At 71.1% G+C, this 226,889-nt stretch carries 203 protein-coding genes, 4 tRNA genes, 3 pseudogenes and 1 riboswitch (2 of these 211 running past the window's edge); of the genes and pseudogenes, 102 read left to right on the top strand and 108 right to left on the bottom strand.

Translation table 11 applies throughout. The features are described from left to right. Positions 1-91, top strand: partial view of a GtrA family protein gene (locus tag DEJ48_RS23705; RefSeq protein WP_150218116.1) — the end only. It extends 419 nt beyond the left edge of the window; 91 of the gene's 510 nt are visible here — the last part of the coding sequence; its start codon lies off the left edge, out of view; it ends in the stop codon at positions 89-91. Here DEJ48_RS23705 and DEJ48_RS23700 read toward each other — a convergent pair. Together DEJ48_RS23700 and DEJ48_RS23695 are read right to left on the bottom strand one after the other, a co-directional pair. Next, complete coding sequence (locus DEJ48_RS23700) at positions 88-1,365, bottom strand: ATP-binding protein (protein WP_150218115.1); 1,278 nt, start codon at positions 1,363-1,365, stop codon at positions 88-90. The genes DEJ48_RS23705 and DEJ48_RS23700 overlap by 4 nt on opposite strands. A 182-nt stretch (positions 1,366-1,547) precedes the next feature. Continuing rightward, positions 1,548-2,225, bottom strand: a complete 678-nt coding sequence (locus tag DEJ48_RS23695; protein WP_150168682.1) for a response regulator transcription factor — start codon at positions 2,223-2,225, stop codon at positions 1,548-1,550. A gap of 471 nt (positions 2,226-2,696) precedes the next feature. Here DEJ48_RS23695 and DEJ48_RS23690 point away from each other — a divergent pair, with 471 nt between their 5' ends. Both DEJ48_RS23690 and DEJ48_RS23685 read left to right on the top strand, forming a co-directional pair. Beyond that, positions 2,697-4,193 (top strand): peptide MFS transporter, encoded by a 1,497-nt coding sequence (locus DEJ48_RS23690; protein ID WP_150184450.1) that lies wholly within the window; start codon positions 2,697-2,699, stop codon positions 4,191-4,193. Between the two features lie 153 nt (positions 4,194-4,346). After that, entirely contained in the window at positions 4,347-5,186 is an 840-nt protein-coding gene (locus DEJ48_RS23685) for an alpha/beta hydrolase family protein (RefSeq protein ID WP_150218114.1), read from the top strand. A gap of 42 nt (positions 5,187-5,228) precedes the next feature. Here DEJ48_RS23685 and DEJ48_RS23680 read toward each other — a convergent pair whose 3' ends face one another. The 7 genes from DEJ48_RS23680 to DEJ48_RS23650 form a co-directional block, all read right to left on the bottom strand. After that, entirely contained in the window at positions 5,229-6,614 is a 1,386-nt protein-coding gene (locus DEJ48_RS23680; RefSeq protein ID WP_150218113.1) for a condensation domain-containing protein, read from the bottom strand. A 644-nt stretch (positions 6,615-7,258) separates the two neighbouring features. Then, positions 7,259-8,605, bottom strand: coding sequence for a hypothetical protein (locus tag DEJ48_RS39815; protein WP_190538037.1), 1,347 nt, complete (start codon positions 8,603-8,605; stop codon positions 7,259-7,261). Next, positions 8,605-9,786, bottom strand: coding sequence for a DUF1573 domain-containing protein (locus tag DEJ48_RS23670; protein WP_223832179.1), 1,182 nt, complete (start codon positions 9,784-9,786; stop codon positions 8,605-8,607). The genes DEJ48_RS39815 and DEJ48_RS23670 overlap by 1 nt, the downstream gene beginning before the upstream one ends. A gap of 98 nt (positions 9,787-9,884) precedes the next feature. Beyond that, positions 9,885-10,877, bottom strand: a complete 993-nt coding sequence (locus DEJ48_RS23665; protein ID WP_190537548.1) for a hypothetical protein — start codon at positions 10,875-10,877, stop codon at positions 9,885-9,887. Between the two features lie 85 nt (positions 10,878-10,962). Beyond that, on the bottom strand, positions 10,963-11,715 hold the full coding sequence (locus DEJ48_RS23660) for an LPXTG cell wall anchor domain-containing protein (RefSeq protein ID WP_223832178.1): 753 nt from the start codon (positions 11,713-11,715) through the stop codon (positions 10,963-10,965). Positions 11,716-11,935: 220 nt separating this feature from the next. Next, positions 11,936-12,445: an ATP-binding protein gene (locus tag DEJ48_RS23655; protein ID WP_150184454.1), complete on the bottom strand. Its 510-nt coding sequence runs from the start codon at positions 12,443-12,445 to the stop codon at positions 11,936-11,938. Positions 12,446-12,685: 240 nt separating this feature from the next. Next, a complete protein-coding gene (locus DEJ48_RS23650) occupies positions 12,686-13,054 on the bottom strand; it encodes an STAS domain-containing protein (protein WP_150218110.1) in 369 nt (122 codons plus the stop codon). A 250-nt stretch (positions 13,055-13,304) separates the two neighbouring features. Between DEJ48_RS23650 and DEJ48_RS23645 the strand changes: the two genes are divergently transcribed. After that, the gene (locus tag DEJ48_RS23645) at positions 13,305-14,255 is read left to right on the top strand and encodes an RNA polymerase sigma factor SigF (protein ID WP_150218109.1); all 951 of its coding nucleotides are present in this window, start codon (positions 13,305-13,307) and stop codon (positions 14,253-14,255) included. An 81-nt stretch (positions 14,256-14,336) separates the two neighbouring features. Here the strand turns inward: DEJ48_RS23645 and DEJ48_RS23640 are convergent, their stop codons facing one another. From DEJ48_RS23640 to DEJ48_RS23630, 3 genes are all read right to left on the bottom strand, one after another. After that, complete coding sequence (locus DEJ48_RS23640) at positions 14,337-15,035, bottom strand: aspartate/glutamate racemase family protein (protein WP_150218108.1); 699 nt, start codon at positions 15,033-15,035, stop codon at positions 14,337-14,339. A gap of 32 nt (positions 15,036-15,067) precedes the next feature. Then, entirely contained in the window at positions 15,068-15,274 is a 207-nt protein-coding gene (locus DEJ48_RS23635) for a hypothetical protein (RefSeq protein WP_150218107.1), read from the bottom strand. Between the two features lie 127 nt (positions 15,275-15,401). Continuing rightward, the gene (locus tag DEJ48_RS23630) at positions 15,402-15,791 is read right to left on the bottom strand and encodes an ATP-binding protein (protein WP_150218106.1); all 390 of its coding nucleotides are present in this window, start codon (positions 15,789-15,791) and stop codon (positions 15,402-15,404) included. A gap of 115 nt (positions 15,792-15,906) precedes the next feature. Between DEJ48_RS23630 and DEJ48_RS23625 the strand changes: the two genes are divergently transcribed. From DEJ48_RS23625 to DEJ48_RS23615, 3 genes are read left to right on the top strand one after another with little or no spacing between them, the layout of a single operon-like run. Continuing rightward, positions 15,907-16,758 (top strand): helix-turn-helix domain-containing protein, encoded by an 852-nt coding sequence (locus DEJ48_RS23625; protein ID WP_150218105.1) that lies wholly within the window; start codon positions 15,907-15,909, stop codon positions 16,756-16,758. Next, complete coding sequence (locus tag DEJ48_RS23620) at positions 16,739-16,957, top strand: DUF397 domain-containing protein (RefSeq protein ID WP_150218104.1); 219 nt, start codon at positions 16,739-16,741, stop codon at positions 16,955-16,957. The genes DEJ48_RS23625 and DEJ48_RS23620 overlap by 20 nt, the downstream gene beginning before the upstream one ends. 39 nt (positions 16,958-16,996) lie before the next feature. Next, entirely contained in the window at positions 16,997-17,410 is a 414-nt protein-coding gene (locus tag DEJ48_RS23615; protein ID WP_150218103.1) for a VOC family protein, read from the top strand. Positions 17,411-17,417: 7 nt separating this feature from the next. On the opposite strand, the gene DEJ48_RS23610 is transcribed toward DEJ48_RS23615, so the two are convergent. Continuing rightward, the gene (locus tag DEJ48_RS23610) at positions 17,418-18,770 is read right to left on the bottom strand and encodes a hypothetical protein (protein WP_150218102.1); all 1,353 of its coding nucleotides are present in this window, start codon (positions 18,768-18,770) and stop codon (positions 17,418-17,420) included. 114 nt (positions 18,771-18,884) lie between these two features. Here DEJ48_RS23610 and DEJ48_RS23605 point away from each other — a divergent pair, with 114 nt between their 5' ends. The 4 genes from DEJ48_RS23605 to DEJ48_RS23590 all read left to right on the top strand — a co-directional run bounded on the left by DEJ48_RS23605 (position 18,885) and on the right by DEJ48_RS23590 (position 21,742). Then, positions 18,885-19,529 carry a DUF5753 domain-containing protein gene (locus tag DEJ48_RS23605; RefSeq protein WP_150218101.1) on the top strand — a complete coding sequence of 215 codons (645 nt, stop codon included), beginning with the start codon at positions 18,885-18,887 and terminating at the stop codon, positions 19,527-19,529. Between the two features lie 142 nt (positions 19,530-19,671). After that, a complete protein-coding gene (locus tag DEJ48_RS23600; RefSeq protein WP_150218100.1) occupies positions 19,672-20,844 on the top strand; it encodes a protein-L-isoaspartate O-methyltransferase family protein in 1,173 nt (390 codons plus the stop codon). 34 nt (positions 20,845-20,878) lie between these two features. Continuing rightward, complete coding sequence (locus DEJ48_RS23595; protein WP_150218099.1) at positions 20,879-21,088, top strand: DUF397 domain-containing protein; 210 nt, start codon at positions 20,879-20,881, stop codon at positions 21,086-21,088. Positions 21,089-21,142: 54 nt separating this feature from the next. After that, entirely contained in the window at positions 21,143-21,742 is a 600-nt protein-coding gene (locus tag DEJ48_RS23590; RefSeq protein ID WP_223832177.1) for a DUF6879 family protein, read from the top strand. Positions 21,743-21,748: 6 nt separating this feature from the next. Here DEJ48_RS23590 and DEJ48_RS23585 read toward each other — a convergent pair whose 3' ends face one another. After that, positions 21,749-22,630 (bottom strand): helix-turn-helix transcriptional regulator, encoded by an 882-nt coding sequence (locus DEJ48_RS23585; protein ID WP_150218098.1) that lies wholly within the window; start codon positions 22,628-22,630, stop codon positions 21,749-21,751. 87 nt (positions 22,631-22,717) lie between these two features. Here DEJ48_RS23585 and DEJ48_RS23580 point away from each other — a divergent pair, with 87 nt between their 5' ends. After that, positions 22,718-23,506, top strand: a complete 789-nt coding sequence (locus DEJ48_RS23580; protein ID WP_223832176.1) for an SDR family NAD(P)-dependent oxidoreductase — start codon at positions 22,718-22,720, stop codon at positions 23,504-23,506. A 37-nt stretch (positions 23,507-23,543) separates the two neighbouring features. Here DEJ48_RS23580 and hutI read toward each other — a convergent pair whose 3' ends face one another. The 4 genes from hutI to hutU all read right to left on the bottom strand — a co-directional run bounded on the left by hutI (position 23,544) and on the right by hutU (position 29,267). Beyond that, positions 23,544-24,716 carry an imidazolonepropionase gene (gene hutI, locus DEJ48_RS23575; RefSeq protein WP_150218097.1) on the bottom strand — a complete coding sequence of 391 codons (1,173 nt, stop codon included), beginning with the start codon at positions 24,714-24,716 and terminating at the stop codon, positions 23,544-23,546. A 218-nt stretch (positions 24,717-24,934) separates the two neighbouring features. Beyond that, positions 24,935-26,302, bottom strand: coding sequence for a formimidoylglutamate deiminase (locus DEJ48_RS23570; RefSeq protein WP_150221346.1), 1,368 nt, complete (start codon positions 26,300-26,302; stop codon positions 24,935-24,937). Next, positions 26,299-27,507, bottom strand: coding sequence for an allantoate amidohydrolase (locus DEJ48_RS23565; RefSeq protein ID WP_150221345.1), 1,209 nt, complete (start codon positions 27,505-27,507; stop codon positions 26,299-26,301). The genes DEJ48_RS23570 and DEJ48_RS23565 overlap by 4 nt, the downstream gene beginning before the upstream one ends. A 98-nt stretch (positions 27,508-27,605) precedes the next feature. Further along, positions 27,606-29,267 (bottom strand): urocanate hydratase, encoded by a 1,662-nt coding sequence (gene hutU, locus DEJ48_RS23560; protein WP_150218096.1) that lies wholly within the window; start codon positions 29,265-29,267, stop codon positions 27,606-27,608. A gap of 138 nt (positions 29,268-29,405) precedes the next feature. On the opposite strand from hutU, the gene DEJ48_RS23555 reads away from it, so the two are divergent. The 6 genes from DEJ48_RS23555 to DEJ48_RS23530 all read left to right on the top strand — a co-directional run bounded on the left by DEJ48_RS23555 (position 29,406) and on the right by DEJ48_RS23530 (position 34,699). Next, positions 29,406-30,818: a diaminopimelate decarboxylase gene (locus DEJ48_RS23555; protein WP_150218095.1), complete on the top strand. Its 1,413-nt coding sequence runs from the start codon at positions 29,406-29,408 to the stop codon at positions 30,816-30,818. Between the two features lie 115 nt (positions 30,819-30,933). Then, complete coding sequence (locus tag DEJ48_RS23550) at positions 30,934-32,298, top strand: APC family permease (protein ID WP_150218094.1); 1,365 nt, start codon at positions 30,934-30,936, stop codon at positions 32,296-32,298. 229 nt (positions 32,299-32,527) lie between these two features. Further along, a complete protein-coding gene (locus DEJ48_RS23545) occupies positions 32,528-32,965 on the top strand; it encodes a hypothetical protein (protein WP_150218093.1) in 438 nt (145 codons plus the stop codon). Next, complete coding sequence (locus tag DEJ48_RS23540) at positions 32,962-33,774, top strand: transcriptional regulator (RefSeq protein WP_150218092.1); 813 nt, start codon at positions 32,962-32,964, stop codon at positions 33,772-33,774. The genes DEJ48_RS23545 and DEJ48_RS23540 overlap by 4 nt, the downstream gene beginning before the upstream one ends. A gap of 37 nt (positions 33,775-33,811) precedes the next feature. Beyond that, complete coding sequence (locus DEJ48_RS23535) at positions 33,812-34,249, top strand: roadblock/LC7 domain-containing protein (protein WP_150218091.1); 438 nt, start codon at positions 33,812-33,814, stop codon at positions 34,247-34,249. Positions 34,250-34,324: 75 nt separating this feature from the next. Further along, positions 34,325-34,699 carry a hypothetical protein gene (locus DEJ48_RS23530; protein ID WP_055567693.1) on the top strand — a complete coding sequence of 125 codons (375 nt, stop codon included), beginning with the start codon at positions 34,325-34,327 and terminating at the stop codon, positions 34,697-34,699. A gap of 59 nt (positions 34,700-34,758) precedes the next feature. Here the strand turns inward: DEJ48_RS23530 and DEJ48_RS23525 are convergent, their stop codons facing one another. Together DEJ48_RS23525 and DEJ48_RS23520 are read right to left on the bottom strand one after the other, a co-directional pair. Continuing rightward, positions 34,759-35,592, bottom strand: coding sequence for a MurR/RpiR family transcriptional regulator (locus tag DEJ48_RS23525; protein WP_150218090.1), 834 nt, complete (start codon positions 35,590-35,592; stop codon positions 34,759-34,761). Beyond that, positions 35,589-37,205: an aromatic amino acid ammonia-lyase gene (locus tag DEJ48_RS23520; protein ID WP_150218088.1), complete on the bottom strand. Its 1,617-nt coding sequence runs from the start codon at positions 37,203-37,205 to the stop codon at positions 35,589-35,591. Before DEJ48_RS23520 ends, DEJ48_RS23525 begins: the two co-directional genes overlap by 4 nt. Before the next feature lie 109 nt (positions 37,206-37,314). On the opposite strand from DEJ48_RS23520, the gene DEJ48_RS23515 reads away from it, so the two are divergent. The 6 genes from DEJ48_RS23515 to DEJ48_RS23490 are packed head-to-tail and all read left to right on the top strand — an operon-like array spanning position 37,315 to position 42,705. After that, positions 37,315-38,532, top strand: a complete 1,218-nt coding sequence (locus DEJ48_RS23515; RefSeq protein WP_223832175.1) for an ABC transporter ATP-binding protein — start codon at positions 37,315-37,317, stop codon at positions 38,530-38,532. Then, the gene (locus DEJ48_RS23510) at positions 38,529-39,176 is read left to right on the top strand and encodes an ABC transporter permease (protein ID WP_150218086.1); all 648 of its coding nucleotides are present in this window, start codon (positions 38,529-38,531) and stop codon (positions 39,174-39,176) included. Before DEJ48_RS23515 ends, DEJ48_RS23510 begins: the two co-directional genes overlap by 4 nt. A 1-nt stretch (position 39,177) precedes the next feature. Further along, positions 39,178-39,849: an ABC transporter permease gene (locus tag DEJ48_RS23505; protein WP_150218084.1), complete on the top strand. Its 672-nt coding sequence runs from the start codon at positions 39,178-39,180 to the stop codon at positions 39,847-39,849. A gap of 13 nt (positions 39,850-39,862) precedes the next feature. Further along, positions 39,863-40,798, top strand: a complete 936-nt coding sequence (locus tag DEJ48_RS23500; protein WP_150218082.1) for an ABC transporter substrate-binding protein — start codon at positions 39,863-39,865, stop codon at positions 40,796-40,798. 48 nt (positions 40,799-40,846) lie between these two features. Further along, on the top strand, positions 40,847-42,274 hold the full coding sequence (locus tag DEJ48_RS23495) for a purine-cytosine permease family protein (RefSeq protein WP_150218080.1): 1,428 nt from the start codon (positions 40,847-40,849) through the stop codon (positions 42,272-42,274). Between the two features lie 11 nt (positions 42,275-42,285). After that, positions 42,286-42,705 carry a hypothetical protein gene (locus tag DEJ48_RS23490; RefSeq protein ID WP_150218079.1) on the top strand — a complete coding sequence of 140 codons (420 nt, stop codon included), beginning with the start codon at positions 42,286-42,288 and terminating at the stop codon, positions 42,703-42,705. A gap of 21 nt (positions 42,706-42,726) precedes the next feature. Here DEJ48_RS23490 and DEJ48_RS23485 read toward each other — a convergent pair whose 3' ends face one another. After that, positions 42,727-43,491, bottom strand: a complete 765-nt coding sequence (locus DEJ48_RS23485; RefSeq protein WP_150218077.1) for an SDR family oxidoreductase — start codon at positions 43,489-43,491, stop codon at positions 42,727-42,729. Between the two features lie 171 nt (positions 43,492-43,662). Here DEJ48_RS23485 and DEJ48_RS23480 point away from each other — a divergent pair, with 171 nt between their 5' ends. Beyond that, a complete protein-coding gene (locus DEJ48_RS23480) occupies positions 43,663-44,523 on the top strand; it encodes a helix-turn-helix transcriptional regulator (protein WP_150218075.1) in 861 nt (286 codons plus the stop codon). 555 nt (positions 44,524-45,078) lie between these two features. Here the strand turns inward: DEJ48_RS23480 and DEJ48_RS23475 are convergent. Further along, the gene (locus tag DEJ48_RS23475) at positions 45,079-46,470 is read right to left on the bottom strand and encodes a cystathionine beta-synthase (protein WP_150218073.1); all 1,392 of its coding nucleotides are present in this window, start codon (positions 46,468-46,470) and stop codon (positions 45,079-45,081) included. A 164-nt stretch (positions 46,471-46,634) separates the two neighbouring features. Between DEJ48_RS23475 and DEJ48_RS23470 the strand changes: the two genes are divergently transcribed. From DEJ48_RS23470 to DEJ48_RS23430, 8 genes are all read left to right on the top strand, one after another. Next, positions 46,635-47,657, top strand: a complete 1,023-nt coding sequence (locus DEJ48_RS23470; RefSeq protein WP_150218071.1) for an SGNH/GDSL hydrolase family protein — start codon at positions 46,635-46,637, stop codon at positions 47,655-47,657. A 373-nt stretch (positions 47,658-48,030) separates the two neighbouring features. Next, a complete protein-coding gene (locus DEJ48_RS23465) occupies positions 48,031-48,705 on the top strand; it encodes a hypothetical protein (protein WP_223832174.1) in 675 nt (224 codons plus the stop codon). Next, positions 48,702-49,751 (top strand): hypothetical protein, encoded by a 1,050-nt coding sequence (locus DEJ48_RS23460; RefSeq protein ID WP_223832173.1) that lies wholly within the window; start codon positions 48,702-48,704, stop codon positions 49,749-49,751. The genes DEJ48_RS23465 and DEJ48_RS23460 overlap by 4 nt, the downstream gene beginning before the upstream one ends. A 55-nt stretch (positions 49,752-49,806) precedes the next feature. Next, a complete protein-coding gene (locus DEJ48_RS23455; protein WP_150218069.1) occupies positions 49,807-50,136 on the top strand; it encodes a hypothetical protein in 330 nt (109 codons plus the stop codon). Position 50,137: 1 nt separating this feature from the next. Continuing rightward, entirely contained in the window at positions 50,138-51,394 is a 1,257-nt protein-coding gene (locus DEJ48_RS23450; protein ID WP_150218067.1) for an enoyl-CoA hydratase/isomerase family protein, read from the top strand. A 38-nt stretch (positions 51,395-51,432) separates the two neighbouring features. Further along, positions 51,433-52,350, top strand: a complete 918-nt coding sequence (locus DEJ48_RS39810; protein WP_190537543.1) for a hypothetical protein — start codon at positions 51,433-51,435, stop codon at positions 52,348-52,350. 46 nt (positions 52,351-52,396) lie between these two features. Next, a complete protein-coding gene (locus tag DEJ48_RS23435; protein ID WP_150218063.1) occupies positions 52,397-53,092 on the top strand; it encodes a hypothetical protein in 696 nt (231 codons plus the stop codon). Further along, complete coding sequence (locus tag DEJ48_RS23430; RefSeq protein WP_150218061.1) at positions 53,092-53,976, top strand: hypothetical protein; 885 nt, start codon at positions 53,092-53,094, stop codon at positions 53,974-53,976. Before DEJ48_RS23435 ends, DEJ48_RS23430 begins: the two co-directional genes overlap by 1 nt. A 12-nt stretch (positions 53,977-53,988) precedes the next feature. Here the strand turns inward: DEJ48_RS23430 and DEJ48_RS23425 are convergent, their stop codons facing one another. Next, entirely contained in the window at positions 53,989-54,432 is a 444-nt protein-coding gene (locus tag DEJ48_RS23425; protein WP_150218059.1) for an ATP-binding protein, read from the bottom strand. A gap of 279 nt (positions 54,433-54,711) precedes the next feature. On the opposite strand from DEJ48_RS23425, the gene DEJ48_RS23420 reads away from it, so the two are divergent. From DEJ48_RS23420 to DEJ48_RS23395, 6 genes and pseudogenes are all read left to right on the top strand, one after another. Next, a protein-coding gene (locus tag DEJ48_RS23420) for an IS5 family transposase (RefSeq protein ID WP_411757446.1) occupies positions 54,712-55,556 on the top strand; the annotation gives its coding sequence in 2 pieces (ribosomal slippage) (positions 54,712-55,051 and positions 55,051-55,556; 846 coding nt in all). 12 nt (positions 55,557-55,568) lie between these two features. Further along, positions 55,569-56,384 (top strand): annotated as a pseudogene (locus DEJ48_RS23415) (helix-turn-helix domain-containing protein); the annotation flags it as partial. A 10-nt stretch (positions 56,385-56,394) separates the two neighbouring features. Next, positions 56,395-56,598 (top strand): DUF397 domain-containing protein, encoded by a 204-nt coding sequence (locus DEJ48_RS23410; protein ID WP_150218049.1) that lies wholly within the window; start codon positions 56,395-56,397, stop codon positions 56,596-56,598. 142 nt (positions 56,599-56,740) lie between these two features. Then, complete coding sequence (locus DEJ48_RS23405; RefSeq protein ID WP_150218048.1) at positions 56,741-57,025, top strand: DUF397 domain-containing protein; 285 nt, start codon at positions 56,741-56,743, stop codon at positions 57,023-57,025. A gap of 224 nt (positions 57,026-57,249) precedes the next feature. Next, positions 57,250-58,470, top strand: a complete 1,221-nt coding sequence (locus tag DEJ48_RS23400; RefSeq protein WP_150218046.1) for an acetyl-CoA C-acetyltransferase — start codon at positions 57,250-57,252, stop codon at positions 58,468-58,470. A 264-nt stretch (positions 58,471-58,734) separates the two neighbouring features. Beyond that, positions 58,735-59,634, top strand: a complete 900-nt coding sequence (locus DEJ48_RS23395) for a hypothetical protein (RefSeq protein ID WP_190537541.1) — start codon at positions 58,735-58,737, stop codon at positions 59,632-59,634. 68 nt (positions 59,635-59,702) lie between these two features. Here DEJ48_RS23395 and DEJ48_RS23390 read toward each other — a convergent pair whose 3' ends face one another. Beyond that, positions 59,703-59,984, bottom strand: a complete 282-nt coding sequence (locus tag DEJ48_RS23390; protein ID WP_223832172.1) for a hypothetical protein — start codon at positions 59,982-59,984, stop codon at positions 59,703-59,705. A 132-nt stretch (positions 59,985-60,116) separates the two neighbouring features. On the opposite strand from DEJ48_RS23390, the gene DEJ48_RS23385 reads away from it, so the two are divergent. Continuing rightward, positions 60,117-60,347: a DUF4287 domain-containing protein gene (locus DEJ48_RS23385; RefSeq protein ID WP_150218042.1), complete on the top strand. Its 231-nt coding sequence runs from the start codon at positions 60,117-60,119 to the stop codon at positions 60,345-60,347. A gap of 85 nt (positions 60,348-60,432) precedes the next feature. Here DEJ48_RS23385 and DEJ48_RS23380 read toward each other — a convergent pair whose 3' ends face one another. Both DEJ48_RS23380 and DEJ48_RS23375 read right to left on the bottom strand, forming a co-directional pair. Beyond that, positions 60,433-61,365: a Bax inhibitor-1/YccA family membrane protein gene (locus DEJ48_RS23380; protein ID WP_150218040.1), complete on the bottom strand. Its 933-nt coding sequence runs from the start codon at positions 61,363-61,365 to the stop codon at positions 60,433-60,435. A gap of 214 nt (positions 61,366-61,579) precedes the next feature. Then, positions 61,580-61,662 (bottom strand) — tRNA-Leu (locus DEJ48_RS23375). A 434-nt stretch (positions 61,663-62,096) separates the two neighbouring features. On the opposite strand from DEJ48_RS23375, the gene DEJ48_RS23370 reads away from it, so the two are divergent. Next, positions 62,097-62,867 (top strand): ABC transporter ATP-binding protein, encoded by a 771-nt coding sequence (locus tag DEJ48_RS23370; protein WP_150218038.1) that lies wholly within the window; start codon positions 62,097-62,099, stop codon positions 62,865-62,867. A gap of 156 nt (positions 62,868-63,023) precedes the next feature. Beyond that, on the top strand, positions 63,024-65,540 hold the full coding sequence (locus tag DEJ48_RS23365) for an ABC transporter permease (RefSeq protein ID WP_150218036.1): 2,517 nt from the start codon (positions 63,024-63,026) through the stop codon (positions 65,538-65,540). A gap of 165 nt (positions 65,541-65,705) precedes the next feature. On the opposite strand, the gene DEJ48_RS23360 is transcribed toward DEJ48_RS23365, so the two are convergent. The 15 genes and pseudogenes from DEJ48_RS23360 to DEJ48_RS23295 all read right to left on the bottom strand — a co-directional run bounded on the left by DEJ48_RS23360 (position 65,706) and on the right by DEJ48_RS23295 (position 82,983). Next, positions 65,706-67,001 (bottom strand): SAM-dependent methyltransferase, encoded by a 1,296-nt coding sequence (locus tag DEJ48_RS23360; RefSeq protein ID WP_150218035.1) that lies wholly within the window; start codon positions 66,999-67,001, stop codon positions 65,706-65,708. A 196-nt stretch (positions 67,002-67,197) separates the two neighbouring features. Further along, positions 67,198-68,601, bottom strand: a complete 1,404-nt coding sequence (locus DEJ48_RS23355) for an NAD(P)/FAD-dependent oxidoreductase (protein ID WP_150218034.1) — start codon at positions 68,599-68,601, stop codon at positions 67,198-67,200. Positions 68,602-68,998: 397 nt separating this feature from the next. Continuing rightward, on the bottom strand, positions 68,999-69,940 hold the full coding sequence (locus tag DEJ48_RS23350; RefSeq protein WP_150218033.1) for a Ppx/GppA phosphatase family protein: 942 nt from the start codon (positions 69,938-69,940) through the stop codon (positions 68,999-69,001). Continuing rightward, positions 69,937-70,470 carry a DUF501 domain-containing protein gene (locus DEJ48_RS23345; RefSeq protein ID WP_150218032.1) on the bottom strand — a complete coding sequence of 178 codons (534 nt, stop codon included), beginning with the start codon at positions 70,468-70,470 and terminating at the stop codon, positions 69,937-69,939. The genes DEJ48_RS23350 and DEJ48_RS23345 overlap by 4 nt, the downstream gene beginning before the upstream one ends. A 57-nt stretch (positions 70,471-70,527) precedes the next feature. Then, a complete protein-coding gene (locus tag DEJ48_RS23340) occupies positions 70,528-71,007 on the bottom strand; it encodes an FtsB family cell division protein (RefSeq protein WP_150218031.1) in 480 nt (159 codons plus the stop codon). Between the two features lie 144 nt (positions 71,008-71,151). Further along, positions 71,152-72,432: a phosphopyruvate hydratase gene (gene eno / locus DEJ48_RS23335; RefSeq protein ID WP_150218029.1), complete on the bottom strand. Its 1,281-nt coding sequence runs from the start codon at positions 72,430-72,432 to the stop codon at positions 71,152-71,154. 324 nt (positions 72,433-72,756) lie between these two features. Next, a pseudogene (locus DEJ48_RS41095) lies at positions 72,757-72,960 on the bottom strand (LysM peptidoglycan-binding domain-containing protein); the annotation flags it as partial. Positions 72,961-73,070: 110 nt separating this feature from the next. Continuing rightward, positions 73,071-73,473: pseudogene (locus DEJ48_RS41090) on the bottom strand (transglycosylase family protein); the annotation flags it as partial. Between the two features lie 4 nt (positions 73,474-73,477). Continuing rightward, a riboswitch (cyclic di-AMP (ydaO/yuaA leader) is annotated at positions 73,478-73,628 on the bottom strand. Between the two features lie 194 nt (positions 73,629-73,822). Further along, a complete protein-coding gene (locus tag DEJ48_RS23325; RefSeq protein ID WP_150218027.1) occupies positions 73,823-74,884 on the bottom strand; it encodes a transglycosylase family protein in 1,062 nt (353 codons plus the stop codon). Positions 74,885-75,022: 138 nt separating this feature from the next. Then, positions 75,023-76,306 (bottom strand): cytochrome P450 family protein, encoded by a 1,284-nt coding sequence (locus DEJ48_RS23320; RefSeq protein ID WP_150218026.1) that lies wholly within the window; start codon positions 76,304-76,306, stop codon positions 75,023-75,025. Positions 76,307-76,721: 415 nt separating this feature from the next. Then, positions 76,722-77,750: a nucleoside triphosphate pyrophosphohydrolase gene (locus DEJ48_RS23315; RefSeq protein ID WP_150218025.1), complete on the bottom strand. Its 1,029-nt coding sequence runs from the start codon at positions 77,748-77,750 to the stop codon at positions 76,722-76,724. A gap of 33 nt (positions 77,751-77,783) precedes the next feature. Beyond that, a complete protein-coding gene (locus DEJ48_RS23310) occupies positions 77,784-78,452 on the bottom strand; it encodes a SurA N-terminal domain-containing protein (RefSeq protein WP_150218024.1) in 669 nt (222 codons plus the stop codon). 160 nt (positions 78,453-78,612) lie between these two features. After that, the gene (locus DEJ48_RS23305; protein ID WP_411757474.1) at positions 78,613-80,133 is read right to left on the bottom strand and encodes a protein kinase domain-containing protein; all 1,521 of its coding nucleotides are present in this window, start codon (positions 80,131-80,133) and stop codon (positions 78,613-78,615) included. Between the two features lie 2 nt (positions 80,134-80,135). Next, the gene (locus DEJ48_RS23300; protein WP_150218023.1) at positions 80,136-80,765 is read right to left on the bottom strand and encodes a hypothetical protein; all 630 of its coding nucleotides are present in this window, start codon (positions 80,763-80,765) and stop codon (positions 80,136-80,138) included. 121 nt (positions 80,766-80,886) lie between these two features. Further along, positions 80,887-82,983, bottom strand: coding sequence for an N-6 DNA methylase (locus DEJ48_RS23295; RefSeq protein WP_150218022.1), 2,097 nt, complete (start codon positions 82,981-82,983; stop codon positions 80,887-80,889). Positions 82,984-83,159: 176 nt separating this feature from the next. Between DEJ48_RS23295 and DEJ48_RS23290 the strand changes: the two genes are divergently transcribed. Then, entirely contained in the window at positions 83,160-83,990 is an 831-nt protein-coding gene (locus DEJ48_RS23290) for a hypothetical protein (protein ID WP_223832171.1), read from the top strand. Positions 83,991-84,005: 15 nt separating this feature from the next. On the opposite strand, the gene DEJ48_RS23285 is transcribed toward DEJ48_RS23290, so the two are convergent. Both DEJ48_RS23285 and DEJ48_RS23280 read right to left on the bottom strand, forming a co-directional pair. Next, entirely contained in the window at positions 84,006-84,755 is a 750-nt protein-coding gene (locus tag DEJ48_RS23285; protein ID WP_150218021.1) for an N-acetyltransferase, read from the bottom strand. Between the two features lie 53 nt (positions 84,756-84,808). Then, on the bottom strand, positions 84,809-85,540 hold the full coding sequence (locus DEJ48_RS23280) for an HNH endonuclease family protein (protein ID WP_223832170.1): 732 nt from the start codon (positions 85,538-85,540) through the stop codon (positions 84,809-84,811). 168 nt (positions 85,541-85,708) lie between these two features. Here DEJ48_RS23280 and DEJ48_RS23275 point away from each other — a divergent pair, with 168 nt between their 5' ends. Next, positions 85,709-86,113, top strand: coding sequence for a hypothetical protein (locus DEJ48_RS23275; RefSeq protein ID WP_150218020.1), 405 nt, complete (start codon positions 85,709-85,711; stop codon positions 86,111-86,113). 87 nt (positions 86,114-86,200) lie between these two features. After that, positions 86,201-86,623 (top strand): nuclear transport factor 2 family protein, encoded by a 423-nt coding sequence (locus tag DEJ48_RS23270; RefSeq protein ID WP_150218019.1) that lies wholly within the window; start codon positions 86,201-86,203, stop codon positions 86,621-86,623. Between the two features lie 12 nt (positions 86,624-86,635). On the opposite strand, the gene mfd is transcribed toward DEJ48_RS23270, so the two are convergent. Then, the gene (gene mfd / locus DEJ48_RS23265) at positions 86,636-90,166 is read right to left on the bottom strand and encodes a transcription-repair coupling factor (protein ID WP_150218018.1); all 3,531 of its coding nucleotides are present in this window, start codon (positions 90,164-90,166) and stop codon (positions 86,636-86,638) included. Between the two features lie 273 nt (positions 90,167-90,439). On the opposite strand from mfd, the gene DEJ48_RS23260 reads away from it, so the two are divergent. From DEJ48_RS23260 to DEJ48_RS23250, 3 genes are all read left to right on the top strand, one after another. Continuing rightward, positions 90,440-90,952 carry a SigE family RNA polymerase sigma factor gene (locus tag DEJ48_RS23260; protein ID WP_150218017.1) on the top strand — a complete coding sequence of 171 codons (513 nt, stop codon included), beginning with the start codon at positions 90,440-90,442 and terminating at the stop codon, positions 90,950-90,952. Further along, complete coding sequence (locus tag DEJ48_RS23255) at positions 90,949-91,368, top strand: hypothetical protein (RefSeq protein WP_150218016.1); 420 nt, start codon at positions 90,949-90,951, stop codon at positions 91,366-91,368. Before DEJ48_RS23260 ends, DEJ48_RS23255 begins: the two co-directional genes overlap by 4 nt. A 105-nt stretch (positions 91,369-91,473) precedes the next feature. Further along, positions 91,474-92,931 carry a DUF2079 domain-containing protein gene (locus DEJ48_RS23250; RefSeq protein WP_150218015.1) on the top strand — a complete coding sequence of 486 codons (1,458 nt, stop codon included), beginning with the start codon at positions 91,474-91,476 and terminating at the stop codon, positions 92,929-92,931. Between the two features lie 90 nt (positions 92,932-93,021). Here the strand turns inward: DEJ48_RS23250 and DEJ48_RS23245 are convergent, their stop codons facing one another. Both DEJ48_RS23245 and DEJ48_RS23240 read right to left on the bottom strand, forming a co-directional pair. Further along, the gene (locus DEJ48_RS23245; RefSeq protein ID WP_150218014.1) at positions 93,022-95,619 is read right to left on the bottom strand and encodes an ABC transporter permease; all 2,598 of its coding nucleotides are present in this window, start codon (positions 95,617-95,619) and stop codon (positions 93,022-93,024) included. Further along, complete coding sequence (locus DEJ48_RS23240) at positions 95,616-96,404, bottom strand: ABC transporter ATP-binding protein (protein WP_150218013.1); 789 nt, start codon at positions 96,402-96,404, stop codon at positions 95,616-95,618. The genes DEJ48_RS23245 and DEJ48_RS23240 overlap by 4 nt, the downstream gene beginning before the upstream one ends. 420 nt (positions 96,405-96,824) lie before the next feature. Between DEJ48_RS23240 and DEJ48_RS23235 the strand changes: the two genes are divergently transcribed. The 5 genes from DEJ48_RS23235 to DEJ48_RS23215 all read left to right on the top strand — a co-directional run bounded on the left by DEJ48_RS23235 (position 96,825) and on the right by DEJ48_RS23215 (position 102,943). Further along, positions 96,825-98,387, top strand: a complete 1,563-nt coding sequence (locus tag DEJ48_RS23235) for an MFS transporter (RefSeq protein WP_150221338.1) — start codon at positions 96,825-96,827, stop codon at positions 98,385-98,387. Between the two features lie 111 nt (positions 98,388-98,498). Next, complete coding sequence (locus DEJ48_RS23230; protein ID WP_150218012.1) at positions 98,499-98,939, top strand: DUF485 domain-containing protein; 441 nt, start codon at positions 98,499-98,501, stop codon at positions 98,937-98,939. Between the two features lie 17 nt (positions 98,940-98,956). Further along, positions 98,957-100,537, top strand: a complete 1,581-nt coding sequence (locus DEJ48_RS23225; RefSeq protein ID WP_150221337.1) for a cation acetate symporter — start codon at positions 98,957-98,959, stop codon at positions 100,535-100,537. A 146-nt stretch (positions 100,538-100,683) separates the two neighbouring features. After that, a complete protein-coding gene (locus tag DEJ48_RS23220; protein ID WP_150218011.1) occupies positions 100,684-102,618 on the top strand; it encodes a pre-toxin TG domain-containing protein in 1,935 nt (644 codons plus the stop codon). Next, a complete protein-coding gene (locus DEJ48_RS23215; protein ID WP_150218010.1) occupies positions 102,608-102,943 on the top strand; it encodes a hypothetical protein in 336 nt (111 codons plus the stop codon). Before DEJ48_RS23220 ends, DEJ48_RS23215 begins: the two co-directional genes overlap by 11 nt. Positions 102,944-103,064: 121 nt before the next feature. Here DEJ48_RS23215 and DEJ48_RS23210 read toward each other — a convergent pair whose 3' ends face one another. From DEJ48_RS23210 to DEJ48_RS23200, 3 genes are all read right to left on the bottom strand, one after another. Beyond that, the gene (locus tag DEJ48_RS23210) at positions 103,065-103,967 is read right to left on the bottom strand and encodes a cellulose-binding protein (RefSeq protein ID WP_150218009.1); all 903 of its coding nucleotides are present in this window, start codon (positions 103,965-103,967) and stop codon (positions 103,065-103,067) included. A 248-nt stretch (positions 103,968-104,215) separates the two neighbouring features. Then, on the bottom strand, positions 104,216-107,263 hold the full coding sequence (locus DEJ48_RS23205; RefSeq protein WP_150218008.1) for an SUKH-4 family immunity protein: 3,048 nt from the start codon (positions 107,261-107,263) through the stop codon (positions 104,216-104,218). A 7-nt stretch (positions 107,264-107,270) separates the two neighbouring features. Beyond that, a complete protein-coding gene (locus DEJ48_RS23200) occupies positions 107,271-108,266 on the bottom strand; it encodes an SMI1/KNR4 family protein (RefSeq protein WP_150218007.1) in 996 nt (331 codons plus the stop codon). A 308-nt stretch (positions 108,267-108,574) separates the two neighbouring features. Here DEJ48_RS23200 and DEJ48_RS23195 point away from each other — a divergent pair, with 308 nt between their 5' ends. Next, a complete protein-coding gene (locus tag DEJ48_RS23195) occupies positions 108,575-109,189 on the top strand; it encodes a YwqJ-related putative deaminase (RefSeq protein WP_223832169.1) in 615 nt (204 codons plus the stop codon). 50 nt (positions 109,190-109,239) lie between these two features. Continuing rightward, positions 109,240-109,770 (top strand): SUKH-3 domain-containing protein, encoded by a 531-nt coding sequence (locus DEJ48_RS23190; protein ID WP_150218006.1) that lies wholly within the window; start codon positions 109,240-109,242, stop codon positions 109,768-109,770. A 17-nt stretch (positions 109,771-109,787) separates the two neighbouring features. On the opposite strand, the gene DEJ48_RS23185 is transcribed toward DEJ48_RS23190, so the two are convergent. Continuing rightward, positions 109,788-111,101: a sensor histidine kinase gene (locus DEJ48_RS23185; protein WP_150218005.1), complete on the bottom strand. Its 1,314-nt coding sequence runs from the start codon at positions 111,099-111,101 to the stop codon at positions 109,788-109,790. Between the two features lie 279 nt (positions 111,102-111,380). On the opposite strand from DEJ48_RS23185, the gene DEJ48_RS23180 reads away from it, so the two are divergent. From DEJ48_RS23180 to pth, 5 genes are all read left to right on the top strand, one after another. Continuing rightward, a tRNA-Gln gene (locus DEJ48_RS23180) sits at positions 111,381-111,453 on the top strand. Positions 111,454-111,586: 133 nt separating this feature from the next. Further along, positions 111,587-113,035: a bifunctional UDP-N-acetylglucosamine diphosphorylase/glucosamine-1-phosphate N-acetyltransferase GlmU gene (glmU, locus tag DEJ48_RS23175; RefSeq protein ID WP_150218004.1), complete on the top strand. Its 1,449-nt coding sequence runs from the start codon at positions 111,587-111,589 to the stop codon at positions 113,033-113,035. A 113-nt stretch (positions 113,036-113,148) separates the two neighbouring features. Further along, complete coding sequence (locus DEJ48_RS23170; RefSeq protein WP_150168841.1) at positions 113,149-114,123, top strand: ribose-phosphate diphosphokinase; 975 nt, start codon at positions 113,149-113,151, stop codon at positions 114,121-114,123. Between the two features lie 179 nt (positions 114,124-114,302). Further along, complete coding sequence (locus tag DEJ48_RS23165; protein WP_150218003.1) at positions 114,303-114,893, top strand: 50S ribosomal protein L25/general stress protein Ctc; 591 nt, start codon at positions 114,303-114,305, stop codon at positions 114,891-114,893. Between the two features lie 109 nt (positions 114,894-115,002). Then, positions 115,003-115,605, top strand: coding sequence for an aminoacyl-tRNA hydrolase (gene pth / locus DEJ48_RS23160; RefSeq protein WP_150218002.1), 603 nt, complete (start codon positions 115,003-115,005; stop codon positions 115,603-115,605). Positions 115,606-115,666: 61 nt separating this feature from the next. Here pth and ppc read toward each other — a convergent pair whose 3' ends face one another. Then, entirely contained in the window at positions 115,667-118,411 is a 2,745-nt protein-coding gene (gene ppc / locus DEJ48_RS23155) for a phosphoenolpyruvate carboxylase (RefSeq protein WP_150218001.1), read from the bottom strand. Between the two features lie 281 nt (positions 118,412-118,692). Here ppc and DEJ48_RS23150 point away from each other — a divergent pair, with 281 nt between their 5' ends. Beyond that, on the top strand, positions 118,693-119,754 hold the full coding sequence (locus tag DEJ48_RS23150; protein ID WP_150218000.1) for an acyl-CoA desaturase: 1,062 nt from the start codon (positions 118,693-118,695) through the stop codon (positions 119,752-119,754). Then, a complete protein-coding gene (locus DEJ48_RS23145; protein WP_150217999.1) occupies positions 119,751-120,437 on the top strand; it encodes a TetR/AcrR family transcriptional regulator in 687 nt (228 codons plus the stop codon). Before DEJ48_RS23150 ends, DEJ48_RS23145 begins: the two co-directional genes overlap by 4 nt. Before the next feature lie 315 nt (positions 120,438-120,752). Here the strand turns inward: DEJ48_RS23145 and DEJ48_RS23140 are convergent, their stop codons facing one another. Beyond that, the gene (locus DEJ48_RS23140) at positions 120,753-121,580 is read right to left on the bottom strand and encodes a trans-aconitate 2-methyltransferase (protein WP_150217998.1); all 828 of its coding nucleotides are present in this window, start codon (positions 121,578-121,580) and stop codon (positions 120,753-120,755) included. A 140-nt stretch (positions 121,581-121,720) separates the two neighbouring features. Between DEJ48_RS23140 and tamR the strand changes: the two genes are divergently transcribed. Beyond that, on the top strand, positions 121,721-122,218 hold the full coding sequence (tamR, locus tag DEJ48_RS23135; RefSeq protein ID WP_150217997.1) for a MarR family transcriptional regulator TamR: 498 nt from the start codon (positions 121,721-121,723) through the stop codon (positions 122,216-122,218). Here tamR and DEJ48_RS23130 read toward each other — a convergent pair. Beyond that, positions 122,177-122,953: a LuxR C-terminal-related transcriptional regulator gene (locus DEJ48_RS23130; protein WP_150217996.1), complete on the bottom strand. Its 777-nt coding sequence runs from the start codon at positions 122,951-122,953 to the stop codon at positions 122,177-122,179. The genes tamR and DEJ48_RS23130 overlap by 42 nt on opposite strands. Before the next feature lie 264 nt (positions 122,954-123,217). On the opposite strand from DEJ48_RS23130, the gene DEJ48_RS23125 reads away from it, so the two are divergent. Then, on the top strand, positions 123,218-123,673 hold the full coding sequence (locus tag DEJ48_RS23125) for a GNAT family N-acetyltransferase (RefSeq protein WP_150221335.1): 456 nt from the start codon (positions 123,218-123,220) through the stop codon (positions 123,671-123,673). A gap of 20 nt (positions 123,674-123,693) precedes the next feature. Here DEJ48_RS23125 and DEJ48_RS23120 read toward each other — a convergent pair whose 3' ends face one another. The 4 genes from DEJ48_RS23120 to galT form a co-directional block, all read right to left on the bottom strand. Next, positions 123,694-124,035: a DoxX family protein gene (locus DEJ48_RS23120; protein WP_150217995.1), complete on the bottom strand. Its 342-nt coding sequence runs from the start codon at positions 124,033-124,035 to the stop codon at positions 123,694-123,696. Positions 124,036-124,181: 146 nt separating this feature from the next. Next, positions 124,182-125,336 carry a galactokinase gene (galK, locus tag DEJ48_RS23115; protein ID WP_150217994.1) on the bottom strand — a complete coding sequence of 385 codons (1,155 nt, stop codon included), beginning with the start codon at positions 125,334-125,336 and terminating at the stop codon, positions 124,182-124,184. Positions 125,337-125,364: 28 nt separating this feature from the next. Beyond that, the gene (galE, locus tag DEJ48_RS23110; RefSeq protein ID WP_150217993.1) at positions 125,365-126,318 is read right to left on the bottom strand and encodes a UDP-glucose 4-epimerase GalE; all 954 of its coding nucleotides are present in this window, start codon (positions 126,316-126,318) and stop codon (positions 125,365-125,367) included. Further along, a complete protein-coding gene (gene galT, locus DEJ48_RS23105; RefSeq protein ID WP_150217992.1) occupies positions 126,315-127,376 on the bottom strand; it encodes a galactose-1-phosphate uridylyltransferase in 1,062 nt (353 codons plus the stop codon). The genes galE and galT overlap by 4 nt, the downstream gene beginning before the upstream one ends. Positions 127,377-127,544: 168 nt before the next feature. Between galT and DEJ48_RS23100 the strand changes: the two genes are divergently transcribed. Continuing rightward, entirely contained in the window at positions 127,545-129,233 is a 1,689-nt protein-coding gene (locus DEJ48_RS23100; protein ID WP_150217991.1) for a sodium:solute symporter family protein, read from the top strand. A 21-nt stretch (positions 129,234-129,254) separates the two neighbouring features. Then, complete coding sequence (locus tag DEJ48_RS23095; protein WP_150217990.1) at positions 129,255-129,551, top strand: hypothetical protein; 297 nt, start codon at positions 129,255-129,257, stop codon at positions 129,549-129,551. Positions 129,552-129,584: 33 nt separating this feature from the next. On the opposite strand, the gene DEJ48_RS23090 is transcribed toward DEJ48_RS23095, so the two are convergent. From DEJ48_RS23090 to rsmI, 11 genes are all read right to left on the bottom strand, one after another. Further along, complete coding sequence (locus DEJ48_RS23090) at positions 129,585-130,325, bottom strand: helix-turn-helix transcriptional regulator (RefSeq protein ID WP_223832168.1); 741 nt, start codon at positions 130,323-130,325, stop codon at positions 129,585-129,587. Between the two features lie 224 nt (positions 130,326-130,549). Beyond that, positions 130,550-132,469 (bottom strand): PQQ-binding-like beta-propeller repeat protein, encoded by a 1,920-nt coding sequence (locus DEJ48_RS23085; RefSeq protein WP_150217989.1) that lies wholly within the window; start codon positions 132,467-132,469, stop codon positions 130,550-130,552. Between the two features lie 57 nt (positions 132,470-132,526). Further along, on the bottom strand, positions 132,527-134,290 hold the full coding sequence (locus DEJ48_RS23080; protein ID WP_150217988.1) for a PQQ-binding-like beta-propeller repeat protein: 1,764 nt from the start codon (positions 134,288-134,290) through the stop codon (positions 132,527-132,529). A gap of 157 nt (positions 134,291-134,447) precedes the next feature. Further along, on the bottom strand, positions 134,448-136,268 hold the full coding sequence (locus DEJ48_RS23075; RefSeq protein WP_150217987.1) for an ABC-F family ATP-binding cassette domain-containing protein: 1,821 nt from the start codon (positions 136,266-136,268) through the stop codon (positions 134,448-134,450). Between the two features lie 75 nt (positions 136,269-136,343). Further along, the gene (locus DEJ48_RS23070; RefSeq protein WP_190537539.1) at positions 136,344-137,162 is read right to left on the bottom strand and encodes a DUF4328 domain-containing protein; all 819 of its coding nucleotides are present in this window, start codon (positions 137,160-137,162) and stop codon (positions 136,344-136,346) included. Positions 137,163-137,380: 218 nt separating this feature from the next. Beyond that, the gene (locus tag DEJ48_RS23065) at positions 137,381-138,268 is read right to left on the bottom strand and encodes a 4-(cytidine 5'-diphospho)-2-C-methyl-D-erythritol kinase (RefSeq protein ID WP_150217985.1); all 888 of its coding nucleotides are present in this window, start codon (positions 138,266-138,268) and stop codon (positions 137,381-137,383) included. After that, a complete protein-coding gene (gene rsmA, locus DEJ48_RS23060) occupies positions 138,265-139,131 on the bottom strand; it encodes a 16S rRNA (adenine(1518)-N(6)/adenine(1519)-N(6))-dimethyltransferase RsmA (RefSeq protein WP_150217984.1) in 867 nt (288 codons plus the stop codon). The genes DEJ48_RS23065 and rsmA overlap by 4 nt, the downstream gene beginning before the upstream one ends. 56 nt (positions 139,132-139,187) lie before the next feature. Beyond that, entirely contained in the window at positions 139,188-140,582 is a 1,395-nt protein-coding gene (locus DEJ48_RS23055; RefSeq protein ID WP_150217983.1) for a resuscitation-promoting factor, read from the bottom strand. Between the two features lie 134 nt (positions 140,583-140,716). Then, positions 140,717-141,592 (bottom strand): TatD family hydrolase, encoded by an 876-nt coding sequence (locus DEJ48_RS23050; RefSeq protein WP_150217982.1) that lies wholly within the window; start codon positions 141,590-141,592, stop codon positions 140,717-140,719. A 52-nt stretch (positions 141,593-141,644) separates the two neighbouring features. After that, positions 141,645-142,082, bottom strand: a complete 438-nt coding sequence (locus DEJ48_RS23045) for a hypothetical protein (RefSeq protein ID WP_150217981.1) — start codon at positions 142,080-142,082, stop codon at positions 141,645-141,647. 207 nt (positions 142,083-142,289) lie between these two features. Next, a complete protein-coding gene (gene rsmI / locus DEJ48_RS23040) occupies positions 142,290-143,153 on the bottom strand; it encodes a 16S rRNA (cytidine(1402)-2'-O)-methyltransferase (protein WP_263399451.1) in 864 nt (287 codons plus the stop codon). Positions 143,154-143,248: 95 nt separating this feature from the next. On the opposite strand from rsmI, the gene DEJ48_RS23035 reads away from it, so the two are divergent. From DEJ48_RS23035 to DEJ48_RS23015, 5 genes are all read left to right on the top strand, one after another. Then, the gene (locus DEJ48_RS23035; RefSeq protein WP_150217979.1) at positions 143,249-144,988 is read left to right on the top strand and encodes a dolichyl-phosphate-mannose--protein mannosyltransferase; all 1,740 of its coding nucleotides are present in this window, start codon (positions 143,249-143,251) and stop codon (positions 144,986-144,988) included. Positions 144,989-145,144: 156 nt separating this feature from the next. After that, the gene (locus tag DEJ48_RS23030) at positions 145,145-146,773 is read left to right on the top strand and encodes a penicillin-binding transpeptidase domain-containing protein (protein ID WP_150217978.1); all 1,629 of its coding nucleotides are present in this window, start codon (positions 145,145-145,147) and stop codon (positions 146,771-146,773) included. A 129-nt stretch (positions 146,774-146,902) separates the two neighbouring features. Further along, positions 146,903-148,618 carry a penicillin-binding transpeptidase domain-containing protein gene (locus tag DEJ48_RS23025; protein ID WP_223832167.1) on the top strand — a complete coding sequence of 572 codons (1,716 nt, stop codon included), beginning with the start codon at positions 146,903-146,905 and terminating at the stop codon, positions 148,616-148,618. A 103-nt stretch (positions 148,619-148,721) separates the two neighbouring features. Further along, a complete protein-coding gene (locus DEJ48_RS23020) occupies positions 148,722-149,252 on the top strand; it encodes a YbaK/EbsC family protein (protein WP_150217977.1) in 531 nt (176 codons plus the stop codon). Further along, on the top strand, positions 149,249-150,100 hold the full coding sequence (locus DEJ48_RS23015; RefSeq protein WP_150217976.1) for a DMT family transporter: 852 nt from the start codon (positions 149,249-149,251) through the stop codon (positions 150,098-150,100). Before DEJ48_RS23020 ends, DEJ48_RS23015 begins: the two co-directional genes overlap by 4 nt. A 4-nt stretch (positions 150,101-150,104) precedes the next feature. On the opposite strand, the gene DEJ48_RS23010 is transcribed toward DEJ48_RS23015, so the two are convergent. Both DEJ48_RS23010 and DEJ48_RS23005 read right to left on the bottom strand, forming a co-directional pair. Next, on the bottom strand, positions 150,105-150,755 hold the full coding sequence (locus DEJ48_RS23010; protein ID WP_150217975.1) for a permease prefix domain 1-containing protein: 651 nt from the start codon (positions 150,753-150,755) through the stop codon (positions 150,105-150,107). Next, a complete protein-coding gene (locus DEJ48_RS23005; protein ID WP_150217974.1) occupies positions 150,752-151,111 on the bottom strand; it encodes a PadR family transcriptional regulator in 360 nt (119 codons plus the stop codon). Before DEJ48_RS23005 ends, DEJ48_RS23010 begins: the two co-directional genes overlap by 4 nt. A 92-nt stretch (positions 151,112-151,203) precedes the next feature. Between DEJ48_RS23005 and DEJ48_RS23000 the strand changes: the two genes are divergently transcribed. Then, entirely contained in the window at positions 151,204-151,716 is a 513-nt protein-coding gene (locus DEJ48_RS23000; protein WP_150217973.1) for a hypothetical protein, read from the top strand. Positions 151,717-151,721: 5 nt separating this feature from the next. Further along, on the top strand, positions 151,722-152,015 hold the full coding sequence (locus DEJ48_RS22995) for a hypothetical protein (RefSeq protein WP_150217972.1): 294 nt from the start codon (positions 151,722-151,724) through the stop codon (positions 152,013-152,015). Positions 152,016-152,513: 498 nt separating this feature from the next. On the opposite strand, the gene DEJ48_RS22990 is transcribed toward DEJ48_RS22995, so the two are convergent. The 4 genes from DEJ48_RS22990 to DEJ48_RS22975 are packed head-to-tail and all read right to left on the bottom strand — an operon-like array spanning position 152,514 to position 156,334. Beyond that, complete coding sequence (locus DEJ48_RS22990; RefSeq protein ID WP_150217971.1) at positions 152,514-153,719, bottom strand: serine hydrolase domain-containing protein; 1,206 nt, start codon at positions 153,717-153,719, stop codon at positions 152,514-152,516. Positions 153,720-153,754: 35 nt separating this feature from the next. Then, on the bottom strand, positions 153,755-154,519 hold the full coding sequence (locus tag DEJ48_RS22985; RefSeq protein WP_190537537.1) for an energy-coupling factor ABC transporter ATP-binding protein: 765 nt from the start codon (positions 154,517-154,519) through the stop codon (positions 153,755-153,757). Beyond that, the gene (gene cbiQ, locus DEJ48_RS22980; RefSeq protein ID WP_150217970.1) at positions 154,507-155,268 is read right to left on the bottom strand and encodes a cobalt ECF transporter T component CbiQ; all 762 of its coding nucleotides are present in this window, start codon (positions 155,266-155,268) and stop codon (positions 154,507-154,509) included. The genes DEJ48_RS22985 and cbiQ overlap by 13 nt, the downstream gene beginning before the upstream one ends. Position 155,269: 1 nt before the next feature. Next, entirely contained in the window at positions 155,270-156,334 is a 1,065-nt protein-coding gene (locus tag DEJ48_RS22975) for an energy-coupling factor ABC transporter permease (protein ID WP_150217969.1), read from the bottom strand. Positions 156,335-156,531: 197 nt separating this feature from the next. On the opposite strand from DEJ48_RS22975, the gene DEJ48_RS22970 reads away from it, so the two are divergent. Next, complete coding sequence (locus tag DEJ48_RS22970) at positions 156,532-156,876, top strand: SsgA family sporulation/cell division regulator (protein WP_150217968.1); 345 nt, start codon at positions 156,532-156,534, stop codon at positions 156,874-156,876. Positions 156,877-156,904: 28 nt separating this feature from the next. Here the strand turns inward: DEJ48_RS22970 and DEJ48_RS22965 are convergent, their stop codons facing one another. Together DEJ48_RS22965 and DEJ48_RS22960 are read right to left on the bottom strand one after the other, a co-directional pair. Beyond that, a complete protein-coding gene (locus tag DEJ48_RS22965) occupies positions 156,905-159,136 on the bottom strand; it encodes an MMPL family transporter (protein ID WP_150217967.1) in 2,232 nt (743 codons plus the stop codon). 99 nt (positions 159,137-159,235) lie between these two features. Continuing rightward, the gene (locus DEJ48_RS22960) at positions 159,236-159,829 is read right to left on the bottom strand and encodes a TetR/AcrR family transcriptional regulator (protein WP_150221332.1); all 594 of its coding nucleotides are present in this window, start codon (positions 159,827-159,829) and stop codon (positions 159,236-159,238) included. Between the two features lie 253 nt (positions 159,830-160,082). Here DEJ48_RS22960 and DEJ48_RS22955 point away from each other — a divergent pair, with 253 nt between their 5' ends. Together DEJ48_RS22955 and DEJ48_RS22950 are read left to right on the top strand one after the other, a co-directional pair. Beyond that, positions 160,083-163,370 carry a S41 family peptidase gene (locus DEJ48_RS22955; RefSeq protein ID WP_150217966.1) on the top strand — a complete coding sequence of 1,096 codons (3,288 nt, stop codon included), beginning with the start codon at positions 160,083-160,085 and terminating at the stop codon, positions 163,368-163,370. 113 nt (positions 163,371-163,483) lie between these two features. Continuing rightward, entirely contained in the window at positions 163,484-163,690 is a 207-nt protein-coding gene (locus DEJ48_RS22950) for a hypothetical protein (protein WP_150217965.1), read from the top strand. A gap of 67 nt (positions 163,691-163,757) precedes the next feature. Here DEJ48_RS22950 and DEJ48_RS22945 read toward each other — a convergent pair whose 3' ends face one another. Genes DEJ48_RS22945 through DEJ48_RS22935 form a run of 3 tightly spaced genes read right to left on the bottom strand, consistent with a single transcriptional unit; the run spans position 163,758 to position 167,085 of the window. Next, the gene (locus tag DEJ48_RS22945) at positions 163,758-164,636 is read right to left on the bottom strand and encodes an SDR family oxidoreductase (RefSeq protein ID WP_150217964.1); all 879 of its coding nucleotides are present in this window, start codon (positions 164,634-164,636) and stop codon (positions 163,758-163,760) included. Beyond that, the gene (locus DEJ48_RS22940; protein ID WP_150217963.1) at positions 164,633-165,562 is read right to left on the bottom strand and encodes an alpha/beta fold hydrolase; all 930 of its coding nucleotides are present in this window, start codon (positions 165,560-165,562) and stop codon (positions 164,633-164,635) included. The genes DEJ48_RS22945 and DEJ48_RS22940 overlap by 4 nt, the downstream gene beginning before the upstream one ends. Next, a complete protein-coding gene (locus tag DEJ48_RS22935; RefSeq protein WP_150217962.1) occupies positions 165,559-167,085 on the bottom strand; it encodes a flavin-containing monooxygenase in 1,527 nt (508 codons plus the stop codon). Before DEJ48_RS22935 ends, DEJ48_RS22940 begins: the two co-directional genes overlap by 4 nt. 247 nt (positions 167,086-167,332) lie before the next feature. Here DEJ48_RS22935 and DEJ48_RS22930 point away from each other — a divergent pair, with 247 nt between their 5' ends. Further along, positions 167,333-167,959, top strand: a complete 627-nt coding sequence (locus DEJ48_RS22930) for a MerR family transcriptional regulator (RefSeq protein ID WP_150221331.1) — start codon at positions 167,333-167,335, stop codon at positions 167,957-167,959. A 9-nt stretch (positions 167,960-167,968) separates the two neighbouring features. Here the strand turns inward: DEJ48_RS22930 and DEJ48_RS22925 are convergent, their stop codons facing one another. Both DEJ48_RS22925 and DEJ48_RS22920 read right to left on the bottom strand, forming a co-directional pair. Then, the gene (locus tag DEJ48_RS22925; RefSeq protein WP_223832166.1) at positions 167,969-168,988 is read right to left on the bottom strand and encodes a DUF6528 family protein; all 1,020 of its coding nucleotides are present in this window, start codon (positions 168,986-168,988) and stop codon (positions 167,969-167,971) included. A 146-nt stretch (positions 168,989-169,134) separates the two neighbouring features. After that, entirely contained in the window at positions 169,135-169,926 is a 792-nt protein-coding gene (locus DEJ48_RS22920; protein ID WP_190537535.1) for an exodeoxyribonuclease III, read from the bottom strand. A 92-nt stretch (positions 169,927-170,018) separates the two neighbouring features. Here DEJ48_RS22920 and DEJ48_RS22915 point away from each other — a divergent pair, with 92 nt between their 5' ends. After that, complete coding sequence (locus DEJ48_RS22915; protein WP_150217959.1) at positions 170,019-170,549, top strand: GNAT family N-acetyltransferase; 531 nt, start codon at positions 170,019-170,021, stop codon at positions 170,547-170,549. Positions 170,550-170,621: 72 nt separating this feature from the next. Here DEJ48_RS22915 and DEJ48_RS22910 read toward each other — a convergent pair whose 3' ends face one another. The 9 genes from DEJ48_RS22910 to galU form a co-directional block, all read right to left on the bottom strand. Further along, positions 170,622-171,836: a sensor histidine kinase gene (locus tag DEJ48_RS22910; protein ID WP_150217958.1), complete on the bottom strand. Its 1,215-nt coding sequence runs from the start codon at positions 171,834-171,836 to the stop codon at positions 170,622-170,624. A gap of 22 nt (positions 171,837-171,858) precedes the next feature. After that, entirely contained in the window at positions 171,859-172,281 is a 423-nt protein-coding gene (locus DEJ48_RS22905) for a hypothetical protein (RefSeq protein ID WP_150217957.1), read from the bottom strand. Positions 172,282-172,422: 141 nt separating this feature from the next. Continuing rightward, a tRNA-Ala gene (locus DEJ48_RS22900) sits at positions 172,423-172,496 on the bottom strand. A gap of 86 nt (positions 172,497-172,582) precedes the next feature. Continuing rightward, the gene (gene glpR / locus DEJ48_RS22895) at positions 172,583-173,842 is read right to left on the bottom strand and encodes a gephyrin-like molybdotransferase receptor GlpR (RefSeq protein WP_150217956.1); all 1,260 of its coding nucleotides are present in this window, start codon (positions 173,840-173,842) and stop codon (positions 172,583-172,585) included. A 272-nt stretch (positions 173,843-174,114) separates the two neighbouring features. Continuing rightward, positions 174,115-174,738 carry a GNAT family N-acetyltransferase gene (locus tag DEJ48_RS22890; RefSeq protein WP_263399485.1) on the bottom strand — a complete coding sequence of 208 codons (624 nt, stop codon included), beginning with the start codon at positions 174,736-174,738 and terminating at the stop codon, positions 174,115-174,117. Continuing rightward, positions 174,735-175,277, bottom strand: coding sequence for a molybdenum cofactor biosynthesis protein B (locus tag DEJ48_RS22885; RefSeq protein ID WP_150217954.1), 543 nt, complete (start codon positions 175,275-175,277; stop codon positions 174,735-174,737). Before DEJ48_RS22885 ends, DEJ48_RS22890 begins: the two co-directional genes overlap by 4 nt. Continuing rightward, a complete protein-coding gene (moaC, locus tag DEJ48_RS22880; RefSeq protein WP_150184578.1) occupies positions 175,274-175,810 on the bottom strand; it encodes a cyclic pyranopterin monophosphate synthase MoaC in 537 nt (178 codons plus the stop codon). Before moaC ends, DEJ48_RS22885 begins: the two co-directional genes overlap by 4 nt. An 84-nt stretch (positions 175,811-175,894) precedes the next feature. Further along, positions 175,895-177,241, bottom strand: coding sequence for a gephyrin-like molybdotransferase Glp (gene glp / locus DEJ48_RS22875; RefSeq protein ID WP_223832165.1), 1,347 nt, complete (start codon positions 177,239-177,241; stop codon positions 175,895-175,897). Between the two features lie 4 nt (positions 177,242-177,245). Next, a complete protein-coding gene (gene galU / locus DEJ48_RS22870) occupies positions 177,246-178,157 on the bottom strand; it encodes a UTP--glucose-1-phosphate uridylyltransferase GalU (RefSeq protein WP_150217952.1) in 912 nt (303 codons plus the stop codon). 93 nt (positions 178,158-178,250) lie between these two features. Between galU and DEJ48_RS22865 the strand changes: the two genes are divergently transcribed. Continuing rightward, positions 178,251-178,877, top strand: a complete 627-nt coding sequence (locus DEJ48_RS22865) for a 5-formyltetrahydrofolate cyclo-ligase (protein ID WP_150217951.1) — start codon at positions 178,251-178,253, stop codon at positions 178,875-178,877. Between the two features lie 60 nt (positions 178,878-178,937). On the opposite strand, the gene DEJ48_RS22860 is transcribed toward DEJ48_RS22865, so the two are convergent. After that, the gene (locus DEJ48_RS22860) at positions 178,938-181,790 is read right to left on the bottom strand and encodes a penicillin acylase family protein (protein WP_150217950.1); all 2,853 of its coding nucleotides are present in this window, start codon (positions 181,788-181,790) and stop codon (positions 178,938-178,940) included. 266 nt (positions 181,791-182,056) lie between these two features. Between DEJ48_RS22860 and DEJ48_RS22855 the strand changes: the two genes are divergently transcribed. From DEJ48_RS22855 to mscL, 6 genes are all read left to right on the top strand, one after another. Continuing rightward, entirely contained in the window at positions 182,057-183,556 is a 1,500-nt protein-coding gene (locus tag DEJ48_RS22855) for a potassium/proton antiporter (RefSeq protein WP_150217949.1), read from the top strand. A 230-nt stretch (positions 183,557-183,786) separates the two neighbouring features. Further along, positions 183,787-185,058 carry an MFS transporter gene (locus DEJ48_RS22845; protein ID WP_150217948.1) on the top strand — a complete coding sequence of 424 codons (1,272 nt, stop codon included), beginning with the start codon at positions 183,787-183,789 and terminating at the stop codon, positions 185,056-185,058. A 67-nt stretch (positions 185,059-185,125) separates the two neighbouring features. Beyond that, entirely contained in the window at positions 185,126-185,473 is a 348-nt protein-coding gene (locus DEJ48_RS22840; protein WP_150217947.1) for an FmdB family zinc ribbon protein, read from the top strand. Between the two features lie 96 nt (positions 185,474-185,569). Continuing rightward, on the top strand, positions 185,570-186,427 hold the full coding sequence (locus DEJ48_RS22835) for an S-methyl-5'-thioadenosine phosphorylase (RefSeq protein WP_150217946.1): 858 nt from the start codon (positions 185,570-185,572) through the stop codon (positions 186,425-186,427). A gap of 261 nt (positions 186,428-186,688) precedes the next feature. Further along, positions 186,689-187,150: a hypothetical protein gene (locus DEJ48_RS22830; protein WP_317850927.1), complete on the top strand. Its 462-nt coding sequence runs from the start codon at positions 186,689-186,691 to the stop codon at positions 187,148-187,150. A 135-nt stretch (positions 187,151-187,285) separates the two neighbouring features. Further along, complete coding sequence (gene mscL, locus DEJ48_RS22825; RefSeq protein ID WP_150217945.1) at positions 187,286-187,774, top strand: large conductance mechanosensitive channel protein MscL; 489 nt, start codon at positions 187,286-187,288, stop codon at positions 187,772-187,774. Positions 187,775-187,781: 7 nt separating this feature from the next. Here the strand turns inward: mscL and DEJ48_RS22820 are convergent, their stop codons facing one another. The 5 genes from DEJ48_RS22820 to nirB form a co-directional block, all read right to left on the bottom strand. After that, the gene (locus DEJ48_RS22820) at positions 187,782-187,997 is read right to left on the bottom strand and encodes a hypothetical protein (protein WP_150217944.1); all 216 of its coding nucleotides are present in this window, start codon (positions 187,995-187,997) and stop codon (positions 187,782-187,784) included. Between the two features lie 37 nt (positions 187,998-188,034). After that, a complete protein-coding gene (gene pflA / locus DEJ48_RS22815) occupies positions 188,035-188,856 on the bottom strand; it encodes a pyruvate formate-lyase-activating protein (RefSeq protein ID WP_150217943.1) in 822 nt (273 codons plus the stop codon). A gap of 114 nt (positions 188,857-188,970) precedes the next feature. Next, positions 188,971-191,241 carry a formate C-acetyltransferase gene (gene pflB / locus DEJ48_RS22810; RefSeq protein WP_150217942.1) on the bottom strand — a complete coding sequence of 757 codons (2,271 nt, stop codon included), beginning with the start codon at positions 191,239-191,241 and terminating at the stop codon, positions 188,971-188,973. A gap of 252 nt (positions 191,242-191,493) precedes the next feature. Further along, positions 191,494-192,927, bottom strand: coding sequence for a NarK family nitrate/nitrite MFS transporter (locus tag DEJ48_RS22805; protein ID WP_150217941.1), 1,434 nt, complete (start codon positions 192,925-192,927; stop codon positions 191,494-191,496). Between the two features lie 135 nt (positions 192,928-193,062). Then, positions 193,063-195,813 carry a nitrite reductase large subunit NirB gene (gene nirB, locus DEJ48_RS22800; RefSeq protein ID WP_150217940.1) on the bottom strand — a complete coding sequence of 917 codons (2,751 nt, stop codon included), beginning with the start codon at positions 195,811-195,813 and terminating at the stop codon, positions 193,063-193,065. Between the two features lie 326 nt (positions 195,814-196,139). Here nirB and DEJ48_RS22795 point away from each other — a divergent pair, with 326 nt between their 5' ends. From DEJ48_RS22795 to DEJ48_RS22775, 5 genes are all read left to right on the top strand, one after another. After that, a complete protein-coding gene (locus DEJ48_RS22795) occupies positions 196,140-196,865 on the top strand; it encodes a sirohydrochlorin chelatase (RefSeq protein WP_150217939.1) in 726 nt (241 codons plus the stop codon). A gap of 32 nt (positions 196,866-196,897) precedes the next feature. Continuing rightward, positions 196,898-198,118, top strand: a complete 1,221-nt coding sequence (locus DEJ48_RS22790) for a low temperature requirement protein A (protein ID WP_150217938.1) — start codon at positions 196,898-196,900, stop codon at positions 198,116-198,118. Positions 198,119-198,143: 25 nt separating this feature from the next. Then, entirely contained in the window at positions 198,144-199,244 is a 1,101-nt protein-coding gene (locus DEJ48_RS22785) for a P1 family peptidase (RefSeq protein ID WP_223832164.1), read from the top strand. Between the two features lie 174 nt (positions 199,245-199,418). Then, positions 199,419-200,597, top strand: coding sequence for an Ig-like domain-containing protein (locus tag DEJ48_RS22780; RefSeq protein WP_150221328.1), 1,179 nt, complete (start codon positions 199,419-199,421; stop codon positions 200,595-200,597). Positions 200,598-200,792: 195 nt separating this feature from the next. Next, the gene (locus DEJ48_RS22775) at positions 200,793-201,569 is read left to right on the top strand and encodes a DUF6227 family protein (RefSeq protein WP_150217937.1); all 777 of its coding nucleotides are present in this window, start codon (positions 200,793-200,795) and stop codon (positions 201,567-201,569) included. A gap of 35 nt (positions 201,570-201,604) precedes the next feature. On the opposite strand, the gene DEJ48_RS22770 is transcribed toward DEJ48_RS22775, so the two are convergent. The 5 genes from DEJ48_RS22770 to DEJ48_RS22750 form a co-directional block, all read right to left on the bottom strand. Further along, complete coding sequence (locus DEJ48_RS22770; protein WP_150217936.1) at positions 201,605-201,871, bottom strand: hypothetical protein; 267 nt, start codon at positions 201,869-201,871, stop codon at positions 201,605-201,607. A gap of 120 nt (positions 201,872-201,991) precedes the next feature. Then, on the bottom strand, positions 201,992-204,085 hold the full coding sequence (locus DEJ48_RS22765) for a fructose-specific PTS transporter subunit EIIC (protein ID WP_150217935.1): 2,094 nt from the start codon (positions 204,083-204,085) through the stop codon (positions 201,992-201,994). A 67-nt stretch (positions 204,086-204,152) separates the two neighbouring features. Then, positions 204,153-205,100: a 1-phosphofructokinase gene (gene pfkB, locus DEJ48_RS22760; RefSeq protein WP_150217934.1), complete on the bottom strand. Its 948-nt coding sequence runs from the start codon at positions 205,098-205,100 to the stop codon at positions 204,153-204,155. Further along, complete coding sequence (locus DEJ48_RS22755) at positions 205,097-205,858, bottom strand: DeoR/GlpR family DNA-binding transcription regulator (RefSeq protein WP_150217933.1); 762 nt, start codon at positions 205,856-205,858, stop codon at positions 205,097-205,099. Before DEJ48_RS22755 ends, pfkB begins: the two co-directional genes overlap by 4 nt. Positions 205,859-206,009: 151 nt before the next feature. Then, positions 206,010-206,684, bottom strand: a complete 675-nt coding sequence (locus DEJ48_RS22750; protein WP_190537533.1) for a TetR/AcrR family transcriptional regulator — start codon at positions 206,682-206,684, stop codon at positions 206,010-206,012. 133 nt (positions 206,685-206,817) lie between these two features. On the opposite strand from DEJ48_RS22750, the gene DEJ48_RS22745 reads away from it, so the two are divergent. Further along, positions 206,818-208,071, top strand: a complete 1,254-nt coding sequence (locus tag DEJ48_RS22745) for an extracellular solute-binding protein (RefSeq protein WP_223832163.1) — start codon at positions 206,818-206,820, stop codon at positions 208,069-208,071. 133 nt (positions 208,072-208,204) lie between these two features. Here DEJ48_RS22745 and DEJ48_RS22740 read toward each other — a convergent pair whose 3' ends face one another. Further along, a complete protein-coding gene (locus tag DEJ48_RS22740; protein ID WP_150217931.1) occupies positions 208,205-209,722 on the bottom strand; it encodes an MFS transporter in 1,518 nt (505 codons plus the stop codon). 62 nt (positions 209,723-209,784) lie between these two features. On the opposite strand from DEJ48_RS22740, the gene DEJ48_RS22735 reads away from it, so the two are divergent. Beyond that, positions 209,785-210,924 (top strand): helix-turn-helix transcriptional regulator, encoded by a 1,140-nt coding sequence (locus tag DEJ48_RS22735; RefSeq protein WP_223832162.1) that lies wholly within the window; start codon positions 209,785-209,787, stop codon positions 210,922-210,924. 137 nt (positions 210,925-211,061) lie between these two features. Here DEJ48_RS22735 and DEJ48_RS22730 read toward each other — a convergent pair whose 3' ends face one another. Continuing rightward, the gene (locus tag DEJ48_RS22730; protein ID WP_150217930.1) at positions 211,062-212,060 is read right to left on the bottom strand and encodes an RNA polymerase sigma factor RpoD/SigA; all 999 of its coding nucleotides are present in this window, start codon (positions 212,058-212,060) and stop codon (positions 211,062-211,064) included. A 494-nt stretch (positions 212,061-212,554) separates the two neighbouring features. On the opposite strand from DEJ48_RS22730, the gene DEJ48_RS22725 reads away from it, so the two are divergent. Next, entirely contained in the window at positions 212,555-213,583 is a 1,029-nt protein-coding gene (locus DEJ48_RS22725) for a questin oxidase family protein (RefSeq protein ID WP_150217929.1), read from the top strand. 161 nt (positions 213,584-213,744) lie between these two features. On the opposite strand, the gene DEJ48_RS22720 is transcribed toward DEJ48_RS22725, so the two are convergent. After that, positions 213,745-214,515, bottom strand: coding sequence for a dioxygenase (locus DEJ48_RS22720; RefSeq protein ID WP_190537531.1), 771 nt, complete (start codon positions 214,513-214,515; stop codon positions 213,745-213,747). Positions 214,516-214,627: 112 nt separating this feature from the next. Here DEJ48_RS22720 and DEJ48_RS22715 point away from each other — a divergent pair, with 112 nt between their 5' ends. Further along, complete coding sequence (locus DEJ48_RS22715; protein WP_150217928.1) at positions 214,628-215,143, top strand: MarR family winged helix-turn-helix transcriptional regulator; 516 nt, start codon at positions 214,628-214,630, stop codon at positions 215,141-215,143. 19 nt (positions 215,144-215,162) lie between these two features. Here the strand turns inward: DEJ48_RS22715 and DEJ48_RS22710 are convergent, their stop codons facing one another. Then, positions 215,163-216,689, bottom strand: coding sequence for an MFS transporter (locus DEJ48_RS22710; protein ID WP_150217927.1), 1,527 nt, complete (start codon positions 216,687-216,689; stop codon positions 215,163-215,165). Between the two features lie 82 nt (positions 216,690-216,771). Then, entirely contained in the window at positions 216,772-217,470 is a 699-nt protein-coding gene (locus DEJ48_RS22705; protein ID WP_150217926.1) for a TetR/AcrR family transcriptional regulator, read from the bottom strand. A gap of 234 nt (positions 217,471-217,704) precedes the next feature. On the opposite strand from DEJ48_RS22705, the gene DEJ48_RS22700 reads away from it, so the two are divergent. After that, positions 217,705-219,009 (top strand): M6 family metalloprotease domain-containing protein, encoded by a 1,305-nt coding sequence (locus DEJ48_RS22700; RefSeq protein WP_150217925.1) that lies wholly within the window; start codon positions 217,705-217,707, stop codon positions 219,007-219,009. Here DEJ48_RS22700 and rho read toward each other — a convergent pair. Beyond that, positions 218,996-220,192 carry a transcription termination factor Rho gene (rho, locus tag DEJ48_RS22695; RefSeq protein ID WP_150217924.1) on the bottom strand — a complete coding sequence of 399 codons (1,197 nt, stop codon included), beginning with the start codon at positions 220,190-220,192 and terminating at the stop codon, positions 218,996-218,998. The genes DEJ48_RS22700 and rho overlap by 14 nt on opposite strands. A 401-nt stretch (positions 220,193-220,593) precedes the next feature. Between rho and DEJ48_RS22690 the strand changes: the two genes are divergently transcribed. From DEJ48_RS22690 to DEJ48_RS22675, 4 genes are all read left to right on the top strand, one after another. Beyond that, entirely contained in the window at positions 220,594-221,412 is an 819-nt protein-coding gene (locus tag DEJ48_RS22690; protein WP_150217923.1) for a 2,3-dihydro-2,3-dihydroxybenzoate dehydrogenase, read from the top strand. A 93-nt stretch (positions 221,413-221,505) separates the two neighbouring features. Further along, complete coding sequence (gene dhbC / locus DEJ48_RS22685; RefSeq protein WP_150217922.1) at positions 221,506-222,765, top strand: isochorismate synthase DhbC; 1,260 nt, start codon at positions 221,506-221,508, stop codon at positions 222,763-222,765. After that, the gene (locus tag DEJ48_RS22680) at positions 222,762-224,414 is read left to right on the top strand and encodes a (2,3-dihydroxybenzoyl)adenylate synthase (protein ID WP_190537529.1); all 1,653 of its coding nucleotides are present in this window, start codon (positions 222,762-222,764) and stop codon (positions 224,412-224,414) included. Before dhbC ends, DEJ48_RS22680 begins: the two co-directional genes overlap by 4 nt. A 58-nt stretch (positions 224,415-224,472) precedes the next feature. Continuing rightward, on the top strand, positions 224,473-225,117 hold the full coding sequence (locus DEJ48_RS22675; RefSeq protein WP_150217921.1) for an isochorismatase family protein: 645 nt from the start codon (positions 224,473-224,475) through the stop codon (positions 225,115-225,117). Here the strand turns inward: DEJ48_RS22675 and DEJ48_RS22670 are convergent. Then, complete coding sequence (locus DEJ48_RS22670) at positions 225,104-225,556, bottom strand: MarR family winged helix-turn-helix transcriptional regulator (protein WP_150217920.1); 453 nt, start codon at positions 225,554-225,556, stop codon at positions 225,104-225,106. The genes DEJ48_RS22675 and DEJ48_RS22670 overlap by 14 nt on opposite strands. Before the next feature lie 131 nt (positions 225,557-225,687). Here DEJ48_RS22670 and DEJ48_RS22665 point away from each other — a divergent pair, with 131 nt between their 5' ends. From DEJ48_RS22665 to DEJ48_RS22655, 3 genes are all read left to right on the top strand, one after another. Continuing rightward, positions 225,688-226,104: an organic hydroperoxide resistance protein gene (locus tag DEJ48_RS22665; RefSeq protein ID WP_150217919.1), complete on the top strand. Its 417-nt coding sequence runs from the start codon at positions 225,688-225,690 to the stop codon at positions 226,102-226,104. 127 nt (positions 226,105-226,231) lie between these two features. Further along, complete coding sequence (locus tag DEJ48_RS22660) at positions 226,232-226,768, top strand: cupin domain-containing protein (RefSeq protein WP_150217918.1); 537 nt, start codon at positions 226,232-226,234, stop codon at positions 226,766-226,768. Positions 226,769-226,877: 109 nt separating this feature from the next. Then, positions 226,878-226,889, top strand: a tRNA-Arg gene (locus tag DEJ48_RS22655) (it continues 61 nt past the right edge of the window).

Below are 226,889 nucleotides of genomic sequence, written 5' to 3'. Positions count from 1 at the left end.
CAAGGCCCTGCCCGTGCGCGAGACGACGGTCGGGCATGCGGAATCGTTCCTGGAGGAGACCGAGGCGAAACCTGTGGTGCGCAAGCCCTAGCGGATCGTCTTGTCCTCCGCTTCGCCGTCCGTGCTCCTCGACAGCGGCGTACGGGACAGGAAGAGCCCGAAGACCGGCGGCTGCGTCTGGAGCATCTCCAGGCGGCCGCCGTCCGCCTCGGCCAGATCCCGGGCCACCGCGAGGCCGATTCCCGTCGAGTTGCGGCCACTGATCGTCCGCTCGAAAATGCGCGCCCCCAGGTCCGCGGGGACGCCGGGCCCCTCGTCCGTGACCTCGATGACCGCCTGGTTGCCGGTGACACGGGTACGCAGCGCGACCGTGCCGCCACCGTGCATCAGCGAGTTCTCGATCAGCGCGGCGAGCACCTGCGCCACCGCCCCCGGCGTGCCGACCGCCTCCAGGTGCCGCTTCCCCGAGCTGACGATGGCGCGGCCCGCACTGCGGTAGGCGGGGCGCCACTCCTCCAGCTGCTGCTTGACGACCTCGTCCAGGTCGAAGGCGACGGCGGAGCCCGTACGCGGGTCGCGGGAGTTGGTCAGGAGGCGCTCCACGACGTCGGTGAGCCGCTCGACCTGCGCCAGCGCGATCGTCGCCTCCTCCTTCACCGTGTCCAGCTCCTCGGTGACGGTGATCTCCTCCAGGCGCATGGAGAGCGCGGTCAGCGGGGTGCGCAGCTGATGCGACGCGTCGGCGGCGAGGCGCCGCTCGGCGGTCAGCATCCGCCCGATGCGCTCGGCGGAGGAGTCGAGGACGTCGGCGACACGGTCGAGCTCCGGCACGCCGTACCGCTTGTGGCGGGGGCGGGGGTCGCCCGAGCCGAGGCGCTCGGCGGTCTCGGCGAGGTCGGTGAGCGGGGAGGCGAGGCGGTTCGCCTGCCGGACCGCGAGGAGCACGGCGGCGACGATGGCGAGCAGCGCCACGGCGGCGATGATCAGCAGGGTCCTGCCGACCTCGCGGGTCACCGCGGCCTTCGGCTCCTGCACGGTGACCTTCTCGCCCTGCTCGCCGGGGCGGGTGGCGCTGATGACCTGGCCCCCGGGGCGCTCGCCGATCTGGATGGCCTTGCGGCCGGGGATCTCGATGCGGGCGTACCGGTCGGATGCGACCTGGTCGCGCAGGATGTCGCCGCTGATCTTCTCCTCGCTGATCAGGCGGCTGTCGACGATGCTGGCGAGCCGCAGCGCCTCGGAGTCGACGCGCTCCTGGGCGCTGCTGCTGATGGTCCTCGTCTCGACGATGACGAGGCTCACCCCGAACACGGCGATCACCACGAGGACGACGGCGAGGGTGCTGTTGATCAGTCTGCGGCGCATGGCCCCAGTGTCCCGCGTGCGGGGGGTCTTTCAGGGGCGCGGGGAACTGCGCGAGCAACCAGGTACAAGCCGCACCCGCCGTGAAAGCGCCGCAGGCAGACGCGTCTGCGGGTCCGTCGTGGCTGATCGCGCAGTTCCCCGCGCCCCTGGGGAGCCTGCGGTGCCGCCCCCGGGGAGTGAGGTCAGCTCTTCTCGAAGCGGAAACCGACGCCCCGTACCGTCGCGATGTACCGCGGATTCGCCGCGTCGTCCCCGAGCTTCTTGCGCAGCCAGGAGATGTGCATGTCGAGGGTCTTCGTGGAGGACCACCAGGTCGTGTCCCAGACCTCCCGCATCAGCTGATCGCGCGTGACGACCCGGCCCGCGTCCCGCACGAGCACCCGGAGCAGGTCGAACTCCTTCGCGGTGAGCTGGAGCTCCTCGTCGCCCATCCACGCGCGGTGCGACTCGACGTCGATCCGCACGCCGTGCGTGGCCGGCGCCTCCTTGGGCTCGCTCGCGCCGCGCCGCAGCAGCGCCCGGACCCGGGCGAGGAGCTCGGCGAGCCGGAAGGGCTTGGTCACGTAGTCGTCGGCGCCCGCGTCGAGACCGACGACCGTGTCCACCTCGTCGGCGCGCGCGGTCAGGATCAGGATCGGCACCGTGAGCCCGTCGGCCCGCAGTCGGCGGGCGACCTCAAGGCCATCCATGCCGGGCAGCCCCAGGTCGAGTACGACAAGGTCGACACCGCCCTGCAGACCTGCGTCGAGGGCGGTCGGGCCGTCCTCACGGACTTCGACCTCGTACCCCTCCCTCCGCAGGGCGCGGGCCAGCGGCTCCGAGATGGACGCGTCGTCCTCGGCGAGCAGTACACGGGTCATGGGGTGATGGTAGTCCGCGGTGGACAACGTCAGGGAGGTGATCGCACAGTGTGGGGGTGACCCTGCGGCTATGGGAAGCAATTCTGTGAAACACCTTTGAATGTGCGCTGTTGGTTGCAGCGACACCTGTGATCCATCTCTCAAGTCCTTCCATATGCATCCCTGACGTGTCGTATGGTGACCCAACGCCTGATGCACTACTCAAGGACCTTTGGCCCGCTGTGCGCGCCTTAGGTCTCTTTTATGTGCGGGCTGGCCTCGGCCAGCCTTGAAAGGAATGACCTGTGGTCGGGCCCTGCGCGCGAGGATGCGCCAGGGTGTGGATCCCGGAGTCACCGCCCCCCGTCTCTTGAGCGGGGTGAACTCCCCCTGGGCGTGGGGGTGGGCGGCCATGACGACGGTGCCGACCGCCCCCCACCGGGCGCGCTCACGCTCCTGCCGCGCGCGTCCCGAACCCACGAGGATCGACCCATGGCGTCCAGCCTGACGAAGGACTCCGCCAGCACCCCTGGCTCCGAGAAGACCTTCTTCGGCCACCCCCGCGGACTGGCCACTCTCTTCATGACCGAGATGTGGGAGCGCTACAGCTTCTACGGCATGAAGGCACTGCTCCCGCTGTACCTGATCGCCCCCGGCGGCATGAACATGAGTGCCACGACGGCGACGGCGATCTACTCCGTCTACATGTCGATGGTCTACCTCCTCGCCATGCCCGGCGGCTGGATGGCGGACCGCTTCTGGGGTCCGCGCAAGACGGTCGTCATCGGTGCGGCCGTCGTGATCCTCGGCCACATCACGCTCGCGCTGCCGAGCTCGGCCACCTTCTTCGCCGGCCTCGCGCTCGTCGCTCTCGGCTCCGGCCTCCTGAAGGCGAACATCTCCGTGATGGTCGGCCACCTCTACGACGGTCCGAAGGACCCGCGCCGTGACGGTGGCTTCACGCTCTTCTACATCGGCATCAACCTCGGCGCCTTCCTCGCCCCGCTGTCCATCGGCACGGTCGGCGAGAACGTCAACTGGCACCTCGGCTTCGCGCTCGCCGCGGTCGGCATGGCCCTGGGTCTCGCCCAGTTCATGATCGGCTCGCGCCACCTGAGCGCCCAGAGCAGCGTGGTCTCGCAGCCCGCGACGCCGCAGCAGCGCGCCTCGGCCCTGCGCAACGGCCTGATCTGGCTGATCGTCGCCGCCGCGCTCTACACGCTCATGGGCGTGACCGGCAACTTCGCCGACTGGGCCCTGATGCCGCTGATCATCGCCGGCCTGGTCATCCCGGTCACCGTCCTCGCCCGCATGAAGCGCGACAAGGAGCTCTCGCAGCTGGAGCAGTCCAAGCTGTCGGGCTACATCTGGTTCTTCGTGGTCGCCGCCGTCTTCTGGATGATCTACGACCAGAACGGCTCGACGCTGTCGATCTTCGGCAAGGGCTCGACGACCAACAACCTGCTCGGGTTCGACTTCCCGACCTCCTGGTACCAGTCGCTGAACCCGATCTTCATCATGGCGCTGGCCCCCGTGGTCGCCTCGGCGTGGCTGTGGCTGAACAAGCGGGGCAAGGAGCCGAGCACGGCCGTCAAGTTCGCCTCCAGCCTCACGCTGATCGGCATCTCCTTCGCCGTCTTCCTCATCCCGCTGATCGACACCGCCAACAACGGCGGCCGCGTCAGCCCGATGTGGCTGGTCTCGATCTACTTCATCCAGACCGTCGGCGAGCTCTGCCTCTCCCCGGTCGGCCTGTCGCTCACGACCAAGATGGCCCCGGAGAAGTACAGCGCCCAGATGATGGGTGTCTGGTTCCTCGCGGTCACCGCGGGCGACTCGGTGACGGGTCTGCTGACCTCGCCGCAGCTGGGCGTGGACCTGAACAATTCGGGGGCGGTCGCCGTCGAAGCGATCATCGCCGTCCTCGCGGGCTTCGGCATCTGGACGTCCCGCAAGAAGGTCAAGGAACTCATGGGTTCGGTCAACTGACCCCACGGTTTCATCGGAAAGGGCCGCTGCTCCTGGAGCAGCGGCCCTTTCCGCTGTCCGCAGCCCCTGGCGGCGTGCGAACAGAGGAACGTTCTGCCACCCGCACAGGTGGTGCGCGGGGGTTGTGCGGTCCGCGCGGTGCAGCATCTCGCCATGCCCGCCATGCGTCGTACGTTGCTCAGCCTGGCCCTCTGCGGGGCGCTGCTGTCGTCCAGTGCCGCCGCCCAGGCGGCCCCCGAGCCCCCGAACGGGCAGCTCTTCCGCTACGGGGGACACCCCCGCCAGAACATCACGGTGTACGGCGACGGCGGCACTCCGCTCGTCATCGTGCACGGCGGCTACTGGTCGAAGGACACGGACTGGAGCGGCTGGGCGCGGTGGTTCGCGGCGCGCGGATTCACGGTGTACGACACCGACTACCGCCTCACCTCGGACGCGGTCTGGCCCGCGCAGCGCGACGACGTCCTCGCGGCGCTGCACTGGGTGCAGTTGCGGGAGGGCGGGCGGCGGCCCCTCGTGCTCGGTTCCTCGGCGGGCGGGCACTTGGCGTTGCAGGCGGGGGCGTACGGGGCGGGGCGGGCGCGGGCGCTGGGTGTGGTCGCGCTGTCGCCGGTGGCGTCGCCGCGGCGGGCGTGGCGCGACGGGGCGAGACCGGGGGCGTCCGCGGAGCGGCGGGAGCTGCGGAGGGCGGCGGTGCGGCTCGCGGGGTGCGTGCCGGGGGACGGGGCGGGGCGGGCGTGCCGGGCGCGCTGGACGGACCTGTCGGTCGCGTCCCACGCGTCGGGCGCGGACGACGCGCCGCTCCTCCTGGTCCACTCGGCGGGGGACTTCGTTCCGCGCACGCACTCGTCGGAGGTGGCGAGCGCGGAGCGGGGCGCGGGCCTCGGCGACATCACCGTCCGCACGGTGTCGGGCTCCGCGCACGGGGGCCCGCTGCTCCGGAGCCCGGGGATGGCCCAGTCGGTCCTGCGCTGGCTGCGGGGCCGGGCGTGACGTGAACGCGGACGTGGATGTGGATGTGGACGTGGACCGAGGTCAGAAGACCCCGTCACCGGCCAGATTCCGCAACGTCCGCCGCAGCGTGCCTTCGAGGGCGTGCGCGGTCTCCTTCGCCCGGTCCGTCCCGGCGTAGATCGAGTTCATGTGGAGGCCGGTGTCGGTGCGGAAGAGCCAGAAGCTGTACCAGTACGAGCCTTCCATCCACACGTGCATCCTGGCGTCGCGTGCCAGATGGGACTCGGCTCCCGGGGAACGGCGGAAGTCGAGGTACGAGAACCAGTTCACGGAGTACGGCCAGTAGTGGTGGGCGCAGTACTCGTCGGGGGCCAGCAGTTCCCAGGCCCGCACGAACGGGACGTCGATGTGCTGCCGCATGTCGTCGAGGGCGGCGCGCACGTCGTCCATGACGGCGCCGAAGCTCCGCCCTTCGCCCACCCGGAACGCGATGGGCATGGTGTTCACGAACCAGCCCATCGAGTGGGCGTACGGGCCGCTGCCGCGGTCGCTGACCGGCATGAGGCTCCGGTGGACGTCGGGCCCGCCCTCCTTGCGCACAGCCACTCCCACGGCCGCGAGCAGCCCCATGTGGATCTTCCCGCCGACGTCCTGGCACGCGGTCTCCAGGCCCTTCATCTCCTCGGCGGTGAGGAGGGACGTGGTCTCGTTCACCGCCGGGTACATGCGGCCCGGCTCCACACCCATGTCCAGCGGAAAACGCGGAAAGAAACTGCCGGCCCCCGCCATGAACGCCTTCCAGCGGTCCAGGCGCGGGTCGTCGACGTGCAGGGCGGCGTTGCGGTCGCGCTGCTCGTGGCTGAAGGCGAGATAGCTGCCGGGCTCGGCGAGTTCGGGGTGGCGTCCGTCCGCGTACGCGAGGTAGGCCTCGGCGATGTCGTGCACGCCGATCGGCATGGCCAGGCCGTCGGCCACGGCGTGGTCGCAGGTGAACCACACGGTGGCGGAGTCGTCCCGGACGACGGCACCGAGCCGGATCATGGGCCAGACGAGGGGGTCGACGCCTTGAAAGGTCGCGTGCAGAAGGTCGCGCACCTCGTCGGACGAGTGCGCGTACCCGTGGTCGATCGTCCTCGACTCGACCTGGTCCGGGGCGAGGACGTCGCAGGACAGGGCGCCGACGAGCTGCTGGAACGTGCTGCGCAGCACGTCGTGGCGCCGTACGAAGTACAGCAGGGCGGCGCCGAGCGCTTCGCGGTCCACCGGGCCGGGGAGCTCGAAGGTCGCGGCGATGTACATGGCGAGGGGGTCGTCGGCGGCGCGGGCCTCCTGGGCGACGCTGAAGTGCTTCTCCTGGTTGAAGCTGGTGACCCCGCTCGGCGGTGCGTCGCCTTCCGCCACGGCCATCCGCCACTCGTACACGTGCCCCGGGGCGAACTCCACGTCTTCGACGTTTACCTGGATCACTGAGGCGGTTCCCTATCGCTGTCCGGGGTGCGCCTTCCGGGTCGGCCCCGGCCACGACCCTCGCTCGCGCACGCCCCGCCCAACGAACGGCGCCTCACGGGGCAACGGCACGACACGTATTCCCCACACCAACGAAACGCTCCCCGCACGCGGGTGCGTCTGCCTCCGGCGGTCCGTCGGCGACTGCGGCCCGCACCGGGTTGCTCGCGCAGTTCCCCGCGCCCCTAAAAGCCCCCACGCAACGCTCCGGGCGCCGAGGCGCCGCCAAGGGGCGCGGGGAACTGCGCGCCCAGCCCCCGACGCCCCGCAGACGCATCTGCCTCCAGCGCTCCAACGGCGGCCGCGGCCCGTCGCGCGTCGCTCGCGCAGTTCCCCGCGCCCCTACGGAGCCCCGCCCAGGCCACCCGTCATGCGAACACCACCGCGCCCCCTGGGGAGCCTGCGCACGGGGCACCCGTCGCACGAACGCTCCCCGCGCGGAGGCGCCGGTCAGGGGCGCGGGGAACTGCGCGGCCAGCCACCGGCGACCCGCAGACGCGTCTGCCTCCTGCGGCCCATCGGCGACCGCGGGCCGTCACGCGTCGCTCGCGCAGTTCCCCGCGCCCCTAGGGAGCCTCCGCACGGGTCACCCGTCGCGCGAGCGCTCAGCGCAGGCGGCGGCGGTGTCCGGGGAGGAATGTGAAGACCGCTCCGCCCAGGAGGATCACCGTGCCGGCGACCAACCCGAGCGCCCGCAACGTGCCGTTGTCGTCCGCCCCGGTCTCCGCGAGGCCACCGCCCGACGCGGAGCCGCCCGTCGCGGACGAGCCCCCGGCCGTTCCGGGAGAGCCGCCCGCCGCCCCGGAGGAGCCTCCCGCCGCCCCGCCCGGCTGCGCGGACGTGTCGAGTTCGAGGGAGACCTCCGCCTTCGCCGGCGTACACGTCGTCATCGTGCCCAGCGCCTTCACGGTGAGGACGCCCGGCGACAGCGTGGACTTGCCGTCCGCCCCGGGCTTGTACGTCCCGGTCAGGTCCGGAATCGTCATCGGGTCGCCCGACTTGATGGGCTCCTTGTTGGTCGGCCCCTCCACATGCACCGTGCCCTTGTCCGCGCCGCCCAGCGCGACCTCCATCGACGGCTTGACGGAGTCCGCGGGGATGTCCGCCGGGCTGTCCATCACCGCCTTCTTGAACTGCACGGTCAGGCCGTAACTCCCGCCGTCCTTCTTGGCGTTGATCTGGACCGGCGATGTCGCTTCCTTGTCGCCGATGGGCGTCTTGCACTTGTACGGGGTCTGGACCTCCTTGCCGGGGAAGTCGGTCTGCCCGCCGCCCCCGCCGGTCGATCCGCCCGTGGAGCCGCCGGAAGAGCCGGACGTCGTACCCCCCGAGGAACCGGACGTCGTGCCGCCCGAAGAGCCGGACGTCGTCCCGCCCGAACTGCCGCCCGCCGCCGTCACCTTGATCGTCGCGCCCACCCCCACCTGCTCCTTGGGCGTGCACTTCGTGTCCGTCGAGATCGGCTTGTTGACGTTGATGTTGTACGCGTCCGGCGTCAGCGTCACCTCGCCCGCCGCCGTCAGCTTCAGCTTGCCCTTCATGTCGGAGAGGATCATGGGGCTGTTCTTCTTGATGGGCGGGTTCTTGCGCTCGCCCTGCATCTTCAGGTCGCCCGTCTGACCGCCGCCCAGCTTGATCGTGCCGGTCGGCTGCACCGTGTTCTCGCCGAGGTCCAGGACGTCCGGGTTCTTGGACGCGGCCTGCGTCGTCTTCCACACGACGTCGACCTCGTCGCCCACCTTCGCCGTCGCGGGCGCGGTGATCTCGACCTGGGTCGTGCCCTGCACGGGCGGCAGATTGGAGATGGGCGGCGGAATGCACTCCGTCTTGTAGGCGACCGCGGCGGCCGCCGCGTTCACCGCGGCGTGCGCGGGGTCCTCGGTGAGCAGGATGCCCGCCCCGCCCAGCAGGAGCGCGACCGAGGCCGCGCCCGCTCTCCGTCGTTGCGTGATCACGTGGTTCCCTTCGTCGGACTGTCGTCGGACGGTGCGGAGAGCCGGCCTGCGGATGCGCCGGGGTCTGTGTCGGGGGCGAACCAGGGCAGAGCGGTGGTGGCGGGGGCGGCGGGACCGGTGGCCGTCGGCCCACCCGTGACGCCCGAACCGCCCGTGCCGCCCGAACCGCCCGCGCCCGCCGCCCCCGTGGAGTTCCTGCCGGGCGTACGCGCCGCGTGCGACGCCCGCCCCTTCCGGTCCGCGTCGACCGCCCCTTGCGGCATCCGCAACTGCGGTACGCGACGCGCGAGTTCGGCGAACCGGGCACCACGGCGGCGGCCCGACCGGGAGGCGCCGCGCCGGTTCGGCCGGAGCCGGTCGACGACCGCCATGCCGATGCGGAAGGCGGCCGCGGGCACGACGACGCAGAGCAGGATCCAGAAGAGCGTGACGCCCCATGGGCGCCCCACGCCCCACGGCTGCTCGGCGAGGACCTTCCCGCCGAACTTCAGCGAGACCAGGTAGTCCCCGTGCGCCCCCGCCGAGAGCTCCACCGGCAGCTTGATCTGCGCCTTCTTGCCGGGAGCGATCGTGCCGCGCCACTGCTGCTCCTCCCACTGCGGCGCGAACACGCCGTGGGACGTGCCGACCTGGAAGACGGGGTCCTTCACCGGCGCCGAGCCGACGTTGCCGACGGTGAATTCGAGCGTGCGCCGCGGCGGCGCGCCGAACCAGGTCAGCACCCCGCCGGACCCCTCCAGAGCGGTGTCCGTGAGGACGGACAGCTTGCCGCCCGTCGCCTGTGCGGGCAGCGGCTTCACGGGGTGGCCCGCGACCTTCAGTACCGCGTCGACCTGCTGTTTCTCACCGGTCACGGTGGCCACGTGGACGACGCAGGGGCAGGGCTCCGGCGGCTCGGCCACGGGGAGCTTCTTGCTGAAGGCGCCGTCGTCGTCCGTGGTGACGGCGCGGCCTTCCGAGTTGGCACAGGAGTTGGTGCCGCCGACGACGCCCTTGCCGGGGGCCGACTGGCCGCAGACGAGCATCATCAGGAGGGCGTCGGGCCGCCACCCCGTGCCCTTCACGGTGATGGACCCGCCCTTGCCCGCCTGCGACGCCGAGAGCTTCACACTGGGCTTGTCCGCGGCGGCGGCCGACGGTGCCTGCGGCAGCACCGCGACACCGAGCAGAACGAGCACGGCGAGAACGACCGCCGCCCTCCCCACCCCTGCCCACACCGGCCCCGATCCCCTTCCCGCTCCCGCTCCGGCCCCCGGGCGCGGCCTGTTCTCACCGTTCACCGTTCGTCTCCCGTCCCCGCTCGCGCCAACTCCCGCGTCGCACCTACCTGTTCGGCGCCGTCACCCGACCCGGGCTCTTCCTCCGTGCGCCGCCGCCCCCGTCTGCGTACGAGATGAACGGCCCCGCCCGCCGCCGCGAGCAGCAGCGCTCCGCCGCCCGCCACCGCGGCCCACGGCACGAAGCGGGCCGAGGCCGTGGCGGTGTCGCGGGCGCCGCCGGCCGCCGTGGCCGTCAGCTCGACGTCGACCGAGTCGAGCGCCGGGGCGTCCGCCCACGGCTCGGTCAGGGTCACCCTGCGGCCGGGCAGCAGCTCGACCGGCAGCGTGCGCGCGGGGCGGTCGAGCAGGGTGCCGAGGACACCGTCCGCGTGCACCGCGAGCTTCGGGGTCAGCACGGTGTTGCCGCGGTTGACCAGGTCGTACGAGATGCTCCCCGCCTCGGTGTCGACGTCGACGCGTTCGACGGTGAGCGCGGAGAGCGTCGGCCCGTCGACCCGCAGGTCCACGCGTACGCCCACCGTGCGGCCGCCGCCGCTCGCGACGATGGCCCCCGGGTGGTCGCCGGGCATCGCGTTCGTGGGGACGGTGAGGGTGAACGGCACCTCGGCCCGGGTCCGCGGCGGTACCTTCACCTGCCGTTTCGCGAAGCTGAGCCACGCCCCGGTGTCCTTCGGCGTGCCCTTGGCCGGGGTGACGGAGAACGCCCCGGAGCCGGTGTTGCCCGCGTCCGCGCCCCGCAGGGTGATCGTGCGGGGCTTCGGTCCGGGGTTGGTGACGGAGAGGGTGTCCCGGAGCACGGCTCCGGGGGTGCCCTCCGCGTAGAAGGAGGGCCGCCCGTCCTTCGCGGGCCCGGTGCCGCCGCCGGCCGAGGGCGCGGCGGACCACGGCGCCGGATCGCCGCCGTCCGCATGGGCGGGCCCGGCACCGGCGGCCGCCGCCACCAGCGCCAGGGCGGCCGCACACAGCGCACCTCGCGCGGAAAACGTCATCGGCGGCTCCTGATCTTCGTACGGGATCTCGCTCGCGCGGTCGTCCTACGGGCCTGCGGGACCACGGGCCGGGCCCCCGCGAGCCCTACCGCGACCGAGCCGCCTGGTTCCGGCGCGTCAGCCAGAGCGCCCCGGCCGCGCCCGCGAGCAGCACCGTGCCGCCGAGGGTGCCGAGCGCGAGGGCGGAGTCCGCGGGGCCGGTCTGCGGGAGCTCGCCGCCGCCGGAGGGCGCGCTGTCGGAGCCGCCCGTGGTGCCGGAGCCCCCCGACGTACCGCTGCCGCCCGAATCGGACCCCCCGGTACCGCCGGACCCGCCGGAGCCACCGGACCCCTTGACGTCCAGTTCGAGCGACGGCTTGGGGTTGTTGGACGGCGTGCACGTCGTGGTCGTACCGAGCGCCTTGATCGTGAGGACACCGGCGGTGAACGTGACCTTGCCGCTCTTCTTGGGCGTGTACGTCCCCGACAGGTCACTGATCTTGATGGGGGTGTTGGCGGGGATGGCCTCGGCGTTCGTCGCGCCGGACACCGGCACCGTGCCGCTCTCCGCGCCGCCCAGCTTGATCACCGCGCTTGGCTTCATCGCGCCCTTGCCGAGCTCGACGGGGCTGGAGGAGACGCCCTTCTGGAAGGACATCGTGAGCTTGTAGCCGCTGCCGCTCTTGACGCTCTTGATGTCGATCGGCGAGACGGCGCTCTTGTCCCCGATCGGCGTCTTGCACTGGTAGTTGACGTCCTGGACGGTGGCCTGCGCGGCGGGGGCGGCCATCAGCACCGCTGAGCCGCCGGCCAGGACGGTGGCGAGCGCGAGCGCGGCCGATTTTTTCGTGTGCGACACCTCGTTTGTCCCCTCATGCCGGTCGTGGCGTGCCGCGGTGCGGAGTGACTGGTGTTACTGACGGCACATCAGATTGGGCGCTCAAGGTACGCCCGGGACCTTGACGAGGGAAGACAAAAGACGCGCCGGATCCGTGATGATCCGGCGCGTACATGGAGACGCACTAACCGTGGGTAACACCGCTGGGCAGAGCTGGGGACGGCGCGCGAGCACCCGCGGACTACGCGGGCGCCCCCACCTCCGCCCATACCGTCTTGCCCGCGACCCCGGGGCTGCGGACGACGCCCCAGTCCAGGCAGAGCCGCTGGACGATGAACATGCCGTGCCCGCCGGGCCGCCCGGCGCGGTGCGGGGTGCGCGGCGCGGGCTGCCCCGTGCCCCGGTCGGAGACCTCGATGCGCAGCACCTTGCCGTCGGAGGACAGCCAGAGCTCGTCGGGGCCCTCGGCGTGCAGGCAGGCGTTGGTGACCAGCTCGGAGACGACGAGGAGGACGTCCTCGGCGGCCGCACGCCGGTCGGCACTCTCCGCGGGGAGCCAGCCCCAGGCGTGCAGCGCCTCGCGCGTGTAGTCGCGGGCGAGCGGGACGATGCCGCTCGCGCCGTTCAGGCTCAGTCTGCGGACCTGCCGGGCGGCGGGCGTGCCTGAGGCCCGCTCCGCGGGAGCGTCCGCGACTGCGGCCTCGGACTCCGGGCCGCGGTCGCCCGGCGAGTAAGGCCGGGTGGTGCTCATCAGCGCTTCACCTCACCGACAGGAGGACTGGGGACATCGGCTGCTGCTTGCCGTTCTGACTGTTGACTTTGTGGACCGCTGACTGCGGGATCCAGGTCTCTCCTGCCCGGACGAACCGTGAGAACACCCACTAGTTCGGCACGGTCCGTGTGACGCTGGTAACGCCATGATCACACAGAGGCAACTGACGCATAACTTTCGCGTGTGACCACGGCATTTTCTCGTACGCCCATGTCGGACTCACTCCCCGAGGGCCGCTTCGAGGTTGTCGTGGACGGTGAAGACCGCCTCCGCGCCGGTGATCTCGAAGACCCTGGCGACCACCGGAAGCATCCCGGCCAGATGGACGCCGCCACCCGCCGCCTCGGCCTTGAGCCGGGCGCCGAGGAGCACGTTGAGTCCCGTGGAATCACAGAATTCGAGGCGTGAGCAATCGACGACAAGCCGTGCGTAGCCGTCCGTCAGGCAATTTTCGAGTGGTTCGCGCAACACGTCGGCGGTGTGGTGATCCAACTCACCCGCCGGGGTCACGACGGCACTCGCGCCCACCTTCCGGACTTCGACCAGAAGCCGGCCCCTGTGTGCGCTGCCGACCGTCCCGCGGTCCATGCCGTCTCTCTCTTCCGACCGTCGTTGCTGTTGATGACGCCCCTGAACATTACGCCCTCCTGGCGCTCCGGGGTACCCGAACATCCCCCCGAATTCGGACATTTACCCTCAGAACGCACTTGCGACCGGAGCGCGGAAGCGGGTAGGGGTAGAAGAGACATCAATCGACACGGACGGCTTTGGAGGCGCCGCACACCGCAGTGCACGTATTGGCATCGGCAGCCATATGCCGAGAACGATGGAGGACACCATGTCACCCCGGCTCGACGAATCGCATACTGACCAGGCGACGTCGACACTCCCGCCGCACCGCTCCGCCACCGAGATCCCGGCCCCCGCCCACGAGCCCGTCCCGGCTCAGGGTGCCCACGAAATCGCCGAGGACACCTACGAAGGTCTCGACGGTCTCCCCGAGATCCCGCCGTACGACGAGGTGGCGCCGCTGGACGCGAGGGCCCTGTCCAAGACCCTCTTCGAGCGCCTCGAATCCCTCGAAGAAGGCACGCACGAATACGCGTACGTCCGCAACACCCTGGTCGAACTGAACCTCGCCCTGGTGAAGTTCGCCGCCTCCCGGTTCCGCTCCCGCAGCGAGCCGATGGAGGACATCATCCAGGTCGGCACGATCGGCCTCATCAAGGCGATCGACCGCTTCGAACTCAGCCGCGGCGTCGAGTTCCCCACCTTCGCGATGCCGACGATCGTCGGCGAGATCAAGCGCTTCTTCCGCGACACCAGCTGGTCGGTGCGCGTCCCGCGCCGCCTCCAGGAACTCCGACTGGACCTCGCCAAGGCGGGCGACGAACTCGCCCAGCAGTTCGATCGCGCCCCCACGGTGGGCGAGCTCGCCGAGCGCCTGGGCATCTCCAACGAAGAGGTCGTCGAGGGGATGGCCGCGTCCAACGCCTACACGGCGAGCTCCCTGGACGCGCAGCCCGAGGAGGACGACTCCGAAGGCGCGCTCGCCGACCGCATCGGGTACGAGGACCACGGCCTGGAGGGCATCGAGTACGTCGAGTCCCTCAAGCCCCTCATAGCCGAACTCCCCCCGCGGGACCGCAAGATCCTCTCCCTCCGCTTCGTCGCGAACATGACGCAGTCGGAGATCGGCGAGGAGCTCGGCATCTCGCAGATGCACGTTTCGCGACTGTTGTCGCGCACTCTCGTCAAGCTCCGCAAGGGACTGACGGTCGAGGAGTGAGGCGCCGCTGCGCTCGGCCTGAGCGCGCGAACGCCGAGGTGGGGCCCGTCCCGTGAGGGGGCGGGCCCCACTGACGTCACGTCACCCGCTGGTGACGAGCGCCGCGTCGACCGCGGCTTCGGCGTGGAGCCGGGTGGTGGGGAACACGGGCACGGGACTGTGCCCCTGCCCGATGAGCAGCTCGATCTCGGTGCACCCGAGGATGACGCCCTGCGCACCTCTGTCGATCAGGCTGTGGATGACCTCCTGGTACGCGGCACGCGACTCCTCCCGTACGACGCCGAGGCACAGCTCTTGGTAGATGACGCGGTGGACGAGGCCCCGGCCGGCCTCGTCAGGCACGAGGACGTCCAGCCCGTGCGCGGCAAGGCGATCCCGGTAGAAGTCCTGCTCCATGGTGAACGCGGTCCCGAGCAGCCCGACGCGGGTGATCCCCGCCCGGCGTACGGCCTCGGCGGTGGCGTCCCCGAGGTGCAGCAGCGGCACGGAGAGCGCGGCCTGCACCTGGTCGGCGACCTTGTGCATGGTGTTGGTGCAGATGAGCACGAGGTCGGCGCCCGCGGCCTCGACTCCCTTGCCGGCAGCGGCGAGCACGTCCCCGGCCCGCTCCCACTCCCCCGCGACTTGCAGCCGCTCGATCTCGGCGAAGTCGACGGAGTACAGCACGCAGCGTGCGGAGTGCAGCCCGCCGAGCCGCTCCCGTACGAGTGCGTCCAGGAGCCGGTAGTACTCGGCGCTGGACTCCCAGCTCATGCCGCCGATGAGGCCGATGGTCTTCATGGGGCCAGGATGCCGCACCTGGCGGGGCGCCTTCAGGCGGGCAACGGCACCCCGTGGACGACCGCGGGCCCGTAGTCCACGCCCTCCAGCGCGAGGGCGAGCGCGAGGCGCCGCTCGGCTTGGAGGAGGCGGTGTTCGGCGGCGCGGTAATAAGGCCGGGTGAGGGGGACGCCGGTGACGTCGACGGGGCGTCCCTCGGCGGCCTCCTTCGCGTACGGGCTGCGCGGGCGGCGGGGCATGCCGTGTGCGGGACGGGGTCGGGGGTGGGCCGCTGAGGACGGTGGCGGGGGCGCCCCCGTCGCTGCGGCGGCTCGCCTCGCACCCGTGCCGGGCAGCAGCCGGTTCAGGAACCTGCGCAGCACGCGTCTACCCCTCCCCCAGTTCGCACCAGACGGTCTTGCTGTCGGCTCCCTGTTCCACGCCCCACCGCAGCGAGACGGCGTCGAGGAGGGCAAGCCCTCTCCCCGTCTCGTCGTCGCGGCCCGCGCTGCGCAGGAGCGGCCAGGCGCGGGGGTCCGGGTCGGTGACGGCCACGCGGATGCGGTCGCGGGCGGTGGTGAGGCGGACGGTGACGGGCGTTCCCTCACCGAGGTGCCGGATCACGTTGCTGAGGAGCTCGCTGACGCAGAGTTGCACGTCGGGGTGGGGGCTGCCGCAGGGGTGCTCGCTCAGGGTGCGGCGGATCTCGGGGACGGCTTTGGGGACGGCCAGTAGGGAGAGTTCGAAGGCGGGGGTGGTGGGGGGTGGCTCTTGCATGGGGGTACGCCCTCCGTGCGCTCTGTGACGGTTCGGTCACACAGTGACGTGGCGCGGCGTAACGTGACAGGGGTTCGGGTTGCGCAGAGTAACTGGCAAATGGCGGTGGTGGGTTGTGCCTCCTCGTAAGGATCCCGACGCGTCGGCGAGCGTCCCGGCCTTCTACGGCGCGGAGTTGCGTTTCAAGAGGGAGGCGGCGGGCCTCACGTTGGAAGGCCTGGCCGAGGGCAGCTTCCGGGCAGTCTCCTTCCTCAGCCAGATCGAGCGCGGCGAGCGACGCATGCCGTGCGACCTGGCCCAGCACGTCGACGCCAAGCTCCGGACGGACGGCTTTTTCCAACGCCGTTGTGAAGACGCGCGCAAGGCCCGCCAGGGCGGGCACGCCGAGTACTTCGCGGATGTGGCGGAGATGGAGCGGTTCGCGGAGTCCATCGAGGACTGGGCGCCCATGCTGGTTCCAGGCTTGTTGCAGACACCTGCATACGCCCACACGATCGTGCGGGCGGCGATGCCCCGCGCCTCGAACCGTGAGGTCGCGGAAAAGGTGGACGCCAGGATGGAGCGAGCAGCCCTCTTCGGCCAGGAGAACGCGCCGGATTTCTGGGCGATCCTGGATGAGTCGGTGATCCGACGACGGGTCCTCGCGTCACATCTGATGGCCGAACTTCTCGAGCACATCGCCGAGGTGGTCAGGGCCACGCGGTCCATTGTGCAGATCGTTCCGGAAACCGCCGCCGCGCACCCGTTCATGATGGGCATGACTAGGACCATGACCTTCTCGGACGCACCCCCGGTCGTGTACACCGAGAGTCTGCACAGCGGCCAACTCATCGACTATCCACCGCTCGTGAACCAGTACCGGCGGTCGTACGATCTGCTCAGGGCCGTCGCACTGCCGCCTGAGGCGACCCTGGCCATGGTCGAGGATGCGGCTGAGGACTATCGGAATGGCAAGCCACGAGATTGACCTGAGCACGGCTGTCTGGCGAAGGAGCAGTTACAGCAACGGCACTGGCGGCGAGTGCGTCGAGGTCGCCCACGGCCTCGCCGGTCTCGTCCCCGTCCGCGACTCCAAGCTGACGGCCGGCCCCACCCTCGTGTTCCCGGCGACCGCGTGGGCCCCGTTCGTCACAGCGATCGCGCGGCACGAACCGGACCGCACCTAGGGCCTGCCTCAAAGCCCGCCCCCGTGGCAAGATCGCGGAATGCTACGACTCACTGACTTCATCATCGACTGCCCGGACGCGATGAAGCTGGCAGCGTTCTACTCCGAGGTGACGGGGGTGCCGGTCAAGGAGGACAGCAACGAGCACTGGGCCGGTATCGCGCTCGGCGACATCGAGCTGGCCTTCACCCCGGTGGAGGACTACCGCGCCCCGCGGTGGCCCGACAGCGCGCACCCGAAGCAGTTCCACCTCGACTTCGAAGTAGACGACATCGAGGCCGAACAGAGCCGTGTCCTGGCCCTCGGCGCGACCCTGAAGCAGGACATGGTCGGCACCAACGGCTACGGCTTCCGCGTCTACGCCGACCCCGTCGGCCACCCCTTCTGCCTCTGCCGCAACAAGGGTGTCGTCTGGACCGAGCAGGGCCGCCCCGTCTGGCCCAAGAGCGACTAGCCGCGACCTACGCCTTGAGCGTCGCGACCTCGCGCGCCCTCTCCGCCAGCGCCCGCACCCCGTTCGATGTCCGGTGCGGGCGCATGCTCTCCCGCATCGTGCGGAAATGATCGTCCCCGCGGGCCGATGACACCTTCTCGTACTCGTCGAGGAAGCGCCCCCACGACTGACAGGCCGCGTCGACGTGCCCGAGCCGCGTCTGGCGTTGGGCGAGCAGGGCGTAGGAATGCACGCGGCCCTGGCGCTCCTGCGCGGGCTGCACCTCGATGGATTCCTTCAGCGCCTTGATGGAGCCGGGCAGGTCGTTCTCCTCCGCCAGCACGTGCGATACGTGGAACAGCCACGCCGTCCGGTCGTAGCCACCGACCGCGTCTCGGCGGTTGTCGGCCTTGGAGAGGGCGTCCTCCGCCTCGCGCAGCCGCCCGTGGGCCTGTCGGCGGTCCTTGACCATGGAGGCGGCGTGCGCCTGTTGCCCACGGAGGAAGGCGACCAGGCGCGGGCCGGCCTTCGGGGCGGCCTCGGCGGCGGAGTCGGCGTACTCCAGCCCCTTCTGCCCGTACCGCAGGCTCGTCATCTGGAGCGACATGCCGCGCAGGGTGCGGCAGTACGTGACGTGGTCGTCGGCTTCGTCGGCCAGGTCGAGTGCCTTCAGGTACCAGCGCTGCGCGGCGACGTGGTCCTTCTCGTACATCGCCATCCAACCGGTGAGGTACGTCAGGTCGGACGCAGCGGCTTTCATGTCGTTCCCCACCTGCCCGGTGGCTTCCGAGCGGAGCCAGGGCGCGACGGTGTTCACGAGGTACGCGGCCGCTATGGGTCGCGCGTGGCCCGCGCCGTCCTCGTCGAGAATGTCGGCGATGCGCCCCGTGGTGCGACGTACGCTCGCGACCTGCGAGGCACCGATGCGCGTGGTGGCCTTGCCGGGCGCGACCGGCTCGCCGGCGTGAGCGTACGGGCCGCCGAAGACCGGGACGGCCAGCGCAGCCGAGAACACACCGGCCGCGAGCACGCCCCTTCGGGACGGGTCCATGTCTGCCCGGCCCAGGGCAAGCAACTGCTCAACGATGTCCAGGTGTTGATCGGACTCTGCGGACGCACTCTGCTCCAGCCCGGCTTCTTCATGACCGATCGGCCGGCCGCACTTCTCCGACAGCGCCGCCAGCAGCAGAGGCTTGACCTGGTCCTTGGGCTTGTTGGCACCGCTGATCCAGTTCGATACCGCCTGGCCGGTCAGATGCAGCGGGAAACCCGCGAGGGCACTCACCCGGTTGATGGCTCTGGCGAGTTCCTGCCGTTGGCAACCCGCCTGGTCGAGCAGCGCACTGAGCTTGCGGTTCGGCGTACGCGAAGTGGACGGCATGGCGAATCTCCCGACAGCTCAGAAGGCTCTTTCACGGCTTTCACGATGCCCGTCTCTCCACCGTACCCGCGGGCCGTCGGCCGGTGTTTACCTGAGTGTCAGAACCAGCCGTGAGTGATCGATCCAGCGGAGCAGGTACTCATGAGACCAACGCCGGAAGGCAGTGCGAAAACCTGGGATGAGCTTCATCAGGAAGGTATGGGGCCGACTCAGCAAGCGTTCTTGGACTTGGTCAGGGAGACCAAGGAAACCAAGCACTATTGCCCCGACGTGATCTGGGGAAACCTTCAAACCCCTGAGTACGTGAGAGCGATGTTGACCCTCGTCGTCGATTTCCTCGACACGCCGCGGGACATCGAGGCGGGCGTCGAGGCCCGCACGGCACGCGCCGAGCTGTTCGGCAAGGACGGGCGGACGTACAAGACACTGCTGGGCGAGCAGGCCCTTCGCTGCAACATCGGCGGCAGCAGTGTGATGCGCGGACAACTCAACCGACTTCTGGAGTCGTTCGCGCTTCCCGGCGTGACGCTCGGGATCATCCCCAGTCGCGCTCAGCTCCACGTGTTTCCCGGCAACAGCTTCGGGATCTTCGACGGGCAGCGCGTAGAGGTCGAACTGTTCGGGGAAGCCCCGACACTCACCGACGACGCCCAAGTCCGGATCTACGAGAAGGCCTTCGGTCTTCTGGAGCGATCGGCGGTCTATGGGGAGGACGCACAGGCGCTGGTGCGCACCGAACTGGCGGCGTTGGGCCCGTAGGCCTGACCTCTGATTTACAGAATCCGTCCACATCACCAGGAGGAGCCGTGGGGAAACACAAGGGCGAGCCGAGCGACAAGCCGTGGACGCCGCCGCCGGAGCCGCCGAGTCCCGATGGCAGTGGCCCGAGGAGGTAGGTGCGATGGACTACCGGGCAGTCGCTCGCCGGGAGCTCGACGTCATGGGGGCCTTCCGGTCCCCGTGGCTTCGGGCGGCCTTCGATGCCGTGGACCGCGAGGCCTTCGCCCCTGACGCGTTCTGGGGGTACGACACGGACGACCACGGCCGGCAGCTGGTGATCGACAGGGCGGTCGACGAGGACGCGTGGCGCCGGGCCGTGTGGAGTACCCATCGCTCACTCATCACGCAGATGGATGACGGTGTCACGGCGGAACAAGGGCCGTACAAGGGAGACTTCACGTCTTCGCTCTCCGCACTGGACATCGTCTTCGAGAAGCTGAACCAACTCGCGCTCGAGCCAGGCCACAACGTGCTGCACATCGGCACCGCATCAGGCTACGACTCCGCTCTGCTCAGCGAAGGCGTGGGGATCGGCTGCGGGAACCTGACCACGGTCGAGCTGGATCCCGTCTTGGCCGGGGGTGGCGCCAAGAACCTGCGAGGGGCCGGGTACACACCCACGACCGTCTGCGGCGACGGCCTGGAAGGGTGGGTGCCGACCGCGCCCTACGACCGGGTCGTCTCGACAGCGGCGGTACGGAGCATTCCCCGCCCATGGCGCGAGCAGTGCAACGACGGCGCGGTCATCCTGGCGCCCTTCAACACGCTCTACGCCCGTGGAGGGCTTCTGAGGTTGCGGGTTCATGGAAGCACCGCGTCGGGCCGGTTCGTCGGCGGGGCCTGGTACATGTGGGTACGCAGTCATCGCCCCGTCCATCGGCTCGCTCCGCCCATCGACAGCCGGAAGGAGGCCTCGCCCATCGACCCCGAGGAGATCCTGGGCCGGGGATGGGATCAGGACTTCGTGATGGGGCTGTACGTGCCGGATGTGTCCCTCTCCCACCGCGGGGAGGGAGAGGACAAGCAGGTGCAGCTCTGGGACGAGAAGGGGACATCGGTCGCGATCGTCGACTATGACGAGTGGTGGCGGACGGGTGCGGTGACCGTCTACGGGCACCGCAACCTCTGGCGCGAGCTGGTCAGCGCGTACAGCGCGTGGCGCATCGCCGGGCAGCCGCACTACACGCGCTTCGGGCTCACCTGCGATGAGGAGGGCAAGCACTTCTGGCTGGACCGATCGGCAGCACGACTGCATGTCGGCCACGGCGTTCCCACCCGGAGCAGCAGTTCCTGAGAAGGATCACGGAAAGCAGTGGAGGGTCGACCAAATGGCACGCAACACAGACGTTTTCGGCGCCGCCCAGTGGCGAAGCAGCAGCTACAGCAACGGATCCGGCGGCCTCTGTCTGGAGGTCGCCGACGGCTTCCCCGGCGTGGTCCCCGTCCGGGACTCCAAGCGGACGGAGGGCCCCACCCTCGTATTTCCGACGATGGTGTGGTCCCTCTTCGTCGCCGCCGTCGCGGACCGGCGGCACTGAAGCACCTGGGTGCGCGCGGCCCGGCCCACGCCGTGCCTTTCGGGAAGTACGTGAATGACCTGCCCCGCCGAGCTGGGGGCCCTGGACGAATCACGAAAGAGGAATTCCGTGCCCGTCGATCGCTCTGACCCCGTCCTGTTGGACGGCGATACGTGGCAGTCGTACTTCCGCGACTTCCAGCGTTCCGCCTTCCGGCTCGAAGTGCATCAGACGTACACCATGCCCGCCGAGGCCGAGACGGTCCGCGCGTTCCTCGCCGGGGCCGAGAAACCCCGCGACTTCAACGCGTCCTGGCACCGCACGATCAGTGATCACGCGGCGGCCGGGCGGGCCATGACGCGCGCGAAGGTCGTGCGCCGGCCCCTCACGCCGTACAGCCGGTATCTCTTCGAGTGGTGCGTTCCGGGAAATGTCGCGGCCGGGGAGGACTACCGGATCGTCGACGTGACGGACCGGCCGAACCCCGGACTCCCCGAACAGGACTTCTGGCTGTTCGACGAGGCGACGGTCGTGCATATGCATTACCGTCCCGACGGTACGCAGGCCGGTCGCGAGCTGATCCGGAATCCCGACCTGGCCAGGTATATCGCCTGGCGGGACCTCGCCTTGGCGCACGCCGTGCCTTTCGAGCGGTATACGCGTGACCTGAGCTGAGCGTCGTCAACCCGGCACGTCCATCCGCTGCGTGCCGATCACCGACAACAGCCGCATCGCCTCCTCCGAGCCCGGCGCCGCCGTGTAGATGAAGACCCGTTGGTCGCGGTCGGTGATGTCGAGGACGTCGCAGTGCACGGCGACGAAGCCGACCGTGGGGTGCTGGAAGGTCTTGCAGAGGGTGGGGCGGGTCGCCACCTCGTGGGTGGCCCAGAGGGCGGCGAACTCGCGGCTGGACGTGCGGAGTTCCTCCACGAGCGAGGTCACCTCCGGGTCGTCCGGGTAGCGTGCCGCCGTCGCGCGGAGATGTTGGGCCATCGTCCGGGAGAACTCGGCCGTGTCGGAGACCCCGTAGAGGGAGTGCTCCGGGTCGCACGGGCCCAGGAACGTGCGGCGGGCCAGGTTGCGGTCCCTGCGGGGCAGGAGGGAGAAGTCCTCCATCAGGGCTGCCGCCAGGTTGTTCCACGCTATGACCTCGTACGTCGCCGACAGCACCACCGCCGCCGCCTCCGGGAGTCGGTCCAGGAGCTGGACGATGCTCTGGCGTACCTCCCGCGACGGGCCCGAAGGCGGGGCGGGTGGGACGCCTGCCAAGTGGTGGAGGTGGTCGCGTTCCGGGTCCGACAGGCGCAGGGCGCGGGCCAGTTGGGTCAGGACTTCGCGGGACGGGTGCGGGGCTCGGGCCTGTTCCAGGCGCGTGTAGTACTCCGTCGAGATGTACGCCAGCTGCGCCACCTCCTCCCGGCGCAGGCCCGGCGTGCGGCGGCGCGGGCCCGCGGGCAGGCCCACGTCGGCGGGCGTGATGCGTTCGCGCCTGCCGCGCAGGAAGTCCGCCAGCTCCCGCTCGCGGGCGCGTTCCCGTTCTCGTACCCGTTCTTGTCGGTTCACCGGGTCAGTGTGCCGGGTGTCGTCGCAGCTCAGCCAGGTACTGGTGGGGCCTGGATGAGGGCGGGAGGGCGGCGCAGGCTCCTCCGTATGAACGACATGACGAATTTCAGCAGTGCCGGCCTGCTCGACGGCAAGGTCGCCCTCGTCACCGGCGCCGGGCGCGGCATCGGTGCCGCCGCCGCCCGGCTCTTCGCCCGGGAGGGCGCCCGGGTGCTCCTCGCCTCCCGTACCGAGGCGCAGTTGAAGGGCGTGGTCGAGGGGATACGGGACGTCGGGGGCGTCGCCGAGTACGTCGTGTGCGATCTCGGGGACGGCGACAGCGTGCGCCGTGCCGTCGAGCGGGCCGTCGAGGTGTACGGGCGGCTCGACGTCGCCTTCAACAACGGGGCGAGCGGGCAGCCGCCCGGGCCCATGGACGAGTTGTCGGAGGACGACTTCGATCGCGTGACCGGCGTCAACCTCAAGGGGACCTGGCTCGCCATGAACGCCGAGGTGGCCGCCATCCGCGCCACGTCGGGGCGCGGCGCCATCGTCAACACGTCCAGTGTCGGGAGCCTCATGGCCAACCCCGCGCTGCCCGCGTACGCGGCGACGAAGCGGGCGGTCAACAGCCTCACCGCGTCCGCCGCCGTCACGTACGGGCCCGAGAGCATCCGTGTCAACGCCATCGCGCCCGGCACCACGCTCACCGAGATGCTCCGTGAGTGGGACGACTCCTCCCCCGGCACCATCGACCACCTGAACTCCCAGACGCCGCTGGGGCGTGCCGCCGAGCCGGACGAGGTCGCTCAGGCCGCCGCCTGGCTGCTGAGCGACCGGGCCTCGTACGTCACCGGCACGGTGCTGCGGGTCGATGGGGGGATGTGGGCCGCCTGATCCCCCAGGCCGCCCGGCTTACGCCACCCGCACGCCCTTATGCCACCCGCACGCCCTTGCGCCACACCTCGCCGACCAGCGGGACTCCCGGACGGTACGCCAGGTGGACGTGGCTCGGGGCGTTCAGGAGGGCGAGGTCCGCTCGCGCTCCTGCCGTCACCCGGCCCACGTCCGTCCTGCGCAGGGCTGCCGCGCCGCCCGCCGTCGCCGACCAGATCGCCTCGTCCGGGGTCATGCCCATGTCCCGCACCGCCAGGGCGATGCAGAAGGGGACGGAGGACGTGAAGGACGAGCCGGGGTTGCAGTCCGTGGAGAGGGCCACGGTGGCGCCCGCGTCCAGGAGGCGGCGGGCGTCGGGCCATTCGGCTCGGGTCGAGAACTCGGCACCGGGGAGGAGGGTTGCCACCGTCGAGCTGTTCGCCAGCGCGTCGACGTCCGCGTCCGTCAGGTGCGTGCAGTGGTCCGCCGATGCCGCGTCCAGTTCCACGGCCAGCTGCACCCCGGGACCGTACGACAGCTGGTTCGCGTGGATGCGCGGGTGCAGGCCCTTCGCCTTGCCCGCCGTCAGGATCGCGCGGGCCTGGTCGCCGTCGAACGCGCCCTTCTCGCAGAAGACGTCGATCCAGCGGGCGTGGGGGGCGCAGGCGTCCAGCATCTCGCCGGTGACGAGGTCCACGTACGCCGCCGGGTCCTCCGCGTAGTCCGGGGAGACGATGTGCGCGCCGAGGAAGGTCACCTCGTCGGTGTGCTTCGCCGCGATGCGGAGGGCCCGGGACTCGTCCTCCGTGTTCAGGCCGTAGCCCGACTTCGTCTCGAACGTGGTCGTGCCCTGGCGGAGGGCCTCTTCCAGGTAGTGGGTGAGGTTCGCCTCCAGTGCGGCGTCCGTAGCCGCTCGCGTCGCCGCCACCGTCGTGCGGATGCCTCCCGCCTCGTACGCGCGGCCCGACATGCGGGCGTTGAACTCCTGGGTGCGGTCGCCCGCGAAGACGAGGTGGGAGTGGGAGTCGACGAAGCCGGGGATCGCGGCGCGGCCTGCGGCGTCGTACGACTCGTCTGCCGACGGGGCCTTGGAGGTCGGGCCCACCCAGGCGATCGTGTCGCCGTCGAGGACTACGGCCGCGTCCGTCAGGAGGCCCAGGGGGGTGCCGTCTCCCTGCGCGGGGTCGTTGGTGACCAGGGATGCGATGTTCGTGATGAGGGTGGTGGTCATGGTTGCTGCTCCAGGGGGGGTGGGGGTCCGGCGAGGTCCTTTCCCCGATCCCGCCCCTTCCCGAAACCAGGAGGCTTCGCCCCCTGGACCCCAGAATCGCCCTTCGGGCTCTGTCCTCAATCGCCGGACGGGCTAATTCTTAGCCCCTCCGGCGTTTGAGGAGCGGGGTCTGGGGCGGAGCCCCGGTTTCGGGAAGGGGCGGGGTCGGGGAAAACGCTTCAATCTCTCAGCGCCCCCACCGCCTCCGTCAGCGCCGACGGTACGTCCGGGACCAGCGCGTGTTCGCCGTCGCGTACGACGTGGGTGCCGCCCACCACCGTGTGGCGGACGTCCGCCGACGTCGCCGCGAAGACCGCTGTCTCCGCCGCCAGGCGTGGGACGGGGCCCGCCGTGCGGACCGAGTCCAGGGCGATCGTGGTGAGGTCCGCCAGAGCCCCCGGCTCGATGACGCCCGCGTCCGGCCAGCCCAGGGCCGCGTGGCCGTCCGCCGTCGCCGCGCGGAGCAGTGCCGCCGCCGTCCAGTGGCCGCGCGTGTGGGAGCGGAGGCGTTCGTTCAGCTCCATGGCGCGGGCCTCCTCCAGGATGTCGATCACCGCGTGGCTGTCGCTGCCCAGGGAGAGGGGGCTGCCCGCCCGCTGGAGGCGGAGCGCCGGGCCGATGCCGTCCGCGAGGTCGCGTTCCGTCGTCGGGCACATGCAGGTGCCGGTCGAGGAGCCGCCCAGCAGGGCGATGTCCTCTTCCGTGAGGTGGGTGTTGTGGATGCCCGTCGTGCGGGGGCCCAGGACTCCGTGGTCCGCGAGGAGTTGCGTGGGCGTGCAGCCGTGTGCCGACATGCACGCGTCGTTCTCCGCCGTCTGCTCGGAGAGGTGGACGTGCAGGGGGGCCGTACGGGCGGACGACCACTGCGCCACCGTGGCCAGCTGCCGCGCCGGGACCGCCCGCACGGAGTGGATCGCCGCACCGATCCGGGCGTGCGGGCGGTCCTTGAGGAGCGAGGCCCGCTCCGCCCACGCCTCCGTCGTACCGTCGGAGAAGCGCAGCTGGTGGCGGTCCGGCGCCTTGCCGCGGTCCGCGTCGAGGAGGCCCGACGCCACGTACGCCGTGTCCAGGAGCGTGATGCGTACGCCCGCGTCCGCCGCCGCCCGGATCAGCGCCTCGCCCATCGCGTTCGGGTCCGTGTAGGGCGTGCCGCCGGGTGCGTGGTGGAGGTAGTGGAACTCGCCCACCGTCGTGATGCCGGCCAGCGCCATCTCCGCGTACACCGCTCGCGCCAGCGCGTGGTACGTGTCGGGAGTGAGGCGGTCGGCCACCGAGTACATGACCTCGCGCCACGTCCAGAACGTGCCGGAACCGACCTGGACGGTGCCGCGCAGCGCGCGGTGGAAGGCGTGCGAGTGGGCGTTCGCGAGGCCCGGGAGCGTCAGGCCGCGCAGGACCGTCGCCCCGGGCGGGGGTGCCTCGACGCCCTTGCGGACGGCGGTGATCCGGTCGCCCTCCACGTCGACCGCGACGCCCGGCTCGACGTTCGTGCCGAGCCAGGCATGCTCCAGCCAGTAAGTGGTGCCCGTCGAGCTCTCCGTCGTCACCTGCACGCCAGCCCTTCCAGTACGTCGGCCAGTGCGGTCACCCCGGCCACGCAGTCGTCCTCGGCGGCGAACTCGGCCGGGGAGTGCGAGACACCCGTGGGGTTCCGTACGAACAGCATGGCGGTGGGGATCGACCCCGACAAAATGCCGGCGTCGTGGCCCGCGCCCGTGCCGAGGACGGGGAGCGGGCGCGGCTGCTCCGCGCGGGCGCCGAGGATCCTGCCCAGCTCGTCCCGCAGCGCGTCCTCGAACTCGACCACCGGTGTGAACGACTCGCGGACCACGTCCAGGTCGATGCCGTTCCGCTCCGCGTACTCGCGGGCCGCCTTCTCGATGCCCGTCACCACCGTGTCCAGCGTCGACTGGTCGGCCGCGCGCGAGTCCAGCCAGCCGCGTACGAGCGACGGGATCGCGTTGACGCCGTTCGGCTCGACCGAGATCTTGCCGAAGGTGGCGACCGCGCCCGCGAGTTCGGCCTCCCGGCGTGCGGCGAGGACCGTCTCCGCGTACGACAGCATCGGGTCGCGGCGGTCGACGAGCCGGGTCGTGCCCGCGTGGTTCGCCTCGCCCCGGAAGTCGAAGCGCCAGCGGCCGTGCGGCCAGATGGCGGACGCGATGCCCACCGGGTCGCCGGAGAGGTCGAGGGCGCGGCCCTGCTCCACGTGCAGCTCCACGAACGCGCCGATGCGGGCCAGGCGTTCGGGGTCGGGGCCGATGCCGTACGGGTCGTAGCCCGCCGCCTCCATCGCCCTCGGCAGCGTCACGCCGTCGCCGTCCGTCAGCCGGTGCGCGGCCTCGACCGTCAGCTGTCCCGCGGTGAGGCGGGAGCCCACGCAGGCCAGGCCGAAGCGGGCGCCCTCCTCGTCGCCGAAGTTGACGATCGCCAGGGGGCGGGTCAACTGCGCGCCGCGTGCCCGGAGTTCGTCCAGGGCCGCGAACGAGGACACCACGCCCAGCGGGCCGTCGAACGCGCCGCCGTCCGGGACGGAGTCCAGGTGGGAGCCCGTGACGACGGCGTCACCGGCCGCGGGATCGCCGAGCCACGCCCACTGGTTGCCGTTGCGGTCCAGTTCGTACGTCAGTCCGCGGGTGTCCGCCTGCGCCTTGAACCAGGCTCGGCAGTCCGCGTCCGCGCGGGTCCAGGCGTACCGCCTGTAGCCACCGGAGTCAGCGTCGCGGCCGATGGAAGCCAGGTCCCGCCACATCTCCTGGAAGGACGGGGCGGAGGACACGGGGCTCCGCCCCGGACCCCGCTCCTCGAACGCCGGAGGGGCTGAATCTGGCCCCGGAGACACCGAATTACTCACGCCTCGCCCTCTCGCATGGGAACCCGCACACCCTTCGCGTCCGCCACCGACTCCGCGATGTCGTATCCCGCGTCCACGTGCCGGATGACGCCCATGCCCGGGTCGTTCGTGAGAACGCGGCGGATCTTCTCGCCGGCGAGCTTCGTGCCGTCGGCGACCGAGACCTGGCCCGCGTGGATGGAGCGGCCCATGCCGACGCCGCCGCCGTGGTGGATGGAGACCCAGGAGGCGCCCGAGGCGACGTTCACCATCGCGTTGAGGAGCGGCCAGTCGGCGATCGCGTCGGAGCCGTCGAGCATGGCCTCCGTCTCGCGGTAGGGGGAGGCCACCGAACCGCAGTCCAGGTGGTCGCGGCCGATCGCGAGGGGCGCGGCGAGCGTGCCGTTGGCGACCATGTCGTTGAACATGTCGCCCGCCTTGTCGCGCTCGCCCTGGCCGAGCCAGCAGATGCGGGCGGGCAGGCCCTGGAAGTGGACGCGCTCGCCGGCCATCTTGATCCAGCGGTGGAGGGATTCGTTCTCCGGGAAGAGGTCGAGGAGCGCCTTGTCCGTCTTGTGGATGTCGGACGCCTCACCGGAGAGCGCCGCCCAGCGGAACGGGCCCTTGCCCTCGCAGAAGAGGGGGCGGATGTAGGCGGGGACGAAGCCGGGGAACGCGAACGCGCGGTCGAAGCCCGCGAGTTGTGCCTCGCCGCGGATCGAGTTGCCGTAGTCGAAGACCTCGGCGCCCGCGTCCATGAAGCCGACCATGGCCTCGACGTGCTTGGCCATCGACTCGCGCGCGCGGGTGGTGAAGCCCGCCGGGTCCTTCGTCGCGTACGTCTGCATGTCGTCGAAGTCGACGCCCGTCGGCAGGTACGACAGCGGGTCGTGGGCCGAGGTCTGGTCCGTGACGATGTCGATGGGGGCGCCCTCGGCGAGCATGCGCGGGAGCAGGTCGGCCGCGTTGCCGAGGAGGCCGATGGAGAGGGGGCGCCGGGCGTCGCGGGCCTCGACCGCCAGCTGGAGCGCGTGCTCCAGGGAGTCCGCCTGCACGTCCAGGTACTTGTGCTCGATGCGGCGCTCGATGGCGCGCGGGTCGACGTCGATACAGATCGCGACGCCGTCGTTCATCGTGACGGCGAGGGGCTGGGCGCCGCCCATGCCGCCGAGACCGGCGGTGAGGGTGATGGTTCCGGCGAGCGTGCCGTCGAACTTCTTCGCGGCGACCGCGGCGAACGTCTCGTACGTGCCCTGGAGGATGCCCTGCGTGCCGATGTAGATCCAGGAGCCGGCCGTCATCTGGCCGTACATGGTGAGGCCGAGCTGTTCCAGGCGGCGGAACTCCTCCCAGTTCGCCCAGTCGCCGACGAGGTTGGAGTTGGCGATGAGGACGCGCGGGGCCCATTCGTGGGTCTGCATGACGCCGACGGGGCGGCCGGACTGGACGAGCATCGTCTCGTCCTGCTTCAGGGTCTTGAGCGTGCGGACCATCGCGTCGAAGGAGCGCCAGTCGCGGGCCGCCTTGCCGGTGCCGCCGTAGACGACGAGCTTGTCGGGGTGCTCGGCGACCTCGGGGTCGAGGTTGTTCTGCAGCATGCGGAGGGCGGCTTCCTGCTGCCATCCCAGGGCGCTCAGTTCCGTACCGCGCGGCGCCCGTACGGGGCGGGGTCCTGACATGGCGATGCCTCCTCGAAGCTGTGACCTCTGCTGTGAGCTTGTTATTCACATCCTGGTGGGCTGAATAGAGCTAGTCAATAGCGAACGAATGCACGAGTACGCCAGCGGGGTTCCGTCGCGGGTGATTGGCTGGATCACATGGGCCACGACGAGGACAACGACCAGACCACGGTTCTCCGCGCGGACGCGGCACCCGGAAGCACCGCACCCTCCACTCTTGGGAGTGACGCCGCCGCCCGCCGCGACCGCGCCATCCGCGCGGCCGTCGAGCAGGGCGTCGTCGGCCCCGCCGCCCCCGTCGCGGGCCTCCTCGACGTCGCCGGCATCCGCGCGAGCGCCGCGGCCCTGCACGCCGCCTTCGAGGCCGTCGTCCCGCCCGGCACCCCCGTCCTGCACGCCTTCGCGGTGAAGGCGACCCCGCTCGTGCCGGTCCTGCGGCTGCTGCGCGCGGCGGGGATCGGCGCCGAGGTGGCGAGCCCCGGCGAGCTGGCCCTGGCGCGGGCCGCCGGGATGCCGCCCACCGCGACCGTCCTCGACTCGCCCGCCAAGACCCCCGCCGAACTCCGCGAGGCCCTCGCGCTCGGCATCGCCGTGAACGCGGACAACCCGCAGGAACTGGCCCGTCTGGACGCGATGACCCGGTCGGCACTGACCGGCTCCCCCATCGGCATCCGCGTCAACCCGCAGATCGGCGGCGGCGCGATCGACGCCCTCTCGACGGCGACGGCCACGTCGAAGTTCGGGGTGCCGCTGCGCGACGAGGACGCCAGGGAGTGGGTGATCCGCGCCTTCCTCGACCGGCCGTGGCTGACCCGCCTGCACGCGCACTCCGGGTCGCAGGGCATGCCCCTGGAGAAGATGGTGCGGGGCGTGGCGGCCGCGTACGAACTGGCGGAGGAGATCAACGAACGCGCCGGGCGGCACCAGGTGGACACCGTCGACATCGGCGGCGGCCTGCCGGTCAACTTCGGCTCGGACGACGAGACCCCGACCCACGCGCAGTACGCGCGCCGCCTCAAGTCCCGGGTGCCGGGGCTGCTCGACGGGCGGTACGGAATCGTCACCGAGTTCGGCCGCTCGCTGCTCGCCAAGCACGGCACGGTGCTGGCCCGCGTCGAGTACGCGAAGCGGGCGGGGGGCCGGCCCATCGCCGTGACGCACGCGGGCGTGCAGGTGGCGACGAGGACCGTGTACGCGCCCGCGTCGTGGCCGCTGCGGATCGCCGCGTTCGACGCGAAGGGGCTGCCCAAGAGCGGTCCCGCCGTCGGTCAGGACGTCGCGGGCCCGGCCTGCTTCGCGGGCGACCTGCTCGCCGAGAACCGCCCGCTGCCGCTGCTCGAACCCGGTGACTACGTGGCCGCGTTGGACACCGGCGCCTACTATTTCGCCCAGCACTACTCGTACAACAGCCTTGCCAGGCCCGGTGTGCACGGGTTCGCCGCCGACGCCGACGACGTGCGCTTCGCCGTGGTGCGCGAGCCGCAGACGCTGGACGAGATCGTGGCGGAGGCCGGCGGCGGAACGGAACGGGACGCGCTGCGGAACCTGTGAAGCCCCGTCGGCCGCCCCGGGGCCACACCCTCTGACCTTCCTCAACTCCCGCATAGTGACCTGCATCACGGGCAATAGCTCCCTCGACCCGCACTCGGTCTCGGGGGAGGCACCTGTGACGACATCCGACACGTCCACCACCGCATCACCGCCCGCCGAAGAGGGCGCGCTGCACCGGGCCATCGGCCCCAAGCTGCTGATCCTCTTCGTGGTCGGCGACATCCTCGGCACCGGCATCTACGCCACCACCGGCAAGGTCGCGGGGAAGGTCGGCGGCGCGCTCTGGCTGCCGTTCGCGATCGGCTTCGTCGTGGCGATCCTGACCGCGGCGTCGTACGTCGAACTGGTCGGCAAGTACCCGAAGGCGGCCGGTGCCGCGCTCTACACGCAGAAGGCGTTCAAAGCACCGTTCCTCACCTTCATCATCGCCTTCATGGTGATGTGCTCCGGGCTCGCCTCCGCGAGCGCCGCCGCCCGCGCCTTCAGCGGTGACTACCTCGCCGAACTCACCGGCGACGCGCTGCCGCCGACCCTGATCGCCATCACCTTCATCGTGCTGCTCGCGGCGCTCAACATGCGGGGCGTGTCGGAGTCGGTGAAGACCAACGTGGTGCTCACGCTCGTCGAGCTCACCGGTCTCGCGATCATCCTCGCGATCGGGGCGTACGCCGTCCTGAACGGGGACGGCGAGGCCTCGCGCCTCACCGAGTTCGAGTCCGACGGCAGCGGATACGCCCTGATGACCGGCGTGCTCGGCGCCACGGCCCTCGGCTTCTTCGCCTTCGTCGGCTTCGAGGACTCGGTGAACATGGCCGAGGAGACGAAGGACCCGGTGCGCACCTTCCCGCGCGCGATCTTCATCGGTGTCGCGGTCACCGGCACGATCTACGTCCTCGTCGCGCTGGTGTCGTCCCTCCTCGTCGACTCCGGGACACTGGAGGGGTCGAGCGGCCCGCTGCTCGAGGTCGTGAAGGCGGGCGGCGTCGACTTCCCGCACGAACTCTTCGCCCTGATCGCCCTGTTCGCGGTCACCAACTCGGCGCTGATCAACATCATGATGGCCTCGCGGCTCTGCTACGGCATGGCCAACGAACGCATCCTGCCGCGCGCGATGGGCCGCGTCCTGGCCGGGCGCCGCACCCCCGTCGTCGGCATCGTCTTCGTCTCCCTCCTGGCCATCGGGCTGGTCTCCACGGGCGAGATCGAGGGCCTCGGCGACACCACGGCGTTCCTGCTCCTGTGCGTGTTCGCGGTGGTCAACGTGGCGGTCCTGGTCCTGCGCCGCGACCCCGTCGAGCACAAGCACTTCCGCACCCCGACCGCCCTGCCGGTGCTCGGCGCCGTCACGGCCCTGATCCTCGCGAGCCCCCTCGCGGACCGCCCCGCGGAGGTCTACATCCGCGCCGGTGTCCTCATCGCGATCGGCGTCGCCCTGTGGGGCGTGAACAAGGTGGTACTCCGCGCGCGCGACGAGGACTGACACCGTCCCGGGGGACGCATCGATCAGGTGATCGGCGCATTCGGTCAGCGATGGGCCGTTCGGGGCCATCTCCGAACGCGTCCCGTCGGGCTCGGACGCATTCCCGCGGAATATGCCCTTTCACCGCGAACTCCGGTTCCCCTGCGTACTTTCCTCTCCACCGGGTGGCGTGAGCCGCCCGGTCGGGTGGTGGGGACCACCCGGTTCCACCTGGGGAAGGGGAGGCAGCGTGCCCGGAATCGACGAGTGTCTGTACGAAGCCATGACACTGCCCGGTGCCCGTGGAGCCGCCATCGTCGACTGGACCAGCGGCCTCGCGCTCGGTTCGGTCGGCGACTCCCCCAACGGTGACCACGAAGCGACCGCCGCCGAGACCGCCGAGGTGGCCCGCGCGGCCGCCGAGTACCAGGCGTTCGCGCCGGTCGACGACGCGGACGACGCCGGAAGCGGTCACGAGGCGGAAGGTGCGGACGGTGCGGACCGCAAGGGGCTCCCCGTCGAGGACCTCATGCTCACCACGCAGTCCGGCTTCCACCTGATCCGCTACGTGGAGACGACCTTCGACAGCAGCGTCTTCCTCTACCTCTGGCTCGACCGGCACATCGGCAACCTCGCCATGGCTCGGATACGGCTGCGGAGCCTGGCCGAACGGCTGGTGCTGGTATGAACGCCCTGCGGGCCGCCGAACCCGCCGCCGTCCCGCGGGCCGTCGGCGCGCCCGCCGTCTCGCCCCTCCTGACGCGGCTCGCCGCCGAGCGCGCCACCGGCGCCTTCCTGCGCGCCCAGGGCACCCTCTACCTCGTGGACGGGCGCGTCGTGCACGCCGAGAGCCCCGCGGCGCCCGGCATAGACGTCCTGCTCACGGCCGGCGGCGCACTCGCCGCGCAGGGCTGGCAGGAGGCCCTCTCCACGGCCGGCACCCGGCACGAGGTGGGCAGGGAACTCGTCGCCAGCGGCCGGGTCACCGCGGGCGAGCTGGAGATGTGCCACCTCGGCGCGCTCTTCGACGCCGCGTTCTTCGTGCTCGGCGCGGCGAGCGGACCCACCCGGTTCCGCTACGGCGTCGCGCACTGGCTCGGCCGGGTCCGCCCGGTGCCCGCCGCCGCCCTGGAACGCGAGACGCTGCGGCGCCGGACCCTCCTGGACAGCATCTGGCCGCGCCCCGAGGTCGACACCGCACCGGTCGTGCCGCGCAGGCCCGCGCCCGGCCAGACCGTCACCGTGCGCCAGCGTGCGCTGCTGCGGCTCGCGGACGGCGTCCGTACGCCGACGGCCATCGCCTGGGCCCTCGGCAGGCCCTCGTTCCACACCCTGATCGAGGTCAGGCGGCTGGCGGCCGCCGGACTCGTGGAGGTCCCGGGGCCACCGGCGCGGGAGCCGGTGGCCGTCGCCCTCCCCCTCCCGGCCGCGACGGAGTGCGCCGATCCCGACATCGCACTCCTGCGCCGGGTCCGTGACGCCCTGGAGGCGCTGTGAAACCCCCTGCCGCCCCCTGGGCCGGGACCTCGACCACATGAAGTTCTTCGCGTCCTGGCGGCGCGCAGGGAGGAGAGAGCTGGTGGCTGCCGAAGCCGACGTACTCGGCGAACTGAAACGGCTGCGGACCCGGATTCCCCAGCTGCGCGGCGCCCTGACGGCCAGCGTCGACGGGCTCCTGCTGGCGCAGGACGCCACCGACGTGGAGGCCGAGGGCGTCTGCGCGCTCACGGCGGCGGCGCTCGGCGTGGCGCTGCGGCTGTCCGACGCCACCCATCAGGGCGGCTTCCGCGAACTGATCATCCGTGGCGACCAGGGCTACGTGGCCACGTACGCGGCCGGTTCGTCGGCCGTGCTCACGCTGCTCGCGGAGCCCCGCATCAACGTGGGGCGGCTGCACCTGGAGGCCCGCCGTTCCAGCGCGCTCATCGGAGAGCTGGTCGACGCCGCCGTCGATCGAGCGGAGGAAACCTGACCCATGCCCCCCACCACATCCTCGTCGTCCCCCTCACCGCGGACGCCCGGCAGACGGAAAGGAAGCACCAAGAACATGACCGACACGGAGACCGCACTCAAGGAAGCGACCACCACGATCGAGGGCGTCATCGGCGCCGCTCTGGTCGACTACACGAGCGGAATGGCCCTCGGCACGATCGGGGGCGGAAAGGACCTGGACCTGTCGGTGGCGGCGGCCGGCAACACGGACGTCGTACGCGCCAAGCTGCGCACGATGGAGATGCTCGGGCTCAAGGACGAGATCGAGGACATCCTGATCTCGCTGGGCTCGCAGTACCACCTCATCCGGCTGATGAAGGGGCGCAACAACAACGGCCTCTTCCTCTACCTGGCCCTCGACAAGGACCGCGCCAACCTGGCGATGGCCCGCCATCAGCTCAAGCGCATCGAGACCGGCCTGGACGTCTGACGTCCGGGCCACCCGGCGGCGCCGCGCTCCCCCCGGGCGCGGCGCCGCCTTCGCGTGCATCACTCCACAAAGAGTCCCCGCGCCGCCGCCCGCACGTCGAACTCCTCCAGGCGGGCCTGCGCGTCCGGCAGGTTGTCGCACATGGCTTCCAGGAGGACGCGGCCGAGGAGCATCGGGGCGCAGGCCGTGTCGAAGGCGAGGCCCGTGCCGACGGCCGCCGGGAGGAGGAGGTCGGAGTGGGCGGCGACGGGGGCGAAGGCGGAGTCGGCGACGGTGACGACGGTCAGGCCCGCCGACTGGGCGTAGGCGAGGGCGTCGACGACCTCGCGGGGATGGCGGGGCAGGGCGAAGCAGAGGAGGGCCGAGGCACCGGCGCGGACCGCCGCGTCGATGCGGTCGGCGAGCATCGTGCCGCCCTCGTCGAGGAGGCGCACCTCGGGGTGGACCTTCGCGGCGAAGTACGAGAAGCCGTACGCCTGGGACGCGGCGGCCCGCAGGCCGAGGACGGGCAGGGGCCGGGACCCGGCGATGAGGCGTCCGGCGCGCTCGACCGGCTCCGGGTCGGCGAGGACCTCCGCCAGGTGCCTGAGGTTCTCGATCTCCGCGTCGACCGCCTGCTGGTACTCGTTGGCGGCCGTCGCGCCCGACTCCTCCGCGGGTGCCACGTCCCGCAGGTGTCTGCGCAGCGCCGGATAGCCGTCGAAGCCGAGGGCGACCGCGAAGCGGGTCACCGAGGGCTGGCTGACGCCGGCGAGTTCGGCGAGCTCCACGCTGGAGAGGAAGGGCGCGTCGGCGGCCCTGCGCACCATGCAGTGCGCGATGCGCCGCTGGGTGGGTGTGAGCCGGTGGCCCTCGAAGAGCACTTGCAGTCGCGCGGCAGGGCTGTCACTCATGCCGTCCCCCTCATGATGTCCGTACCCGCTGTCGTTCCGGCGGTCGTTCCCGCGTTCGTCGCCGCGCCGAGTTCCGACCAGACCGTGGTGAACCGGTCGAGCAGGCCCGCCGCCGCCGTCACATCATCCGTCAGCGGCCGGTCCGCGAACTCCGCTTCCAGGACGGAGTCGGCGAGTTCGAAGGCTCGCGCGAGCGGAGTGTCCGGATCGAGCCGCATGTCCCGCTGTCGCAACGCCCTGGTGGCGGCCACCAGTTCGCATCCCACGACCATGCGGAACGCCTCACAGGCGCGCAGGGTCTGCCGGGCGGCGAGCGAGGCGAAGCTCGCCTGTTCCTCGACGCCGCGGGAGAGCACGGCGTGGCCGAGGGAGGCGGGCGCGGAGAAGGCCCGCAGGTCGCCGAGGGCGGCCCCGGCGGCGTATTCGAGGATCATGACGCCGGACGAGGCCGGTTCGCCGTCCGCGAGGAAGGGGCGCAGGCGGGTGAAGGCCGGTTCGTTGAGGGTGGAGAGCCGGGAGGTGGAGAGGCGGGCCGCCTGGGTCACGGCGAGCCTGAAGTGGTCGAGCGCGAGGGCGAGTTGGGCCAGGTAGAAGCCGCCGTGGTGGTACGCGGCCAGGTCCTCCGGCGAGATCAGCGGGTTCTCCGCGGCCGCGTTGATCTCGACGGTCAGGACACCCTCGAGGGCGTCCGCCGCGTCGTGCGCGGGGCCGTGGATCTGCGGCACGCACCGGAAGCCGTAGGGGTCCTGGATGCGGCCGAGGGGCGGAGTGGGGCGGTCGGGGGCGCCCAGCAGGCGGCGCATGCGCTCGGCGACCGCGTACGACCCGGGGTGCCGCCGCGCCTCGTGCACGGGCAGCGCGTACGCCTCGTACGACCCGTCGACCGCCATCAGCGACAGCGCCGCGACCACCTGCGTGGCACCGATCAGGCCGCGCAGTTCGTGCAGGGCGAGCGCGGACTGGCCGAGGGTGAGGGCGTTGCTGCTGATCAGGGCGAGGGCGTCGTTGTTGTCGAGGGGCTGTGCCGCGGGAGCCCTGCCGGGGCCCTGCCACGGGTGTTCCCCGGCGAGCGCGAGGCCCATCTGGGAGAGGGCCGCGATGTCTCCGGTGCCGACGGAGCCGAACTCGTTGACGGTGGGGTGGGCGCCGGTCTCCAGGGCCTCGCAGAGCGCCGTGACGACACTCGGGCGCAGTCCGGCGCCGCCCGCGAGGAGTTGGTTGGCGCGGACGGCGAGCATCGCGCGGACCTGCCGGGCGGGCAGTTCGGCGCCGATGGCCCCCGCGTGCGAGCGGAGCAGTCTCAGGCCGTGGTCGGCGGCGGCCTCGGTGGGCACGTCCTCGTTCCGGTTGGCGCCGACGCCGGTGGAACGGCCGTAGACGCGGCCCCAGGCGGCGATCTCCCTGGCGGCGTTCCAGGAGTCCTCGGCGCGCTTCATCCCGTCGGTCGCGGGGACCGGGCGGGCATCGGATTCGGCCAGGCGTACGACGTCTGCGACCATCATTCCCCGGCCGTCGAGGACGACGACCGCTTTTCTGTCGTTGGCCGCGATGTCCGCGATACGAGACGACTTCACTCGTAAACCCTCCTCAACCGGACGTTCCGTCTTGCCCATCGGCCATTTTTCGCTCAGCGATTCATGTCGGAGCGTCGCGAACTATTGACAACCTATTCAGACAACGAGAACTCTGCATGACGATATACAGCCGGGCAAGGGACTCCACATGATCCAATTCGATACGGTCCACAAGCGCTTCCCGAACGGCACGACAGCGGTCCACGACCTCACCCTCGACATGCCCGAAGGCGGCGTGACCGTCCTCGTCGGATCTTCCGGTTGCGGCAAGACGACGACCCTCCGCATGATCAACCGGATGGTCGACCCGACCTCCGGGACCATCCGGGTCGGCGGCCGCGACGTCCTGGAGCAGGACGCGGCCGAACTGCGCCGCTCCATCGGCTACGTCATCCAGCAGGCCGGCCTCTTCCCGCACCGCACGGTCCTCGACAACGTCGCCACGGTGCCGCTGCTGCTCGGCTGGGGCCGCAGGAAGGCGCGGGCGCGGGCGGCGGAGCTCCTGGAGACGGTCGGGCTTGCGCCCGACGCCGGGCGCCGCTATCCGCACCAGCTGTCCGGTGGCCAGCAGCAGCGGGTGGGCGTGGCGCGTGCGCTGGCGGCGGATCCTCCTGTCCTCCTCATGGACGAGCCGTTCGGAGCGGTGGACCCGGTGGTCCGTACCCAGCTCCAGGACGAACTGCTGCGCCTTCAGCGGGAGTTGAGCAAGACGATCGTCTTCGTCACGCACGACATCGACGAGGCGGTGCGGCTCGGTGACCGCATAGCCGTGTTCCGCACGGGTGGGCATCTCGTGCAGTGCGCGGAGCCCGCGGAGCTCCTCGCCCGCCCCGCGGACGACTTCGTCGCGGACTTCCTGGGCGCGGAGCGCGGCCTGAAGCTGCTGTCCCTGTCCACGTTGTCGGGCGTTCCGCAGGGGCCGGCTCCGGAGGGCGGAGCGTGGACGCTCCGCTTGTCCGCGTCCGGGGCGCCTCTTTCCTGGCGCCACAAGGACGGAGAGTCCGCGGACGTCCCCGTACGGCCCCTCCGCGACACGGACTCCCTCCTCTCGGCGCTGGACGAGTCCCTGTCCGCCCCGACGGGGCTGGTGGCCCGCGTCGACGCGGGAGGCGTCCTGACGGGGGTGACGTCCCGGTCCGACATCCACGAGGGTGCGAGCGTCGCGCACGCGAGGGGTCGTTCCGTCCGCGGCCCGGCGGGGGCTGATCGCGCAGTTCCCCGCGCCCCTAAGTCGTCCACCCCAGCGCCACCGAACGAGCCGCCCCACCCAGAGGCGCCGGGCGAGGTGGACCAGTCAGGGGCGCGGGGAACTGCGCGACAAGCCCCCGCCGGCCCGCAGGCGAGTGAGACGGGGGCCACCCCATGACCGTCGACTGGTCGTGGATACGCGATCACACCGACGACCTCACCACCCTCACCCTCGCCCACCTCCAGGCCGCCCTCTCCGCAGTGGCACTGGGGCTGCTGATATCCCTCCCGCTGGCGGTGGTCGCCCACCGCATCCGCCCCCTCCGCGGACTCCTCCTCGGCCTCTCCAACGTCCTGTTCACCATCCCCTCCATCGCCGTCTTCGTCCTGCTCCTCCCCGTCAGCGGCCTCACCCGCACCACCACCGTCATCGGCCTGACGATCTACACCCTCGTCGTCCTCCTGAGGAACACCGTCGAGGGACTCGACTCCGTCCCGGCGAAGACGAAAGAGGCCGCCAAGGCCATGGGCACCCGGCCCCTCCGCACACTCCTCACCGTCGAACTCCCTCTCGCCCTCCCCGTGATCATGGCCGGAGTACGGATCGCGACGGTCATGTCGATCTCGCTCGTCTCCGTGGCGACGTACATCGGCGACGGCGGCCTCGGCCAGCTCTTCACCGACGGGTTCCAGCGCAACTTCCCCACCCCCGTGATCGTCGGCGTGGTCCTCACGCTGCTCCTCGCGCTCGTCGCGGACGCACTGCTCGTCACGCTCCAGTACGTCCTGACGCCCTGGACCCGCCGCCGGAGGAGCGCCTGACATGTACGAACTCTTCAAGGACCTCGGCGCCTGGCTGGTCAGCGGCGACCAGTGGACCGGCCCCGACGGCATCGGGCACCGGCTCGTCGAGCACCTCCAGTACTCGCTGCTGGCCACTCTCGTCGCCGCCGCCATCGCCCTGCCGGTCGGCCTGCTGATCGGGCACACGGGGCGTGGCGCCTTCGTCGCCATCAACCTGGCCTCCTTCGGCCGCGCGCTGCCGACCGTCGGACTCGTCGTGCTGGTGTTCCTGGCGAGCGGCCTCTCCATGTGGCCCGTCTACATCGCGCTCGTCGCGCTCGCCGTACCCTCCATCGTCACCAACACGTACGCGGGCATGACCGCCGTCGACCCCGAGGTGCGGGACGCGGCGCGCGGCCAGGGCATGCGGGCCCACCAGGTGCTGCTGCAAGTCGAGTTGCCGCTCGCGCTGCCGCTGATCATGACGGGTCTGCGGCTCGCCCTCATCCAGGTCGTCGCGACGGCCACCATCGCCGCGTACGTCTCCTTCGGCGGACTCGGCCGCTACGTCTTCGACGGCCTCGCCCAGCGCGACCTCGTCCAGGTGCTCGGCGGCGCCGTGCTCGTGGCCGTCGTCGCCGTCGTACTCGATCTCGCGCTGGCCGGCCTCCAGCGCGCCCTCTTCCGCCACCGCCCCTCCCCGCAGGCTTAGGAGCACCCAGGACATGAACCGCAGGACTCTCCTCGGCGGGCTGCTCGCCACCGCGTCCGTTCCCGCGCTCGCCGCCTGCAGCGGCGGCATCACCTCCCTCGACGGCGGGGGTTCAGGCGGCGGCGGGGGCGGCTCCAGCAAGAACGGCGTCACCATCGGCACCGCCAACTTCACCGAGAACCAGGTCCTCGGCCACCTGTACGCGGCGGCCCTGGAAGCGGCGGGCGTGAAGACGAACGTCCGCCCCAACCTCGGCACCCGCGAGATCCTCATCCCCGCGCTCAAGGGCGGCGACATCGACCTGCTCCCCGAGTACCAGGGAGCCCTCCTGCACTACCTCGACCCGAAGGCGGAGGCCACGGAGGAGGGCGAGATGCAGAACGCCCTCGCCATGCGCCTCCCGCGCGGCCTGCAGATCCTCCCGTACGGGCGGGCCGAGGACTCCGACGCGTTCGTCGTGACGCGCGAGACCGCGAAGGAGTACGGCCTCAAGTCCCTCGCCGACCTGGCGAAGCACAACGGCAAGCTGGTGATCGGCGCCGCCGCCGAGGTCAAGAAGCGCACGGTCGGCGCGGTCGGCCTGAAGGACGTCTACGGAGTCGAGTTCAAGGAGTTCAAGTCGCTCGACTCGTCCGGGCCCTTGGTGAAGGGCGCCCTGCGCAAGGGCGACGTCGACGTCGCGAACCTCTTCACCACCGACACCGACATCGCCGCCGAGCACTGGGTCGTCCTGACCGACCCCAAGAACCTCGTCCCCGGCCAGCACATCGTCCCGCTGATCGCCGACCGCAAGGCCGACTCGACGGTCCGCAGGGCCCTCGCCCGCCTCGGCGCCCTCCTGACGACGGCACAGCTCACCGAGCTCAACCGGCTCGTGGACAAGGACAAGAAGGACCCGGAGGACGTCGCCCAGGACTGGGCGGAGCAGCACGGCATCACGAAGAAGTAGGCGTAACCGACTCACTGACAGGCGTACCGACAGCGGGAGTTGACCGGCATGGCAGCTGAAGACCTGGTGGAGCGGCGCTCCATCGACGTCGTCCCGGACGACGAACGGCACGGCACGGCGTTCAGCCAGTTCACGCTCTGGCTCGGCGCCAATCTGCAGATCACCGCGGTCGTGACGGGCGCGCTCGCCGTCGTCTTCGGCGGCGACGTGGTGTGGTCGCTCGTCGGCCTCGTCCTCGGCAACCTGCTCGGCGGCGCGGTCATGGCGCTGCACTCGGCGCAGGGCCCGAAGCTGGGGCTGCCGCAGATGATCCAGTCGCGGGCCCAGTTCGGGGTGAAGGGCGCGGTCGTCCCGCTGCTCCTCGTCATCCTCATGTACGTCGGCTTCTTCGCGAGCGGCAGCGTCCTCGCGGGCCAGGCGACGGCGGAGCTGACGCACACGAACGACACCACGGGCATCGTCGTCTTCGCCGTCGTCACGGCGGTCATGGCGGCGGTCGGCTACCGCGTCATCCACGTGCTCGGCCGGGTGGCGAGCGTGATCTGCGCGCTCGCCTTCGTCTACCTCGGCATCCGGCTGTTCGACCGCGTGGACGTGGGGGCGCTGTTCGGCGACGCCCACTTCGACCTGCCGATGTTCCTGCTCGCCGTGTCGCTGTCGGCGTCCTGGCAGCTGGCGTTCGGCCCGTACGTGGCGGACTACTCGCGCTACCTGCCGCGCACCACCTCCGCCAAGGCCACGTTCTGGTGGACCCTGTCGGGCTCGGCGATCGGCTCGCAGTGGTCGATGACGTTCGGGGTGCTCGTCGCGGCGAGCGCGGGCGACGCGTTCCTCGCCAACCAGGTCGGGTACGTCGTCGGCCTCGGCGGCACCGGCCTGATCGCCTCCTTCCTGTACTTCGTGATCGCGCTCGGCAAGCTGACGATCAACGTCCTGAACACCTACGGCGGGTTCATGTCGATGGTCACGAGCATCAGCGGCTTCCGCGGCCAGAAGGTGCTCGGGGCGCGCGGACGGGCCGCGTACATCGCGGTGATCATGGTGGCGGGCACGGCGGTCGCGCTGCTGGGCAAGGACAGCTTCCTCTCCTCCTTCAAGGACTTCCTGCTGTTCCTGCTGACGTTCTTCACGCCGTGGTCGGCCATCAACCTGGTCGACTACTACCTGATCTCCCGCGAGCGGTACGACATCCCCGCCCTCTTCGACCCGCGGGGCCGCTACGGCGCCTGGCGCTGGGACGCCCTGACCGTCTACGGCATCGGCCTCCTCGCCCAGCTCCCCTTCCTCGTCACCCACTTCTACACGGGCCCGCTGGTCGACCCGCTGGGCGGCGCGGACATCTCATGGATCGTGGGGCTCGTGGTGCCCGCGGTGCTGTACTGGGCCCTGGCCAGGCGGAACCCGCCCGTTCCTGGGGCTGGGCCCCGTACGGAAAGGGGGGCTAGCACCAACGCCGAGAGCGCGCCCGCGCCGTAACGTAAACGCTTATGGAAGCCCGTGACGCCGAACTCAAGAAGGAACTCGACGCCACTCTGCACGCCCGCAGAGAGCTCGGCGAAGAGTACGACTCCGCCTTGGTCGACTCGTTCCTCGGGAAGATCGAGCAGCGCCTGGACGGCACGATCGACCGCCGCATGCGCCGCCACCTGGCGGAGCAGCAGATGGTGGTCGCCCGCGGCGCCCGCTCCCCCGCGAGCGGGGTCGACTCCTGGGGCGAGCGCTTCGGATTCGGCGTCGTCTCCCTCATCCTCGCGGTCCCGCTCTCCGCGATCGCCGTGGTCAACGCGGATCTGACCGGGCTCTTCGTGGCCTGGGCGGGCATCGTGGGCGTGAACGCGGTGCACGCGTTCCGCGGCCTGTCGTTCGGCCGCGGGCGCGAGGAACGCAAGTCGGAGTGGGACGACTGAACAGAAGCCTCTTACAGGTGCCTACGCCTGCCGCGTCGGAAGCACGATCATCTGCCGCAGGTTGACGTGGCGCGGGCGGCTGGTGGCGTACGCGATCAGATCGGCGATGTCCTCCGACTCCAGCGAGCCGACGGCCCCGAACATCCCTTCGAGCTCCCCGCTGAGCTCGGCATTCGCGATGTGCCCCCGCAGCTCGGTGTCCGTGAAGCCCGGCTCGACGTTGGTGACGCGCACGTCGCGCGGCCCGAGCTCGGTGCGCAGGCACTCCGACAGATACGTCAGCGCCGCCTTGGTCGCCCCGTACACCGCGTAGTTGGTGAACGCCATGTGCGCGCCGATCGAGGAGATGTTGACGAGGTCGGCGGCCCCGCCGTCCGCGGCCGCCGCGATCAGGTCCGGCGTGAAGGCGCCGATGACGCGCAGCGCGCCCGCGACGTTCGTGTCCAGCATCCGCTGCCACTCGTCGGTACGGGCCTCGGTGACGGGATTCGGCAGCATCACGCCCGCCGAGTTCACGACGAGGTCGACGCGGCCGTACGCGCCGTGGGCGCGCTCGGCGGCGGCGTCCACGGAGGCCTGGTCGGTGACGTCGGCGGTGACGGCGAGGGCACGGCCGCCGTCCGCCGTGATCTTCGCGGCCAGCTCCTCGATCCGCTCCGTGCGGCGGGCGAGCAGGACGACGCGGGCGCCGTGGGCGGCGAGCAGCCGGGCCGCGGCCTCGCCGATGCCGCTGGCGGCGCCGGTGATGAGGGCGGTGCGGTCCTGGAGGGTGGCGTACGAGGGCATGGCTGAACTCCTGCAAGAGAGCGGGCGAGTAGGGGTGCTCCACCACCGGGGTGTCCTCCACCGGGGCGTTCCACCACCCTCCACGGCCCGCTCCCCGCTACCCAGGGCTGCGCTTTTCCTGGGTCCGGCAGTACCAGGATGGAATGGTCCACGCGACCTAGGATCGAACGCATGGACGGCGACCTCGGAGACTTCCTACGCTCACGGCGTGCCCGCATACAGCCCGCCGACGTGGGCCTCACGGCGTACGGCAGGCGGCGCGTGCCCGGCCTGCGCCGGGAGGAGGTCGCGCAGCTGGCAGGCGTCAGCGTGGACTACTACATCCGCCTGGAGCAGGGCAGGGGCTCGGCTTCGGTGTCGGACGCGGTGCTCGACTCGGTGGCGCGGGCGCTGCGTCTGGACGAGACGGAACGGGCGTACCTGCGTACGGTGGCGCGTCCTCGGCAGGCGGCCCGCGCTCGCGCCGGCCATACCGTCCGCCCCGGCCTGCGCCTCCTCCTCGACAGCATCGACCGGGCGCCTGCGTTCATCTTCGGCCGCCGCATGGATGTCCTCGCGTGGAACGCGCTGGCCGACGCGCTCAACGGCTTCTCCGCCCTGGCCCCGGCGGACCGCAACATCCCCCGCCAGGTCTTCCTTTCCGCTCCCGAGCGGGACTGCTACCCGGAGTGGGAATCGGTGGCGGCGGAAACGGTCGCGTATCTGCGCCTCGACGCGGCACGGTTCCCCGCGGACGCGGAGCTCGCTTCGCTGGTGGGCGAGCTGAGCGTGAAGAGCGAACCCTTCCGTCGCTTGTGGGCGAACCACGAGGTGGCGGAGAAGACGCACGGCGTCAAACGCATCAACCACCCCCTGGTGGGCGAACTCGTCCTCCCCTACGAGACCCTGACCCTCCCAGCGGACCCCGACCACCTGATGGTCGTCTACACACCAACCCCCGGCTCCCCCTCCGCGGACCGCCTGTCCCTCCTGGCCAGCTGGTCGGCCCCCACGGGCAGGAACCCCCAGGCTCACCGCCACCCGCGCCCCTAAAGCCCCCACCGGCACCGGTGCAGGGCACCTTTAGTGGGGCGCCAGGGAGAACCACCCAGGGGCGCGGGGAACTGCGCGACAAGCCCCCACCGGCCCGCAGGCAAAGACGGCACGCACCACCCCAGGGGCGCGAGGAACTGCGCGACAAGCCCCCACCGGCCCGCAGGCAAAGACGGCACGCACCACCCCAGGGGCGCGGGGAACTGCGCGACAAGCCCCCACCGGCCCGCAGGGAAGGACCGCCCACCCGCAGAGGGATCGTCACCGCGAGGGACCACCGCACCCCCGGATGCCCAGGGGGCGGGACGACGGCAGTCCCCCGCGGAGGGACGTCGTGCCGGGTCAGAGCCGGCCACGCCCAGGCGTCCACGGACCCGGGAGCCGCTCCGGAGTTCCTGACGCCGACACGGACCACCATGCCCGCCCCGTGTTAAGCACGTGCTGCGCACACATGACGTCCTCGTGCCACCCGGTTACGGCACGGACACACGTGATCCGCTGTCACCACGACCGCCGCTGTCACCGCGACCGCTGCTGTCACCGCGACTGCTGCTGTCACTGCGACTGCAGCTCCGCGAGGAACGCGAGCAGGTCCTGGCGGCTCACCACGCCCGTCGGCTTCCCCTCGACCAGCACGATCGCCGCGTCGGCACGGCCGAGCACCGACATCAGGTCAGCCACCGGCTCGCCGGAGCCGACCTGCGGCAGCGGGTCCGACATGTGCTTCTCCAGCGGGTCGGAGAGCGACGCACGCTGCGCGAACAACGCGTCGAGCAGCTCACGCTCCACCACCGACCCGATGACCTCCGCCGCCATGACGTCAGGGTGCCCCGCGCCCGGCTTGACGATCGGCATCTGCGAGACCCCGTACTCGCGAAGGACCTCGATCGCCTCCCCCACCGTCTCCTCGGGGTGCATGTGGACGAGCGAGGGCAGCTCGCCGCCCTCCTTGCGGCTCAGCACGTCGCCGACGCGCGGCTGGTCGCCGGCCTCCTCCAGGAAGCCGTAGTCGTTCATCCACTCGTCGCTGAAGATCTTGCTCATGTAGCCGCGCCCGCTGTCCGGCAGCAGGACGACCACCACATCATCCGGACCGAGCCGCTCCGCGACCCGCAGCGCCGCCACGACGGCCATGCCGCAGGACCCGCCGACGAGGAGTCCCTCCTCCTTGGCGAGGCGCCGCGTCATCTGGAAGGAGTCCTTGTCGGACACGGCGATGATCTCGTCGGTGACGTTGCGGTCGTACGCCGTGGGCCAGAAGTCCTCACCGACGCCCTCGACGAGGTAGGGCCGCCCGGACCCGCCGGAGTACACGGACCCCTCGGGATCGGCGCCGACGACGGTCACGCCGCCCTCGGAGATCTCCTTCAGGTACCCACCGGTCCCGGAGATCGTGCCACCCGTCCCGATGCCCGCCACGAAATGGGTGATCTTCCCCTCCGTCTGCTCCCAGAGCTCGGGGCCGGTGGAGTGGTAGTGCGAAAGGGGGTTGTTCGGGTTGCTGTACTGGTCGGGCTTCCAGGCGCCCGGCGTCTCCCGTACGAGCCGGTCGGAGACGTTGTAGTACGAATCCGGGTGCTCGGGGTCGACGGCGGTCGGGCAGACCACCACATCGGCGCCGTACGCGCGCAGCACGTTGATCTTGTCGAGGGACACCTTGTCCGGGCAGACGAAGATGCACTTGTAGCCCTTCTGCTGGGCCACGATGGCGAGACCGACCCCGGTGTTGCCGGAGGTGGGCTCGACGATGGTGCCGCCGGGCTTCAGCTCCCCGCTCTGCTCGGCCGCCTCGATCATGCGCAGCGCGATGCGGTCCTTCACGGAACCGCCGGGGTTGAAGTACTCGACCTTGGCCAGGACGGTCGCCTGGATGCCCGCGGTCACGTTGTTGAGCCTCACCAGCGGGGTGTTGCCGACGAGACTGATCATCGAGTCGTGGAATTGCACCGTTGTCTCCGGGCTGCGATGTAGTGCGACGAATTGGTGCGGTCAGCCTAAGGGTCCACCTCATCCGTTCACCTCCGCTTGCGATTGGCCGACCGTGCTTACGGGGCAATGAGTGGATGTACGGCCGTACGAACCGGTACGGCACGAGGAGGTGGCTGCAGGGCATGTCGAGGGCGAGGGTGGCGCGGCGGATCGCCGCGGGCGCGGCGTACGGCGGCGGAGGCATCGGGCTGCTCGGGGCCGCCACGGTGGGCGTGGTGCTCGCCGAGGTGCAGCTGGCGAAGCGGACGGTGGGCAACGGGCACGTGGATCCGCCACGGGCCGACGGGCGCTACGGCGGGGCGTTCGCCGCGGAGGCCGCGCGGCCCACGCACGCCGAACCGGTGCGGTTCGCGATGCTCGGGGACTCCACGGCCGCGGGGCAGGGCGTGCACCGGGCCAGGCAGACCCCGGCGGCGCTGCTCGCCTCCGGGCTCGCGGCGGTCGCCGAGCGCCCGGTCGACCTGCGGAACGTGGCGCTGCCGGGCGCCCAGTCGGACGACCTGGACCGCCAGGTGACGCTGATCCTCTCGGACCCCTCCTGGGTGCCGGACGTCTGCGTCGTCATGATCGGCGCGAACGACGTGACGCACCGGATGCCGATGACACGGTCGGTACGCCACCTGTCCTCCGCGGTACGCAGGCTCCGTACGGCCGGTTCGGAGGTCGTGGTCGGCACGTGTCCCGACCTGGGCACGGTCGAGAACGTCTACCAGCCCCTGCGGTGGCTGGCCCGCCGTGTCTCGCGCCAGCTGGCCGCGGCGCAGACGATCGGGGTGGTCGAACAGGGCGGTCGTACGGTGTCCCTCGGCGACCTCCTGGGCCCGGAATTCGCGGCGCACCCGCGCGAACTCTTCGGCCCCGACCGCTACCACCCCTCCGCGGAGGGCTACGCGACGGCGGCCATGGCGGTACTCCCCACCCTCTGCGCGGCGTTCGGCCTGTGGCCGGAGGAGGACCGCCCGGACGTCTCGCGCCGCGAGGGCTTCCTGCCGGTGGCGAGGGCGGCGGCCCAGGCCGCCTCGGAGGGCGGCACGGAGGTCACGGCGGCAATGCCGACGGGCCCCCGTGGCCCGTGGGCACTCCTCAAACGCCGACGCCGCCGCCGCATCCACACCCCGACCCCGACGACCCCACTCCCCCACTGACCCACCCTCCGGCTCCTCGTCTGCGGGCGCGTGGGGGGGCGCTCGCGCAGTTCCCCGCGCCCCTGACAGGCACCCGACACCCGAAAATGGCGCGTCCCGCACGGCGGGCCGCCTTGCTCCCGGCGACACGAACACCCACGCCCCCCACAGCACCCCAGCCAAGCCCCGATTTGCTCTCCGGGACGGTCACGCACTTCTCTCCTCATAGCGGTGAGCGACGCATACGAGCCAAGAGTGAGCAAAAGCGGCCCCAACTCGGCCGGTATGAACCAATATCTGCCACCGCCCACCGACCCTGCCGCTGGTGCCCCCCACCCCTCCTGGATAGCTTGGTTCACTCCAGAGAACCCTCGCCCCCCTCCAGGAGCCGACCGTGAACCGCCGCCCCACCCTGCTCGCAGCGGCCGCCATGACTGCTGCCGCAGTCCTCTCGCTTTCGGCGTGCGGAGGGGGTGACGGCGACTCCAAGGACGAGGACAAGATCGCGGGTGCGGACTCGAACCCGGGTGGCCAGAAGGAGAAGTCGCCGTCTCCGAAGGCGTCGGAGGAGGACGGGGTCGACCGCCCGGAGATCAAGCTGCCGAAGGACGTGAAGAACGTCTTCGAGGGCGGGAAGACCGGGGATCCGAAGAAGGACGCGGTGTTGGCGGACAACGAGCGGTGGCTCGACGCCCTGATCGAGGCCACCGTTGTCGTCGATGCCAAGGATCATCCGGCTCTGAAGTTCTATGGATCGGGTGACGCCCTGTTGTCGGCGGCGGATTACATCCAAGGGTTCCGGAAGAAGGACAAGAGCTTCATCGGGACCATTCGGTACTACGACCGCCAGGTCACCTTCCTCAAGGACGGCGTCGCAGCGGTGTCGTACTGCAAGGACGGCACCAAGACGTATCCCAAGGACCTCAAGACCGGCAAGGTCGACCGATCCATCCCTGAATCAGCGGCCGATTACGGCTTCTACAACACCCGCGTGAAGAAGAACGCCAAGGGTGTCTGGCAGACGGAGTCCGTCACGTACGTGGAAGAGGCGACCAAGCGGTGCATGTGAGCACACCGAAGTCGGCCGCCCACTGGGCCGCTCCTGTTCTCGCCATGGTTATGGCGCTGCTCCCTGGTGCTGCCTACGCCGCTGGTGGCGACACCGAGGGAGGGGGAGACTTCGGGGGCGAGCAGCAGTCGAGGGGCACCATCCAGGACAAGAACCTCGGCGTCCAGACGAAGATCCAGACGACGGTCAAGGGCAGCCCGAAGTCCACGAAGACAGGAACGCTCACCCCCGCCAACTCCAACTGGGATCCGCCCGCCTGCTGGTACGAGCCCGCCTACACCCCGAAGCAGATCGAGGCCACGGTCAAGGCGATCCGGTCGTTCAAGGCCTTCAGCATCGGCGACCTCGTGGGCGGAGTCTTCGACTCGTACTTCAAGGAGGGCCACCCGTACAAGAACTACAACCTCGACAAGCAGGGCGAGGGTCAGTTCTGGGCGGCGGCGGTCGACGACGAGCGTAAGGACGAACCAGCAGCCAAGGCCTGCGACAAGCTGCCGTTCTGGGTGGCCAAGGGCGAGCCGCCCAAGGAGCGACTCGCGGTCTCCCCCAGGATCCTCGCGGAGTACGCCTACGGCCAGATCCCGGTCCCCGACACAGAGATCAAGATGGCGCCCGAGGGTGAGACGAAGGTCAACCTGCCGACGTGGGCGTGGCTGGACAAGTCCAAGTTCAAGAAGATCTCGGTGACCGCGAGCCTGCCGGGCACGGGCCTCTCCGCGACGACGACCGCCGAGCCCGTCTCCCTGAGGCTCGACCCGGGAACGTCGGACGCCGAGACGTACCCGTCGTCCGGCGAGTGTCCGATCGGGGATGACGGCCGGATCGGCAAGCCCCGCGCGAAGGGCACCCCGGGGGACACGGATCCGCCATGCGGCGTGCGCTACCTGCGCTCTTCCGGCGACCACGCCCCCTACGAACTCGGCGCCACCATCACATGGCGGGTCACCTGGAAGAGCACCACGGAACCGGGTGGCGAACTGCCCCCGGGTGAGTTCGGTGCGACGCAGGACGTAGTCGTACGCGAGATCCAGTCCGTCAACCGCTGACCGCTGACCGCTCCACAACCCCGACCACGACGACACAGGGAATTCGGACACCGACATGAGCGACCTCCGCCTCGACGGAACGGTTTTCGAGAACCTCAAGAAGACCTTCTCCTCGGTCAGCGACCGTATGGACGCCGCACGCAGAACCCTCAAGAACGCCGACGGCTCGGTCGTCGGAGCCGAGAAACTCATCGAGGACGTGCACGAGTTCGCCGACGAGTGGGGCTACGGCGTCAAGCAGCTCGGCAAGCACACCGAGGGCGCCGTCAAGATGATCAACAAGATCGACGAGGAGTTCAGCAAACTCGACCAAGCCCTCGCCGAATCCCTCAAGTCCACCAAGTCCACCAAGTCCACCAAGTCCGCCGAGAAGACAAGCAAGTAGCGTGAGCAGCACCAAGCGCCCCGCGCTCCCGAACATAGGCTGGGACCCCACCCCCGGCAACGTCGAGGACACGCGAGACCTGGCGAAGAAGCTCGGCGGACTCGCGGGCGAACTGGGCACCGCGGTCCGGGACCTGGAACGCATCGAGTGCGGCGCCTGGAAGGGCAAGGCGGCGCTCGCGTTCACGGAGTACATCGGCGAGGACGTCACCCCGCTCATCCGCAAGAGCCACGAATCCTTCGACAAGGCGTCGCGCGCGCTGTACCGGTGGGCCAGGGAACTCAAGGAATTCCAGGACGAGACCGACCGCCTGGAGAAGAAGGCCGGGGAAAAACTCGACGCCCGCTCGGAGGCGAAGCCCGACAGCAAGGAGAGCGGCAAGGCCTCGGGGGACGTGGACGAGGTCATCGCCCAGGTCCACGACCTGGAGGACCGCTTCGCCAAGGCGGCCGGGGCAATCAGCAAGGAACTCGACAAGGCGGGCGACATCGCCCCGGACGAGCCGGGCTTCTGGGACAAACTCACGAAGGGCGTCAAGGACGCCTGGGACGCGACCGGCAAGTGGCTCAAGGACCACGCCGACCTGATCAAACTCATCGGCGACCTCCTGAGCGACCTGACGGCGGTCCTGGCCCTCCTGGCCATCGTCACGCTCCCCTTCCCTCCGCTGTCGGCGGTCTTCGGCACGGCGGCGCTCATCACGAGCGGGCTCGCGCTGGGGGCCCACGGGCTCGCCAAGATGGGCGGGGCGGACGTGAGTTGGGTGCAGATGGGGCTGGATGCCGTGGGGTTGTTGCCTGGCATCGGGATGCTCGGCAAGGCGACCAAGGTGGCAGGCAGAACCAGGGGGGTGACCCTGGCGGCCAAACTCGGCGAAGGCTTCAAAGCGACCCGGGTCGGCAACGGGCGCATCCTGCTGGCGTTCGGAGAGCACTCGGCGGATCTCACCAAGGGCTTCGGCATCGGTGGTCTGGTGAAGCTGGGCGGCAAGTCCACCGATGTGTACGAGGTCGCTCACGCAGGCAGTGGTTTGATGAACCGCATGGGTGGCCTCGCGGCCGGTGGCTATCACGAAGGCCAGTGGCTCGGTTCCCGGGGGCTCAACCTGATTCCAGGAGTGAAGATCGACCCTGCAGGTGCGGGCATCGCGATGGACGCCGGAGCCAAGATCTTTCCCAAGATCACAAGCATTCACCAGCATGTGGGAGAAGCCCTGTTCCCAGGTGACCAGTTCGAGAAGTCGGCCTCGGGCGGCTGAGGGTTCCGGGGCTTTCGCCACGTAGGAGATGCACGAATATGGACATCTGGCTCACAGACCCGGACGAGAGGTTCCTCGCCCGTGGTCCTGTTTCGTTCGCCACCGGCGCCGCCATGCGGGTAAAAGGCAAACGCTGGTTCCGTGACACCGAGCGGAACGACATCCAGGGGGAGCTCCCGGGTTGGCCCGAGCGGCCGGTCGACACACCGAATTCCTTGAGTGGCTCGCTCGCACGAAAAGCGGGAATGGGTGCCGTTCTCGGGCTTGGTGCCGCCGTCATGGTTGTTCTCAGTGCGGCCGGTGGAAATATCAGCACCGGCTCCGGCCCCGGCTCCGGTTCCGACACCCCGGAAGACCCCGCCGACGAGGTCGACGACTTCCCCGTCATGTGGGCCGCTCCGGGCACGCTGGCTCGCACGTTGCCCTGGCAGCTGGACCCAGGGCGCTCGGACGACAAGCGGTACCGCACGCATGCGATCGTGACCGACCGCCGACTCGTCATCGTAGGATTCCCCTTCTCCAAGAAGGACGAGTCGCGGATCGAGGACGAAGTCCTCTGGCAGGTCCCCCGGTCCGCGATCGACAGGGTTGAGCGCCGCGACTTCAAATCCGGAAACGACATGCGGATCGTCTTCACGGACGGTTCTTGGTGCAGGCTCCGCTCCCTCTCCCGGCGCAGTCTCACCTGGCCTCTGATCGCGCCCCGCGACTACATTCCCCTGGATTCACTGACGTCGGCCCAGTGGGCCACCGTCGAAGCCTTCGCTGCCACCCAACACCCGGACGTCGAGCCACCACTGGTCATGCGAAACGCTTGCGGCTGCTATCGCGTTCTCGTGATGGACCAGCTCACGGTCGACGCGGACTTCGGCACCACCGAATGGGACATGACCATGGACGCCAACGGCGTGGAGGTCGAGCCGGTCGCGTTCCACCCAGAAGACTTCGCCGACTGAATCACCTGCTCCCGCACCCGAACTGAATGCAATCAGGACAGCCCTCATGACTTCCCCCACCGTCAGCCAAGAGCCCCCGCCCATATGGTTCCTCGTCCCAGAGGGCTTCTTCGCCCTCCCTGTGGCGGCCACCCCCGAAGAACGCGCCGAGCACTCCAAGTCCTTCGTACGACAGCTCTACTCCCGAGGCGACGACAGCGTCTGGGAGCCCGCCGCCCCCTACTACGCGGCGATGGCCGAGCTCATGGCGGACACGGGTGTCTCGTATTCGGCGATGGGCCTGTTCTCCACGGCGGACGAGGGAGAGAACGGGGACACTGCCCGGCATGACCCCGCTGGCGGAGTCGCCCAGTGCGCCCTGACCGTGGCGGCCGTCCCGACCGACCAGACCGACGTCGACACCGACGTCGTCGCCCAAGGCATCCTCGCTGCCCTGTCCAGCGACCCCTACAACGACGCCCGCTGGCTCGACCTGCCGTGCGGCCCCTCGGTGTCGTCGATCACGCTGAAGAAGTTCACGCTCACTCCGAGAGGGACAGCCGACGGCGAGCCGGCGGATCTCCTCACCGGACAGATCCAGGTCCACGTCCCTTTCCCCACAGGCCCGTTCACCGCGGTCTTCACGCTCCACACCGCGTCCACGGACTACTGGACCGAGTTCTGCAACATCATGTCGGCGATCCTCCAAACGGTCTCCTTCACCGAACCGGATGAAAGCCTTCATGAAGAGATGGCGCACTGATGAACTGGCTCACCGACCCCGAAGAAGACATCCTCATCCATTCCGCGGCCACCTTCGCCACCGGCATGGTCCCAGCCGTCTCCGGCCAACGTTGGTTTCGTGACACCGAACGCAACGACATTCAGGGAGAGCTAGTGGGTGCGGGCTGGCCGACCGGTCCCACCCACACTCCGCGCACCACCGGCCACAAGGCATCCCGTCGCGTCGGCAGCGCCCTGACCTCCGCCCTCTCCATGGTCACAAGCCTCCTCCTCAACGAGAACAACGTCGGCTCAGGCGACGGCCCACCCGATGACCCGGAGAACGAGGTCGACGACTTCCCCGTCATGTGGGCAGCTCCCGGCACCCTGGCCCGCACCCTGCCGTGGCAACTGGACCCCGCACGCCGACCCGAGGGCTACACCACGGACCTGGTCGTCACCAATCACCGCCTCCTCTTCGTCGGCTCGGAGCTCGGGCTGATGGAACACGGCGACGTGCTCGGCGAGCTCCCCCTCGACGCCATAGCCGAAGTCCGTCACATGGGGTTCAGCAATCTCGGAGCGGACATCCGGCTCACCTTCGCGGACCGGTCCTGGGTGCGGCTCTTCACGGGCGCCCGCAACAGCGCCGAACGCCTCGACCAGATGCACGCCGGCATCGTGCGCATGCTGCCGGCGAACGCACTCACCGCCGGTCAGCAGCGGGAAGCGGCACGCTTCTGTGCCGGGATGCCTGAGAGGCCGTACCCCCCGACGTACACCATGCTGCCGAGCGGCACCCTCCTGATGGAGGTCCGCTCGCCGTCCAAGTGCGCGGCGGGGTGCTTCGACGTGGCCGTCAACTTGATGGACGAGACGGGCGTACGAGTTGGGCCCCGGCCGGGGGATCCGTCCGTCCCGTAGCTCGCCGGTCCACTACCGTCCGGAACCCGGCCTGACCTCCGCCCACAGCAGCTTCCCCGCGTCCCCCGCCCCCATGGGGTAGGACCCCCACCTGTCCGCGCACGCCCGCACGATGTGCAGGCCCCGCCCGTTCTCTGCCGTCTCCGGCGGTCCACTGTCGACGCCGCCGTCGGCCTCCCCGAAACCGGGTGGGATCTGCGGGTTCGAGTCCCATACCGCCACACGGATCCCCTCCGGAGAGGAGGAGCGGAGGCGGAGGGCGTACGGGCCGTCGGTGTGGCAGTGCGCGTTGTTCAGGAGTTCCCCGGCCAGGAGCTCCGCGGTGGGGGCGAGGTCCCCCAGTCCGTACGTTTCGAGGACCGCACGGAGGGTGGCGCGGCCGATCCCCGGGGCGCGGGGGTCGTGCGGGAGTTGGAGGGTGTACGTCCAGGGCGGCGATACGGTTGCGGTGCGCATGGAAGTCTCCGTGGAGAGTGGGTAGTTGCCGGGCGGTCCGGATGACGCCCAGTGACGTTGCCGCTCCGTCGAGCGGGGTTCTTCTGGGCGGGACGTCCACACGAAAAGTAGCGCTACTGGATATATTCTTCACCTGTTTCCGGGTGAGACTAAAAGCAACCACTCGTGTGAGTGATGCGAGAGCACAGGAGCAGCAAGCATGGCCGTTCGGAACAACCCGACAGGTCGACAACTCCGGCTAGGCCGTTTCGTTTAGATCATCGGATCGTTGGTCCGGATGTGCCGTTAACTGACGTGCAGTGGGCGCGGATCGAGCCGTTGCTTCCGGACCGGACGCCGATGCGGGGTGGCCGCTGGCGGGATCACCGGGAGGTGATCGACGCGATCGCCTTCAAGTTCCAGACCGGAACCCAGTGGGTGCACCTGCCGGAGAAGTACGGCAACTGGCGAGGCGTCTACAACCGGCTGCGAATGTGGGCCATCGACGGCACCTGGGAGCGCGTCTTCACCGCGCTGATGGCCCAGGCTGACGCTGGCGAGGACCTCGACTGGGCAGTCTCAGTGGACTCCACGATCGTGCGGGCCCACCAGCACGCGGCTGGGGCCCGCAAAAAGGGGCCCCAGCCGGCGAACCCGACGACCACGCCATCGGCCGCTCCCGGGGCGGGCTGACCACCAAGATCCACCTCGCTGCCGATGCCCGCTGCCGACCCCTGGCGTTCGTCCTAACCGCCGGACAGGCGGGCGATGCACCGGCCTTCACCGATGTCATGGCCCGCCTGCGTGTTCCCCGACGACGCGGTCGGCCGCGCACCAGACCGGACGTGGTCCTGGCCGACAAGGCCTATTCCTCCCGGGCGATCCGCGAACACCTGCGCCGGCGCGGCATCCGTGCCGTGATCCCCGTCCCCGCCGACCAGCGCGGCCACCGACTACGGCGCGGCAGCCAAGGAGGCAGACCACCGGCCTTCGACCGCGAGGCCTACAAGCAGCGCAACACCGTCGAACGGTGCATCAACCGCCTCAAGCAATGGCGAGGCATCGCCACCCGCTACGAGAAGACAGCGACCATCTACCTGGCCGGACTCCACATCGCCGGCATCTTCCTCTGGTCCGCACGATGATCCAAACGAAACCGCCTAGGTGCCGAGCTACGCAAGCTGCGCGAACGTGCCGGCCTGACCTCGACAGCGGCAGCTCAGCTGCTCGGCATGAGGCAGGCGCAGGTGAGCAACATGGAGACCGGCAGGGTTGGCGTGAGCGCCGAGCGTGTGCGCACCCTGGCCTGCAACTATGCCTGCTCGGACAAGGCCCTCGTCGAGGCCATCGCCGACATGACGGGCGACCGTAAGCGCGGCTGGTGGGAGGAGTACCGCGAGATCCTGCCTGCCGGGCTGTTGGACCTCGCCGAGGTTGAGCACCACGCCACACGTCTGCGCACCGCCATCACCGTGCATATCCCGGGCCTGCTCCAGACCACGGACCACGCACGCGAACTGTTCCGCCAGGTCGTGCCCGAGTTCCCTCCCCCGGACGTGGAGCATCGGGTGTCGTTCCGCATCAAGCGGCAAGCGGTGCTCTTCCAGGAACCTCCGACCCCGTACCTGGCGATCATCCACGAGGCGGCCCTGCGGATGCAGTTCGGCGGGCCCCAAGTAGCCAAGGGACAGTTGCAACATCTGCTGGACATGAGCGAGCGTGAGCACGTCACGATCAAGGTGCTCCCGTTTGCCGCGGGCTCCTTCCCGGGGTCGGGGCAATCGCTCTTCTACTCCAGCGGCAAGGTCCCCCAGCTGGACACGGTCCACCTCGACCAGTCGCACGGCCCCAGATTCCTCGACGCCGAGGCCCAGTTGGAGATGTACCGCGTACTCCTCGACCGGATGGAATCCATCGCCCTCGACGTCACAAGGTCACGCGACCTCATCCACCACCTGATCCGCGACCTGTGAAGGGAACCCCATGCCTGCCCCCACATACGAGTGGCAGAAGTCGTCCTACTGCGGACAGGGCGACTCCTGCGTACACATAGCCACCGACCCCACCGGGACGGTCCACCTCACCGAAAGCAGCGACCCCACCGCCGCGATACTCCGCACCACCCCCACAGCCTTCGCCGCACTGCTCCGCACCACGCAGCGGCCCGCAGGCGCCGAGACGGCCTGAGGGGACGTGGAGGTATGTGCGCCCGGAGCACGGTGAGCCACGCTCCGGGAGGTTCGGACCGGGGCCCCGCCCCGGGATGGCGAGGACGTACATACCTCCGCGGCCCCGCCCCACAGACGAAGAGAAGGCTCAGACCCCAGCCATGACCGAGAAACAGACCAAGAAGCAGACCGCGACGCAGATCGAGACCCCCCGCGTTCCCACCGACCTCGACTGGACCCGTGCCGCCCCCGAGGACGAGCAGGGTCCAGGACCGTGGATCGAGATCGCCTTCGGCGAGGGCGACAACGACGACGCCGTCTATCTTCGCGAGACCAGCGATCCGGACAACGTCGTCACGACCACCCGCAAGAAGTGGGACGCGTTCGTACTCGGCGTACAAGCGGGCGAGTTCGACCACTTCGTGGAGGGTGTGGAGGGGGTTTAGTCACCGCTCGCCTGCCGCCCGGTGGGGGCTTGTCGCGCAGTTCCCCGCGCCCCTGGGTGGTCCGTCCGAAGGCCCGAGCAAGGGTGCCGACCCCCTCCACGGCCCCGCGGCCTGAGCGCCCGCTTAGAAATGCGGTCGGAGTCACACGCCCCACCCGATGACCGACAGCGATACGTGCAGGTAACTTCCCAGTGAGTCCATCCCCTTCGCCACTGGAGCCCCTGATGCCCGAAGCCGTGATCGTCTCCGCTGCCCGCACCCCGATCGGCCGCGCCTTCAAGGGCTCGTTGAAGGATCTGCGGCCGGACGACCTGACCGCCACCATCATCGAGGCCGCCCTCGCCAAGGTGCCGGAGCTGGACCCGAAGGACATCGACGATCTGATGCTGGGCTGTGGCCTGCCCGGCGGCGAGCAGGGGCACAACCTCGGCCGCATCGTCGCCGTGCAGATGGGCATGGACCACCTGCCGGGCTGCACCATCACCCGGTACTGCTCCTCGTCCCTCCAGACCTCCCGCATGGCCCTGCACGCCATCAAGGCCGGCGAGGGCGACGTCTTCATCTCCGCGGGTGTCGAGATGGTGTCCCGGAGCGTGAAGGGGACCAGCGACGGGCTCCCCGACACCCACAACCCGCTGTTCGCCGACGCCGAGGCCCGCACCGAGGCCGTGTCCAAGACCGAGGGCTCCACGTGGCACGACCCGCGTGAGGACGGGCTCGTCCCGGACGCGTACATCGCGATGGGGCAGACCGCCGAGAACCTCGCCCGCGTGAAGGGCGTCACCCGTCAGGACATGGACGAGTTCGGCGTCCGCTCGCAGAACCTCGCCGAGGAGGCCATCAAGAACGGGTTCTGGGAGCGGGAGATCACCCCGGTCACCACCCCCGACGGGACCGTCGTCAGCAAGGACGACGGGCCGCGCGCCGGGGTCACCCTGGAGGGCGTGCAGGGCCTCAAGCCCGTCTTCCGCCCCGACGGCCTCGTCACCGCCGGCAACTGCTGCCCCCTCAACGACGGCGCCGCCGCCCTCGTGATCATGAGCGACACGAAGGCCCGCGAGCTCGGTCTGACCCCGCTCGCCCGCATCGTCTCCACCGGCGTCACCGGCCTCTCCCCCGAGATCATGGGCCTCGGCCCGGTCGAGGCGAGCAAGCAGGCGCTCCGGCGCGCCGGGCTGACCATCGACGACATCGACCTGGTCGAGATCAACGAGGCGTTCGCCGCCCAGGTGATCCCCAGCTACCGCGACCTGGGCATCGACATCGACAAGCTGAACGTCAACGGCGGTGGCATCGCCGTCGGCCACCCCTTCGGCATGACGGGCGCCCGCATCACCGGCACGCTCATCAACTCCCTCCAGTTCCACGACAAGCAGTTCGGCCTGGAGACGATGTGCGTCGGCGGCGGCCAGGGCATGGCCATGGTTATCGAACGCCTCAGCTAATTACGGCTGGAAACAGCGAAAACTGCTGACACACAGTTCCCACCGCTGACCCTCCGTCCCTGCATCACTTCGTGACCCAATCTCCCCCAGGATGTGACCTATCTCCTGGGGGAGAGGGATATGACCAGCTCAGAGCACATCTGGGGTTAAACCTCAGGCCCTAAGTCCTGTCCTATTCGTGACGTAATGCACTGACAGGTGGATCGTGCAGGCTTCAAGCTGATGTAGGAAGTCGGGGGTCGACTTGAAACCGGGAGTACGTCAGTGAGCGCCTTGCCTCTTGCCCTGCTGCTCTCCACGGCCGCTGCCACGGCCGTGGGCGTCGCTGCCCTGCACGCCGTGCACGGCCTGCGCAAGCAGCTCGCCGAGATCACAGCCCTGCACACCGAGCTGGCCGCCAGAGCCGAAGCCGCCGAAGCCGACAGCCGCGCCACGAGCGGCCCGCACCCCACAGTGCCGGGCGCCCGCGCCACGGTCGACACCGACGAGATACGCGCGGCCGTGTCCGAGGCGCTCGCCGAGGAGCGTGAGCGCGAGCTCGCCGAGGCCCGTGCGTTCTGGGCCGCCCAGGAGGCCCGTGAGGGCGCCGACGGGCCCTCGATGCTCGGCGGGCTGCCCGGCCTGCACGACGGCATCGGCCTGCCCGACGGCATGGCCGACGAACTGTTCCTGCCCCGGCAGGCCGACTTCGCGGGTCTGGAGTCCGACAGCCTGGAGCCGGTGACGGAGCCGTTCGCCGAGTCGACGGGCACCGACGAGTTCGCCGGTGACTCCCCGGAGCTGGCCGCCGCGCGCCGCCGGCACCCCTCGCACCCGGACTTCGTGCCGGTGCAGACGCCGACGCCCGAGGGGCACGGCGACCACGGTGACCACGAGCGCACGGTGGCATGCCTGGAGGAGCTGGCCGACGCCCGCACCGCCCTCGCCGACGTCCGCCCCGGTCCGCTGGGCACGCTGGACGTGTACGTCTTCGCCGACGGCACGACGCTGTGCATGACGCCCGGACACCGCGAGACCGCGGAGCTCCTGGCGACCGCGCTGCGCGAGGGCCGCACCCCGTTCCTGCTCGGCGGCTCCGGCATCTCCGGCGCGTACGCCCTGACGTTCGAGTGCGGCACCGAGAACGTCTACATCCTGGCCGACCGCGTCATCGCCTCGGTCTGAGCCCGTACACGCGCAGGGCCGGGCCCCAGACCCCGGCCCTGAGCCCGTACACGCACAGGGCCGGGCCTCTAGACCCCGGCCCGCTTCTGCGCCTCCTCCACGAGCTCCAGCGCTTGCGCGAGCTCCTCGGGGTCCGTCAGGACGAGGGCGAGATCGCGCCCCGCGACGGTGATCTGGTCGGCCGCGGCGAACATCCCCGCGTCCGGCATCTCCCGCGGCTGCGCCTCCGGTTCCTCGATGCGCTGGGCGCGGGCGGCCAACTCCCTGGCCAGAGCGAGCGCTTCGGTCGCCGCCCCCCGCTGCAGGCGGCTCTGCGGGGCGGCCCGCAGACGGTCGGCGAATTGGTCCACTGCGGCTGTCAAAGGCGTCGTATCGAGCACGCAGCGACCTTATGCGCCCTACCGGGACTGTTGCCAACGCCCCAACGCTCAGGCACGGTGGCGTGAAGGCCGGAACACATCGCGACGCGTCCGGAGGCGCCGATGTCCCAAGTCTTCTCCGAGGAGACCCACCGCAACCTGCTCGCCCGAATCCCCCACTGCACCGGTCGTGAAGTCTCCGACTGGCTGCGCGCCGTGGACGAAGGACCCTCCCTCTTCCGCTTCGAGGAAAAAGTCAGCTGGCTCCGCTCCGAACACAATCTCGCGTACGGGCACGCTAAGGCGATCATCCACGAGTACGACCTCAGGCGGGCCGCCCGCAAGCTCGTCTGACCCCACCCACACGGCACACGGCAAAGGGCCCGCGGACCGTCCCCGGTCCGCGGGCCCTTCTGCGACTACTGCGCGACTACGCGACTCAGTCGTTGCCCGAGAAGATCGCGATCAGGCGCAGGAACTCCATGTAGATCCAGACGAGCGTCATCGTCAGACCGAACGCGGCGAGCCACGCCTCTTCCTTCGGCGCTCCGTACGCGATGCCGTCCTCGACCTGCTTGAAGTCCAGGGCCAGGAAGCACGCGCCGAGCAGGATGCCGACGATGCCGAAGACGATGCCGAGGCCACCGCTGCGGAAGCCGAGGCCGTCACCGCCGCCGAAGACCATGAACAGCAGGTTCACGGCGGTCAGCAGCAGGAAGCCCATCGCCGCGGCCATCACGAAGCCGTAGAAGCGACGGTTGACGCGGATCCAGCCCGCCTTGTACGCCACGAGGACGCCGATGAAGACGGCCATCGTGCCGAGCACGGCCTGCATGGCCGCGCCGCTGGCGATGCGGTTGTCGACCACGCTGGAGACGACGCCGAGGAAGACACCTTCCAGCGCGGCGTACGACAGGATCAGCGCGGGCGAGGCCTTGCGCTTGAAGGCCTGGACGAGGCCCAGGACCATCGCGATCAGACCGGCGCCGATCGCGATGCCGTACGACTTGCTGATGTTGGCGTCGTCGACCGGCAGCAGCGCCCAGGCGAGCGCGGCCGTCACCACGAGGGTGCCGAGCGTGGTCGCGGTACGCATGACGACGTCGTCCATCGTCATACGGCCCGCGGTGGTCACGGGCGCCTGGGGCGCTCCGTGCTGCAGGTCCTGCTGGGCGTACGGATTCGTGGCGTAGGGGTTGCCCGCGGGGGCCTGCTGGCCTCCGGCGTACGGATTGCCCTGCGCGTACGGGTTGCCCTGTTGGGTCTGGGTCGCGCCCGCGGGTCCCCCGGCCTGCGGCTGCTGGCCGAAGCCGGCGAAGCCGTTGTCGCGGCTGAACCCCCGTCGCGAGAAGACCGGGTTACTGCTCCTCATTTCACTCCTCCATGGCCACCGTGTGTGGCTTTGCCTCAAGAGTAATGCGTAGGCAAAGGGATGAGCCTAGTGCTTGGGGAGGATCTTTCCCTCACTGTGATGGAGAACGCGCACGAAGGGGCCACTGTTCCCGGATCCGCGCCGTTGCGCCGCCCGGGTGACCCCGGAGAGCGACGCACGATCGACGCTGAGGCACGACGGGTGCGGCGGGATGTGCCCGGAGCCGGACTTGAACCGGCACGCCCCCGAGGGGCAGCGAGGTTTAAGCTCGCCGTGTCTGCATTCCACCATCCGGGCAGGCCATGGGCTCCGCGTCGAGGCTTCGACCCTATCGGGAGGCATCCCCCGAACAGCGGAAGGGCAGCCCGATGTTGTCTTATTTTATTGACGTCTGAGGGTGCATCAGGCCCTGACACGGTCCGTTGGTACATGCCGGAGGCCTTGTCCCGGCTCCGGCCGGTCTCGTGGCTCTGTGCACGGAATGACGGAATTTAGCCGCCCGGACGTTCCCGGTCCCGCTTTCACCCCCCTTCTCCGCCTTCTCCGCCTTCTCCCTCCCCCGCGTCTCAAGCCGTACTCAGGGATAGGTGTCATCCCCAGGTATGACAGGCCGACCTCAAGTCCGACTGGAGAGGGCCCCGGGAACCGGAACAGCGGCTGACTACAGGACAGTGATCGGCCAGGACGATGGAGTACGTCCCCACTCGTCGTCCCGACAGGAGCACCGTCCCGTGACCACCACCCCCTTCGCCGCCCGCGCCACCACCGTGGCAGCGCGCGCCACGGACCTCTCCAAGGTGTATGGACAGGGCGAGACCCAGGTGGTCGCCCTGGACCACGTCTCCGTCGACTTCGGGCAGGGCGAGTTCACCGCGATCATGGGTCCCTCGGGATCCGGCAAGTCGACGCTGATGCACTGCGTGGCGGGCCTGGACAGCTTCAGCTCCGGCTCCGTGCGCATCGGCGAAACGGAACTGTCCACGCTCAAGGACAAGCAGCTCACCAAGCTCCGTCGGGACAAGATCGGCTTCATCTTCCAGGCGTTCAACCTGCTGCCGACGCTGACGGCGCTGGAGAACATCACGCTGCCGATGGACATCGCGGGCCGCAAGCCGGACAAGCGGTGGCTGGAGCAGGTCATCGAGATGGTCGGCCTCTCCGGGCGGCTCAGCCACCGGCCGACCGAGCTCTCCGGCGGCCAGCAGCAGCGTGTGGCCGTGGCCCGCGCGCTCGCCTCCCAGCCGGAGATCATCTTCGGTGACGAGCCGACCGGAAACCTCGACTCGCGCTCCGGCGCGGAGGTGCTCGGCTTCCTCCGCAACTCCGTGCGGGACCTCGGGCAGACCGTCGTGATGGTCACGCACGACCCGGTGGCCGCCTCGTACGCGGACCGCGTGATCTTCCTCGCGGACGGGCGGGTCGTCGACGAGATGCACCGGCCGACGGCGGACGGGGTCCTCGACCGGATGAAGCACTTCGACGCGAAGGGCCGCACGAGCTAGTGGCCGCTCGGCCTCGGGTGGTTCTTCCCTACCGCCGTCGGGGCCCGGCATGTCTCGGGGCTGCGGGCCGGTTGTGGCTTGTCGCGCAGTTCCCCGCGCCCCCGGGAGGCCCCTGCGGGGCTCCCCCCTCTCTCACCTGACCCAGGACTCACACCCATGTTCCGTACCGCCCTGCGCAACGTGCTGGCGCACAAAGCACGGCTGTTGATGACCGTGCTCGCCGTCATGCTCGGCGTCGCGTTCGTCTCCGGCACCCTGGTCTTCACCGACACCTTCGGCAACGCCTACAAGAACAAGTCGGCGAAGAGCTTCGACCACGTCTCCGTCGCCATCCAGCCGGACGGCGGCTCCTCCGAGGACGGCGAGTCCAAGGAGCCCGCGCGCCTCACCGACGGCCTCCTGAAGAAGGCCGCGGCCCTGCCCGGCGCCGAGTCCGCCATCGGCTCGGTCAACGGCTTCACCGCGCTCGCCGACAAGGACGGCAAGCTCGTCGGCGGCGAGTGGGGCACCACCGGCTCCAACTACTACCCGGGCAAGGACGGCAAGGACCCCCGGTACGCCTTCACGAAGGGCGCCGCGCCGAAGTCCGCCGCCGACATCGCCCTGGACTCCCGCACCGCCGAGCGCACCGGCTTCAAGGTGGGCGACACCGTTCGCTACTCCACCGACGGCCCCGTCCGCTCCGCCAAGGTCTCCGGCATCTTCGACACCGACGACGGCAGCGTCGTCGCGGGCGGCAGCCTCGTCGTCCTCGACAACACGACCGCGCTGAAGGCGCTGAACAAGACCGAGTACGACGAGATCGACGTCAAGGCCGCCGCGGGCACCTCAGAGTCGGCGCTGAAGAGCTCCGTCGAGAAGATCCTGCCGAAGGACACGGACGCCGTCACCGGCGGTCAGCTCTCGGACGACCAGGACCGGATGATCGAGCAGCAGACCAGCTCCATGAGCCAGGTCCTGCTGATCTTCGCCGGCATCGCGCTGTTCGTCGGCATCTTCATCATCGCCAACACCTTCACCATGCTGGTCGCCCAGCGCACCAAGGAGCTCGCGCTGATGCGCGCCGTCGGCGCCTCGCGCCGCCAGGTGACGCGCTCCGTGCTCATCGAGGCCTTCCTCGTCGGCCTGGTCGCCGCCGTGGCCGGGTTCGGGCTCGGCCTCGGTGTCTCCGTGGGCCTGGAGTCCCTGATGAACTCCGGCGGCGCCTCGCTGCCCGACGGGCCCCTCGTCATCGCCCCGACGACCATCGTGGTGGCGCTCCTGATCGGCGTGGTCGTGACCATGCTGGCCGCCTGGCTGCCGGGCCGACGCGCCGCGAAGATCCCGCCGGTCGCCGCGATGAACAGCGTCCACGCGACGCCCACCACGCGCGGCCTGGTCGTCCGCAACACCATCGGCTCGCTCATCGTGGCGTTCGGCACGGTCCTGCTGTTCATGGACGACAACTACGTGATGGCGGGCGGCGCCGGCATCATCCTCGTCGGCGTCATCGTCCTCACCCCGCTGCTGTCCCGGCCGTTCATCGCCGCCTCCGCGCCGCTCCTGAAGCCGTTCGGCGTCACCGGCAAGCTGTCGCGCCTCAACTCGGTGCGCAACCCGCGCCGTACGGCGTCCACCGCCTCGGCCCTGATGATCGGCCTCACCCTCATCACCGGGATGACGGTCATCGCGGTGTCCATGGGCAGCGCCATCAACAAGATGGCCGCGGGCTCCATGAAGGCCGACTACAGCGTCTCCATGGCGAACTTCCAGGAGCTGGCCCCCGAGGTCCGCGAGAAGATCGACAAGATCCCCGACGTCGAGGCGAGCTCCCCGCTGCGCCCCGCGTACGGCGAGGCGGACGGCAGCTACTCGGTCGTCAACGGCGTCGACCCGAAGTCGTTCGGCAAGCTGGTCGGCCTCGACTTCACCAGCGGATCGATCGACGACCTGAAGGCGGGCACCGCGCTGGTCGACACGGACACGGCGAAGGACAAGGGCCTGAAGGCCGGCGACACGTTCCCGCTGAAGTTCGAGGAGGACGGCAAGACGGTCCGGCTGAAGGTCGCGGGTGTCTACGAGGGCAACGAGATGCTCAACGGTCTCTTCGCCCCCACCTCCGTCGTCGACCCGCACCTCTCCAAGCCCGTCGACAAGCAGGTCCTGGTGAAGATGAAGGGCGGTGCGTCGGACCGTGCCGAGAACGCCATCGTCGACGCGCTGGGCGACAACCCGGCCATCACCGTCCAGGACAAGGACGACGTCAGCAACGCGGTCGCGGGCGGCATCAACCTGATCCTGAACATGCTGTACGGCCTCCTCGCGATGGCCATCCTGATCGCGGTGCTCGGCGTCATCAACACGCTGGCCATGTCGGTGTTCGAGCGCAAGCACGAGATCGGCATGCTGCGGGCGATCGGCCTTGACCGCGCGAAGGTCAAGCAGATGGTGCGCCTGGAGTCGGTCGTGATCTCGCTGTTCGGCGCGGTCCTCGGCATCGGCCTCGGCCTCTTCATGGGCTGGGCCGTGGGCGGCAGCATCGCCGAGAAGGTCACCACGTACTCGATGGAGATCCCGGTCGGCCGGATCGTGATCTTCCTGGCCATCGCCGCGGTGGTCGGTGTGATGGCGGCGGTGTGGCCGGCGCGCAGTGCGGCTCGGCTGAACCCGCTGATGGCCATCAAGAGCGAGTAGCTGCGCGGGCTTGAGCGGTTACGTGAGTGGGGCCCTGGACGTCGACGCGTCCAGGGCCCCACTCGCATGCCGTACCGGGGGCTCCGCCCCCCCCGTATCGCCGCTGCGTGGCTCGTCCTCAAACGCCGGACGGGCTGGATCCCACCGGACGGGCTGAATTTCGGCTCACCGCCAGTCCCTCGCCCTCAACGGCATCCCCGACGCCCCGTCCTCCGGTGTCTTCACCGCAAGGACCTGGTTGACGCCGATGCGGTTGCGTTCGAAGGCCAGCGCGGACGCGGCCATGTAGAGCCGCCAGATGCGGGCCCGGCCGGGCGAGGTGAGCCGCTGGCCCTCCGTCCAGTGCGCCTCCAGGTTGGCGACCCAGCGGCGCAGGGTGAGGGCGTAGTGCTCGCGGAGGGTCTCGACGTCGCGGACCTCGAACCCGGCCCGTTCCAGGAGGCCGACCGTGGTGCCCAGGGGCGCGAGCTCCCCGTCGGGGAAGACGTAGGCGTCGATGAACTCGTCGACGGAGTACGCCGACTCGTCGGCCTGCGGCCGCCGCGCGATCTGGTGGTTCAGAAGCCGTCCGCCGGGCCGCAGGAGGGCGTGGAGGTCGTGCGCGTACTCCAAGTAGCGTGTCGAGCCGACGTGTTCGGCCATGCCGATGGAGCTGATGGCGTCATACGGTCCGTCACGTACGTCGCGGTAGTCCTGGACGCGGATCTCGATCCGGTCCGTCAGACCCTCCTCGGCGATCCGCTTTCGGGCGTAGGCGGCCTGCTCCTGTGAGAGGGTGACGCCCACGACGCTCACGCCGTACTCGCGGGCCGCGTGGACCGCCATGGAGCCCCAGCCGCAGCCGACGTCGAGCAGGCGCATGCCGGGCTTCAGGGCGAGCTTTCGGGCGACGATGTCGAGCTTGTCGCGCTGGGCGTCCTCCAGGGTGCCGTCGGGCGACTCCCAGTAGGCGCAGGAGTAGACCATCGACGGGCCGAGCACCAGCGCGTAGAAGTCGTTGCCGACGTCGTAGTGGTGGCTGATGGCGCGGCGGTCGCTGCCCTTGGTGTGGAGGTGGAGGCGACCGGGTCTGCGCATCTCCTCCGGGGGCGGGGCGGGCGGCAGGAAGGGCGCGGAGAGGGCGAGCAGGGAGCGGGCCGCGGCGCGGAACTCCGGGTCGCGCAGGGACTGCCGCAGGCTCCTGGAGTCCTCACCGCGCTCCCAGATGAACTCCGCCATGACGTCCAGGGCTTTGTAGAGGTCACCGTCGACGTCCAGGTCACCGGCCACCCAGGCGCGCGCCAGGCCCAGCTCCCCCGGCTTCCACAGGAGGTGGCGCAGGGCGCGGCGGTTGCGCACGACGAGGGCGGGGGTGTTCGGCGGGCCGGATTCCGACCCGTCCCAGGCGCGGATACGCACCGGCAGCGGGGCTCCCATGAGCTGCTCGGCGAGGGTCTTGAGCCGCTGTGCGGCGTCCTGCATGGCGCACACCTCCGTGGATGGGTCCGACACCACGTAAACACCAAAGGACGGCGTGCGCAGTCCCGTTGCCGCGTCATGGAAAGGCAAAATAGATGTGGGGGGCACCTAGTTGAATCCGGAAAAGCCCGAAGGGGCCACTCGCACCACGGATGGCGAGCGACCCCTTCGGGTTGGTTCTGCTGACCTCAGGAGGCCCTCAGGAGGCCTTGGCCTTCTCCTCGGCCTTGACCGCCGGGGCGGGCTCGGCCGCGGCCGCGGGCTTCGGAGCCGGCTTGGCCGCCTCGTAGAACTCCTCACGCGGCGTCTCCATGGCGCCGAGCGAGACGACCTCGCGCTTGAGGAACATGCCGAGTGTCCAGTCCGCGAAGACGCGGATCTTGCGGTTGAACGTCGGCATCGCCATGCCGTGGTACGCGCGGTGCATGTACCAGGCGAGACGACCCTTGAGCTTGATCTTCATCTTGCCCATGACGATCATCGCGACGCCCTTGTGCAGGCCGAGACCGGCGACCGCACCCTTGTTGGCGTGGCTGTACTCCTTCTGCGGGAAGCCCCGCATGCCGGAGATCACGTTGTCGCCGAGGACCTTCGCCTGACGCAGCGCGTGCTGTGCGTTCGGCGGGCACCAGGCGTTCTCGTTGCCGGCCTTGCGGCCGACCATGTCCGGGACCTGGGCGTTGTCGCCCGCGGCCCAGATGTAGTCGGTGCCCTGGACCTGGAGGGTCGTCTGGGTGTCGACGTGGCCGCGGGGGCCGAGCGGCAGACCGAAGCGGGACAGCGCCGGGTTGGGCTTGACGCCCGCGGTCCACACGATCGTGTTGGAGTCGACCTCGAGGCCGTTGTTGAGGACCACGTGGCCGTCCACGCAGGAGTCCATGCCGGTCTTGAGGTAGACCTCGACGCCGCGGCCTTCCAGGTGCTCCTTGCCGTACTGGCCGAGCTTCGGGCCGACCTCGGGGAGGATCTTGTCCGCGACGTCGACCAGCACGAAGCGCATGTCCTCGCGCTTCACGTTGTTGTAGTACTTGGCCGCGTCGCGGGCCATGTCCTCGACCTCGCCGATGGTCTCCGCACCCGCGAAGCCACCGCCGACGAAGACGAAGGTCAGTGCCTTGCGACGGACGTCCTCGTCCGTCGTGGAGTCGGCCTTGTCGAGCTGCTCGAGGACGTGGTTGCGCAGGCCGATGGCCTCCTCGATGCCCTTCATGCCGATGCCCTGCTCGGCGAGACCGGGGATCGGGAAGGTGCGGGAGACCGCGCCCATCGCGATGACGAGGTAGTCGAAAGGCAGCTCGTAGGCCTCGCCGACGAGCGGCGCGATCGTGGCGACCTTGCGGTCCTGGTCGATGGTGGTGACCCGGCCGGTGAGGACTTCCGCCCTCGGCAGTACGCGTCGCAGCGGTACGACGACGTGCCGAGGCGAGATGCTGCCGGCGGCGGCTTCGGGGAGGAAGGGCTGGTAGGTCATGTACGACCGGGGGTCGACGACCGTGACGGTCGCCTCTCCGAAGCGCATCTTCTTGAGAATGCGCCGAGCTGCGTACAGGCCTACGTACCCACCGCCTACTACGAGGATCCTGGGACGCTCCGTGGTGCTCATGCCATCGAGTATCCACCTGCCCGCCGGGGGTCGCTCGTGCGCCCCTTCACAAGCATGCCAAGGGCCTCTGCTACACTTCGCCGCCCACGTGACCCAGGTCATGGTGTCCGTGGGGAACCACGGCGTCACGCGAGTCGTTGTGCACCCCTTGTGAGCTGCACTCCGAGGCTCCGGCCCGAAGGAACCAGGGCCCCGCGACACACTCCCGTCACCTGCGTGAAGCACACCGAGTGCGGGTCCGGGCCTTCGAAAAGCCCCCTATAGACGGTCCGAGACCGTCGAACCTCGTCCATCGGTGCCGTTTTCCTTGTGAAGAACTTCACGAAGTTTTCCGACGGAGTGTCGTCGGGGGGCCTTCCGACCCCCCTTCCGACCGCTCAGACGCTACAGGACGCGCTCAGGCGATGGACCAGCCGATGCCGTCGAGGATGTCGTGCTCGCTCACGACGACCTCGCGCGCGCCCACCCTGTCCATGATCGCCAGCAGGACCAGGGCGCCCGACGCGATGACGTCGGCGCGGCCCGGGTGCATCACCGGGATCGCGGCGCGCTCGTCGTGCGTGGCGCGGGTCAGGCGGTCCACGATGGCGCTCACCCGCTGGTACGGGATGCGGGCGTGGTGGATCGCCTGCGAGTCGTAGACGTCGAGGTCCAGGGCGATCGCGGCGACCGTGGTGACCGAGCCCGCCAGGCCCACCAGCGTGCGGGCCTCCTTGAGCGGAACCGTGCGCTCGGCGAGGTCCAGGGCGGACTCGATGTCCGCGCGGATCGCGTCGAGCTGCTCGGGCGCGGGCGGGTCGGTGACCACACCGTCGCGTACGAGGTGGCGCTCGGTCATGCGGACACAGCCGACGTCGACCGACCTGGCCGCCTCCACCCGGTCCGTGCCGACCACGAACTCCGTGGAGCCGCCGCCGATGTCCACCACCAGGTACGGCTTCGCGAGGTCGTCACGGCCCGTCAGTTCCTTGGTGGCGCCGGTGAAGGAGAACTCCGCCTCCTGGTCGCCGCTGATGACCTCCGGCTCGACGCCCAGGATGTCCAGGACACCGCGCACGAACTCGTCGCGGTTCTCCGCGTCGCGGGACGCGGACGTGGCGACGAAGCGGACGCGTTCGGCGCCGTGCTCCTTGATGACCGCGGCGTACTCCCGGCAGGCCGCGAAGGTGCGGTCCAGCGCCTCCTGCGCGAGGCGGCCCGTCCTGTCCACGCCCTGGCCGAGCCTGACGATCGTCATCCGCCGGTCGAGGTCGACCAGTTCACCGGTGGCCGGGTCGGCGTCCGCCACCAGCAGACGGATCGAGTTCGTGCCGCAGTCGATGGCGGCGACCCGGGTCACTCGGCACCCTCGGGGGCGCACGGCGTGACGCAGGGGCCCTTGGCCCACCACTCGGGCAGCATCGCGATGGCCTCGTCGCCCAGCGGGTTCACGCCGGGGCCCGCGGCCAGGGAGTGGCCGACCAGGACGTGCAGGCACTTCACGCGGTCCGGCATGCCGCCCGCGCTCGGGAAGCCCTCGAGGACCTCGATGGCGTCACGGCGCGCGATGTAGTCCTCGTGCGCGGCGCGGTACTGCTTCGCCAGCTCCTCGTCCGTCTTCAGCCGCTCCGACATCTCCTTCATGACGCCGTTGGCCTCAAGAGTGCCGATCGCAGAGGCGGCCCGGGGGCACGTCAGGTAGTACGTCGTGGGGAACGGCGTCCCGTCCGGGAGGCGCGGCGCCGTCTCGACGACGTCCGGCTGTCCGCAGGGGCAGCGGTGCGCGATGGCCCGCAGGCCGCGCGGCGGGCGGCCGAGCTGCTGCTTGAAGGCCTCGACGTCGGCGTCGGTGGGCTCGGTGCGCTCAGTGGTCGGCGGGGGCGTTTCCATGCCTGTCTTTCGTGTCAGTCGTCAGAAGCACGTCATCGGAAGTACGTCATCGGAAGGTCAGTCGTCGGGGCGGTCCGCCTTGTCGACGCCGTCCCAGACGTTCGAGTACCAGGGGCGCGTCGCCGCCCCCTGGTCCGTGCGGCGGCTCTTGCTCGCCGCGGGGTCGATCACCGTGAAGCCGGTCTCGCCGGGCATCACGTAGTGCAGGCGGTCCCGGACGCGCTGCTCCGCGTACGCGTCGTCCTGCCAGCGGGCCTTCTCGTCGCGCAGCTTCTCGACGTCCGCCCGGTGCTCGGCCTGCTGCCGGCGCAGGTCGTCGATCTCGGCGCGCTGCGACACGTACTGCCGCATCGGGTACGCCAGGGCGACGACCAGGGAGCAGAGCACGAGCGCGAGGAGCGCGGCGCGGCCGGTGAGCCGGGAGCGGCGCGCCTGGCGCTTGGTCTGGGAGCGGTAGACCCGCTCGGCGGTCTGCTCGCCGAGCAGCCGCAGGCGGGTCGCGGTGGAGAACCGGTCCTTGGTCCCGGCCTTGGCCATGGTTCCGCCTCCCCAGAGCTGAGCAGCGCTTACACGTACGTACGTCCCCGCACACGGTACGGGACCGCATGCGGGGACGTAGGTAACCACGTGCCTGGGAGAGCTGGCTGCTCAGCGAGCTGCCTGCTCACCAGCGCTCGAAGCTCAGCCCTTGAAGCGCGGGAAGGCCGAGCGACCGGCGTAGACCGCCGCGTCGTCGAGGATCTCCTCGATGCGCAGGAGCTGGTTGTACTTGGCGACGCGCTCGGAGCGGGCCGGGGCGCCGGTCTTGATCTGGCCGCAGTTGGTGGCGACGGCGAGGTCGGCGATGGTGACGTCCTCGGTCTCGCCGGAGCGGTGCGACATCATGCACTTGAAGCCGCTGCGCTGGGCCATCTCGACGGCGTCCAGGGTCTCGGTCAGCGAACCGATCTGGTTGACCTTGACGAGCAGGGCGTTGGCCGAGTTCTCCTCGATGCCACGGGCCAGGCGCTCGGGGTTGGTGACGAACAGGTCGTCGCCGACGAGCTGCACCTTGTCGCCGAGCTTCTCGGTGATGACGTTCCAGCCGGCCCAGTCGTCCTCGAACAGCGGGTCCTCGATGGAGACGAGCGGGTACGAGGCGACGAGCTCCTCGTAGTACTCGGTCATCTCGGCGGCCGAGCGGTCCTTGCCCTCGAAGGAGTACTTGCCGTCCTTGTAGAACTCGGACGCGGCGACGTCGAGGGCGAGCGCGATCTGCTCGCCGGGGACGTAACCGGCCTGCTTGATGGCCTCGAGGATGAGGTCGAGCGCGGCGCGGTTGGAGTCCAGGTTCGGGGCGAAGCCGCCCTCGTCGCCGAGGCCGGTCGACAGACCCTTGTCCTTCAGGACCTTCTTGAGGGTGTGGTAGACCTCGGTGCCCCAGCGCAGCGCCTCGGAGAAGGACTCCGCGCCGATCGGGGCGATCATGAATTCCTGGATGTCGACGTTCGAGTCGGCGTGCGACCCGCCGTTCAGGATGTTCATCATCGGGACGGGCAGCAGGTGCGCGTTCGGGCCGCCGAGGTAGCGGAACAGCGGCAGGTCGCTGGCCTCGGAGGCGGCGTGCGCGACGGCGAGCGAGACGCCGAGGATGGCGTTGGCGCCGAGCGAGCCCTTGTTGTCGGTGGCGTCCAGGTCGAACATGGCCTGGTCGATCAGGCGCTGCTCGGTGGCGTCGTAGCCGACGAGCTCCGGGCCGATCTGCTCGATGACGGCGAGGACGGCCTTCTCGACACCCTTGCCCTGGTAACGGTTGGGGTCACCGTCACGGAGTTCGATGGCCTCGAAGGCACCGGTGGAGGCACCCGACGGAACGGCGGCACGACCGGTGCTGCCGTCGTCGAGGCCGACCTCGACCTCGACCGTGGGGTTGCCTCGGGAGTCCAGGATTTCCCGGGCTACGACGACGTCGATGGACGGCACGAGCATCTCCTTCTGGGATGTGACGCGTTTACGCGAGCCGCTTCGGCCCTGCGTCTCCTGAGCCTAACCGGCTCCGGGCCTTCGGCCAGCCGACCGCCCGTCTCCTGGGACGGCACAAAGGCCATACGGCGCGGAAACAGGGCGAAAGACCATGTTCTCTACTCGCTAGTAGCGAACACGGGGGGCCCGGGGGGCGGCGTGGATACGGGTGCGGACATGGCCCCGCCCCGGTGCGTACGGGGGATACGCGCACCGGGGCGGGGAGCCCGTGGGGACGGGGGGTACGGCCGTGCGTCCGCCGAGGCACGGCCGCGACCGGGCGGGTCAGCTCAAGTGGAGCTGCTGGCCCGGGTAGATCATGTCGGCGTTGTCGATGATGTCGCCGTTGAGCTTGTAGACCTTGTGCCAGCCGCCCTTGACGTGCTCGGCCTGGGCGATCTTGGACAGGGTGTCGCCCGTCTTGACCTTGTACTCGCCGTCGCCCTTCTTGACCGTCTTGCCGGTCGGGGTCTCGACGGTCTTCTTGGACTCGGTCTGCGGCTGCGGCTTGGGCTGCGGCTTCGGCGCGGCCTGCTGCTGCGGGGCGGCCTGCTGCTGCGTCTGCTGCGGCTGGGGCTCGGCCTTCTGCTGCGGGGCCTGCTCCTGCGAGCCGCCGCCGGTGCTGGGCGAGGCGCCCGAGAGGCCGACGCCGCAGCTCGGCCAGGCACCCTTGCCCTGGCCCGCGAGGACCTTCTCGGCGATCTCGATCTGCTGGGCCTTGGAGGCCTTGTCGGCGGTCGGCGCGTACTTCGTGCCGCCGTACGCGGACCACGTGGAGGCGGAGAACTGCACGCCGCCGTAGTAGCCGTTGCCGGTGTTGATGGACCAGTTGCCGCCGGACTCGCACTGGGCGACGGCGTCCCACTCGGAGGTGGTGGCGGCCGAGGCGGAACCGGCGGCCATCAGCGGGGCGGCCACGGCGGCACCGGTGACACCGGCGAGCGTGACGACACGGGTGGCCTTGGACGGACGACGGTGCTTGCCCTTGCTGGAAAACAGCATGCGTTGATCCCCTCACCGACGCCTGCGAGGTGAGCTGTCGGGTTCGGGCCGATGTGGTTGCCCGGCCGCACTCTCCCGAGTGCGGCTTCACCCCTAGCCGCGTGTCGCGGCACTTACCTTGGGTCCCCCGCTCCTGCCTACGGCGCTCAAAGCGACGACTGTTCCCGTCCGGCCGTTGGCAGGATTCGGCGTACCGACCGGCGGGGCCCACCAGTGGCGAGCGGTGACGACGGTAATCACGCGATCGCCGGAATTTCAAAGACGATCAGGGCTTCTGAGACCCATCTCTCACTCGCGCCAAACCAGACATACGACGCGAAGCCCCCACCCGACACTTCGTCAACTACGGTTACTTTTCGCCCAGATCGAGGCTCTGACCGGGGAGAATGAGGTCCGGGTCCTTGCCGACGGTCTTCTTGTTGTCGGTGTAGAGCTCGTGCCATCCGCCGTCGACGCCGAGGTCGTCCGCGATGACCGACAGGTTGTCTCCGGAGCGCACCGTGTACGTCCCGTCGGCGACCGGACCGGAGCGCTTCTCGCCGCGCGACGCGTGCCGTCCGGACCGGCCGTCCGCGCTCTCGCTCTCGTCCGCGCGGTCGCCGCGGTGGCGGCCGGACGCGGAGTCGTCGGAGCCACCGGAACCGGCCGTGTCGTCGGCGGGGTCGGTCGAGTTCTCGGGCGTGGGCGAAGTGGCGTCCTCGTCGCCCGACTTGCCGGAGTCGCTCTCGTTCTCGCCGGTCTCGCCCTTTTCGCCGGACTCGCCGGTCTCGCCGGACTCGTCGTGATTCTTCTCTCGGGAGTCCTTGCCGGAGCCGGGCGTGTCGCTCGCGTCGCCGGAGGGCTTCTCCGGGTCGGAGGCGTTGTCGGACGGTTCGCCCTTGCCCTTGTCCTTGTCCTCGCCCGAGGGGTCCTTGGCGTCCTTGCCGCTCTTGCCGTCCTTGCCGTCCTCGCCGTCCTTGTCGGAGCCCTTGGAGTCCGAAGGATCGGTGGGCTTCGGCGTGATGGGGGCGCCCGGGTCCACGTCCGCCGCGGCGCCGTCCTGGGTGAGGCCGGCGATCGGGGCGCAGCTCGGCCAGGCGGCGGTGCCCTTGGCGTCGAGGACCTGCTCGGCGACGGCGATCTGCTGGGAGCGGCTCGCCTGGTCGGCGCTCGGCGCGTAGTCGAGACCGCCGTACGCCTCCCAGGTGTCCTGGGAGAGCTGGAGACCGCCGTAGTAGCCGTTGCCGGGGTTGGCGCTCCACTCGCCGCCGCTCTCGCACTCGGCGAGCTTCTCCCACGTCGTGGTCTCGGCGGCGTTCGCGCTCGTGGCGCCGAGGAGTGGAATGGCGATGGCTGATCCGGTGACTCCTGCCGCGACGATGAGGGCCGGGGCTTGGCGGGGGCGTCGGTGACGACCATGGCCGGAGAGCATGCGGGTGCCTTTCACGAGACTGCAGCGACGACTTGTGCGCGTGGGGCGCTCAAGTCGTCGTGAACGTAGCCGCAGTCGAACGCTTGTCACAAGTCGATGCAGCGGAGATCACGCGAACATCACAGTCATGACGGGGTGTCAGTCGGACACCGTTGTCTGTGCGGTCGTGAACTTCACGGGCAGGGTGCGCAGTCCCCGCATGATCAGTCCGCCACGCCACCGCAAATCATCCGGTTCCGCCGCGAGTTGCAGGTCGGGGAGGCGCCGGAGCAGCGTCGCGAGAGCGGTCTGACCCTCCAGACGGGCGAGCGGGGCGCCGAGGCAGTAGTGGATTCCGTGCCCGTATCCGAGGTGCTGGTTGTCGCGACGGGAAAGATCGAGCGTGTCGGGTTCCTCGAACCGGGCGGGGTCGCGGTCGGCGGCGGCGAGCACGACGAGGACGGGGTCGCCCGCGGCGATGTCCTGCCCGCCGATGGTGAGCGGCTCCGTCGCGAACCGCCAGGTGGCGAGCTCCACGGGCCCGTCGAAACGGAGGAGTTCCTCCACACCGGTCTCCAGGAGCCCCGTGTCGCCCTCCGCCAGCGCCTTCTGGAGCCTGGCGCGCTGCTCGGGGTGGGTGAGGAGCGCGTACATGCCGTTGCCGATGAGGTTCACCGTCGTCTCGAACCCGGCGAAGAGAAGGATGAACGCCATGGCGGCGGCCTCGTTCTCGGTGAGGTGCTCGCCGTGGTCGGACGCCTTGATGAGCCCGGAGATGAGGTCGTCGCCCGGTTCGAGTCGCTTGCGGTGGATGAGCTCGGCGAGATAGCCGCGCATCTTCTTCACCGACCGGGCGACGCCGCCGCGCGGGCCTCCGCCGTGCCGGATCATCATGCCCGCCCAGTCGCGGAAGTCGTCCTGGTCCTCGCGCGGGACGCCGAGCAGGTCGCAGATGGCGTAGATGGGGAGGGGGAAGGCGAACTCGTGGATGAGGTCGGCTGAGCCCTCCTCGATGAACCTGTCGATGAGCTGGTCCGTCAGCTCCTGCACGCGCGGGGCGAACTCGGCGACGCGGCGCGGGGTGAAGGCCTTGGAGACGAGGCGGCGCAGGCGGGTGTGGTCCGGCGGGTCGATGTTGAGCAGATGCGTCATGAGGTTGGCGCTGCGCTCGCCCGGGATCCCGGTCTTGCTCTTCGCGTGCGCGGGCTCGTCGTGGTGGGCCGGGTTCTTGCTGAGGCGGGGCTCTGCGAGGGCTTGGCGGGCGTCTGCGTAGCGGGTGACCAGCCACGCCTCTACTCCGCTCGGGAGCGGGGTCTTTCTTACGGGGGCGTTGTCCCGGAGCCAGGCGTAGGCGGGGTACGGGTTGGAGGCGAACTCCCACGTGAAGAGTTCGGGCTCCGGTTCCGGGGTGCCCCCGGGCGGGGCGGGCTGTTCGTCTTGCATGGGGTCGACGGTATCCGGGGGTGGGGGGCTTCGGTGCGGTGCCGGGTGCGGGGGTGTGGGGGCTGGTCGCGCAGTTCCCCGCGCCCCTGGATTGTGGGTCCCCCGGTCGTGTGCCAGGTGCCGATCCACCGTGGTTGCTCGCGCAGTTCCCCGCGCCCCTAGGGAGCCTTCGCCGCCGGAGCCAGTTCTCGGCGCCCCTGGGGAGCCTTCGCCGCCGGAGCCAGTTCTCGGCGCCCCTGGGGAGCCTTCGCCACCGGAGCTGGTTCCCCGCGGCCCTGGGTTGTGGGTCCCCCGGTCGTGTGCCGGGTGCCGGTTCGTGCCGGTGGCGGAGGTGTCCTAGGGGCGCGGGGAACTGCGCGAGCGGCCACGACGGGCCGGCAGACGAGACATGAACAGGCCACGGCAGGCCGTGCCCCTACCGTGCCTCCGCCGTCAGGATTGCGGCCCTGTATGCCCGTGCCGCTGCTCGCAGGGCTGCCTCTGGGTCGACCCCCTCCGACTCTGCGCGGAGGGCCAGGGTCAGGAGGTCGTAGCCGATGCCTTCTCCCGGAGGGAGGGGGACGTCGAGGGAGGCCGTTCGTGCGCGTGAGGCGAGCTTCGCCGCCAGGGCCAGCGCCGGCTGGCCCAGGGGGATGCCCTCCGTGAGCGAGGTGCGGCGCTTCTCCTCCGCCTTGGTGCGGAGCCAGTGCGCGCGGACGTCCTCGGGGGTCTGCGCCGAGTCGTCGCCGAAGACGTGCGGGTGGCGGTGGATCAGTTTCTCCACGATGCCGGCCGCCACGTCGTCGATGGAGAAGGGCGCCTCCTCATCGTCATCCGCATCGTCGTCCGAGTCGCCGCCCGTCGCCTCCTCGGCGATGCGTGCGTGGAAGACGACCTGGAGGAGGACGTCACCGAGCTCCTCGCGGAGTTCCTCCCTGTCGCCCTCCTCGATCGCCTCGACGAGTTCGTAGGCCTCCTCGATCACGTACTTGGCGAGACCCTTGTGGGTCTGCTGGGAGGACCACGGGCATTCCTCGCGGATGCGGTCCATGACCTGGACCAGGTCCAGCAGGCGCGCGCCCGGCAGGTCGTACGAGGCGGGGAGGAGCTCCAGGTCCGGCATGGCGACACGGCCCGTGCCCGCGAGCCGCGCCAGGCCGTCCGTCAGCGCACGGTCGCCCTCGGCAGTGGCGACGACCAGGACCGTGCGGCCGCCCGCGCACGCCTCGACCAGCTCCTGCGCGGCCGGCGCCGCCTGTTCCACCCGTACGCCCGCCTCCCGCAGGTACGGCAGCTGCGGATGCTCCGCGTCGGCGCACAGCACCTCGTCGGCGGCGTGCAGCGCCTGCCAGGCGGGCCAGGAGAGCAGGCCGGGCGCCACCCGGTGGCTCGTGGTGAGCAGGACGACGCGGCCGACCGGTTCGGTGGAGGGGTCGGCCGGGGGCTGGGGCTCGGTCTGGTTCACGCCTCGAACGTAACCCAGCCGGGCGCCCCCTTCTTACGCCGGCTGCTCAGCCGGACCCGCCTGCGCCTTCGTGACCTGCCGCACCCACGGCGTCTTCGCGTCCGCGCGCTTGTTCTTGTCCACGTCCCACGTGCCGTACCGCGGGTTCAGGTCGATGTCGAGCTTCTTCGACGCGGCCGACAGCGCCTTCCAGAAGACCGCCTGGCCCTCCGGCGAGTTCATGTCCGCGCCCAGCTTCGCCGAGAGCTTCTGCGCCTCGATCTCCGTGCGCAGGCTGTCGTCGAGGCGGGCCGGTGCGACGTTGTACTGCTGCAGCCAGCCCTCCTCCAGCGCCTTCCTGCCGCCGGACTGCTGCTCCATGCCCCGGCGCATGGTCTGGATGTCGCGGCGCGTGACGGTCACCCCGGCGTCGGTGGCCGCGCGGTGCAGGACCTTGTCCAGGACCATCGTGTGCAGCGTGGCGCGGGTGAGACCGCCGGACTTGGCGATGGCCTGCGCGTACTGCGCGTCGTCGGGGATGGCCGACCGCTGCGCGTCCCGCACCTCGTTCACCCGGCCCTCCAGCTGCGCGACCGTGATGCGGTCGCCGCCGACGACGGCCGCGGCACCTGGGTGCGCCTTGCTGCCGCAGGCGGTCAGCAGAGGAGCCGCGGCGATCGCGGCCGCGGAGAGGATGAGCGCTGTGCGACGACGGCGGTGCAAGGAAGCCTCCCGAGGAGATTGTGCGGCGGTGCACAAAGTCTTGCGATGATCGATGGTAGGGAGTGGCAGGCTTCTCGGCCAGCCATTCGACATCTATTCGACCAACGATTTCCCGGGAGTTGGGGCACCCTTCCACGCGCCCTGCCCAGCCGTACGGGCGTCAGCCGCGCACTTGTCCGAGCCACTGCAGGGTGCGCATGATCTCGGCGGGGAACGGGTGCCCGGGTCCGTGCAGCACTTCCGCGTCGTGCAGCAGCCGCGCCAACGTGTCGTGGGCGGCGGTCCGGTCGCCTAGGGCGAGCAGCAGGTGGCCGATGCGGCGGCGGATCTCCAGGGACTGACGGCGGTCGTCCGTCGCGTACTGGTTCTCGTAGTAGGGGAGCAGCGAGCGGTACTCGGCGAGCGCGGCCGCCGGTTCGCCGAGCTGCTCCAGGCACTGCGCCGCCTCGTACCGGAACTGGAGCGAGTGCGGGTCCGCCTGCCCCGATTCGGCGGCGCGCTCGTCGGCGAGGCGCCGCAGCTCGGGCAGGGCGCGGCGGTACTGGCCGTCGTCCATGAGCGTCGCCGCGTACTGCTTGCGCAGGGTGCGGACCACGGGTGAGTGCTCGCCGTGCTTGGCGGCGGCGGCCGGGAGGATCGCGCCGAGGATGTCGACGGCCTGGGTGATGCGGCCCTCGCCGAGGAGCCGCTTGACGTCGTCGACGGCACGGGCGACGTCCTGCTGAGGTGCGGTTCCGGGCGGCTGCGCGGGCATGTCGGGTGCGGGCGCGGGCGTCGCGGCCCGGTCCGGCCACGGCGCGTGCGGGCGCAGGAAGGGGCGGGTGGGGTCGAGCGGGCCGCCGGAGGGGACGCCGCGGGCGGGCAGCAGCGGCGCCAGTTCCCCGTAGACCTCCTGGGCGCTGCCGTGGCGGTGCTGGGGGTCCTTGGCGAGCAGTCGCAGGACGAGGGCCTCCAGGGCTTCGGGTACCTCGGGGCGCAGGCGGCGGACCGGGAGCGGCGGTTCGTACAGGTGGCGGTGGAGGACGCCGAGCGCGGTGGACCCGGAGAACGGGACGTCGCCGCTGAGGAGTTCGTGCATCAGCACGCCGAGCGCGTACAGGTCGGTGTACGGGCCGACGGCGCCGCCCATCGCCTGCTCCGGCGCCATGTAGGCGGGGCTGCCGATCGGGGAGCCGGTGTGGGTGAGGCGGGTGGTGTCCGTGTCCATCACGGAGGCGATGCCGAGGTCGAGGATGCTGATGGTGCCGTCCTGCTTGACCATGACGTTCCGCGGCTTGAGGTCGCGGTGCACGATCGGCACGGCGTGGACGGCGGAGAGCACGGCGCACAGCTGGGCGGCGATCGCGACGGCCCACTGCCAGGGGTAGGGGTCGTGCTCGGCGAGGTGGTCGCCGAGGTCCGCGCCGTCGACGTACTGCATGACGAGGTACAGGTCCTCGCCCTCGCTGCCCGCGTCGTGCACGGTGACCAGGCCCGGGTGGTCGACCTGCGCGGTGACGCGGCACTCGCGCACGAACCTGCGGCGCAGCTCCTCGGCCTCGGCGCCCGCGACGCGGTCGGGGCGGAGCAGCTTCACGGCGACGCGGCGGTCGAGGCGCTGGTCGTACGCCGTCCAGACCTGGCCCATGCCGCCCTGGCCGATGAGGGTGGAGAGTTCGTAGCGCCCCGCGACGACACGCACGGTCAGTTGCCGCCTTCCTGCTTGCGCAGGTAGTCGCTCAGCTCGTCGAGCTCGGCACGGACCTGGTCGATGCGGACGGGCGCGGGGCGCGCGGGCGCGGGCGCGGGCGGGTGCGGCGGCGGGGTGTGGCCGAGCTGGGTGGGCTGGAGGTGGACGGGGCCGGGCGGGCCGGGCGCAGGTGCGGGGTTCGGGGCGGGGGCGATCTGCTGCGGGTATCCGTACGAGGCCTGCGGCTGCTGCGGTACGTACCCCGTGTACTGCTGCGGCTGCTGGGGCTGGGGCTGCTGCCGGTACGGACTGAAGTGCCGGATGTCCCCGTACAGGTAGTAGGCGACGGCGGCGACCATCGTGCAGAGCATGACCACCATGCCCGCGCTGCCGGGGCCCTGGAACTCGTCCTCCCCCGGGTCGACGCCGACGAGGGCGAGGGCCAGCACGTCGAGCGCCGTCACGATGCCGAAGAGGACCCAGTTGTGGGCCTTGCGCGTCACGAGGGCGAGCCGCAGCATCGCGGCCCACGCCAGCAGGCCGCACGTGAGCACCGTGAGCACCACGAACAGCACGCGCAGCGTCACATGCGTCCCCCGGGAAGGGGGGTGCGGGTGCTGCGGCGCATAACCGTGGCCGTGCATGGCTGCTCCTGTTGCCTGTTGCCTGTTGCCTGTTGCCTGTTGAACGAACGGACGAGGGTTCGAGCGTATAGGCCGACCGCGACGACGGGTCCCGGGTTGTACCGAACCGTTGTCGTACTGGTCACGCGGCCCCGGGCGGAAGGGTTCCCTCCGTCAGTCCGTCGTGCATGCCGCGCACCAACCGGTCGCCGAGCAGGGCCGCGCGGCGCACCGCGTCCTCGAACTCCGCGAGACGCCGGAAGCGCTCGCCGTACGCGTGCTGCCCGGCGAGCGGAAGACGAGGCAGCTGGAGGCGGCGGACGTCGAGCCGGGCGGACGTCGACGCGTAGCTGCTGGCCTGCCGGTGGTTGGCGGTGCCGCGCAGGAACCCGGCGAGGAACCACGGGTCGAGCGCGGCGGGGTCCGGGCGCAGCAGGGCGAGGCCACGGCCGAGGGCGGCGCCCGCGGTGGCCTCGTCGATCACGCGGGCGGCCGTGCCGCCGCCGAACACGGGGACGACGACGTCGCCGGGGGCGGTGCGCACGGGCTCGACGTCGTCCGCGCCCGCCGCGCTCCCCGTGCTCTCGTGGGCGGTGCCCGAGGGCGCGGCGCCGGTCAGCACGTCGTGGTCGGTGAGCACGGGCGTGCCGCCGGGCCCTTCGCCGGTGCCGGTGTGCAGGGTGAGGGCGCCGGCGCGGGCCAGCTCACCGACGGTGGTGAGGGGCGGCCTGGGGATGTCTCCGATGTCGGCCGGGGCGAGGTCGGCCGGCGGGGGCGCGAGGTCGGCGGCCCGGCGCAGGGCCTCGCCCAGACCCTGCCGGACGGTCAGGAGCTCCGCGCCGCCCCCGGCCGCGGCGGGCGGCGGCAGATGGCGGGCGGGGGCCAGGTCGACCTCGTCGTCGAGGAGTTCGAGCACCGGCACGCTGCGGGCGGTGCCGGGCCGCTCGTCGAGCGTGCCGTGCCGCTCGACGTGCTCCCAGGCGTCGAGCACGGCGTCCTGCACGGCGGGCCACAGCTGTCTGTCGCGCCCGTCGGCGGCCAGGAGACCGGCCGTCTCCACGAGCAGCAGCTCGGGCGCGGGTTTCGCCGCCGGTCCCGGCTTGCGCAGGACCCAGATGTGCAGGGGCAGGTTGTACGGGGGCGCGGTGCCGGCGGGCAGGGCGATGACGGCGCGCAGCGCGCCGCGGCGCAGCAGGTCGGCGCGGATGCGGCGCCCGGAGCGGCGGGACGCGGCGGCGGGGGGCATGAGCAGGACGGCGGTGCCGCCGTCGGTGAGCCGGGCCAACGCGTGCTGCACCCAGGCGAGTTCGGACTCGGAGCGGGCCGGGAACCCGTACTCCCAGCGGGCGTCGTAGGCCAGTTCGTCGTGACCCCAGTTGCGTTCGTTGAACGGCGGGTGGCAGAGCACGGCCTCGGCCTTGCGGTCGTCGTAGGCGTCGGCGCGCAGGGTGTCGGCGGCCATGGTGCGCACGGTCGCGTCGGAGTGCAGGGCCAGACGCAGCGCGGTGAGGGCGGCGAGCTCCGGTGAGCTGTCCTGGCCGTACAGGTACTGGTCGGGGCGCGGCGGGACGGCGCGCAGCAGGGCGCCGGTGCCGCAGGCGGGGTCGAGGACGGTGCCCGGGGGTGCGGCGCTTCCGGCGATCCGCGCCATCAGCTCGGCGGGGCCCGTCGGGGTGAGCGTGTACTGGCGGGGGTTGGCGTCGGTCTGCCGGCCGAGCAGGAACTCGTACGTCTGCTTGGCGCCCAGTTCGGACGCCAGCTCGGCGGCGGCGCGCAGCAGCGGGACGGACGGCAGGAGTTCGGCGGCCGCCGGGATCCGTACGGCACGCCTGCGCCGTACGCCGAACCGCATCGTCACCGTCTCGTCGAGGACGTCCGGCAGCAGCTGTGCCATCCGCTCGTCGGACACGGCGCTCACCGCGAGCCAGTCGGTGGGCCTGTCGCGGAGCAGGAGCAGGCCGCATCCGGTGTGCAGCAGCGCGGTGACGGGGCCCGCGGGGTGGCCCGCGAGCTGCTGCCAGAGGCGTTCGCGGAGGGGGACCTCGACGAGTTTGCCCTGGGCGCGCAGCCAGTCCTCCACCTGCGCGAGCGCGAAGGAGGGGCTGGTCTCGGTGCCGCCGACCGGCTTGGGGAAGTCGCCGTGCCTGCGGCGCCAGTTGCTGACGGCCGCCCGGCCGACTCCCGCGAGGCGGGCGATCCCGGCGGCGGTGACCTCGGTCGTGTCGTTCCGCGGCGTCATCTGGTGGCTCCCCTCGAACGCGCGAGGTCAGTCGCGCGGCGTCGAGCATATCCGGCGAACGGCCGCACGGATCGTTTCACGGCCGTTAACTCGTGATCCACCAAAGCTCGTGTTGACTCGGTTCACACACACCTGGTCTGATGTTCACCACCGAACGAACTCCCTGGGGGATCTCCATGCGTCACCGCCGTCACCACCTGCGCCGTACCGCCGCCGTCGCGGCCGTCCTCGTCGCCGCGACCGTCGGCCTCACGGCCTGCGGCTCGGAATCGGGCAAGGCGTCCGATGCGGGCAAGGCGTCCGACTCCACCAAGACCAAGCAGGACAAGCCGAAGGAGCCCTTCGCGGGCATGAGCGGCACCGAGATCGTGAACAAGGCCGTCGAGGCGACAAAGGACGCCACGTCGCTCCGGCTCGCGGGCGACATCGACGACGACGAGACCGGCCGGATGAAGATGGACCTGGCCCTCGACACGTCGGGCAAGTGCGCGGGCACCATGTCGATGGCCGACGAGGGCTCGTTCGACCTGATCGTCCCGGGCAACGGCACGGTCTACATGAAGTACGACGAGAAGTTCCTGCGCTCGCAGAGCAAGGGCGAGCCCGAGGACCAGACGGCGGCCGCGGTCGAGATGCTCGCCGACCGCTGGTCGAAGACGAAGGCGTCGGGCCCCGACGCGAAGGACATCGCCGGCATGTGCGACCTGGACGACCTGCTCAAGGAGTTCGAGGGCGGGATCAACTCGAACGCCCGCAGGGGCGCGACGACGGAGCTCGACGGCATCCCCGCGATCAGGATCGACGCGCACGACGCCGAGGAGAAGTACACGATCTACGTCGCCGCCGAGGGCAAGCCGTACCTGCTGAAGATCATCGACGCGGAGCCGAAGAAGGGGGAGGCGAAGAAGGCCGAGCCCGAGCACATCACGTTCAGCGAGTACGACAAGCCGGTCAAGACGACGCCGCCCGCGGGCAAGGTCATCGACCTGGACAAGCTGGGCGCGTGACGGGCCCGTCGGGCCTCAGAGCGTGTGCCGCACCCACACGTTCGGCTCGACGTACACGCCGTACCCGCGCTCCGGTTCACAGTGCACGGGCACCAGCGCCCCCGGCACCTCGACCGGACCCTCCGTGTCGAACGGCAGCCCGGTCCACTCCCGCCACTGCGCGGTCGACCCCGACACGGTCATGGACGCGTGCGCGACCTTCTCCACGACGCCGCCCGCCCGCACGTGGACCCGCAGCCACGGGTCGTGCGGCAGACCGTCCTCGCGGGTGCGGTACGCGTACTCGTCGATCCGGGCCGCCGGTTCGAGGTGCTTGGCGTTGGGCCGCACGGGCGCGACGACCTCGGCGAAGCCGTGGGCACGGGCGTTCTCCCGCATGGCGTCGAGCATCCTCGCGGAGAGGCCCTTGCCCCGGGCCGTCTCGTCGACGGTTATCTCGATGGCGCTCACGGTGTCGGCCCGCTTGCCGTGGCGCAGGTCGGAGAAGGCCCACAGCAGGACCTGGTCCCAGCCGCCGTCGGGCAGTTCACCGGTGCCGCGGGCGCGGAGCGCGAACGGCACGCTGAAGGCCCGGGCGACGACCTTGCCGCCGTCGTCCTCGTCGGTGGCGACCAGGACGTACTCCGGAAGGTCCTTGACGATCCGTCCGATCAGCGACCAGCCCACCGGGTCGTGGAGGATGAACTCCGGCCAGTCCTCCGCCATGTTCCACAGCGGGTCCGTGAGCTCGGGGCGCTCGGCGAGCGTCGTGATCTTGAGGTTCATGGGTCGGGACGGTACGGGGTCCGCTCGGCGGGCGGTAGCGGTTTTCTCCCCGGTCAGCGGGCGTGGAAGCGGGGTGGGGCCTCCGTCGGAGCTGTGCCCGACGGAAGTTTTTCGTCCGGGCACGTCGTGAGGACCTTCTTCATCGCGGCGCGTTCCGCGCCGGTCACCCACACCCCGTACTTCTTCTTCACCGCGACCTGTCCGGCCACGTACGTGCAGCGGTAGCCCTTGTTCGGGGGCAGCCACGTCGCCGTGTCGCCGTCGCCCTTGCCGCGGTTGGGGCCCGCGTCGACGGCCAGGAGGTTCAGCGGGTCGTTGGCGAACGCTATGCGCTTGGCGGGCTGCCACTGGAACGCGCCCTTCTGCCAGGCGTCGGAGAGCGCCACGAGGTGGTCGATGTCGACCTGGCTGCGCCCGCGCCGGAACGTCACGTCCTTGCCGGTGTACGGGTCGGGCGCGAGCTTGCCGGACGTCACCCGGCAGTCGCCGCCCGCGTACGTCACATCCTTGAGGTCCCGCTTCAGGATGTCGTCCCGGGTCGGGCAGCGGTTGGAGTCGGTGTCGGCCCACGCGGTGCCGAACCGGCTCCGCTCGTAACCGGTCTTGGGGGCCCGCCCCTTGACGGTGAGCGTGTCGACGGCGGCGAGCGCCGACCCGGCCTTCGCGTCGGGTCCGGCGGCGCCGCCGTCCGCCTTGTCCTTGGTGCCGGTCTCGCAGCCGGTGAGGAGCGCGGGCACGGCGAGGAGGGCGAGCAGCGCCGAAGCGGTACGGGTACGCCGGTTCACCGGACGACCACCGTCGCGCCGGGCGCGGCACCGCTCCGCGACTTCACCGGAAACCGGTGCGGACCCACGACTTGGTACCTCACTGCGCTCTCCCCTCCCCTGGGCGGACCCTCGGACCATACGGACGATCATGAGAATATCTCCTGTTCCTTCCCTATCAGGAGATTCATGCACAAGCGTCTGCCGCGGCTCGCCCTGCCGCTGCTCACCGTCCTCGTCCTCGGTACCACGGGGTGCGGCGGGTCCGACACCAACGCGTCCGACACACCGCGCACTTCGTCACCCAGCGCGCACCCGACTCCCGCCGCTCCCCAGGGACGCGGACTGAAAGGGCCTGCGGCCGAGTTCTTCCTCAAGACCCTGCGGAAGAACTACCCGGACCTCGACCACATCGACGACGACGCGCTCGTCGCCGAAGGGGACGCCCTGTGCACGATCCGGGGCGCGGCCCTCGGCGAGCAGTTCAAGGAGTCGACGCGCCGGCTCGGCACGACCAAGGTGCAGACGTCCCGCATCATGGGCGCCGCCCACGCCCTGTGCCGCGACAAGGACGACCAGCTCTTTGACCGCTGACGATTACCTCAGCGGTAATCGACCGTCCCCTCTCTCCCCCGGCAGGATCGGTCACATCAGCCGAGAGCCGAACCGAGGAGAGCCCCCATGAGCGCCGCCGACACCGCCGACCGCACCCGCGCCGTCGTCCAGGAGTTCCTGCAGGCCCGGCTCGCCGTGGACAGGGGGCGGATGGAGGAGCTGTTCGCCGACGACGTGGACTGGCTGCTCGCCGAGAACCCCGCCGTCCCGTGGATCCGCCCGCGCTCCACGGGCGCCGAGTGCGCGGCCCAGTCCGAGGAACTGGCCGCGCACACCGTCCCCGAGGACGCCCGCGCCTCCCTCGACACCTTCCTCGTCGACGGAACGGATGCCGTCCTGTTCGGCCACCTCTCGGGCACCGTGCGCGCCACCGGCAAGTCCTTCGCCGGCCCCTTCGCCCTGCGCCTCACGGTGGAGGACGGCCGGATCACCCGGCACCACCTGTACGAGAACAGCCTCTCCATCGCGGCGGCCTGCACGACGGCCTAGGACCCCAGGCCTCTAGGACCCCAGGATCGACGTGAGGAACTCCCCGACCCAGCCGAGCAGTTCACGCCCGACCAACGGCTTGCCGCCCACCTTCGCCGTCTTGGGGCGCGGGACCAGGATCTGGTGCGCGGTCGGCTTGATGACCGTTCCGGGGTAGAGGCGCTTGAGGCGGAGTTCCTGGGATTCGCGGAGGTCCACCGGGGCGAAGCGGATGTTGTTGCCCTGGAGGACGATCTCGCCGACCTCGCAGGCGCGGGCCAGCATGCGCAGGCCTGCCACCAGGAGGAGGTTCTCCACCGGCTCCGGCAACTTGCCGTAGCGGTCGGTGAGTTCCTCGCGTACCGCCTTGATGTCCTCCTCCGTGTTCGCGGAGGCGATGGCACGGTAGGCCTGCAGGCGCAGGCGCTCGCCGGGGGCGTAGTCGTGGGGGACGTGCGCGTCGACCGGGAGCTCGATCTTGACCTCCAGGGGCGGCTCCTCCTCCACACCGCCCTCCAGGGACGCGCGGTAGTCGGCGACCGCCTCGCCGACCATGCGGACGTACAGGTCGAAGCCGACGCCCGCGATGTGACCCGACTGCTCGCCGCCCAGGAGGTTGCCCGCGCCGCGGATCTCCAGGTCCTTCATCGCCACGTACATGCCCGCGCCCATCTCCGTGTGCTGGGCGATCGTGGCGAGGCGTTCGTGGGCCGTCTCCGTCAACGGCTTCTCCGGGGGGTAGAGGAAGTACGCGTAACCCCGTTCGCGGCCTCGGCCCACTCGGCCGCGCAACTGGTGGAGCTGGGACAGGCCGAAGTTGTCGCCGCGCTCCACGATCAGCGTGTTGGCGTTGGAGATGTCGATGCCCGACTCGACGATCGTCGTCGAGACGAGCACGTCGAACTTCTTCTCCCAGAAGTCGACGACGACCTGCTCAAGGGCCTGTTCCGACATCTGGCCGTGGGCCGTCGCGATCCGCGCCTCGGGGACGATGTCCCGGAGCCTCGCCGCCGCGCGGTCGATCGACTCGACGCGGTTGTGGATGTAGAAGACCTGGCCCTCGCGGAGCAGCTCGCGGCGCACGGCCGCGCCGATCTGCTTCTCCTCGTACGGGCCGACGAAGGTCAGGACCGGGTGGCGCTCCTCGGGCGGCGTCGTGATCGTCGACATCTCGCGGATGCCGGTGACGGCCATTTCGAGCGTACGGGGAATGGGGGTGGCCGACATCGTCAGGACGTCGACGTTCGCGCGGAGCTTCTTCAGCTGCTCCTTGTGCTCGACGCCGAAGCGCTGCTCCTCGTCGACGATGACCAGGCCCAGGTCCTTGAACTTGGTCTCGGAGGAGAACAGGCGGTGCGTGCCGATGACGATGTCGACCGAGCCCTCGCGCAGGCCCTCCAGGGTCGCCTTCGACTCCGTCTCCGTCTGGAAGCGGCTCAGCGCCTTCACGCTGACCGGGAACTGCGAGTAGCGCTCGGAGAACGTGCCGAAGTGCTGCTGGACGAGGAGGGTCGTGGGGACAAGGACCGCCACCTGCTTGCCGTCCTGGACCGCCTTGAACGCCGCGCGGACCGCGATCTCCGTCTTGCCGTAACCGACGTCGCCGCAGATCAGGCGGTCCATCGGGACCGTCTTCTCCATGTCCTCCTTGACCTCGGCGATCGTGGTCAGCTGGTCGGGCGTCTCCGCGTAAGGGAAGGCGTCCTCCAGCTCGCGCTGCCAGGGCGTGTCGGGCGCGAAGGAGTGGCCGGGCGCCGCCATGCGCGCCGAGTACAGCTTGATGAGGTCGGCGGCGATCTCCTTGACCGCCTTCTTCGCCCGCGCCTTCGTCTTCGTCCAGTCGGCGCCGCCGAGGCGGTGGAGCGTCGGGGCCTCGCCGCCCACGTACTTGGTGATCTGCTCCAGCTGGTCGGTGGGGATGTAGAGCCGGTCGCCGGGCTGGCCGCGCTTGGCGGGCGCGTACTCCACGACGAGGTACTCGCGGGTCGCGCCCTGGACGGTGCGCTGCACCATCTCGATGTAGCGGCCCACGCCGTGCTGCTCGTGGACGATGTAGTCGCCGGACTCCAGCGTCAGCGGGTCGATCGTCTTGCGGCGGCGGGCCGGCATGCGCTGGCCGTCCTTGCCGGCCGCCTTCTGCCCGGAGAGGTCGGTCTCGGTGAGGACCGCGAGCCTGAGGGCCGGGTCCACGAAGCCGTAGTCGATCGAGCCGCACGACACGTGCACCAGCGACGGCGTGAGCTCCCCGAGGTCGCCGTCGAGGCGGGCCGCGATGCCCTCGCCGCCGAGCACCTCGACGGTGCGGGTCGCGGGGCCGTGGCCCTCGGTGACGTAGACGACGCGCCAGCCGTCCGCGAGCCAGCCCTTCGTGTCCGCGAGGGCCTTCGCGGTGTCGCCCCGGTACGTCTCCGGGGCGTGCATGCCCAGCTTCAGCGTGTCATCGTCCAACTCCTCGTCGGCGGCGAACGGGCTCACCGACCACCACATCATGTCGAGCTCGCGTGCGTGGTCCCGGACGTCCGCGATGCCCCACAGGGACGCCGCGCCCACGTCGATCGGGGCCTCGCCGCCGCCCGCCGTCGCCGCCCAGCTCGCCTGGAGGAACTCCTGCGAGGTCGCCACCAGGTCCGCCGCGCGCGTCCGCACCCGCTCCGGGTCGCAGACCACGGCCATCGAGCCCTTCGGCAGGACGTCGACGAGCAGCTCCATGTCGTCGACGAGGACCGGCGCGAGGGACTCCATGCCCTCCACCGCGATGCCCTCGGCGATCTTCCCGAGCAGTTCGCCGAGCTCGGGGTGCTCCTCGGCGAGGACGGCCGCCTTCTCCCGCACCTCGTCGGTGAGCAGCAGCTCACGGCAGGGCGGCGCCCACAGACCGTGCTCGGCGACTTCGAGGGAGCGCTGGTCGGCGACCTTGAAGTACCGGATCTCCTCGACGTCGTCGCCCCAGAACTCCACGCGCAGCGGATGCTCCTCGGTGGGCGGGAAGACGTCGAGGATGCCGCCTCGTACGGCGAACTCGCCGCGCTTCTCGACCAGCTCCACGCGCGAGTACGCGGCCGCCGCGAGGGCCTCCACCGTCTCGTTCAGGTCCGTCGTCTGCCCGCTGCGCAGCGCCACGGGCTCCAGGTCGCCGAGGCCCTTGACCTGCGGCTGCAGGACGGAGCGGACCGGCGCGACGACCACCGAGACCGGTCCTGTCTCCGGGTCGTCCGGGCTGGGGTGCGCGAGACGGCGCAGCACGGCGAGGCGGCGGCCGACGGTGTCGGAGCGCGGGGAGAGGCGCTCGTGCGGCAGCGTCTCCCACGACGGGTACTCCGCGACGCCGTCCGGCGGCAGGATCGTCCGCAGCGCGGCGGCCAGGTCCTCGGCCTCCCGGCCGGTGGCCGTCACGGCCAGGACGGTGCGGCCGGACTCGCGGGCCAGCGCCGCCACCGCGAAGGGCCGGGCCGCGGGCGGTCCGACCAGGTCGACGTGCATGCGGTGGCCGTCGGTCGCGGCCTTGGCCGCTTCGGCCAGTGCCGAGTCCTTGACGACAGCGTCGAGCAGACCGTGCAGGCTCATTGAAGGCTTTCCGTCCAGTCCAGCAGTCCAGGTAGCCGGAGTGAGTGGGCAACGCGAACCGCCCGGCACGTCGTACGGGCCGGGGGTCTCCAGCGTACGACTCCGCGCTGATCGGCGCGGCCCGGTCGGGCCGGGCCGGGGGGCGGGAGACCGGGTGCCCTCCCGCACACTGTCCGGAAACCTCCGTCCGAAAATATTTTCCCCTCGGGTGTAAACCGGCCGCGCCTCCCGGGCGTACTGCCATCGAGAACACCGCACGCACCAGGAGACCACTTGACCGACGAGGAGTTCGAGGCGTTCTACGCGCACTCCGTGAGAGCACTGGTCGGACAGGTCTATCTGATGACGGGGGACCTCCACGAGGCGCAGGACGTGGTCCAGGAGGCCTTCGTCCGCGCGTGGGCGCGCCGCTCGCGGCTGGAGCGGGACGCCGGTCCCGAGGCGTGGGTCAGGACCGTCGCCCGGCGGCTCGCCGTGAGCCGGTGGCGGCGGCGCGGGCGGGCCGCGGAGGCCTGGCGGCGCCACCACGGGGAACGGGCGGGCACCGCGCCCGCCCCGGACCCGGGGACCGTCGCGCTGGTCGCCGCGCTGCGGCAGCTGTCCGAGCGGCAGCGGCGGGTGGCCGTTCTGCACTACGTGTGCGACCTGTCCGTGCAGCAGGTCGCCGCGGAGACCGGGATCGCGGCCGGGACCGTGAAGTCCCACCTGTCCCGGGCCAGGGCGGCTCTCGCACCGCATCTCGACGACACGACCGCCTCGGACCTCGACCTCGGAGGAGCACCGTGACCGAGCCCACTCCCCCGGCGGACGGCGGCGACAGCCTCGCCGCCGCGCTGAAGCGGGCCGCCGCGTCGGGCGGCCTGGCCGCCTCGCCGGTCCCTGCGCACCAGGTCGCCGCGCGCGGGGCACGCCGTCGGCGGCGGACGTACGCGGCGGGGGCGGCGCTCGCCGTCTGCCTGGTCTCCGGCGGGGGCGCGCTCGCCGCGGTGCAGCTGGGGCGGGGCGGGGAGCCGGTGGGGCCGGCTGTGCCGCCCAGCCCGACGAAGTCGGCCTCCTTCCCGGAGTCGTCCCTCGCCGACCGGTCGCCGTCGTCCGGGGTGCCGTCTTCCCTGACGCCCTCGACCTCGCTGCCGCCGACCGCGACGCCGACATGGCCGACTCCGCCCACGGCGACGGCGACCGCGACTCCGTCGGGGGGCTGATTTCCTGTCGTGCGCGCCACCGATGCACGGGGCTCCGCCCCGGACCCCGCTCCTCACGCGCCGGAGGGGCTAGATTTTTCCGCTCTCCCACCAGAAAGCCACCCCATGCCCGCAGCCAAGACCGATCTCCCCGCCCAGGAGCGTGCCGACGAGCTCATACCCGGGCGGGACCGGAGTGTCTCCGTTCCCGTCGTCGACGGGAAGAGACGGCTCTGGGACCGCGCCCCGCATCTGCTCGCCGCCGGGCTCTTCGTCGCGTACGCCGTCGTGTCCGTGTGCCGGTACCGGCGGCTCGAAAGCTCCTCCTGGGACCTCGGGATCTTCGAGCAGGCCGTGCGCGCCTACGCGCACCTCCGCGTACCCGTGGCCGACCTCAAGGGGCCCGGCGCCAACATCCTCGGTGACCATTTCAGCCCCGTCACCGCCCTCCTCGCCCCCGCCTACCGGCTCTTCCCCTCGCCCGTGACGCTGCTCGTCGCGCAGGCGCTGCTGATCGCCGTCTCCGTCGTGCCCGTCACCCGGGCGGCGACCCGGATCCTGGGGCGCGCGTCGGGGCTCGCGATCGGGGTCGCGTACGGGCTGTCGTGGGGCATCCAGCGCGCCGTCGACTTCGACTTCCACGAGATCTGCTTCGCGGTGCCGCTGATCGCCTTCTCCCTCGAAGCGCTGCTGCGGCAGCGGTGGCGGGCCTCGCTGCTCTGGGCGCTGCCGCTGGTCCTCGTCAAGGAGGACCTGGGGGCGACCCTCGCGGCGCTCGCCGTGGTCGTGGCGATCCGGTGCCGGCGTACGGACCCGAAGGCGCTGCGCCACGCCCTCGGCGTCGCCGCGTTCGGCGCGGTCGCCACCGCCGTCACGCTCACGCTGGTCATTCCGGCCTTCAACTCGGTCGGCGGGTACGACTACTGGGACAAGGTCGGGGAGGCGGGCCCCACCGCCGGGGCCTTCGACGGGTTCGGTACGAAGCTGCGCACCCTCGCCTGGCTGCTGATCCCGACCTCCGGGCTCCTGGCCCTGCGCTCTCCGCTGCTCCTGGTCGCGCTGCCGACGCTCGGCTGGCGGTTCGTCTCGGCCGACGACCACTACTGGGGCACGGACTGGCACTACAGCGCCGTCCTGATGCCGGTCGTCCTGCTCGCCCTCGTCGACGCCGTCGACACCGCGCGCCGCAGCCCGAAGCCGTGGCTGCGCCGGTACGCGGACCTCCTTCCCGCGTGCGTCGCCGCGGCCGCGCTCGCCCTCACCACGTCCCTGCCGCTCGCGGGCCTCACCGAAGGGGCGACGTACCGGAAGAGCGAGCAGGTCGTCGCCATCGAGAAGATGCTGGACCGGATACCGGACGGCGCCACCGTCGAGGCGAACATCGGGCCGATCACCCGGCTGACCTCGCGCACCCGCGTCTTCTGGACCGGCGCGGCCGACCCCGTCGTGCCGCGGTACGTCGCTCTCGACGTGCGGTCCGGCTGGACGAAGGACCCGGTCGCGTACGCCAACGGGCTGCATCCGGGCACCCGTTACGTGGCCGAGGACACCGCGTACGGGTACGTGCTGCTGCGCCGGGAGTAGCGGCGGACGGCGGCCGGCCCCGGCGGGCGCGCATCACACGCGCCCGCCGGGGCCGGCTCCCCCGTTCCCCCGATTCCCCCGTCGGAGTGGCTATTCGGTGGCGATGGCGTTCAGGACGTTCATCCGGCCGGCCCGGAACGCCGGGACCAGTGCCGCGAAGAGGCCCACGAACGCCGACCCGATGAAGACCGCGATGATCGTCGGCCACGGGATCTCGAGGACCTTCAGGCCCTCCAGCGCCAGGAGCTTCTGGGCCGTCGCTCCCCAGCCCATGCCGAGGCCGAGGCCGAGCAGGGCGCCGAAGAGGGCGATGACCACGGACTCCATGCGGATCATGCGGCGCAGCTGGCGGCGCGAGAGGCCGATGGCCCGCATGAGGCCGATCTCGCGGGTGCGCTCCACCACCGAGAGGGCCAGGGTGTTCACGACGCCGAGGATCGCGACGATGATCGCGAGCCCGAGCAGGCCGTAGACCATGTTCAGGAGCTGGCCGACCTGGTCCTTCAGGGTCTGCTTGAAGTCGGTCTGGTCCATCACCTTGTACTGCGGGTAGGCGTCCAGGGACTTCTTCAGGGAGGCGTACGCGGCCTCTTCCTGGCCCTTGGTGGCCGAGGCGAACATCATGTCGTTCTGCGGGATGCGGTCCGCGGGGACGTACTTCTCCATCGTCGTGATGTTGAGGTACATCGAGCCCCGGTCGACGGAGGTGTCGTCATTGGTGATCGCCGCGAGCCTCAGCTTCGCCGTCCTGCCGTGCTCGAAGGCGATCTTCAGCTCGTCGCCGACCTTCAGGCCGTGCTTCTCGGCGAAGTCGTCACCGACCGACATGGCGTTCTTGCCGTAGGCGTCGGAGAGCTTGCCCGCGGTGGTCTCGCGCCGCAGGTCCGTGGCGTAGGAGGGGTCGGCGGCGCTCAGGCCGACGCCGTCCACGGTCTTGCCCGAAGGCGTGGTCATGTCCGCGTTGATCTGCTTGTAGCGGGTGATGTGGGCGATGTGGTCGGCCTTGCCGAGGGCATCGGCGGCCTTGTCCGTGATGTTCATGCCGGGCTGGGTGGGCTGGACGATGAAGTCCGCGCCGACCGACTTGTCGAGCTCGTCGGTGGCCGAGGCGACCATCGAGGAGCCGACGACGGAGAGGCAGGCGACCAGCGCGAGGCCGATCATCAGGGCCGCGCCGGTGGCGCCGGTGCGGCGCGGGTTGCGCAGCGCGTTGCGCTCGGCCATCCGGCCGACCGGGCCGAACATCCGCAGCAGGACCGCGCTGATGACGCGGACCACGCCGGAGGCGAGCACGGGGCCGATGACGACGAAGCCGATGAGGGAGAGGACGACGCCGCCGCCGAGGAGGAGCGAGCCGTCCTTGGCCTTGTCGGCCTGCGAGGCGGCCCACAGGGCGTAGCCGCCGGCGCCGGTGAGGACGAGTCCGATGACGGCGCGCAGCGCGCTCGCCCTGCCGTCGGCCGGGGTGCCCGCGTCGCGCAGTGCGGCCATCGGCGAGACCTTGCCGGCGCGTCGTGCGGGGAGGTAGGCGGCGAGGACGGTGACGACGATGCCGAGCACCAGGCCGACCACGGGCGTCGTCCAGTTGACGGTGAGGTCGCCGGTGGACAGTTCCATGCCCATGCCGGACATGAGCTTCATGAGGCCGACGGCGAGTCCGATGCCCGCGCCGACGCCGAGGACCGAGCCGAACACGCCGAGCATGAGGGCCTCGACGAGGACGGAGCGGTTGACCTGCTTGCGGCTGGAGCCGATGGCGCGCATCAGGCCGATCTCGCGGGTGCGCTGGGCGACCAGCATCGAGAAGGTGTTGATGATGAGGAAGATGCCGACGAGGAAGGCGATCCCGGCGAAACCGAGCATCGCGTACTTCATGACGTCGAGGAAGCTGCCGACGGACTCGCGGTTGTCGTCCGCGGCTTCCTTCTGGGTCTTGATGTCGTAGCCGTCGTGCGCGGCGGCCTTGCCGTCGAGGACCGCCGCGACGTTCTTCTTCAGCTGGGTGTCGCTGACGCCCGCGGCCGCGGTGAGGTTGACGTGCGTGAACCGGCCGGTGGCGCCGAGGAGTTGGCGCTGGGACGTCGCGGTGTCGAAGTAGACGATCGCGGCGCCGGGGTTGGTCACCTTGAAGGTGGCGATGCCGGAGATCTTCGCGGTGAGGTCGCCGGTGGCGGCGATGGTGCGCAGCTCGTCGCCGAGCTTGAGGTCGTGCTTGTCGGCGGTGTCGGCGTCGATCATCACCTCGGTGGGGCCGCGCGGGGCGTGGCCGGAGGTGATGTCCATGGAACGCAGGTCGTTGTGCGTCCAGTTGCCCGCGATGGTCGGGCCGCCGTTGGTGGGGCCCATGTTCTTGTTCTTCGCGTTGACGACCGTCACGCTCTGGCTGCTGACGGCGCCCTCGGCGGCCTTGACGCCCTTGGCCTTCTTCGCCTCCTGGACGACGGAGGCGGGCATCGACTCGGGCTTGCCGCTGCGCGGGGTGTCGCCCGCGTCCTCGGCGGACTTGGGGGTGACGGTGACGTCGGCGGAGGTCGCCGCGAAGAGCTTGTCGAAGGTGGTGCTCATGGTGTCGGAGAAGACGAGCGTGCCGCACACGAACGCCACCGACAGGATCACGGCCACGGCGGAGAGCGCCATGCGGCCCTTGTGCGCGAAGAAGTTGCGCATCGAGGTCTTGAGGACGGTCATGACGTACGTCCCCGGGCGTCGAAGGACTTCATGCGGTCGAGGACCTGGTCGGCGGTGGGGTGGTGCATCTCGTCGACGATCCGGCCGTCGGCGAGGTACAGCACGCGGTCCGCGTACGAGGCGGCCACCGGGTCGTGCGTGACCATCACGATGGTCTGGCCGAGGTCGGTCACCGAGCGGCGCAGGAAGCCCAACACCTCGGCCCCGGCGCGGGAGTCGAGGTTTCCGGTCGGCTCGTCGCCGAAGATGATCTCGGGGCGGGAGGCGAGCGCGCGAGCCACGGCGACGCGCTGCTGCTGGCCGCCGGAGAGCTCGGTCGGGCGGTGCTTGAGGCGCCCGGCGAGGCCCACGGTCTCCACGACCTGGTCGAGCCAGGCACGGTCGGGCTTGCGGCCCGCGATGTCCATGGGGAGCGTGATGTTCTCGATGGCGTTCAGGGTGGGGAGCAGGTTGAACGCCTGGAAGATGAAGCCGATCCGGTCCCGGCGCAGCTTGGTGAGCTTCTTGTCCTTGAGGCCGGTGATCTCGGTCTCGTCGAGGTGGATCTGCCCGCTGCTGACCGTGTCGAGGCCCGCGAGGCAGTGCATCAGGGTGGACTTGCCGGAGCCCGAGGGGCCCATGATCGCGGTGAACTGACCGCGGGCGATGTCGACGTCGATGTGGTCGAGCGCGACGACGCGGGTCTCCCCGGAGCCGTACGCCTTCACGACCTGGCGCGCCCGTGCCGCCACGGCCGTACGCCCTCCAGTGCCCCCGTGCCTGGGTGTCGTTATAGCCGTTGTCACGGTAAGTCTCCTATGTCGGTGCTGCGACGAGCCGGGCGGATACACGGCGCGCTCTCGCACTTCAGTCTGGTGTCACGACGGGCCCCGGCGCGCTGGTGCTCAGCGCAGTCTTCTCCGGGGGAAAACCCCACCCTCGCCGGTGCGGTTGGCCCTTCCGGCGGGACGGGCCGCCCCTTCCGGCGGGGTGGGTTCGTACGAGCCGGCCCCGTGCCCGGCTCGTAAAGCAAATCTAAGGACCGCCGGGGCCCGCCTCATCCTCCGGCGGGACGAACGCTCCCCAGTCCGTTGTACGGAGGTACCCCTAGGGGATCTCCACCCGCCGGTGGAGACCTTCTCAGGGTTGCCTCCACCCGGCCGTCCACCCTGCCGCCGCCCTGCCCCCGACCTCCCCCGGGTGAGAAGGTGGCCCGCAGCAACCGGATGCAGGGGGAAGGAAGTTCTGTGGGCACCCAGGACGCGGTACGCACCCAGGACGCGGTACGCGGCCGGGGCGCGGTCGTCGCCGCGCTCATGCTCGCCATGGCGCTGGCCGCCGTCGACTCCACCATCGTGTCGACCGCCGTTCCGCAGATCGTGGGCGCGCTCGGCGGCTTCTCGATCTTCTCGTGGCTCTTCTCCGGCTACCTCCTCGCCGCCACCGTCACCCTGCCCGTCTACGGCAAGCTCTCCGACACCTTCGGCCGCAAGCCCGTCCTCATCGCGGGCTGCGTGCTGTTCCTCCTCGGCTCCGGACTCTGCGCCCTCGCCTGGAACATGGAGTCGCTGATCGCCTTCCGCGTCGTCCAGGGGCTCGGCGGCGGCGCCGTCCAGGGCACCGTGCAGACCCTCGCCGCCGACCTCTACCCGCTCAAGGAACGCCCCAAGATCCAGGCGAAGTTGTCGACCGTGTGGGCCACTTCGGCCGTCGCGGGTCCCGCGCTCGGCGGACTCATCACCTCGTACGCGGACTGGCGCTGGATCTTCCTCATCAACCTGCCCATAGGGGCGGTCGCGCTCTGGCTGATCGTGCGCCACCTCCACGAACCCGCGCGCGAGGCCGTCCCGCGCGGCCGCGTCGACTGGCCGGGCGCCCTCGCCGTCTTCGCCTGCGGCGGCACCCTCCTGACCGCGCTCGTGCAGGGCGGGGTCGCCTGGGACTGGGTGTCGGTGCCGTCCTTCGCGTTCTTCGGCGCCGGGCTCGCCCTCATCGGGGTCGTCGTCATCGTCGAGCGCAGGGCGGAGGAGCCGATCATCCCCGGCTGGGTCTGGCGGCGGCGCACCATCGCCGCGGTGAACCTCGCCCTCGGCGCGCTCGGCCTCCTGATGGTGGCACCCACGGTCTTCCTGCCGACCTACGCCCAGTCCGTCCTCGGACTCGCCCCGGTCGCCGCCGGGTTCGTGCTCTCCGTGATGACGCTGAGCTGGCCGGTCTCCGCCGCCCTCAGCCAGCACGTGTACCGCAGGATCGGCTTCCGCAACACCGCGATCACCGGGATCTCCGGGGCCGCGCTGATCCTCTTCACGTTCCCGTTCCTGCCCTACCCCGGCACCGCCTGGCAGCCCGCGCTGCTCATGCTGCTGCTCGGCGCGGCCCTCGGGCTCTTCCAGCTGCCGCTCATCGTCGGCGTCCAGTCCAGTGTCGGCTGGGCCGAGCGCGGCACGGCCACCGCGTCGGTCCTGTTCTGCCGGCAGATCGGCCAGACGCTGGGCGCCGCCCTGTTCGGCGCGGTCGCCAACGGGGTGCTCGCCGCGCGGCTCGACGGGGCCGGGTCGCTCGACTCGGTGGCGCGCATCCTGGACGACCCCGGGTCCGTGGCCGACCCCGAGCCGCTGCGGCGGGCGGTCGACGCGGCCGTCGACTCGGTGTACCTCGGCGCGGGGTGCGCCGCCGTCGCCGCCCTGGCCGTCCTGGTCTTCCTGGCGCCCCGGCGCTTCCCCGTACTGGACGAGAGGCAACTGAGCTCCCAGAAGGACCAGTTGTCACCCACACAACAGAGCGACTGACCGGTTCCACGAAAACCCCGCACACCGGCCCTACTTACGAGTAACGTCTCGGCTCCCCTCGCTCCCTGCGGTCCGCACCACCGGACCGGAAGCCGCGCAAGGAGAACCGGGATGACCGACGTTCCGTACGACGCGTACGACCCCGCCCCCCTCCCGTACGAGCAACAGCCCCACCTCACCTACCCCTGGCAGCCCCCGCCCCCCGAAGCGCCCCCGGCCCCCCGCCTGCCCCGCCGCCCCGCTCCCGGCCGCCACAGCGACCTGCGCAAGCTGCGCGGCGCCTACCGGATCCAGCGCCGGGTCGCCACCCTCACCGCGCTCGGCTACTTCACGCTCTTCCTCGTCCTGTCCGCCCTCGCGCCCGCCTTCATGACCGGCACCGTCTCCGGCGGGCTGACCACGGGCCTGCTCCTCGGCCTCTGCCAGCTCCCCGTCACCCTGCTCGCCCTCGTCCTGTTCGAGCGCACGGCCCGCCGCCGCCTCGACCCGCTCTCCGAACTGCTGCGCAGACAGCGCGAGTCGGCGCTCCCCCGCGACGGGGAGGCCCCGTGAGCGAGGAAGCGCAGACCATGTCCCTGGTGGCCTTCACCGTCGTGGTCACCCTCACCCTGCTGTTGTGCGTCATGACCGGACCCGACCGGGACGACCTCGACGAGTTCTACACGGGCTACGGCGCGCTCTCCCCGCTCCGCAACGGCCTCGCCATCGCGGGCGACTACATCTCGGCGGCCACCGTCCTCGGCACCGGGGGCGTGATCGCCCTGCTCGGGTACGACGGGGTGGTGCTCGCCCTGAGCACGGCGCTCTCCCTGACGCTCCTGATGTTCCTGCTGGCCGAACCCCTGCGCAACGCGGGCCGGTTCACTATGGGCGACGTCGTGGCGCGCCGCATGCCGGGCCGCGCCGTCCGGATCGCCGCGTGCACGGCCACCATCGCCGCCCTGCTCCCGCTGATGGTGGTCCAGCTCGCGGGCGCGGGCGACCTGCTCGCCTTCATCCTCGGCTTCTCCAGCGACGGCCTGAAGACCGGCTGCGTCGTCGCGCTCGGCGCCCTGATGATCAGCTACGCGGCCATCGGCGGGATGAAGGGCACCGCCCTCATCCAGATCCTGAAGATCGTGATGCTGCTCGGCTCGGGCGCGGTGGTCGCCGCCCTGATACTGCACCGCTTCGACTGGAGCCCGGGCGCCCTGCTCGCCGCCGCACAGGACGGCAGCGGGGCGGGACCGGCGTACCTCCGCTCCGGGCTCCAGTTCGCGGACAGCCCGAGCCCGCGCCTGGACATGATCAGTTCGGAGCTGACCGTGGTCCTCGGCGGCGCGGCGCTCCCGCACGTCACGATGCGGATGTACACGGCCCGCGACGCCCGTGAGATACGGCGCTCCATGTCCTGGGCGGTCTCGTCGGTCGCCCTCTTCGTCCTCGTCATCACCGTCGTCGGGTTCGGCGCGACGGCGCTGCTCGGCCGCGCGACGATCGCGGAGGACGACCCGCAGGGCAACACCGCCTACCTCCTCGGCTCCCGCGCTGCGTTCGGCGCCCACACCTCGGCCGCCGAGACCCTGATCTTCACGACGGTCACCACCGCACTGTTCCTGACGCTGCTCGCCTCGGTCGCCGGCATGATCCTCGCCTGCGCCAACTCCCTGGCCCACGACGTCTTCGCGCAGGGCCGCCGCACCCCCTCACCCCGCCGCGAGATGACGCTGGCCCGCGCCTCCGCACTGGCCATAGGTGTCCCCGCGATCGCCCTGGCGATCCTGGTCAAGGACCACAATCTGCAACCCCTGGCCACCCTCTCCTTCTGCCTGGGCGCGTCCGCCCTGGCGCCCGCCCTGGTCTACAGCCTCTTCTGGCGCCGCTACACACGGACGGGCCTGCTCTGGACCCTCCTGGGCGGCACGCTCGGCTCACTGATCCTGATGACCGGCACGAACCTGGTCTCCGGGAGCCCCGGCGCCCTGTTCCCGCACCACGACTTCACGTGGTTCCCGTTCACGACGACAGGCATCGCCTCGATCCCCCTGGGCTTCCTCCTCGGCTGGCTCGGCACCCGCTTCTCCCCCCGCGCGGAGGCGGAGGAACACCGCAGGCGCTACGAGGCGGTGGAGGGCTGGATCCTGGCGGGGGCGTCGGGGCGGGGGAAGTAGGCATTTGATGATTGAAAGTCAGACATTCCGGGATATCGCGGTGTTACCGTACTCGCTGGTAACTATTTCTGGCGGGTACCCGTCAGAAATGCAGCTACGGGGGGTCACATCGTCATGGGCGTAGTGCCCCCATGACCTAGGAACGCATGCACCACAGAACCACCACCAGGCTCGTCACGACGGTGGCAGCCCTCTCCCTCTCCTTCACGTCGGCCGTCGCGGCGGGCAGCCCGGCGGCCGCCGCCGAGAAGAAGCCCGCGAGCCTCCTGGAGATCGCCGAACGCGTCTCCCACTACGCGCACTGCGACGACCTCGGACTCGTCGAGAAGGCGGGCTGCCTGAAAGAGTTCGGCCGCAAGGCGCTGATCGCGGGCGCCGGCACGGCTCTGTTCCTCTACGGAACGCAGTCGATCATGAAGGACCACGGGGCCCGCTTCAAGACGCTCGACACGGAGCTGGAGGCGCTGGGCAAGCTGAAGCTCGCCGAGCTCAAGGACCCCTCCTCGACGTCCGACCCGAAGGAACAGGAGAAGATCCTGACCCAGGCGGTCAAGACCGCCAAGGCCGCGGGGCCCCACCTGGCGAACCTCGCGAAGAACGTCGCCAAGGCCGACGAGATGATGGGCACGGCGAGCGACTCGCTCTACGCCCTCAGCATCCTCACCGTCGTCGTCGGCGACTACGGCTACCCGCCGTCGCGCAAGGTCGAGCCCATCAAGGACAAGGACCTGCCCGACTGGGGCAAGGAGCTCAGGGAGCTCAACGCGGCGTTCGACCAGATGAACAAGGGCTTCGCCCAGATGAACCGCGGCCTCAAGACGATGAACGAGGGCGTGGACGAGGTCAACAAGGGCCTCGCCAAGGCCAACAAGGGGATCTCCAAGGCCAACAAGGGCATGAAGGAGATGAACGACGGCATCGCCCAGGCCAACCGCGGCATGAAGACCGCGAACAAGAACGTCCCCGGCATCAAGAAGGGCGCCGAGCGGCTCAGCGAACTCCCCGACATCGACTTCGACTTCTCCCACGTCGGAGACTCCTGGGGATCGGGCTCCTCCGGCCTCGACGAGGCCACGCAGCAGCGCCGCATGTCCCTCTTCCTCGACCTGGTGCCGGGCATCGGCGACGGCAAGGGCATCGTCGAGGCGCTCACCGGCAAGGACCTGGCCACCGGCAAGGAGCTCAGCGGGGCGGAGCGGGCGGCAGGCTCCCTCGCCGTCCTGCGCTGGCTCAAGGTCGGCGCCAAGGTGGGCGCCAAGGCCCTGACCGCCGACGACGTCCGCAAGGCCCGCAAGGGCGGGACGGCCGCCGCCACGTGCGCGAGCAACAGCTTCCTGCCCGGCACCCGCGTGCTCATGGCCGACGGGTCCGCCGTCCCCATCGAGCAGGTGCGCGAGGGCGACCAGGTCCTGGCCACCGAGCCGGGCACCGGCACGACCCAGGGTCGGCCCGTCACGGACCTCATCGTCGGCGACGGCGAGAAGAACCTCGTCAAGGTCGACGTGGACGTCGACGGCGACCACGGGGACCGCACGGCCTCGGTCACCGCGACCGACCTGCACCCGTTCTGGACCGGCGACGACCAGTGGACCAACGCGGCCGACCTCGCGGCCGGGACGACGCTGCGGACCGACGCGGGCGCACCCGCCAGGATCGCCGCGGTCACCTCCTGGACCGCACCGGACCAGGAGGTCCGCAACCTCACCGTGGCCGGCGCGCACACGTACTACGTGCTCGTGGGCGACACCCCGGTCCTCGTGCACAACGCCGCCCCGTGCAAGATCATCACGTCGGCCGTCGGCAAGGACGCCCAGCTGTCGAAGGCCGCGCAGCAGGCGGGCAAGAACCAGGCCGTGCAGCGCGACCTCGACGGCCTCTTCGAGCAGCTCTCCCGTGGAAACATGAACCCCGGGCTCGGCAGCAAGGCGCTGGCGGGCACCGACGTCACGTACGCCCGCGGCCGGAACGGCGGACGCCTGTTCTTCCGGAACGTGGAGGGCGGCATCGAGATCGTCGGCAAGTCCGACAAGGGCAACGAGTCCAAGGTGATTGCGAGGCTGAAGCAGCTCTATGGAAAGTGACCCGCACCTGCTGGTCGAGGACGACCGGTTCACCGCCCTGTTCCTGCTGGGGGCGGACGACCGCGCCGAGGACGTCGAGAACGCCGACGCCGAACTCCGGCTGCCCGACGGCACGCGGTGGAGCGCCACCTTCATGACGCTCCGCGAGATCGCCGCCGTCATGGACCGCTGGAAGCGGACGGGCGAGGCCGCGGGCGGCGCGTTCTTCCAGTGCCCGGACCTGGTCGTGGTCCCGACGGGCGGGGTCGCCGCGATGACGACGGCGTTCCGCGCGATCGTGGACGAGGGCGGGCCCGAGGGGGTCCTGCCCCGACTGGAGGACTAGAGGACCCCGCGCCCCTGGGCGGCACCTTCCGTCGTGCGGCGAGGTGGACCGCCAAGGGGCGCGGGGAACTGCGCGACCAGCCACAGCGGGCCCGCAGACGAAGCGCAGCCGCGGAGGAGACTTACGGCGTCTCCTCCGCCGGCGCCCGGCCCGTCAACGTCGCCAGGCTGCTGCGTACGTGATCCATGTGGGCCCGTACCTCGTCCCAGCGCTCACCGTGTTCGCGCAGGATCCGTTCCGTCTCGCGGGTCACCCGCTCCTCGCAGAGGACCGCCTCCGCGACGATCTCCGCGCCCCGCGCCTCCGCGTCCTCCTGTCCGTGCCGCGCCGACTCCTCCGCCTCCGCGAAGGCCCGCTCGGCCTCGGAGAGCCGCGTCTCCGCCGCTGCCACCCGCTCCGCGTAGTGCGCGTCCGACGCCGCCTCGCGCTCCGCGGCCTCGCGCTCGGCCGCCTCCCACCGCTCGCCCTGCTCCTTCTCCTGCTCGGCGAGCAGCCCCTCGCACCGCTGCCGCATCTCGCGCAGCGCCGCGAGCGCCTCGCCCCGCCACGCCTTCACGTCCTGCCGGGCGGAGATCCTGATCTCGTCGGCCGTGGCCCGGTCCGCCTGGAGCCGGCGCCCGGCCCGGTCCTCCGCGTCGGCGCCGACCCGCTCGGCGTGGGCGCGCGCGGACTCCCGCAGCTCCCGCGCCCCCGCCTCCGCGTCCTCCGTCACCGCCTGCGCCTCGGCCGCCGCGCTCTCCCGTACCGCGGCGGCCTCCGCCTCGGCGAGGGCCAGGATCTGGCGGGCCCGCTCGCCGAGCGTCTCGTACGTCTGGGGCGCGAGCCGCGACACCACGTCCCGCAGGTGCTCCGCCTCCACCTCCATGTCCTTGGCGAGGACGGTGAGCCGGGCCGCGCGCTCCCACGCCCCGTCCCGGTCCTGGGAGAGGCCGGCGGCGTACGCCTCGACCTGCTCGGGACGGTAGCCGCGCCCCCGCACGGTGACGAAGCCGTAGGGCGACGACGATGCACCGCTGCTGCTCATCCTTGGATCCCCTCTCCGACGTACCGCACGCGTACAGCGCGATTGGCGCACATCTTGATGGATCAAGCGGAAGCGCTCATAACGCGACACTCCGCCCACTCCACCCGGTCAAGGATGCGTCAATTGGCGCCGGAAGTCGGAATCGGGGCGACATTCCCGCCGCTCGCGCCCCGAATGGGCGAGGCGCCCGCCCCGACCCCCGGGCACGGGGTGGGGCGGGCGCCTCGTCGTCACGTGCGCGCCGCGCGCTACAGCAGCCCGTCCCACATCTGCTCGAGAAGCACGGACCACCAGCTCTCCGGCGACGCGAGCGCCGCCGGGTCGAGCGCGGCCAGCTGGTTCTGGAAGTCGACGGTCCAGCGGCCGGCCTGCTCCTGGTTGAGCCCGAACCGCAGCCGCCACATCCGGCCCAGCAGCGCCATGCAGCGCGCGAACTCGGGCAGCCCCGTGTTCACGAACTGCGGCGGCACGGGGGCGCCGCCGGGACCGGCCTCCACCGGCACCGCCACGATGTTCGCCGTGCCGTACTGCACGCACAGCGCACGCCCGAAGTCGCTGCCCATCACCAGGTACGACCCGGCGTCCGACGCGGGCTGCACCCCCCGCTCCTGCGCCAGCTCGGCCAGCGTCGGCACGGGGCGGCCCGGCTGGGCCTGCGCCCAGAAGAACGGCCCGAAGTCGACGGGCAGGCCCGCCACGACGAGGGTGTGCGCCACGATGTCCGGCACGCCCTGCCGCGAGACGGCCCGCTGGTCGAACCGGAAGATGCCGGGTCCGAAGGCCGCGGCCAGCTCCTGTGCGACGCCCTCCGGCGGGATCGGCGGCGCGGGCGGCATCTGCTGCAACGGGGCACGCACCGGCGCGGGCCTCGCGGGACCGTCCGCGACCTGGTGCAGCTCCCCCTGGTGGGCGAGGAGCTGCTGCATGCCCTGCTGACGGGACGCGTGGTCCCTGCCGTACGGGGCGATCGACGTGATCCGCGCCTGCGGCCAGGTCTCCCTGATCATCCGCGCGCAGTACGCGCCGGGCAGCTCGCAGGACTCCAGCTCGGTGTGGAGCTCAAGCACCTGCTGCGGCGGCACGTTCATGCCGCGCAGCTCGTGCAGGATCTGCCACTCCGGGTGCGGCGTACCGGGCGCCGAGCGCCGGATGAGCTGCTGCTCGGACCCGTCGGCGGCGCGGTAGCGCAGCACGGCCTGGTAGCCGGGGCCGACGGTGGGCTGACCGGTGGGCGGCTGCGGATAGCCGTACGGCTGACCGCCGGGGGCACCGGGCATGCCGGGAGGTACGCCGGGTCCGGGTGCGTGCTGGCCCGGTGCGGGCGGCGGCGGCATCCCGGGCGCGCCGGGTCCGCCGACCGCGGGTCCGGCCAGCATGGTCGCGGCGTGGTGGACACCGCCACCGCCGGGGGGCGGGGGCGTGCCGGGGGCGCCGGGGGCACCGGGCGGGCCCGGAGGCTGGGGGGCGCCGGGAGCGCCGGGCGGACCGGGGGGCTGGGGTGCGCCCTGGGCGCCGGGCGGCTTCAGGCCGCCGCCCATGCTCGGGTCGGCCAGCATCGTCGCCGCGTGATGCACACCACCGGGAGGCGTACCCGGAGCACCGGGCGGACCGGGCGGCTGGGGTGCGCCGGGCGGGCCGGGCGGCTGGGGTGCGCCGGGCGGGCCGGGCGGCTGGGGCGCGCCGGGGGGCGTGCCCGGAGCGCCGGGAGCCCCTGGCGCGCCGGGTGCACCCGGCGGCTTCAAGCCGCCACCCATGCTCGGGTCGGCCAGCATCGTCGCCGCGTGATGCACACCACCCGGAGGCGTACCCGGAGCACCGGGCGGACCGGGCGGCGTCGGGGCGCCGGGGGCCGCGGGCGGCTTCGGTCCGTCCGGGCCCAGTGAGGAGACGAGCTGCGTCGGTACGTAGCCACCGGCGGGCGTGCCGGGGGCGCCGGGCCCGGAGGGCGGCGGCGTGCTCGGGCCCGCCTTGTGCGTGGCGGCGTCCGCGATGTCCCCGGCCGCCGGTGCGGCGGGCGGCTGCGGATATCCGTACGCGGAGGCGTCCGCAGCGCTCGGAGCGCCGGACGGCGGAGGCGTCGGCGAACCGGCGGGGGGCTGCGGCGAGTTCGGCGGCTGCGGGGCCGAGGCACTCGGAGCGCCGGACGGCGGGGGAAGAGGCGTCGACGGACCGGCCGGCGGCGGCTGCGGGGCGGAGGTGCCCTGAGCGCCGGGCGGCGGCGGGAGAGGCGCCGGTGCACCGGCCGGAGGCTGCGGCGCGTTCGGCGGCGGCCCCGCGGGGGCGGCCGGAGAGGCGGGGCCGCCCGGTGCCGGGTCGTCCAGCGCGGGCGCGATCGCCGTCGCCGGCAGCCCGCTGCCCCCGTGCATCAGCGCCGTCTTGGCCTCTGGCGTGGTGGCCGGCGGCGGCGTCTCGTCGTCGTCGAGGCCGGTGAGCGGCGGCGCGAACACCGTGGCGGGCAGCGGCACCGAATGGTCCTCGCCCGCATCGGCGTTGGTGTCGGTGCCGGCCCACGGGGTCGCGTCGGCCGGCACGCCCGCCGACGTCGCGGGCAGGCTGTCGTCGGACCCGGCGACGGGCTCCGGCATCCGCTCCGGCACGGAGTCCTCGGCCGAACCCCCGGCCGCGGGCCACGGCGTACCGCCACCGGGAGCGGCGGACGCGGCCTCGGCCGCGGCCGGCGCGAACGGCGCCGCCGGAGCCTCGGGCGCCGCAGGCGCGGCGAGAGGGTCCGGAGCCGCGGGTCCGGCGGGCGCGAAAGGCTCAGCAGGCGCGGCCGGAGCCTCAGGCGCGGCAGGCGGGCCCGAGGAAGCAGGCGGCTCGGGAGCTGCGGAGCCCGCGGCCCCCGAGGACCCCGCAGAGCCCGAGGACCCCGCCGACTCCTCGCCCCCCGAACCCCGCGCCTCCGCGCGCCGGTCCGGGATGCCCAGCTTGTCCGCCGCCTCCTGGAGCCACTCCGGAGGAGTCAGCAGGAACGACGTCTGGTTGAGGTCGACCCGCTCGGGCGGGGCAGGCACCGCGTCCTGCGGCGCCGTGTCCGGCAGGCCGTACTCCTCCTCGTACCGGCGGATCACCTCACCGACCGCGAGGCTCGGCCAGAGCGTCGCCTCGCCGCTGTCCCGCGCGATGACGAGCCGCTGCCCGCCACCGTCGGACACCGGACCGTTCTCCCGGTCCTCGGCCCACACCACGAACCCGAGGTCGAACTCCCGCACCCGCACCTCACGGTGCTGGTAGCCCGGCACGTCGCCGTTGATCCATTCCTCGGCGCGCTCCTGCGCCTGTGCGAAGGTCACCATCGTTACGTCACTCCCCACCCGAGGACACGGAGACGGCGTGCGCGAAGCCGCCGTCCACCATCAGGTTCGCCACGGTCTCCAGCTCCGGCGGATTGCCCGCGAGCCGGGACAGGAACGCGTCGAAGTCGTCGCCGCACGGCAGCAGCAGCTGCCGCACCCGCTCGGCAGGGGGCCACCCGGCCGCCTCCGAGACGTCACGCGCGTCGTCGTACGCGCAGAACCACACCGAGCCGATCCGGTCGCCCTTCACCTTCACGGCGAGCAGGCCGCCCTGCACGAAAGCGACACCCAGGTAGTCCTTGGTGAGGTGGTCGCGCAGGCACTTGTTCACGTACACCAGGTCGTTGACCGCGGCCTCGTCCCGCACCGTGAAGAACGGCTGGTCCACGAGGAGTCCGAGCTCCGCGTCGAGCGCGGCGCCGACCGGCGCGCAGCCGCCCGCGGCCTTCAGGAACGAGCGGTAGGCGCCGGGCAGCCGGTAGCCGAGGTCCTCCTCGACGCTCTGCACCTGCCCTTCCGTCACCGCGACCGCGGCCTTCGGCAGGCCGAAGTGGGCGGGGCGCGTCTCCTGCAGCGGACGCGTGCCCCTCTTGTTCTGGTCCACGGCCGTCGTCGCGATGCCGCCGTGGTGCCGCAGCAGCGCCTTCACCTCGACGGGGACGAGTTCGAGGCGGCGGCTGTTCGGCACGTGGTGCCAGGTCCAGCCGTGCGGGGTCGCCACCGCGGGGATCGTGTCCCACAGGTCGTGGTCCGCCGCCGCCATCGCCGCGTTCGCCGACACGTAGTCCGTCAGGCGCAGTTCGTCGACTCCGAAGCCCTCGGGGGGCTCGGCGATCTCGGCGGCCGCGCGGGCGTACGCCGAGAAGTCCGGGTAACCGCGCTCGTCCACCCGCACGCCTCTGGGATGGCGGGCGGCACGGACCGGGTCCGGGAAGTGCACGACCTGCCCGGCGTAGGCCGCGTTCGGCGGCGCTGACTGCTGCCCCAGCCGACCTGTCGTCATGGCGGTTGCCCCCTGCGGCACTGTGGAAGGTTCTGGTTCTTTTTCTGCGGTTTCCGGTCCCGCTTCCGCGGTTTCCGGTCCCGCGATGTCGACACAGCCTATGCGCAAGGGCGGCACCGGTCACCGGGCCTCCGGTTCCATGACCACCAGCCACCGGACCGTCACCGTGTGACGAATCCCGGCGGAAAGCCAGGCGTGTCGCAGTGCCCCAGCTTCCGCACCACCCGCCCCATTTGGCAGGCTGTCCCCGCGACGCGGGGGCGTTGTACACGCGGTGACGGCCGCGAGCAGGGGGAGGGAAGAGCACGATGCAGACGGCACAGAGCAGCATGTCCGGCCAGACACTGGCCACGACGGCGGGCGCCACGACCGGCGACGGCACGGCCCCGGCCACCGTCCCGACGGCCACGCAGGCGGCGCAGGCCGCGCAGGCCGCACACACGGCCGGAGACCCACGCGTCGGCTGGAGCGCGACCGCCGCCCACGCGCCCATCCTGCGTCAGCGCCGCGACGGCATCCTGCCCACCGTCGCCGCCGCCCTCTCCGTGCGCGGCCAGACCACCCTCACGTGCACCGCGGGCCGCGGCGAGGAGCCCCCGGCGCTCCATCCGCTCGTCCAGGACTTCCTCGACGCCCTCACCAGCGGGCAGCGTGAGCGCTTCACGGGCCGCTGTGCCGAGGCCATCCTCATCTCCCGCCACCTCACGGCGGCCGACGCGAGCCGATCCAAGCGCGCCTCGCGCAAGCCGATGACCAACGGCGAGGCCCGCAAGGCGCTCAAGCACGGGAAGCTCACCACCCGCCGCATCCGTGAGGACGGCGACCCCCTGCACGGGCACTTCGCCCAGCCCTGCCGTTCCTGCACCGCGCTCACCGCCCACTTCGGTGTCCGCGTCGTCGACCCCACGGCCACCGAAGCCTGATCCGCCGCCCGGCCGACCGGCCCCACCACCCGAACGAGGGTTACCACCCCATGCACCCCGACCACCCCGCCACCGCCGCCGCACCCGGCACCGGCGGCAGCACCCGCTTCCCCGTCCCCGTCGACGCCGCCCTGCGCGCCGCCGGCTGGCGCCCGGGCCACTGGGACATAAAGCAGGCCGAGATCTGGGCGGACGCCCTGCGCCGCCACACCTCGCCGGCCGGACACCGGCACACCGTCTTCCCCGCGGCCGTCGAGGCGTGGGCGGAGTTCGGCGGCCTGCACATCACCCCGCAGGGCCCCGGCCGCCAGATAGCGCCCGCCACAGTGCACCTCGACCCGATGTACGGCCTCCACCTCGCCCGTACCCTCGGCGACCTGGGCCGCGCGCTGGGCACCGAGCTCTGCCCGATCGGCGAGGAACCGGACAACCAGGCGCTGCTCGCCATCGACACCGAGGGCCGCGTCTACAGCCTCGACCACAGCGGCGACTGGTTCCTCGGCGCCCACATCGACCAGGCCCTGGCCACGCTCATCACCGGCGCCCAGCCCACCCGCCTGTCGGCGAGCTCGGGGATATAGGACAACCCGCCAACCCTCTACGCGGCCGCCGGAAGCACCGCCGACACCCGGAAGCCGCCCCCGTCCGTCGGCCCCGAGACGAACACCCCACCCAGGGCCATCACGCGCTCCCGCATGCCGACGAGGCCGTTGCCGCCGCTCGGCAGCCGGGCGTCGGACGAGGCGTCGGCCTCGGGCGGGGGCTCGTTCTCCACCTGCATCGCGATCTCCGCGCTGCGGTACGCGAGCCGTACGTGCGTCTTCGCGCCCGCCGCGTGCTTGTGGACGTTGGTCAGCGCCTCCTGCACCACCCGGTACGCCGTCTGCTCCACCTCCGCGGAGCAGTCACGCGCCTCGCCCTCCACCGACAGGTCCACCGCCATGCCCGCGGTCCGCGACTGGCCCACCAGTTCCTCCAGCTCCGCGAGGCACGGGCCGTCCTCGTCGACCGCGCGGGACGCCGCCGCGGCGGCCGCGAAGGCCACGGCGGCCAGCGGCGGCTCGGCGGGCTTCTCCGCCTTCGCCTTCGTGCCGTCGCCCGTGCGCAGCACCCCGAGCATCTCGCGGAGCTCGGTCAGCGCCTGACGTCCCATGTCGCCGACGAGCGCGGCGTTCCTGACCGCCTTCTCGGGGTCCTTGCGCGCCACCGCCTGCAGGGCCGCGGCGTGCACGACCATCAGGCTCACGCGGTGGGCGACCACGTCGTGCATCTCGCGGGCGATCCGCGTCCGCTCCTCGTTGCGCGCCCACTCCGCGCGTTCCTCGGCGCGCTCCGCGAGGAGCTGGAGCTCCCGCTCCAGGCTGTCGGCGCGCTCCCGCATGCCCTCGACGAGGCGGCGGCGCGCTCCCACGTACAGCCCGAGGAGGACGGGGGGCGCGGTCACGCCGATCGCGGCGGTCACCGCGAAGAAGGGGATGAACTCGCTGCCGATCGAGGGGCTGCCTTCGGCCATGTCCTGGTTGGCCCGCACCAGCGCGACGACGAGGGTGCCCGCCATCGACATGCCGGCCAGCGCGCCGATGATGCGGCGCGGCAGCTCGGAGGCGGCCAGCGTGTACAGGCCGACGACGGTCAGCAGGACGCCCATCTGGGCGGGCGTGATGGCGATCGATATCAGGACGACGGCGATCGGCCAGCGCCGCCGGATCAGCAGCGCGGCTCCCGCGAGCACGCCGAAGCCGACCCCCACCGGGACGGGCAGTCCCGCGTCGCGCGCGAAGGCCACTCCCTCCGCCCCGCACTCCGCCGCGGACAGCACGGCAAGCCCCGCATCCAGCGCGGCACCGCGCCACCGCTCCCACCACCACGGCCCGGTCATGGCCGTGGTGCGGTCGTCCCCCGTCGTGGTCATGTCTTCCAGCGTACGGGCGTCCCGCCCCGGTTTTCCGGTGCATTTCCGGCTCGGTGATCCAGCACACGCCCTGTTCGAGCGGAAGCGAAACCTTCCGATATCCCTCGAACTGCTGAACCCCTCATGATTTACGACCGGACGTCCACATTCCGCAACCCGGCCGCGACCCGCTGACGGCCGGATGGGGATCTCCACCGTCGCGTCGAAGGGGGTCGGTACGGCATAGTGTTGCGTGCTGATTCGGCGACCTGACGGAATGTCCGGTTCGGTCGAGTTTGATCCCCCATGGTGTAATCAGGCAGCACTGCGGTTTTTGGTACCGTCTGTTCAGGTTCGAATCCTGATGGGGGAGCTGCACGCTTTATCCGGGTCCTGACCGCCGAGGTCGGGACCCGCCCTCATTTCCACCGCACAACGCCCCGGTATCCTGCGGATGTCCTCCCACAGAGGAACCCCAACCCATCCGAAGCCGAAGGGCATCCCCCGTGAGCGCAACCTGCCCGGCAGCCGTCGTCGTCCTCGCAGCGGGTGAGGGCACCCGTATGAAGTCGGACCGGCCGAAGGTCCTGCACGACATCTGTGGACGTTCCCTCATCGGACACGTGCTCCACGCCGCCTCCGCGCTCTCGCCCGAGCAGCTCGTCACCGTCGTCGGTTTCCAGAGCGACCAGGTCCGCGAGCACCTGGGGGCCATCGCCCCGCAGGTCCGCACCGCCTACCAGGCCGAGCAGAACGGCACCGGGCACGCGGTCCGCATCGGCCTGGAGGAGCTCGGCGGCACGGTCGACGGCACCGTCGTGGTGGTCTGCGGCGACACCCCCCTCCTCACGGGCGCGACGCTCCAGAAGCTCGCCGCCGTGCACGACGACGACGGCAACGCCGTGACCGTGCTGACCGCCGAGGTGCCGGACGCGACCGGCTACGGCCGCATCGTGCGCGACGGCGCCGACGGCTCCGTCACCGCGATCGTCGAGCACAAGGACGCGACCGAGGCGCAGCACGCGATCCGCGAGATCAACTCCGGGGTCTTCGCCTTCGACGGCCGGCTCCTCACCGAGGCGCTCGGCAAGGTCCGCACGGACAACAGCCAGGGCGAGGAGTACCTGACCGACGTACTCGGCATCCTGCGCGAGGCCGGGCACCGCGTCGGCGCCGCCGTGGCGGACGACCACGAGGAGATCGCGGGCATCAACAACCGCGTCCAACTGGCACAGGCCCGGCGCACGTTGAACGACCGGCTGCTCACCGGCGCGATGCTGGCCGGCGTGACGGTCGTGGACCCGGCGTCGACGTGGGTGGACGCGACGGTGACGTTCGAGCGCGACGCGGTCATCCAGCCGGGCACGCAGCTGCACGGCGCCACGCACCTCGGCAAGGGCTGCGAGGTCGGCCCGAACACCCGCCTGAAGGACACCTCGGTGGGTGCGGGGGCGCGGGTGGACAACAGCGTCGCGGACACCGCGGAGATCGGGGAGCAGGCGCTCGTCGGCCCGTTCGCGTATCTGCGCCCCGGTACCCGGCTTGGAGTCAAGTCAAAGGCGGGTACGTATGTGGAGATGAAGAACGCGACGATCGGCGACGGCTCGAAGGTGCCGCACCTGTCGTACGTGGGCGACGCGACGATCGGCGAGCACTCCAACATCGGTGCCGCGAGCGTCTTCGTGAACTACGACGGCCAGGCCAAGCACCACACCACGGTCGGGTCCCACTGCCGGACCGGTTCGGACAACATGTTTGTGGCTCCTGTCACGGTCGGGGACGGTGCCTACACCGCCGCCGGGTCCGTGATCACGAAGGACGTGCCGGCGGGTTCGCTGGCCGTCGCGCGGGGCCAGCAGCGGAATATCGAGGGCTGGGTGGCCCGAAAGCGTCCGGGGAGCGCGGCCGCGAAGGCGGCCGAGGCGGCGTCCCGGGAGCCGGCCGGCGAAAGCTGACCGGAAACAGGTGCGCCGGACACGGCGTACCGTGATAGTGCACATTCGGCCGACTCGACGCACCGGGACGCGTGAGTACGGCAGCGGGAAGAACTCTCTGAGGAGACAGTGCTGTGACCGGGATCAAGACGACCGGCGAGAAGAAGCTGATGCTCTTCTCCGGCCGCGCCCACCCCGAGTTGGCCGAGGAGGTCGCACACAAGCTGGGTGTCGGCATCGTGCCGACGAAGGCCTTCGATTTCGCCAACGGCGAGATCTACGTCCGCTACCAGGAGTCGGCGCGCGGCGCCGACTGCTTCCTGATCCAGAGCCACACCGCTCCGATCAACAAGTGGATCATGGAGCAGCTGATCATGATCGACGCGCTGAAGCGCGCGTCGGCCCGCTCCATCACCGTCATCGTGCCGTTCTACGGTTACGCGCGCCAGGACAAGAAGCACCGCGGGCGTGAACCGATCTCGGCGCGTCTGATCGCGGACCTCATGAAGACCGCGGGTGCCGACCGCATCCTCACGGTCGACCTGCACACCGACCAGATCCAGGGCTTCTTCGACGGCCCGGTCGACCACCTCTTCGCGCTGCCGATCCTCGCGGACTACGTGGGCGCGAAGGTCGACCGCTCGAAGCTGACCGTGGTCTCCCCCGACGCCGGCCGCGTGCGCGTCGCCGACCGCTGGTGCGACCGTCTCGGCGCGCCGCTCGCGATCGTGCACAAGCGCCGCGACAAGGACGTCGCGAACCAGGTCACCGTGCACGAGGTCGTCGGTGAGGTGAAGGGCCGCGTCTGCGTCCTGGTCGACGACATGATCGACACGGGCGGCACGATCTGCGCCGCCGCCGACGCCCTGTTCGCGCACGGCGCGGAGGACGTCATCGTGACGGCCACGCACGGTGTCCTGTCGGGCCCCGCCGCGGACCGCCTGAAGAACTCGAAGGTCAGCGAGTTCGTCTTCACGGACACGCTGCCCACGCCGAGCGAGCTGGAGCTCGACAAGATCACGGTGCTCTCCATCGCGCCGACGATCGCGAACGCGGTGCGCGAGGTCTTCGAGGACGGTTCGGTGACGAGCCTCTTCGACGAGCAGTAGAACGACCGGTAGAAGATCCTTTTGGTGCGGCCTCCGTCGCCGAGTAGACTGCTGAAGTTGCTCGGCGAGGGAGGCCGCACTTTCTGTGTGGCTGTCCGTTATCGACGCGCTCTTCGTAGCAGGCCGTTCGTGGCCGGGTGACCGATTCTTTTCCGTCACTGCATATACGAGGAGTGCACATGTCCGAGGTGAAGATCACCGCCGAGACCCGTTCCGAGTTCGGCAAGGGTGCCGCCCGCCGTCTGCGTCGCGCCGACAAGCTGCCCGCCGTCGTCTACGGCCACGGCTCGGAGCCGGTCCACATCGCCCTTCCGCACCACGACACCCTCATGGCGCTGAAGACCCCGAACGTCCTGATCAACCTGGACATCGAGGGCAAGAGCGAGCTCGTCATCCCGAAGGCCGTCCAGCGCGACGCCCTCCGCATCGGCATCCTCGAGCACGTCGACCTGCTCATCGTGAAGCGCGGCGAGAAGGTCACCGTCGAGGTCCCCGTCCACACCGAGGGCGACCTGGCGCCGGGCAACAACCTGCTCGAGCACGTCCTGAACACCCTCCCGGTCGAGGCCGAGGCCACCCACATCCCGGAGTCGGTCACCGTCTCCGTGGCGGGCCTGGACGCCGGCGCGTCGGTCCTCGCCAAGGACATCCCGCTGCCCTCCGGCACCACGCTGGCCGTCGAGGACGACGCCGTCGTCCTGCAGGTCCTGGCCGCGCAGGCCGAGGAGGCCCCGGCCGAGGACGCCGAGGGCGAGGGCGACGAGGCCTGAGCCTCGGCGACACACGTCCACACGGCAGCCGCCGCTCCCCACGGGGGCGGCGGCTGCCGCGCGTGAGGCCTACGGGCCTTCGAGCCAGTGATGCGCGTATGAAGGAGACATGCACGTGACGACCGACGCCAGCGCCCCCTGGCTGATCGCGGGCCTCGGCAATCCGGGCCCTGAGTACGCCATGAACCGGCACAACGTGGGCTTCATGGTGGCCGACCTGCTCGCGCAGCGCATCGGCGGCAAGTTCAAACGGGCCGGCAAGGCGCAGGCACAGGTGGTCGAGGGCCGGATCGGCGCGCCGGGCCCCGCCAACCGCCGCGTCATCCTGGTCAAGCCCATGTCGTACATGAACGTCTCGGGCGGCCCCGTCACCGCGCTCCGCGACTTCTACAAGGTCCCCACGGCGAACATCGTCGCGGTCCACGACGAGCTGGACATCGACTACGGCACGCTGCGCCTGAAGCTGGGCGGCGGCGACAACGGCCACAACGGCCTCAAGTCGATGACCAAGGCGATGGGCCCCGACTACCACCGCATCCGCTTCGGCATCGGCCGCCCCCCGGGCCGCATGCAGGTGGCGGACTTCGTCCTCAAGGACTTCTCCTCGACGGAGCGCAAGGAACTCGACTACTTCGTGGACCGCGCGGCGGACTCGGTGGAGGCGCTGATCACCGAGGGCCTGGAGCGGGCGCAGAGCACGTACAACTCCTGAACGGACCGCAAACAGAAGGGCCCCCGCACCGCCTGAGCGGTGCGGGGGCCCTTTCCGTCGGTCAGCCCGTGTTGCGCAGACCCGCCGCGACACCGTTGACGGTGAGCAGCAGGGCCCGTCCGAGCAGCGGGTCCGGGTCGGTGCCCGCGGCTGCCGCGTCCCGCTGGCGCTTCAGGAGCGCGACCTGGAGGTACGAGATCGGGTCCAGGTAGGCGTCGCGGATCGCGAAGGTCTGCTGGAGCGCCGGGTGGGAGTCGAGGAGTTCGTCCCCGCCCGTGATGCGCAGGACCTCGCGGACGGTCAGTTCGTGCTCTTCCTCGATCATGGCGAAGACGTGCTTGAGCTCGTCGGGCACGAGGGTGTCCACGTAGTGCCTGGCGATGCGCAGGTCCGTCTTCGCGAGCGTCATCTCCACGTTGGAGACGAAGTTGCGGAAGAAGTGCCAGTGCTCGTGCATCTCGTCCAGGACCGTGTCCAGGCCCGCCTCGCGCAGCGCCTTGAGGCCCGAGCCCACGCCGAACCAGCCGGGGACGATCTGCCGGGACTGGGTCCAGCCGAAGACCCACGGAATGGCACGCAGGCCGTCGAGCGAGACGCCCGAGCCGGGGCGGCGCGAGGGCCGGGAGCCGAGGTGCAGGTCGGCGAGCTGGTCGACGGGGGTCGACGCGAGGAAGTAGTTCGGCAGGTCCGGGTCCTCGACCAGCTTGCGGTACGCGGAGTGCGCGGCGTCCGAGACGACGTCCATCGCGGCGTCCCAGCGGGCGAGAGCCTCGTCGGACTGGCGCGGGGCGGTGTGCAGGGCGGAGGCCTGCAGCGTGGCCGCGACGGTCAGTTCGAGGTTCTCGCGGGCCAGCGAGGGGACCAGGTACTTGTCGGAGATGACCTCGCCCTGCTCGGTCACCTTGATCTCGCCCTCCAGCGTGCCCCACGGCTGCGCGAGGATCGCGTCGTGCGAGGGGCCGCCGCCGCGGCCGACGGTGCCGCCGCGGCCGTGGAAGAGGCGCAGGCGCACGCCGTAGCGGTGCGCGACGTCGCGCAGGCGGCGCTGGGCGCGGTGGATCTCCCACTGGGACGTGGTGATGCCGCCGAACTTGGAGGAGTCCGAGTAGCCGAGCATGACCTCCTGGACGTCGCCGCGCAGGGCCACCAGGCGGCGGTACGACGGGTCGGCGAGCATCTCGTCGAGGATGACGTCGGCGGCGCGCAGCTCGTCGGTGGTCTCCAGGAGCGGCACGATGCCGATCTTCGCCCAGCCGGCGTGCAGGTCGATGAGGCCCGCCTCGCGCGCGAGGACCGCCGCGGCGAACACGTCGTCCGCGCCCTGGCACATTGAGATGATGTACGACTCGATGACCTCGGGACCGAAGACTTCGAGGGCCTTCTTGACGGTGAGGAAGACGCCGAGGGTCTTCTCGCCCGCGGCGTCGACCGGTGCCGGGGACGGGCCGAGCGGACGCCGGGACCTGAGCTCCTTGGCGAGCAGCTTCTGGCGGTACTCGCGCGGCATGTCCGCGTACCGCCAGGACTCCTCGCCGAGACGGTCGAAGAGCTGGCCGAGCGCGTGGTGGTGGGCGTCCGCGTGCTCGCGTACGTCCATCGTGGCCAGCTGGAGGCCGAACGCGGCGAGGGTGCGGATGGTGCGGTTCATCCGGCCGTCGGCGAAGAGGGCGCCCTTGTGCTCGCGCAGCGAGGTCTGGATGAGCGTGAGGTCGTGCAGGAGCTCGGCGGTGCCGAGGTAGTCGCGGCCGTCCTCGTGCGGGATGCCCTTGGCCAGGCGCTGCTTGGTGTTCTCCAGCTTCTGCCGGATGCAGGTGGCCTTGAGGCGGTAGGGCTCCTCGGAGTTGAGGCGCTTGTAGCGGGGGCTGATCTCGGGCAGCCGCTCCAGGTCGCACTGGAGGGAGGACTTCAGCTCCTCGGTCGCTCCCGTGTAGCGGATCGAGTTGGAGAGGAAGCCGCGCAGCTCGTCGATCATGTCGAGCGCGTCGTTGATCCCGTGCTCGTGCTGGAGGATCAGGACGTCCCAGGTGACGGCGGGCGTCACGTTCGGGTTGCCGTCGCGGTCGCCGCCGATCCAGGTGCCGAAGCTGAGGGGGCGGGTGCCCTCGGGCAGCTCGACGCCGACGCGCTCCAGCTCCGCGGTGAGGTCCTCGAGGACGTCGCCGACGGCGCCCGCGTGCAGCTCGTCGAGGTAGTAGATGGCGTTGCGGGCCTCGTCGGCGGGCTCGGGGCGCACCACGCGCAGCTCGTCGGTCTGCCACACCAGGTCGATGTTCTCGGCCAGGCGGATGTCGTGGCGGCGCCGGTCGGACTCGATGACCGGCGTCTCCAGGAGCTCGGCGACGCGGCGGAGCTTGTTGAGCACGGAGCGGCGGGCCGCCTCGGTGGGGTGCGCGGTGAAGACGGGGCGCACGTTGAGGTTCTGCACCGTCTGGCGCAGGTGCTCGGGGTCGGCGTCCTTGAGCCGGTCCGCGGTGCGCGCGAGCAGCCCGCCCTCGGCGGCGCGCTTGGCGCGCAGCTCGCGCCCGCGGTGGACCTGCTCCGTCACGTTCGCCAGGTGGAAGTACGTGGAGAAGGCGCGGACCAGCTTGGCCGCGGTCTCCAGTTCCGTACCGCCGAGGAGGGTGGCTGCGGCCTCGCCGTCCTCGCGCGTCAGGCGGCGGACCTTTTCGACCAGTTCGAGGAGCTCGGGGCCCTCCTGGCGTACGAGGGTCTCGCCGAGCAGGTCGCCGAGGCGGCGGATGTCGGCGCGCAGCTCGGTGCTGGCGGTGCTGGTGGCCTGCTGGCCCTGGTCGTCGGCACTGCTCACAGGTGCGGCTCCTTGCAGTGTTGAAGCGCTTCAAGACTGGGAGGGGTCCCCGATGGGGATACCGGGGGAGATACAGAGCGGACCGCGCTGTCCGACCGTCTCCAAGGATAGGTGTCACATCGGGCACAGAGCTCGCGGCCTCTTGCCGCGGGGCTCCGCACTGCCATACTTACGTCGCCGTAGGTTACGGAACCGTAGGAAACGCGGTATCGCAGCCGTTGCGGGAACCGTGCCCGTGCACCGCTCCCACCCCAACCCTCGACCCCACAGGGGACGTGCCCATGACGACAACTTCCGATGCGTACTCCGAGGCCGATGTGATCGACGACGCTCCACGGGCGGACGCGAGCTCCGCCACCGCCACTGCCACCCCCACCGCTACCGCGCCGCCGTCGGCGACGCTGGGCGGCGAGCAGAAACGCTCGCTCGAACAGATCGCCCTGCTCCTGTTCATCACCGTCCCCTTCCTCGCCCTGGTCGCGGCGGTGCCGCTGGCCTGGGGCTGGGGCGTGAGCTGGCTGGACCTCGGTCTGCTCGTCTTCATGTACTACCTGGGGTGCCACGGCATCACCATCGGCTTCCACCGCTACTTCACGCACGGCTCCTTCAAGGCGAAGCGACCGCTGCGCATCGCGCTGGCCGTCGCGGGCTCCATGGCGGTCGAGGGTCCCCTCGTCCGCTGGGTGGCCGACCACCGCAAGCACCACAAGTTCTCGGACGCGGAGGGCGACCCGCACTCCCCGTGGCGCTTCGGCGAGACGGTTCCCGCTCTGATGAAGGGCCTGTGGTGGGCGCACATCGGATGGATGTTCGACGAGGAGCAGACATCGCAGGAGAAGTACGCGCCTGACCTGATCAAGGACCCGGCGATCCGCCTGATCTCGCGCCAGTTCCTGTTCTGGACGATCGTTTCCCTCGCCATCCCGCCGGTGGTCGGCGGCCTGGTCACGATGTCGTGGTGGGGCGCGTTCACGGCGTTCTTCTGGGGCTCTCTGGTCCGCGTCGCACTGCTGCACCACGTCACGTGGTCCATCAACTCGATCTGCCACGCGGTGGGCAAGCGCCCCTTCAAGTCCCGTGACCGGTCGGGCAACGTGTGGTGGCTCGCGGTGCTGTCCTGCGGCGAGTCCTGGCACAACCTCCACCACGCCGACCCGACGTCGGCGCGGCACGGGGTGATGCGCGGGCAGGTCGACTCGTCGGCGCGGATCATCCGCTGGTGCGAGCAGCTCGGCTGGGCCTACGACGTGCGGTGGCCGTCGCAGTCGCGCATCGACTCGCGCCGCAAGCCGGAGGGCGCGGCCGACTCCCGGCGCGGGGCTGCCGCCTCCGACGCGGCATGATTGACGACGTGGCGACCGACTCCAGCGATTCCATCCCTGCCGGCAAAGAGAAGCAGCCCCGGCGTACCCGCCGGACCCGTATGACGGGTGCCGAGCGGCGGGAACAGCTGCTGGACATCGGCCGCACCCTGTTCGCCGCCAAGGGCTTCGAGGGCACGTCCGTGGAGGAGATCGCCGCGAAGGCGGGGGTCTCCAAGCCGGTCGTGTACGAGCACTTCGGCGGCAAGGAGGGGCTGTACGCGGTCGTGGTGGACCGCGAGATGCGGCAGCTCCTGGACATGGTGACGAGCGCGCTCACCGCGGGGCACCCTCGGGAACTCCTCGAACAGGCCGCGTTCGCCCTGCTCGACTACATCGAGACGTACACGGACGGCTTCCGCATCCTGGTCCGCGACTCGCCCGTGGCGCAGTCGACGGGCACGTTCGCCTCCCTCATCTCCGACATCGCGACGCAGGTCGAGGACATCCTCGGCCAGGAGTTCAAGGGCCGCGGCTTCGACCAGAAACTGGCTCCGCTGTACGCCCAGGCGCTGGTCGGCATGGTCGCCCTGACCGGGCAGTGGTGGCTGGACGCGCGCAAGCCGAAGAAGGCGGAGGTCGCCGCCCATCTGGTCAACCTGGCCTGGCACGGCCTGGACGGGCTGGAGCCCAAGCCCCGCCTGATAGGCCACCGCAAGAACTGACCCGCGGGGTCAGCCGCTCTCCTGCCTGCCGGGGTCCGGTCCCCCGTCTGGCCGGGGCCCCACACCACGCCCTGCCCCGCCGCTCCGCGGCGGCCTCTCCCACCCAACCACCCGTGCACCCCGCACCGTCTGGTGAACGAGGTCGGCCGGTCCGTCAAGGCCTCACCACGCCTCCCGCTCCGCCGCTCCGCGGCGGGTCCTCCCACCACCCACCCGTGCACCCCGCACCGCCCAGCACACGCCGAGTCACCCGTGTCGCCCCCGCCCCAGAAACTCCAGCCTGTTCCCCACCGCACCCTCGGAGGGGCGTGAGCACTACGCGTCCGTCCTGCGGGCCACCGCGAAGACCCTGCGGAACGGGAACACCGTGCCGTGCGGTGTGGGCGGGTAGGCCTCGCGGAGGAGGGTGCCGTACTCGTCCAGGAACGTCCGCGTCGCCGACGCGTCGTCCGACAGGGCCGTCAGGACCGGGCGCAGGCCCGTGCCCTTCACCCAGTCGAGGACGGGGTCCTCGCCCGCGAGGAGGTGCTGGTACGTCGTCTCCCACGCGTCGACCTCGCAGCCGAGATCCGCGAGCCGTTCCAGGTACGCCCCCGGCGAGAGCACCGCGTCCGCGTGGCGCAGGACGTCGCCGAGGCGGTCGCGCCAGCGAGGGGACGCGGCGAGGTCGCGCATCAGGACGTGGCTCGGGGCGTCGAAGTTGCCCGGCACCTGGAAGGCGAACGTGCCGCCGGGGGTCAGCGCCCCGGTCCATGCCGGGAAGGAGGCCGTGTGGCCCGGCACCCACTGCAGGGTGGCGTTGGAGAGGATGAGGTCGTATGTGCCGGGGGGCGGGGTCCAGGCCGTGGCGTCCGCCGGCGCGAAGTCCAGGCGGCCGCCGCCCTCCGTGGGGCCCGCCAGTTCGGCAGCCCTCGCGAGCATCGCCGGGGAGTTGTCGAAGCCGGTGACGTGCGCGGTGGGCCAGCGCTCCGTGAGGAGCCGGGTGACGTTGCCGGGGCCGCAGCCGAGGTCGGCGATGCGGGGCGGGTGCCCGGAGGCGGGCAGTTCGGGGACGCGGGCGAGCAGGTCGGCGAAGGGGCGGGAGCGGTGGTCGGCGTGGCGCAGGTACTGGTGGGGGTCCCAGGTGGCGGCGGCAGCAGGCATGGGGGCAGGCCTCCTCGGTTCGGATCCGGGTCGACCACCGTCGATCACCGGGCGGATTACGGGCAGCTGGCGCCAGCCTGAACCCCAGGTATCTTGATGTCAAGAGACTTCACGTCGACAGACCCCCTACACTGATCGTCATGGAGGACGAGGTCGATCGGCTGGTCGCTGCGTGGCGCCGGGAGCGCCCTGACCTCGACGTGGAACCACTCGAGGTGCTCAGCCGCGTGAGCAGGCTCGCGCGGCACCTGGACCGCGCCCGCAGACTCGCCTTCTCGGAGCACAACCTGGAGCCGTGGGAATTCGACGTCCTGACGTCGCTGCGGCGCGCGGGCGCGCCCTACCAGCTCTCCCCCGGGCAGCTGCTCACCCAGACCCTGGTGACCTCGGGCACCATGACGAACCGCATCGACCGCCTCGCGAAGAAGGGCCTCGTCGAGCGTCTGCCGGACCCCAGCGACCGGCGCGGCGTCCTCGTGCGCCTCACCGCCGAGGGCCGGGACCGCGCGGACCAGGCCCTCGCCGGACTGCTCGAACAGGAGCGGGCGATCCTCGTGGAGCTCTCCCGCGCCCAGCGCGCCGAACTGGCCGCGCTGCTACGCCAGTTGACCGCCCCGTTCGACAACATCCCCGGCTAGGTCGGCAGGTCCGACGCCCGCGCGCCGGGCGAGCGCCACGGCGGCGAGGGTGGAGTGGACGCCCAGCTTCCCCAGCACGTTCTGCATGTGCGTCCGCACCGTGTGCGGGGAGAGGAAGAGCCGCTCGGCGACCGCCTTGCGGCCGAGCCCCGCCACCATGCAGCGCAGCACCTCCCGCTCGCGCGGGGTCAGCGACTCCACGAGCCGCTCGGACTCGGTGCGGTGCTTGCGGGCCGCCGTCAGCTCGCGCAGGACGCCGGTGAGCAGGGCGGGCGGCAGGTGCGTCTCGTCCCGGAGCACGCCGCGTATCACCGTCAGGAGACGGGACAGCGAGCAGTCCTTGGCGACCCAGCCCGACGCGCCCGCCTGCAGAGCGAGGGCCGCGCGGCGCGGGTCGTCCTTCTCGGCGAGCACGACGGTGCGCACGGCGGGCTGACCCGAACGGACGCCCGCCACCAGTGAGATGCCGTCGACGAGCCCGTCGGCGTTGCCGTCCTGCACGGGCACGGCGGGCCTGGTGCCCTGCAGCGCGCTCGCCGTGCTGCCGAGGTCGGCGTCGACGAGCAGCACGTCGTATCTGCGGCCTTCGGTGACCGCCCGCTCCAGGCAGCGCAGCGCGGCGGGGCCGCTGCCGGCCGCGGACACGTCGACGTCCGGCTCGGCCGCCAGCGCGGCGGCCAGTGACTCGGCGAAGATGCGGTGGTCGTCGACGACCAGGACTCGAATGCGAACCACAGAAACCCCCTTCCCCACGCTCCCTGCCGGAAGCGGGGGATACCCCATCATCGGAGAACGCCTGGTGCGGGCACGGCGCACGGAGCGGAGGCCGACGCGGCCGCACGGCCGCCGCCGCGCTGTCACCGCCACCCCCACGCCGGGCGCCGCACCCGACTGTCTCGCCCCCTGATCAGTGCCGGCCCCCACCGGCACTGCCCTTCAGAGTAGGGCCGGACGCCCGGAGCGGAAGGTGATTTGCAGAACTGGTTGGCCAGCGCGTTTATGGTGAGCCTTATGTTTCGTATTGAGACGGGAGTCGACAAGGAGCGGCTCGGTCTGCTTCGCTCGCGGCTGAGCGAGACGAACACGGCGGCGTCACCTGAGCTCAGAGCCCTGCGCGGGACGCGCGAGGACCAGGAAGTCCCGCTTGCCGTATGGGCGCTGGACGGGCGGGGCGGCCTCGCGGCGGGCCTGGCGGCGCACACGTGGGCCCGCTGGCTGCACGTGAATCATCTCTGGGTCGACGACCTGCACCGCGGGGCGGGGCTCGGCTCGCGCCTGCTCGCCGAGGCGGAGCGGGTGGCCCGGGAGGAGCGGGGGTGCGTCAACTCCCGTGTGGAGACGTGGGACTTCCAGGCGCCTGGGTTCTACCGGAACCAGGGATACGAGCTGGTGAGCGTGATCCCCGACTACCCCGAGGGCGTCAAGGAGTTCACGCTCACCAAGCGGCTCGGCTGAGGAGGGCGGGGCGCCCCGCCTCAGGCGGCCAGGGCCAGGGCGCCGATCACCGGCGCCGCGTACATCAGCGGGAACGGGATGTGCGTGTACCAGCGCGCCCGCACCACGGCGACGACGGCCCCGGCGAAGTACAGCACCAGGGCGATGCCCGCCGCGGCCCCGACGACGGGCACGAACAGGCCCGCGACCAGACCCAGCGCGCCCGCGGCCTTGGCGGTGCCCAGCCACGGCAGCCATGCCATGGGGATGCCGTAGTCGGCGATGGGCTTCACGACCCACTCGGCGCGCAGGAAGACGGAGACGGCGGAGAAGGCCACCATGGCGGCGGCGATCAGCGTGACGACAACGAGGCTCGTGGACATGTCGGTGCTCCTCATCAGGCGGTGACCGTGCACTGCTTCGTAGCCGTGCACCGTGTTGCACTGCCATGACGGGACCGGCCCGGGGAGTGTGACCGGTCCGCGGCACCTTTTTCCGAGAAGTTTTTCCGGGCGGCTCCGCCGGGCGCTCAGGCCTCGCGCCGCGCCCCCGCCGCCGCCTGTGCGGGGAAGACGCGCGGCGCCGTGAAGCCCGCCGCGGAGAACGACTCGAGGACCGACTTCGTCACCGTGTCCTCGTCCGCCGACTCCACCAGGACGACCGCCGAGCCGCCGAAGCCGCCGCCGGTCATCCGGGCGCCGAGCGCGCCCGCCGCGTTCGCGGAGGTCACGACGAGGTCCAGCTCGGGGCAGGAGATGCGCAGGTCGTCGCGGAGCGAGGCGTGGCCCTCGGTGAGGACGGGGCCGGCCGCGCGGACGTCCCCGGAGTCGAGGAGGCTGATGACGCGCTCGACGCGGTGGTTGTCCGAGACGATGTGGCGGACGTAGCGGCGGATCTTTTCGTCCGTCAACTTCGCCAGCGCAGCGGGGAGTTCGTCGTACGCGACGTCCCGCAGGTGCGAGACGCCGAGGATGCGCGCGCCCTCCTCGCAGCCGGCCCGCCGTTCCGCGTACGCCCCGTCGCCCAGCTCGTGCTTGACGCGGGTGTCGACGACGAGCAGCCGCAGGCCGTGCGCGGCGAGGTCGAAGGGGACCTGCCGTATCGCCAGGTCGCGGCAGTCCAGGTGCAGGGCGTGGCCTTCGGTGGCGCACGCGGAGGCCATCTGGTCCATCACGCCGCACGGCACGCCGACGAAGGCGTTCTCGGCGCGCTGGGCGAGGACCGCGAGGCGCGGCCGGTCGAGGCCGAGTCCGTACAGGTCGTTCAGGGCGAGCGCCGTGACGACCTCCAGGGCGGCCGACGAGGACAGGCCCGCCCCGGTCGGCACGGTCGAGGAGAGATGGATGTCGGCGCCGCCGGAGACCTCGTGTCCCGCGTCCCGCAGCGCCCACACCACTCCGGCGGGGTAGGCGGCCCAGCCGCCCTGCCCGTACTTCGACAGGGGCTTCAGGTCGTCGACGCGGAGTTCGGCGACGGGGGCGTCGATGTCCGCGGAGTGCAGCCGCAGGACACCGTCGGTGCGGCGCGCCACCGCCGCCACCGCGGTGTGCGGCAGCGCGAGCGGCATCACGAAGCCCTCGTTGAAGTCCGTGTACTCGCCGATGAGGTTGACCCGGCCCGGTGCCGACCAGACGCCCTCCGGCTCGTACCCGTACAGCTCGGCGAACTTCCCCGCTACGTCCATCAGTTACCCCTCTACCCCTTGTTCCGGGTCAGCGCTGGGCGAAGGCCCATGCGTCGGCGACGATGCCCGCGAGGTCCGCGCGGGACGGATTCCAGCCGAGCCGCTCCCGCGCGGTGGCCGCGGACGCGACGAGGACCGCCGGGTCGCCGCCGCGGCGCGGGGCCATGACCTCGGGGATCGGGTGGCCGGTGACCTGGCGGACGGTCTCGATGACCTCGCGCACGGAGAAGCCGTTGCCGTTGCCGAGGTTGCAGATGAGGTGCTCGCCGGGGGTGGCGGCCTCGACGGCGAGGAGGTGGGCCTCGGCGAGGTCGGCGACGTGGATGTAGTCGCGGACGCAGGTCCCGTCGGGGGTCGGGTAGTCGTCGCCGAAGACGCTGATCGCCTCGCGCCTGCCCTGCGCGACCTGGAGGACGAGCGGGATGAGGTGCGACTCGGGGTCGTGGCGCTCGCCGCAGTCGCCGTACGCGCCCGCGACGTTGAAGTAGCGCAGGGAGACGGCGGCCAGGCCGTGCGCGGCCGCCTCGCCGGTGATCATGTGGTCGACGGCGAGCTTGGAGGCGCCGTAGGGCGAGGTGGGGGCGGTGGGGTCGGTCTCCGTGATGGGGGTGTTCACGGGCTCGCCGTACGTCGCGGCCGTCGAGGAGAAGACGAGCCTGCGCACGTCGGCGTCGCGCATCGCGGCGAGCAGCGCCATGGTGCCGCCGACGTTGTTGTCCCAGTACTTCTCGGGCTTGACCACGGACTCGCCGACCTGTGAGAAGGCGGCGAAGTGCAGCACGGCGTCGTAGGAGGAGTCCAGCCACTTGGCGGCATCGCGGATGTCGCCCTCGATGAACGAGGCGCCCGCGGGGACGCCTTCGCGGAAGCCGGTCGAGAGGTTGTCGAGGACGGTCACCTCGTGCCCGGCCTCGAGCAGATGCTGGGCCACCACACTTCCGACGTAGCCCGCACCACCGGTGACCAGGTACTTACCGCTCATGAACTCGCTACCTCTCGCAGTCGCTGGGCCGCGGCTTCCGGCGGCACGTCGTTGATGAACACGCTCATACCGGATTCGGAACCCGCGAGGAACTTCAGCTTGCCCGAAGTGCGGCGAATCGTGAAAAGTTCGAGATGGAGGGCGAAGTCGTCCCGGTTGATCCCGTCATGTCCCTCCAGCGGTCCGAAGGGTGCCTGGTGCCAGGCGGCGATGTAGGGGGTGGGGTTCTCCGCCGCGCCGAAGATCCGGTCGAAGCGCCTCAAGAGTTCCAGATAGATCTGTGGGAACTCTGTGCGTGCCGCGTCGTCGAGCGCGAGCAGGTCGGGCACCCGGCGCTTGGGGTAGAGGTGCACCTCGTAGGGCCAGTGTGCCGCGTACGGCACGAACGCGATCCAGTGCTCGCCCTCCAGGACGATCCGCTCCCCCGCGCTCTCCCTGGCGACGACGTCGTCGAAGAGGTTGCCGCCGCCGGACGACTCCTTGAACGCGGCGAGCGAGCGCAGCATCAGATTCGTGCGCGGGGTGACGAAGGGGTACGCGTAGATCTGCCCGTGCGGATGGCCGAGGGTCACACCGATCTCGGCGCCGCGGTTCTCGAAGCAGAAGACCTGCTCGACGGAGGGCAGGTGGGAGAGCTCGGCGGTCCGGTCGGTCCAGGCCTCCAGGACGAGCGCGGCCTGCCCGGGGGTGAGGTCCGCGAAGGACGAGGCGTGGTCGGAGGTGAAGCAGACGACCTCGCAGCGGCCGGCGTCGCCCGCGAGCGAGGGGAAGCGGTTCTCGAAGACCACGACGTCGTACGACGCATCGGGGATCTCGCTGAGCCGGTCCCCGGCGGACGGGCAGAGGGGGCACTCGTCGGCCGGCGGGTGGTAGGTGCGGCCCTGGCGGTGCGAGGCGATGGCCACGGAGTCACCCAGAAGGGGGTCCTCGCGGACCTCCGACGTGGTGGCGACGGGCGCGAGCGGGCGCCGGTCGACGGCATCGCGCACGGTGTCGTCGCGTACGTCGTAGTAGACGAGCTCACGACCGTCGGCGAGACGGGTCGAGGTCTTCTTCACGTCCGGGGCTCCTCATCACCCACCAACAGAACCGAACATAACAAACCACAAGCCAACAGCGACGTCAACGATCACAATCAAACAAAGAACACCAACAGAAGTGTTCAGTTATTGAAGTTCTAGGCGTAGGTTCCCGACTGATCCGTTCGCGCAACGAAGCGAGTTCACATGCAGTCCCCCACCACGACAACCCTGGCCGAGGGGCTTCGGCTGCCCACCAACGGCCTCGACTACGCGATCCTGGCGATCTACTTCGCCGTGGTCCTCGGCATCGGCTTCGCCGCCCGGCGCTCCGTGAAGACCAGTCTCGACTTCTTCCTCTCGGGCCGCTCACTGCCCGCGTGGGTCACCGGTCTCGCCTTCGTCGCCGCGAACCTGGGCGCCACCGAGATCCTGGGCATGGCCGCCACCGGCGCGCAGTACGGCGTCGCGGTCGTCCACTGGTACTGGATCGGCGCCATCCCCGCCATGGTCTTCCTCGGCCTGGTCATGATGCCGTTCTACTACCGCAGCAAGGTCCGGTCCGTCCCCGAGTTCCTGCTCCAGCGCTTCGACAAGTCGGCGCACCTGCTCAGCTCGGCGCTCTTCGCCTTCGCGGCGATCCTCATCGCGGGCGTGAACCTCTACGCCCTCTCGATCGTCGTCGAGGCGCTCCTCGGCTGGCCGCAGTGGGTGGCGATCGTCGTCGCGGGCCTCTTCGTCCTCGCGTACATCACGATCGGCGGTCTCTCCTCGGCGATCTACAACGAGGTCCTGCAGTTCTTCGTGATCCTCGCCGCGCTGATCCCGATCTGCGTCATCGGCCTGAAGAAGGTCGGCGGCTGGGACGGACTCACCGGATCCATCGAGAAGCAGCACGGCGAGAACTTCATGACCGCCTGGGGCGGCACCGGCATCGGTGACGCCAACCCGCTCGGCGCCAACTGGCTCACGATCATCCTCGGCCTCGGCTTCGTGCTCTCCTTCGGCTACTGGACGACCAACTTCGCCGAGGTCCAGCGCGCCCTCTCCGCGAAGAACCTCAGCGCCGCCCAGCGCACCCCGCTGATCGCCGCCTTCCCGAAGATATTCATCGTCTTCCTGGTGATGATCCCGGGCCTGGTCGCCGCCGTCCTCGTCCCGAAGATCGGCACGGCGGGCTCCGACCTGACGTACAACGACGCGATCCCGTATCTGATGCAGGAGCTGCTGCCCAACGGCGTCCTCGGCATCGCGGTCACCGGTCTGCTCGCCGCGTTCATGGCGGGCATGGCGGCGAACGTCTCGTCCTTCAACACCGTGTTCACGTACGACATCTGGGCGAAGTACGTGATCAAGGACCGGGAGGACGGCTACTACTTGAAGTTCGGCCGTCTGATCACCGCGATCGGCGTGCTCGCCTCGATCGGCACGGCGTTCATCGCATCGTCGTTCTCGAACATCATGGGGTACCTGCAGACCCTCTTCTCCTTCTTCAACGTCCCGATGTTCGTCGTCTTCATCATCGGCATGTTCTGGAAGCGGGCCTCGATGAAGTCCGGCGTGTGGGGCCTCGTCGCGGGCACCGGCGCCGCGATGGTCAACTACTTCTGGATCTACAAGCAGGGCGTCATCGACATCCCGACCGACCAGGGCGCGAACTTCGTCTCGGCGATCGTCGGCTTCGTCGCCGGTGCCGTCGTCATGGTCGTCGTCACGCTCTTCACCGCGCCCAAGCCGGAGGCCGAACTCGCGGGACTGGTCTACGGGACGGCCTCGCCCGGCCTGGAGGACGAGGGCGCGGAGGAGGGCGACGACGCGTGGTACCGCAGGCCGGCCCTGCTCGGCTGGGGCGCCATCGTGCTCGCCGCGGCCTGCTACCTGCCGTACTCGCTCTAGACCGATCGGAGGACCGAAGACATGTCCGACCAGCACAACTCCGACCTGCACAACGAAGTCTCCGAGCTGGAGCGCAAGTCCGCGACAGCCGCGCGCCTCTTCGACATCCGGCGCATCATCGGCGGCCTGTTCGTCGTCTACGGAATCATCGTGACGATCGCCGGGATCACCGCGTCCGACGCCGACCTGAAGAAGGCCGAGGACATCAACATCAACCTGTGGACGGGCCTCGGCATGCTCGCCCTCGGGCTCTTCTTCCTGGGCTGGCTCTGGCTGCGCCCGACGGCCGCACCCGCCGGGGAACCGGCGGACGACTGACCCCCCGCTCCCGCACGCCGACGGGGCCCGAGCTCACCGCGGTGGCTCGGGCCCCGTCGTCATGTCCGCGCCCTCCGCGGCGCCCGCATGGTGCGCGTACGCCGACGCGGGGCGCTCGGCGCGCTCCAGAAGACCCGTCCGCGCCGCGAGCGCGGCGGCCTCCAACCGTGATCCGACGCCCAGCTTCATCAGGACCCGCTGCACGTGCGTGCGCGCGGTGCTCGGGGCTATCCCCATGCCCGCGGCGATCAGCCGGGTGTCCTCGCCGTCGGCGACCCGCACCAGGACCTCGACCTCGCGGGGCGTGAGCATCTGCAGCAGCCGCTGCCCCTCGTCGTCGGGCTGCGCGGCCGGATTGAGCAGTTCGCTGAAGGCGCCCTGCAGCAACTGGGGTGCGACGGCGGCCTCCCCGGCGCGCGCCTTCATGATGGCGCGCTCCACTCCTTCGATGCGCTCGTCATGGCGTACGTAACCGGAGGCGCCGGAGGCGAAGGCTGCGGCGATCCCCCGCGGGCTCGGCACCGGGCCGAGCACCACGACCGCCACCTGCGGACGCTCCCGCTTGATCTTCACGACCGGGTCGAACATGCCCGGTTCGGCCGGTGTCGCCGTCCCCAGGAGGCAGACCTCCGGGGCCCTGCTGATGACCAGTTCCGCGGCGCCCGCCGCGGGCGCGGCGGCGGCGAGCACACGGTGCCCGCGCAGTTTCAGCGCCGAGGCGAGGGCCTCGGCGAGCAGTCGGTGATCGTCGACCACCATGAGCCGCACACCCATAGCAACCCCCCAGTTCCCCGCGGGCCCCCCGACCCTTCATCCCCCGGAAGCTACACGCTTGTTCGACGTTACGCGCCCCCTACCGGCCAGAAGCGGCCCGGAATGCCGAAATCCATGCCATTCGGGGGGCGTTGGGGAGACCCGGGTGGTACGGATACGGCGGCGGGCGCCCCCCGTGGTGCGTGGGGGCGCCCGCCGCCGTCCGTGACGCCGTGGCTGTTCGACTACTTCGCGACGAAGCCGAGCGCCACGTACTCCTTGTCGTCCTTCGAGTAGGGCTTGCTCAGCAGCTTCTTGCCGAGGAACAGGTGCCCGTCGGCATAGAGGAGTTCGTTGGACTTCGGGACCATGCCGCTGATCGCCTCGGTGACCGACTCGGAGCCCGGGGTCTCCAGGAGCTTGGTCTCCTTCATCGTCTTGCCGTCGAGCGAGACGACCTGCGCGCCCTGCTTGTAGCTGTGGGCCTTGTACGCGAGGACGTTGCCGCCGTCCATGCGGATCGGGAAGATCTCGCCGTTGTCGCCGGCGACCGCGCGGTCACTGGTCGGCTTGCCGGTGGCCAGCGAGAAGGACACGATCTCGTTGGTGCGGTTGTAGCTCTCGCCGCTGCCGTCGTGCTGGCGCGTCGGAACGTACAGCCGGTCGTTGCCGACCGCGATCGCCTTGCAGTCGTTGACCATGTTCACGCCGCAGTCGTGCTCGTACTTCCCGTCCGGCAGCGAGATCTTCGCGCGCAGCTTGCCGTTGCTGCCGAGCGAGAAGACGTCCGTGACGCCGGAGGCCGTGATCTTCGTGGTGTCCTGGCCGAAGACGACCGGGTTCGTGGAGATGATCTTGGCGTTGTCGATGCCGGGGGCGATCGGGTACGTCCACTTGTCGTCGCCGGTCTTCGGGTCGAGGAGCTGGACCTTCAGCGTCTCGTCGCCGTACGTGCCGCACTCGCGGATCGCGACGAGCTGGTCACCGCCCGCGTACCCGACGTCCTTGCACTTGCCGACCTTCGGCTTCCACAGGGACTCGCCCTTGACGTCCCAGGCGGCGCCGCCGCTGGAGGTGCCCGAGCCCGCGGCGATCGTGGTGCCCGAGATGGTGACTTCCTTGAACGTCGCCTTCACGCCGTTGGTCTCGGCGCTCTCGGTCCAGAGCTTCTTGCCGGACTTGAGGTCGACCGCCGAGACGTTGGTGCACTGCTCGTAGTCGCCCCCCTTGTTCCGCTTGGCCTCTTCGGTGACGACCGCGGCGATGCCGTCCTTGGTGACCTCGGGCGACATCGCGCACATCATGCCGGAGAGGGGAATCGACCACTTCTCCTTGCCGGTGTCCGGGTCGTAGCCGTTCAGCTCGTTGATGCCCGCCTTGACGTAGGTGTCGTCGGTCAGGACGGACCCGGTGGCGTTCCAGATCTGGTCCTTGGGGATCGCGGGCTGCGGCAGCTGCATGGCCACCTTGGCCGCGGGATCGCCCGGAGCCTTCTCCTTGGCCGGCCCCTGGTCGGGCAGCGCACCGCCGCCCTTCTCGCCGCCCTTCTCGCCCTTGCCGCCCTTGCCGTCCTTGCCGCCCGACTCCTGCGCGGTGTTCTTGGAGTCGTCGTCCTTCGTCGAGGCGTAGTAGACACCGCCGCCGACGATCAGCGCGATCGCGGCGACCGCCGCGATGATGATCGTCATCTGGCTGCTGATCTTCTTGCCGCCACCGCCGGAGCCGGAGTCGCCGGGCTGCGGCTGCATCGGCATGGTGGGCGGCTGCTGGTAGCCCTGCTGGTACTGCGGCTGCGCGGGCTGCGTCGGGTAGCCCTGCTGGTACTGGGGCTGCGCGGGCTGGGTCGGGTAACCGTAGCTCTGCGGGGCCTGCGGGGCCTGCGGGGCCTGCGGGGCCTGCGGGGCCTGCGGGGCCTGCGGGTAGCCGTAGTTGGGCTGGCCCGCCGGGGGTGCCGGAGGTGCTGCCGGGGGTGCCGCGGGCGGCGGGGCCTGCGGGGGCTGGCCGGGGGGCGCGGGCGGAGCCGGGGGCGGCGGCGTCTGCGGGTAGCCGTACGACGGCTCGGGGGCCTTGCCGAACCCTCCGGGCGGCGGGTCCTGCGGGGCGCCGAACCCGCCCTGCGGGGGCTGGTTCGGGGGCTGCTGGGGTGGCTGGGGCGGCTGGGTCATGACGGGTCTATTCCTTGGGGACGAGAGCGGTCGAGCGGATGACTGGGTGGGAGCGCGTCACTCGCCGTAGGCGAGCATCAGCTTCGCCTGGCCGGTCGTGCGCATGATGTTGGTCGTCGAGATGTAGAAGCGACCGTCCACGTAGTCGACGTCCTTCGAGTAGAAGCCGCTCTCGATCTGCGAGGTGCCCTTCGGGTGCTGCAGAAGGGTCTTGGGCGTGTGCGAGCCGGACGTCGCGATGGAGACGACACGGCCACCGGAGTCGTACGACGGCTTGACGTACGCGATCAGCGAGCCGCCCTCGACCTTCAGCGGCAGCATCGTTTCGTCCAGCGGCGACTTGACGCGCCAGGCCTCCTTGCCGGTGGCCAGACTGAACGCGACGACCTGGTTGGCGCCGCTCTTCTGGTCGGACGGCAGGTAGAGGTACTTGTCGTCCGTCGCCACGCCCAGGCAGCCGTCCAGCTTGCGGTTGAGGATCGCCGTGTCGCACTCGGGCGCGAAGTTGTCGTCGGTGACGACCTCGGAGCGCGTCTCGTCGCTGTTCTCCTTCAGCACCGAGACGTTCCACTTCTTCTTGTCCTCATTGGTGAGGTACACGACCGTGGGACTGGCCGAGTAGACCTTGCCGATCCGCCAGCCCTTGGGGAACTTCTTGGTCCACAGCACGCGCCCGGTCTTCGGGTCGAGCTGCTGGAGCTCGTCGTGCTCGGTGGGCGTGCTCGCGCCGCAGGACAGGGCCATCAGGAGCTTCTTGCCGCCCGCGAAGCCGTTGGGGAAGCAGGTGCCCTCGTCCTTCTTCTTCGCGACGTAGAGCTTCTTGCCGTCGCTCATCCGCAGCGCCGTGCCGGACTGGTCGCGGCCGACCATCAGGACGTCGCCGACGAGGACCAGGTTGCTGGAGAGGGACGAGTCGAACAGGCCCTCCTTCTTGACCGGGTGGCCCCAGCCCTTGTCACCGGTCTTCAGGTCGATGACCTGGATCTGGTTGCACTCGGCACCGCTCTGCGAGCCGTCCTTGTACGCGACGACGATCTTGCCGTCGTCGGTCGCCGTCTCGGTCGCGGCGCAGAGCTTCTCCGGGAAGGTGATGGCCTTCCAGGCGATCCTGCCGGTCTTCACGTTGTACGCGAGGAGCTGCTTGTACGCGGCCTTGACCACGATGTCGCCCTGGATCCACATGCCCGGGGCGTCGCCGCCGGAGCCGGGCACCTTGGGCGCCTCCTTGTACCAGAGGACCTTCGCCTCGCCCGCCTGGCGGCCCTCGTTGAGGTCTTCCTTGCCCTCGTGGCCGTCACCGCTGCCGTTGCCCGGGTTGACCGGGGCGGAGGCGGTCGGCTTTGGATCCTTGTTCTTCGCCTCGTCCTTCTTCTTGCCGCCGCCGTCGTCACCGCTCACGACGGCGTAGGTGACACCGCCCGCGACGAGCAGCGCGGCCACCGCGGCGGCGACGATCACGACGAGCTTGTTGCGCTTGCCCTTGCCGCCGTCGGGCGGGGTGCCGGGCGCGCCGGGTCCCGCGAACTGCGGCTGCGTCGGCAGCTGCGCCTGCGGGTACCCGTACTGTGGCTGATTTCCATACGGTCCCGGCTGCTGCGGCTGCCCGTAGGGACCGGGCTGCTGCGGCTGGCCGTACGGCCCCGGTTGCGGCGGCTGACCGTACGGACCGGGCTGCTGCGGGTAGCCGTAGCCCGGCTGCGGCGGCTGGCCAGGTGCCTGACCCGGTGCCTGCGGCGGCTGCCCGGGCGGCTGTTGCGGCTGGCCAGGTGGCTGCGGAGCTCCGAAACCGCCGGACGGCGGCTGGTTGGGCGGCTGAGTCATCAGCGCTCCCCCCTTCACTGATTTTTCGGCACGCCAAATGGTGCTGAGGGCAGCCTTTCTATCACCCTGCCCCAGTACCACACGGGTCCGGTCCTGTCCCTGTTCCCAAGGGAGGACCGGCCTGTAATGCGTCCGTTACGCGAGCTCCACGACAGCTCTACGCGTCCTCCGCAAGCTCCAACCAGCGCATTTCCAACTCGTCCCGCTCGCCGATCAGTTCACGGAGCTCGGCGTCCAGTTTGGCCACCTTTTCGAAGTCCGTGGCGTTATCGGCGATTTGGGTGTGGAGCTTGGCCTCCTTCTGGGAGACCTTGTCCAGCTGCCGCTCGATCTTCTGGAGCTCCTTCTTGGCGGCGCGGGCCTCCGCGGAGGAGACAGTCCTCGTCCCCGCGTCCTGCGCGGCGGCGGGCGCGGCCGCGGGAGCCGACGGGGTCGCGGCCGCCGCCATCCGCTGCCTGCGCTCCAGATACTCGTCGATGCCGCGCGGCAGCATCCGCATCGTGGCGTCACCCAGAAGCGCGAACACCTTGTCCGTCGTCCGCTCGACGAAGAACCGGTCGTGGGAGATCACGACCATGGAGCCGGGCCATCCGTCGAGCACGTCCTCCAGCTGCGTCAGTGTCTCGATGTCGAGGTCGTTGGTCGGCTCGTCGAGGAAGAGGACGTTCGGCTCGTCCATGAGCAGGCGCAGCAGCTGCAGCCTGCGCCGCTCGCCGCCGGAGAGGTCGCCGACCGGCGTCCACTGCTTCTCCTTGTTGAACCCGAACGTCTCGCAGAGCTGCCCCGCGGTCATCTCGCGGCCCTTGCCGAGGTCGACGCGCTCGCGCACCTGCTGCACGGCTTCGAGGACCCGCAGCGTCGGCTTCAGCTCGGCGACCTCCTGCGACAGGTACGCCAGCTTCACCGTCCTGCCGACGATGATCTTCCCGTCCGCGGGCTGCACGTCGCCGTCGCTGCGGGCGGCGTCGGCCATGGCGCGCAGCAGCGAGGTCTTGCCCGCGCCGTTCACCCCGACCAGGCCGATGCGGTCGCCGGGGCCGAGCTGCCAGGTCAGGTGCTTGAGGAGCAGCTTGGGCCCGGCCTGGACGGACACGTCCTCCAGGTCGAACACGGTCTTGCCGAGCCGCGTCGTCGCGAACTTCATCAGCTCGCTGGTGTCCCGCGGCGGCGGCACGTCCGCGATCAGTTCGTTCGCCGCCTCGATGCGGAACTTCGGCTTGCTGGTGCGGGCCGGGGCGCCGCGCCGCAGCCACGCCAGCTCCTTGCGCATCAGGTTCTGCCGCTTGGTCTCCTCGGTCGCGGCGATGCGCTCACGCTCCGCCCGCGCGAACACGTAGTCCGAGTAGCCGCCCTCGTACTCGAAGACGGAGCCCTTCTGCACGTCCCACATGCGGGTGCACACCTGGTCCAGGAACCAGCGGTCGTGCGTCACGCACACGAGCGCCGAGCGCCGCGTCCGCAGGTGCTGGGCCAGCCAGGAGATGCCCTCGACGTCGAGGTGGTTGGTCGGCTCGTCGAGCACGATCAGGTCCTGCTCGGCGATGAGCAGTTTCGCCAGCGCGATGCGTCGCCGCTCGCCGCCGGAGAGCGGGCCGATGACGGTGTCGAGCCCCTGCGGGAACCCGGGCAGGTCGAGCCCGCCGAACAGCCCGGTCAGCACGTCCCTGATCTTGGCGCTGCCCGCCCACTCGTGGTCGGCGAGGTCACCGATGACCTCGTGCCGGACGGTGGCGGCCGGGTCGAGGGAGTCGTGCTGCGTCAGGACGCCGAGCCGCAGCCCGCCGTTGTGCGTGACGCGGCCGGTGTCCGCCTCCTCCAGCTTGGCGAGCATCCGGATCAGGGTGGTCTTCCCGTCGCCGTTGCGTCCCACGACGCCGATCCTGTCCCCCTCGGACACGCCGAGTGAGACGCCGTCGAGCAGGGCACGGGTGCCGTACACCTTGCTGACTGCCTCGACATTGACCAGATTGACGGCCATTTCACTCCTGACAGGGGGGACGATCGACCTTCAAGCGTAGTCGCCCGCGCGGGCGGCCCTTCGACCGCGCACCGGTCACCAGTGCCGCGGGCCCGCGGGAGGCGGTGGCGGCATGTGCGTTCCGAGGCGGGTGAAGCCGAGCCGGAGGTCCTGCATGGTCGTGATCGTCCGGATCATCACGATGCCGCAGACGCCGGCGGCCATCAGCGCGGCGTCCGAGAGCATGAACATCAGCAGGGCCGCGCGACCGTCCCCCGGATCCCCCTCGTCCGCCGCGACGAGCATCAGCCAGCCGAGCGCGCTCAGCACGCTGGACGCGACCCAGGTCGCCCACCACGCGGTGACGGCGCCCTGCCCGGGCCTGGTGTACGGCGCGGGATGACCGTACGCCCAGGGGTGACCGTACGCGGTCGGCCGCGCGCCGCCCGACGGGTCGCTGACCGCGACGATGTCATCGGTGATCTGCTTCGGTATCCACCAGTTGGCGAACGGTATGAACCACGCGCCGATGGCCATCCCCGGCGACTGGCGGTGCCGTCCCGGGGCGAAGACCTCCGCGTTCGTCCGCACCCGGTTGAACCACGTCAAAAAGACGGGGATCGCCGCGAGGAATCCGATGCCGAGCAGCAGCACGGCGAAGGCCCAGAAGCCCCCGACGTCGTCGTCCCGGTGGAACGCGTACCAGGAGCGCCCCAAGGTGTCGTACAGATCGAAGTCCGCGATCAGGCGCAGCAACGCGAGCGCCGAGACGCCCCCGAACAGCACCATCGCCGCCGTCCCGAGTCCGGCGACCGGGGCGGGCCGGGGCGGGATCGGCACGTAGTACCGGGGATAGGGGGGTGGGGGCGGTCCGGGCGGGAAGGGCGGGGGCGCGGCGGGCTTCGTGAAGTTCACCGGAGGCGCGTCCGGCGGACTCACCGGAGGCCCGTCCGGTGAGTCAGGCGCGTCCGACGCACCCGGCGATGTGTACGACATGCGTGTCCCCCGATTCCTTCCGCCCCCGACGCAGCCGTACGACCCGCTGCGTTCCGTCCCCGGGGCCTCGAGAAATCAGGTTACGGCGATCACTCGTACCGCGCCCGACCCTGTGGACAACTCGGGAGAACCGAGTTCTACAGCAGCGTCGCGCCCGGCGCCGGCGACTGCGCGACCCTCGCCGTACGGCACGTACCGGACGCACGCAGCGCCTCCGCCACCCGCACCGCGGATTCGTGGTCCCGCGCGAGAAACGCCGTCGTCGGACCCGACCCGGAGACCAGCGCGGCGAGCGCGCCCGCCGTCGTGCCCGCCGCGAGAGTGTCGCGCAGCGAGGGGAAGAGGGAGAGCGCCGCGGGCTGCAGGTCGTTGGTGACCGTGGCGGCGAGGGCGTCGACGTCGCCGTCGCGCAGGGCGGCGATCAGGGCGGGCGAGGCCTCGGGGGCGGGCGCGTCCGGGGTGAGCCGGTCGAACTCGCGGTACACGGCGGGCGTGGAGAGTCCGCCGTCGGCGACGGCGAACACCCAGAAGAAGGCGCCCCCGACGTCCAGCAGATCCAGCTTCTCGCCGCGTCCGGTGCCGAGCGCGGCGCCTCCCACCAGGCTGAACGGCACGTCGCTGCCCAACTCGGCGCAGATGTCGTTCAGTTCGCCGTAGCTCGCCCCTGTCCCCCACAGTGCGTCGCACGCCACGAGCGCGCCCGCGGCGTCGGCGCTGCCGCCCGCCATGCCGCCGGCGACGGGGATGTCCTTGGCGATGTGCAGGTGCACGTCGGGGGCGATGCCATGGCGCGCGGCAAGGAGTTCCGCGGCGCGGGCGGCCAGGTTGGTCCGGTCCAGGGGGACTTGGTCCGCGCCGGGGCCCTCGCAGGTCACCCGCAGCTCGTCGGCGGCGGTGACGGTGACCTCGTCGTAGAGGCCGACGGCGAGGAAGACGTTGGCGAGGTCGTGGAAGCCGTCGGGGCGCGCGGGGCCCACCGCCAGCTGGACGTTGACCTTCGCGGGGACCCGTACCGTCACGCTCACGCGCCGGCCTCCTTGTGCTCGGCGATCCGCGCGAACTCCTCCACGGTGAGGGCCTCGCCGCGTGCCTGGGGCGAGACTCCGGCGGCGACCAGCGCGGCCTCCGCGGCTGCGGCGGACCCGGCCCATCCGGAGAGGGCGGCCCGCAGCGTCTTCCTGCGCTGCGCGAAGGCGGCGTCGACGACGGCGAAGACCTCACGCTTCGACGCGGTGGTCTTGATCGGCTCGGCTCGGCGCACCAGCGACACGAGTCCGGAGTCGACGTTGGGCGCGGGCCAGAAGACGTTGCGGCCGATGGATCCGGCGCGCTTCACCTCCGCGTACCAGTTGGCCTTCACGGACGGCACGCCGTAGACCCGCGAGCCCGGCCCGGCGGCGAGCCGGTCGGCGACCTCGGCCTGCACCATCACCAGGGTGCGCTCGATGGTCGGGAAGGTGTCGAGCATGTGGAGCAGGACGGGGACGGCCACGTTGTACGGGAGGTTCGCGACGAGGGCGGTGGGCGCGGGGCCCGGCAGCTCGCCCACGAGCATCGCGTCGCTGTGCACGAGCCCGAAGGAGGCGATCTTCTCCGGGAGGCGGGCCCGGACGGTGGCCGGCAGCGCCTCGGCGAGCACGTCGTCGATCTCCACGGCCGTGACGTGGGCGGCGGTCTCCAGGAGGGCCAGGGTCAGGGACCCGAGGCCCGGGCCGACCTCGACGACGACGTCGTCCGGGCGGACCTCCGCGGTGCGGACGATGCGCCGCACGGTGTTGGCGTCGATGACGAAGTTCTGGCCGCGCTGCTTGGTCGGGCGTACGCCCAGGGCAGCGGCCAGCTCGCGGATGTCGGCGGGGCCGAGGAGGGCGCCTTGCTCAGTGCTCACCGCACCAGGTTACGGGGCGCGGCCGCACTGCCCGCCCGGCGACCGCCACGCCCGCCCTACAGCCTGCTGCCGCAGTGGGGCCAGGGGGAGGCGCCTCGCTGTACGTAGAGCTTCTTCGCCCGGAACGTCTGTTCCCCCGCGGGGGCGTCCTGGGGGCGGCCCGAGCCGCCGAGCCCCTGCCAGGTCCGCGTGTCGAACTGGTACAGGCCGCCGTACGTGCCGGACGGGTCGACCGCCCCGGGCCGCCCGCCCGACTCGCAGTGCGCCAGGGAACTCCAGTTGAGGTCGTCCGCCCCGGCGACCGACATCGGCATCTGCTTCGTGCCGACCTTGATCACCCGCTGCTGCGGCTCCCGCACCACCTCGGACCCGACCCGCTTCGGCTTCTGCTTGACGCCGTTGACCGTGCGCACCGTGTACGTGACCCGTCTGAGTCCCGCCCGCCCCGCGTGCGCCACGACCTCCGTGCCGCGGAAGAGCGACGGGTCCTCGGTCCTCTCCACGTCGAACGGGATCTGCTCCTCCCGCACCTCCCGCGTGCCCGTGACGCGCATGACCGTCACCGTCTGCCCGTCGCGCGGGAAGCTGTCGGGAGCGACCGACGTCGTGTCCTGGCCCCGCAGCGTGACCCCGGACTCGGCGACCGCCTCCCGCACCGTCGCCGCGTTCGTGCGGATCGTCCGCTCCCGGCCGTCCGCCATGATCGTGACGGTGCGTTCCGTGCGGACGTCGAGGGCGAGTCCCGCCCGGCCGATGCGGCTGCTGCGCGACGCCGACAGGTGCGCGCCCTCCGCGCGCACCCCGAGCTGCCGCAGCGCCCCGTCCACCGTGCGCGCCGTGGTCCACACCCGGCGGCGCTCCCCGTCGAGGGTGAGGCGGACGGGCCGGCCGTAGCGGACGGCGATCTCGTCGCCGCTGGCCAGGGCCGTGGTGGACGCGGGCGCGACGATGTCGTGGTCGCCGACGTCCACGCCTTCGTCTGCGAGGAGTTCACCGACGTCGTCCGCGAAGGTGTGCAGGGTGCGCGGCTTGCCGTCGACGATGAGCTGCACGGCCTTGTCGTTGGCGACGAACGCGGACGTGCCGCCCGCGAGGAACGCGACGACGAGGGCCTGCGGCACCAGCCGCCGCATCGCGTCGGGTCCCCCGGCCCCGGTCCCGGCCCTGGCCCCGGTTTCGGCTCCGGACCGTTCGTGGCCCGCGCCCCGCGTGGACTTCCTGCCGCGCCCGCCCCGCCGCAGCTCGGCCCGCCCGGGAGCGGGCACCACGGGGCCGGGCTCGGGCGCGCGCTCCGGCTCGGGAGCCAGCGGCACGCTGTCCAGCGTCTCCTCGTACGCCACCTGGTAGCTGTACGACGTCTCCTGCCACACCGCGTAGGCAGGCTCGTACGACGGCGGGCCGTACTGCGGTTCGTACGTCGTCTCGTACGTCTCGTACTGCGAGTTGCTCACGATGACGCTCCAGGGTTCCGTACCGGGGCGGACAGAACCTAGCGGAGCTCTCGTCACTCTCCAAAGCAGCCCGGCTACGCTGTGTCGCCGCGTTGACCTGAGCCGGCCCCGTGAAGGGCTCGGGGCGTTATCGGTCAGTAAGCAAACGCGCGCGCCGTGTTCGCCGAGACCGCCGTGGCCATGGCGTCCTCGTCGATGCCGCGGATCTCGGCCATGGCGCGCACCGTGACCGGAATGAGATACGGGGCGTTGGGCCGTCCGCGGTACGGGGCGGGCGTCAGGAACGGCGCGTCGGTCTCCACGAGGACCAGATCGAGCGGGGCGACGGCCAGCGCGTCGCGCAGCCCCTGCGCGTTCTTGAAGGTGACGTTGCCCGCGAAGGACATGAAGTAGCCGTGCTCGGCGCAGATCCGGGCCATGTCGGCGTCGCCGGAGTAGCAGTGGAAGACGGTGCGCTCGGGGGCGCCCTCCTCCTTCAGGACGCGTAGCACGTCCTCGTGGGCCTCGCGATCGTGGATGACCAGCGCCTTGCCGTGCCGCTTGGCGATCTCGATGTGCGCGCGGAACGACCGCTCCTGGGCGGCCATGCCCTCGGGGCCCGTGCGGAAGTGGTCGAGGCCGGTCTCGCCGACGCCGAGCACGTGCGGCAGGGCGGCGAGGGCGTCGATCTCGCCGAGCGCCTCGTCGAGGGCGGCGTCGCCGCCGGGCTCCCTGGCGCCCTGCCGGGACCAGCCGTCGGGGTCGCCCAGGACGATCCGGGGCGCTTCGTTGGGGTGGAGGGCGACGGTGGCGTGCACGCTGTCGTGCGCGGCGGCGGTCTCGGCCGCCCACCGCGAACCGCGTACGTCGCACCCCACCTGGACCACCGTCGTGACGCCGACCGACGCGGCCTTGGCGAGGCCTTCCTCCACGGTGCCCGACTGCATGTCGAGGTGGGTGTGGGAGTCGGCGACCGCCACCCGCAGCGGTTCGGGCAGGGGCGGCGGTACGTCGGCGTTCTTCGAAGGCATGCCTCGATCCTACGGAGAAGCACGCCGACCCGGACGGGGCCCGCGGGCCCGGCTAGTGCGCCCGGCGGTGCTGGAACGGGTGCAGCAGGTCGGACAGGTGCCAGTGGTGACGTCCCGCGCCGTCACCCTCCCCGGCCCCGTCGGCGCCCGGCTCGACCGCGTCCACCGGCCCGGCCGGCTTCCCGACCCCCTTCGCCGCGCCAGCGTGCTGGCGCCGCATCATGTCGAGCACGGAGGACACCTGTCCGGCACGCATGATCCGCACGACGTGACCGCCGCAGTTCAGGCACGTGGGCCGGGTCAGCGGCGACGGCACGCGCGCGCCGTCCGCCAGATACGTCACGAACTCCTGACCCGTGGCGTCCACGTGGTGCTCTATCTCGTAGGACTGCTCCCAGCCGTGCCCGCACCGCATGCAGGCGAAGGCGTACGACTCGTGAACGACATTCAGCGCCGTGGTGGGGTGGCCGGTGTCTGCGATCTCACTCATGCCAGCTGCTCCTCTTGCCCGAGGGACAAGCGCTGCCGGTGTCCGGAACATCCCGGGCCGGAAGCGTGGGGACGGGTGCGTCCCTTCAACCAGTGGACGCCTTTCCGGGAGCGAGCGCATCAGACCTGTCGAGCATTGGAGCCGTTTTGGCCTTTCCTTAGGAAAGGGGCCCGAAAAGAGCCTGGTGCGCGGCCCGCGCTTTGCTTTTCACGATAGTCCTTTGCCAGCCGATGGGCCGCCCCGATCCGCATTCTTTGCCGCCACGACGGCATCGAACACCTCCCGTTTGGGAAGGCCCGCTTCAGCGGCCACCGCGGCGATCGCCTCCTTGCGTCGCTCGCCCGCCTCCTCGCGCACCCGCACCCTGCGCACCAGCTCGTCCGGGCCCAGTTCGGCCGCGCTCTTCTCGGGCGCGCCCTCGACGACGACCGTGATCTCGCCCCGTACGCCGTCGGCGGCCCACTCGGCGAGTTCCTTCAGCGAACCGCGCTTGACCTCTTCGTACGTCTTGGTCAGCTCGCGGCAGACCGCGGCCCTGCGCTCCTCGCCGAACGCCTCGGCCATCGCGGCGAGCGTGTCGTCGATGCGGTGCGGCGCCTCGAAGTAGACGAGCGTCCTGCGGTCCTCCGCGACCTCCTTGAGGCGCGAGAGCCGCTCGCCCGCCTTGCGCGGCAGGAAGCCCTCGAAGCAGAAACGGTCGACGGGCAGCCCGGAGAGGGCGAGCGCCGTGAGCACGGCCGAGGGGCCCGGCACGGCCGTCACCCGCACCTCCCGCTCCACGGCGGCCGCGACCAGCCGGTAGCCGGGGTCGGAGACGGACGGCATGCCCGCGTCCGTCACGAGCAGCACACGCGCGCCGCCCACCAGCGCCTCGACCAGCTCGGGCGTGCGCGCGGTCTCGTTGCCCTCGAAGTACGAGACGACCCGCCCGCCGACCTGGACGCCGAGCGCCTGGGTGAGCCGGCGCAGGCGCCGCGTGTCCTCGGCGGCGACGACATCGGCCGACTCCAGCTCGGCGGCGAGCCGCGGCGGCGCGTCGGCGACGTCGCCGATGGGCGTGCCTGCCAACACAAGGGTTCCGGGGGAATCAGCGCTTCCTGTCACTGTTCCATCCTCGCAGGGCCCACGGACGGGACTCGCACAGTCTGGTTCCCTACGATGGCGCGGTGACCAGTACCGCGTCTTCCCCGGACACCCGCGAGGGCCAGGCAGCCGAGGAGCAGCAGCCTCCGTGGCAGCGGCGGCTGCGCAGATTCGGCCATGTGGAGCGGCCGAGGGAGGACGTGCGGGCGCGCCTCGTGCCCGCGTACGCACAGCCGAGCCCCCGCCTGTGGATGACACTCGGCCTGTCGAAGAGGGCCGCGGACCAGGTGGCGCGGTGGTCCGGCTGGGCCGGACCGCTGCTGATCACGCTCGTCGCCGGGGTGACCCGCTTCTGGAACCTCGGCAATCCGAAGGCCGTGATATTCGACGAGACGTACTACGCGAAGGACGCCTGGGCGCTCATCCACCGCGGTTTCGAGGTCAACTGGCCCGAGAAGGTCAACGGCGACGTCCTGAAGCAGGGCAGCGACATCGCGATCCCGCACGACGCGGCCTACGTGGTGCATCCGCCCGTCGGCAAGTACGTGATCGGTGCCGGCGAGTGGCTGTTCGGCTTCGACCCGTTCGGCTGGCGTTTCATGACGGCGGTGCTCGGCACGCTGTCGGTGCTGATGCTGTGCCGGATCGGGCGGCGGCTCTTCCGGTCGACGTTCCTCGGCTGCCTGGCGGGCGCGCTGCTCGCGGTGGACGGCCTGCACTTCGTGATGAGCCGCACGGCCCTGCTCGACCAGGTCCTGATGTTCTTCGTGCTCGCCGCGTTCGGCTGCTTCCTGATCGACAGGGACAAGGCGCGGGCGCGGCTCGCGGCCGCCCTGCCGGCCGACGAGGACGGGCGGGTGCGCCCCGACGCGCACGTCGCGCGGACGCTGCGCCTGGGGTGGCGGCCGTGGCGGTGGGCGGCCGGGCTCTGCCTCGGCCTCGCCTTCGGCACGAAGTGGAACGGCCTGTACGTCATGGTCTTCCTCTGCCTGATGACCGTCCTGTGGGACGTGGGCGCGCGCCGGGTGGCCGGTGCGGTGCGCCCCTACCGCGCGGTGCTGCGGCGGGACGTGCTCCCGGCGTTCGTGTCGACGGTGCCGGTGGCGCTGGCCACGTACGTGGTCTCCTGGCTCGGCTGGATCCTGTCTCCGTCGGACGGCACCGGCGGCTACTACCGCAACTGGGCGGCGACGGCGGGCAAGGGCGGCGACTGGACGTGGCTGCCGGACTGGGTGCGCAGCCTGTGGCACTACGAGCACGCGGTGTACGAGTTCCACGTGGGCCTCTCCTCGCCGCACACCTATCAGTCCAACCCGTGGAGCTGGATCGTCGACGGCAGGCCCGTCTCGTACTTCTACGAGTCGCCGCTGCCCGGCAAGGACGGCTGCCCCTCGGACACCACGGAGAAGTGCGCCCGCGAGGTCCTCGCCCTCGGTACGCCGCTGCTGTGGTGGGCGGCGGCCTTCGCGCTGCTCTACGTCCTGTGGCGGTGGGCGTTCCGCCGCGACTGGCGGGCGGGCGCGATCCTGTGCGGCGTCCTTGCGGGCTATCTGCCCTGGTTCTTCTACCAGGAGCGGACGATCTTCTACTTCTACGCGGTCGTCTTCGTGCCGTTCCTGTGTCTCGCGGTGGCGATGACGATCGGCGCGATCCTCGGCCCGCCGGGCTCCACCGAGCGGCGCCGGGTCGTGGGCGCGGCGGCCTCCGGCGTCCTGGTCCTGCTCATCCTCTGGAACTTCATCTATTTCTGGCCGATCTACACGGGCACCGCGATTCCGATCGATTCGTGGCGGTCGCGGATGTGGCTGGACACGTGGGTGTAAAGCCCCCGATGCCAGGCATCCGTGTAGTACACACCTTGGACACCTTCGGATAACGACAGCCTCGTACCTCACCCCTGTTCCTCACGGCCCTTTAGTGTTCAGGGCGAATGACCTTCCCGGACATGTCCGGGAGGACTCCTGGGGAGGGGGCGCATCGTGCGCAGAGGAGCAAAGACCGCGTTGGTCGGTGGGGTCTTCGCCGTGATGGTGGGGGGCGCCGGGTACGGCGCGTACAACTTGGTGAGCGGCGTGAGCGGGGGCGACGATTCGCCGCGGTCGGAGGCGGCCGAGGTGAAGACGGGACCGCCGTCGGACGACGAGGTCCATGAGACGGCCCGCAAGTTCCTGGAGGCCTGGGCGAAGGGCGACGCCGGGCAGGCCGCGGCGTACACGAACAACTCCGCGGCGGCCGAGGGGGCACTGACCGGATTCCGCGAGGACGCGCACCTCACCAAGGCGAAGCTCGTCCCGAAGGAGGCGTCCGGCGCCCGCGTGCCGTTCTCCGTCTCGACAACGGTGTCGTACAAGGGGAAGAGCAAGCCCTTCACGTACGACTCCCAGCTCACCGTCGTCCGCGGCAAGACCACCGGGCGCGCGCTCGTCGACTGGTCGGAAGCCGTCATCCACCCTTCGCTGGAGAAGGGCGACACCCTCGTGACGGGCGAGTCGGCCACCCCGCCCATCCAGGCCGTGGACCGCGCGGGCACCGTCCTGCGCAAGAAGGACTACCCCTCGCTCGGCCCGATCCTGGACCAGCTGCGCGAGAAGTACGGCGAGAGCGCGGGCGGCAAGCCGGGCGTGGAGCTGTACGTCCAGCACGCGAACGAGGACGCGGGCACCCGCTCCCTGGTCAGCCTCGCGCCGGGCAAGCCGGGCAAGCTGCCCACGACGCTCAGCGCGAGCGTGCAGAAGGCGGCGGAGCAGGCGGTCCTGCGCAGCGACGAGTCGTCCGTGGTCGCCGTGAAGCCGAGCACCGGTGAGGTCCTCGCGGTCGCCAACAACCGCACGGACGGGTTCAACGCGGCGTTCCTCGGCAAGGTCCCGCCCGGCTCGACGATGAAGATCGTCTCGGCGGCGATGCTCATCGACAAGGGCGTGACCAAGGCGAACGGCACGGCGCCGTGCCCGCCCTCCGCGACCTGGCAGAGCCAGACGTTCAACAACCTCAAGGGCATGACGCCCAACGAGTCGGCGACGTTCTCGGAGGACTTCGCGCGCTCCTGCAACACGGCGTTCGTGAAGCTCATCGACGAGGACGGCATATCCGACGCGTCGCTCACCGAGGAGGCGCGGAACAACTTCGGCCTCGGCCAGGACTGGCAGGTCGGCATCCCGTCGTTCGACGGCTCCGTCCCCGAGTCCCCCGGACCCAACCGCGCGGCGAACGCCATCGGCCAGGGCGAGGTCACGATGAACCCGCTGAACATGGCGTCGGTCACGGCGACGGCGAAGACGGGCACCTTCCGGCAGCCCGTGATCGTGCCGGCCTCCCTCGACGACCGCCAACTGGCCACCGCCCAGGGCCTGCGCGCGTCCACCGCCCAGCAGCTGCGTCAGATGATGAACCGCACGGCCGTCAGCGGCACCGGCGCACGCGCCATGGCGGGACTCGGCAGCGACATCGGCGCGAAGACCGGTTCGGCCGAGATCGGCGGCCAGGAGGTGTCGGACAGCTGGTTCACGGGATACCGGGGCGATGTCGCGGCCGCAGCGCTGGCCCAGCGGGGCGGGCACGGCGGCGACGCGGCGGGCCCGATCGTGGCGGCGGTGCTGGGCGCAGGGTAATCGGTGCGCGGGTCCGTCGCCCGGCCGGGCGACGAACTGGTCAAGGGCTTTCCCGTACGCCTCTAAGGTGGCCTTCCGGTGAGGAGCCGGGAGTTGTGGCCGGGGGTTCTGGGGAACTGCGGAGGGTTTGTGGGCAAGCGGAGGCGCGCCGTCGAGCGCAAGAGCGTCGGCGTGGGCAACAGAAAAGTGCACCCGGGTGTGCTCGGCGGTGCGGCGGCGGTGGTCGTGTGCGGCGTGGGGGCCGCCGCGTTCGCGCTGTCGGGCGGCCAGGGTTCCGAGGACGGCGCCTCCGTCGACGAGAAGCCGGTGGCGTCGGGTCCGCCGAAGCCCGCCGAAGTCCGCTCCACCGCGCGGGCGTTCCTCGACGCGTGGGCCGGGGGCGACACGGCGCGGGCGGCCGCGCTGACGGACGACCCGGCGGCGGCGAAGAAGGCCCTGACCTCGTACCGCAAGGACGCCCACCTCACGAAGCCCCGGCTGACGCCCGGCAAGCGTGCGGGCGCCGACGTGCCGTTCAAGGCGGCGGCCACGGTCTCGTACGAGGGAAAGAGCAAGGCACTCTCGTACGAGTCCGAACTCACCGTCGTCCGCAGGAAGAGCGACGGGAAGACGCTGGTCGGCTGGGAGCCCTCGGTGGTCCACCCGGAGCTGAAGGACGGCGACCGGCTGGTCACGGGTGAGGCCGGCGACCCGCCGATCAAGGCGGTCGACCGGGACGGGGCGGAGCTGACGGCGGCGAAGTACCCGTCGCTGGGCACGGTCCTCGACGGGCTGCGCGAGAAGTACGGCAAGAAGGCGGGCGGCAAGGCCGGCGTCGAACTGCGGGTGATCCGCGCGGAGAGGCCGGAGACCGAGAAGGGCGGGGCGGGCAAGGGGGACGACGCGAAGTCGACACCCGACAAGACGCTCCTCACGCTCTCCCCCGGCACGCCGGGAACGCTGAAGACGACGTTCAGCGGCTCGCTGCAGTCGGCCGCCGAACGCGAGACCTCGAAGCGGAAGCGCGCGGCCGTTGTGGTCGTGAAACCCAGCACGGGTGAGATCCTCGCCGCGGCCAACTCCGAGCCCGCCGGCTTCAACACGGCGCTCCAGGGCTCGATCGCGCCCGGCTCCACGATGAAGGTCATCAGCTCGTCGCTGCTCCTGGAGAAGAAGCTCGCCGGGGTCGACAAGAAGCACCCCTGCCCCAAGTACGAGACGTACGGCGGCTGGAAGTTCCAGAACGACGACAAGTTCCAGATCAAGGGCGGCACGTTCCGGGCGAGCTTCGCGCGGTCCTGCAACACGGCCTTCATCAGCCAGGCCAAGAAGCTGGAGAACGACTCCCTGACCAGGCAGGCCCAGGAGGTCTTCGGGCTCGGCCGCGACAACTGGTCGATCGGCGTCCCGTCCTTCGACGGGGCGGTGCCGGTGCAGAGCGACGCCCAGATGGCGGCCTCGCTCATCGGCCAGGGCGGGGTGCGCATGAACCCGCTCAACATGGCATCGGTCTCGGCGACCGTGAAGTCGGGCACGTTCAGGCAGCCCTACCTGGTCTCGCCCGACATCGACGACCGCGAGCTGGCGACGGCGACGCGCAAGATGTCGGGTTCGACGGCCGCGGCGCTGCGTGACCTGATGCACTACACGGCGGTCGCGGGCACGGCGGTCAAGCCGATGTCGGGCCTCGGCTCCGACACGGGCGCGAAGACGGGTTCGGCGGAGGTCGACGGCCAGAAGAAGCCCAACGGCTGGTTCACGGCGTACCGGGGCGACCTGGCGTCGGCGGCGGTCGTCCAGGAGGGCGGGCACGGCGGGGACTCGGCGGGGCCGGTGGTTCGGGCGATGTTGCAGGCGGGGGGCTGAGGGGGGCTGCCGGACGGGTGCGGCGTACGCGTCTCGATACGCACTGTCCGCTATGCGGATACGTGGTCGCGTGTCCCGTACACGGACCGCTAGCGTGCCGGGCATGAGCGCAACAGCACCCGAACCATCCGTATCCGCTGCGTCCTCCTCATCCGCCGCCCACCCCCGTTTCGCCGAGGCCCTGCAAGAGTTGGGCCTCGGCGATCTGCTTCCCCGGGTCCGCCGCTTCCCGGACCAGACGCGCACCGCGCAGGAGGCGGCCGCAGCCATCGGCTGCGACCTGAGCCAGATCTGCAAGTCACTGATCTTCGCGGCGGACGGAGTGCCGGTCCTGGTCCTGATGGACGGCGCGTCGCGGGTGGACCTGGATCTCGTACGGCGGGAGCTGGGCGCGGAGAAGGTGACCCGGGCGAAGGCGGACGTGGTCCGCGAGACGACCGGGTACGCGATCGGTGGCGTGCCGCCCTTCGGCCACGCCACCCGGACCCGCGTCCTCGCCGACCGGTCCCTCCTCGCCCACGACGAGGTGTGGGCGGCGGCCGGCACGCCCTACGCGGTCTTCCCGATGGCACCGAAGACGCTGATCGCCCACGCGGGCGGCACGCTGGTGGACGTGCGCGAGACCGCCGCGTGACCCCGCTGGTCGCGGCGGCGGTCCTGCTCGCCGCCGTCACACACGCGTGCTGGAACGCGATAGCCCACCACATCACCGACAAGCTGGTCGGCTTCACGCTCATCTCCGGCGGCGGCACGCTGATCGGCCTGCTCCTGGCCCCCTTCGTCCCGCTCCCGGACGCCGGGGCGTGGCCGTATCTCGTTCTGTCCGCAGCCATCCACGTCGGCTACTACGCCCTGCTGATGAAATCGTTCAAGCTGGGCGACTTCGGCCAGGCGTATCCGATCGCGCGCGGCACGGCTCCGCTGGTCGTCACCGTCCTCGCGGCGGTCTTCGCGGGCGAGGTCCCGGACGGCTGGCAGGCGGCGGGCGTCGCGGTGTCGTGCGCGGGCCTGACGGGCCTCGCCCTGTGGGGCATCCGCGGCTCGGGCCGCCGCCCCGACTGGGCGGCGATCGGCGCGGCACTCGCGACGGGCGTCTCGATCGCGGCGTACACGGTGGTGGACGGCCTGGGCGTCCGCGCCTCCGGCTCCTCCATGTCCTACATCGCGTGGCTGATGATCCTGGAGGGCATCGCGGTCCCGCTCTACGCGGCGTACCGCTGGCGCGGCGAACTGATCCCCCGCCTCCGCCCGTTCGCCCTGGTGGGCCTCGCGGGCGCGGCGCTCTCGGTCGCCGCGTACGGCCTGGTCCTGTGGGCCCAGACGCGGGCGGACCTGGCCCCGATCTCCGCGCTGCGCGAATCCTCGATCATCGTGGGCGCGGCGATCGGCGCGATCTTCTTCAAGGAACGGTTCGGGGCGCCGCGGTTGGTGGCGGCGGGGTTGATGGTGGCGGGGATCGGGTTGATGCTGCACGCGGGGTAGGGGGTCAGCCCGTCGCCGGTTGTGCTTGGTGCAGACCCACACAGCGGCGGCACGCCCTCACCGATGTCGCCACCACCGCGTGGGACGCCGCCGCCAGGGCGCCTGCCGCTGCCAGCAGGGGCCAGTTCGTGGCGAGGGCCGCCGCCACGGCCAGGGAGAGGGCCGCCACCGCCATGGCCGCGCTGGCCGTCGTGCCGACCCAAGCGACCGCCTGCGGCAGACGGCGCGGGGTGGGCAGGCGGCGGGCCAGCGTGCCCGTGACCGCCGGCGTCGCCGCCGCCAGTAGGGCCGCCACCGTGGCGATCAGGGTCAGGTGCGCCGCCAGTTGCTGCCAGAGCAGGTCGCCCCGTGCCAGGTACCAGCAGGCCAGCAGGAACGGGGCCGTCAGCGTGATGGTCCGGGCCGTGTGTCGTGCCTGGGCGATGGTCAGTTCGTGCTGGCAGGCGGGGACGAGGTCCTGGATCGTGCCGAAGTCTCGTACCGCCAGGCGCGCCGCCTCCTCCTCGTCCGCTCCCGCGTCGGTGTACGCGGCCGCCGTGTCCATGAGCCCGTCGTGCATCTCCTCGATGAGGCGGGACTTGGCGCGCTCCGGGCCGCGCAGGGCCGCCGTCAGTGCGGCGACGTGGTCGTCGATGGGGCTCTCGATGAGGCTCATGTGGCGAGTCCCGGCCGTGCGCCGCCCGGCTGGGGGCCGGGGTTCAGGACCGCGCCGATCGCCGCGGTGAACTCGCTCCACGCGGCCCGCTCCCCGGCGAGCGTCGCGCGTCCCGCGTCCGTCAGCTCGTACGCCCTGCGGCGCCGCTCACCCGCCGCCGACTCCCAGCTGCTGCTCAGCAGGCCGAGGCGCTCCAGGCGGTTCAGCGCCGGGTAGATCGTGCCCGTCCGCAGCTCCAGCGCGCCACCGCTGCGGCGTTGCACCGCGGTGATGATCGCGTACCCGTGCAGCGGGCCCGGCTCCAGCACGGCCAGCAGCAGTCCGTCGAGGTGCCCTCGCACCGCATCCGCCTTCATGAGTAGGCAGCCTACACAAGGGACGTGTTGGCGGTGTATGTATTGGCAGCCAACGCATTTGCCACGCCATGTGGCGCCCTGGAGGTTCCGCCATGACCAAGTTCCTGCTGTCCGTGCACGTCCTCGCCGCGATCCTCGCGGTGGGGTCCATCACCGTCGCCGCGTCGATGTTTCCTCGCTACGCGTTGCGGGCCCTGGGCGGCGCGGGTGGCGGTGAGGGCGAGGGCGAGGGGGCCGGAGAGCCGAGCGGTGACCGTGCCGCCGGGATCGCCGCCCTGCTGCACCGCGTCTGCCGCGCCTACGCCGTCGCCGGCGTGGCCGTCCCCGCCTTCGGCATCGCCACGGCGGTGCAGCTCGGCGTTCTCACCGACGCCTGGCTGATCGCCTCGCTGATCCTGACGACGATCGCGGCGGGGCTGCTCGCGCTGGTGATCCTGCCGCGGCAGGAGGCTCTGCTGGACAGGGCGGCGGATCCGTCGGACCGGGCCGACGGGGCTCGGCGCGCGACGGCCCGCCTCGCCATGCTGACCGGCATCTTCAACGTCCTCTGGGCCACGGTCACCGTCCTGATGATCGTCCGCCCCGGCTCCACGACGGGGGCGTGATCGCCGTGTCCACGTTTCGCACGCTCCGCATCGCCGCGGTCGTCGAGGCGGCGTCCCTGGCGCTCCTCCTCGCCAACTTGCTCACGATCCACGCCCGTCCGCTCTCGGGCCTGCTCGGCCCACTGCACGGCACGGCGTACCTGGTCGTCATCGCGTCCACGTGGATGCTGCCGTCCACGCCGACGCGGGGGCGCCGGGTGTCTCGGTGGCGTGCGGTTGTTCCGGGGGTCGGGGGCCTGCTGGTCCTGCGCGGAGTCGAGGCGCGGGCCGAGTCCTCAGCACACGGCTGCGGCGGGTGATGGGGCTGAGGTCGGCCGGGCCGGTGACACGGCGACGTCGTCGGGACACCGGTGGCGAGGGTGACGGGCGGGGTGGGTCGGCTGCGCCTGCGTGCCGAGAGCGTGCGGCTGCGGCTGCGGCGGGGCCGTTCCGTGGGCAGTCGGCCGATGGGCCGGGAGGTCGGGGCGGTGGTCTGGTCGTGGGTTTACCTGGGCTGCTGTTGAGGGCGGGTGGGTGGGGAGCTGACGGGGAGGCGCCAAGGGGGGCGGGGCCGAAGGGGCGGGTTCGGCCCCTGCGCGCAGCGGGGCGTCAGGGCAGGCCGTTGCAGCCGCGCCGGGCGGAAGAGGGCGCCGGTTCTGGTGTCGGGGCGGGTGGGCGGGGAGCTGGCCGGGAGGCGCCAGGAGGGCGGGGCCGAAAGGGCGGGCTCGGCCCCTGCGCGCAGCGGGGCGTCAGGGCAGGCCGGGGCGTCAGCACCCGGCCGGGCGGAGGTGGCACCTGCGGGACGGTGGGGCAGGGCGTTACAGCGCCTCGCGCACCGCCCGGACCAGGGACTGCGCTCGCGGGTCCGCCGTGACGCCCTTGTTCATGCCGTTCGTGACGTAGCCGAGCGCCACGCCCGACTCCGGGTCGGCGAAGCCGAGGGCGCCGCCGCGGCCCGGGTGGCCGAAGGAGCCGGGGCCGAGGAGCGGGGACGCCGCGCCGTGGAGCATGTAGCCGAGGCCGAAGCGGGTGTTGACGACCAGGACCCGGTCGGGGCCAGCGGACGCCTCCGTCCGGGCGGCGGACACCGTTGCGGGGGTGAACAGGGGGGCACCCGCACCGTCCGCCACGCCGATCAGCCCCGCGTAGAAGCGGGCCAGCCCGTCCGCCGTCGCGACCCCGTTGGACGCGGGCAGCGCCGCCGCCCGGTACGCGGAGTCGTTCTCGTCCGGCGAGGGATCGATCGCCCCGAACGCACGACGGGTCAGCGACTCCGCGTCCCCATACGCCTCCGCCACGTTCCGCTTCGGCCGCATCCGGAGCCCGCCCGGCCCCGCCGGAGCCTCGATACGGCCCAGCCGGCCGGCCCGGCCCGCCTCCGCTTCGGAAGCCGGCAACCCGACCCACAAGTCCAGCCCCAGCGGCCCCGCGATCTCGTCCGCGATCCACTCCCCGACAGGGCGGCCCGTGACGCGCCGCACGAGTTCGCCGACGAGCCAGCTGTACGTCTGCGCGTGGTAGCCGTGGTCCTCGCCGGGCTCCCAGAAGGGGGCCTGTGCCGCGACCACCGCGGCGCCGAGGTCCGGGTCGAGCGCCTCGGCGGGGGTCAGCGGACGGTCCAGGGCGGGGACACCGGCGCGGTGCGCGAGGACGTGACGTACGAGAACACGCTCCTTGCCGCGCGCCTTGAACTCCGGCCAGTACGCGCCGACCGGCGCGTCCAGGTCCAGTTCCCCCCGCTGGTGCAGGAGCAGCGGCACGGCCGCCGCCACGCCCTTCGTCGCCGAGCGCACGATCTGAGCCGTACCCCGCTCCCAGGGCGGGCTCCCGGCCCCAGCGTCCCCGTCGACGTCCTTCAGGCCGCCCCACAGGTCCACCACCCGGCGCCCGTCCCGGTACACGGTCACCGCCGCGCCCCGCTCCCCGCGCTCGGCGAAGTTGCGTACGAACGCGTCCCGCACCGGCTCGTACCCGGCGGCCACGGTGCCGTGCACCCCGCCCATCACATCCACAACGCCGTCCATGACAAGGCCAACAGCAATCGATCGCCGTCGATTCCCTAGCCGCCGACCCTCACCGTCTTCGGATCGAAGCCGAACGGCAGCTCCAGGCGGTGTGCGCCCATCAGATCCGCGTCGGAGAGCAGCTCGCCCGTCGGGCCGTCCGCCGCGATGACGCCGTCGCTGAGGATCAGGGCGCGTGGGCAGAGCTCAAGCGCGTACGGCAGGTCGTGCGTGACCATCAGGACCGTCACGTCCAGCGAGCGCAGGATGTCGGCGAGTTCGCGGCGCGATGCCGGGTCGAGGTTGGAGGACGGCTCGTCGAGGACGAGGATCTCCGGCTCCATCGCGAGCACCGTCGCCACCGCCACCCTGCGCCGCTGCCCGAAGGAGAGGTGGTGCGGCGGGCGGTCGGCGAACTCCGCCATGCCCACCTGCCCCAGCGCCTTCATCACGCGCGCCTCCAGCTCCGGCCCGCGCATCCCCGCCGCGGCGGGACCGAACGCCACGTCCTCCCGCACGGTCGGCATGAACAGCTGGTCGTCGGGGTCCTGGAAGACGATGCCGACCCGGCGCCTGATCTCCGCCATGTGCTTCTTGTCGACGGGGAGCCCGGCCACGGTGACCGTGCCCGCGCCGCCGGTCAGGATGCCGTTCAGGTGCAGGACGAGCGTCGTCTTGCCCGCGCCGTTCGGCCCGAGCAGCGCGACGCGCTCGCCGCGCCCCACGGTGAAGTCGACGCCGAAGAGGGCCTGGTGCCCGTCGGGGTACGCGAAGGCCAGTCCGGCCACACTCAACGAAGGAGCAGAAGTCACAGAGTCCATCCCAACAGGCATACGACCAGAGCGGAGACCGGCAGCGTCAGCGCGTACGTCCACTGGGCGCGGGACGCCGTGATGTCGTCGATGACCGGCATCGACCCGGCGTAGCCACGGCTGACCATGGCCAGATGCACCCGCTCTCCCCTCTCGTACGAGCGGATGAAGAGCGCGCCCGCCGACTTGGCGAGGACACCCCACTGCCGCACGCCCCGCGCCGCGAAACCGCGCGACTCGCGGGCGATCTTCATGCGGCGCATCTCGTCGGTGATCACGTCGCCGTACCGGATCATGAACGAGGCGATCTGGACGAGCAGCGGCGGCAGCTTGAGCCGCTGGAGTCCGAGCAGGAGCTCGCGCAGCTCCGTCGTCGCGGCGAGCAGCACCGAAGCGGCGACGCCCAGCGTTCCCTTGGCCAGGACGTTCCAGGCGCCCCAGAGTCCGTTGACGCTCAGGGAGAGCCCGAGGACGTCGACGCGTTCGCCCTGGGCGACGAACGGCAGCAGCACGGCGAACGCCACGAAGGGGATCTCGATGAGGAGCCGCTTCAGCACGAACCCTGCTGGGACACGGGCGGCGTACGCGACCACGCCGAGCAGCACCGCGTACAGACCGAAGGCCCACATCGCCTCGCGCGGCGTGGAGACCACGACGATCACGAAGCAGAGGACCGCCGCGAGCTTGGTGTGCGGGGGCAGCGCGTGCACCGGCGAGTGGCCCTGCCGGTAGAGCCGGTGGGCATGGCCCGCACCCATGTCAGATCTTCTCGGAGGTGACGTCTTCCGGCACGGTGGCCGGTGACGTGTCGTTCGTACGGCGGCGGCGCAGGCCCCAGAAGACCGCCGTGCCCGCGACGACCGTGACACCGACGCCGATCACGCCCGCGAGGCCGCCGGAGAGGCGGGTGTCGGTGATGTCCTTGACGCCGTAGTCGGCGAGCGGGGAGTCCGCCGTGGCGTGGTCCTCCGCCTTCTTGTCGATGCCCTTGTCGTGGGCGACCTTCTCCAGGCCGTCGGGGTCGGCCGACGCGTAGAAGCTGACGAAGCCCGCGAGGACGAGGGAGGCGACGATGCCCGCGATCCAGACCGGGCGGGTGGAGCGCGCGGCGGCCGGGGCGGGCTCGGCGGCGGGCGCGTCCACCAGTTCCCCGGCGACGCGCAGTTTGAGCGGCTGGGTCAGGCCCCGCGCCCCGTACACCAGGTCGGGCCGCACGGCGATGACCGCGCCCACCGTCAGCGCGGTGATGGCGGCCTCGCCGATGCCGATGAGGACGTGGACGCCGACCATCGCGGTGGCGACCTTGCCGATGGAGACGTCGGTCGTGCCGCCGAGGGCGTAGAGGAACGTGAAGGCGACCGCGGTGGCGGGCACGGAGAGGAGGGCGGCGACGAAGGAGGCCACCGTGATCGAGCGGCGGCCCCTGGGCAGCACCTTCACCAGGCCGCGGAAGACGAGGTAGGCGACGACGGTCGTGACGATCGCCATGTCGGAGATGTTCACTCCGAGCGCGGTCAGGCCGCCGTCCGCGAAGAGCACACCCTGCATGAGCAGGACGACGGAGACGCAGAGGACCCCGGTGAAGGGCCCGACGAGTATCGCCGCGAGCGCGCCGCCGAGGAGGTGCCCGCTGGTGCCCGCCGCGACGGGGAAGTTCAGCATCTGCACGGCGAAGATGAAGGCGGCGACGAGACCGGCGAGCGGCGCGGTCCTCTCGTCGAGCTCGCGCCGGGCGCCCTTGAGGCTGACGGCGACGGCGCCGGCCGCGACGACCCCGGCGGCCGCCGATACCGGGACGTTGATGAACCCGTCGGGGACATGCATGCGCGCGCTCCTGGGCAGGGGCCCTGGGCAGGGCGGACGGCTCGTGAACCGTTCAATGATAGTGCCCTGTTGCAAACGGCTTGCAAGAGCGCGTCGGTCCCGATTCGACTACGCCGACCGCCGGTCCCCTCCGCAACGGATTGTCGTACATATGGGACATTGGTGAGGAAGTGTCCGTAAGGATGAGGAGTTCAGCGATGTCCGCAGTCGAGCAGTACGCACGCGCCCACCTCGTCACGGACTCCTCCGAGGGCCACCGCGCCGTCCCCGTCATCCTCCACTACGACGCGGAGGCCGACCCGCACGCTGTGCGGATCGGCCTCCCCGGCTCTCCCCATCGGGTCTTCTCCCGGCAGCTCCTGGAACGGGGCCTCCGGGCGCCCGCGACCTCCGGCAACGTCCACGTATGGCCGTGCGGGCGGGTCCAGACGGTCGTGGAGTTCCACGACCCGGACGGGGTGACGGTCGTGCAGTTCGACGCATCGGCGCTGATCCGCTTCCTGCGCCGCACACACACGGCCGCCACTCCCATCACCCACTGAGCCCTGCGCGGCCCAGCGGATCAGCGGATCAGACGCGAGCCAGCTCGCGCTCGGCGTCCGCGCCCTTCTCCGCCGCCGTGCGCAGGCCCTCTCCCTCGACGTCGACGTTCGGCAGCGCGCGGTCCAGCCACTTCGGCAGCCACCACGCCTTCTTGCCGAGCAGCGCGAGGACCGCGGGCACCAGCGCCATGCGGACCACGAAGGCGTCGAAGAAGACGGCGATGGCCAGGCCGAAGCCGATCATCTTCACCATCTGCTCGGACGAGCCGATGAAGCCGGCGAAGACCGCGATCATGATGACGGCCGCCGCCGAGACCACCCGGGCCCCGTGCCGGAACCCGGTCACGATCGCCTGTCCTGGCCGCTCCCCGTGGACGTACGCCTCCCGCATGCGGGTCACGAGGAAGACCTCGTAGTCCATCGCGAGGCCGAAGACGACGCCCACCATGAAGATCGGCATCATCGACATGATCGGTCCGGTCTGCTCGACGCCGAAGAGCGAGCCGAGCCAGCCCCACTGGAAGACCGCGACGACCGCGCCGAGGGCCGCGAGGACCGAGAGCAGGAAGCCGAGGGCCGCCTTGAGCGGGACCAGGATCGAGCGGAAGACGACGATCAGGAGCAGGAACGCGAGGCCCACGACCAGCGCCAGGTAGGGCAGCAGGGCGTCGTTGAGCTTCTGCGAGACGTCGATGTTCATGGCCGTGGTGCCGGTGACCATGATGTCGGCGCCCGAGTCGGACTTGATCTGCGCGCCGGTGTCCCGGATCGAGTGCACCAGGTCCTCGGTCTCCAGGCCGCTGGGCTTGGAGGACGGGACGACGCTGATGATCGCGGTGTCCTTGTCCTTGTTGAGCATCGGCGGCGCGACGGTCAGGACGTCGTCGAGCTTGGACATCGTCTTGGTGATCTCACCGGCCGCGGCCTTCGGGTCGTCGGCGCCCTTGAGGTCGCCCACGACCATCAGCGGGCCGTTGAAGCCGGGCCCGAAGCCCTCCGAGACCAGGTCGTACGCCTTGCGCTGCGTCGTGGACGTCGGCTGGGCGCCGTCGTCCGGCAGGCCGAGCTCCAGCTTCGAGACCGGGATGGCCGCGGCGCCGAGGCCCACGATGCCGACGAGCAGCACGGCGACGGGGCGGCGGACCACGAAGCGGGCCCAGCGGGTGCCCATGTTCTGCTTCGGCTCACCGGCGGCCCCGGCGTCGGCGGCCTTCTTCCTGCCCCCGCCGAACAGCTTGCTCTTCTCGCCCATGGGCAGCACCCGCTTGCCCGCGTACCCGAGCAGCGCCGGGATGAGGGTGAGCGCGATGAGGACGGCGATGACGACCGTGCCGGCCGCGGCGAAGCCCATCTTGGTGAGCATCGGGATGTTGACGACGGCGAGGCCGACCAGCGCGATGACCACGGTGAGTCCGGCGAAGACGACCGCGGAGCCCGCGGTGCCGACGGCCCGTCCCGCCGCCTCCTCGCGGTCGCGTCCGTCGGCGAGTTCGCCGCGGTAGCGCGAGACGATGAAGAGCGCGTAGTCGATGCCGACCGCGAGGCCGATCATCATGGCGAGCGTCGACGTGGTGGTGCCGAGGTCGAGGGCGTTGGCGAGCGCGGTGATCGACGAGACGCCGATGCCCACGCCGATCAGCGCGGTGATCAGCGGCAGTCCGGCCGCGATCAGCGAGCCGAAGGTGATGACGAGGACGACCGCCGCGACCGCGATGCCGATGATCTCGGTGGAGCCGGTCTCGGGCATGGCCTGCAGCGCGTCACCGCCGACCTCGACCGTGAGCCCCGAATCCCGCGCCTTGTCGGTTGTCTTCTCCAACGCATCACGGTCGTCGTCGGTCAGCTCCATGGAGGTGACCTTGTACGAGACGGAGGCGTACGCCGTGGAGCCGTCCTTGCTGACCGTCTTGGCCACGAAGGGGCTGTCGGCGCGGGCCACCTGGTCCGAGCCCGCCTTGACGGCGGCGACGGTCTTCTCGATCTCGGCCTTGTTGGCCTTGTCGGTGACCTTCTCGCCGTCCGGCGCCTTGAAGACGACGCGGGCGCTCGCCCCGTCGGCGCTGGCTTCGGGGGCCCGCTTCTCCAGCAGGTCGAAGGCCTTCTGGGCCTCCGTGCCGGGTATGGAGAAGCTGCTGGACGCGGCGGTGGGCGCGGACGCGGCGCCGACTCCGGCGAGCGTCAGGAGCGCCACCCATATGAGGGCGACGAAATGGCGTCGCCTGAAGGCGAGTTTGCCGAGTTTGTAGAGGAAAGTGGCCACGGGGGCGTACTCCCGGTCAGGTCGTGTGGTCCGGATTGGGCAGGGGAGATCAGCCCGACGACGTGAGCGGTGCGCGTCAGGAACAGGGGGGCAGGTCGGTCAGATGCCGAGGGCGGGGAGGATCACGGCATCGATGTACGAGGCGAGGAACTCGCGGTCCACCGGGCGGTCCTCGATGAGGTCCCGGGCGACGAAACCGCCGACCATCATGTGGACGACGTACTCCAGCGCCGGATTGTCCGCGGCGACCTCGCCGCGCTCCACGGCCCTGCGCAGCAGGTCGTTCAGGCCGGTGAGCTCCGGCTCAATGAGCAGGTTGCGCAACGCCTGGTGGAGTTCGGGGTTGTCGTGGATGGCATGGAAGAGGCCCCGCATCAGCGCGGCGTCCTTCTCCATCTGGCAGTCGTCCGAGCGGGAGACCATCTCGTTCAGGTCGCCGCGCAGCGACCCGGTGTCGATGTCCGCGAGGGACGCCGGCTTGTTGTGCCGCAGCGCCTTGGCGATCAGCTCGGGCTTGCTCCCCCACTGGCGGTAGAGGGTCGCCTTGCTGGACCGGGTGCGGGCGGCGACGGCGTCCATGGTGAGGGCGTCGTAACCGACCTCGCGGAGCAGGTCGAGCACGGCCTCGTACAGCTCGGCCTCGCGCTCGGGCGTGATCCTGGTGCGCCGCGTCGTTGTCGCGGTCTCCGCCACGATCGTCACCTCCTGCTCGCCACTCGAACTCGTCACGCGATCACGTCACGCGAACACGTCACGCGAACTCTTCACGCGAACTCTTCACGCGGAACGAAACGGTTTCGTACGCCATGACTGTACGCCCCCCATCGAGCGAAACGAAACCGTTTCGTACGTGTCCTGCGTCACCTCGCCGAGTACCCGTGCCCCGCACCGCCATTCACCCCCGGCACAAGTTGCCGCCGCCTCCCGAGCGGAAAAGCATGGTGAGGTGACCGACGAGCGCGAAGACCCCCAGGACGACCACGCCTACCTGCGTTTTCCGCACCTCAGCGGCGACCGCCTCTGTTTCGCGGCCGAGGACGACCTGTGGGTGGCGCCCCTCACCCCCGAGGGCTCCCCCGCCGACCGGGCCTGGCGGCTCACCGTCGACCGTACGAAGGTGAGCCACCCCCGCTTCTCGCCCGACGGGCGCCACATCGCGTACACGACCTGGCGCAGCCTCGACCCGGAGATCCACCTCGCACCCGTGGACGGCGGGCCCGCCCGCCGCCTGACGTACTGGGGCAGCACCGACACCCGGGTCTGCGGCTGGTCCCCCGACGGCGACATCCTCGCCGTCTCCTCGCACGGCCAGCCGTTCTCGTACTTCTGCTGGGCCTACAGCGTCCCCACCGACGGCTCCCCCGGCGGCAAGCTGCCCTGGGGCCCGGTCTGGGACATCGCGATCACCGACTCCCTCGCCGACGGCGACAGCGACCGCAAGACCCTGCTCCTGACGGGCAAGCCGCCGCACGAACCCGCCGCCTGGAAGCGGTACCGGGGCGGCGCGACCGGCCGCCTGTGGGTCCACGGCGAGCAGATCCTCGCCGATCTCGACGGACACCTCGACTCCCCCATGTTCGTCGCGGGACGCATCGCGTTCCTCTCCGACCACGAGGGCGTCGGCAACCTCTACTCCTGCCTGCCCGACGGCTCCGACCTGCGCCGCCACACCGACCACGACACGTTCTACGCCCGCCACGCGTCCAGCGACGGCACGCGCGTCGTCTACCAGTGCGCCGGCGACATCTGGCTGGTCGACGACCTCGCGGCGGACTCCGTGCCCCGCAGGCTCGACGTGCGGCTCGGCGGGCCGCGCGCCGGACGGCGGATCTACCAGGTGCCGGCCTCCCAGCACCTCGACGCGCTCTCCGTGGACACCACGGGCCGGGCCAGCGCCGTCGTCGTCCGCGGCTCCCTCTACTGGCTCACCCACCGCGACGGCCCCGCCCGCACCATCACCGACACCCCCGGCGTGCGCGTCCGGCTGCCCGAGATGCTCGGCAAGGGCGGACAGGTCGCCTACGTCACCGACGCCGACGGCGAGGACGCCGTCGAGATCGCCTACCTGCCCCGGGCCAGCGGCGCCCGCGACCCCCGCAGGCTGGCGAGCGGGCAGCTCGGCCGCGTGCAGGAACTGGTGGCCGACCGCGACGGCGAGCGCCTCGCCATCGCCTCCAACGACGGCCGCCTGCTCCTCCTCGACGTCACCGAGGAGTCCGACGGCGAGGTCACCGAGCTGATCCGCTCCATCAACGGGCCCGTCCGCGACCTGGCCTTCTCGCCCGACGGCTGCTGGCTCACCTGGTCGCACCCCGGCATCGGCCGCTCCCTGCGCCAGATCAAGCTGGCCCGGATCGCGGGCCCCGGCATGCGCGCGATCATCGACGTCACCAACGGCCGCTTCGAGGACGAGAACCCCGTCTTCACCCGCGACGGCCGCTATCTCGCCTTCCTCTCCTGGCGCGGCTTCGACCCGGTCTACGACGTGCACACCGGCGACCTGTCCTTCCCGCTCGGCTGCCGCCCCTACCTCGTACCGCTGTCGTCGGCGACCCCGTCCCCGTTCGCCCTGCTGCCCGACGGGCGGCCCGCAGCGGGCGGCCTCGACCCGGCCGAGGGCAGCGGGGGCGACGGCACCACCATGGTGGAGATCGAGGGCCTGGAGGCACGGGTCACGCCGTTCCCCGTCTCCGCGTCGAAGTACTCGGCGCTGCACCCCGTCAGCGGCGGCGGCCTGGTCTGGCTGCGCTGGCCGATCTCGGGCGCCCTCGGCGAGACCTTCGTGAACCCCGCCGACATGTCCGGCCGCCCCACTCTTGAGTACTTCAACATCACCAAGGCCAAGAAGTCCCAGCTCGTCGACCACCTCGACTGGTTCGCGCTCAGCGGCGACGGATCGCGGCTCGTGGTCGTCGACGAGGGCGACCTGACCGCCGTGCCCTCCACCGAGGTCGGCGACGGCGACACCACCGTCTGGATCGACCTGCGCCGCATCCTGCACGAGGTCGACCCGGCCGCCGAGTGGCGCCAGGCCTACGAGGAGGCGGGCCGGATCATCCGCGCCTACTTCTGGGACCCCGAGATGTCCGGCGTCGACTGGGACGGCGTGCTCGCGCAGTACCGGCCGCTGGTCGAACGGGTCGCCTCCCCGGACGAGTTCGCGGACCTGCTCCGCGAGGTCCTCGGCGAACTGGGCACCTCCCACGCGTACGTCTCCCCCGCCCGCCGCAACGAAGGCCCCCCGCACTACCAGCGCGCCATGGGCCTGCTCGGCGCCAACCTCGTGCGCAGGGACGACGGCTGGATGGTCAAGCGGATCCTGCCCGGCGACTCCTCCGACTCCAAGGCACGCTCGCCGCTGGCCGGCGCGGGCATCCGGGAGGGCGCGGTCCTCACGCACATCGACGGCCGCCCCGTCGACCCGGTCACCGGCCCCTACCCCCTGCTCTCGGCGGCGGGCGGCACCACGGTCGAGCTGACCTTCGAACCCGAGGGCGAGGGCCGGGCGCGCCGGGTCGCGATCGTCCCCCTCATCAACGAACGCCCCCTGCGCTACCAGGACTGGGTGGCCAAACGCCGGGACGTCGTCCGGGAGTTGAGCGGCGGCAAGTGCGGATATCTGCACATCCCCGACATGGGTGGCTCGGGGTGGGCCCAGTTCAACCGGGACCTGCGCCTTGAGGTGTCGCGGCCCGCGCTCATCGTGGACGTGCGCGGCAACGCGGGCGGTCACATCAGTGAGCTGGTCATCGAGAAGCTGACGCGCCGGATCCTCGGCTGGGACCTGACGCGCAACGCCCAGCCGGTGTCGTACGCCTCGAACTCGCCCCGGGGGCCCGTGGTCGCGCTCGCCGACGAGGCGACCTCCTCCGACGGCGACATGATCACGGCGGCCTTCAAGCTGCTCGGGCTCGGGCCCGTCGTGGGGCAGCGCACGTGGGGCGGCGTGGTCGGCATGACCGGGCGGCACTCGCTCGGCGACGGCACGGTGATCACGGTGCCGATGAACGCGGGGTGGTTCGACGCGTACGGCTGGGGCGTGGAGAACCACGGCGTCAGCCCCGACCTCGACATCCTGCGCACCCCGCTGGACTGGGCGGAGGGGCGGCACGCGCAGCTCGACGACGCGGTGCAGCTCGCCCTCGACCTCCTGGAGCGGAATCCGGCGGCCGCGCCCCCGGACCACTCGGACGTGCCGGACCGCAGGCGGCCGCCGCTTCCGCCCCGCCCGTGAAGGCCCGTACGCAGGGCCTCACATGCGCCTCACATGATCGAAATGCGCGAAATGTCCGCCCGTGTAAATCTGGTCGAGGCCCCATCCCCCTCACCCAGAAACGGGAGAACCGCATGGGCATCAAGGACCAGTTCCAGGACAAGGCTCAGGACCTCGCCGACAAGGCCAAGAGCTCCATGGGCGACAAGGGCGACCAGGCGCGCGACCGCGCCTCGCAGGCCCGTGACGAGGCCAGTGAGCGGTCCTCGCAGGCTCCGGACCAGGCGCAGGACGCCGCGCAGGAGCAGCGGGACAAGTTCGACCGGGACTACGACGCCTGACGTGTAGCTCGTGCGAGGAGGCCCCCGGGACGCCGGGGGCCTCTGCCGTTCCCGCGTGCGCGACGGCTCAACTCACCGCGCGCGCCTGCTCGTCCGCCGAGCCGCCCGCCCCGACGAGCCCCGTCGAGACGCTGCCGAGCCGCGGCTCGAACCGCTTCATCTCGCGCTGGCCGACCGACCCGATGACCGCGGGCAGGTAACCGCGGATGCCCTGCATGCCGCGCAGCCACCACTGCGCGTACACATGGCCGGAGCGGCGCTCGATGCCCGCCACGATCCGGTCCACGGCGGGGCCGAGCGGATACGTCTTGTTGGACGGCCACGGCAGCCGCTGCCGCAACTCCCGCATCACATCGTCCTGATCGGCGCCCCGCACCATGTCCGTGTCCGTCCAGGACAGATAGCCGACGCCAACCTTGACGCCCTTGTAGCCGACCTCGGCCCGCAGCGCGTGCGCGTACGCCTCCACACCCGACTTCGACGCGCAGTACGCCGTCATCATCGGCGCCGGAGTGATCGCGGCGAGCGACGCGATCTGCAGCAGATAGCCACGGCTCTCCATGAGGACGGGCAGGAAGGCCCGTCCGGTCACCGCGCTGCCTATGAGGTTGACCTCGATGACGCGGCGCCACGCGTCCGGGTCGGACTCCACGAACGGACCGCCGCTGGCCACGCCCGCGTTGGCGACGACGATGTCGACCTTGCCGAAGTGCTGCTTGACCTCCTGCGCGACCTGCGCCATCGCCGTGTGGTCGGTGACGTCCGCGTGCCAGTGCGCGGACTCGGTGTGCAGCCGCTCCGACACCTGCTTCAGCTCGTCCGGCTCCAGGCCGACGAGGGCGACCTTCGCGCCGCGCGCCGACAGCTTGCGCGCGAGCAGTTCACCGACTCCGCGCGCCGCGCCCGTGACGACCGCGACCTGTCCTTCGAGGCTGACCCTGCTCATGCGCCCTCCTTGACCTGTACGTACGTTCCGGCGAGCTCCCTGATCCGTCCGGTGACGGCCTCGGGCGCCTCGATGGGTGTCATGTGTCCGATCCCGGGGAGCTCGGTGAGCCCCAGGCACTGGGGCAGGGCGGCGGCGATGCGCCGCGCGTGCACGACGGGGGTGAGTCGGTCGGACGTTCCCGCGATGACGGCCGTGGGCACCTGCAACCCGCCGACCTCCACGTCCAGTTGCAGCGCGTCGAGGACGCCCGACCAGCCGTGGCGCACGTCGCGGGGGCAGGCGTGCACGATCCGCGCGCAGGCCTCGACCTTCTCGGGCGCGGCGGCGGGGCCCATCGTCGCGTACTTGAGGATCCGCTTGGCCACGGGCGTGACGGGCCCGAGCGGGGCGCGCGAGCCGAGCACGGACCGGGTGATCCGGGTCCGCGCACGCCCGGCCCGCAGCAGCGGCACGACCAGCGACTCGGCGACCAGCGCCGAACTCCCCGTACTGCACAGCAGGACGGCGGCGGCGTGCTCCCGCACTCCGGCACGGCCGCCCGCGGCCATGATCGTCATGCCGCCCATGGAGTGCCCCACGAGGACGGCCTTCTCGCCCGGCGCGAGCGTCTGTGCGAGCACCGCTTCGAGGTCGTCGGCGAGCGCCCGCGTGCTGTACCCGTCGGCGTCCGCCGGAGCCACACTGCGGCCGTGTCCCCGCTGGTCGTAGGCGATGACGCGGTGGTCGGCGCAGAGGTCGCGCATCTGCGCGGCCCAGAAGGCCGTGGAGCAGGTCCACCCGTGCGCGAGCACCACGGCGGGCGCCCCTTCGGGACCGTGCACCTCGACGTGGATGCGGGCGCCGTCGGCGGAGACGGCGGTGACCTCGCGGGCGGCGGCGGGCGGCGCGTACCGGCCGTTGGTGACGTGGGTCAGTCGGCTCATGTCCCGGCCTCGGCCTTCTTCCTGCGGGAGGCCTGTGCCGCGGGCTGCGGCTTCGGGGGCCGCACCACCTCGTACTCGGAGAGGTCGACCCGCCGCGTCGCCGCCCTGAACTCGGTGGTCGTGCCGGGCCAGACGGTGGTGTTGACACCGTTCTCGTCGAGGTACCAGCTGTTGCAGCCGCCGGTGTTCCACACGGTCCGCTTCATCCGCTCCTGCACCCGGTGGTTCCAGGCGCTCACGGAGTCGGCCCGCGCGGCGAGGGCGGCGCGGCCCCCGAGGACGTCGAGCTGGCGCAGGTAGTCCGCCATGTAGTTCAGCTGCGACTCGATCATCAGGATCATGGAGGAGTTCCCGAGCCCGGTGTTCGGGCCGATGATCGTCATCCAGTTGGGGAAGCCGGCCGCGGTCGCGCCGCGCAGCGCGTTCATGCCGCCCTTCCAGCTCTCCATGAGGGTCTGCCCCTCGTCGCCCACCACGCGCTCGGCGATCGGCATGTCCGTGACGTGGAAGCCGGTGCCGAAGACGATCGCGTCGACCTCGGTCTCCGTGCCGTCCGCGGCGACGACGGTGTTGCCCCGCACCTCGCTCAGACCGCTGGCGACGACGTCGACATTGGGCTTCGCGAGCGCCGGGTAGTACGTGTTGGAGAGCAGGATCCGCTTGCAGCCGATGCGGTACGTCGGGGTCAGCTTGGCCCGCAGCGCCGGGTCCTTGATGGCCCGGTACATGTTCCGCTTGGCGATCTGCTCGACCATGCCGAGCTCGTTGGGCCGCTTGGTGAACGCCTGGACCTGCAGCTCCCGGATGCCCCACAGGAGGCCGCGCCTGGCCTGCGTGGTGAAGGGCAGCTGCTTGTGCAGCCAGCGCTCGGCGCCGGAGATGGCACGGTCGGCGCGCGGCATCACCCACGGGGGCGTGCGCTGGAAGAGGGTGAGCCTGCCGACCTTCTTCTGGATCTCGGGCACGATCTGGATGGCGGAGGCGCCGGTGCCGATCATGGCGACGCGCTTGCCGCTGAGGTCGTAGTCGTGGTCCCAGCGGGCCGAGTGGAAGACCTTGCCGGGGAAGGTGTCGATGCCGGGGATGTCCGGGGTCTTGGGGTCGGAGAGCGGCCCGGTGGCGGAGACGACGACGTCGGCGGTGTAGGTGCCGTTGCTGGTCTCGATGACCCAGTGCAGCCGGTCGGCGTCCCAGGTCATCAGCTTCACCTCGGTGTCGAGGCGCAGATGCGGGCGGAGCCGGAAGGTGTCGGCGACGTGCTCCAGGTACTCCCGGATGTGCTCCTGGCCGGAGAAGGTGCGCGGCCAGTCCGGGTTGGGCGCGAACGAGAACGAGTACAGGTGGGAGGGCACGTCGCAGGCGCAGCCCGGGTAACTGTTGTCGCGCCAGGTGCCGCCCACCGCGCCGGCGCGCTCCAGGACGACGAAGTCGATGATGCCCTCGCGGCGCAACCGCACGGCGGCACCGAGGCCGCCGAAGCCGGATCCGATCACCGCCACCCGTACGTGCTCGTGCTCTGTCATTCCGCCGCCTCCCGGAAGTACCTGAACCCTGCCAGTGTCTACTGGCGCAATTGGGAGAGTAAGGCAGTCGCGTACTCATGGGTAGGGGTTCGGCGGGGGAAAGTTACCGACGGTATGACCCCAGGGGGTGTCCGTCGGGTCCGGCTAGGCTTCCCACGTGGCAGACGAACGAGAAGGCGGAGCCGGGCACGCACCCTCCGGCGGCGCGGGCGGGGGCACTCCGGACGGCGGCGTACGCGAGTTCCGCATGGAGGCGCTGGCCGAGGAGGCCGGCATCACCGTGCGCACCGTGCGCTTCTACCGCGAGCGCGGACTGATCCCGCCGCCCCGCCGCGAGGGCCGCATCGCCTGGTACGACGAGCACCACCTGGCCAGACTCCGCACGATCGCCGCCCTCCTGGAGCGCGGCCACACCCTGAACGGCATCGCCGAGCTGGCCGACGCCTTCGAGAAGGGCCGCGACGTGGGCGAACTCCTCGGCCTCGGCGAGCCGACCGAGGAGCAGCCGGTCCGCCTCACGCCCGAGGAGCTCGCCGACCACTTCGCCGGCGAGGTCACCCCCGAGAACCTCGTCGCCGCCCTGGACCTCGGCTATCTCGGCACGGACGGCGACGAGCTCGTCCACATCAGCCGCCGCCTGCTGGACGCCTCGTCCACCCTGGTGCGCAAGGGGGTGCCGCTGGCCGCCGTCCTGGAAGCGGGCCAGCGCGTGCGCGAACACGCCGACGCGCTCGCCGAGTTGTTCATCACCGTCATGCGCACGCACACACCGGACACCACCGACGTCGACATCGACCAGCTGCGCCCGCTCGCCAAGAGCGTGGTGGAGGCGGAGCTGTCCATGGCGCTGGACCGCCGCCTCAAGGAGAGCTGACACGGGCTCTCAGTACGGGAGCCACCACCGCGCCTTGTAGATGCCGCCGTCGACCAGCTTGTAGGCGGACTCCGGCCGGTGCACGCTCACCGTCGTGGTCCACCAGGTCTCCCCGAGACCGGGCTCCGGGACGGTGGTCAGGACCTGCCCGGTGCGCGGATCGTCGCCGACGGCCTTCACGGACTTGCGCGAGATCTCCGCGGCCCCGGCGAAGTCCTGCACGAAGACGCGGCCCTTCGGCTCGTACTGGAACACGGCCGCGTTGGTCGTCACCCACAGCCGCCCCCGCCGCCCGGCGACGGGGAACAGGTCGTGGCCGCCAGGCGTCTTCCCCGGCGTGCCGACCGGAAGACCGACCGCGTCCTTCCGCTCCAGCGTCGGCCGCGCGGCGGTCCCGCCCACGGCGTACGTCACCAACTCGTCGTCACCGAGGGCCCGGAGCACCTGCCGCGCGCGGTCCCAGTGCAGCGCGTGCGCCCCCTTCAGCTCCGCCTCGGCGAACCGCGTGGCCCGCGGCCCCTGCGACGCCGCGTACAGCCGTACCCGCGCGCCCGTGCTGCACGCGACGGCCACGTTGCCGTCGGGCAGGATCTCGGCGCTGTGCGGATTGAACAGGTCGTCGCCGGGCCCGATCGCCGTGCCCCAGTACCGCCTGCCGGTGGGGTGCTCGACGACGGCCACGAATCCGAACGACGCCGTCGTCAGGACGTATGTGCGCCGCCGGTGCAGCCGAACCTTCGCCTCGCACGGATACACCCAGCTCACATCCGGCAGCAGATCCTCGTAGCGGGGGTCGCCGACCGGCGAGAACGCCCAGCGGACGACGGACGGGTCGGCTTCCGGGTCCCAGACGCGGCGCCGCGGGTCGAGCACGAGGAGGCGCCTGGTGGCCTGCTCGGTCAGCAGTACGGGCGGCGTACCGACGGGGACCCCGTCGCCGCCGCCCGTCGCGTACGCGCGCGTGGCGGGCAGCGCCGCCCCGATCCCGGCACCCGCCGCGCCCAGCACGACGGCACGTCTGGAAGGCATGGCCGACATGAAATCCCCCTGACGGCTCGACAGTTGGTCATGTACGCGACCGAAATCTGCCATGCCGCCCGGCCCCGGGACAGCCTTCTACCGGACTTTGTGCCCGTGTCCCGCCGGAGAACCACCCCGGCGGAGGACGAGGGGGCCTACAGGTCGTAGACCACCGTCACGGGCGCGTGGTCGCTCCACCGCTCGCCGTGGCTCGCGGCGCGCTCCACGTACGCCTTCAGCGCGCGCTCGGCGAGGCCCGCCGTCGCGACCTGGTAGTCGATGCGCCAGCCCGTGTCGTTGTCGAAGGCGCGCCCCCGGTAGGACCACCACGAGTAGGGGCCCTCGACGTTCGGGTGCTGCGCCCGCACGACGTCCTCGTACTCCGCGAAGACCTCGTCCATCCAGGCGCGCTCCTCCGGCAGGAACCCGGAGTTCTTCTTGTTGCCCTTCCAGTTCTTGAGGTCGGCCTCTTTGTGGGCGATGTTCCAGTCGCCGCAGACGACGACGTGGCGTCCGTCGGCGGCGGCCCGCACCTTGAGTTCCTTCAGGTAGGCGAGGAACTCGTCCATGAAGCGGATCTTCTCGTCCTGCCGCTCGGTGCCGACCTCACCGGAGGGCAGATACAGGCTGGCCACGGTGACGCCCGGCAGGTCCGCCTCGACGTACCGGCCGCTGCCGTCGAACTCCTGCGACCCGAACCCGACCCGCACCCGGTCCGGCTCACGGCGCGTGTACAGCGAGACACCGGCGCGCCCCTTGGCGGCGGCGGGCGCGTGCACGACGTGCCAGCCCTCGGGGGCCCGCACCTCCTCGGGCAGCTGGTGCTCCTCGGCCCGCACCTCCTGGAGGCACACCACATCGGCCGAGGTGTCGGCGAGCCACTCCACGAAGCCCTTCTTGGCGGCGGCGCGCAGCCCGTTCACATTCACGCTGGTCACAGTGAGCATCCCGGCACGATACCGGCCCCTACCGGCACACTGGTCCGGCACCACCGCCACCACACCCATCTCCCGTAACGCATAGAAGTACGATGGAGCGCATGACTATCCAGACAAACGCCACCGCCCCAACCGCCGCCGCGCCGGAACTGCGCACCGTCACCTTCGCGCACCCCGACGCGGTCCGCCTCAACGACCTCGTCCAGCTCGAATACGCGGAGCGCTACGGCGACGAGGGAGACATCACACCCCTCGACCCGACCATGTTCGAGCCGCCGCGCGGCCGCTACTTCATCGCATACGACGAGCACGGCACCGCACTGGCCACGGGCGGCTGGCGCAGCATGGACGGGAACACCGAACACGACGAGAACTACCGGGACGGCGACGCCGAGCTGAAGCGGATGTACGTCACTCCGCAGGCCCGGGGCCTGGGCCTCGCCCGCCACATACTCGCGGCACTCGAGGCCGACGCGAAGGCGGCGGGCCGGGTCCGCATGGTCCTGGAGACGGGCACGAAGCAGCCCGAGGCGATAGCCCTGTACACCTCAAGCGGCTACACCCTCGCACCGGAGAAGTTCGGCCTCTACCGCTTCGACGACCTGAGCCGCTGCTACGAAAAGACCCTGTAGCCTCGCCCTGGCCGCTCCATGCGTGACCGGTCGAAGACGTCGGGGCCCCCTGCCGCAACCCCGCCCTGCCGCTCAGTCGCCCGTGACCGCCGACCTCAGATCGAGCACCGCCTCGGCCCCGCCCCCCGCCGGATTGCCGAACCGCAGCCCGGCCCCGAGCACCTGCGCCTGCCCCTGCGCGATCGTCAGCCCCAGCCCGAGGCCCACGCCCTTCTCCCCGCACCCGCTCCGGAACCGCTGCGGCCCACCGGACAGCAGGGACTCCGGGAAGCCGCCCCCGGAGTCCCGCACCCGCACCACCCCGCCGTCGACCTCCACCGTCACCGGCGCCGCCCCGTGCCGCAGCGCGTTGCTGACGAGGTTGGCGACGATCCGCTCCACGCGCCGCGGATCCGTCACCACCGCCACGTCCCGCACGACGTCGACGCTCACGCCGTCCGCACCCGCGGCCCCGGCGGCAGCCGACCGGCGCACCAGCGCCCCCAACTCGCACTGCTCGGCCGCGACCTGCTCCCCCGCTCCGTCGAGCCGCGCCACCTCGATGACGTCGTCGACGAGTGCCCGCAGCCGCGCCGCGGACTCCCGCACCAGCTCGGAGGGGCGCCCCGGCGGCAGCAGCCCGGCCGCCGTCACCATGCCGGCCACCGGGGTGCGCAGTTCGTGCGCGATGTTCGCGGTCACCTCGCGCTCGGCCTGCAACCGGGCGGCGAGCGCGTCGGCCATCGTGTTCACGGCGGACGCGAGCCGGGTGATCTCGTCCTTGCCGCGCAGCGGGAGCCGCGCCGTGAGGTCCCCCTCCGCGATGCGCTGCGCCGCCCCGGCCTTCGTCCTGAGCCGCCGCCCGAGCCGGGTGGCGACGAGCAGCCCGGCCACACAGGCGAGGGCGGTCCCGAACCCACCGGAGATCCACAGCACCCGGTCGAGATCCCGTACGGTCTCCGCCTCCCTGTCATAGGGCCGCTTCAGCGCGACGACCTCCTTCCCGTACCTGCTCGCCGCCCACAGCTGCGGGATGCGCCCGGTCCGGTCCAGATAGACGCCCCACTGCCCGTTCGCCACAGCCCCGGCGAGCGGCCCCGGCAGGTCGACCGGGTCGATGAGAGTGCGGTCCCCGTCGACCCCGGCCGCGTGGTCCTGCACGGCGGTCTGCAGCCGGTCCCCGATCTGGCTGCGCGCACCCGCGTACTGGGCGTCGACGGTCCGATGGTGGACGAGCAGCCCCATGACGACGGACACCAGCGCGGCAGTTCCCGCGATGGCGACACCGATCTTGGTCCGCAGCCCCATACCGTTCCCGTTCCCCGCGCCCTCAGATGTCCGGGATCGACAGCCGAATCCCCTGGAACTGCACGTTCACCGCCGCCGCGGGCAGGTCCTCCGGCTTCTTCGGCTCGACGGTCGCCCGCCGGTAGTACGCCATGCGCTCCTGCTGCTCGAGCCCGCTCAGCGTCAGCGTCGCGTCGTACGGATCGTCGGAGCACTTGGGACTGCACCAGGGCCCACCGAGTTTCCCGGTGGCCCGCGCGGTCGGCCCGCCCCAGTCCCGCCAGCTCAGTTGCGAGACCACGACGTACTCGGTGAGCTGCGCCGACGTCGGCTGCTGCAACGCGACGCCGGCCGCGTCCGCGATGTAGACGGGCCCGGCCACCCGCGAAGGCTGCAACGCGGACCCCTCCACGTGCAGCCCCCGAGGCTCGGCGGCACACCCGCCCAGCACCAGCGCGACAGCCAACGGGACAGTAACCCGCAAAGGGGACAACATGCATCAAATGTATCGAGCGCGACGTACATCACACGCCGAGAGGAACCACTCGTGGTGCACAACGCAAAGATCCCGCCCAGTTCGATGAACTGGACGGGATCTCATGTGCAGTGGACCTGTGGGGATTTGAACCCCAGACCCCCTCGATGCGAACGAGGTGCGCTACCAGACTGCGCCACAGGCCCTTGCAACGAGTGAAACTCTAGCATCCCGATCGGGGTGCTTGGAAATCCGTTCCTGGCAGGTCAGGCCAGGGGGACCCGACGGCCCCTCACTCGTTCGCCGCGCGCGGCCGGTCGCCGTCCTCGTACTGGTCGAAGAGCGGCGTGCGGCCGCGCTCACGGGCGCGCCGCGCGGACGCCGCCCGGCGCTTGTCGCTGCGGCCGCCGGCGGCGTCCGCGCCGTCGACCCCGTCGATGTCGCCCGGCCCCGCGGAAGGACGCTCCCGCTCCGCCCGGGCATCCCGCGCCTCGCGGTCGGCCGCGGGCTCGGCGGTCGGTTCCGCGGTGCTGGAGCGCGCCGCGCTCCACGCGTCGGGCGCGCCCAGGTCGACGCTGCCGGTGGCGCGCGGGGCGACCGGCGCGGTCACGTACGTCGGCAGCGGCACCGGGACCGGGTCCCAGCTGTCGCCGCGGCCGGGGCCGCGCTGCCGCTCGCGCTGCTGGTCGACCCACTCGGCGTGGTCGGTCTGCTCGACGAGGGCGCGGCGGTCCGCGGCGAGCGCCGAGAGGCCGGTCTCCGTCTCGGGCGCCGGGCCGTCGTCCGCCGACTCGTCGGCCGACGGCTCCGCGGGCCTGCGCCGGGGCTGCCGCTCGCGCAGCCGCTGCGCCGCGACCTCGGCCCTGCGCCGGTCCATCGTGTACGTGAAGCGGCGCCGTTCCTGGCCGCGCAGGTAGACGATGTACGCGCTCAGGAGCACGGCGGGCACGGCGGGCACCCACAGGAGGGCGAGCCCGCCGACGGCGGCGACGACCGCACCGATGGTGAAGGCGAGGAAGAGGAGGACCGTCGTACGTCGGCGTCGGGCGAGCACCTTGGTGCGCCGGGCGCGTGCGGCGGCCTCGGCCGACGCGGCGCGCTGCGCGGGTGTTTCGCGGGAGGGTGCGCCGGTCGCGGGGGCCGACGCGGATTCACGCTCCCGATCCCGATCTCGCTCCCGGTCCCGCTTCCGCACGGGTTCCCGTTCCCTGACCGCTTCCCGCTCGCGTACCGGTTCTCGCTCGGGTTCCCGCTCCCGTTCCCGTTCGGGCTCGCGCTCGGTCGGGGGCGCGACGAAGGACCGGACGTCCACCGAGCCGGTGATGCCGTCCGGGTCGTCGAGCGACTCCCCTTCCTCGGGCGAGCGCGCTTGCAGGTCCTTGGCGTATCGGCGCTCCATCCCCGCCCGTCCGGACAGCAGCCGGATGGCGGTGCTGAAGCGTTCCGTCGGACGGGCTTCGTTCAGCTCGTCCTGCCTACGGAGCCACATCGGCACCAAGTAGGCGGCCCAGGCCCCGACGATGACTGCGTAGATGAGGCCGCTGCTGCTCACGCTCACACGGTAGAGGGGTTTGTGTGAGGCCATCTGCCAATTGCGTCGGTGTGTCGCACGATCTGGCTGATATCTCGAACTTTTTTTGTGACTGGTGCGATCAACGGGCCGCCGAGAGCGGGAAATTAATGCCTGAGACAAGTCTCATACGCGCCTCAGACGGTCGTTCGGGCCGTAATTTCGAACACTTATTTCATTTACGGGGGTCGAGAACCGGCCGGAGCCGCGAACAGGTCCGGACCAGGTCACGGTGGGGGCGGGCGGCGGGAACGCTAGGCCGTGTTCCGGGGGCGCGCCTGGTGCCAGCGGCGCAACAAACCCTCCGGCACCTCTTCGGCCGTGAGCGCGAAGACGAGGTGATCGCGCCACGCTCCGTCGATGTGCAGATACCGCGGGCGAAGTCCCTCCTCGCGGAATCCGAGTTTCTCCACGACCCGTCGGCTCGGTGTGTTCTCGGGTCGAATACAGACCTCGATACGGTGCAGCCCGACCGAACGGAAGCAGTGGTCGACGGCGAGCGCGACGGCGGTCGGCATGACGCCGCGGCCCGCGACGGACCGGTCGACCCAGTAGCCGACGTGACCCGAGCACATCGAGCCCCAGGTGATCCCCGCGACCGTCAGCTGTCCGACGAGGCGGCCCTGGTACTCGATGACGAAGGGCAGCATCCGGCCCGCGTTGGCCTCCGCGCGCAGATGACGGACCATCTGCCGGTACGTGGGGCGGTGCACGATCGGGCCGCTCGGGGTGGGCGGCGGGATCGTCGCCTCCCAGGGGCGCAGCCAGTCCCGGTTGCGCCGGTTGACCTCACGCCAGGCCCGCTGGTCGCGCATCTTTATCGGACGGAGGGCGATGTCGCCGTCCGTCAGCTCGACGGGCCAGGAGGAGCCGTTCAGCTCGCACCCCCCGGCGGACCGGGGTGGTCGCCGCCGCGCAGCTGGTCGACGGCGTGCTTCAGCAGCGGCTCCAGGACGGCGAGACCGTCGCGTACGCCTCCGGTGGAGCCCGGCAGGTTCACGATGAGCGTCCGGCCCGCGACGCCCGCCAGTCCGCGCGAGAGTGCGGACGTGGGGACCTTCTCCCTGCCGTACGCCCGGATCGCCTCGCCGATGCCCGGCACCTCGTGGTCGATGACGCCGCGGGTGGCCTCGGGCGTGCGGTCGGTGGGCGAGATGCCGGTGCCGCCGGTGGTCAGGATGACGTCGTAGCCGGCCTCGGCGCCCGCGCGCAGGGCCCGTTCGACGGGGTCGCCGTCGGGGACGACCTGCGGCCCGTCGACGGCGAAGCCGAGCGCGGTCAGGCCCTCGGCGAGGATCGGGCCGCCCTTGTCGGCGTAGACCCCGGCGGCGGCGCGGTTGGAGGCGGTCACGACGAGCGCGCTGTACGGCGCGGGCAGGGCGCCGCCGGCCGGGGTGTCGAGGTCCTGGCCGCTCATGCCTGCTCCCCGGACGGCTCGTCGTCGCGCTGCCAGTGCCCGGACTTGCCGCCGGTCTTCTCCTCGACCCGCACGTCGGTGATGACCGCGCCCTTGTCGACGGCCTTGACCATGTCCACCACGGTGAGAGCCGCGACGCTCACCGCGGTGAGGGCCTCCATCTCGACGCCCGTGCGGTCGGTCGTCTTCACGGTGGCGAGGATCTCCACGGCGTCGTCCGCCACGGAGAGGTCGAGCTTCACTCCGGAGACGGCCAGCGGGTGGCAGAGCGGGATCAGGTCCGGGGTGCGCTTGGCCCCCATGATCCCGGCGATCCGCGCGGTCGCCAGGGCGTCTCCCTTGGGTACGCCCTCGCCGCGCAGCAGCTCGATCACGCGCGGCGAGACCAGGACGCGGCCGCTGGCGCGTGCGGTGCGCGCCGTGACGTCCTTGGCGGACACGTCGACCATGCGGGCGGCGCCCGCCTCGTCGATGTGGGTCAGTCGCTGCTGCTCAGGGGCTCCGGGGGTGTTCCCCCGGGAAATCGCGGTCATGTGCTTGGCGCTCCCGGTCCGGGCCCCGCGCGGTGCGGCGCGCGGGCCTGTTGTGCGCGACACGGTACCGCGCGGGCGGCCTCCTCAGCCGAGCAGGACCACCTCGACCTCCGCGGCGGGCTCCACGGAAGTGGTGTCCTCGGGGATGACGATCAGCGCGTTCGCGTGCGCGAGAGCGGCGATCAGGTGGGAGCCGGACCCGCCGACGGGTGTCACGCGGCCCGCCTCCGCGTCGTACTTCCCGCGGAGGAACTGGCGGCGCCCCTCGGGAGAGGTCAGCGCCTTGTCCGAGAGGAGCTGCGCGCGCGTGGAGGACCGGTGCACCTCGGGCAGGCCCATGAGGGTGCGGATCGCGGGGCGCACGAAGAGCTCGAAGGAGACGTACGAGGAGACCGGGTTGCCCGGCAGCGCGAGCAGCGGTGTGTGGTCGGGGCCGATGGAGCCGAAGCCCTGGGGCTTGCCGGGCTGCATGGCGATCCTGCGGAACTCGACGCCGCCGCCCGCCCCGATGCCGTCCTCGTCGTCGGGGTCGCCGATGGCGGACAGGGCCTCCTTCACGACGTCGTACGCCCCCACGCTCACGCCGCCCGTGGTGACGATGAGGTCGGCGCGGATCAGCTGGTCCTCGATGGTGGAGCGCAGCGTCTCGGCGTCGTCGGCGACGGCGCCCACGCGGTAGGCGATGGCTCCGGCGTCGCGGGCCGCGGCGGTGAGGGCGAAGCTGTTGGAGTCGAAGATCTGGCCGTCCGCCAACTGTTCGCCCGGCTGGATCAGTTCACTGCCGGTGGACATGACCACCACGCGCGGGCGGGGGCGCACCTTCACCGTGCCGCGGCCGACCGCGGCGAGCAGGGCGATCTGCGGGGGGCCGAGGACGGCACCCGCGGCCAGGGCGCGGTCGCCCGCCTGGACGTCGCTGCCGCGTGCCCGCACGTGCGCGCGGGCCTCGGCGGGACGGTGCACGCGGACCTCGCCCGACGCGCCCTCAGGGGCGGCGCTGTGGGCGCGCATGCCGGAGACGGGGCCTTCGCCCAGGCCTCCGTCGGTCCACTCCACGGGGACGACGGCCTCGGCGCCGGGCGGCAGCGGGGCACCGGTCATGATGCGGGCGGCCTGGCCGGGGCCGACGGTGGGCTGTGCGCCCGCGCCCGCGGCCACGTCGCCGACGACCGTGAGGACGGCGGGGAACTCCTCGCTCGCGCCCGCGACATCGGCGACCCGCACCGCGTACCCGTCCATGGAGCTGTTGTCGAAGGGCGGCAGCGAGACGGGCACCGTCACGTCCTCGACCAGGACGCAGCCCTGTGCGTCGAGGAGTTGGAGCTCGATGGGTTCGAGCGGGCGGACGGCTTCGAGGATGTCGTCCAGATGCTCTTCCACCGACCAGAACGGGTTCTGGCCGGTGGGCGGTGTCGTCGTGCTGCTGCTCAAAGTGCTACATCTCCTCGGTGACGTAACTGCGAAGCCAGGACTGGAAGTCCGGTCCCAGATCTTCACGTTCGCACGCGAGTCTGACAATGGCACGCAGATAGTCGCCACGGTCGCCGGTGTCATAGCGGCGGCCCTTGAAGACCACGCCGTGCACCGGGCCGCCGACCTTCTCGTCCGCGGCGAGCTGTTGGAGGGCGTCGGTGAGCTGGATCTCGCCGCCGCGGCCCGGCTCGGTCTTGCGCAGTACGCCGAAGATGCTCGGATCCAGGACATAGCGGCCGATGATCGCGTAGTTCGACGGGGCGTCGGCGACGTCGGGCTTCTCGACCAGGTCGGTGACCTTGACGACGTCGCCGTCCTCGGTGGCGTCGACGGCGGCGCAGCCGTAGAGGTGGATCTGCTCGGGGGCGACCTCCATGAGGGCGATGACGCTGCCGCCGTGCCTCTCCTGGATCTCGACCATGCGGGCGAGGAGCGGGTCGCGGGGGTCGATCAGGTCGTCGCCGAGCAGTACGGCGAAGGGCTCGTTGCCGACGTGCGGAGCGGCGCACAGGACGGCGTGACCGAGTCCCCTGGGGTCGCCCTGGCGGACGTAGTGCATCGTCGCGAGGTCGCTGGACTCCTGGACCTTGGCGAGGCGCGCCTCGTCGCCCTTCTTCAGGAGGGCGGACTCCAGTTCGTAGTTGCGGTCGAAGTGGTCCTCCAGCGGGCGCTTGTTGCGACCCGTGATCATGAGGACGTCGTCGAGACCCGCGGACACGGCCTCCTCGACCACGTACTGGATCGCCGGCTTGTCGACGACCGGCAGCATCTCCTTGGGCGTGGCCTTGGTGGCCGGCAGGAAGCGCGTGCCGAGACCTGCGGCGGGGATGACCGCCTTGGTGATCCGGCCGTGGGGGGGGTGAGACTCAGTCATGCCGCCACCATATCGGGTGCGTATGTGCGGAATCTGTGGGTCCGGAATATTCGTCGGCATATGCGCCGACCAGGAAGGAATTGTGAGATCCCCATGAACGGAACCAGTGGTACCGAGGCCGAGGGCCAGCCAACCAAGCGCACGTTGCGGCGAGGCTTCCTCGCGGTGAGAAGCGGGTTGACTGAGGATGACGCACGGAAGGCGGCCGCGGTTCTCGCCGACCGCGCACTCGACCTGCCGGAGCTCGCCGAGGCACGGACCGTCGCCGCGTACGTGTCCGTGGGCCGCGAACCCGGCACCGGCCCGCTGCTCGACGTCCTCCACGCGCGCGGGACCCGTGTCCTGCTGCCGGTGCTGCTCCCGGACAACGACCTGGACTGGGGCGCGTACGACGGGGCCGGCTCCCTGACCCGCGTACAACACCCCGGGAAGATGGCCCTCTTGGAGCCGTCCGGGGAGAGGCTCGGGCCGGACGCCGTCCTGGAGGCGGACGCCGTGCTGCTGCCGGGGCTCGCCGTGGACGCGCGCGGGATGCGACTCGGGCGGGGCGGCGGATCGTACGACCGCGTCCTCACCCGGCTGGAGCGCGCGTCCGCGGATCCCGCGCTCGTGGTGCTCCTGTACGACTCCGAAGTCGTCGCGCACCTCCCCGACGAGGAGCACGACCGGCCCGTGCACGCCGTCGTGTCGCCGGCGGGGGCGCGCCGGTTCCGTGACTGAGACCGGTACGCCGAAAGGGCCCTCCACGCGTGCGTGGAGGGCCCTTTCAGTGGATGGCCGTCAGGGGCGCAGGACCAGCTTGTCGCTCGTGCTGCCCTCGACCGCCTTGTCCGAGAACGCCCACGGCAGCAGTTCGCCCTTGGTCCACTTCTCCGTCTGGTCGGTGTAGTGGTCGTTGTAGGCGTGTCCCGACGCGCCGGTGAGGTTGATCCACTTGGACTTGTCGAGGTCCTTGAGGTTCACCACCATGCGCATGGAGGGCACCCAGAGCACTCCGTAGCCGCCCGCCGCGTTCCAGCCGGTCGCGTTGACCGCCGCCTCGCCGCCGCCGAGGTTCCACGGGCCGCGGTTCAGGACCCACTGGAGCCACCCGGGCCCCTCGGTGCCGAGCGTCTGGTTCTTCAGCTCGAGCCGGTGCAGACGGCCCCAGCTCCAGCTGTCGACGTCCTTGCCGAGCTTGGCCGTCAGGTCCCAGCGCGCGTCCTCCAGGGCCCGCTTGAACAGCTGGTCGCGGGTCTTGGTCTCGTCGTCGGTGCGGGTCCCCGGCGACTTCCACCAGTCGTTGGTCTCGTCGTCGATGATCTTGCGGATCACTTCGTAGTAGCGGTCGCCGCCGTCCGGCTGGGCCGAGTCGGCATCGCGCTCACCGCATTCGCGGACCTTCTTGCCCTCGTCGGCGGGGCCGGTGTTGCCGGCCGGCTCGACGGTCAGGCACTGGCCCTTGACGCGCAGCTCCTTGGGGAGCTTGTTGCCGATGGCCAGCTTGAGGATGTTGCGCCAGACCGAGTTGAAGTACGCGGCGGCCGCGGAGTCGGCGTCCTGGGTGTAGTCCCATCCCTCCAGGAGCTTCTGCGCCTCGCGGACGTACTTGTCCTTGACGTCGATCTTCAGCAGCTTGGGCACGAGCAGCTTGGCGATCTCGCTGCTGTTGTCCATCTGCATGAGGCGCATGTCCTCGGTGGAGATCTTGCCGCCGTTCTTGATCTTCGACTGGATGAGGTCGTCGATCCGCTGGCTGCGCGCTCCGTAGCCCCAGTCCGAGGTGAGCTTGTACGGGTAGTCGGCCTTGTCGCGGTCGTCGATCACGGCCTGGTTGGCGGTGACGATGTAGCCGCGCTTCGGGTTGTACTCGTAGGGCAGCGCGTCCTGCGGGATGTAGCCGGTCCAGCGGTACGCACGGTCCCAGCCCGGCGCGGGCAGCGAGCCGTCGCCCTTGCCGCGCTTGGGGATCCGGCCGGGGGCCTGGTAGCCGATGTTGCCTTCGGTGTCGGCGTAGATCAGGTTCTGGGACGGCACTTCGAAGGAAGCGGCCGCCTTGCGGAACTCCGTGAAGTTCTTCGCCTTGTTGAGCTCGAAGACGGCGTCCATGGACTTGCCCGGGGTCAGCGCGGTCCAGCGCAGCGCCACTCCGTAGCCGTCGCCCCGGTCGGGGGCCGCGGTGTCCACGCCGGCCTTCTTGCCGACCTTCACGAGCTCGTCGTCGCGGTCGGAGATCAGCGGCCCGTTGTTGGTCTCGCGGACCGTGATCTTCTTGTCCTTGCCGCCGGCGACCTTGATGGTCTCCTCGCGGGAGGTGAAGGGCAGCACCTTGTCGTCGTACTGGTAGCCGTCCCCGGTGAACTTCTCCAGGTACAGGTCCGTGACGTCGGCGCCGAGGTTCGTCATGCCCCAGGCGATGTCCTGGTTGTGTCCGATGACCACACCCGGCATGCCGGAGAACGTGTAGCCCGAGACGTCGTACTGGCACTTGTCGGAGACCGAGCGGCAGTGCAGGCCCATCTGGTACCAGACGGAGGGCAGCTGCGGCGCCAGATGCGGGTCGTTCGCGAGGAGCGGCTTGCCGGTGATGGTGTGCTTGCCGGAGACGACCCAGGAGTTCGAGCCGATGCCGTTCCCGTTCGGGCCCAGGATGGCCGGAACCTCGTCCAGGGCACCGGAGACGCCGTTGAGCTGTGACTGGAGTCCGTTGGGCGCCTCGGTGCCGCCCGCGAGGCCTGTACCGGCCGCGCCGTTGCCGGTGCCGGTGTTGGTGCCCGTGCCGCCGGTCCCTGTGCCGCCGGTCCCGGTTCCGGGCGTACCCGACGTGCCCGTGCCCGTGCCGCCGGTTCCGGACTGCGTGCCGGTGGCCTTGGCCTCCGGGTCGTACTTCCCGGTGACGCTGTTGTAGGCGCCCTCCCGCACGACGGGCTTGTTCCGCTTGAACGGGTACTCGGGGTACAGGTCCTTGATCTGCGACGGGCCGAGGCGGCTCGTCATCAGCGAGCGGTCGATCTCGTCCTGCATGTTGCCGCGCAGGTCCCAGGCCATGGCCTTGAGCCACGCCACGGAGTCGACGGGGGTCCACTCCTGCGGCTTGTAGTCGTTCTCGAAGCCGAGCGCCGCGTACTCGACGGAGATGTCCTTGCCGTCCTTGCCGGACAGGTAGGCGTTGACTCCCTTGGCGTACGCCTGGAGGTACTTCTTCGTCTCCGGCGAGAGCTTGGAGTCGTACTCCTTCTTCGCCACCCGGTGCCAGCCGAGCGTGCGCAGGAATTCATCGGTCTTGACCTGGCTCTTCCCGAACATCTCGGAGAGCCGCCCGGAGGTCATATGACGGCGGACGTCCATCTCCCAGAAGCGGTCCTGCGCCTGGACGAAGCCCTGGGCCATGAAGAGATCCGCGTCCGACTCGGCGTAGATCTGCGGGATTCCGTTCCCGTCGCGCTTCACGTCGACGGGGCCGGCGAGACCGTCGAGCTTGATCGTTCCCTTGGTCTGCGGGAAGGAGGCGCGCACGGTGCTGACGCTCCAGTACGCGCCGAAGCCGATGCCTCCGACGATGGCCAGGACCAGGACGATCACGACGAGTCGGGCTCGGCGCCCCTTCTTCTTGCCGGACTTATGACCGGAAGAGGCGTTGGTGTTGGAGGGCATCGCTGTCCTTGCTGTCCTTACGCGAGCGGCAGGGCGGGCTGTGCTGTCGACTTGGGCGGCTCTGGGAGCGCAGGAGCAACCATAGGCGCAGGGCGTTGGCGCTCCGGACGCGGAGTCAGGAACCGAGCCCCCTTGAGATCGAATAGTCATTCGACGGCGTCAAGAAAGCGTTAACAATTAGGTAAGGTAACGAAGTACTCCTACGTAGTACTCGGCTCCACGGAGGACTCCTACGTAGTACTCGTTCACGGAGGAAGGAACGGCCCCTGACTGTCCACCACCTCAACCAGCTCCTGCTCGTCTGCTCGCTCGTTCTGCTCGTCGCCGTCGCGGCGGTCCGCATCTCGTCGCGCAGCGGGCTCCCCAGCCTGCTGCTGTACCTGGGCATCGGCATCGCCATGGGCCAGGACGGCGTCGGCGACGTCCACTTCAACAATGCCGAACTGACGCAGGTCATCGGCTATGCCGCCCTGGTCGTGATCCTCGCGGAGGGCGGCCTCGGGACGAAGTGGAAAGAGATCAAACCCGCGCTGCCCGCGGCAGCCGTGCTGTCGACCGTCGGCGTCGCGGTGAGCGTCGGCGTCACCGCGGCGGGCGCCCACTACCTGGTGGGCCTCGAGTGGCGGCAGGCGCTGATCATCGGCGCGGTGGTCTCGTCCACGGACGCGGCAGCGGTCTTCTCGGTGTTGCGGAAGGTGCCGCTCCCCTCGCGCGTGACGGGTGTCCTGGAAGCGGAGTCGGGGTTCAACGACGCCCCTGTGGTGATCCTCGTCGTGGCGTTCTCCACGGCGGGACCGGTGGACGACTGGTACGTGCTGCTCGGCAAGATCGCCCTGGAGCTGGCGATCGGCGCCGCGATAGGCCTCGCGGTCGGCTGGCTCGGCGCCTACGGCCTGCGGCACGTGGCGCTGCCCGCCTCCGGCCTGTACCCCATCGCCGTCATGGCCATCGCCGTCGCCGCGTACGCCGCGGGCGCCATGGCACACGGCAGTGGATTCCTCGCCGTCTACCTCGCCTCGATGGTGCTCGGCAACGCCAGGCTGCCGCACTGGCCGGCCACCCGCGGCTTCGCCGAGGGCCTCGGCTGGCTCGCCCAGATCGGCATGTTCGTCCTGCTCGGCCTGCTGGTGACACCGCACGACCTGCTCGACGACACCTGGCCCGCGATCATCATCGGCCTGGTCCTGACGGTGGTGGCACGCCCCCTGGAAGTCGTCCTCAGCCTGCTGCCGTTCCGGGTGCCCTGGCCGGAGAAGGCCCTGCTCTCGTGGGCCGGACTGCGCGGCGCCGTGCCCATCATCCTGGCGACCATCCCCATGGTGAGCGGCGTCGAGGACAGTCAGCGGATCTTCAACATCGTCTTCGTCCTGGTCGTCGTCTACACCCTGATCCAGGGCCCCACACTGCCCTGGCTGGCCAGGAAGCTGCGCCTGGGCGACTCCTCGGAGGCCGCAGACCTCGGCATCGAGTCGGCGCCCCTGGAGCGGCTCCAGGGCCATCTGCTCTCGGTGGCCATCCCCAAGGAATCCCGCATGCACGGCGTCGAGGTGGCCGAGCTGCGGCTGCCCACGGGGGCCGCGGTGACGCTCGTCGTCCGCGACGGCGAATCGTTCGTGCCGCTGCCGACGACAGTCCTGCGGCGCGGCGACGAGCTCCTGGTGGTGGCGACCGATCCGGTGCGGGACGCCGCCGAGAAGCGGCTCCGCGCGGTCGGCCACGGCGGAAAGCTGGCCAGCTGGCTGGGAACCGACGGAGAAAAGCACTAATCGTAGGTGGCGGGGGTCTCATCGGCTGTAATCACAGGTGCTAATGGGACTCCCCCCTGTACGATGAAGGCACCAGATCGAACCAACTCTGCCTGAAGCAGAGCTGGCGCGACCGTATGGCGGTCGAGGCGCCCTCGCAGTGGCACCCGGCATCTACCGCAGTTCCGCGCAAGAGGACAGCTCTCGGCGCCCCCGCACGGGCGCTACCAGGCGGCAGAAAGGCACGGGCCGTGGCATCCACGGTCACCGAATCCCGCCCGGGCTACGGACAGCTCCTGCGCACCCCTCGCGCCTGGACGTTCCTGCTCCCCGGCTTCGCGGCGCGACAGCCGTTCGCGATGCTGACGATCTCCATCGTCCTGCTGGTGCAGCACACCACCGGCTCGTACGGTGCCGCGGGCGCCGTCTCGGCCGCCACCGGCGTCTCCATGGCGCTGTTCGCCCCCTTCAGCGGCAAGCTCGCCGACCGGTTCGGCCAGCGCGCCGTGCTGCTGCCCGGCGTCCTGGTCCACTCCGCCTCCGTCGTCACCCTGACGGTGCTCGCGCTCTCCGACGCCCCTCTGTGGACGCTGTTCGTGGCCGCCGTGCCCGCGGGTGCCTCCACGCCGCAGATCGGCCCCATGGTGCGCGCCCGCTGGGGCGCCAAGCTCCAGGACACCCCCCTGGCCACCACCGCGGCCGCCTTCGAGTCCGTCACCGACGAGCTGACCTTCGTGCTCGGCCCGCTCCTCGCGACCGCGCTGTGCACCACCATCGACCCCTCCGCCGGACTCCTCACCGAGGCCGGACTCACCCTGGTCGGCGGTCTCCTGTTCGCCGCGCAGAAGAGCACCCAGCCCAAGCCGTCCGCGCTCCACGACGAGCACGCACGCGTGGAGCACGTCCCCGCGCTGCGCCTCCCCGGAGTGCGGGTCCTGATCGCCACGTTCCTCGGCATCGGCGCCGTCTTCGGCGGCATGCAGGTCTCGCTGGCCGCGTTCACCGAGTCGATCGGCCGGCCCGGCCTGAACGGTGTCCTGTACGGCACCTTCGCGGCGGGCAACATGCTCTCCGGTGTCGTCTGCGGCGCCATCGCCTGGAAGATCTCCCCGCAACGGCGCCTCCTGGTCGGCTACACGGCGCTGACCCTGATGGCCTCCGGCCTGTGGGCCGCGCACTCCGTGCTGCTCCTCGCCGGACTCGGCCTGCTCGTCGGCATCTGCATCGCGCCCGCCCTCATCACCGGCTACACGCTGGTCGACAAGCTGGTCCCGCCGACCGGCCGCACCGAGGCCTTCACCTGGCTGACCGGCGCGGTCGCGCTCGGCCAGGCGGCTGCCGTGACGGTCGCGGGTCAGCTGGAGGACCGCTTCTGGGACGGGGCCGGATTCCTGGTCCCGCTGGGCGGCACGGCACTGGCTCTCGCGGTCCTCGTGACCCTTCGCTCGCGGCTCGTTCCCAGGGCTCCGGGACGCACGGTGGCGCGTGGCGTCGGTCACCGCGTGCCGGTGACGGTGGACTGATCCCGCGGAATACGTCACTATGGACCGTCGTTAGCACTCATCGAGTGAGAGTGCCAGGAGGAAGCAAGTGCCGACGTACCAGTACCAGTGCACCGAGTGCGGCGAGGGCCTCGAGGCGGTGCAGAAGTTCACCGATGACGCCCTGACCGTGTGCCCCAACTGCGACGGACGCCTCAAGAAGGTGTTCTCGGCGGTCGGCATCGTCTTCAAGGGCTCCGGGTTCTACCGCAACGACAGCCGCGGCTCGTCGTCGAGCAGCACGCCGGCGAACGGCGCCTCGTCGAAGTCGGGATCCGGCTCGTCGTCGTCCTCCTCGTCCACGTCGGACTCGAAGGCCGCTTCGTCCTCCTCGTCCTCGGACTCCAAGTCGTCCGGCTCCTCCTCGACGTCCACGTCGTCGAGCTCGGCCGCGTAAGGCTTTCCGCAGACCGTTCCGCCCGACCCCGCCGTCCTTGCGACGGCGGGGTCGTCGGCGTGTGATGCCCCCGCCGCCCCGGCTAGTGTGCGGGCCATGGTGAACACGGCGAGCGCCGCGCGGGCCGAGATCGGCGTCATAGGCGGCTCCGGCTTCTACTCCTTCCTCGACGACGTGACCGAGGTCCAGGTCGACACCCCCTACGGAGCTCCGAGCGACTCACTCTTCCTCGGTGAGATCGCGGGACGCCGGGTCGCCTTCCTGCCCCGGCACGGCCGCGCCCACCATCTGCCGCCGCACCGCATCAACTACCGCGCCAACCTGTGGGCGTTGCGCTCCGTGGGCGTGCGCCAGGTCCTCGGACCGTGCGCGGTCGGCGGCCTGCGGGCGGAGTACGGACCGGGCACGCTCCTCGTCCCCGACCAGCTCGTGGACCGCACGCAGACCCGCGCCCAGACGTACTTCGACGGGGTCCCGCTCCCCGACGGCAGCGTGCCGAACGTCGTCCACGTCTCGCTCGCCGACCCCTACTGTCCGGTGGGCCGCGACGTCGCCGTGCGGGCCGCCCTCGCCCGTGACTGGGAGCCGGTCGACGGCGGAACACTCGTCGTGGTCGAGGGGCCGCGCTTCTCGACCCGGGCGGAGTCGCGTTGGTACGCGGCGCAGGGCTGGTCGGTGGTGGGCATGACCGGCCACCCCGAGGCGGCGCTCGCCCGCGAACTGGAGCTCTGCTACACGTCCTTGACGCTGGTCACGGATCTGGACGCGGGGGCCGAGACCGGCGAGGGCGTCTCGCACGACGAGGTGCTGCGGGTCTTCGCCGCCAACGTGGACCGGATGCGGGGCGTGCTGTTCGACGCGGTGGCGGGGTTGCCGGAGGGGGACGGGAGCGGCCGCGGGTGTCTCTGCGCGGGAGCGTTGGGCGGGGCGGACACGGGGATCCGGCTGCCGTGAACAGGCGTGTGCACAGGTGGAAGCCCACGTTCGCGTGAGGGAGTTGTCCACAACCGGCGGGTAGTCCACCGGGCTCAGCGAGGATCGGCGCGGGCCTGCATCGTGAGAGCGGAAGCCGAGCTCCTCGCATCGCAGGCGGTGGTTGTCGTGACGCACGTCCCTCCTCAGACCCGACCCGAAATTCACACCCGAACCGAAGATCACGCACGATCCCTGGATCACGTACGGCCCGAGGGTCGCCGGGTCCCTCCCTTCCCGCCCGTGCGGGTGCGCGGCGGGTGGCCGCGGCTCGACCGGCTGCTGCGGCACAGACGGCGGGTGATGGCCGTGGGCCTCGCGATGACCGCGGCGGCGCTGGCGAGCACGGTCCCGCGGGGGGTGGTTCAGGGGGATGCGCCCGCGCCGCACCGGGTCACGGCTGCCACCGCTGCGGCCGATCGTTCCGCGGCCGCGGTGACCGCACCCGTGCGCATCGCGGACGCGGACACCGTGCGCCTGCTGCGGCCCGGCGACCGGGTCGACGTGATCGCCGCCGATGGGTCGCCCTCGGGCGGAGCCGAGCCGCGGGTGGTGGCGTCCGGGGCCCGGGTGGCCGCCGTGCCGGAGCCGGGGGAAGGCCCCGTCGAGAGCGGCGCGTTGGTGGCGCTGTCCGTTCCGAGGGACGCGGCGGCACGGCTGGCCGGGGCCGGGGCGAGCACGCGTCTGGCGGTGACCCTCCGATGAGGCGGAACGTTCACGATCGCACTCAGGGCCTGTCAAGTCGCTGGTTCGTGCGAGTCAATTGGACAGGTCGGCCGGGCTCTCACGTAGGTTGCGAAGTCGTTTGTTCCGCAACCCGCACATGCAACGAAAGGCCTCGTGGTGAGCGAGAAGAAGGAACCGGGCGTCTGGGAGGGCTTCAAGGCCTTCCTGATGCGCGGCAATGTCGTCGACCTGGCGGTCGCGGTGGTCATCGGAGCCGCCTTCACGAACATCGTGAACTCGGTGGTGAAGGGCGTCATCAACCCGCTCGTCGGCGCCTTCGGCACGAAGGACCTCGATCACTACCGCTCGTGCCTGAAGGCTCCCTGCGAGACGAACGCGGCGGGCGAGGTCGTCAAGGGCATCCCGATCATGTGGGGCCCCGTGCTCAGCGCGGTCCTCAGCTTCGTGATCACCGCGGCCGTCGTGTACTTCCTGATGGTGCTGCCCATGGCCAAGTACCTGGCGCGGGTGGCGGCCAAGAAGGCCGAGAGGGAGGGCACGAAGGAGGTCATCGAGGTCTCCGAGCTGGAGGTGCTCAAGGAGATCCGCGACGAGCTGGTGGCGCAGCGCGGCTCGCGCGACTCGCGGCCGCGCGAGGAGTAGCCCGGACTCAGAGGTGGTGGGGCGGCTTCTCGTCGAGGAAGCGCGCGAGGTCGGCCGCGCTGTCGCCGCGGGTGTCGGCCCGCTCGCCCCACCCACGGTCCGTGTCGTCCGATGACTGCTGCGCCAGCGGGTCTTCAAAGACCAGCGCGTTCTTCGGCTTGGCCTTCGGCCTGGGCGTCGGCTCGTCCGGATCGCGCGGCTCGGGGGCGGGGGCGGTACTCATGCCTCCAGGGTACGTCGGCCGCCGCCGCCCCCTCGATTTATACGGCCTTGAGGCCCTGAGCTGCGAAGATCTCCTTGGCAGCGGCCACCTGCTCCGGGGTGGGCGAAGGAGTGTCGCGCAGCGTGAAGTCCTTGCCGAGCGCGTCCCACTTCGCCTCCCCCAGCTTGTGGAAGGGCAGCACGTCGACGCGCGAGATGTTGCCGAGCGAGGCGGCGAACCGGGCGACGCCCTCGATGTTCGCCGGGTCGTCGGTCAGTCCGGGGACGAGGACGAAGCGCACCCAGGTCTCCTGGCCCAGGTCGGCGAGGCGGTGCGCGAAGTCGAGGGTGGGCTCCAGGGGGCGGCCGGTGACCTCGCGGTACGTGTCGGGGTCCCAGGACTTGATGTCGAGCAGGACCAGGTCGACGTCGCGGAGCAGGGCGTCGGTGGCGCGTGCGCCGAGGAAGCCGGACGTGTCGAGTGCGGTGTGCAGGCCCAGCTCGTGCTTGAGGCGATGGAGCAGCTCGCCGGTGAAGACGGGTTGCAGGAGGGGTTCGCCGCCGCTGACGGTGGCCCCGCCCCCGGCCGCGGAGATGAACTTCGTGTACTTGGCGGCCTCCGCGATCACGGCGTCCGCGGTGGTCCGCTTGCCGTTCCGCATCCGCCAGGTGTCGGGGTTGTGGCAGTACAGGCAGCTGAGGGGGCAGCCGGCGAGGAACGTGACGAAGCGCGACCCCGGTCCGTCGACGCCGGTGGACAGGTCCCAGGAGTGGATCGAGCCGGTGACCGGGCGGTGGGTGGCGGCCGCGGCGGGGGTGACCGCGTCGTCGTCGCTGGTGCGGGGGCGCACGGGGATGTCGGTTCCGAGCAGGACAGCCATGGCGTGACTCCTGGACTACTGGCAGGAAGCGGAGTGCGCGGCGCCCGGGGCCGGGGTGAGGGCCTGGCCCCGGGGCCGCGGTTCGGGGGCGGCTCCCCGGAGGGAGCCGGTGGCTCAGAGGGAGCCGTGGAAGGTGCGGTTGATGACGTCGAGCTGCTGGTCGCGGGTGAGCCGGATGAAGTTGACCGCGTATCCGGAGACCCGGATGGTCAGCTGCGGGTAGTTCTCCGGGTGCTCCATGGCGTCCTCCAGGGTCGCCTTGTTCAGCACGTTGACGTTCATGTGGAAGCCGTTGCTGGCCATGAAGCCGTCCAGGACTCCGGCGAGGTTCGCGGTCCGCTCCTCGGGGGTGCGGCCGAGCGCGTCCGGGGTGATGGTGTTGGTCAGCGAGATGCCGTCCTCGGCGTCGTCGTAGGGCAGCTTGGCGACCGACATCGCCGAGGCGATGTAGCCGTGCTCGTCGCGGCCGTTCATCGGGTTGGCGCCCGGGGCGAACGGCATGCCCGCGCGGCGGCCGTCGGGGGTGTTGCCGGTCTTCTTGCCGTAGACGACGTTCGAGGTGATGGTCAGCACCGACTGGGTGTGCACCGCGTCGCGGTAGGTGGGGTGCTTGCGGACCTTCTGCATGAAGTCGTGCACGATGCGCCGCGCGATCTCGTCGGCTCGGTCGTCGTTGTTGCCGAAGGCCGGGTAGTCGCCCTCGATCTCGTAGTCGACGGCGAGGCCGGTCTCGTCGCGGATCACCTTGACCTTGGCGTGCTTGATCGCCGAGAGCGAGTCGGCGGCGACGGAGAGGCCCGCGATGCCGCACGCCATGGTGCGCAGGATCTCCTGGTCGTGCAGCGCCATCTCGATGCGCTCGTAGGCGTACTTGTCGTGCATGTAGTGGATGACGTTCAGCGCGTGGACGTACGTCTTGGCGAGCCAGTCGAGCATCGCGTCGTACTGCTTCACGACGGTCGCGTAGTCCAGATACTCGTCCTCGATGGGCGTGAAGCCCTGCACGACGGTCTTGCCGGACTTCTCGTCGCGGCCGCCGTTGATCGCGTAGAGGAGTGCCTTGGCGACGTTCACGCGGGCGCCGAAGAACTGCATCTGCTTGCCGACGGCCATCGCGGAGACGCAGCAGGCGATCGCGGTGTCGTCGCCGTACTTGGGGCGCATCAGCTCGTCGGACTCGAACTGGATGGCCGAGGTGTCGATGGCGACCTGGGAGGCGAACTCCTTGAAGCCCTGGGGCAGCTGCTGCGACCAGAACACCGTGAGGTTCGGCTCGGGGGCGGGGCCGAGGTTGTAGAGGGTCTGCAGGGCGCGGAAGGTGGTGCGCGAGACGAGCGGGCGGCCGTCCTCGCCGATGCCGGCCATCGACCAGGTGACCCAGGTCGGGTCGCCGGAGAAGCCCTCGTTGTACTCGGGGGTGCGCAGGAAGCGGACGATGCGGAGCTTGATGACGAAGTCGTCGATGAACTCCTGGGCCTCTTCCTCGGTGATGCGGCCCGCGTCGATGTCGCGCTGCAGGTAGATGTCGAGGAAGTTGTCGATGCGGCCGATCGACATGGCCGCGCCGTTCTGCTCCTTCACCGCGGCGAGGTAGGCGAAGTACAGCCACTGGATGGCCTCGCGGCCAGTGGTGGCGGGCTTCGAGATGTCGTAGCCGTACGACATCGCCATGGCCTTGAGTTCCTTGAGGGCCTTGATCTGCTCGGAGATCTCCTCGCGGCCCCGGATGACGTCCTCGGTGGCCCACTCCTCGCCGAGTGCGGCCTTGTCGGCCTCCTTCGCGGCGATCAGGTGGTCGACTCCGTAGAGGGCGACGCGGCGGTAGTCGCCGATGATGCGGCCGCGGCCGTAGGCATCGGGCAGGCCGGTGATGATGCCGGACGAGCGACAGGCGCGGATCTCGGGCGTGTAGGCGTCAAAGACGCCTTCGTTGTGGGTCTTGCGCAGGTGCGTGTAGATGTCCCGGACCTCGGGGTCGGCCTCGTAGCCGTAGGCGTTGAGGGCGCCTTCCACCATGCGCCAGCCGCCGTTGGGCATGATCGCGCGGCGGAGCGGGGCGTCGGTCTGCAGGCCGACGATCAGGTCCTGGTGGTCGGCGGCGGTGCCGTCGATGTAGCCGGGTCGGAAGGCGTCGATGCGCGAGGGGGTCTTCACGTCGACGTCGTAGATGCCGCGCTCGATCTCCGTGGGGAACATCGAGAGGAGCTTCTGCCAGACCCCGGTGGTGCGTTCGGTCGGGCCGGCCAGGAAGGAGCCGTCGCCTTCGTAGGGGGTGTAGTTCTGCTGCACGAAGTCACGGACGTCGATGGCGTCCCGCCACAGACCGCCCTTGAAGCCGTCCCAGGCCCCGCCGTTCACAGTCGCTTCCGCAGGAGTGGCAGTCATGACCCGCACCTTCCGTATCGCTTCTTCGGTACACCTCCATTCCACTCCTGTGTGATCGATCAAAGGGTCGGCAATGGTCCTCGATCAGGGACCGATGGTCCCCGATTCCTTCGAGCTGGAACCCGCACACCTGCCCTGACCTGGCATTTCTTGCGGGACTTTGGACCTAAGTTCGCTTGTGAATCCATTCACAAGAAATTCCCGGCCGCTCCGTGGTACGGAGCGACCGGGAAGAGGGTGTGGAGCCAGGCGTCAGCTGGGCGACTCGGCGCCCTTGCGGGCGTAGAACCACCAGGCGACCGCGATGCAGCTGACGTAGAAGGCCACGAAGCCCCACATCGCGCTGGTGACGGCGAAGTTGGCGAACATCGCCGGGATGAAGAAGAACCCGTACGCCGCGATGGCGGAGGTGAAGCCGGTGACGGCGCCCGCCTCCATCTCCGACTGCTTCAGCGCCTTCGCGTACTCGGGCGTGCCCTCGGACAGGCCCTTCAGGTGCTGGTTGCGGAAGATCACCGGGATCTGGCGGAACGTGGAGCCGTTGCCGATGCCCGAGAAGAAGAACGCGAGCAGGAAGCAGGCGAAGAAGCCCCAGAAGTTGCCGTCGTCGCCGCCGGACGGGAGGAAGTTGATGACGCCGATGATCGAGAGCGCCATGCCGACGAACGAGATGATGGTGACCCTCGCGCCGCCGATCTTGTCGGCGATCCAGCCGCCGGCCCAGCGGGCGAGCGCGCCCACGGCCGGGCCCATCCAGGCGTAGGTGGCCGCGGAGTAGGCCGCGTCGATCGGGGTGAAGGTGGTCTTGATGAGCATCGGCAGGGCCGCGGCGAAGCCGATGAAGGAGCCGAAGGTTCCGACGTAGAGCCAGGTCATCAGCCAGTTGTGCTTGCGCTTGAAGATGATCTTCTGCTGGCTGAAGGGGGTCGACGCCACCTTGAGGTCGTTCTGGCCGAACCAGGCGACGGCGGCCAGGATCACCAGGACCGGCACCCACAGGAACGCCGCGTTCTGCAGCCAGACCGGTGTGCCGTCGGCCTTGTGCTGGGCCGAACCGACCGCGATGACCGAGCTGGTGATGACGATGGGGGTGAGCAGCTGGACGACGGAGACACCGAGGTTGCCCAGGCCGCCGTTGATGCCGGTCGCGTTGCCCTTGTCCTTCTTCGGGAAGAAGAAGCCGATGTTGGCGAGCGACGAGGCGAAGTTCGCGCCGCCGATGCCGCAGAGGGCCGCGATGGCGATCATCACGCCGTACGAGGTGTCGGGATTCTGGACCGCGATGCCGAGCCAGATCAGCGGGACGACCAGGACCAGGGTGGAGAGCGCGGTGAAGCGACGCTGCCCGATCATCGGGCCGAGGAAGGTGTAGAAGATGCGGGCCGTGCCGCCCGTCAGGCCCGGGACCGCCGTCAGCCAGAACAGCTGGGAGGTGGAGAAGCCGAAGCCGACGTCCTTCAGGTTGGTCGCCGTCACCGACCACACCTGCCAGACCACGAACGCCACCAGCAGGGCGGGGACCGCGATCCACAGGTTGCGGGCGGCGACCTTCTTGCCGGTGGACTTCCAGAAGAGTTCGTTCTCCGGCTCCCAGTCGGTGATGGTCTTGCCGGGCCGGTACTGCCCGGGGTCGTACGACGTGGCCGTGGGCGCGGTGGGCGCTGCTTGGGCGGCAGGCGATCTCATGTTGGGTTCCCGTTCGCTCAGGGTCCCGACCTTGCTTCGGGGCCTGACATGTCCACCTTCCGACTTACGGGCGGCCGGGAGCAGAGGCGGAGGACACCTCCCGACCGGGCCGAAGTCCGCAAAAGCGGGGGGACTTCAGACCTCGTGGACCGGCAGCCGGACCGACGGGTCGTCCAGGCACTCCCCGGTCCGCAGGTCGAATTCCTGCTTGTACATCGGCGAGGCCACGACGGTGCGGCCGCCGCGGGTGCCGAGGATGCCGTGGGCGATCACGTCGGCCCCCGAGAACGGGTCACGGTTGCCGACGGCGTACACCCGCCCTTCGCCGTCCTTGAACAGCGCTGCCTCGGTGCCGTCGGGCAGCACTGCCGCCCGGCCGCGGCCCGGCTCCAGGAACTCGGGAGACGGCTGCGCGAGGTGCTGCTCGAAGCGGGCAAGCGCCTGCGGGTCCGCGAGGACCGCCTGCCACTCGTCACGGTAGGCCGCCGCGTGGCGGTCCATCTGGGCCTCCAGTTCGCCGCAGATGCCGAGCGAGTCGTCGATCAGGACGGCCTTCAGGTGGTCGAGGCCGCCGATGCGCTCGAACCACGGCGCGGTGCGCTCCAGGCGCTCGCCGGTGCGCAGGTAGTACATGAGGAACCGGTCGACGAGGCGGAGAAGTTCGGCGGTGGTCAGGTCGGCGGCGAGGAGATCGGCGTGGCGCGGGCGGGTGCCGCCGTTGCCGCCGACGTAGAGGTTCCAGCCGTTGGCCGTGGCGATGACGCCGATGTCCTTGCCGCGGGCCTCGGCGCACTCGCGCAGGCATCCGGAGACGCCGCCCTTGATCTTGTGGGGGGTGCGCAGGCCGCGGTAGCGCAGCTCCAGGTCGATGGCGAGCTGCACGGAGTCGCCCTGCCCGAACCGGCAGAACTTCGCGCCGACGCAGGACTTCACCGTGCGCAGGGACTTTCCGTAGGCGTGGCCGGACTCCAGGCCGACGGCGACCAGGCGGCGCCATATGGCGGGGAGCTGGTCCGCGCGGGCGCCGAAGAGGTCGATGCGCTGACCGCCGGTGATCTTCGTGTAGAGGTCGAAGTCGCGGGCGACCTCACCGATCGCGATGAGCTGGGCGGGGGTGATCTCGCCGCCGGGGACGCGAGGGACGACGGAGTAGGTGCCGTCCTTCTGGAGGTTGGCGAGGAAGACGTCGTTGGAGTCCTGGAGTGCGGCCTGCTCGCCGTCCAGGACGTGGCCGAGTCCCAGTTCGGGGGCGAGGGTGCCGAGGACGTTCCCGACGACCGGCTTGCAGACGGTGCAGCCCTCGCCGCCCAGGCCGTGCTTGCGCATCAGCTCGGCGAACGAGCGGATGTGCTCGGTGCGGACCGTCTCGTAGATCTCTGCGCGCGTCAGCGCGAAGTGTTCGCACAAACCCTTCGGCCGCTCGACCCCGGCGGCGGTGAGCTCCGCGTCGAGCACGGACTGCAGGGTGGAGAGACAGCCGCCACAGCCCGTTCCTGCCTTGGTGCACCGCTTGATGCCGCCGATGTCGGTGAGGGAGTTCTCGGCGACGGCGGCGCGGACGGCGCCTTTGGTGACGTTGTGGCAGCTGCAGACGACGGCGTCGTCGGGCAGGGTGTCGGCGCCCGGGAGTTCCACGCCGGTGGCGGGCAGGACGTATGCCTCGGGAGGTGCCGGCAGGGGGCGGCCGGCGTGCGGCTTCAGGGTGCCGTAGGCCTCTGCGTCGCCGACGAGGATGCCGCCGAGCAGCTGCCCCTCGGGCCCGAGCAGCAGCTTTTTGTAGACGCCCTCGCGGGTGTCGGAGAAGACGACGGACACGGCGCCGCCCTCCGCGCCCTCGGGCGCGAACGGGTCGCCGAAGGAGGCGACGTCGGCGCCCATCAGCTTCAGCTTGGTGGAGGTGTCGGCCCCGGTGAAGACGGCGGTGCCGTCCCCGGCGAGGGCGTCGGCGGCCGCCTCGGCCATCTGGTAGCCGGGGGCCACCAGACCGTAGACGCGGCCGTCGGCACCCTGGGCGCACTCGCCGATCGCGTAGACGAAGGGGTCGGTGGTTCGGCAGTGCTCGTCGACGACGATGCCGCCCCGGTCCCCCACGACGAGGCCCGCCTCACGGGCGAGGCGGTCCCGGGGGCGTACGCCGGCGGAGAAGACGACGACGTCGGTGTCGAGGGTGCGGCCGTCGCTCAGGCACAGCGCGCGCACGGCTCCCTCCTCGTCCATGTCGACCCGGCTCGCCCCGACACCGGTGTGCACGGACACGCCCATCGATTCGATGGTGGCCCGCAGGGCGGCGGAGCCTCCGTCGTCGACCTGGAGCGGCATGAGCCGGGGCGCGAACTCGACGACATGAGTGCGGAGTCCGAGGGTGCGCAGGGCGCCCGCGGCCTCCAGGCCGAGGAGTCCGCCGCCGATGACGACGCCCGTGGTCCGGGTCTCCGCGGAGGCGTACGCGGAGAGGGTCTCGACGTCGTACAGGGTGCGGTAGGTGAAGCAGCCGGTCGCGTCGGCGCCCTGGATGGGCGGCACGAAGGGGTAGGAGCCGGTGGCGATGACCAGGACGTCATAGGGGACGGTGGCGCCGGATGTCGTGGTGACCGTGCGGGCCGCGGTGTCGATGCGCTCTGCGGGGTCGCCGAGCCGCAGGTCGATGCCGTGGCGGGCGATGAACCCGGTGTCGCACAGGGCGAGTTCCGCGTCGGTGGCGCCGGTGAAGGCGGAGGAGAGGTGGACCCGGTCGTACGCGGGCCTGTCCTCCTCGGCGAGCACGGTCACCTGCCAGCCCGGGCCGTCCGGGGCCGTGGGACCGGCGAGCGCGTCGCGCTCCGCGAGTGTCTCCAGGAAACGGTGCCCCACCATTCCGTGGCCGATGAGCACCAGGTTCTGGGTCATGGGAGTCACACTCCGTCGCGCAGAGGGAATCCCCTGCCGGGCGGCCCCGGGGAGGGGATCTTCTCTCCGACGGTAGGCCGGTGGCGGCACGGCGCCGTGCCGCCAAGGTCCCGACCGACCGGGCCCAACGTCCCTCATGGACAGGGCTTTTGGCGGTGTCGGCCCGTGGGGCGCGGGCATAGCGTCGTGAACGACGGGCTGCCTCCCGACCACCACCGCAGCCCGCCGCGATGCGGTTTCCGGGGCGGGCGTGCGACGACACCACTGTCCCGCCCCGGGCCTGCTCGCCGTGGTCCTGAGTTCTGCGGCTCCGGGTGGGGTGGACAGTGCGACCTGACACAGTTCCAGCGCTGGTGCTCGCCGTGCACGGCAGTGCGGCGCCCGGTGCCGCGTTCACGCTGGAGCGGCTCTGCGACCGGGTCGAGGAGCTCGGCGGGGTGCGGCCCGCCCTCGGCCACCTCGACCACCAGGCCCCCTCCCTCGCCGAGGTGCTGCGGGACGGCGCCGTCGTCGTGCCCCTCCTCCTCGGCGACGGTTACCACCGCACGGTCGACATCCCCACCGTCGTCCACCGCCACGCCGGACACTGCCTGCTCACCGACGGGCTCAGCGGCGACCATGCCGTGGCGCTCGCGCTGCGCGACCGGCTTCAGCAGGCGGAGCGACGGGCGGGCGTGCGGGCCGACGCCGTGGTCCTCGCGGCCGCCGGCTCGTCGCGGCCCGGGGGCAACGGCGGGGCGCGGGTCGCCGTCCGGCAGCTGCGACAGCTGCTGCGCGGGGTGCCGGTGTGCGGGGCGTACTGCTCGTCGGCCGGGCCCACCGTGCCGGAGGCGGTGGCGCGGTTGCGGGGTGCCGGGTATCGGAACGTGGCGGTGGCCGCGCATCTGCTGGCGCCGGGGCGGTTCGCGACGGCGCTCGCCGAAGCCGGGGCCGACGCGGTGGCCGACCCGATCGCCGATCACCCCGAGATCGCGAGGCTGGTCCTGCGCCGGTACGAGAGCGCTTTGCATCGCCCGGGTGGCCCTGTCGTGCGGCTCGGCGCCGCAGCCTGATTCGGCGCACTCCCTCTGTTGTCCTGGAGGACATGACCAGCTCACCCGCCTCACCCGGCTCGCCCGGCTCGCCCGCCTCGCCCGCCTCGCCCTTCACCAAACCATTGCGGCCGCTCCTGGCCCGCGGCCGCGACGAGGAGCATCGCGCGGCGACACCGCTGGAGCTCTTCTTCGACCTGTGCTTCGTCGTGGCGGTGGCGCAGGCCGGTGCCGAGCTGGTGCATGCCGTCGCCGAGGGACACGTGGGCGAGGGCATCCTCAACTACGCGATGCTCTTCTTCGCGATGTTCTGGGCCTGGGTCAACTTCTCGTGGTTCGCCTCGGCGTACGACAACGACGACGCGCTGTACCGCGTGGTGACGCTGATCCAGATCGCCGGTGTCCTGGTCTTCGCCGCCGGGGTCTCGCGGGCCTTCGAGGACCACAACTTCCTGCTGGTCTGGCTCGGCTACCTGATCATGCGGATCGCCCTCACCACGCAGTGGCTGCGCGTCGCGCGCGCGGCGACGGGGGCGGAGCGCGGGACGGCCCTGCGGTACGCGGCGGGCGTGCTGATCTGTCAGGTCGGCTGGACGGGGCTGCTGTTCCTGCCGGAGGGCGGCAGGCCCTGGCTGTTCCTCGTCATGGCGGTCGCGGAGCTGAGCGTGCCGGTCATCGCGGAGCACGCGTACACGACGGCGTGGCACCCGCATCACATCTCGGAGCGGTACGGGCTGTTCACCATCATCGTGCTCGGCGAGACCATCGCTGCGGCGACCGTCGCGGTGAAGTCGGGCATCAAGGAGAACGACGCGCTGGACGAGTTGCTGCCGATCGCGGCGGGCGGACTGCTCATCGTGTTCGCCGCGTGGTGGATCTACTTCGTCGTGCCCATCCACGGCCGCCTGCGGAGCAACCGTCAGGCGCTCCTGTGGGGCTACGGCCACTACGTGATCCTGGGCTCGGCGGCGGCGATCGGGGCCGGGATCGAGGTGGCGGTCGAACAGGCCGTGGGCGAGGCGCACATCTCGACGGTGGCGGCGTCCGCCGCGGTGACCGTGCCGACGGCGCTCTATCTGGTGACGGTGTGGGCGCTGCACTCCCGTTACTTCAAGGTGGGGGTGGCGCAGCAACTGGTGCTGCCGGTGAGCGCCTTGGCGGTGCTCGCGAGTACGTTCGCGGGCCGCTGGGCGGTGCTGGTGGCGGGCCTTGTCACCGCGGCGACCGTCGCGACGGGGGTGACGCTCACCACCCGGATGGCGCGGCGCTCGTGACGGCGGGGCGTGGTACGCCTGCTTCATGACATCTGCTTCCGCTGGTCCGGTCGGAGCCGAGTTCCGGCCGATGTCCGACTCCCTGACCGATGTCGCGGGCCTGCGGGTCGGCCACGCCACACGGACCGGCGGCGGCCGGCTCACCGGCACCACCGTGGTCCTCGCCCCCGAGGGCGGGGCCGTCGCCGCCGTGGATGTACGCGGCGGCGGGCCCGGTACGCGCGAGACGGACGCCCTCGACCCGCGCAATCTGGTGCAGCGCGTCGAGGCGGTCGTCCTCACGGGCGGCAGTGCGTACGGCCTCGACTCCGCGTCCGGCGTCGTGGCGTGGCTGGAGGAGCGGGGGCGGGGCGTGCGGGTGGGCCCCGACCCCACGCACGTCGTGCCCGTCGTCCCGGCCGCCTGCGTCTTCGACCTGGGCCGGGGCGGCGACTTCAGGGCCCGCCCCGACGCGGCGACGGGCCGCGCCGCGGTCGAGGACGCCGCGCGCAAGGAGCCGTTCACGCCGGTCGTGGAGGGCAACGTGGGGGCGGGCACGGGTGCGCTGGTCGGCAGGTTCAAGGGCGGGGTCGGCAGCGCGAGCGTGCGCCTGGACTCGGGGATCACGGTCGCCGCGCTGGCGGTGGCGAACGCCGCGGGGTCGGCGGTGGACCCGGGGACGGGGGTGCTGTACGGGGAGTACTTCAGGGGGCGGCGGGTCGGATACCCGGCGCCCGAGGTGCACGAGGAGGCGAACCGGCGGCTCGCCGAGACCGCGGCGCAGAACGGGCCGCAGCCGTTGAACACCACCCTCGCCGTGGTCGCCACGGACGCCGAACTCACCAAGGCGCAGGCGCAGAAGCTGGCGGGCACGTCGCACGACGGCATGGCGCGCGCGGTGCGTCCCGTCCACCTCCTCAACGACGGCGACACGGTCTTCGCCCTCGCGACGGGCGAGCGCGCCCTGGCCGCCGGGAACCCGCTCGCCCTCAACGAGATCCTGGCTGCGGGCGCGGACCTGGTGACGGAGGCGATCACACGGGCGATGCTGGCGGCGGACTCCGTGGAGACGCCGGGCGGGATCTTCCCGTCGTACGTCGAGCTGTACGGGAAGCAGGAGGACAGTCGGAACAACCGGGGTAAGTAGCCCAAATCGCCCTGCAACAGGGCACGTTGGCTTCACCGAATGTGCTCACACTCACATCGTCGGGCCGGAACCAGCCCGGGCACAGGCCGCTCTTAACTCGTACTGAGTCAGAACACGTACTTGGAGCAGCCCGTGACAAGGTCGGTCATAGTCAACCCCCGGCGCCGTGCCCTGATGGCCGCCACCGCGCTCGCCGCCGTGGGCGCGCTGACCCTCACGGCCTGCGGTGGCGACGCCGATGCCAAGGACGACAAGAAGGGCGGAAACTCGGCGGCCGCCAAGGGCGCCGACATCACCATCTCGTCCAAGGACGGCGCCACCGACGCCTCGATCAACGCCACCGGCGTCAAGGTCAAGGGCGGCAAGCTGACCGACGTGAAGATGACGTCGGTGACGTCCGGCGCGGCGGTCGAGGGCGCCATCTCCGGCGACGGCTCCTCCTGGAAGCCGAAGGCACAGCTGGAGCGCGGCACGAAGTACAAGGTGACGGCGAACGCCAAGGACGCGAAGGGCAACGCGGCGACCGAGAACGCCACGTTCACCACGGTCTCCTCCGCCAACAGCTTCATCGGCACCTACGCGCCCGACGGCGGCGCCAAGGTCGGTGTCGGCATGCCGGTCTCCTTCAACTTCGACAAGGCGATCACGGAGAAGAAGGACGTCCAGTCGCACATCACGGTGACGTCCGACAGCGGCCAGAAGGTCGTCGGCCACTGGTTCGGCAACCAGCGCCTGGACTTCCGTCCCGAGGACTACTGGAAGGCCGGCTCCAAGGTCACCATGAAGATCAACCTGGACGGCGTGAAGGGCGCGGACGGCGTCACCGGCGTGCAGAACAAGACGGTCACCTTCACCGTCGGCCGCGCGCAGGTCTCCACGGTCGACGTGCAGGCCAAGAAGATGACGGTCGAACGGGACGGCAAGGTCATCAAGTCCGTGCCGATCTCCGCGGGCAGCCCGTCGAACCCGACGTACAACGGCAAGATGGTCATCTCGGAGAAGTTCACCCAGACCCGGATGAACGGTGACACGGTGGGCTTCGGCGGTGAGTACGACATCAAGGACGTGCCGCACGCCATGCGGCTGTCCACGTCGGGCACCTTCATCCACGGCAACTACTGGGGCTCGCCCTCGATCTTCGGCAGCGCCAACACCAGCCACGGCTGCGTCGGCCTCCAGGACGCGCGCGGCGCGGGCGACCCCAACACGCAGGGCGCCTGGTTCTTCAACAACTCCATGATCGGCGACATCGTGACGGTCAAGGGCTCCCCCGACAAGACCATCGCCCCGGACAACGGCCTCAACGGCTGGAACATGTCCTGGAGCGAGTGGACGGCGGGTAGCGCGAGCTGACGCACGCGCCCCCTGCGGCCGCCTGCGCGCCGCACACCAACTGAGCGAGCCACGCGGGAACTTCCCGCGTGGCTCGCGCGTTTTCCGATTCCCGGGCCTTGCGCTCGCGCGTTTTCCGGTTCCCGGGCATGATGTCCGACCCAGGGGCTACGGTATGCACTCACCAGGTGACATGTAGCAACGCCGGGAGAAGCCTTGAGCGTTCCGTACGACACTGCGTACGAGCCACCCGAGTCGCCCGAGCCACACTCTCCGGAGGAGCATCTCGAGCGACTCCTCGGCCGCGCAATGAACTCCTTCGACCTGCCGGACGAGGTGCTGGTCCGGCTCGGCACCGCGCTCGCCCACAGCAGCGCGCTGCACTCCGCGCACCACAGCTCGGGCCTGCACCGCGAGACGTTCAGACACACCTGGCTGCTCGCCGACGCGTCCGTGCTCACGCTCTGGGAGCTCGTCCACAACACCGCGCCGGGCCGCGCCCCGACGCACGAGCTCTATGCCGACGAGGAGGAGGCGGGCGTCGCCACGTCGCGGCTGCCGCTGCCGCCCGACCCGCCCGCGTGCGGCAAGCCCGTGCTGCTCGAGCTCCCGCCCGACTCCGAGCCCCGCCATGTGTACGTTCCGGACGACTCCGCGGACCACGCGCGCAGGCTCCTGCGCCGCGCGGAGAACCCGGACGGCGACCGGCCCGGCAAGAGCGTCGCGCGGCTGCTCCGTGCCGCGTTCGCGCACCAGATCACCCAGGCCTTCGGCCGTCCGCAGCTCGCCGGCGAAGTGCGGATGTGCTTCTCGCTCTACGAGCACGCGTTCCTGCTCTTCGACGGCGGCGAGACCAGCCTCTGGGAGGTCGAGCACACGCTCACGCCCGACGGGCGGCACATGTGCGAGGTGTACGACACCGAGGAGGCGGCCCGCGCCGCGATGGAGCGCAGGGCCCTCGCGTGGACCCGGGAACGCCGGGCGCGGAACTAGCAGGCGACCCCGGCGCGCGGAGCCGGCTCCGCGGGCTAGTTCCGGCCTTCGCCGAACTGTCGTACGAGACCGGCGAACGCGGCGCGCTCGTCCGCCGTGAGCTCGACGGTCTCGTTGCGCGGCGGCCCCTGCTGGGCGGGCAGCGCGCGGAGTGACGGCGCCTGCCCCCACGCCTCGGCGTCGAAGGGGCCCTCGTATCGGTCCCTGCGCATCATCCGCACCAGGCCGACGGCCCAGACGACGGTCGCCACGGCGAGCACGGCCACGCCTATCTGCTGAACGATCGAGACATCCTGGAGCATGCGGCCCAGTAGACAACAGGGGCGGGGTCTTTCGACAGGGGGCAATGGGACTTAGGTCCCGAAGTGACGCAAGTCGCACACTCCGGGACCCGTTGCCCAGTCAGGTCCTTTCAGATCCTTTCAGACCGTCGCCGCCACCCGCTCCTCCGCGGGTGCCGCCTCGTCGGCCGGGCCCGAAGGCGTCGTCTTCCTGGCGCCCTTGAGCAGGACCACCACGGCCGTCGAGACACAGACGCCGGCGGCGATCGCGACCAGGTAGAGCAGGGGCTGGCCGATCAGCGGGACCACGAAGACACCGCCGTGCGGAGCGCGCAGCGTGCAGCCGAAGGCCATCGACAGGGCGCCGGTGACCGCGCCGCCCGCCATCGACGCGGGGATGACGCGCAGCGGATCGGCCGCGGCGAACGGGATCGCGCCCTCCGTGATGAAGGAGGCGCCGAGGAACCAGGCCGCCTTGCCGTTCTCGCGCTCGGTCTTGGTGAAGAGGCGGCCGCGGACCGTCGTGGCGAGCGCCATGGCGAGCGGCGGGACCATGCCGGCCGCCATCGCCGCGGCCATGACCTTCAGGCTGCCGTCGGTCGGGTGCGTGAGCCCGCCGATCGCGAAGGCGTAGGCCACCTTGTTCAGCGGGCCGCCGAGGTCGAAGCACATCATCAGGCCGAGGATGATGCCCAGGATGACCGCGTTGGCCCCGGAGAGCCCCTCCAGCCAGTCGGTCAGCGCGCTCTGCAGCGAGGCGATGGGCTTGCCGACGACGAGGAACATCAGGAAGCCGACCACCGCCGACGAGATCAGCGGGATCACCACGACCGGCATGATGGCGCGCAGCACGGCGGGGATGCGGACCCGTTGGATGCCCATGACGACGGCTCCAGCGAGCAGGCCCGCGGCGAGACCGCCGAGGAAGCCGGCGTTGATGGTGACGGCCACCGAACCGCCGACGAAGCCGGGGACCAGGCCGGGGCGGTCGGCCATGCCGTACGCGATGTAGCCCGCGAGGACCGGTACGAGGAAGGCGAAGGCGAGCCCGCCGATCTGGAAGAGCAGCGCGGCCCAGCTGGTGTGGTCCGTCCAGATGAAGTGCTCGGCGACCGACGGCGCCTTGTCGATCTTCCAGCCGCCGATGGCGAAGCCGAGCGCGATGAGCAGGCCGCCCGCGGCGACGAAGGGCACCATGTAACTGACGCCGGACATGAGCCATTTGCGGAGCTTGGTGCCGTAGCCGTCGCCGCTGTCACCGGCGTTGTCGACGGGGGTGGGGCCCGTGGGGGCGGTGGTCTCGCCGCGTGCGGCCTTGTCCCGTACCTCGGTGAGGAGTTCCGCGGGGCGGTTGATGCCCGCCTTCACGCCCACGTCGACGGTGGGCTTCCCGGCGAAACGTTCCTTGTCGCGTACGGGGACGTCGTGGGCGAACACGACGCCGTCCGCGGCGGCGATCACCGCGGGGTCGAGCCGGGTGAAGCCCGCCGAGCCCTGCGTCTCGACGGTGATCTCCACGCCCGCCTCGCGCGCGGCGTTCTCCAGCGACTCGGCGGCCATGTAGGTGTGGGCGATGCCGGTGGGGCAGGAGGTGACGGCCACGACGCGGAAGGGCTCGGCCGCGGTGGCGGGGGTGGCGGGAGCGTCGGAGGTGGCGGTCTCGGGGGTGGCGGGGGCGCCGGTGTCGGGGGTGGCGGAGGGAGTCGCAGGGGCTTCCGAGTCGGCGGAGGTGCCGGGCGCCTCACGTGCCTCACGTGCCCCGGATGCCTCGCGCGCCGACGCTGCCCGGTCCTCCCCGCTGATCAGCGCCGCCGCCGCGTCCGCGTCCTCCGCCGATCGCAGCGCCCCCGTGAACTCCGCGTCCATCAAGTGCCGGGCCAGCGACGACAGGATCGTCAGGTGGGCGTCGTCCGCGCCCGCCGGGGCCGCGATCAGGAAGATCAGGTCGGCGGGGCCGTCCGGCGCACCGAAGTCGATGCCGCGCGCCGAGCGGCCGAAGGCGAGGGTCGGCTCGGTGACGTGGGCGCTGCGGCAGTGCGGGATGCCAATGCCGCCGTCCAGTCCGGTCGGCATCTGTGCCTCGCGGGCCGCCACGTCGGCCAGGAACCCTTCGAGGTCGGTCACCCGGCCGAGGGCCACCATGCGTGCGGCGAGGGAGCGGGCCGCGGCTTCCTTGGTTTCGGCGGACAGGTCGAGTTCGAGGTCGACCAGATCCGCGGTGATCATCTCGCTCATCGCGGGCTCCTTTGCACGCGTATCGCCCGGTGGGCGGGGGCTGTTGAGGGGATGGCGGCAGGCGGGTTCATGCGGCGGGCTCCGTCAGTGCGCGGGTCAGCGGGACCTCCGCCGTCACCGTGACCGCGTCCGGCGCCAGATCCGCCGGGGTCGGCATCGCGCTGCCGGGGAGCTGGACCGCCGCCGCGCCGTGGGCCACGGCGGACGCGAGGGCGCGGGGTCCCGAGCCGCCCGCGATCAGGAAACCGGCGAGGGAGGAGTCGCCGGCCCCGACGTTGCTGCGTACGGCGGCGACGGGGGCGCTCGCGAAGTACGCGCCCGACACGTCGACCAGGAGCTGGCCGTCGGCGCCGAGGCTGGCGAGGACCGCGTGGGCGCCCGCCTTCCGCAGTTCCTCGGCGGCCTCGACCGCGTCGCCGACCATGGCGAGGGGGCGCCCCACCGCTTCGGCGAGCTCTTCGACGTTGGGCTTGACGACGTCGGGGCGTTCGGCGAGCGCGGCGAGCAGTGCGGGCCCCGACGTGTCCAGGGCGATCCGCGCGCCGGCCGCGTGCGCGCGGGCCACGAGCTCCGCGTACCAGGAGGGCTTCAGGCCGCGCGGCAGGCTTCCGCAGCAGGCGATCCAGTCGGCGCCGCGCGACCGTTCGCCGACGGTGGCGAGCAGCAGTTCCCGCTCCGCGTCGGAGAGTTCGGGGCCGGGCGCGTTGATCTTCGTGAGTGTGCCGTCGGGCTCCGCGACCGCGATGTTGGACCGCGTCTGCCCGGCCACCGGCACCGGGGCGGCTTCGATGCCCTGCTCGTCGAGGAGTTGGGCGACGAGGGCGCCGGGCGCTCCGCCGAGGGGCAGTACGGCGACGGTCCGCACGCCCGCCGCCGCGACGGCCCGCGAGACGTTGACGCCCTTGCCGCCCGGGTCCACGCGCTCGCCGGTGGCGCGGACGACCTCGCCGCGGTCGAGCGCGGGCACCTCGTAGGTGCGGTCGAGGGAGGGGTTGGGGGTGACGGTGAGAATCATGCGCGTACTACTTCCGTGCCGCCGCGCTCGATCGCTGCGGCGTCGTCGTCGGTCAGGCCGGTGTCGGTGATCAGCAGGTCCACGTCGGAGAGGTCCCCGAAGCGCGCGAAGTGCTCCTGGCCGTGCTTGGCGGAGTCCGCGAGCAGCACGACCCGGCGGGCCGCCGCGACGGCCGCCCGCTTCACGGCCGCCTCGGCGAGGTCGGGGGTGGTGAGCCCGGCCTCGGCGGAGAAGCCGTTGGCGGCGAGGAAGAGGACGTCGGCACGGATCTCGCCGTACGCCCGCAGGGCCCACGCGTCGACCGCCGCGCGCGTACGCTGCCTGACCCTGCCGCCAATGAGGTGGAGCTGGATGCCGGGGTGGTCGGCGAGGCGGGCGGCCGTGGGCAGGCCGTGCGTGACGACGGTGAGTGTCGACTCCAGCGGGAGCGCCGCCGCGAGCCGCGCGACGGTCGACCCGGCGTCGAGGACGACGCTGCCCTCGGCGGGGAGTTCGGCGAGCGCGGCGTGGGCGATGCGGTCCTTCTCGTCGGCGGCGGTGCCCTCGCGCTCGGCGAGGTCGGGCTCGAAGTCGAGGCGTCCCGCCGGTATGGCACCGCCGTGCACGCGGCGAACGAGTCCGGCCCGGTCGAGCGCCTTCAGGTCGCGCCGGATGGTCTCCGCGGTGACCTGGAACACCTCGGCCAGCGACAGCACGTCGACGCGGCCGCCGTCGCGTGCGAGCCGCAGGATCTCCTGCTGCCGCTCCGGTGCGTACATGTCCGTTTGCCTCCGCCGTGTGCCCGAGCCTGTGGTTTCACTTGCAGAGTACGGTCCGATTTCCGGGAAGTAAACAGATTCGGGCTCGACTCGGACACAAACGGACTTCAGTCCCGGGCCCACGTTGCTTTGGGCCCGTGCCGCCTCGGGACTACGGCCAGGGGAACGCGTCCAGCGCCGCCAGACAGCGCTCCGCGAGCGCTGCCGGACCCGCGTCCCCCCGGCCACTCGGCGGCGCACCCTCCCCGCCACTCGGCCGCGCGTCCTCCCCACCACTCGGCGGCGCGTCCTCCACCGCCCAGCTCTCGACCCCCACCCGCACCGCCGCACTCGCCACCGCCGCCGCGAGCCGCAGGTCGAGGGAGGGCACGGCGCCCGCCCGCTCCCCCAGGACCGTCAGCAACGTCTGTTCCGACGCATGGCACGCGTCCGCCCACACCGCCCGCAGTGCCGCGCTCTCCACCGACATGCGCAGCAACGACCGCACCCAGTCCAGGGACTCGACCGCCCCCGCGGTCTCCGCCCCGAGCGCGTCCCTGACCGCGTGCCGCAGCGCGTCCGGAACCGACAGCTCCGCCGGCGCCCTGCGCACCGCCTCCGCCCACTGCTGGGCGCCGGCCGCGAAGAGCGGCGCGACGGACTCCTCCTTGGTCGGGAAGTAGCGGTAGAACGTGCGCGGCGCGACGCCCGCCGCCCGCGCGATGTCCTCGGCGCGGGTGGCCCGCAGCCCGTCCGCCACGAAGAGCGCCGCCGCGGTACGGGCGATGTCCAGGCGGGTCTCGTTCTTGCGTCGCTCCGTGAGCGAAACGGGAGGCATGTCAGGCATGCCAGGCAGGTTATGCGAGCCCCGCGGAACGGCCTCATCGGCACGTACTGCCTGTATGGCAGAATCTGCCACCGCCAGAACCGCATCCGTCGTCGTCGGATGCGCGGGGACAAGCAAAGGGTGGCAAGCAGCGGTGCGTCGTCGGCAGTTCCTCCTCCACACGGCCGGTCTCAGCGGCGCCACCGCGCTCGGCGCCGCCGGGCTCAGCGCCTGCTCCGCGGAGACCGACACCCCGCTCAAGCTCCTCGTGGCCAGCTACGACAAGAGCGTGGGCTCCTCCATCGGCGACCAGTGGGGCAGCCTCATCGGCGCCTTCAAGAAGGCCCACCCGGGCATCGACGTCGACCTCGAACGCGTCCCCTTCGCCAAGCTCGACCAGACCCTGGCCCGGCGCGTGAAGGACGGCGACGCCCCCGACATCGCCCAGTCCAACCTCTTCGCGCCCTACGCCGAGGACGGCAAGCTGTACGGCGCGTCCGACCTGTTCGACGTGCGGACCGAGGGCGACTTCATCCGCTCCTACGCGGAGGCGGGCATGGTCGACCGCGTCCAGTACGGTCTGCCGTTCCTCGCCAGCACGCCGCGGCTCTTCTACAACAAGGCGCTGTTCAAGCAGGCCCGCGTCAAGGCGCCCCGCTCCTGGGCCGAACTGCGTGACGCCGCCGTGGCGTTGAAGGGGATCGGCGTGCCCACCCCGTACGGCCTGCAGCTCGGCCCCGAGGCCGCCGAGGACGAGGTGCTGGCCTGGCTGCTCGCGGACGGCGGCGGCTACGCGGGCCTCACCGGCTATGACTTCGCCAATCCCAGCAACATCGACACCCTCACCTGGCTGCGCGACAACCTCGTCACGCGCGGGCTCGCGGGCGCCGACCCCAAGTCGCTGACGAGGACGGACGCGTACGCCCAGTTCCTGCGCGGCAAGATCGGCATGCTGATCGCACACCCGGTCCTGATGGGCGCCGCGGACCAGGCCGAGTTCCCCTACGCGCACGCCCCGTTCCCGCGGAAGCTGGGCGGCGCCGCGCCGCCCGTGGGGCTCAACGACTGGCTGATGGCGTTCAAGCGGAACGGGCGGCGCGAGCAGTGCGGCACGTTCCTGAGCTACCTGTACGGGCGCAAGTCCGCCCTCGCGTACGGCGGGAGCCAGGCCGCGCTGCCCGTGACGAGCTCCGCGTCGGACGCTCTGCGCAAGGATCCGAAGCAGCGGCCGATGTGGGACTTCATCGACCAGATGCCGGAGGCGCAGTTCCAGCCCACGAACCTCGGGTCCTGGCCCGAGGTCCGCGGCGCGGTGCGGGGGCGCGTCGGCGACGCGGTGGTGAAGGGTGGCAGCCCCAAGGAGGTCCTTGAGGGGCTTGACGCGGCGGCGGCCCAAGCGGAGCTCTGACGCTCCGCTGGTAGGACGGTTCTTCACTGCGGGCCGGTTGTGGCTGATCGCGCCCCGCGGCGGAGCCGCAGATTGTCACGGCCCCGCGCCCCTGGAGCTACCCGGCGCGGGGCACGCGTATGAGCGGCGGCCGCTACGTCAGCGCCGGCTCCTTCTCCGGAACGGTTGCGTCCGCCCCGCCGCCCTCGACGTGCTGCTTCGGCTTCGCCGGGAGGGCGAACATCACCAGGAAGATGACGGCGAGCACGCCAGCCACCCACCACAGCGCGTTCTGGAACCCGTCCACGAACTCCGCCGGGATCCGGTCCGGGCGCACGTGCTCGTCGATGACGCCGAAGAAGACCACCGACACGAGGCCGAGGCCGAGCGCGGTGCCCATCTGCTGCACGGTGTTGATCAGCCCGGAGGCCGAACCCGCGTGCTCCTGGGGGACTTCCGAGAGGACCGCGTCCGTGAGCGGGGCCACGATCAGCCCCATGCCGACGCCCATCACGACCAGCGGGAGTGCCATCTGCCAGGGCGCGATGTCCGCCCCGTACCGCCCGGCCTCCCAGATGTAGATCAGGACGCCCACGGCCATCGCGAGGGCGCCGGTCTGCAGCACCTTGCGGCCGAAGCGGGGCACGAGCTTCTGCACGGAGATGCCGGCCGCCGCCGAGACGGCGATCGAGAACGGCACGCCCGTCAGACCGGCGCGCAGCGCGGTCCAGCCGAGGCCGACCTGCATGTAGAGCGTCCAGACCAGGAAGAAGATGCCCAGCGTGACGCCGAAGACCGTCTGCACCGCGATGCCCGCGGCGAAGCTCTTCACCTTGAACAGCGACAGCTCGACGAGCGGCGAGCCGTCCTTGGCCGCCTTCCTCTTCTCGTACGCGATGAGGGCGCCGAAGACGACGAGGGACCCGGCCATCATCACGTGACCCCACACGGGCCAGCCGAGCTCGCGGCCGCGGGTGAGCGGGTAGAGCAGCATGAGGAGGCCCGCGGTGACCAGGACGACGCCGACGAGGTCCAGCTTGAGGGCGCGCGGCGCCTTGGACTCGGAGATGAACTTCCGGCCGAGGATGATGCCCGCGATGCCGACCGGCAGGTTGATGAGGAAGATCGGCCGCCATTCGAGGCCGAAGATGTTCCACTCGGTGAGCAGCGCGCCGAGCAGCGGCCCGGAGACCGCGCCGAGCCCGACGATCATGCCGAAGAGGCCGAAGACCTTGCCGCGCTCGTGGGCCGGGAAGGTCGCGTGCACGATGGACAGCACCTGCGGCACCATCAGCGCGGCCATGCCGCCCTGCAGGATGCGCGACGCGACCAGCATCTCCGGGTTCGCCGCGAAACCGCAGAGCGCGGAGGCGACGGTGAACCCGGTGATGCCTATGAGGAAGATCCGCTTGCGGCCGTGGATGTCGCCGAGCCGTCCGCCGGTGACGAGGCCCGCGGCGAACGCGAGCGAGTAGCCCGCGGTGATCCACTGGATCTGGCTGAACGAGGCGCCCGCGTCCCGCTGGATCGACGGGATGGCGATGTTGACGATCGTGACGTCGACGAGGTCCATGAAGGCGGCGGTCATCACGATGGCCAGGGCGAACCAACGCCGCCGGTCGCCGGCGGCGGCCGGTGACCCGGGAGCGGAAGTGGTGCTGGGTGAAGTCATGCCGCAAGGCTAGAGGCCATATAGGCCAGGTCGTGTCCTAGTTATCCGGCATTCTGGTCGGCATGACGACGGATGCGGGCAGTACGACGGGCGCGGGCGGTGCGGAGGGCATGGGCGGTGCGGGGATCGCGGGCAGTACGACGGGCGCGGGCAGTGCGGCGGGCGCGGGCGACACGACCGACGCGGGCCGTACGACGAACGCGGGCGGCACGACCGACGTGGGCCGGGCGGCGGGGTCGGGTAGCGATACCCCGGCGCGGCTCTTCCAGCTCCTCTCCCTTCTGCAGACGCCCCGCGAGTGGCCGGGCGCCGAGCTCTCGGAGCGGCTCGGGGTCAGCAGGCGCACGGTGCGGCGGGACATCGACCGGCTGCGGGACCTCGGCTATCCCGTGCGGGCCAGCCAGGGCGCGGCCGGCGGCTACCGCCTGGTCGCGGGCAAGGCGATGCCGCCGCTGGTCCTGGACGACGAGGAGGCGGTGGCCATCGCGGTCGGGCTGCGGGCCGGGGCGGGGCACGCCGTGGAGGGCGTGGAGGAGGCGTCGGTGCGGGCGCTCGCCAAGCTGGAGCAGGTGCTTCCGGGGCGGCTGCGGCACCGGGTCTCCACGCTGCAGATCGCGACGACGCCGCTGACCAGCGGGGACGGGGCGAGCATCGCGCCGGAGACGCTGACGGTGATGGCATCGGCGGCGGCCGGGCACGAGCGGCTGCGGTTCGCCTATCGCGCGGGGGACGGCACGGAGTCCCGGCGGCTCACCGAGCCGTACCGGCTGGTGTCGACGGGTCGCCGCTGGTACCTCGTGGCGTACGACATCGACCGCGAGGACTGGCGGACCTTCCGGGTGGACCGGGTCTCCGAGCCGTTCGCGACGGGCGCGCGGTTCGTGCCGAGGGAGCTGCCGCGGGGGGACGCGGCGACGTTCATCCGCGAGTCGATGTGGCGCGGACGACAGCACTCGTACGCTCTCGACGTCACCTTCGCGGCGCCCGCCGAGTTCGTCGCCGCGCGGCTGCCGTCGGCGCTCGGGCCTGTGCAGCCCGTGGACGAGCACAGCTGCCGACTGCGCTGCGAGGCCTCGGACTCGGTGGAGTGGCTGGCGGTGCGCCTCGCGGTCATGGACTGCGAATTCAGCGTGCGGGGGCCGCGGGAGCTGGTGGAGTGCGTGCGGGAGATGGGCGCGCGCATGACCCGATCCGTGACCTGACGCGGATCACAAGGGCGGGCGGGGGGAAAACGCGCGAAGCGCGACGCAGTAAGACCACGGCGCCGAGGGATGAGGCCCCCCGGCGCCGGGCACGGGAACCGGGGCCTCGGCGAGTGATCCCGCCCAAGGCCGGCCGCCTAGGCCGCCGCGTCGAACCCCGTGTCCCGCGCCAGCTTCTTCAGCTCAAGGAGCGCGTGCTTCTCGATCTGGCGGATCCGCTCACGCGTGAGCCCGTGCTCCTTGCCGACCTCCGTCAGCGTGCGCTCGCGGCCGTCGTCTATGCCGTACCGCATCTTGATGATGGAGGCCGTGCGCTGGTCGAGGCGGCCGATCAGGTCGTCGAGCTCCTCGCTGCGCAGCAGGGAGAGGACGGACTGCTCGGGCGAGACTGCGGAGGTGTCCTCCAGGAGGTCGCCGAACTGCGTGTCGCCGTCGTCGTCCACGCCCATGTTCAGCGAGACGGGGTCACGCGCCCAGTCCAGGACGTCCGTGACGCGCTCGGGGGTCGAGGACAGCTCCGCGGCGATCTCCGCGGGCTCCGGGTCCCGGCCGTTCTCGCGGTTGAACTCGCGCTGCACACGGCGGATCCGGCCCAGCTCCTCCACGAGGTGGACGGGGAGGCGGATGGTGCGGGACTGGTCGGCTATGGAGCGGGTGATGGCCTGGCGGATCCACCACGTGGCGTACGTGGAGAACTTGAAGCCCTTCGCGTAGTCGAACTTCTCGACCGCGCGGACCAGGCCCGCGTTGCCCTCCTGGATCAGGTCGAGGAGGGGCAGACCGCTGCGCGGGTAGCGACGGGCGACCGCGACGACCAGCCGGAGGTTCGAGCGGATGAAGACGTCCTTGGCGCGCTCACCGTCGGCGACGAGGGCTTCGAGCTCCTCGCGGTCCGCGGTGACCTTGCTGTCCTCGACCTCTCCGTCCAGGATCTTTTGGGCATAGACGCCCGCCTCGATGACCTGGGACAGCTCCACTTCCTTGGCGGCGTCCAGCAGCGGCGTACGCGCGATCTCGTCGAGGTACATGCCGACCAGGTCGCGGTCGGCGATCTCCCCGCCTACGGCGCGAACACTGCGTGCCGCGTCGGTCTCGCCGGTGGCGGACTTACGACGGGCGACGGCACGGGTTGCCATGCGTGCTCCCTTGCGATGGTTGTCCTGGTCGGCCCACTCGTGGGGCCTCTGTGGTGGATGGCACACCCTCGGGTGCCCTGCATCCGATGGAAACAACGACTGGAATCCGGACAGAATTCCCAAGCCGCGCATCTTTTTTCTTGACGGTGCAGTACCCTGTGGCGCCGCACGGGCGCCCGGATGCCGTCGGAAGGCTCGGAGATGCAGGTCAGGCCAGGCCTCGTGGCTGTCGGGCCAGGCCTCGTGGCCGGCTCCTGCCGGAAGAGCGCGCCGCCCTTGGCTGCTCTTCCCTCCTGAAGACGGACCGTACGCCCTGTTGGTTGCTCAGGGCGCGCGATTCCGGTCCTCCGGCCTCCGCCCTGATCGTGTGCTCCATTACGCGCCGAGTAGTCATGTCCAGTCGGCCGAAGTCGCTCCGTCCGTACGTCCTCGGCCCCGGGACCTAGGGCCCGAGACCGTTACCCGGCGCCGGGGCGGCGGCCTACCGTCCCCCCATGGATCACAGGAGCGACACCACCGGCACCCTCGACGAAGCCCTGGAACGGCTGCACGGCACCGGGCCCGAGCGCCTGGGGCGGCTCACCAACCACGCCCCGATGGCCGTCGAGGCGCTCGCCGCGCGCGGGCAGGCCGGCGCCGTCCACCGGTGGCTCGATCTCTACGCCCCGAAGCTGGAGGAGTTTCCCGCCTCCGTGGCGCCGGTCACCGAGGCGAACTGGCCGGAGGCACTGGGTGACCCGCGCCGCGCGGCGGACTGGATCGCGTACTTCGAGAGGCAGATCGCGGAGCGGCCCTGGCGCGACGTGCTGGCTCAGTGGTGGACCCGGCTGCTGCCCGGCCTGTACGGCGGTTCGACGCACCCCGTGATCCGCGTCGGCCACGCCGTGCGCACGCTGGAGGAGGGCGACGCCACCGGGCCGCGCCTCTCGGAGCTCGCCCACGGCCTCGGCTACTGGGCCGCCCGCCACTCCCCCCTCGCCGGCGTGAGCGTGCTGCCCGGCGTCCACCGCACTGCCGCCGACGGCCTGGACGCGGTGCCGCCCATCGCGAACCGCGCGGACGGCGGTTTCCCCGCGCGACTCGCACGGGTCGAGGGACTCCCGGCGTGGGCCGCCGCCGTGGACGACCCGGAGGAGGCGCGGCGCGGGCTGGCCGAGCTCGTGCGGGCGGCCACGCACCGGTACGCCACGCACGGCCACGGCGAGGAGACGATGCTGGTGCACGCGGCGACCGCGCCCAACGCCGTGCTGCGCGCGCTTCCCGCGTTGCCCCGCGCCCTGTGGGTGCCGAGCCTGCGCGCCGCGTGGACCGCGTCGGCGGCGGTCACGGCCATGTACGCGCCGGACGAGCCGGTGGCGTACGAGCCGGTCGGTGACCTCGATGCCGAGGAGGTGTTCGCGCGGGCGCTCGCGCACGGGGACGAACACGTGATCAAGTTCGCGGACACGGCGTTGGACGTCGGCGATGGGCCCGCCCTCGGGGCGGCGTTGCGTGCGGTCGAGCTGAGCGTGCCGCTCGGCTAGGCGCGGGTCACTCACGGGTTCAGTTCGTCCGCGGGCCGCGGGGGCTGGTCGCGCAGTTCCCCGCGCCCCTCAACAGGCACCCCCACGTCCCACCCAGGCCACCCAGGCCACCTGCAACCCTGCTGGCGTTCCCACGCACCTGAACAGGCCCCCGCGCCCCTCTAGCCGAACTGCACCGACCTCTTCGCCAGCCCCATCCAGAAGCCGTCGATCACGCTGCGCTGACCGGCCAGGTCCCCCGTCGCGTCCGCCGTGCCCAGCGTCACGAAGAGCGGTGCGAAGTGCTCGGTGCGCGGGTGGGCGAGCTGTCCGGCCGGGGACTTGTGCCCGAAGTCGAGCAGCGCGTCCACGTCGCCCGCCTCCAGCGCCTCGTGCCCCCACGCGTCGAACTCCGCCGACCAGGACGGGATGCCGCCCTGTCGCAGCGCGGCCAGGTTGTGCGTGAAGAAGCCGCTGCCGACGATCAGGACGCCCTCGTCGCGCAGCGGCGCCAGCTTGCGGCCGATGTCCATGAGTCGGCGCGGGTCGAGGGTCGGCAGGGAGATCTGGAGGACGGGGATGTCGGCGTCGGGGTACATCTCCACGAGCGGGACGTACGCGCCGTGGTCGAGGCCGCGGTCCGGCACGTCCTGGACGGGCGTGCCGGGCGCGTGCAGCAGTTTCCGTACGGAGGCGGCGAGTTCGGGGGCGCCGGGCGCCGCGTAGGTCACCTGGTAGTAGTGCTCGGGGAAGCCCCAGAAGTCGTACACGAGGGGCAGTGTCTCGGTGGCGGAGAGGGCGAGCGGGGCCTCCTCCCAGTGCGCGGAGACCATGAGGATCGCCTTCGGACGCGGCAGCCCCGCGGACCAGGCGGCCAGCTCGCCGGGCCAGACCGGGTCGTCGGCGAGCGGCGGGGCGCCGTGGCTGAGATACAGGGCGGGCATGCGGGACATCGCGCACCTCCGGCGAGCGAACCATTGCGTTACTTGAAAGCTCAAGTTTTACAGGATCAGCGTACGACTGGTTTGTTCAAAGTTCAAGGAACGACCTCGTACAGTGGGGTACATGGATACGGCAGCGACCCCTCCCCCGGCCGGCGAGCCGCGCTGGCTGGACGGCGACGAGCAGCGCGTCTGGCGGGTCTACCTTCAGGCGACGACTCTTCTCGACGACTTCCTCGACCGTCAGTTGCAGCGCGACGCGGGCATGCCCCACATGTACTACGGCCTATTGGTCCAGTTGTCCGACGCCCCCCGGCGGCGGCTCCGGATGACCGAACTGGCGAAAACCATGAAGATCACCCGGTCCCGTCTCTCGCACGCGATCGCGCGTCTGGAGAAGAGCGGCTGGGTGCGCCGCGAGGACTGTCCCTCCGACAAGCGCGGGCAGCTCGCGATCCTGACCGACGACGGGTTCGAGGTGCTGCGCAGGACCGCGCCCGGCCACGTCACCGCCGTCCGCCAGGCCCTCTTCGACCGGCTCACCCCGGAACAGCAGAAGTCCCTCGGCGAGATCATGAAGATCGTCGCCGAGGGACTTCAGCCGGAGGAGGCCGGGGCGGACCTCCCCTGGCTCCGCTAGGGCCTGCCGATGGCCCGCGTCAGTGGGCCATCACCGGAATCTTGACCTCGTCCTCGACCCCGTCCGACGAGTCGGCCGGAGCCGACGTGCCGCCCTGGTGGCCGGTGGTGATGAGGGTGGCCGCGATCAGCGCGGAGACCACCAGGATCCCGACCGCCCACCAGATGGCGCTGGTGTAGCCCTCGACCATGGCCTGCGCCTGGAGGAGCTTGGGGTTGGTGGCGCCCAGCGCCGCGTGGTCCGTGAGGTACGCGGTGGTCGCCGAGGCGGCGATGGTGTTCAGGAGGGCCGTGCCGATGGCGCCGCCGACCTGCTGCGAGGTGTTGACCATCGCGGAGGCGACACCGGCGTCACGGGCCTCGACGCCGTGCGTGGCCAGGGACATGGCGGGCATGAACGCCGTACCCATGCCGAGGCCAAGCATCAGCTGCGCGGGCAGGATCAGACCGGCGTACGAGGTGCCGATCTCCAGCTGCGTCAGGAGCAGCATGCCGACCGCCGCGAGCAGGAAGCCCGGGGCCATGAGCAGCCGCGGCGGGACGCGGGTCATCAGCCGGGCGCCGATCTGCGTGGAGCCCGTGATCATGCCGACGATCATCGGCAGGAAGGCGAAGCCGGTCTTGACCGGCGAGTAGCCCTTCACGATCTGCAGGTAGTACGTGAGGAACAGGAACAGGCCGAACATCGCGATGACCGCGAGGCCGAGCGACATGTAGACGCCGCCGCGGTTGCGCTCGGTCAGGACGCGCAGCGGCAGCAGCGGCGACTTGACCTTGCCCTCGGTGAGGACGAACGCGGCGAGCAGCACGGCGGAGGCGACGAACATCGTGATCGTCACGGAGTCCGACCAGCCCGCGGACTCGGCGCGGGTGAAGCCGTAGACCAGCGCGACCAGACCGAGGGTGGACAGGACCACGCCGGGGATGTCGAGCGGCGAGCGGTTGCGGCCGCCGGCCGGCTCACGGATGACGAAGTACGCGCCCAGGGCGGCGATCACCGCGAACGGGATGTTCACGAAGAAGGTCCAGCGCCAGTTCAGGTACTCGGTGAGGAAGCCGCCGAGGATCAGGCCGACGGCGCCGCCGCCACCGGCGATCGCGCCGTAGATGCCGAAGGCCTTGGCGCGCTCCTTGGCGTCGGTGAACATCACCGCGAGCAGCGAGAGGGCGGCGGGCGCGAGGAGCGCGCCGAACACACCCTGCAGGGCGCGGGCGCCCAGCATCATGGCCTCGCCGGTCGCGGCGCCGCCGAGTGCGGAGGCCGCGGCGAAACCGATCAGGCCGGTCACGAAGGTGCGCTTGCGGCCCCACAGGTCGGCGATGCGTCCGCCGAAGAGCAGCAGGCCGCCGAAGGCGAGCGCGTAGGCCGTGATGACCCACTGGCGGTTGCCGTCGGATATGCCGAGGTCCTGCTGCGCGGAGGGCAGCGCGATGTTCACGATGGTCGCGTCGAGGACAACCATCAACTGGGCAAGCGCGATGAAGACGAGCGCTTTCCAGCGGTTGGCGTCGGGCCCGGTGTCGGGCCTGAGGGCTGTTTGAGACATGGGAGTAGCCACCTAGCGGTACGGAGTGATCAAAAAGGTGCGAATGACTGTGTGAGGGGCGGCGCGGGCGCGCGGTTCTCGGTCAGCTCTGCCGGAGGTCCTCCAGCGTCGCGGCCGCCCCCGGAAGCTCGGACCGGGCGGGCGCCATCAGGCCGTCGAGGAACAGCTGCAGATGGCGGTGGATGAAGCCGTCCATGCCGGGGCATGCCGTGCCCGGCAGCGGCCGGGTGAGCTGGGAGAGGGCGACCATCAGGTCACCGACGGCGATGTCGGTGCGCAGCTGGCCGGCCTCGCGGGCGCGCTCCATGAGGGTCTCGATGGAGTGCTCCAGCCGCTCGCGGGCGCCGAGCAGGTCGGGGTGGTGGGGGTCGAAGTCGGCCGAGAGGATCGGGCACATGGCCCCGATGCGCTCCTCGGCCGCGGCGTGCACGAAGGTGCGCAGCGCGCCGAACGAGGCGCTCGCGTCGGCTTCCGCCGTGGCGATGCCCTGCTCGGCGTGGGCCGCGACGCGGTCCGTCACATGGAGGACGACCTGCCGCACCAGCGCGGCGCGGTCGGCGAAGTGACGGTAGACCGTGGCGTTGCCGACGCCCGCCCTGCGCGCGACCTCGTCGAGGGGTACGTCCGGTCCGTACTCCACGAACATCTCGCGTGCGGCGGCGACGATCCGCTCCCGGTTGCGCAGGGCGTCGGCCCGCGGTCGCGGGACTCGGCGCTGCGGGGCGGTGGCGGTGTCCACGGCTGCTCCTCGTGTGTCGGCTCGTGTCGGCGTAGAAGTCATTCCGCGATGCGGGGAGTGACTCCCCGTTTCACGCGGACACAGTGCTAAACGGGGAGGGAGTCCCCGTATATTTCCGGCGCCCCGCATTTATTCGTGTGAGCCGGGTCACACCTCGCCCGGGCGAGAAACCCACGATCGGTCGCACCCAACGAGCGCCCTCGCACCCCCCGGCGGAGGGTGATCGAACAGGGTGCAGCCATGACCGGCGGCTGCCGTGGAGCGGAAGGCCCGTGCATGCAGCAGCCCACCTGGCGCCGGATACGCCCGGCCCGCCGGGGCATCGGCCCCGCCCGCCGCGGCATCGCCCTCGGCTCCGTCGCGGCGATCGCCCTCGCGATCACCACGTCGGCGAGCACCGGACGCCTGATGGAGGGCGCGCAGAGCGCCGCCGGTTCGGTTTCCCTGGCCCGCGGCACCACCCTCGGCCCCTGCATGATCAGCGGCACGATGGGCGTACAGATGTCGGAGGGCGTGCCCACACCGCCCGGCTACTCCCGCTCGACCGGCACCGTCCGGGCCCTGAACCTCATGGTGGACTTCTCGGACGCGCCCGGTAAGGGCAGCGCGATGGACCGCCTCGCGGAGTTCTTCCCGCAGACCGCGGAGTGGTTCCGCACCAGTTCGTACGGGCGTCTCGACTACCGCCCCGAGTCCCCCCTGCCGGACTGGCTGCGCATGCCGAAGTCGTTCAAGGAGTACGGGATAGAGCGCGGCGCCCCCTTCGATCCCGGCTACCGCACGCTGGTCGAGGACATCGTGGCGGCCGCCGACCCCGACGTGGACTTCCGCACGTACGACCTCGTGAACATCCTGATCACCCCGAACGCCGGCCCCTCAGCTCTCGACACCGTCCTGTCGGTGACGTTCGCGGGCAACCACGAGGCGCCGGTCGCGGACGGCGTCCCGGTCTCCAACGCGTCCTTCGTCTACAGCCGCCAGGACGACGGCTCGGGCAGCTACGGGGAGACGGGCTACCGCGTCCTGCCGCACGAGAACGGCCATGTCTTCGGCCTGCCCGACCTGTACACCCAGGACGGCGGCGGCGCGGTCGGCCACTGGGACATCATGAGCGAGGACTGGGGCGCCAACAACGACCTGCTGGCCTGGCACAAGTGGAAGCTGGGCTGGCTCGACGACGACCAGGTCGGCTGCGCCGCGAGCTCCGGCACGACCGAGCACGTCCTGTCCCCGCTGGCCCGTCCAGGCGGCACGAAGCTGGCGTTCGCACCACTGGGCGAGAAGACGGGGTACGCGATCGAGGCCCGCACCCGCGGCGGCAACGACGAGGCGGTCTGCAAGCCGGGCGTCCTCGTCTACCGCGTGGACGCGGAGGTCGATACCGGCCACGGCCCGGTCACGGTCTCCGACGCGACACCCGACAGCGGCGGCTGCACGCGCCGCCCCAACGTCCACGCGGAGCTCTCCGACGCGACGTACGGCGTCGGCGAGACCTTCACCGACCGCAAGACGGGGGTGCGGGTCACGGTGGCCGGGGTGACGGACGACGGGGACTACCGCGTGCACGTCACGCGGCCGTAGCGTCCTCGGCGCGGGGCAGCGCCCCGGGCACGGTCTGCCGCACCTGCCGCAGGAAGGCGGCGTTGCTGGGCGTCCTGCGGATCCGGTCGAGCAGCGCTTCGAAGGAACCCTGCCCTTCCCTGCCGTGCCCTTCCCTGCCGTGCAGGGCCCGCCGAAGCCCGCGCACGGCATTCAACTCGGCCTCGTCGACGAGGAGTTCCTCCCTGCGCGTACCGGAAGGAGTGATGTCGATGGCGGGGAAGACGCGCCGGTCGGAGAGGGTGCGGTCGAGCCGGAGCTCCATGTTGCCTGTGCTCTTGAGCTCCTCGAAGTAGTAGTCGTCGGCGCGCGACCCGGTGTCCACGAGCACGGTCGCGAGCATCGTCAGGGAGCCGCCCTCCTCCGCGAGGCGCGCGGCACCGAAGAGCCGCTTCGGCCCCTGCACGGCCGCCGCGTCGACACCGCCGCTGAGGGTGCGTCCGCTGCCGGTCGCCGCGTTGTTGTACGCACGGCACAGCCGCGTCAGCGAGTCGAAGAGCATGACGACGTCCCGCCCGTCCTCGACCATGCGCTTGGCGCGCTCGACGGCGAGTTCGGCGAGGGCGATGTGCTCCTTGGCGGGCCGGTCGAAGGTCGAGGCGAGCACCTCGCCGTGGACCGAGCGCCGCATGTCGGTGACCTCCTCGGGCCGCTCGTCGAGGAGGACGACCATGAGGTGGCACTCGGGGTGGTTGCGGGCGACCGCGGCGGCGATCTGCTGGAGCAGCACGGTCTTGCCGGTCTTGGGCGGGGCGACGATCAGCCCGCGCTGCCCCTTGCCGACGGGCGCGACGAGGTCGACGAGCCGTCCGGCGACGGGCCCGCCCTCGGTCTCCAGACGGAGCCGTTCGCGGGGGTGCAGCGGCGTGAGGTCACGGAACCGCGGCCGCCCGCGCAGGGTTCCGGTGGCGCGCCCGTTGACGCGTTCGACCCCGGCGAGCACGCGGGGCTTCCCGCAGACCCCTTCGACGAAGTCGCCCGAGCGCAGGCCGAGTTGGCGTACGAGCGAGGCGGGCACCTGGACGTCGCCGTCGCCCGGCAGGCAGCCGGCGCCCCGGAGGAACCCGCGCCCTTCACGGACGAGGTCGAGAACTCCCGTGCAGGCGTGGTCGGTTGAGCTTTCAGTGGCAGCCCGCGAAGGCTGCTCGACGGTGGTGGCAGTCATGATGAGGGTCCTTTCGCGACATGCGAAGAAGAGGGCCCGGCGGGACGGCATTGACCACGTCCCGTACGGCGGGCGGAGAGAAACCGCTGCGCGAGTGTCCGATCAGCGGTACGGAGAACTGAGTGGGCCGCACACAGAAGGCGACCTGAGAGATCCCGGCCCCGGTGAACCGGGAGAAGGGGGGACGGTACGGGCACCCAGGACTGGGCGTTCACACGTACCACTCGGAAGGTAGCACAGGGGCGACGGACGGCGACAGGCCCAAAGTCCTGACCCCTCGGCACGCACTCCCGCTATAAGGTAAGCCTCACCTAAGCCGAAGATCGACCCCGCAAACCTCCCCCCAGAGCTCGTACGTTAGGTTAGCCTTACCTAACGAGTTGGGGGAGGTGGCTCACACCATGCCTGAGCACATACCGAACGAGCCGCACGCCGAGGGCGAGTTCGCCGGGCGTACGGCTCTGGTGACCGGCGCGGGCCAGGGCATCGGCGCCGCGGTGGCCGCCGCGCTCGCCGCCCGCGGCGCACACGTCGTCGCCACGGACCGCGACGCGCACGGCGTCGACGAACTGTCGGCCGCGTCGAGAGGCCTCCCCGGCACGGTCACTCCCCGGGTCATGGACGTCACCGACGTCGCCGCGGTGACGTCGGTGATCGACGGCATCGTCCGTGACCACGGCGCCCTCGACCTGCTCGTGAACGTCGCGGGCATCCTCCGCGGCTCCGCCGTCGCCGAACTCACCGACGCCGACTGGGCCGACACCTTCGCCGTGAACGCCACCGGCGTCTTCCACACGTCCCGCGCCGCCGCCTCCCACATGACGGCGCGGGGCTCCGGCTGCATCGTCACCGTCGGCTCCAACGCCGCGGGCATCCCCCGTACCGGCATGGCCGCGTACGCCGCGTCGAAGGCGGCGGCCGCCGCGTTCACCAAATGCCTCGGCCTGGAGATCGCGCGCAGCGGCGTGCGCTGCAACGTCGTGGCGCCCGGTACGACGGACACGGCCATGCAGCGCGCGCTCTGGCCCGACGACTCGGCGGCGGAGGCGCCGGCCGGGGTGCTCGACGGCAACCTGGAGACGTACCGCACCGGCATCCCCCTCGGCCGTATCGCCACCCCGCACGACATCGCCGACGCGGTGGTCTTCCTCGCCTCGGACCGCGCCCGCCACATCACGCTGCAGGAGCTGTACGTGGACGGCGGAGCAACGCTGCGCTGACCCCCGGGCGGGAGCGTGGTCACCCCTCCTCCCCCCACCCCCTTTTCCTCCTCCCCGCACACACCCGTGCCCCACCCGAGAATTGGAGCCACTGTGTCGACGGCACCCGAGGTCGCCACGCACGACGAGCACGCCCCGCGCGCGAACGCCACCACGCAGGAGAAGCCCACCCCGCCCGTCACGACCGCCGAGCAGGCCAACCCCGTGGTCGGAGCGGCGACTTCGCTCCTCGCCGCCTACACCCAGGGCGAACGGTTCCTCGCGACGCCCACCCGCACCCTGCTCGCCGAGGGCGTGCACGCGCACGTCCCGCACGACGACCGGCCGCTGCCGCAGCGCGTCGCCGCCACCCTGGCCGACGCCCGCCGCACCGGGGTCGGCGAGCCGTACGTCCTCGGCGCCGTCCCCTTCGACCACACCGCGCCCGCCGCACTCACCGTCCCCGCGGCCCTGCGCACCGCGCCCCCGCTGGCCGCGGACCCCCTGATCGCGCTGCCCGTCGAGACGGCCGACGCCACCGGCTGGCGGATACGTCCGGTGCCCTCCCCCGAGGAGTACGGCGAGGGTGTCGCCGCCGCCGTGGACCGCATGTGGCGCGGCGACTTCAGCAAGGTCGTCCTCGCCCGCACCCTCGAACTCACCGCGCCCGCCCCGCTGGACCTCCCCGCGATGCTCCAGCGCCTGGCCCGCCGCGACCCCTCCGGCTACACCTTCGCGCTGCCGACGGCCCCAGGACGCACCCTCATCGGCGCGAGCCCCGAACTCCTCGTCTCGCGCCACGGCAACCAGGTCGTGGCGAACCCGCTGGCCGGTTCGACGCCGCGCAGCGACGACCTCGCCGAGGACGTGCGCCGCGCCGCCGCGCTCCTGGAGTCGGCCAAGGACCTGCACGAGCACTCCGTGGTGGTGGACGGCGTGCACCAGGCGCTCGCGTCCTTCTGCACGGATCTGACGGTCCCCGCCCGCCCCACCCTCGTCCGCACAGCGACCATGTGGCACCTGTCCACGACGGTCACCGGCACCCTCGTCTCGCCCGACACCTCGGCCCTCGAACTGGCCTGCGCGCTGCACCCCACACCCGCGGTGTGCGGCACGCCCACGGCGACCGCGCGCGAGGTGATCCGCGAGACGGAACCGTTCGACCGCCGCTTCTTCACCGGCGTGGTCGGCTGGGGCGACGCGAACGGCGACGGCGAGTGGGTCGTGACGATCCGCTGCGCCGAGGCGGAGGAGCGCAGCCTGCGGCTGTACGCGGGCGCGGGCGTGGTCGCCGCGTCGGACCCGGCGGCGGAGACCGCGGAGACGGGCGCGAAGTTCCGTACGTTCCTGAACGCGGTGGGGGCGGAGCTGTGAGCCTTTCGGATGGGGTGGACGCGCCCACCTGGCCGCGGGAGTTCGCGGAGCGCTACCGCGCCGCGGGCTGGTGGCGGGGCGAGACGTTCGGCGGGATGCTGCGCGACCGGGCCGCCGAGCACCCGGACCGCGTGGCGATCGTGGACCCGGGCACCGGCGGGACGCCGGCGCGCCGCTGGACGTACGGGGAACTGGACCGCAGGGCCGACCGTCTGGCCGCCGGCCTGCTGGCGCGCGGGATCGGCAAGGGCGACAGGGTGGTCGTCCAGCTGCCCAACATCGCCGAGTTCTTCGAGACGGTCTTCGCGCTGTTCCGCGTCGGCGCGCTCCCGGTCTTCGCGCTGCCCGCGCACCGCGAGACGGAGATCCGCTACTTCTGCGAGTTCACCGAGGCCGCCGCGTACGTCATCCCGCACCAGGTCGGCGGCTTCGACCACCGCGGTCTCGCGGCGAAGCTGGTCGACGAGATCCCGACGCTGCGGCACGTGTTCGTGGCGGAGGGCGACGCGGGCCCGTTCGAGGCGCTGTCGGACGTGGCCACGGACCCGACCGACCCGATCGCCTCCCCGCCCGCCCCCTCCGACCTGGCGTTCCTCCAGCTCTCCGGCGGCAGTACGGGCGTACCGAAGCTGATCCCGCGCACCCACGACGACTACATCTACTCCCTGCGCGGCTCCAACGAGCTGTGCGCGGTCGACGAGGACAGCGTCTACCTGGTCGCTCTCCCCGCGGCCCACAACTTCCCGCTCTCGTCGCCGGGTTCGCTCGGCGCGCTGTACGCGGGCGCCCGCGTCGTGCTCTGCCCGCAGCCCGGCCCCGAGGCGGCGTTCCCCCTCATCGAGTCCGAGGGCGTCACCATCACCGGCCTCGTCCCGCCGCTCGCCCTCCTCTGGACGGAGGCGGCGCCCGCCACCGCGTACGACCTGAGCAGCCTGGACGTACTCCTGGTCGGCGGCGCGAAGTTCAGCGAGGAGGCGGCGCGCCGGGTGAAGCCCGCGCTGGGCTGCACGTTGCAGCAGGTCTTCGGCATGGCGGAGGGCCTGGTCAACTACACCCGCCTGGACGACGATCCGGAGACGATCGTCACCACGCAGGGCCGCCCGATCTCGCCGGACGACGAGATCCGCGTCGTGGACGACGAGGACAACGACCTGCCGGAGGGCGAGACGGGTCACCTGCTGACGCGCGGCCCTTACACGATCCGCGGCTACTGGCGGGCCCCCGAGCACAACGCCCGCTCCTTCACGGACGACGGCTTCTACCGCACGGGCGACGTGGTGCGCCTGACCGGGACCGGGCACCTCGTCGTGGAGGGCAGGGCGAAGGACCAGATCAACCGGGGCGGCGAGAAGGTCGCGGCGGAGGAGGTCGAGAACCACATCCTCGCCCACCCGTCCGTGCACGACGCGAACGTCGTCGCCGAGCCGGACGCATACCTGGGCGAGCGGACCTGCGCGTACGTGATCCTGCGCGCGGACGCGGAGCCGATGCGGCCCGCCGCGATCAGGAAGTTCGTACGGGAGCGTGGACTCGCCTCGTACAAGGTGCCCGACCGCGTCGAGTTCGTGGAGGTCTTCCCGCAGACGGGCGTAGGCAAGATCTCGAAGAAGGCGCTGAGGGCGGCGGCGTCGACACCGACGCCGTCCTGACAGCCCCGCACCTGGTACCCCACCCCTGCACCCCACCCCTGAACGGAACCGCCGCACCATGGCCCTCCCCGCCATCACCCCCTACCCGATGCCGTCGCCCGACGAGCTGCCGGCGAACCGCGTCGACTGGAAGGTCGACCCGTCCCGCGCCGTGCTGCTCGTGCACGACCTGCAGAACTACTTCCTCTCGGCGTACGACCGCAAGGCCTCCCCCGTACCGGAACTCCTCTCCCACGTGGCCGAGTTGAAGAGATCCGCCGACCGCCTCGGCATCCCGGTGCTGCACACCGCGCAGCCCGGCGGCCAGTCCCCCGCCGAACGCGGCCTCCAGCAGGACTTCTGGGGGCCGGGCCTGCCCGACGACGCGGAGGCGGCGGCGATCGCCGCGGAGATCGGCCCGGCACCCGCCGAGACGGTCCTGACCAAGTGGAAGTACAGCGGTTTCGTCCGCACGGACCTCCTGGAGCGCCTGCGCGAGCAGGGCCGCGACCAGCTGGTCATCACCGGCGTCTACGCGCACATCGGCGTCCTGATGACGGCGTGCGACGCGTGGATGCAGGACGTCCAGGCGTTCGTGGTGGCCGACGCGGTGGCGGACTTCTCGGCGGACGACCACGCGATGGCGCTGCGGTGGGCGGCGGGGAAGTGTGCGGTGGTGACGACGGCGGAGAGGGTGTTCCCCGTCGGGCTCAAGAGCTCGTGAGCCTGGCCCCGTCGAGGGCGGCCGTGAGCTGATCGAGCCGGGCGCGCAGATCCCGTACGTCCTCGACCGACAGCTCGGTGGAGTCGGCGAGAGCGCGGGGCACGGCGAGAGCCTTCTCGCGCAGGCCGCGCCCTTCCTCCGTGAGCCGCACGGTGACGGAGCGCTCGTCCTCGGCGCTCCGCCGCCGCTCGACGTGCCCGGCCGCTTCGAGCCGCTTGAGCAGCGGCGAGAGGGTGCCCGAGTCGAGCCGCAGCCGCTCGCCGATCTTCTTGACGGGCAGCTCGTCGTGCTCCCAGAGGACGAGCATGACCAGGTACTGCGGGTAGGTCAGGCCGAGGTCCTTGAGCAGGGTCCGGTATACCCCGTTGAAGGCGCGGGCGGCGGCGTGCAGCGAGAAGCAGATCTGCTGATCGAGCCGGAGAAGGTCCTCGTCGTCCATGGATTCCAGCCTACATCGACCCTCCCCGCACCCAATTAAGTTGTGCACAACTAAATAGCGTGCAACACTCACACTCGTAGCCAGGCAGTCGTAGGCCAGGCAGCCACAACGACAAGAACGGGATGATCCCCATGGACGCGCTGTACACCGCAGTAGCCACCGCCAACGGCCGCGAGGGCCGCGCCGTCAGCTCCGACGGCAAGCTCGACCTGCCGCTCGGCTTCCCGAAGGCGCTGGGCGGCAACGACCAGGGCACCAACCCCGAGCAGCTCTTCGCCGCCGGGTACGCCGCGTGCTTCGCCAGCGCGATGGGCAACATCGCGCGCCAGGAGAAGATCGACGTGTCCGACGTGTCGGTGACGGCGGAGGTCAGCATCGGCAAGGACGAGACGGACGGCGGCTTCGGCCTGTCCGTGGTCATGCGGGCGGAGCTCCCGGACCACCTGCAGGGCGCGGCGGGCGAGGAGCTCCTGCGCAAGACGCACGCGTTCTGCCCGTACTCGAAGGCGACGCGCGGGAACATCCAGGTGGACCTGGTGACGGAGTAGCCCGCACCCGTATCCGCCCTCGCCCCCACACCTGCGGCAGACCCGAGCAAGCCTTGAGGTAAGGGTCATACCCTGTCAGCGATCACTACATTCCCGTACTGCTCTGCTCACGCAAGGAGTCGATCGCATGAGTGACCTCATCCGCCTGCCGGGCGAGGGCCGCAAGCTGGTCACGAAAGCGCAGGAAGTGACCTTCAAGGCCACCGGGGCACAGGGTTCGTCCGCGTCGATCTTCGAGGTGGTGGTCCCGCCCGGGTTCGACACGGGCGGCCACTACCACGAGGGTGCGGAGGAGTTCTTCTACATCCTGGAGGGCGAGCTGGAGCTCCTCGCCTTCGAGCCCACGGAACGTACGGACGACTGGCTGGACTGGGAGTCGTCCGACGGCGACCGGGTGGTCCGCGCCCCGGCGGGCAGCAGCATGTTCGTACCGCCCAACACCCCGCACGCGTTCCGCAACGCCACGGACAGCCCGGTCCGTATGCTCTTCCAGAGCAACCCGTCACCGGAGCACGAGGCGTACTTCGAGGAGATAGCGGAGATCTGGGCGGCGGGCGGCGACTCGGTGGACCCGGAGGCGGTACGCCGCATGCGGGCCCGCTACGACGTCAAGCAGATCACCCCGATGAAGTTCGCCCCACCGACGGCGACACCCGCCGCCTGACGCCCCGCCAAGGCCGTCGCCCCTCACCGGCAGCCCCCGGGGGGCCGACGGCCGCACCCTCATCCGCTACCCTGTCCAGGGACCGCTGCCGCGGTCCGTGCAGGACCCCGCCTTCGTAGCT

Origin of the sequence: Streptomyces venezuelae, from assembly GCF_008642315.1 — a bacterium.
In the GTDB taxonomy this organism is placed as follows: Bacteria; Actinomycetota; Actinomycetes; order Streptomycetales; family Streptomycetaceae; genus Streptomyces; species Streptomyces venezuelae_D.
This window is presented reverse-complemented; position numbering and strand designations above follow the sequence as displayed.

What these genes read in the sequence shown, in the direction of transcription:
- DEJ48_RS23700 (WP_150218115.1), bottom strand. Translation starts at nt 1,365, where the DNA reads ATGCGCCGCAGACTGATCAACAGCACCCTCGCCGTCGTCCTCGTGGTG.
- DEJ48_RS23695 (WP_150168682.1), bottom strand. Translation starts at nt 2,225, where the DNA reads ATGACCCGTGTACTGCTCGCCGAGGACGACGCGTCCATCTCGGAGCCG.
- DEJ48_RS23690 (WP_150184450.1), top strand. Translation starts at nt 2,697, where the DNA reads ATGGCGTCCAGCCTGACGAAGGACTCCGCCAGCACCCCTGGCTCCGAG.
- DEJ48_RS23685 (WP_150218114.1), top strand. Translation starts at nt 4,347, where the DNA reads ATGCCCGCCATGCGTCGTACGTTGCTCAGCCTGGCCCTCTGCGGGGCG.
- DEJ48_RS23665 (WP_190537548.1), bottom strand. Translation starts at nt 10,877, where the DNA reads ATGACGTTTTCCGCGCGAGGTGCGCTGTGTGCGGCCGCCCTGGCGCTG.
- DEJ48_RS23655 (WP_150184454.1), bottom strand. Translation starts at nt 12,445, where the DNA reads ATGAGCACCACCCGGCCTTACTCGCCGGGCGACCGCGGCCCGGAGTCC.
- DEJ48_RS23650 (WP_150218110.1), bottom strand. Translation starts at nt 13,054, where the DNA reads ATGGACCGCGGGACGGTCGGCAGCGCACACAGGGGCCGGCTTCTGGTC.
- DEJ48_RS23645 (WP_150218109.1), top strand. Translation starts at nt 13,305, where the DNA reads ATGTCACCCCGGCTCGACGAATCGCATACTGACCAGGCGACGTCGACA.
- DEJ48_RS23640 (WP_150218108.1), bottom strand. Translation starts at nt 15,035, where the DNA reads ATGAAGACCATCGGCCTCATCGGCGGCATGAGCTGGGAGTCCAGCGCC.
- DEJ48_RS23635 (WP_150218107.1), bottom strand. Translation starts at nt 15,274, where the DNA reads ATGCCCCGCCGCCCGCGCAGCCCGTACGCGAAGGAGGCCGCCGAGGGA.
- DEJ48_RS23630 (WP_150218106.1), bottom strand. Translation starts at nt 15,791, where the DNA reads ATGCAAGAGCCACCCCCCACCACCCCCGCCTTCGAACTCTCCCTACTG.
- DEJ48_RS23620 (WP_150218104.1), top strand. Translation starts at nt 16,739, where the DNA reads ATGGCAAGCCACGAGATTGACCTGAGCACGGCTGTCTGGCGAAGGAGC.
- DEJ48_RS23615 (WP_150218103.1), top strand. Translation starts at nt 16,997, where the DNA reads ATGCTACGACTCACTGACTTCATCATCGACTGCCCGGACGCGATGAAG.
- DEJ48_RS23610 (WP_150218102.1), bottom strand. Translation starts at nt 18,770, where the DNA reads ATGCCGTCCACTTCGCGTACGCCGAACCGCAAGCTCAGTGCGCTGCTC.
- DEJ48_RS23600 (WP_150218100.1), top strand. Translation starts at nt 19,672, where the DNA reads ATGGACTACCGGGCAGTCGCTCGCCGGGAGCTCGACGTCATGGGGGCC.
- DEJ48_RS23595 (WP_150218099.1), top strand. Translation starts at nt 20,879, where the DNA reads ATGGCACGCAACACAGACGTTTTCGGCGCCGCCCAGTGGCGAAGCAGC.
- DEJ48_RS23590 (WP_223832177.1), top strand. Translation starts at nt 21,143, where the DNA reads ATGACCTGCCCCGCCGAGCTGGGGGCCCTGGACGAATCACGAAAGAGG.
- DEJ48_RS23580 (WP_223832176.1), top strand. Translation starts at nt 22,718, where the DNA reads ATGAACGACATGACGAATTTCAGCAGTGCCGGCCTGCTCGACGGCAAG.
- hutI (WP_150218097.1), bottom strand. Translation starts at nt 24,716, where the DNA reads ATGACCACCACCCTCATCACGAACATCGCATCCCTGGTCACCAACGAC.
- DEJ48_RS23565 (WP_150221345.1), bottom strand. Translation starts at nt 27,507, where the DNA reads ATGTGGCGGGACCTGGCTTCCATCGGCCGCGACGCTGACTCCGGTGGC.
- hutU (WP_150218096.1), bottom strand. Translation starts at nt 29,267, where the DNA reads ATGTCAGGACCCCGCCCCGTACGGGCGCCGCGCGGTACGGAACTGAGC.
- DEJ48_RS23555 (WP_150218095.1), top strand. Translation starts at nt 29,406, where the DNA reads ATGGGCCACGACGAGGACAACGACCAGACCACGGTTCTCCGCGCGGAC.
- DEJ48_RS23540 (WP_150218092.1), top strand. Translation starts at nt 32,962, where the DNA reads ATGAACGCCCTGCGGGCCGCCGAACCCGCCGCCGTCCCGCGGGCCGTC.
- DEJ48_RS23535 (WP_150218091.1), top strand. Translation starts at nt 33,812, where the DNA reads ATGAAGTTCTTCGCGTCCTGGCGGCGCGCAGGGAGGAGAGAGCTGGTG.
- DEJ48_RS23530 (WP_055567693.1), top strand. Translation starts at nt 34,325, where the DNA reads ATGACCGACACGGAGACCGCACTCAAGGAAGCGACCACCACGATCGAG.
- DEJ48_RS23525 (WP_150218090.1), bottom strand. Translation starts at nt 35,592, where the DNA reads ATGAGTGACAGCCCTGCCGCGCGACTGCAAGTGCTCTTCGAGGGCCAC.
- DEJ48_RS23520 (WP_150218088.1), bottom strand. Translation starts at nt 37,205, where the DNA reads ATGGGCAAGACGGAACGTCCGGTTGAGGAGGGTTTACGAGTGAAGTCG.
- DEJ48_RS23515 (WP_223832175.1), top strand. Translation starts at nt 37,315, where the DNA reads ATGATCCAATTCGATACGGTCCACAAGCGCTTCCCGAACGGCACGACA.
- DEJ48_RS23510 (WP_150218086.1), top strand. Translation starts at nt 38,529, where the DNA reads ATGACCGTCGACTGGTCGTGGATACGCGATCACACCGACGACCTCACC.
- DEJ48_RS23505 (WP_150218084.1), top strand. Translation starts at nt 39,178, where the DNA reads ATGTACGAACTCTTCAAGGACCTCGGCGCCTGGCTGGTCAGCGGCGAC.
- DEJ48_RS23500 (WP_150218082.1), top strand. Translation starts at nt 39,863, where the DNA reads ATGAACCGCAGGACTCTCCTCGGCGGGCTGCTCGCCACCGCGTCCGTT.
- DEJ48_RS23495 (WP_150218080.1), top strand. Translation starts at nt 40,847, where the DNA reads ATGGCAGCTGAAGACCTGGTGGAGCGGCGCTCCATCGACGTCGTCCCG.
- DEJ48_RS23490 (WP_150218079.1), top strand. Translation starts at nt 42,286, where the DNA reads ATGGAAGCCCGTGACGCCGAACTCAAGAAGGAACTCGACGCCACTCTG.
- DEJ48_RS23485 (WP_150218077.1), bottom strand. Translation starts at nt 43,491, where the DNA reads ATGCCCTCGTACGCCACCCTCCAGGACCGCACCGCCCTCATCACCGGC.
- DEJ48_RS23480 (WP_150218075.1), top strand. Translation starts at nt 43,663, where the DNA reads ATGGACGGCGACCTCGGAGACTTCCTACGCTCACGGCGTGCCCGCATA.
- DEJ48_RS23470 (WP_150218071.1), top strand. Translation starts at nt 46,635, where the DNA reads ATGTCGAGGGCGAGGGTGGCGCGGCGGATCGCCGCGGGCGCGGCGTAC.
- DEJ48_RS23455 (WP_150218069.1), top strand. Translation starts at nt 49,807, where the DNA reads ATGAGCGACCTCCGCCTCGACGGAACGGTTTTCGAGAACCTCAAGAAG.
- DEJ48_RS39810 (WP_190537543.1), top strand. Translation starts at nt 51,433, where the DNA reads ATGGACATCTGGCTCACAGACCCGGACGAGAGGTTCCTCGCCCGTGGT.
- DEJ48_RS23435 (WP_150218063.1), top strand. Translation starts at nt 52,397, where the DNA reads ATGACTTCCCCCACCGTCAGCCAAGAGCCCCCGCCCATATGGTTCCTC.
- DEJ48_RS23430 (WP_150218061.1), top strand. Translation starts at nt 53,092, where the DNA reads ATGAACTGGCTCACCGACCCCGAAGAAGACATCCTCATCCATTCCGCG.
- DEJ48_RS23425 (WP_150218059.1), bottom strand. Translation starts at nt 54,432, where the DNA reads ATGCGCACCGCAACCGTATCGCCGCCCTGGACGTACACCCTCCAACTC.
- DEJ48_RS23410 (WP_150218049.1), top strand. Translation starts at nt 56,395, where the DNA reads ATGCCTGCCCCCACATACGAGTGGCAGAAGTCGTCCTACTGCGGACAG.
- DEJ48_RS23405 (WP_150218048.1), top strand. Translation starts at nt 56,741, where the DNA reads ATGACCGAGAAACAGACCAAGAAGCAGACCGCGACGCAGATCGAGACC.
- DEJ48_RS23400 (WP_150218046.1), top strand. Translation starts at nt 57,250, where the DNA reads ATGCCCGAAGCCGTGATCGTCTCCGCTGCCCGCACCCCGATCGGCCGC.
- DEJ48_RS23385 (WP_150218042.1), top strand. Translation starts at nt 60,117, where the DNA reads ATGTCCCAAGTCTTCTCCGAGGAGACCCACCGCAACCTGCTCGCCCGA.
- DEJ48_RS23380 (WP_150218040.1), bottom strand. Translation starts at nt 61,365, where the DNA reads ATGAGGAGCAGTAACCCGGTCTTCTCGCGACGGGGGTTCAGCCGCGAC.
- DEJ48_RS23365 (WP_150218036.1), top strand. Translation starts at nt 63,024, where the DNA reads ATGTTCCGTACCGCCCTGCGCAACGTGCTGGCGCACAAAGCACGGCTG.
- DEJ48_RS23360 (WP_150218035.1), bottom strand. Translation starts at nt 67,001, where the DNA reads ATGCAGGACGCCGCACAGCGGCTCAAGACCCTCGCCGAGCAGCTCATG.
- DEJ48_RS23355 (WP_150218034.1), bottom strand. Translation starts at nt 68,601, where the DNA reads ATGAGCACCACGGAGCGTCCCAGGATCCTCGTAGTAGGCGGTGGGTAC.
- DEJ48_RS23345 (WP_150218032.1), bottom strand. Translation starts at nt 70,470, where the DNA reads ATGGAAACGCCCCCGCCGACCACTGAGCGCACCGAGCCCACCGACGCC.
- DEJ48_RS23340 (WP_150218031.1), bottom strand. Translation starts at nt 71,007, where the DNA reads ATGGCCAAGGCCGGGACCAAGGACCGGTTCTCCACCGCGACCCGCCTG.
- DEJ48_RS23325 (WP_150218027.1), bottom strand. Translation starts at nt 74,884, where the DNA reads ATGCTCTCCGGCCATGGTCGTCACCGACGCCCCCGCCAAGCCCCGGCC.
- DEJ48_RS23320 (WP_150218026.1), bottom strand. Translation starts at nt 76,306, where the DNA reads ATGCAAGACGAACAGCCCGCCCCGCCCGGGGGCACCCCGGAACCGGAG.
- DEJ48_RS23300 (WP_150218023.1), bottom strand. Translation starts at nt 80,765, where the DNA reads ATGCACGGCCACGGTTATGCGCCGCAGCACCCGCACCCCCCTTCCCGG.
- DEJ48_RS23295 (WP_150218022.1), bottom strand. Translation starts at nt 82,983, where the DNA reads ATGACGCCGCGGAACGACACGACCGAGGTCACCGCCGCCGGGATCGCC.
- DEJ48_RS23290 (WP_223832171.1), top strand. Translation starts at nt 83,160, where the DNA reads ATGCGTCACCGCCGTCACCACCTGCGCCGTACCGCCGCCGTCGCGGCC.
- DEJ48_RS23285 (WP_150218021.1), bottom strand. Translation starts at nt 84,755, where the DNA reads ATGAACCTCAAGATCACGACGCTCGCCGAGCGCCCCGAGCTCACGGAC.
- DEJ48_RS23275 (WP_150218020.1), top strand. Translation starts at nt 85,709, where the DNA reads ATGCACAAGCGTCTGCCGCGGCTCGCCCTGCCGCTGCTCACCGTCCTC.
- DEJ48_RS23270 (WP_150218019.1), top strand. Translation starts at nt 86,201, where the DNA reads ATGAGCGCCGCCGACACCGCCGACCGCACCCGCGCCGTCGTCCAGGAG.
- mfd (WP_150218018.1), bottom strand. Translation starts at nt 90,166, where the DNA reads ATGAGCCTGCACGGTCTGCTCGACGCTGTCGTCAAGGACTCGGCACTG.
- DEJ48_RS23250 (WP_150218015.1), top strand. Translation starts at nt 91,474, where the DNA reads ATGCCCGCAGCCAAGACCGATCTCCCCGCCCAGGAGCGTGCCGACGAG.
- DEJ48_RS23245 (WP_150218014.1), bottom strand. Translation starts at nt 95,619, where the DNA reads ATGACCGTCCTCAAGACCTCGATGCGCAACTTCTTCGCGCACAAGGGC.
- DEJ48_RS23235 (WP_150221338.1), top strand. Translation starts at nt 96,825, where the DNA reads ATGCAGGGGGAAGGAAGTTCTGTGGGCACCCAGGACGCGGTACGCACC.
- DEJ48_RS23230 (WP_150218012.1), top strand. Translation starts at nt 98,499, where the DNA reads ATGACCGACGTTCCGTACGACGCGTACGACCCCGCCCCCCTCCCGTAC.
- DEJ48_RS23225 (WP_150221337.1), top strand. Translation starts at nt 98,957, where the DNA reads ATGTCCCTGGTGGCCTTCACCGTCGTGGTCACCCTCACCCTGCTGTTG.
- DEJ48_RS23220 (WP_150218011.1), top strand. Translation starts at nt 100,684, where the DNA reads ATGCACCACAGAACCACCACCAGGCTCGTCACGACGGTGGCAGCCCTC.
- DEJ48_RS23215 (WP_150218010.1), top strand. Translation starts at nt 102,608, where the DNA reads ATGGAAAGTGACCCGCACCTGCTGGTCGAGGACGACCGGTTCACCGCC.
- DEJ48_RS23210 (WP_150218009.1), bottom strand. Translation starts at nt 103,967, where the DNA reads ATGAGCAGCAGCGGTGCATCGTCGTCGCCCTACGGCTTCGTCACCGTG.
- DEJ48_RS23205 (WP_150218008.1), bottom strand. Translation starts at nt 107,263, where the DNA reads ATGGTGACCTTCGCACAGGCGCAGGAGCGCGCCGAGGAATGGATCAAC.
- DEJ48_RS23200 (WP_150218007.1), bottom strand. Translation starts at nt 108,266, where the DNA reads ATGACGACAGGTCGGCTGGGGCAGCAGTCAGCGCCGCCGAACGCGGCC.
- DEJ48_RS23195 (WP_223832169.1), top strand. Translation starts at nt 108,575, where the DNA reads ATGCAGACGGCACAGAGCAGCATGTCCGGCCAGACACTGGCCACGACG.
- DEJ48_RS23190 (WP_150218006.1), top strand. Translation starts at nt 109,240, where the DNA reads ATGCACCCCGACCACCCCGCCACCGCCGCCGCACCCGGCACCGGCGGC.
- DEJ48_RS23185 (WP_150218005.1), bottom strand. Translation starts at nt 111,101, where the DNA reads ATGACCACGACGGGGGACGACCGCACCACGGCCATGACCGGGCCGTGG.
- DEJ48_RS23165 (WP_150218003.1), top strand. Translation starts at nt 114,303, where the DNA reads ATGTCCGAGGTGAAGATCACCGCCGAGACCCGTTCCGAGTTCGGCAAG.
- pth (WP_150218002.1), top strand. Translation starts at nt 115,003, where the DNA reads ATGCACGTGACGACCGACGCCAGCGCCCCCTGGCTGATCGCGGGCCTC.
- DEJ48_RS23150 (WP_150218000.1), top strand. Translation starts at nt 118,693, where the DNA reads ATGACGACAACTTCCGATGCGTACTCCGAGGCCGATGTGATCGACGAC.
- DEJ48_RS23145 (WP_150217999.1), top strand. Translation starts at nt 119,751, where the DNA reads ATGATTGACGACGTGGCGACCGACTCCAGCGATTCCATCCCTGCCGGC.
- DEJ48_RS23140 (WP_150217998.1), bottom strand. Translation starts at nt 121,580, where the DNA reads ATGCCTGCTGCCGCCGCCACCTGGGACCCCCACCAGTACCTGCGCCAC.
- tamR (WP_150217997.1), top strand. Translation starts at nt 121,721, where the DNA reads ATGGAGGACGAGGTCGATCGGCTGGTCGCTGCGTGGCGCCGGGAGCGC.
- DEJ48_RS23125 (WP_150221335.1), top strand. Translation starts at nt 123,218, where the DNA reads ATGGTGAGCCTTATGTTTCGTATTGAGACGGGAGTCGACAAGGAGCGG.
- DEJ48_RS23120 (WP_150217995.1), bottom strand. Translation starts at nt 124,035, where the DNA reads ATGTCCACGAGCCTCGTTGTCGTCACGCTGATCGCCGCCGCCATGGTG.
- galK (WP_150217994.1), bottom strand. Translation starts at nt 125,336, where the DNA reads ATGGACGTAGCGGGGAAGTTCGCCGAGCTGTACGGGTACGAGCCGGAG.
- galE (WP_150217993.1), bottom strand. Translation starts at nt 126,318, where the DNA reads ATGAGCGGTAAGTACCTGGTCACCGGTGGTGCGGGCTACGTCGGAAGT.
- DEJ48_RS23100 (WP_150217991.1), top strand. Translation starts at nt 127,545, where the DNA reads ATGCAGTCCCCCACCACGACAACCCTGGCCGAGGGGCTTCGGCTGCCC.
- DEJ48_RS23095 (WP_150217990.1), top strand. Translation starts at nt 129,255, where the DNA reads ATGTCCGACCAGCACAACTCCGACCTGCACAACGAAGTCTCCGAGCTG.
- DEJ48_RS23090 (WP_223832168.1), bottom strand. Translation starts at nt 130,325, where the DNA reads ATGGGTGTGCGGCTCATGGTGGTCGACGATCACCGACTGCTCGCCGAG.
- DEJ48_RS23085 (WP_150217989.1), bottom strand. Translation starts at nt 132,469, where the DNA reads ATGACCCAGCCGCCCCAGCCACCCCAGCAGCCCCCGAACCAGCCCCCG.
- DEJ48_RS23080 (WP_150217988.1), bottom strand. Translation starts at nt 134,290, where the DNA reads ATGACTCAGCCGCCCAACCAGCCGCCGTCCGGCGGTTTCGGAGCTCCG.
- DEJ48_RS23075 (WP_150217987.1), bottom strand. Translation starts at nt 136,268, where the DNA reads ATGGCCGTCAATCTGGTCAATGTCGAGGCAGTCAGCAAGGTGTACGGC.
- DEJ48_RS23050 (WP_150217982.1), bottom strand. Translation starts at nt 141,592, where the DNA reads ATGCCTTCGAAGAACGCCGACGTACCGCCGCCCCTGCCCGAACCGCTG.
- DEJ48_RS23045 (WP_150217981.1), bottom strand. Translation starts at nt 142,082, where the DNA reads ATGAGTGAGATCGCAGACACCGGCCACCCCACCACGGCGCTGAATGTC.
- DEJ48_RS23020 (WP_150217977.1), top strand. Translation starts at nt 148,722, where the DNA reads ATGAGCGCAACAGCACCCGAACCATCCGTATCCGCTGCGTCCTCCTCA.
- DEJ48_RS23010 (WP_150217975.1), bottom strand. Translation starts at nt 150,755, where the DNA reads ATGAGCCTCATCGAGAGCCCCATCGACGACCACGTCGCCGCACTGACG.
- DEJ48_RS23005 (WP_150217974.1), bottom strand. Translation starts at nt 151,111, where the DNA reads ATGAAGGCGGATGCGGTGCGAGGGCACCTCGACGGACTGCTGCTGGCC.
- DEJ48_RS23000 (WP_150217973.1), top strand. Translation starts at nt 151,204, where the DNA reads ATGACCAAGTTCCTGCTGTCCGTGCACGTCCTCGCCGCGATCCTCGCG.
- DEJ48_RS22990 (WP_150217971.1), bottom strand. Translation starts at nt 153,719, where the DNA reads ATGGACGGCGTTGTGGATGTGATGGGCGGGGTGCACGGCACCGTGGCC.
- DEJ48_RS22985 (WP_190537537.1), bottom strand. Translation starts at nt 154,519, where the DNA reads ATGGACTCTGTGACTTCTGCTCCTTCGTTGAGTGTGGCCGGACTGGCC.
- cbiQ (WP_150217970.1), bottom strand. Translation starts at nt 155,268, where the DNA reads ATGGGTGCGGGCCATGCCCACCGGCTCTACCGGCAGGGCCACTCGCCG.
- DEJ48_RS22975 (WP_150217969.1), bottom strand. Translation starts at nt 156,334, where the DNA reads ATGCATGTCCCCGACGGGTTCATCAACGTCCCGGTATCGGCGGCCGCC.
- DEJ48_RS22970 (WP_150217968.1), top strand. Translation starts at nt 156,532, where the DNA reads ATGTCCGCAGTCGAGCAGTACGCACGCGCCCACCTCGTCACGGACTCC.
- DEJ48_RS22950 (WP_150217965.1), top strand. Translation starts at nt 163,484, where the DNA reads ATGGGCATCAAGGACCAGTTCCAGGACAAGGCTCAGGACCTCGCCGAC.
- DEJ48_RS22945 (WP_150217964.1), bottom strand. Translation starts at nt 164,636, where the DNA reads ATGAGCAGGGTCAGCCTCGAAGGACAGGTCGCGGTCGTCACGGGCGCG.
- DEJ48_RS22940 (WP_150217963.1), bottom strand. Translation starts at nt 165,562, where the DNA reads ATGAGCCGACTGACCCACGTCACCAACGGCCGGTACGCGCCGCCCGCC.
- DEJ48_RS22935 (WP_150217962.1), bottom strand. Translation starts at nt 167,085, where the DNA reads ATGACAGAGCACGAGCACGTACGGGTGGCGGTGATCGGATCCGGCTTC.
- DEJ48_RS22930 (WP_150221331.1), top strand. Translation starts at nt 167,333, where the DNA reads ATGGAGGCGCTGGCCGAGGAGGCCGGCATCACCGTGCGCACCGTGCGC.
- DEJ48_RS22925 (WP_223832166.1), bottom strand. Translation starts at nt 168,988, where the DNA reads ATGCCTTCCAGACGTGCCGTCGTGCTGGGCGCGGCGGGTGCCGGGATC.
- DEJ48_RS22920 (WP_190537535.1), bottom strand. Translation starts at nt 169,926, where the DNA reads ATGCTCACTGTGACCAGCGTGAATGTGAACGGGCTGCGCGCCGCCGCC.
- DEJ48_RS22915 (WP_150217959.1), top strand. Translation starts at nt 170,019, where the DNA reads ATGACTATCCAGACAAACGCCACCGCCCCAACCGCCGCCGCGCCGGAA.
- DEJ48_RS22910 (WP_150217958.1), bottom strand. Translation starts at nt 171,836, where the DNA reads ATGGGGCTGCGGACCAAGATCGGTGTCGCCATCGCGGGAACTGCCGCG.
- DEJ48_RS22885 (WP_150217954.1), bottom strand. Translation starts at nt 175,277, where the DNA reads ATGAGCGGCCAGGACCTCGACACCCCGGCCGGCGGCGCCCTGCCCGCG.
- moaC (WP_150184578.1), bottom strand. Translation starts at nt 175,810, where the DNA reads ATGACCGCGATTTCCCGGGGGAACACCCCCGGAGCCCCTGAGCAGCAG.
- galU (WP_150217952.1), bottom strand. Translation starts at nt 178,157, where the DNA reads ATGACTGAGTCTCACCCCCCCCACGGCCGGATCACCAAGGCGGTCATC.
- DEJ48_RS22865 (WP_150217951.1), top strand. Translation starts at nt 178,251, where the DNA reads ATGAACGGAACCAGTGGTACCGAGGCCGAGGGCCAGCCAACCAAGCGC.
- DEJ48_RS22860 (WP_150217950.1), bottom strand. Translation starts at nt 181,790, where the DNA reads ATGCCCTCCAACACCAACGCCTCTTCCGGTCATAAGTCCGGCAAGAAG.
- DEJ48_RS22835 (WP_150217946.1), top strand. Translation starts at nt 185,570, where the DNA reads ATGGTGAACACGGCGAGCGCCGCGCGGGCCGAGATCGGCGTCATAGGC.
- DEJ48_RS22820 (WP_150217944.1), bottom strand. Translation starts at nt 187,997, where the DNA reads ATGAGTACCGCCCCCGCCCCCGAGCCGCGCGATCCGGACGAGCCGACG.
- pflA (WP_150217943.1), bottom strand. Translation starts at nt 188,856, where the DNA reads ATGGCTGTCCTGCTCGGAACCGACATCCCCGTGCGCCCCCGCACCAGC.
- pflB (WP_150217942.1), bottom strand. Translation starts at nt 191,241, where the DNA reads ATGACTGCCACTCCTGCGGAAGCGACTGTGAACGGCGGGGCCTGGGAC.
- DEJ48_RS22805 (WP_150217941.1), bottom strand. Translation starts at nt 192,927, where the DNA reads ATGAGATCGCCTGCCGCCCAAGCAGCGCCCACCGCGCCCACGGCCACG.
- nirB (WP_150217940.1), bottom strand. Translation starts at nt 195,813, where the DNA reads ATGACCCAGAACCTGGTGCTCATCGGCCACGGAATGGTGGGGCACCGT.
- DEJ48_RS22790 (WP_150217938.1), top strand. Translation starts at nt 196,898, where the DNA reads ATGACCAGCTCACCCGCCTCACCCGGCTCGCCCGGCTCGCCCGCCTCG.
- DEJ48_RS22785 (WP_223832164.1), top strand. Translation starts at nt 198,144, where the DNA reads ATGACATCTGCTTCCGCTGGTCCGGTCGGAGCCGAGTTCCGGCCGATG.
- DEJ48_RS22780 (WP_150221328.1), top strand. Translation starts at nt 199,419, where the DNA reads ATGGCCGCCACCGCGCTCGCCGCCGTGGGCGCGCTGACCCTCACGGCC.
- DEJ48_RS22770 (WP_150217936.1), bottom strand. Translation starts at nt 201,871, where the DNA reads ATGCTCCAGGATGTCTCGATCGTTCAGCAGATAGGCGTGGCCGTGCTC.
- DEJ48_RS22765 (WP_150217935.1), bottom strand. Translation starts at nt 204,085, where the DNA reads ATGAGCGAGATGATCACCGCGGATCTGGTCGACCTCGAACTCGACCTG.
- pfkB (WP_150217934.1), bottom strand. Translation starts at nt 205,100, where the DNA reads ATGATTCTCACCGTCACCCCCAACCCCTCCCTCGACCGCACCTACGAG.
- DEJ48_RS22755 (WP_150217933.1), bottom strand. Translation starts at nt 205,858, where the DNA reads ATGTACGCACCGGAGCGGCAGCAGGAGATCCTGCGGCTCGCACGCGAC.
- DEJ48_RS22750 (WP_190537533.1), bottom strand. Translation starts at nt 206,684, where the DNA reads ATGCCTGACATGCCTCCCGTTTCGCTCACGGAGCGACGCAAGAACGAG.
- DEJ48_RS22740 (WP_150217931.1), bottom strand. Translation starts at nt 209,722, where the DNA reads ATGACTTCACCCAGCACCACTTCCGCTCCCGGGTCACCGGCCGCCGCC.
- DEJ48_RS22735 (WP_223832162.1), top strand. Translation starts at nt 209,785, where the DNA reads ATGACGACGGATGCGGGCAGTACGACGGGCGCGGGCGGTGCGGAGGGC.
- DEJ48_RS22730 (WP_150217930.1), bottom strand. Translation starts at nt 212,060, where the DNA reads ATGGCAACCCGTGCCGTCGCCCGTCGTAAGTCCGCCACCGGCGAGACC.
- DEJ48_RS22725 (WP_150217929.1), top strand. Translation starts at nt 212,555, where the DNA reads ATGGATCACAGGAGCGACACCACCGGCACCCTCGACGAAGCCCTGGAA.
- DEJ48_RS22720 (WP_190537531.1), bottom strand. Translation starts at nt 214,515, where the DNA reads ATGTCCCGCATGCCCGCCCTGTATCTCAGCCACGGCGCCCCGCCGCTC.
- DEJ48_RS22715 (WP_150217928.1), top strand. Translation starts at nt 214,628, where the DNA reads ATGGATACGGCAGCGACCCCTCCCCCGGCCGGCGAGCCGCGCTGGCTG.
- DEJ48_RS22710 (WP_150217927.1), bottom strand. Translation starts at nt 216,689, where the DNA reads ATGTCTCAAACAGCCCTCAGGCCCGACACCGGGCCCGACGCCAACCGC.
- DEJ48_RS22705 (WP_150217926.1), bottom strand. Translation starts at nt 217,470, where the DNA reads ATGACTTCTACGCCGACACGAGCCGACACACGAGGAGCAGCCGTGGAC.
- DEJ48_RS22700 (WP_150217925.1), top strand. Translation starts at nt 217,705, where the DNA reads ATGCAGCAGCCCACCTGGCGCCGGATACGCCCGGCCCGCCGGGGCATC.
- rho (WP_150217924.1), bottom strand. Translation starts at nt 220,192, where the DNA reads ATGACTGCCACCACCGTCGAGCAGCCTTCGCGGGCTGCCACTGAAAGC.
- DEJ48_RS22690 (WP_150217923.1), top strand. Translation starts at nt 220,594, where the DNA reads ATGCCTGAGCACATACCGAACGAGCCGCACGCCGAGGGCGAGTTCGCC.
- DEJ48_RS22675 (WP_150217921.1), top strand. Translation starts at nt 224,473, where the DNA reads ATGGCCCTCCCCGCCATCACCCCCTACCCGATGCCGTCGCCCGACGAG.
- DEJ48_RS22670 (WP_150217920.1), bottom strand. Translation starts at nt 225,556, where the DNA reads ATGGACGACGAGGACCTTCTCCGGCTCGATCAGCAGATCTGCTTCTCG.
- DEJ48_RS22665 (WP_150217919.1), top strand. Translation starts at nt 225,688, where the DNA reads ATGGACGCGCTGTACACCGCAGTAGCCACCGCCAACGGCCGCGAGGGC.
- DEJ48_RS22660 (WP_150217918.1), top strand. Translation starts at nt 226,232, where the DNA reads ATGAGTGACCTCATCCGCCTGCCGGGCGAGGGCCGCAAGCTGGTCACG.